Below are 230,686 nucleotides of genomic sequence, written 5' to 3'. Positions count from 1 at the left end.
CAACATCGAAATGCGCCATCGTCTTTCGCACCTGATGGACGTAGCCCGGGATAACGATCGGCTCTTCGACAAGACCCGTCGCTTGATCCTGGCGCTCATGGATGCCAACACCCTCGAAGACCTGGTGATGAGTGTCGAAGACAGTCTGCGCCAGGATTTCCAGGTGCCTTTCGTCAGCCTGATCCTGTTTGGCGATAACGCCATGCCAGTGGGGCGCTGGGTAACCCACGCCGACGCCCAGACAGCCATCGGCGGATTGCTCACGGAGAACAAGAGCGTCAGCGGCAGCCTGCGCGAACATGAGCTGGACTTCCTCTTCGGCGAAGAACAGCGCAAGCAGATCGGCTCCACCGCTGTCGTCGCCATCGCCCACCAGGGCGTACATGGCGTGCTGGCCATTGCCAGCCGTGATCCGCAACACTACAAAAGCTCGGTGGGCACGTTGTTTTTAAGCTACATCGCCGAAGTCACCGGCCGGGTCCTGCCGCGCATGACTGGTTCACTGCGCTCGGTACGCTGATGATGGAACGGCAGCTGGACGCCTACTGCGAACACCTGCGCAGTGAGCGCCAGGTGTCGCCCCACACGCTGTCGGCCTATCGCCGCGACCTGGAAAAAGTATTGGCCTGGTGCCAGAAGCAAAACATCGGCAGTTGGGCAGCCTTGGACATCCAGCGCCTGCGCAGCCTGGTCGCCCGCCTTCATCAACAAGGGCAATCTTCCCGCAGCCTGGCGCGACTGTTGTCAGCAGTGCGAGGCCTGTACCACTACCTCAACCGCGAAGGGCTGTGCAATCACGACCCCGCCACCGGCCTGGCACCGCCCAAGGGCGAACGCCGGTTGCCCAAGACCCTGGACACCGATCGGGCCCTGCAATTGCTGGAAGGCGCCGTCGAGGATGACTTCCTGGCGCGACGGGACCAGGCGATTCTCGAATTGTTCTACTCCTCCGGCCTGCGGCTTTCCGAACTGACGGGGCTTAACCTGGATCAACTGGACCTGGCCGATGGCATGGTCCAGGTGCTGGGCAAGGGCAGCAAGACACGTTTGCTGCCCGTTGGCCGCAAAGCCCGTGAGGCCCTGGAGCTGTGGCTGCCGTTGCGGGCGCTGACCAACCCGGCCGACGACGCGGTATTTGTCAGCCAGCAAGGCCGGCGTCTCGGCCCGCGGGCGATCCAGGTGCGGGTCAAGGCCGCCGGTGAACGCGAACTGGGACAGAACCTGCATCCCCACATGCTCAGGCATTCCTTCGCCAGCCATCTGCTGGAGTCTTCCCAGGACCTGCGCGCCGTCCAGGAACTGCTCGGCCACTCCGACATCAAGACCACCCAGATCTATACCCACCTGGACTTCCAGCACCTGGCAACGGTCTATGACAGTGCCCACCCAAGGGCCAAACGAATCAAGGGCGACGAATCATGACCATCGAGCTCATCACTTTCGACCTCGACGACACCCTATGGGACACCGCCCCGGTGATCGCCAGTGCCGAGGCCATCTTACGCCAGTGGCTGACCGACAACGCCCCGAACCTGGGCAGCGTGCCGGTGGAGCATCTTTTTACCATTCGCGAGCAAGTGTTGCGCGAGGAGCCCGGCCTGAAGCACCGCATCAGCGCACTGCGCCGACGAGTGCTGTTCCGTGCCTTGCAGGACGCCGGTTATGACCAGTGGCAAGCCTCGGAGCTGGCGGACGAAGCGTTCGAAACATTCCTGCACGCCCGTCACCAACTGCAAATCTTTCCCGAGGTGCAGCCTACCCTGGAAATTCTGGCCAACCATTTCGCCCTCGGCGTGGTCACCAATGGCAACGCCGATGTACGTCGCCTGGGACTGGCGGATTATTTCAAGTTCGCCCTGTGCGCCGAGGACATCGGCATCGCCAAGCCTGACGCCCGGTTGTTCCACGAAGCCTTGCAACGCGGCGGCGCCACGGCGCAAACCGCCGTGCACATTGGCGATCATCCGGGTGACGACATCGCCGGCGCCCAACAGGCCGGCTTGCGGGCAATCTGGTTCAATCCGGCGGGTAAAACCTGGGATGCCGAGCATGTACCGGATGCGGAGATTCGCAGCCTGACCGAGCTGCCGGGGTTGCTGGCGGGGTGGCATAGCCAACCCTGAACCGCCTGTTTTGTGGCCACCAGAACTCAAATTGTGGGAGCGAGCCGCGGCGCCTGGCCTGAAGATTTTTATAGCCCATGAAAAAGCCCGCAGCGACGGCGGGCTTTTTCAGCAAGCAAGAAGCAGATGCTCAGATCGGGCGGCTGCCGTACTTGTTGTCCGGTTTCTTGGGCGGATCCGCAACAACGTTGGCCTCCACTTCCTGCACTTTACCGCCTCGGGCCAGGAACTCCTCCATGGCCTTGGCGAGCGCATCACGCTCCTTGTTCTTGGCCTCTACGCTCGGCAACTCGTCGACCGAAACCGCCGCCTTGGCCTTGCCTTTGGCGGTTGGCGCCGGTACATCGGCCCCATCGTCATCGGCGACGTCTTCAGCCGCCGCTTCCAGGCCTTCTTCGGTCTCGTCTTCGTCACCTACTTCGAGGTCGTCGTTTTCCAGATCATCGTCGCTCATGTTCTACCTCATGACTTGCGAAAAGCAGATTAGTTATAGCCCAGCTTCGCCGTCTGTCGAAGGCTGCCAGAAAAAATTCAACATCCGCCGGCAATCAGCGGTTACTCCCCATCACCGTACAAAGTGGCGAGGACTTTACGAGCACCGCCATGATCACGGTGCTCGCCCAGATAAACACCTTGCCAGGTACCCAATGCCAGCCGTCCCGCCGTGACCGGCAGGCTAAGCTGACACCCCAGCACGCTGGCCTTGAAGTGCGCCGGGAGGTCGTCCAGGCCTTCGTCGTTGTGCTCATAATCGGCGGTTCCTTGTGGGATCAGCCGATTGAAAAATCGTTCGAAGTCTCGACGCACCGCCGGATCGGCGTTCTCGTTGATGGTCAACGAGGCCGAGGTATGCTGCAGCCACAGATGCAACAGACCGACACGACATGCCCGGAGTTCAGGCAGGCCGGCGAGCAACTCGTCCGTTACCAGATGAAAGCCCCGAGGCCTTGCCCGCAGGGTTATCAGCGTCTGTTGCCACATACAGATCTCCGCACGTTCGGCGCGCATTCTAGCGCGCTCTGGGAAAAAACAAAGGGCCTAATACGCCTGCTTTGGTGTAAGCCGATGGCGGTAGAAAAACCCATGTCGCGTACATAACAAAAGACGTCGGAAAAACCGACACATCCTGTGAGCAATGACAAACTCCAGACAAAAAAATGCCCGGCGAACCGGGCATTTTTTTTATTACGTGTACTTACAGATTGTAGCCACGCTCGTTGTGCTGGGCCAGGTCCAGGCCGACCGCTTCTTCTTCCTCGGAGACACGCAGACCCATGACGGCGTCCAGGACCTTGAGGATGATGAAGGTGACGATCGCGGTGTAGATCACCGTGAAGCCTACACCCTTGAGCTGAATCCACACTTGCGCGCCGATATCAGTCACGGTGCCGAAGCCACCCAGGGCCGGCGCTGCGAACACACCGGTCAGGATCGCGCCCAGGATACCGCCGATGCCGTGCACGCCGAAGGCGTCCAGGGAGTCGTCATAGCCCATTTTGCGCTTGAGGGTAGTGGCGCAGAAGAAGCACACCACACCCGCCGCCAAGCCGATGACCAGGGCGCCCATCGGGCCCACGGTGCCGGCAGCCGGAGTAATCGCCACCAGACCCGCCACCACACCCGAGGCAATGCCCAGTGCGCTTGGCTTACCGTGGGTGATCCACTCGGCGAACATCCAGCCCAATGCCGCAGCAGCGGTTGCAATCTGGGTCACCAGCATTGCCATACCGGCGGTGCCGTTGGCCGCGATGGCGGAACCGGCGTTGAAGCCGAACCAGCCTACCCACAGCATGGCCGCACCCATCAAGGTGTAACCCAGGTTATGCGGTGCCATCGGGGTAGTCGGGAAGCCCTTGCGCTTACCCAGTACCAGGCACGCCACCAGGCCAGCAATACCGGCGTTGATGTGCACCACGGTGCCGCCCGCGAAGTCCAGCACACCCCAGTCCCACATCAGGCCGCCGTTGCCGGACCAGACCATGTGTGCAATCGGTGCATACACCAGGGTGAACCACACGGCCATGAAGATCAGCATGGCGGAGAACTTCATCCGCTCGGCGAACGCGCCGACGATCAGGGCCGGGGTGATGATGGCGAACGTCATCTGGAAGGTGATGAACACCGCTTCAGGGAACAGGCCAGTCAGGCTACTAGGCGTGAGGCCCGCCAGGAATGCCTTGTTCAGACCGCCGACGAACGAATTGAAGTTGACGACGCCCTGCTCCATCCCCGTGGTGTCGAACGCAATGCTGTAGCCATAAATGACCCACAGGATGCTGATCAGACCGGTAATGGCAAAGCATTGCATCATCACGGAAAGAATGTTTTTCGACCGAACCATGCCGCCGTAGAACAGCGCCAGGCCGGGAATAGTCATGAACAGTACAAGAATTGTGGCAGTGAGCATCCAGGCAGTGTCGCCGGAGTTCAGGACTGGGGCTGCCGCTTCTTCTGCCATGGCCAGGCCAGGCGTTACGAAGGACAACAGGGCTCCTAGCCCTGCGAATTTACGCAGAGTCATATTGTTTTCTCCTGGGGCGTTGGGTTTGGCGGCTTAGATAGCGTCGGTATCGGTTTCGCCGGTACGGATGCGAATAGCCTGTTCCAGATTGACCACAAATATCTTGCCGTCACCAATCTTGCCGGTATTGGCGGCCTTGGTGATCGCCTCGATAACCCGGTCCAGATCCTTGTCGTCAATGGCGACATCGATCTTCACCTTGGGCAGGAAATCAACCACGTATTCCGCGCCGCGATACAGCTCGGTGTGACCTTTCTGCCGACCGAAGCCTTTGACCTCAGTAACGGTAATGCCCTGCACGCCGATTTCGGACAGCGACTCGCGCACGTCGTCCAACTTGAACGGCTTGATGATGGCAGTGACTAGCTTCATGAAACTTTCTCCCGAATTGGTGGACTTGCCCCAGGAAAACAAACCCGACTCAAGTCTAAGCGCAGTGCCTGGCTTTGTAACGCATCGTCGGCCCAAGTTGCCCGACCGGTGCCAGCTAACCACTCTGACGAAGCTCCCCGCCTCGCCGGCTGCACTGCATTCGTCACAGCGACTGCATCAGTGCATGGGTCATCAGCCACTAAGCAGAAACCTTGCCATCTGTGCCCAAACCTTCTGATTTCAGTCTCTTACCCACTGTGCCGGCTCGCGCCGCACCCCGAACAGGAACAATACGCACAACAACAGTGCGGCGATGCCCGGTCCAGTGCGCGAAAAGCGTGCACTCCTTGCTCGCCAATTGAATATAGACGCTGCGTGATACACTGCCCTCATCGTTTTCAGGACACCTGCCATGCTTGCGCCCAAAGACCTCCTCGACGCCCTCAGCGGCCACGCCTCCCGCCTATTGAGCGGCGACACACCCCTGCCCAAAAGCGAAATCGAAAGCCAGTTCAAGGCCCTGCTACAAAGCGGGTTCAGCAAGCTGGATCTGGTCAGCCGGGAAGAGTTCGACAGTCAGATGGTCGTACTGGCCCGGACCCGGGCGCGGTTGGAGAGCCTGGAGGCGAAGGTGGCGGAGTTGGAGGCGAAGATAAATCCTCCTACCGAATAAAATCCCCCAGCAGGAGCTGCTGAAGGCTGCGATTTTTTGTCTCGCTCCCCTGCCCCTGCAACGCTTTCTTGCCGAGGCCTCAAGCCGACTAGGTCAGCCACTCGCGGCTCGCTGGGATTGACCTTGGGCCAGCGCCAGCGGCAACTCCAGGGTAAAGAGCGCGCCCTTACCCGGCCCCGCGCTCTGCACCGTCAGCTCGCCGCCCATCTCGTGCGCAGCCAGAATGCAACTGTGCAGGCCAAAGCCGTGACCGTCGGCGCGCGTCGTAAAACCATGCTCGAACACCCGGGTGAGATTGTCCCTGGAGATACCCTCGCCGTTGTCCTCGACCTCGATCCGCACATGCTTGTCGTCAGTGGCCTTCAGACGCAGGGTAATGCGCGACGGTCGATCCGCCACCGAATCAAGCGCCTGCTTGGCGTTGTTGATTAGATTGATCAGTATTTGCAGCACCTTGTGCTTGTCCAGCGACATCATCGGAATATCGGCGAGCTCCTTGATCAGCGTCACATGATGACGCGCCAGGGACACATCGCAGATGCGCACCACATCCTCGATCAGCTCTCGCAGCGAACCCGGCTCCAGCACGCTGGAGTTACCGGCATAGGACTGCTGGGTGGCGACGATCTCCTTGATATGGTCGATGCTCTTGGTCAACTGCACCAACTCATCGATCATGCTCCGCTGCTCGGCTGCCAGGGCTTCGGCCAACTTGCCAAGATAGCCGGGTAGCGCGCGACCTTTCGGATCGCTGCTGATAAAGGCGCCGAGATCATCGGAATGCTCCTTCATCAACTCAGCGACCCTGATCACCCCCTGCCCCTTGGATGCGTGCACTTTCTCGTACAAGAGTCGGGCTGACACATTGACGCTATTGAGTACATTGCCCACGTTGTGCAGCACATTGGTGGCGATTTCCGCCATACCGGCCCGGCGCGCGGTAGTGACCAGTTCGGCCTGCGCCTCACGCAACTCGTCATTGACCCTGGCCAGTTGCTGCGGGCTGGGGATCTTAAGGGCCGCAGGCACTAGCCGTACCAGCAGGATGGCAGTAATCACCGAGGCGATAGCAGTGATTACCTTAACCAGCGCCGACAGCCAATAGTAGGGCTGCCAGATGGTCAGGATTTCCATCACATGGCTGGTCCCGCAGGCCAGGATGAACACACCAAAAGCCGTCAGCATCCAGTCAAAAGGCACGTCTTTGCGCTTGTGGATAAAGTACAGAAGGGTGAAGGGGATGGAGATGTAGGACAGGGTGATCAAGCCATCGGCAATGACATTGGTCCACAGCAAATCCGGCCGCCACATATAGCAATGCCCATGGGGTATAAAGCGCTTGTCGGTTAACAGAGCCAGCAGATCGTTCATGGGCCACTCACTCCCTGTGCCGTAGATGCCGATTGGACAAATCGGAGTCTAGCAGGGGCTGGGGCGGTCATTTCGAAGGCTCCGTGAAACGACCGCAGAGCCCTGCTGAACGAACGCGCGCCCTATCGCCATCGTGTTCGCGGGGGTGATCGGCCATTAGTAACCGCAACATCCTGGCAAAATTTTCGCCTTCGATTGCCCCACCGAAAGCCTATCCCACGACTAACCTTCAAGAGCCGCAGGACGCGGCCTCTTATTCACTCAAGGAACGATTGCATGTCGCTCGCCATTGTCCATAGCCGCGCCCAGGTGGGGGTGGAGGCTCCTGCCGTTACCGTTGAAGTCCATCTGGCCAATGGCTTGCCATCACTGACGATGGTCGGCTTGCCTGAAGCGGCGGTGAAGGAAAGCAAGGACAGGGTACGCAGCGCGATCATCAATTCGGGCCTGAATTTCCCGGCGCGGCGCATCACGCTGAACCTGGCGCCGGCGGATCTGCCCAAGGACGGCGGGCGGTTCGACCTGGCGATTGCCCTGGGGATCCTGGCGGCCAGCGTACAGGTGCCGACCCTGATGCTGGACGATGTGGAATGTCTCGGGGAGTTGGCGTTGTCCGGCGCGGTGCGCCCGGTGCGCGGTGTGTTGCCCGCGGCGCTGGCGGCGCGCAAGGCCGGGCGTACACTGCTGGTGCCGCGAGCGAATGCCGAGGAAGCCTGTCTGGCATCGGGGCTGAAGGTGATCGCGGTGGATCATCTGCTCGAAGCGGTAGCCCACTTCAATGGCCATACCCCGGTGGTGCCTTATGTTTCCAACGGGCTACTCTCGGCGAGCAAGCCCTATCCTGACCTGAATGAAGTACAAGGCCAGGTCGGGGCCAAGCGCGCATTGCTGATCGCCGCTGCGGGAGCCCATAACCTGTTGTTCAGCGGACCACCAGGCACCGGCAAGACACTGCTCGCAAGCCGTTTACCGGGGTTGTTGCCGCCACTGGCTGAAAGTGAAGCCCTGGAGGTCGCCGCGATTCAGTCGGTCGCCAGTTGCGTACCGTTGAGCCATTGGCCGCAGCGCCCGTTTCGTCAACCGCATCACTCGGCGTCCGGCCCGGCGCTGGTGGGTGGCGGCTCAAAGCCGCAACCGGGAGAGATCACCCTCGCCCACCATGGCGTGCTGTTTCTCGATGAACTGCCGGAGTTCGACCGCAAGGTTCTTGAGGTCTTGAGGGAGCCGCTGGAATCGGGCCACATCGTGGTTTCGCGCGCTCGTGACCGGGTGCGCTTTCCGGCGCGTTTTCAGTTGGTGGCGGCGATGAATCCCTGCCCCTGTGGATACCTTGGCGAGACCAGTGGCCGATGCTCGTGTACGCCGGACATGGTGCAGCGCTACCGCAATAAACTCTCCGGCCCCTTACTGGACCGCATCGACCTGCACCTGACCGTCGCCCGGGAAGCCACGGCGTTGAGCCCCAAAAGCGAATCCGGTGCGGATACGGCTACCGTAGCCGAGCAAGTGGCCGAGGCCCGCGAACGCCAGCAAAAGCGCCAGGGCTGTGCCAACGCGTTCCTGGATCTGCCGGGTTTGCGTCGGCATTGCAAGTTATCCACAACCGATGAAACCTGGCTGGAAACCGCCTGCGAACGACTGACCCTGTCGCTGCGAGCCGCCCACCGCCTGCTCAAGGTCGCCCGTACGCTGGCGGACCTCGAGCAAGCGGATCGAATCAGTCGGGAGCACTTGGCCGAAGCATTGCAGTACCGGCCCGCCACGCCCTGATGGGCATCATGGCTTGCTCAGGTCCACCAGCGGCGTATTTCGTACTTCGGTTTCCTGGGCGCCCTGGATTTCATCGATACGTTTGAGGGCTTTATCCACGGCACCTTTATCAGCCAACAGGCTGTAGTGGATCTGGAACTGCTTGTGCTCTTTTGGCGCGATGGTGGGCACCAGGCCCAGTGGCCGTTGATACCGGCGGTTATAGGAAAAACTGGTGCCCGGCTCCAGCCCGGTCACGTAACCCTGACCTTGGGTATCGGTGTTTTTCCACAGGGAGAACACGGGGAGCGTGCCGGTGTTGAAGCCCACCGATACACCGAGGCTACCGGCCTTGTTGTGCAGCACGGTGAGGGTGTCGCCCTTGGCATCGGCATAAGGCACGACGTTGTAGACGGTTTCGTCGTAGTCCTTGGTTGGCCCTCGGTAGGTTTGCCAATCCGCCAGATCGCCCTTGGCCTTGTCGTTGAACGGCGAGACCTGCTTGACCGGCGCCGCGAAGCGAGCCCCCTGCTCCAGGAACGGTGTACTGAAATTGCTGTGGTAAAGCGCTTGGTATTCCTTCGGATAGTCGCCGTTGTTGGTCAGCGTGTCCTTGAGTGCGAAGCTCACGCTGCCGGGCTCGGTCAGCAGTTCGGTTTGTACCGAGAAATCGACTTTCTTGAAGGCTTGTTCCTTCAGCTCGCCCCGCAGAGTAATCGCATAGGGCGGTTTTTCATCGATGTGCAGCGTCACTTTGTTGGCCGGGATGTTGGCGGCGCGGCCATGCAGCGTCAGCAGCTCGCCGTTGTCCATGCCGGGATGGCCGACCCATTCGTAGCCACAGCGGGTCACCAGCTCGTTGAAGCCTTCGAGCCAGCCCAGTCCACCGCGGCCGTTGAGCTCAATAAACGATGGATTGACCACTTCCTTGACCGGCGAATCCCAGCCCATACGCACTTCACCGACCGAGGCCTGCAGCACGTTCATGCCCCGTGTTGGGACGACCGAGAGCTTCATCGTGCCGTTGTCGATATCGACGATGCTGACGCCTTCCTGCCGACCGCCATGCAGGGTGCGCATTGTCACGGAAAAGGGCTTGTCGGTTTTCACGCCTAGCTGCTGGCTGGTGATTTTCCAGGGCTGAGCGGCTTTATCGGTGTCGAGCAGGACGTAATCCCAGGCCATGGCGTGGGACGTAGCGCCCAGGGCGCTGAGGGCAATGACAAGTTTGAGCGGAGTCATAAGGGCAGCCTTTTCTTGGAGTTGTGCGGTTTTTATAGACTTGAAGAAACGTTTCAGCAAGCTTAAAAACAGCGATAACCTTGAAAGCCGCAAACGCCCGTTCGCCGCCAAGCCTCTGTGGGAGCGAGCCTGCTCGCGATAGCGGTGGGTCAGTGGCGGGGATGTCGGCTATGCCGACGCCTTCGCGAGCAGGCTCGCTCCCACACTGGTCAGGGATGGCCGCAAAATCTTCGTTCGCCGCCAAGCCCCTGTAGGAGCGAGCCTGCTCGCGATAGCGGTGGGTCAGTGGCGGGGATGTTGGCTATGCCGACGCCTTCGCGAGCAAGCTCGCTCCCACACTGATCGGGGGATGGCCGCAAAACCTTCGTTCGCCGCCAAGCCCCTGTGGGAGCGAGCCTGCTCGCGATAGCGGTGGGTCAGTGGCGGGGATGTTGGCTATGCCACTGTTGTCGCGAGCAAGCTCGCTCCCAGAGGGATCTGGGGTGAACTTGCTCGCGATGAGTCTGCAGGACGCCTCAGCGGAACCGGTCAACCTCTTTGCGCAGGTCCTGCGCCAGTTTTTCCAGTTCCTTGGCGGTGATCGCCAGGTTCGAGACCACTTCGCGCTGTTCGCTGTTGGCCATGGCGATGCTTTGCAGGTTGCTGCTGAGCAGGGTCGCGGTGCTGCTTTGCTCCTGAGTGGCGGTGGTGATCGCCGCGAATTGCTGGCCTGCCGAGCGGCTTTGCTCGTCGATGCGCGCCAGGGCCGAGGCCACATTGGCATTGCGCGACAAGCCTTCTTGCATCAACAAGTTGCCTTTCTCCATCGTACTGATGGCGTTACCGGTTTCCTGCTGGATGCTATTGATCATGCCGGAAATTTCGTCAGTGGCCTGACGGGTACGGGACGCCAGGCTACGAACTTCGTCAGCCACTACGGCAAAGCCCCGACCCTGCTCACCCGCACGGGCGGCTTCGATGGCCGCGTTGAGCGCCAGCAGGTTGGTCTGCTCGGCGATCGAGGTGATCACCCCGACGATGCCGCCGATTTCCTGGGAGCGCTGGCCCAAGGTGTTGATGACCGTGGCAGTGCTGTTCAGTGCGCCAGCAATTTGCTCCAGCGACGAGGATGCTTCATCCATCGACGTACGACCGATGCGGGTTTGCTGGGCGTTATCCTGGGCCAGGCGTTCGGTATTGCCCATGTTATCGGCGATGTTCAACGAGGTCGCGCTGAACTCTTCCACTGCGCCAGCCATGCTGGTGATTTCGCCGGACTGCTGCTCCATGCCCTCATAGGCCCCGCTGGACAACCCGGACAGGGCCTGGGCGCGGCTGTTGACCTCTTGCGAGGCCTTGCGGATATGTTCGACCATGGTCGACAGGGCCTGGCTCATCTGGTTGAAGGCACGGGCCAACTGACCGATTTCGTCGTGGCTCGACACATTCAGACGCACGCTCAGGTCGCCGGCGCCCAGCGCCTCGGCCTGGCGCACCAGATCGCCCAGCGGGGCCAGTTTGCTGCGCAGCAGCCACACCGCCGAGCCCACGGCCAGCAACATGGCCAGCAAGCTGCCGATAGCCAGTTGCGTACCGACACTCCAGGTCACGGCGCGAATCTCGGCTTTCGGCATGCTCGCCACCACCGCCCACGGACCGTCCTCGAACGGCACGGCAACGCTGTAGAAATCTTCAGCGGTATCGCTCCAGAACACACCTTTGCCTGGCTTCTTGACCAACTCCCTGATGGTCCCGGTCGCCTGCTCCAGCGCCTGCACACCCGCTGGCGGAACCAACCATTTGTTTTGCTCATCCAGTACCGCCAGCGAACCGGTCTGACCGATACGGAAGCGCTTGAGGTTCTCGAACTGGGCGTTCTGTGCGTCGGTGTAATCGAATCCCACATACAACACGGCAATGATCTTACCGCTGCTATCGCGTACGGGGGTGTACTGCGACATGTAGAAGCGCCCGAAAAGCAGGGCCCGACCAATGTAGCTCTGCCCACTCATGACCGGGGCATAAGCCGGGCCGGCACGGTCGAGCAAGGTGCCGATCGCCCGCGAACCGTCCTGCTTGGTCAACGAAGTGCTCACGCGGATGAAATCGTCGCCGCTACGCACGAACACTGTCGCCACTCCGGCGGTCGTCTGCCTGAACTCATCAACTTCCTTGAAGTTGTTGTTCAGCACTTCGCTGCCCAGTCTCAGGGTTGGAGCCTGCACGCCTGCCACCGCGACCGGCTCATCCGGGTGCACGCTCAGCCCCGCGCTGAAGCGTTTATCGAACAGCCCGCTCAATCGCTGCGTGCTTTCACGCAGGGTGCCATGGAACGTATTGAGTTGGTCGGCCATCAGACGCGCTTCGCTGGCCAGGTGTTCTTCACGGGTCGCGAGGTTGGCGGAGTCCAGCGAGCGCAGGGCAAAGACGGTGCTGCCGGAGATCACGATCGCCAGTATCACGGCAAGGGCTAGGCCCAGCTGTGAGGCGATTCGGGCACGAGGTTGAGACATGACGGCTCCTAGCCAAGTGACCGGATCATCCTGATCACGTCGCACACTCGGCAATTTTATTCGGGTGATATGTAGGCAGTCCCTTTCTAATACGAAAGTACTACTTCCACACATTCGGCGGCGAAACCGAATACTTGAGCGCTTTGGAAGGAATAATGCCAAGTGGCTAGCACGGGCGCTTCAACGATTCAGCCCAGACGCTTTACGTCGGGTAATTGCATGGCCTTCACTTCGCCCTGGAGAAAATCGCTCAGACGGCGCAAACGTTCACCTCCTGGACGGGTTTTCGGCCAGACGAGGTAATAGTGCTCGCCGCTGGCGACGGCGGTAGGCCATGGCAGGCTCAAGCGCCCTTGGGCCACGTCCTCGGCCACCATCAACAGATCACCCATGGACACGCCGTAGCCGCGCGCCGCGGCGATCATGCCCAGTTCCAGCGTATCGAACACCTGCCCGCCCTTGAGCGAGACCTGATCGGACAGACCCATGCGCGAAAGCCAGTTGCGCCAATCACGACGGTCCGGCGTGGGATGCAGCAATTCTGCGCTGGCCAACCGCGCCACATCCCAGGGCTGGTCGTTCAACAGGTTCGGTGCGCCTACCGGAATCAGCTCCTCGGGAAACAGCAAGCTTGCCTCCCAGTCGCTAGGAAAATGCCCGTTGCCCAGTAATACCGCGCAATCGAAAGGCTCGGTGTTGAAGTCCACTGAATCGACGTCCATCCAGGCGCTGGTCAGCTGCACTTCATTGCCGGGCTGAAGATGCCGGAAGCGGCTCAGGCGTGCCAACAGCCAACGCATGGTCAGCGTGGACGGCGCCTTCATGCGCAGGATGCCATCTTCGCCGTGCAAGGTATGACAGGCCCGTTCCAGCGCCATGAAACCCTCACGCACGCCCGGTAGCAGCAACCGCGCCGCTTCGGTCAACTGCAGGTTGCGACCACTGCGCTGGAACAGCCGACAGGCAAAGTGCTCTTCGAGTGTACGAATATGCCGGCTGACGGCACTTTGAGTAATCGATAGTTCTTCGGCCGCCCGGGTGAACGAGCTGTATCGCGCCGCCGCTTCGAATGCGCGTAACGCATAAAGAGGAGGGAGACGACGAGACATCGGGAAAAGCTCCTATGGCGATATTTACGCACCCTATCAGAAAGTTATCAGCATGAGTTTTAATCATGCCAGTGATCGCTTTTATCCTTTTGTGCAAACCGCTGAGAGCGCCGAGAATCGCCGTTTTACAGCCTTGTTTGAACATGGAGTGTGATGATCATGCGGCATCCGGTGCGAATCGAACTGTGGGCTATCCTGCGGCTGGCAGGGCCGTTGATTGCCTCGCAGTTGGCGCACATGCTGATGGTCCTGACCGACACCCTGATGATGGCGCGCCTGAGTCCCGAGGCCCTGGCAGGCGGCGGGCTCGGAGCGGCGACCTATTCATTCGTGTCGATTTTCTGCATCGGTGTGATCGCCGCGGTGGGCACGTTGGTGGCGATTCGGCAGGGTGCCGGTGATGTCGAAGGCGCCACCCGACTGACTCAGGCCGGGTTGTGGCTGGCCTGGTTGATGGGGTTGGTGGCCGGGCTCCTGTTGTGGAACCTCAAGCCGGTACTGTTGCTGTTCGGCCAGACCGAAACCAATGTCCTGGCCGCCGGCCAGTTCCTGCTGGTGCTGCCATTCGCCCTGCCCGGCTATCTGAGTTTCATGGCCCTGCGCGGCTTTACCAGCGCCATTGGCCGGGCTACCCCAGTGATGGTGATCAGTCTCGGCGGCACGGTGGCCAACTTCCTGCTCAATTACGCACTGATCACCGGCATGTTCGGCCTGCCAAAACTGGGCCTGATGGGAATCGGCCTGGTCACGGCCATCGTCGCCAACTGCATGGCTCTGGCCCTGGCCTGGCATATTCACCGGCATCAAGCCTACCGCGCTTATCCGTTGCTCAATGGTCTGTCGCGGCCCAATCGCCAGTACCTCAAGGAACTGTGGCGCCTGGGTCTGCCCATTGGCGGCACTTACGCAGTGGAAGTCGGGCTGTTCGCGTTCGCCGCGCTGTGCATCGGCACCATGGGCAGCACGCCATTGGCAGCGCACCAGATCGCTCTGCAGATTGTCTCGGTGGCATTCATGGTCCCGGCGGGAATGTCATATGCGATCACCATGCGCATCGGCCAGCACTATGGCGCCGGGCAACTGCTGATGGCACGGCTGGCCGGTCGGGTCGGAATTGGCTTCGGCGCAGCGGTCATGCTGGCGTTCGCGATGGTGTTCTGGTTGCTGCCAAACCCATTGGTCGGCTTGTTCCTGGACCACGACGATCCGGCGTTTCGCGGAGTAATCGAGCTGGCGGTGAGCCTGTTGGCGGTAGCGGCGTGGTTCGAGCTGTTCGACGGTGCGCAAACCATTGCCATGGGCTGTATCCGTGGGCTCAAGGACGCCAAGACCACCTTCCTGGTGGGCCTGGGCTGTTATTGGCTGATTGGCGCACCGGCGGCATGGTGGATGGCCTTCCATCTGCACTGGGGCCCGACCGGCGTCTGGTGGGGCCTGGCCCTTGGTCTGGCCTGCGCGGCGGTGAGCCTGACCCTGGCATTTGAGTGGAAGATGAAGCGAATGATCCGCAGTGAGCCTCTGCGGCACCAGGGCTTTGAAACTGTCCAGGCCGACTGAAATCCCATGCGGGAGCAGGCTCGCTCCCACAAGGCTTGGTGTCAGCCGATTTCCAGCACCGACTGCTGGCTGCCGTCAAACGTCAGGTATTCCACCAGTTCCGCCAGGGGCAACGGCTTGCTGATCAAAAAGCCCTGCACCTGGTCGCAGCCGTAACCGCGCAGCAAATCCAGTTGCTCCCGGGTTTCCACGCCCTCGGCCACCACTTCCAGGTTGAGGTTGTGGGCCAGGTTGATCATCGCATGGACCAATTTGCGATTTTCCTCGCGCTGCTCCATGCCACCCACGAAGCTCTTGTCGATCTTGAGCAAGGCGATGGGCAGGCTGTTGAGGTGCACGAACGAGGAGAAGCCGGTGCCGAAATCGTCCAGGGAAAAGCGCACCCCCAGGCGACCCAGGGCGTCCATGGTCTGCTTGACCAGTTCGCTGCGGCGCATGACGGCGGTTTCGGTGAGTTCGAATTCCAACCACTGCGCCTCGACACCGCGTTCGGCGATCAGGCGGCTCAGGGTCGGCAGCAACTGGCTGTCCTGGAACTGCCGGAACGACAGGTTGACCGCCATGTGCAGGGGCGCCAATCCCCTTTCACGCAGCGCCTGCATGTCCCGCAATGCCCGGGAAATCACCCAGTAGCCCAGCGGTACGATCAGCCCGCTCTGTTCGGCCAGTGGCACGAACTCACTGGGAGGCAATAGCCCGCGTTCGTTATGACGCCAGCGCACCAGGGCTTCGAGGCCGACGATGGTGCCGCCATCGAGGCTCAGCCGGGGTTGGTAATGCAACTCCAGCTCGTCGCGCCGCAGCGCCCGACGCAACTCGCTCTCCAGGTCGGCGAGGCTGCGGGCGTTACGATTGATGCGTTCGTTGAAGATATGAAAGGTGCAGCCCTGGGTGCTCTTGGCCTGCTGCATGGCGATATGGGCGTGCCACATCAGCGGGTCCGCGCCGGCCTGGGCGCGAGCGTGGGCGATCCCCAGGCTGCAACCGATCAGCAGGCTTTCGCCATCGACCCAGTAGGGTTCGGCCATGGCTTCGGTGATGCGCTCGGCCATCCACTCAGCCCGCTGAGGCGCCCGGCGGGTGTCGATCAGCAGCGCAAATTCGTCGCTGCCCAAGCGCGCCAGTTGATCGCCGGCTTCAAGCGAACCTTTGAGCCTCGACACTACTTGCAGGATCAAACGGTCACCGGCCTGGTGGCCGAGGGCATCGTTGGCATGACGGAAGTTATCCAGATCCAGATGCCCGAGTGCCAGGCCACGGCCTTCGTTTTCCGCCAGGCGCGCTGCCAGCAGGGTCTGGAAGCCCTGGCGATTGGCGATGCCGGTCAGCGGATCCTGTTCGGCAAGACGCTGCAGCGTGTTTTCCAGCACTCCGCGCTCGCGCACATGGCGCAGGCAACGGCGCAGAGTGGCGCCATCGAGCACATCACGTACCAGCCAATCGCTGACACCATCAGGTGCAGTGGTGGGCTCGTGCTCGAGCAACAGGACCGTCGGCAAACGGCAACGACCGGGTGCCGGCTGCAACGCCGCGACGGTCAACAGCACCGCGTTGTGGTTGTCTTCGAACAGGCTGCTGACCGACTCCCAGCTCGGAGCACTGATCAACACGACCGACGGCCCCATGGGGGCCAGGCACTCGCGCAAAATCGCTGACCATACCGGCTCTTCGGCCAATAGCAGCAAACGCAAGGGTTCGACAGACGTTGACAAGCTGACTCCCTAGACTCTGCAAGGTAATAGGCGCAGGGCATTATGACCTGCTGACCGCTAATGACCAATGCCAATGGTTCTCAAACACTTGCTTCAGACGGCTTTTCTTACCCTCGAAGCCGAACGCTGGACGCCCATTCGCCCCACATCCTGCGTGAAAGTAACAAAAGCGGCAAATGACAATGCAGTGTTGCGTCACAAGTCGGACAGAGCAGCACAATTCTGTGAGCCTGTTAAAATGCCGGCCCATTTCGCAAACGACTCCCTGACCCTGTCATGTCCCGACTCAATCCCCGGCAGCAAGAAGCCGTGAACTATGTCGGCGGCCCTCTTTTGGTGCTCGCCGGTGCAGGCTCCGGCAAGACCAGTGTGATCACCCGCAAGATCGCGCACCTGATCCAGAACTGCGGTATCCGCGCCCAGTACATCGTCGCCATGACCTTCACCAACAAAGCCGCCCGGGAAATGAAAGAGCGGGTCGGCGGCCTGCTGCGCGCCGGTGAGGGCCGTGGCCTGACGGTCTGCACTTTTCACAACCTGGGCCTGAACATCATCCGCAAGGAACATGCACGGCTGGGCTACAAGCCGGGTTTCTCGATTTTCGACGAGACCGATGTCAAGGCACTGATGACCGACATCATGCAAAAGGAATATTCGGGCGACGACGGCGTGGACGAGATCAAGAACATGATCGGCGCCTGGAAAAACGACCTGATCCTGCCGCCCCAAGCCTTGGAAAACGCCCGCAATCCCAAGGAGCAGACCGCCGCCATCGTGTACGCCCATTACCAGCGCACGCTCAAGGCGTTCAACGCGGTGGACTTCGACGACCTGATCCTGCTGCCGGTCAAGCTGTTCCAGGACCACGCCGACATCCTCGAGAAATGGCAGAACAAGGTCCGCTACCTGCTGGTGGATGAATACCAGGACACCAATGCCAGCCAGTATCTGCTGGTGAAGCTGCTGATCGGCATCCGCAACCAGTTCACCGTGGTGGGCGACGACGACCAGTCGATCTACGCCTGGCGTGGTGCGCGGCCGGAAAACCTGATGTTGCTCAAGGAAGACTACCCGTCGCTCAAAGTGGTGATGCTGGAGCAGAACTACCGCTCCACCAGCCGCATCCTGCGTTGCGCCAACGTGCTGATCTCCAACAACCCCCACGAGTTCGAAAAGCAACTGTGGAGCGAGATGGGCCACGGCGATGAGATCCGCGTGATTCGCTGCCGCAACGAAGACGCCGAAGCCGAGCGCGTGGCCATGGAAATCCTCAGCCTGCACCTGCGCACCGACCGACCGTACAGCGATTTTGCCATCCTGTATCGCGGTAACTACCAGGCCAAGCTGATCGAGCTGAAATTGCAGCATCACCAGATCCCCTATCGCCTGTCGGGGGGCAACAGCTTTTTCGGCCGTCAGGAAGTAAAGGACCTGATGGCTTATTTCCGCCTGATCGTGAACCCGGACGACGACAACGCCTTCTTGCGAGTGATCAACGTCCCACGCCGGGAAATCGGCTCGACCACCCTGGAAAAACTCGGCAACTACGCCACCGAGCGCAAGATCTCGATGTACGCCGCCACCGACGAAATCGGCCTGGGCGAGCATCTGGACAGCCGCTTCACCGACCGTCTGGCGCGCTTCAAGCGCTTCATGGACAAGGTGCGCGAACAGTGCGCCGGCGAAGACCCGATCTCGGCGCTGCGCAGCATGGTCATGGACATCGACTACGAGAACTGGCTGCGTACCAACAGCTCCAGTGACAAGGCCGCGGACTACCGCATGGGCAACGTCTGGTTCTTGATCGAGGCGTTGAAAAACACCCTGGAAAAGGACGAAGACGGCGACATGACCGTCGAGGACGCCATCGGCAAACTCGTGCTGCGGGACATGCTCGAACGCCAGCAGGAAGAGGAAGACGGCGCCGAAGGCGTGCAGATGATGACCCTTCACGCCTCCAAGGGCCTGGAATTCCCCTACGTGTTCATCATGGGCATGGAAGAAGAAATCCTGCCCCACCGCTCCAGCATCGAAGCCGACACCATCGAAGAAGAACGGCGCCTGGCCTACGTCGGTATTACCCGCGCACGTCAGACGCTGGCCTTTACCTTCGCCGCCAAGCGCAAGCAATACGGCGAGGTGATCGACTGCGCCCCAAGCCGCTTCCTCGATGAGCTGCCGCCGGACGACTTGGCCTGGGAAGGCAATGACGACACACCGACCGAGGTCAAGGCCGTTCGCGGCAATAGCGCCCTGGCCGATATACGAGCGATGCTCAAGCGCTAGAATCGACTACTTTTTACCGAACTTTTTACCAAATCCAGGGGCGCCGAAGGCGTCATTAAAGGAGGCTTGATGGAAGCCCTGCACCAGAAAATTCGTGAACACGGCATCGTACTTTCCGATCAGGTTCTGAAAGTCGATGCTTTTCTGAACCACCAGATCGACCCGCAATTGATGAAGCTGATCGGCGACGAATTTGCCGCGCTGTTCAAGGACTCGGGCATCACCAAAATCGTTACCATCGAAGCCTCGGGCATTGCCCCGGCGATCATGACCGGCCTGAACCTGGGCGTTCCGGTGATTTTCGCCCGCAAGCAACACTCTCTGACCCTGACGGAGAACCTGTTGTCCGCGACCGTGTATTCGTTCACCAAAAAGACCGAAAGCACCGTGGCCATCAGCCCGCGCCACCTGACCAGCAGCGACCGGGTACTGATCATTGATGACTTCCTGGCCAACGGCAAGGCCTCCCAGGCACTGATCTCCATCATCAAACAGGCCGGCGCCACCGTGGCAGGCTTGGGGATCGTGATCGAGAAATCGTTCCAGGGTGGACGTGCGGAGCTGGATGCCCAAGGCTATCGCGTTGAATCGTTGGCCCGGGTGCAATCGCTGGCCGGTGGTGTCGTGACCTTTATCGAATAATCGCCCTGCGTCCCTGTGGGAGCGAGCCTGCTCGCGATGAGGCCGGCACATCCAACACCAATGTTGACTGACAGTCCGCTATCGCGAGCAGGCTCGCTCCCACAGGGGCTTTGAAGTGGCCGTTAAGGCGCGGTGATCTTGAGACCAGCGAGCAACAAGCGCTGACCCAGTTCTTCTTTCAGCCCTTCGGGGCTCGCCAACTGCATCCGCTCCAAATGCTCGGGAAACTCCGACGGCGGCGGCGCATCCAGTGCAGCCTTGCCCAGCTCCAGCATTTCGGTGAGTTTGAACTTGCTCTTGAGCCAGTTCAGCGCCCGCAACAGGTCCCGCTCCACCCCGTCGAAATCGCTGCCCAGCGGATACTCCGGGAACAAATTCGGATGCCGTGCCTGGATGGCCTGCAAGCGTTCCGAGGTGTTCTCGGCGAAGCGCGGATCGAGGCGAAAATCCTTCGGCAACTTGCCGGCATTTTGCGCCTGCTCGATCAGCTCCGGCTGGAAGCGTGAGTCGCTGATGTTCAGCAGCGCCTCGATCACCGCGGCATCAGTCTTGCCCCGCAGGTCAGCGATACCGTATTCAGTCACCACGATGTCTCGCAAGTGTCGGGGAATGGTGCAATGGCCGTATTCCCAGACGATGTTCGAACTGATCTCGCCCCCCGCCTCGCGCCAACTGCGCAGAAGCAGAATGGAGCGCCCGCCCTCCAGCGCATGGCCCTGGGCAACGAAGTTGTACTGCCCGCCGACGCCGCTGAGTACGCGACCATCTTCCAGTTGGTCCGCCACCCCGGCGCCCAGCAAGGTCATGGTGAAAACCGTGTTGATAAAACGTGCATCGAGTCGCTGCAGGCGCTTGAGTCTTTCCTGGCCGTACAGCTCGTTGATGTAACTGATGCGGGTCATGTTGAATTCGAGGCGCCGACTCTGGGGCAACTCGCGCAAGCGTTCGTAAAAACTGCGAGGGCCGAGGAAGAATCCGCCATGGATGCAGATGCCATCGGGTTGCGCCGCCTCGTCGAGGGTGCCGGCGTTGGCTCGTTCCTGGGTCGGCTCGTCGGGATAGACCCTGCGCCGGATAATTCCGGCCTCTGCCAGCACCAGCAAGCCGTTGACGAACATTTCGCTGCAACCGTACAACCCTTTGGCAAAGGGTTCGACCCCGCCCTCACGCTCGATCAACTGCGCCCACTGGCTGAGATTCAGCTCCGCCAGCAACGCCTGGTAAGCGGCATTGTCGGCTTGACGCGCCAGCAGTGCCGCCGTCAACGCATCGCCCATGGAGCCGATGCCGATCTGCAACGTACCGCCGTCACGCACCAGGGCACTGGCGTGCAGGCCGATCATATGATCCTGAAACCCCACCGGCATGTTCGGCGTGGAAAACAGCGTGTGGCTGTCCTTTTCGTCGATCAACAGATCGAACGTGTCGATGCCGACTTCCGCATCACCGGGCATGTATGGCAGATCACTGTGAACCTGGCCCACCATGAGGATGGTCTCCCCCGCCGCACGCCGCTTGGCGACCATCGGCAGCAGGTCGAGGGTGATGTCCGGGTTGCAACTCAGGCTCAGGCGGTCAGGATGCTGCGCATCACTGGCCACCAGTTGCGCGATCAGGTTCAAGCCAGCGGCATTGATGTCCCGCGCGGCGTGGCTGTAGTTGCTGCTGACGTAATCCTGCTGGGCCGACGCGCTGTGCAACAGGCTGCCCGGTTGCAGGAAGAATTGCTGGACGTGGATGTTGGCCGGCAGGCTGTCACGGTGCAGATCGGCCAGGTAATCCAGTTCCGGATAATCGCCAAAGACCCGTTCGATAAAGGGCTCGAGAAAGCGCTTCTGCAAACCATCGCCCAGATTGGGTCGGCCCAGGCTCAGAGCGGTGTAGATGGTCAGTTGTCGCTCAGGCAGTTGCGCGATACGCCGGTACAGGGCGTTGGCGAACAGATTGGGTTTGCCCAACCCCAGGGGCATCCCCAGATGAATGTGCGCTGGCAGGCGCGCGAGTACGTCATCCACCGCCTGTTCGATTGAACACAACTGCACCATCCGACCCTCCGGGACATTCCATGAATGTGGGTTGGACCGAGCTTGCCGGGTCTTGGTTGCGATGAACAGCCTTTGTAAAACCACCGGGCACAAAAAAGCCGCTCGTAAGCGGCTTTCTTGTGGAAGATGCTGGCTATTACAGACCCGACATCTCTTTGATCGCGCCCATGAGCTCTTCATCCGAGCAATCGGCGCAGGTGCCTTTAGGCGGCATGGCGTTGATGCCAGTGATCGCCTTGGCCAGGATGCCGTCGAGGCCGCCCTGATGATCGGCGCGCTCTTTCCAGGCAGCCGTGTCGCCGATTTTCGGAGCGCCCAGCAGGCCGGTGCCGTGGCAAGCATTGCAGTGTTTTGCAATAACATCCTTCGGCGTCTTGGCTCCACCGCCGCCAGCCGAAGCCACGACCTCCATGCCCTTGCATTCCTGCCCCTGAACGCAGACCTGGCCGACCGGTTCAAGGCGCTTGGCGATTTCGTCGTTGGGCGCTGCTTGGACACTGGCTGCCCATAGGGCCAATACGGTTGCTGGTGCAGCCAGCATTTTCATAATTAGATTCACGCGTACACCCTCAATGGTGGCTAGTCACGCCTGCGGCCACGGTTTGCAGGCGGGCGCAAGTATAGCGGGAAGGCCGTCACACTGAAACAACCCCAAAGTCGCAAGGGTCTTGTTTGTCATGACAGCTCATCCTTCGGGCGCCTTTGCCGTCCGGGCACGGCGCCTCTTTTCCTAGAAATTGGCCGGTGTGGCTGCGCTGATCAGTCGCGCCGGCGCATCGAACGGATTACGGAAACGGTGTGGCTTGGTGCTCTCGAAATAGTAGCTATCGCCCGCTTCGAGTACGAAGGTTTCGGCGCCGACCACCAACTCCAGCCGCCCTTCCACCAGAATCCCGGTCTCTTCGCCCTCATGGGTAAGCATCTCGTCACCGGTATCGGCGCCAGGCGGGTAGATCTCGTTGAGAAAGGCAATCGCCCGGCTGGGGTGCGCCCGGCCCACCAGTTTCATGGTGACGGCACCGTCGGAAATGTCGATCAGTTCATTGGCTTTGTAGACGATCTGAGTCGGTTTCTCCTGCAGAATTTCTTCGGAGAAAAACTCGACCATGGACATGGGAATCCCGCCAAGGACCTTACGCAGCGAGCTGATCGAGGGGCTGACGCTGTTTTTCTCGATCATCGAAATGGTGCTGTTGGTGACGCCCGCGCGCTTGGCGAGTTCACGCTGGGAAAGGCCTTTGAGTTTACGAATGGATTGCAGTCGTTCACCGACGTCCAATGCTGGAGCCTCCAGGGAATCAGGTTGTGTGGAAAGTGAGCGTTATCATGGCGACAGCGTTCAGTATTTACAACACTTTGACCTCAATCCCGTGCGGTGAAGCGACTTTCGGTAGATTGCGCTTTGCGTCAGCCCCCGGAATAGAGCCGTGGAACCCGGCGCAGGTTGCAGAAAATCTGATAAGGAATCGTGCCGGCCGCCTTCGCGACATCACTGGCCAGGATAGTCTTGCCCCACAGTTCCACGGTCGAACCGAGCCCGGCGTTGGGGATATTCGTCAAGTCGACACACAGCATGTCCATGGAGACCCGACCGACCAGTTGACTAGGCTGCCCGTGCACCAGCACCGGCGTACCGTTCGGCGCCTGGCGCGGGTAACCGTCGGCGTATCCCATGGCAACCACGCCGACCCGCGTCGGTTGCGCGGTGACAAAACGGGCGCCATACCCCACCGGCTCGCCGGCGGGCAATTCACGCACGCTGATGATCTTGGACTCCAGAGTCATGACCGGCTGCAGCCGCGCAGCGACGGCGTTGGCTTCCTCGAAGGGGGTCGCACCGTACAGCATGATGCCTGGCCGCACCCAGTCGCTTGGTATCTGCGGCCAACCCAGCACTGCCGGGGAGTTGCGCAAACTGATCTGCGCCGCCAGCCCCTGGCGGGCCGCCTCGAACACGGCCAGTTGCTCGGTGCTGCTGGGATCGTGCAGTTCATCGGCGCGGGCGAAATGGCTCATCAACACGATCTTCGCCACCTTGCCGCTGGCCAGCAGTCGACGATAGGCCGCCTGATAATCCGCCGGATGCAGCCCCACCCGATGCATCCCCGAGTCGAGCTTGAGCCAGACCGTAATCGGCTTGCTCAGGGTCGCGTTTTCAATCGCTTCGAGCTGCCACAACGAATGCACCACACACCAGAAATCGTGTTCGACGATCAGCGACAGTTCATCGGCCTCGAAGAATCCTTCCAGCAGCAAGACCGGCCCACGAATCCCGCCGGCCCGCAGTTCCAGCGCTTCTTCGATGCAAGCCACGGCAAACCCATCGGCCGTGTCCTGCAAAGCCTCGGCGCAGCGCACTGCGCCGTGCCCATAGGCATCGGCCTTGATCACCGCAAGAGCTTTGGCCCCCGTCACTTCGCGGGCCAATTGGTAGTTGTGACGTAAGGCTTGAAGGTCGATCAGAGCACGGGCAGGACGCATGGCGGCAGGCTTCTAGGCGGACTAGGTAAAAAAAACGGCGCTGGCTGACGGCATGAACCACCAACAGCACCGCAAGAGGGATCGTTTTCCGGGTTTAGGGCAGCGCTGCCACGACGGACAGCTCCACCAGGATTTCCGGTTCGCACAGTTTGGCTTGCACAGTGGCCCGGGCCGGCGCGACGCCCTTGGGCAGCCATTTGTCCCAGATCGCGTTCATGCCTTCGAAATGGGCGTCGATGTCTTTCAGGTAAATCGTCACCGACAACAGATGATTTTTGTCGGTCCCGGCCAGGTCCAGCAAACGCTCGATATTGGCCAGGGTTTCACGGGTCTGCTGTTCGATACCGGCACTCATGTCGTCGCCAACCTGCCCGGCCAGGTAAACAGTGCCGTTGTGCAGGACGACCTGACTCATGCGGTCATTGGTGAGCTGGCGCTGGATTGACATGTTTTGCAGACTCCTGGTGTTTACTGCCATAACGGGAAATATCGAGGCCTTCGGCGCTGATCTGTGGTTTTTTCTTCGCCATCAGGTCCGCCAGCAAGCGCCCGGAACCACAGGCCATGGTCCAACCGAGGGTGCCGTGGCCGGTGTTCAGGAACAGGTTCTTGAACGGGGTGGCGCCCACGATCGGTGTGCCATCCGGAGTGGTCGGACGCAGACCGGTCCAGAAACTGGCCTGGGCCAGATCGCCGCCCTGAGGATAAAGGTCGTTGACGATCATCTCCAGGGTTTCACGCCGACGCGGGTTGAGAGACAGGTCAAAACCGGCGATTTCCGCCATGCCGCCCACACGGATGCGGTTATCGAACCGGGTAATCGCGACCTTGTAGGTTTCGTCGAGAATGGTCGAGGTCGGAGCCATCGCCGGATTGGTGATCGGCACCGTCAGGGAATAACCCTTGAGCGGATACACCGGCGCACGAATGCCCAGCGGTTTGAGCAATTGCGGTGAATAACTGCCCAGGGCCAGGACGTAGCGGTCAGCGGTTTCCAGCTTGCCGTCGATCCAGACGCCGTTGATGCGATCACCGGCGTAGTCCAGGCGCTGGATATCCTGGCCAAAGCGGAATTCCACACCGAGTTTCACGGCCATTTGCGCCAGACGCGTGGTAAACATCTGACAGTCGCCAGTCTGGTCATTGGGCAGACGCAAGGCTCCGGCCAGGATGTCGGTGACATTGGCCAATGCCGGCTCGACGCGGGCAATGCCTTCACGGTCCAGCACTTCGAAGGGCACACCGGACTCTTTCAGCACGGCGATGTCTTTGGCCGCACCATCAACCTGAGCCTGGGTACGGAACAATTGAGTGGTCCCCAGACTGCGGCCTTCGTAGGCAATCCCGGTTTCGGCGCGCAGTTCGTCGAGGCAGTCGCGGCTGTACTCGGACAGGCGCACCATGCGCTCCTTGTTCACGGCATAACGATTGGCGGTGCAGTTGCGCAGCATCTGCGCCATCCACAGGTACTGGTCGATGTCGGCGGTGGCCTTGATCGCCAGCGGTGCGTGGCGCTGCAGCAGCCACTTGATGGCCTTGAGTGGCACACCTGGCGCGGCCCACGGCGAGGCATAACCCGGCGATACCTGGCCGGCATTGGCAAAACTGGTTTCCATGGCTGGCGCCGGCTGACGATCAACCACCACGACTTCAAACCCGGCACGGGCCAGGTAGTAAGCACTGACGGTACCGATGACGCCGCTACCTAAAACCAGAACGCGCATGTTGAAGCCCTCATCGCGGATAACCGCTGACGTTTTGTTGTACAGACCGTAATGTACGCAGTTTAGAAAAGATCAGGCAGTGCTTTTCACTATATAAATGCCTATATTTGGCGAGAATTCTCGGCAAAAACCCTTTTCATGGAGGAGCATCACCTGTGCGGACCAACACTCAGACCAAACGTGAGCTGGACAAGATCGACCGCAACATCCTGCGCATCCTCCAGGCGGATGGACGGATTTCCTTTACGGAGCTTGGGGAAAAGGTCGGCCTCTCCACCACGCCCTGCACCGAGCGGGTTCGTCGCCTGGAGCGCGAGGGAATCATCATGGGCTACAACGCCCGGCTCAATCCGCAGCATCTGAAGGGAAGTCTGCTGGTGTTCGTCGAAATCAGCCTCGACTACAAATCCGGCGACACCTTTGAAGAATTCCGGCGCGCGGTGCTGAAATTGCCTCACGTGCTCGAATGCCATCTGGTGTCAGGCGACTTTGACTATCTGGTGAAAGCGCGGATTTCCGAGATGGCTTCGTACCGCAAGCTGCTGGGCGACATCCTGCTCAAGCTGCCCCACGTGCGCGAATCCAAGAGCTACATCGTGATGGAAGAAGTGAAGGAGAGCTTGAACCTGCCGATTCCGGATTGAGGGGCGTTCTTGGCTACACCAATACCTGCCGGGTGCTGGCCATATATTCGTGAATCTGCTTCTCGACCCGCGGATGAATCAGTTCCACCGGCCGCCGGCCATTGGGACACGGCAAGGTCGCCGTGGTGCCGAACAACCGGCAGATCAGCGGCCGCTCGTCATAGACTGTGCAGCCATTGGGTCCCAAGTGCACACAGTCGAGCGCTTCCATGGCCGCGTCCTGTTCGGCGCGAGTCTTGCGTGGCAAGCGGGCCATTTCCTCAGGCGAGGTGGTCACTGGCCCGCAGCAGTCATGGCAGCCCGGTACGCACTCGAACGAGGGAATCTGTTGGCGCAGCGTGCGGATTTTTTGACTGTTGCAGCTCATCGAAGCGGCTACCGAGACGGGACAAGGCAGGATTCTGCACGAAAAGCCCTGTCCCAGACAGCGCCAACCGACCGGTGTTGCCCATGGACGAATCCCCGGCTTATGCTCCGTAAAATTTCTCAAACACAATAATCAGGATTACGCACATGAACGCCCGTGTTCAGCAACCTGTCCCGAGCCATTCGCACGCCGCCTCTTACTACGCCGCCAGCAGCTTGCCGCAACCGGATCATCCGCTGCTGCAGGGCGAGCTGGTGGCGGATGTCTGCGTGGTAGGCGGTGGGTTCTCGGGGTTGAACACAGCGATCGAACTGGCCGAGCGCGGCATGAGCGTAGTGCTGCTGGAAGCGCACAAGATCGGCTGGGGGGCCAGCGGGCGCAACGGCGGTCAACTGATTCGCGGCGTCGGTCATGGCCTTGATCAGTTCGCCCCGGTCATCGGTGCCGACGGCGTACGCCAGATGAAGCTCATGGGTCTTGAGGCGGTGGAAATCGTCCGTCAACGGGTCGAGCGCTTTCAGATCCACTGCGACCTCACCTGGGGTTATTGCGACCTCGCCAACAAGCCAGGCGACCTGGAAGGTTTCGCTGAGGACGCTGAAGAGCTGCGCAGCTTGGGGTATCGCCATCAGACCCGGCTGCTGCAAGCCCACGAAATGCACAGTGTGGTGGGTTCGGATCGCTACGTCGGCGGCCTGATCGACATGGGCTCGGGCCATTTGCATCCGCTGAACCTGGCCTTGGGCGAAGCCTGCGCCGCGCAGCAACTGGGGGTCCGGCTGTTCGAACAATCGGCGGTCACGCGCATTGATTACGGCCCGGAAGTGAAGGTGCACACCCAACAGGGTGCGGTCCGGGCCAAGACCCTGGTGCTGGGCTGCAACGCCTACCTCAATGGGCTCAACCCGGAACTCAGCGGCAAAGTGCTGCCCGCCGGCAGCTACATCATCGCCACTGAACCTTTGAGCGAGGCTCAGGCCCAGGCGTTGTTGCCGCAGAACATGGCGGTCTGTGATCAACGGGTGGCGCTGGATTACTACCGGCTTTCCGCGGATCGACGCTTACTGTTCGGCGGAGCCTGCCATTACTCGGGTCGTGACCCGCAAGACATTGGCGCGTACATGCGTCCGAAAATGCTCAAGGTGTTCCCGCAACTGGCGCAGGTGAAAATCGACTTTCAATGGGGCGGGATGATCGGCATCGGCGCCAACCGCTTGCCGCAGATCGGTCGACTCAAGGATCAGCCCAACGTGTACTACGCCCAGGCCTACTCCGGCCACGGAGTGAATGCCACGCACCTGGCCGGCAAGCTGTTGGCCGAAGCCATCAGTGGGCAACAGAGTGGTGGTTTCGATCTTTTCGCCCAGGTGCCGCACATGACCTTCCCGGGCGGAAAGCATCTGCGCTCGCCACTGTTGGCACTGGGGATGCTGTGGCATCGGTTGAAAGAGTTGGTTTAAAGCGCCCAGCGCTACTGGTGACGCTATCGCGGGCACGCCTTGCTCGCACAGATTGAAAGAGGGCTGTAAGAGCAAGGCATGCCCGCGATAGCAGTTTCAGGCCCGGTACCGCTTCAAAGCCGCCAGAACGGCTTCAAGCCCTCCTCCCGCGCCTGCTCTCGGCTCAGCCCGATATCACGCAACTGTTCGGGTGTGAGCTCCAACAAGGCCTTGCGTGTATGCAGACGACGCCAGAACAGGGCCCAGCGGCTCAGGCTGGACGGAGCACTGTGCAACATCGCATTGCGTAGCTCCTTTTCCTGCCCCGCCGCCAGTTCCTGGCTGTGTAACGTCAGCCGCACATCGCTCAAGCCGTTCATTTTGATCGCTCCTGTTTACTTGGGTAGCCAGAGCTTTCATGATGCGCGGACGGCCAGAATCAATACAGATTCAAACAATGTGTTTTCCATGCATACAGATTGCGGCTTTTCGACACTGAATTGTCTTTTTCCGCCGCAACTGTATTGGTTACCGTTGTCCACTTCATCGAGAGCGCGCCATGACCCTTTATGTGAACCTCGCCGAATTGCTCGGCACCCGCATCGAACAGGGCTTCTACCGTCCCGGCGACCGGCTGCCGTCAGTGCGCGCGCTGAGCATGGAGCACGGTGTCAGCCTGAGTACGGTGCAGCAGGCCTATCGCGTGCTGGAGGACAGCGGGCTGGCGATGCCAAAACCCAAATCAGGGTATTTCGTACCGGCCAGCCGTGAACTGCCGGACCTGCCGGTAGTGGGTCGCCCAGCCCAACGACCGGTGGACATCTCCCAATGGGACCAAGTGCTGGAGCTGATACGCTCGGTACCACGCAAAGACGTGGTGCAACTGGGCCGAGGCATGCCGGATATCAACTCGCCGACCATGAAACCGCTGTTGCGCAGCCTGGCGCAGATCAGCCGCCGGCAAGACATGCCGGGCCTGTATTACGACAACATCTACGGCAACCTCGCGCTGCGCGAACAGATCGCTCGCCTGTCGCTGGACTCGGGTTGCAAACTGGGAGCCGGCGACCTGATCGTCACCACGGGCTGTCACGAAGCGCTGTCGGTCAGCATCCGCGCCACCTGTGAACAAGGCGATATCGTCGCGGTGGACTCCCCCAGCTTTCACGGCGCCATGCAAACCCTCAAGGGCCTGGGCATGAAGGCCCTGGAAATCCCCACCGATCCACTGACCGGCATCAGCCTGGAGGCCCTGGAGCTGGCGCTGGAACAGTGGCCCATCAAGGCCATACAGTTGACGCCCAGTTGTAACAACCCGCTAGGCTACATCATGCCCGAGGCCAACAAACGCGCGTTGCTGACCTTGGCGCAGCGCTTCGACGTGGCGATTATCGAGGACGATGTGTATGGGGAACTGGCCTACACCTACCCGCGCCCCCGCACGATCAAATCCTTCGACGACGATGGCCGCGTCCTACTCTGCAGTTCTTTTTCCAAGACACTGGCACCGGGTTTGCGAGTGGGCTGGGTCGCACCCGGCCGCTATCTGGAACGGGTGCTGCACATGAAATACATCAGCACCGGCTCCACCGCACCGCAACCGCAGATAGCCATTGCGGAGTTTCTCAAGGGCGGGCACTTCGAACCGCATTTGCGGCGGATGCGCAGCCAATACCAACGCAATCGCGACGTCATGATCGACTGGGTCAGCCGCTATTTTCCAGCGGGTACTCGCGCCAGCCGCCCGCGCGGCAGCTTTATGCTCTGGGTCGAACTCCCCGAAGGCTTCGATACACTCAAGCTTAATCGGGTCCTGCATGACCAGGGCGTGCAGGTGGCGGTCGGCAGCATATTTTCCGCCTCGGGCAAGTACCGCAATTGCCTGCGCATGAACTACGCTGCCAAACCAACGGCACAGATCGAGGACGCCGTCCGCAAGGTCGGCGCCGCGGCCATTGCGTTGTTGAACGAAACCCGACTCGACGCCGTCTGAGCTTTACTCAGGGAAGCAGCACCCACAAGCCGATCAACGCAAACAAGCGGAACGAGCCTACGTGAGACCCAGACCCATCCTGCCTGTGCTCCTGCTAGTCGCCTCGCTGCTGGGCGGCTGTGCCAGTTTTGACATCACCCGCGAACCTTCCCAGGCGCTCCCGGCAACCGAATCTTCGTTCGGACGCTCGGTACAGGCCCAGGCCGCTCCACACGAGGGACGCTCGGGTTTCCGCCTGCTATCTGACAGTACCGACGCCTTCTCCGCCCGGGCCGAGTTGATCCGCAACGCCCAAAGCAGCCTGGATTTGCAGTACTACATCGTTCATGACGGCATCAGCACGCGAATGCTGGTGGATGAATTGCTCAAAGCCGCCGACCGCGGCGTACGCGTGCGCATCCTGCTGGATGACACCACCAGCGATGGCCAGGATCAGATCATCGCGACCCTCGCCGCTCATCCGCGGATCCAGATACGCCTGTTCAACCCACTTCATCTGGGGCGCGCCACCGGGGTAACCCGCAGCCTCGGGCGGCTGCTCAACCTCTCATTGCAACACCGGCGCATGCACAACAAGCTCTGGCTGGCGGACAACAGCATGGCCATCGTCGGCGGTCGCAATCTGGGGGATGAATATTTCGACGCCGAACCCAACCTGAACTTCACCGACATCGACCTGCTTGGCGTTGGGCCGGTGGCCGAACAATTGGGGCACAGCTTCGACCAATACTGGAACAGCGCCCTGAGCAAACCCATCGAACAATTCCTGTCCCGTCGGCCAACCCCCAAGGATCTGGCCAACAGCCGCCTGCGCCTGCAAGAGTCACTGGAGCAGACGCACAAGGAAAATCACGCGCTTTACCAGCAGTTGACCTCCTACCGGACCCAACCGCGCCTGGACATCTGGCGCAGGCAATTGATCTGGGCCTGGAACCAGGCGCTGTGGGATGCACCCAGCAAAGTCCTGGCCAGGGATGAGCCTGATCCGCAGTTGTTGCTGACCACGCAATTGGGCCCGGAGCTGACGGGGGTCAGTGAAGAACTGATCATGATTTCGGCCTACTTCGTGCCCGGCCAGCCAGGGTTGGTCTACCTGACCAGCCGGGCCGATGCCGGAGTGGCGGTGAGTCTTTTGACCAACTCCCTGGAGGCCACCGACGTACCGGCGGTGCACGGCGGTTACGCGCCGTATCGCAGGGCTTTGCTGCAACATGGGGTGCGGCTGTACGAATTGCGTCGCCAGCCCGGGGACACGGGTGGCAGCCCCCATTTGTTCTACAGCAAGTCCTACGGCGAATCGGACTCCAGCCTGCATAGCAAGGCGATCATCTTCGACCGGAAGAAATCCTTCATCGGCTCGTTCAATTTCGATCCGCGTTCAGTGCTGTGGAACACCGAAGTGGGGGTCTTGGTCGACAGTCCCGAACTCGCCGGCCAAGTGCGCGAACTGGCCTTGCAGGGCATGGCACCGGCCCTGAGTTACCAGGCCCGCCTGAAGGACGGGAAGCTGATATGGACCACCGAAGACAACGGCCAACTGCATGACCTGGACCGCGAACCCGGCAGTTGGTGGCGCCGCTTCAACGCCTGGTTCGCCACCACCGTTGGGCTGGAGCGAATGCTGTAGAAGCCCCGGGCTCAGCACGTCTGCCCAAGGCTTCACTTTGTTCAGGCAGGTTGCGTGGCGCCAAACGCCCCTTGGCGCAACAACAGAACCACCAAGCCGAACGCTCCCGCGGCCATGAACAAGGGCAGCGCAATGCCCACTGATCCATTGACTGCCCGCCCCCGCCGCCAGCGGGCCAATCAGGCAACCGATCCCCCACAACTGGGCAATATGGGCGTTGGCCCGCACCAGCGCATCGTCGCGATAACGCTCGCCGATCAGGATCAGTGACAAGGTGAACAACCCGCCTGCGCTGGCGCCAAACAGCACCCACAGTGGCCAGATCAGCAAGGTATCGATCAGCAGTGGAACCGCCAGGCTCGACAGCATCAGCGCCACCGCACAGCCAGTGAACAACGACCGGCGCGACAGGCGGTCCGCAAGAGCGCCAATGGGCAACTGCAACAAGGCATCACCGACCACTACCGTGCTGACCATCGCCAGCGCAATGTCGGCGCTGAAGCCCTGACGCAAACAGTAAACCGGCAGCAGAGTCAGGATCATTGCCTCGAACGCCGCGAACAACGACACCGCCCAGGCGATTGCCGGCAACCCACGACAAAACGCCCATAGATCCTTGAAAGTGACGCTGCAGGCTTCACTGCTGGGCGCACCGCTGCGTCCCAGCAACAGCAACGGCGAAACCAGCAAAAGACCGACACCCACCCAAAAGCCATAATCGTGATCAGTCCCCAGCGCACCCAGCAGCAACGGACCAGACAACTGACTCAGGGCGTAACTGCTGCCGTACAACGCCACCAACCGTCCGCGCCATTGTTCGATCACCAGTTGGTTGATCCAGCTTTCACCCAGAATGAACACCAGGGTCAGGACGACGCCGATCATCAGCCGCAGCACCAACCAGACCGGATAGCTGGGCAACAGCGCCAGCAACCCGATGGACACCGCCCCACCCCACAAGCACAAGCGCATCAACGCCGCCGTGCCGAACCGCGCCGCAAGCCGACTCGACACCTTGGCCCCGACCAGCACCCCAACGGCCGGCATGGCGGCCATCACCCCGATGGCAAACGAACCATAACCCCAGCCTTCCAGACGCAGCGACACCAGCGGCATGCTCACGCCCAGCGCCAAGCCGACACTCAGGACAGATGCCAACACGGCGAAATAGGTCGCCCAACGCATTTCCACGCTCCTGTGGATAGTTATCGATTTTCAGGCCCCACAAAACACTGTGGGAGCGAGCCTGCTCGCGATAGCGGCGCAACATTCAACAGAGTCGTCGACTGTCACACCGCTATCGCGAGCAGGCTCGCTCCCACAGGGGACCAGCACTGCATGCAGCCCCGAACAGGATCCGGGGCCGCCCCTGTCAGAGCTTGATCCAGGTCGCCTTCAGCTCGGTGTACTTGTCGAACGCATGCAGCGACTTGTCGCGGCCGTTACCCGACTGCTTGAAGCCGCCGAACGGTGCGGTCATGTCGCCGCCGTCATACTGGTTGACCCAAACGCTGCCAGCACGCAGCGCCTTGGCGGTCAGGTGAGCCTTGGAAATGTCCTTGGTCCATACCGCCGCGGCCAGGCCGTACGGCGTGTCGTTGGCAATCTGGATGGCCTCCTCGGCGGTATCGAAAGCGATGACCGACAACACCGGACCGAAAATCTCTTCCTGGGCGATTTTCATGGCGTTGCTCACCCCGTCGAAAATCGTCGGCTCGACATAGGTACCGCCGGTTTCTTCGAGGATCCGCTTGCCGCCGGCCACCAGCTTGGCGCCGTCGCTGTGACCGGCCTCGATGTAGGACAGCACGGTGTTCATCTGCTGGGTATCCACCAGGGCGCCGACATTGGTGGCCGGGTCCAGGGGGTTGCCAGGTTTCCAGCCCTTGAGCGCTTCAATCACCAGCGGCAGGAAGGTGTCCTTGATGGAACGCTCCACCAACAGTCGCGAGCCCGCGGTGCAGACTTCGCCCTGGTTGAAGGCAATGGCGCTGGCGGCGGACTCGGCGGCGGCTTGCAGGTCCGGGGCATCGGCGAACACGATGTTCGGGCTCTTGCCGCCGGCTTCCAGCCAGACACGCTTCATGTTGGACTCGCCCGAGTAAACCATCAGTTGCTTGGCGATTTTGGTGGAACCGGTGAACACCAGGGTATCGACGTCCATGTGCAGGGCAAGGGCCTTGCCAACCGTGTGGCCGTAGCCCGGCAGCACGTTGAGCACGCCCTTGGGAATACCGGCCTCCACTGCCAATGCGGCAATGCGGATAGCGGTGAGCGGGGATTTTTCCGACGGCTTGAGCACCACCGAGTTACCGGTGGACAGCGCCGGGCCGAGCTTCCAGCAGGCCATCATCAGTGGGAAATTCCACGGCACGATAGCGCCTACGACGCCCACCGGTTCACGGGTCACCAGGCCCAACTGATCGTGGGGGGTCGCGGCCACTTCATCGTAAATCTTGTCGATGGCTTCACCGCTCCAGCTCAACGCTTGAGCTGCACCGGGAACATCGATATTCAAGGAGTCGCTGATCGGCTTGCCCATGTCCAGGGTTTCGAGCAGCGCCAGTTCTTCGGCGTTCTGCTTGAGCAGGCCGGCAAAGCGAATCATGGTCGCTTTACGCTTGCTCGGCGCCAGGCGCGACCAGACACCGGAGTTGAAGGTGGCGCGGGCGTTTTCGACGGCACGTTGGGCGTCGGCGACGTCGCAACTGGCGATCTTGCCCAGCACACGGCCATCCACCGGGCTGAGGCAGTCAAAGGTTTCGCCGGACACCGCGTCGGTGTATTCGCCGTTGATGAAGGCACGGCCTTCGATGGTCAGGTCGCGGGCGCGTTGTTCCCAGTCGGCACGAGTCAGGGTGGTCATGCGAGTGTCCTCCTCTTATTGAGTACGAACGCCACGCGATGCGCAGCGCTCCACGAATTCTGCCCAGCCGGCCTGTTTTCGGCGCGGGGCACCCGCCACCCTAAACCAGCGGCTGGTAATGTTTCAATATATTTGACACAACGCTGGCAAACGGCCTTGCGATGTTCGTTTTAATAAACATAGACTTTGGCTCTTCCAGCCATTCGCGCCGTCATTACCGGAGAATTGCCGCATGAGCATCCAGGACATCGTCGATTTCAGTCAGGCCAGTACCACCGCCGAACGCTATCGCCCGGACGCAGCCAAGGTACTCAAGGGTGATCCCGAACAAACGGTGTTCAACCACTACAGCAGCCCTTGCGGGCAAATGAATGCAGGCGTGTGGGAAGGCGCGGTCGGCCAGTGGACGGTCAACTACACCGAACATGAATACTGCGAGATCGTCCAGGGCGTTTCCGTGCTGCGGGACAATGATGGCAATGCCAAGACCCTGCGGGCCGGCGACCGCTTCGTGATCCCGGCGGGGTTCACCGGCACTTGGGAAGTGTTGGAGGCGTGCCGCAAGATTTATGTGGTGTTTGAACAGAAGGTCTAAGGATTTGCATCGTTAGACCTGGCCTCATCGCGAGCAGGCTCGCTCCCACATTGGCGCTGTGTAATGCCTGAGTTTCAGGCAAGCACAATGCCCTGTGGGAGCGAGCCTGCTCGCGATGAGGCCCCGACAGGCAACAAAAATCCGGCAACAAAAAAGGCCCGTATCTTGCGATACGGGCCTTTTTCGTAAGTAGGGAAAAATCAATTACTTGATTTTGCCTTCCTTGTAGATCACGTGCTTGCGAACAACCGGATCATATTTCTTGATCTCGATTTTGTCCGGGGTAGTACGCTTGTTCTTGTCGGTAGTGTAGAAGTGACCAGTACCGGCGCTCGAGATCAAACGAATCAATTCACGCATGATTAGCTCCCTTAAATCTTGCCATCGCGGCGAAGTTCGGCGAGCACGACACTGATGCCACGCTTGTCGATGATACGCATGCCTTTGGCAGATACGCGCAGACGCACAAAACGTTTCTCTTCTTCAACCCAGAAGCGGTGATGCTGCAGGTTCGGCAGGAAACGACGACGGGTTTTGTTGTTTGCGTGGGAAATGTTATTCCCAGTCACCGGACCCTTACCGGTAACTTGACAGACTCTCGACATGCCTCAGCCCTCTAAAACCACATGCCCAACCCGGCATGGGTTGGCCGCTTAATCTCTCAGTCATTTGGCGCCAGGCGCCGCGTTTCTTTAAGGGTCTTACCGGCTACACCTACAGTGAAGGAACCGGGCCCCTAGAAAAGAGCGCTGCTTTATACCAGAAAGACCACAGTGCAACAACTGCCGGTGTGATTTGTCTTCGTTGGAAAGCGACGCGTAACGCCCCCGAACGGCTGGGGCACAGGCTGGCGCCGCCTTTGACCGCTCGTCGCTGCAGGCCGGTTTTTTTAACCGATGCCGAGCTTGAGCCGTTAATACAGCGTCGCAGGGTGCCGGAAAATGCAAAAAGGGGATAGTCATTTTCCAACGAGGCCACTAGGGTAGGTCTTTTCCAGACTGCACATGCAGATGGGCCTTCGACTTGCACAGGAAACCGACCATGCGCCTCGCTGCCCTCCCACTGTTGCTCGCCCCTCTGCTGATCAGCCCGCTGGCCCAGGCCGCCGCCCTGAGCGTTTGCACCGAGGCCAGCCCGGAAGGATTCGATGTCGTTCAGTACAATTCGCTGACCACCACCAACGCATCCGCCGACGTGCTGATGAATCGCCTGGTGGATTTCGACACCGCCAGCGGCAAGGTCATCCCCAGCCTCGCCGAGAGCTGGGAAGTCTCGTCCGATGGACTGACCTACGTGCTCAAGCTGCGCCCCCAGGTCAAATTCCACCGGACCGAATACTTCACGCCGCGCCGCGATCTGACCGCCGAGGACGTCAAGTTCAGCTTCGAACGCATGCTTGACCCGGCAAACCCTTGGCACAAAATCGCCCAGAGCGGTTTCCCCCACGCCCAGTCCATGCAGCTACCGAGCTTGATCAAGAAAATCGACGCGCTGGACCCGCTGACCGTGCGCTTCATCCTCGATCATGCGGATTCGACCTTCCTGGCCACCTTGAGCATGGGCTTTGCCTCCATCTATTCGGCCGAATACGCCGATCAGCTGATGAAAGCCGGCACGCCAGAAGCACTCAACAATCAGCCCATCGGCACAGGCCCGTTCATTTTCAACCGGTTCCAGAAAGACGCTTCGATTCGCTACAAGGCCAACCACGACTATTTCGCCGGCAAGCCCCAGGTGGATCCGCTGATCTTCGCCATCACGCCGGACGCGAATGTGCGCCTGCAAAAACTGCGGCGCAACGAATGCCAGATCGCCCTGTCACCCAAGCCGCAGGACGTCCAGGCCGCCAGGCAGGAGCCGACGTTGAAAGTGGCGCAGACCGACGCCTTCATGACCGCGTTCGTGGCGATCAACAGCCAGCACCCGCCCTTCGACAAGCCCGAGGTTCGACAAGCCGTCAACCTGGCCTTCGACAAGGCCAGCTACCTCAAGGCCGTTTTCGAGGGCACCGCCGAAGCGGCCAAGGGCCCCTACCCTCCGAACACCTGGAGCTACGCCAAAAACTTGCCCGGTTACGCCCATGACCCGGCCAAGGCCCGTGATCTTCTGGCCAGGGCCGGTTTGAAGGACGGCTTTCAGACCACCATCTGGACCCGCCCTTCCGGCAGCCTGCTGAACCCCAACCCCAGCCTGGGCGCGCAGTTGCTGCAGGCCGACCTGGCGCAGATCGGCATTCAGGCCGAGATTCGCGTGATCGAATGGGGCGAACTGATCCGTCGCGCCAAGGCCGGCGAACATGACTTGCTGTTCATGGGCTGGGCCGGTGACAACGGTGACCCGGACAACTTCCTCACGCCGCAGTTTTCCTGCGCGGCACTCAAGTCCGGCACCAACTTCGCCCGTTATTGCAACCCGGACCTGGATAAAGTGATCAGTGCCGGCAAAACCACGAGCGAGCAGGGCGTGCGCACCAAACTCTATGAGCAGGCCCAGGCGCAGATCCAGCAACAGGCCCTGTGGCTGCCCCTGGCGCACCCGACCGCGTTCGCCCTGACCCGCAAGGATGTGCAGGGTTACTCGGTCAGCCCGTTTGGGCGGCAGGATTACTCCAAGGTCAGTATCAAGTAACCACTGCCAGCCCCCCCTGTGGGAGCAAAGCTTGCTCGCGATGACGTCGTTACATACAACACTTCCGTTGGCTGTAAAACCGCTATCGCGAGCAAGCTTTGCTCCCACAAGGGATTATTCAAGCCTGACCGTGGCTACATCCACCCATACTCCGCCATGGACAGCGGCTCACCATCGCCGACGATGAAGTGGTCGAGCACCCGCACATCGATCAACTCCAGTGCTTCCTGAAGCCGCTCAGTGAGTACCCGGTCGGCCTGGCTGGGCTCGGTGTTGCCGGAGGGGTGGTTGTGGCACAGGATCAACGCTGCGGCGTTATGGGCCAGGGCGCGCTTGACCACCTGCCGGGGATAGACACTCGCACTGTCGATGGAACCGCGAAACAGCGCCTCATACGCCAGCACCCGATGCCGGGAATCGAGGAACAGACATCCAAACACTTCATGAGGCTCGTGACGCAACATGGCCTTGAGGTAGTCCCGCACGGCCAGCGGACTCTCCAGCACCGATTCCCGCCGCAAATTTTCGGCCAGATGCCGACGCCCCATCTCCAGCACGGCCTGCAACTGCGCGAATTTCGCCGGGCCCAGCCCCAGATGTGCGTTGAAGGTACGCAGATCAGCCTCGAGCAAAACCCGCAGGCCACCAAATTGATGCAGCAGATGTCGCGCCAGGTCCACGGCGCTTTTACCCGACACACCCGTGCGCAAGAAAATCGCCAAAAGCTCGGCGTCCGAAAGACTCGCCGATCCCAACTCCAGTAACCTCTCCCGTGGCCGCTCGGCCACCGGCCAGTCGCGAATACTCATAGCATCTCCCTGATTGTGGGCGCCGCTGTTCCGTAGCGGTCGCTGTGATATCGTAGCCCATCTTTTTTGCAGGCGATTTGCACCCAGGCAGGCTGCTGCCGTGGGGTTCGTCCTGCACTGACCATTGAAATCGAAAGGCAGGCCTATGCAGCGGCTGTATCGGAAACGCATCGTTCTGGGCGTCGGCGGCGGCATTGCCGCCTACAAGAGCGCCGAGCTGGTCCGCAGGCTTATCGACCAGGGCGCGGAAGTACGGGTCGTCATGACTCGCGGCGGCAGTGAATTCATCACCCCGCTGACCATGCAGGCCCTGTCCGGGCACCCGGTCCACTTGGATCTGCTCGACCCGGCGGCCGAAGCCGCCATGGGTCATATCGAACTGGCCAAGTGGGCCGACCTGGTGCTGATCGCCCCAGCCACGGCCGACCTGATCGCCCGCCTGGCCCAAGGCATCGCCGATGATTTGCTGACCACCCTGGTGCTCGCCACCGACGCCGTGGTTGCCCTCGCGCCAGCCATGAACCAGGCCATGTGGCGCGATCCGGCCACCCAGGCCAATCTGCAATTGCTCCAAAGCCGCGACCTGAAAGTCTTTGGCCCGGCTTCCGGCAGCCAGGCCTGCGGCGATGTCGGCATGGGACGCATGCTCGAAGCCAACGACCTGGCCCAGTGCGCCGCCGACTGCTTCCAGCGCCAGGCACTGACCGGCAAGCATGTGCTGATCACCGCCGGACCGACCCAGGAAAACATCGACCCGGTGCGCTACATCACCAACCACAGCTCCGGGAAAATGGGCTTCGCCCTGGCCGAAGCCGCCGTGGAAGCCGGCGCCCGGGTCACGCTGATCACCGGCCCCGTGCATTTGCCAACCCCTGATCGGGTGACCCGCATCGACGTGGTCAGCGCCCGGGACATGCTGGCGGCCTGCGAAGCGGCTATCCCGTGCGACCTGTTCATCGCCTCGGCGGCGGTGGCGGACTACCGCCCCGAAGTAGTCGCCCCGCAAAAACTTAAGAAAGACCCTACGAGCGGCGACGGCCTGCTACTACAAATGGTGCGCAACCCGGACATTCTCGCGACCATCGCCACCCGCCCGGACCGTCCGTTCAGTGTCGGCTTCGCCGCCGAAACCGAGCACCTGCTCGATTACGCCGCGCGCAAGCTCAAGGACAAGAACCTGGACTTGATCGTCGCCAACGACGTCGCCAACCCGAGCATTGGCTTCAACAGCGAAGAAAACGCCTGCAGCGTGATCGACCGCCAGTTGCATGCCACCCTTTTCGCCCAGACCAGCAAGAGCAAGATTGCCCGCCAGCTGATCACTTTTATCGCCGAACGGCTGAACCAGGTTTAATTGACATGCACGCTCTACAAGCCAAGATCCTCGACCCTCGCATCGGCACCGAATTCCCGCTGCCGCATTACGCCACACCGGGTTCCGCCGGCCTCGACCTGCGGGCCATGCTCAAGCAGGACACCGTCCTGGAGCCCGGCCAGACCCTGCTGATCCCAACCGGCCTGTCGGTGTACATCGGCGACCCAGGCCTGGCTGCGTTGATCCTGCCGCGCTCGGGCCTGGGCCATAAGCATGGCATCGTACTGGGCAACCTGGTGGGCCTGATCGACTCCGATTACCAAGGCGAACTGATGGTGTCGTGCTGGAACCGTGGTCAAACGGCATTCAACATCGCCGTGGGCGAGCGCATCGCCCAACTGGTGCTGGTACCGGTGGTCCAGGCGCACTTCGAACTGGTGGATGAATTCGACGAGAGCCAGCGCGGCGCTGGTGGCTTCGGGCATTCCGGCAGCCACTGATCCAGCTGTTTCAGGCCGGGCGCCTTGCCCGGCCCCTTTATTAAGCTTCTGTTTCAGGACGAAAAATGCCCACAGGCTGGCTACAAGGTTTCCCACTTGGAATCAATGTATTAGGCGATAGAGGCGAGGTAACGCTGTCTCATGGCACTTTCCCACCACGAACTCTCTGCCAAAAACGCCGTCATACCCTTCAGTTTGAGCCTGCCGACGCGAACCGTCGGCCTGTCCAGTCATCTTCCTGATAGAGCGCCCCGCCCATGAACACCCCAGCCGCAATCGCCCCAATTTTTCCTGACAGCATCTTCCGCGCCTACGACATCCGTGGCGTGGTACCGGAGACCCTCACCGCCGAAACCGCCTATTGGATCGGCCGCGCCATCGGCTCCCAGAGCCTGGCCCAGGGTGAACCGAACGTGTGCGTCGGTCGCGATGGTCGCTTGTCCGGCCCCGAGCTGGTTGAACAATTGATCAAAGGGGTTGCCGACAGTGGTTGCCATGTCAGCGACGTGGGCCTGGTGCCGACGCCAGCGCTGTACTACGCCGCCAACGTGCTGGCCGGTAAATCCGGCGTGATGCTCACTGGCAGCCACAACCCGTCGAACTACAACGGCTTCAAGATCGTCATCGCCGGCGACACCCTCGCCAACGAGCAGATCCAGGCCTTGCACACCCGCCTCAAGACCAATGACCTGAGCAGCGGCCAGGGCAGCGTCACCAAGGTGGACATCCTGGAGCGCTACAACGATGAAATCGTCAAAGATGTGAAGCTCGCCCGCCGCCTGAAAGTGGTGGTCGATTGCGGCAACGGCGCCGCTGGCGTGATCGCCCCACAACTGATTGAAGCCCTGAACTGCGAAGTCATCCCGCTGTTCTGCGAAGTGGACGGCAACTTCCCCAACCATCACCCGGACCCGGGCAAGCTGGAAAACCTGCAAGACCTGATCGCCAAGGTCGAGGAAACCAACGCCGACCTGGGCCTGGCCTTCGACGGCGACGGCGACCGCGTGGGCGTGGTCACCAACACCGGCAGCGTCGTGTTCCCGGACCGCTTGCTGATGCTGTTCGCCCGTGACGTGGTGGCGCGCAATCCGAACGCCGAAATCATTTTCGACGTTAAATGCACCCGCCGCCTGGTGCCGCTGATCAAGGAATACGGCGGTCGCCCACTGATGTGGAAAACCGGCCACTCGTTGATCAAGAAGAAAATGAAAGAGAGTGGCGCCCTGCTGGCCGGCGAAATGAGCGGCCACATCTTCTTCAAGGAGCGCTGGTTCGGTTTCGACGACGGCATCTACAGCGCCGCACGCCTGCTGGAGATCCTCAGCAAAGAGAAATCCACGGCCGAAGAGCTCTTCGCGACCTTCCCGAACGATATTTCTACGCCGGAAATCAATATCCATGTGACCGAAGAGAGCAAATTCAGCATCATTGATGCACTGCACGACGCTCAATGGGGCGAAGGGGCCGAACTGACCACCATCGATGGTGTGCGGGTCGACTATCCCCAAGGCTGGGGCCTGGTTCGCGCATCCAACACCACGCCGGTGCTGGTGCTGCGTTTCGAAGCCGACAACGAAGCCGAACTGCAGCGCATCAAGGATGTGTTCCACACCCAACTCAAACGTGTTGCACCTGATCTTCAACTACCGTTCTGATTTTTGAAGCACCACCGGAGCCCTGAATGACCCTCGAACGCGAAGCCGCCGCCAATACCGCCAAGGTCCTGTCCGAAGCGTTGCCTTATATCCGACGCTATGTCGGCAAGACCCTGGTGATCAAATACGGCGGCAACGCGATGGAAAGCGAGGAGCTGAAAACCGGCTTCGCTCGCGACATCGTGCTGATGAAGGCTGTGGGCATCAACCCGGTGGTCGTTCACGGTGGTGGCCCACAGATCGGCGACCTGCTCAAGCGCCTGTCGATCGAGAGCCACTTCATCGACGGCATGCGCGTCACCGACGCGCAGACCATGGATGTGGTGGAGATGGTCCTCGGCGGCCAGGTCAACAAGGACATCGTCAACCTGATCAACCGGCATGGTGGCAGCGCCATCGGCCTGACAGGTAAAGACGCCGAGCTGATCCGGGCGAAGAAACTCACCGTTACCCGCCAGACGCCGGAGATGACCCAGCCGGAAATCATCGACATCGGCCATGTGGGCGAAGTGGTCGGCATCAACACCGACTTGCTGAACCTGCTGGTCAAGGGCGACTTCATCCCGGTAATCGCGCCCATCGGCGTCGGCGCCAACGGTGAGTCGTACAACATCAACGCCGACCTGGTGGCAGGCAAGGTTGCCGAAGCACTGAAAGCGGAAAAGCTGATGCTGCTGACCAACATCGCCGGCCTGATGGACAAGACCGGCAAGGTCCTGACCGGATTGTCGACTCAACAGGTCGATGAACTGATCGCCGACGGCACCATCTACGGCGGCATGCTGCCGAAGATCCGCTGCGCACTGGAAGCGGTCCAGGGCGGCGTTGGCAGCTCCTTGATCATCGACGGCCGGGTACCGAATGCGATCCTGCTGGAGATCTTCACCGATACCGGCGTGGGTACGTTGATCAGCAATCGCAAGCGTCCGTAAGCGACACCCCATGAAAAAAGACCCCGCTCAGCCAGACTGAGCGGGGTCTTTTTTTACGCACTGTAGGAGCGAGCTTGCTCGCGATAGCGGTGATTCAGCCAACATGAATGTTGAATGGCTATCGCGAGCAGGCTCGCTCCCACCAGGGAATGTGCAAATCTTTAAACGCCGAACTGCGCCCGATAAGCCTCAACCGCCGGCAAATGCTGCTTGAGCTGCGGGTCGTCGGCCAAAAACTCCAGCACCTGGGTCAGCGACACGATGCTGACCACCGGAATGTTGAAGTCACGCTCCACTTCCTGGATCGCCGACAACTCACCGTTGCCGCGCTCTTGGCGATTCAGGGCGATCAGCACACCGGCGGCCTTGGCGCCTTCCTGGGAACCGATGATCTGCATCACTTCACGAATGGCGGTGCCGGCGGTGATCACGTCGTCGATGATCAGCACTTCACCGGTCAGCGGCGCGCCCACCAGGCTGCCCCCTTCACCATGAGCCTTGGCTTCCTTGCGGTTGAAGCACCAGGGCAGGTCGCGGCCGTGGTGTTCGGCCAGGGCGACCGCAGTGGTGGCGGCCAGAGGAATGCCTTTGTAGGCCGGGCCGAACAGCACGTCGAACGGAATGCCGCTCTCGACAATGGCCGCCGCATAGAAACGGCCCAGTTGCGCCAGGGCGGCACCGGTGTTGAACAGGCCGGCATTGAAGAAGTACGGGCTCGTGCGGCCGGACTTGAGGGTGAACTCACCGAAGCGCAAAACGCCGCGATCGATGGCAAAACGAATGAAATCGCGCTGATACGCCTGCATGAAAAAAGCCCCAAATACCACGGATTTAGCTAAATAGGTACACGCCGTGTATCATACACGCACGTGATTTTTGGGGCCATTTATGCGGATCATCAGTGTGAACGTCAATGGTATTCAGGCTGCAGTGGAGCGAGGGTTGCTCAGTTGGCTGCAAGCACAGAATGCCGACGTCATCTGCCTGCAGGACACCCGCGCCTCCGCCTTTGAACTGGACGATGCAGCCTTCCAACTGGATGGTTACTTCCTTTATGCCTGCGATGCCGAAGTCCCCGCCCAGGGTGGCGTGGCTTTGTACTCGCGGCTGCAACCGAAGGCTGTCATCAACGGTCTCGGTTTCGAGACGGCGGACCGCTACGGGCGCTACCTGCAGGCCGATTTCGACAAGGTCAGCATCGCGACCTTACTGCTCCCTTCGGGGCAGAACGGCGATGAAGATTTGAATCAGAAATTCAAGTTGATGGACGACTTCGCCCGTTATCTGGATAAACAGCGGCGCAAACGTCGCGAGTACATCTATTGTGGCTCGCTGTACGTGGCGCAACAGAAGCTGGATATCAAGAACTGGCGCGACAGCCAGCAATCCCCGGGTTTCCTGGCGCCGGAACGGGCCTGGATGGACGAGATTGTCGGCAACATGGGCTATGTTGACGCCCTGCGGGAAGTCAGCCGTGAAGGCGACCAATACAGCTGGTGGCCAGACAACGAACAGGCCGAGATGCTCAACCTCGGCTGGCGTTTCGACTACCAGTTGCTGACGCCTGGTCTGCGCCGCTTCGTGCGCAGCGCTCGCCTGCCGCGCCAGCCACGCTTCTCGCAGCATGCGCCACTGATCGTGGATTACGACTGGACGCTGACGATCTGAGTGTCGTTTCGCAGCCACAAAAAAACCGACAGCCATGTCGGTTTTTTTGTGAGCAACCCTTTCTACTGTGGGAGCGAGCCTGCTCGCGATGGCGGTGGGTCAGCCAACATTTGTGTTGAATGATGAACCGCTATCGCGAGCAGGCTCGCTCCCACAAGTGGTTACTCGTTGATCGTTATTTGACCAGCCGCCAGGTAAACGGATACCGATACGGCTGCCCTTCATTGGCCTTCACCCCACCGATGATGGTCAGCACCAGCGCACCGATAGCCACCAGCCCGAACAGGAAGAAGCCGATCACCACGATCATCAGGAGCAGGCTGATCGCCGAGGCAATTGCCACAGTGATCTGGAAGTTCAGCGCTTCCTTGCCTTGTGCATCGATGAACGGGTCAGTCTCGCGCTTGAGCTGCCAGAGCACCAACGGACCGATCAGCGTACCGAACGGAATCCAGATGCCCAACAAGGCGGACAAGTGACAGAACATCGCCCATTGGCGCGCCTCCTTGCTGGGCTGGGGCAGTAGGGTTTGCTCATCACTCATGACGTTCTCCTTGTCTGAAGCGCGAAACGATCAGTCAGCCAGTGCGGCTTTTTGCAGTTCGAAAATCTCGTTCATGCCTTTCTTTGCCAATTCCAGCATAGCGCTCAATTCTTCCGGCTGGAACGGCGCGCCTTCGGCGGTGCCCTGGATTTCGATGAAGCCGCCGGCGCTGGTCATGACCACGTTCAGGTCGGTCTCGGCGGCGGAGTCTTCCAGGTAGTCCAGGTCCAGCACCGGCTCGCCCTGGTACATGCCCACGGAGACCGCAGCGATCATCTGCTTGAGCGGATCGCCGCCCTTGAGGCCGCCACGCTTCTTGATCACTTTCAAGGCATCGGCCAGTGCGACCATGGCGCCGGTGATGGACGCGGTGCGAGTGCCGCCGTCAGCCTGGATCACGTCGCAATCGACATACAACGTCACGTCACCGAGCTTGGACATGTCCAGCGCGGCGCGCAGCGAACGGCCGATCAGACGCTGGATTTCCAGGGTACGTCCGCCCTGCTTGCCGCGGCTGGCCTCGCGCTGGTTGCGCTCACCGGTGGAGCGCGGCAGCATGCCGTATTCGGCGGTCAGCCAGCCTTGACCCTGGCCCTTGAGGAACCGTGGCACACCGTTTTCGACGCTGACGGTGCAGATGACTTTGGTATCACCGAATTCGACCAGTACAGATCCCTCGGCGTGTTTGGTGTAGTTGCGGGTAATGCGGATCGAGCGAAGCTGATCGGCAGCGCGACCACTTGGACGTTTCATAGGGAACACCTGTACAGAGGACGGAAAACTGCCGAGCATTATAGAGCCGTGGGCCGCCATAGGGCAGTTTAAACGTCGCGCGGTTCCAAAAAACCGCTGCAACGAGCCAAGCCCCTTTGACCTCTGACCGACGAGCCGCAGCGCTTTGTCACATGCACGGTTTGGGGGCATGCACCTCACTGCGCTACAATCCTGCGCCTTTGCTGCCCTTCGGCTTTTATCCACAGATACCAGGCGCTACGACTAACCGTTGCGTCCGCCTGCATTGCGAGGAATCTCCATGGTGCACAGCATGACCGCCTTCGCCCGCGTCGAGAAAGCCGGCATCCAAGGCACGCTGAGCTGGGAACTGCGCTCGGTCAACAGCCGCTACCTGGAGCCGCACCTGCGCCTGCCCGAATCCTTTCGCGACCTTGAAGGCAGCGTGCGTGAAGCCCTGCGCCAGGGCCTGTCCCGGGGCAAGCTGGAATGCACCCTGCGCTTCACCGAAGAAAGCACCGGCAAGGCCTTGCAGGTGGACCGCGAGCGCGCCGCGCAACTGGTGGCTGCCGCCGAAACCGTCGCCAGCCTGATCAAGCACCCCGCGCCTCTGAACCCGCTGGAAGTCCTGGCCTGGCCCGGCGTGCTGGTAGGTGATGCGAGCGACCCGCAGGCCCTGAATGCCGAAGCGCTGGCGTTGTTCAATCAAGGCCTGAAAGAACTCAAGGCCGGCCGCGAGCGCGAAGGCGCGGAACTGGCCCGGTTGATTGACGAGCGCCTGACTTCCATAGAGGAAGACGTCGTCACCCTGCGCGAACTGGTCCCGCAAATGCTCGCCACCCAACGTCAGAAAGTGCTCGACCGCTTCGTCGACATGAAGGCCGAGCTGGACCCGCAGCGCCTGGAACAGGAAATGGTCATGCTCGCGCAAAAAAGCGACGTGGCCGAAGAACTGGATCGCCTGAGCACCCACATCATTGAAGTTCGCCGGGTACTCAAATCCGGTGGTGCGGCCGGTCGCCGCCTGGACTTCCTGATGCAGGAACTCAACCGCGAAGCCAACACACTGGGCTCCAAAGCCTTCGACCCGCGCAGCACCCAGGCTGCGGTCAACCTCAAGGTGTTGATCGAGCAAATGCGCGAACAAGTGCAGAACATTGAGTAAGGCTAACCCGACATGACCCACAGCACCGGCACTCTCTACATCATTTCCGCGCCCTCTGGGGCCGGCAAGACCAGCCTGGTCAAGGCGCTGATCGACGCCGAGCCGCAGATCCGCGTCTCGGTCTCGCACACCACCCGCGCCATGCGCCCGGGCGAAGTGGACGGGGTGAACTATCACTTCGTCGACCGCGAACAGTTCGTGAAAATGGCCGAGCACGGGGACTTCCTCGAGCGCGCCGAAGTCTTCGGCAACCTCTATGGCACCTCGCAAAGCTATCTGCAGCAAACCCTGGATGAAGGCCACGACCTGATCCTGGAAATCGACTGGCAGGGTGCCGAGCAGGTCCGCAAGCTGATGCCCCAGGCCCGTTCGATCTTTATCCTGCCACCGAGCCAGCAGGCCTTGCGCCAGCGCCTGACCAATCGCGGCCAGGACAGCGACGACATCATCGAAGGCCGGATGCGCGAAGCGGTCAGCGAAATGAGCCACTACGTCGACTACGATTACCTGATCATCAACGACGATTTCGCCCATGCGCTAGACGATCTGAAGGCGATTTTCCGCGCCAGCCAGCTGCAGCAGAAACGCCAGCAGCAACGTTTCGGTAAATTATTGGCCGAACTGCTGGGCTGAACAGCCCTTCCCAAAACCGCTGCGACGGCTTTACATTGGAGCTTGTAGCGGGTCGAGGGGCTGGTCAAAAAATCAGCGCTTCCCTAAACGCTGGCGTTTTTTTAAACTGTTGAGTCCGCTCGCCCAACCGGGCAGCGCGCATATTGCATTCGCTCCGAGGAATACCATGGCCCGCGTAACCGTTGAAGACTGCCTAGAACACGTGGAAAACCGCTTTGAGCTGGTCATGCTCTCTACCAAGCGTGCCCGTCAACTGGCCACCGGTGGCAAAGAGCCGTTGGTCCAGTGGGAAAACGACAAGCCTACCGTGGTAGCGCTGCGTGAAATCGCCGAAGGCCTGATGAGCTACGAGTTCATCGCCAACGCTGAAATCGTTGAAGACGAACCGCTGTTCGCAGCGTTCGAGGACGAGTCCAACGAGGCGGTCTAAGCCTATGCCTGGTCGACGTAGCACGGCGCGGGGTCACAGCAAACGGCAGGAGTCATTATCATGCCGAGCATAGACGCCCTCGCCGATCGCTTATCGGCCTACCTCGGCACGGACCAGGTCAACCTGGTCCGCCGAGCCTATTTCTACGCCGAACAAGCCCACGACGGCCAGCGCCGCCGCAGCGGCGAGGCGTACGTCACGCACCCGCTTGCGGTGGCGAACATTCTTGCCGACATGCACATGGACCATCAGAGCCTGATGGCGGCGATGCTGCATGACGTGATCGAAGACACCGGCATCGCCAAGGAAGCGCTGCAGGCGCAGTTCGGCGAAACCGTGGCCGAACTGGTCGACGGGGTCAGCAAACTGACCCAGATGAACTTCGAGACCAAGGCCGAGGCCCAGGCCGAAAACTTCCAGAAAATGGCCATGGCCATGGCGCGCGACATTCGCGTGATCCTGGTCAAGCTCGCCGACCGCCTGCACAACATGCGAACACTGGAAGTGTTGTCCGGTGAAAAACGCCGGCGAATCGCCAAGGAAACCCTGGAAATCTATGCGCCCATCGCCAATCGCCTGGGCATGCACGCGATCCGCATCGAGTTCGAAGACCTCGGTTTCAAGGCCATGCACCCGATGCGTTCGGCGCGGATCAACCAGGCCGTCAAGCGCGCCCGGGGCAACCGCAAGGAAATCGTCAACAAGATCGAAGAATCCTTGAGCCACTGCCTGACCATCGACGGCATCGAAGGCGAGGTCAGCGGCCGACAGAAACACCTCTACGGCATCTACAAGAAGATGCGCGGCAAGCGTCGGGCCTTCAACGAGATCATGGACGTCTACGCGTTCCGGATCATCGTCGACAAGGTCGATACCTGCTACCGCGTACTGGGCGCTGTACATAATTTGTACAAGCCATTGCCTGGGCGCTTCAAGGACTACATCGCCATTCCCAAGGCCAACGGCTACCAGTCGCTGCACACCACGCTCTTCGGCATGCACGGCGTACCGATCGAAATCCAGATCCGCACCCGTGAAATGGAAGAGATGGCCAACAATGGCATCGCTGCGCACTGGTTGTACAAGTCCAGCGGCGACGAACAACCCAAGAGCACCCACGCCCGGGCCCGCCAGTGGGTCAAAGGCGTGCTGGAAATGCAGCAGCGGGCCGGCAACTCCCTGGAATTCATCGAAAGCGTGAAGATCGACCTGTTTCCGGACGAGGTCTACGTTTTCACGCCCAAAGGCCGGATCATGGAGCTGCCCAAAGGCTCCACGGCGGTGGACTTTGCCTATGCAGTACACACCGACGTCGGCAACAGCTGCATCGCGTGCCGGATCAACCGCCGCCTGGCACCGTTGTCCGAACCGCTGCAAAGCGGCTCCACGGTGGAAATCGTCAGCGCCGCCGGCGCGCGGCCAAATCCGGCATGGCTCAATTTCGTGGTCACCGGCAAAGCCCGCACACACATCCGCCATGCCTTGAAGCTACAACGCCGCTCTGAATCCATCAGCCTGGGCGAACGCTTGCTCAACAAAGTCCTCAACGGTTTCGACAGCTCCCTGGACAAGATCCCGGCTGAACGCGTGCAGATCATGCTCAGCGAGTACCGCCTGGAACTGATCGAAGACCTGCTGGAAGACATCGGCCTGGGCAATCGCATGGCCTACGTCGTCGCCCGCCGCCTGCTCGGCGAAGGCGAACAGCTGCCTAGCCCCGAAGGTCCCCTGGCCATTCGTGGTACCGAAGGCCTGGTGCTCAGCTATGCCAAGTGCTGCACGCCGATTCCTGGCGATCCGATTGTCGGCCATCTGTCCGCAGGCAAAGGGATGGTGGTGCACCTGGATAACTGCCGCAACATCAGCGAAATCCGCCACAACCCGGAAAAATGCATCCAGCTCTCCTGGGCCAAGGATGTCACCGGCGAATTCAATGTCGAGCTGCGGGTCGAACTGGAGCACCAGCGTGGCCTGATCGCCTTGCTGGCCAGCAGCGTCAACGCCGCCGACGGCAATATCGAAAAAATCAGCATGGACGAGCGCGATGGCCGCATCAGCGTCGTCCAACTGGTGGTCAGCGTGCACGACCGCGTGCACCTGGCCCGCGTGATCAAGAAGCTGCGCGCCCTGACTGGCGTCATCCGTATCACTCGTATGCGTGCATAGCTCCCCATCCATTACAAGGAGTCATAAATGACCAAGACCGTTATCACCAGCGACAAAGCCCCGGCCGCCATCGGTACGTATTCCCAGGCAATCAAGGCGGGCAACACCGTGTACATGTCGGGCCAGATCCCGCTGGACCCGAAAACCATGGAACTGGTAGAAGGCTTCGAAGCCCAGACCGTGCAGGTGTTCGAGAACCTCAAGGCCGTGGCCGAAGCTGCCGGCGGTTCGTTCAAGGACATCGTCAAGCTCAATATCTTCCTCACCGACCTGAGCCACTTCGCCAAGGTCAACGAGATCATGGGCAAGTACTTCGACCAGCCTTACCCTGCCCGCGCCGCCATCGGCGTAGCAGCCCTGCCGAAGGGTTCGCAGGTTGAGATGGACGCCATCCTGGTCATCGAGTAACAAGCCCGGCGCAGCCTCCCCCCGGCTGCGCCGTTTTCGTTTAAGGATTCCACCATGCGCAAAGCGCTTGCTCTTTCGCTGGCTGCCCTGCTGTTGGGCGGCTGCGCCAGCGACCCTGCCGACCGTGATATCAGCGGCACCTGGATCAACCAGGCGGCAATCGACGCCGCCGCCAAGGGCGGCCCGCTGCGCGAGGCGCTGCAGGCCTATGGCCCGAACCTGGAATGGGACGTCAACACCCGAGCCGGCCAGGCGCGTTACACCAACGGTTTCGAGAATGTCGAAGGCAAGCTGCTGGGCGAAGAAGACGGTGCGTGGAAAGTCGATTTCTACGGCAGCTCCGCCAGCGAACTGCAACGCGACGGCGACCAGTTGAACCAATCCGCCACCGAGAACGAGCCGCAGCAAGTGTTCGAGCGCGCCCAGGTCCAGGTGCCCGAGGGTGCGCCGCTGGGCGCCAGTTTCGAACGGGCGCTGTATACCGCTTATCTGGGCGGCACCTGGAACATCGTCAACGGCCCTGGCCAGGGCGCCAGCGTGCAGTTCCAACCCGACGGCCAGGTCACCGGCCTGCCGGGCGCCGATCGCTACGCCCTATGCCTGGCCGGCGACTGCGCATCCATGAGCGGCGGCAACGACAACATCTGGCTGCAGCAGAACGGCCAGGGCAACACCTGGATCTTCTCCCGCGACGGCAAGAAGCTGGAAATTTTCCAGACCGTGAATGCGGCACTGGCGGATGAAATGCCTTCGTTCACGCCGGGTGACCGGCAGTGGGTGTTGGAGAAGCAGTAAGTCGGACTCCCTGTGGGATCGAGCCTGTGGGAGCAAAGCTTGCTCGCGATGACGTCGTCACAGACAACACCTCTGTTGGCTGTAAAACCGCTATCGCGAGCAAGCTTTGCTCCCACCGTTTGTTTTTGGGGTGCTTAAAAGATCAGCAGCGCCCCTCCAGAATCGCCGCATACCCCTCACGAAAACTCGGATACCTCGGTGTCCAGCCCAAGGCCTTCGCCCGTGCATTGCTGCAGCGCTTGCTGCCGGCGCGGCGGACGCTGGCGTTTTCGGCCCATTGGGTGACGCCCATGTAATCACGCAGCCAACCCACCACCTCGGCCAGCGCGGCGGGAGTGTCGTCGACGCCGATGTAGCAGTCTTCCAGGGGCTTGCCCTGGCGGTCGGCTTCCAGCAGGAAGGCCAGCAGGCCCGCCGCGTCGTCGGCATGGATGCGGTTGGCGTAGAGGGGCGGATCTTCCACCACGCTATAGCCCTGGCGCACCTGGCTCAGCAACCATTCACGGCCCGGACCATAGATACCGGTCAGACGCACGCGGCTGGCCGGGATGCCGCTGTCGAGCGCCACCTGTTCAGCTTCGAGCATCAGCCGGCCGGAATAGCCACCGGCCACGGTGGGCGAGCTTTCATCGACCCACTCACCACCCTTCTGTCCGTAGACGCTGCTGCTGGAGACAAAAAGCAGTCGTTTTGGCTGCTGTCCATGCTGCTTCAGCCAGCTCAACACATGCTGTAAGCCTTGGACATAAGCCGCGCGGTAACCCGCCTCGTCATGCTCGGTGGCGGCGACGCTGTACACCACGTAATCCAGTGGACCGGTGGGCCAATCAGCGGGACATTGCTCGTTGAACAAGTCCCCCGCTACCCCGACAACCCCGGCCGGCAGCTGCGAAACCGTACGGCGCAAGCCGTAGACCTGCCACTGCTCGGCCTGCAACTGACTCGCCAGGCGGCCACCGATATCACCGCAGCCGGCGATCAAAACAGAAGGCGCGGACATCAAAATCTCCTCTCGTAAAGCCGCAGACTAGCTGCCAGAGGGGACGAGCGGCTAGCAATGCAGGAAAAAAAGATACTGTATTACTTTTGTTAACAAGAATTACTTGCAATAATGCGAGCCAGTTTTGTTCTCGGCCCACGAGGCCTGGAAGAACATCAACCTTCTTTTTCTCTCAGGTCCGGCCAGCATGACACGCTATCTCCCCTCCGCTTCGCCAACCAACCGACCTCGCGCCTGGAGTGCCATGGCAGCCCTGCTGCTCAGCCTGCTGCTAGCACCCACCGCCGCGTTCGCCGATGCCCAAGCGCCAGCCACGACCCCGGCCACCGCACCCGCCGCCAGCCAGGCGCCGGTCGATGCAGCCGAGCCTGTAGCGGCTCCTCAGGCCAGCGAGCCGGCCCAGGCTGTCGAAGCCGACGCCGCAGACGCACCTCAAATGCTCGAAGCCGACAATACCTTGGGCATGGCCCACGATCTGTCGCCATGGGGCATGTACCAGAACGCCGACATTATCGTGAAAATCGTCATGATCGGCCTGGCCATCGCCTCGATCATCACCTGGACCATCTGGATCGCCAAGGGCTTCGAGCTGATGGGCGCCAAGCGCCGCTTGCGCGGTGAAATCGCCAACCTGAAAAAAGCCACCACCCTCAAAGAGGCCAGCGCCTCTGCGGCCAAAGAGGGCACCCTGGCCAATCTGCTGGTTCACGACGCCCTCGAAGAGATGCGCCTGTCGGCCAACAGTCGTGAGAAGGAAGGCATCAAGGAGCGCGTGAGTTTCCGCCTCGAGCGCCTGGTCGCAGCCTGCGGTCGCAACATGAGCAGCGGCACCGGCGTGCTCGCCACCATCGGTTCCACCGCGCCGTTCGTCGGCCTGTTCGGCACCGTGTGGGGCATCATGAACAGCTTCATCGGCATCGCCAAGACCCAGACCACCAACCTCGCTGTCGTGGCGCCCGGCATCGCCGAAGCCCTGCTCGCGACAGCTCTGGGTCTGGTCGCAGCGATCCCGGCGGTGGTCATCTACAACGTGTTCGCCCGCTCCATTGCCGGTTACAAGGCCCAGGTCTCGGACGCTTCGGCCGAAGTCCTGTTGCTGGTCAGCCGCGACCTCGACCACCTGCCACCCGAGCGTGGCTCGCAACCGCACATGGTGAAAGTGGGGTAATCGGCCATGGGCCTGCATTTGAAAGAAGGCGCAGACGACGATCTGGCCGAGAACCACGAAATCAACGTCACGCCGTTCATCGACGTGATGCTGGTGCTGTTGATCATCTTCATGGTGGCCGCTCCGCTCGCCACCGTGGACATCAAGGTCGACCTTCCGGCTTCGACGGCCAAGCCTTCGCCGCGGCCGGAAAAACCGGTATTCCTCAGCGTCAAGGCTGACCAACGCCTGTTCCTGGGCGAAGACGAGGTCAAGGCCGATAGCCTCGGCGCGACCCTCGACGCCAAGACCCAAGGCAAAAAGGACACGACGATCTTCTTCCAGGCGGATAAAGGCGTGGATTACGGCGACTTGATGAGCGTGATGGACGCCCTGCGCGCCGCCGGATACCTGAAGGTCGGCCTGGTCGGACTTGAGACGGCGCCCAAGAAATGATCACGACGCGCCAAAAGCTGACGCGTTACAGCGGTAGCCTGGCCGTGGTGCTGGGCGTGCATGCGCTCGCCATTGCCCTGGCCCTGAACTGGACGTCAAACCCGCCCATTGAATTGCCGCCCCAGGCAATGATGGTCGAGCTGGCGCCGGTTCCGGCCCCACCACCGCCCGCACCGCCTAAAGTCGTCACGCCACCGCAGCCTCCGGAGCCGGTCGAAGAACTGCCGCTGCCTAAAATCGCCGAAGCCGAGAAACCGGAGATTTCGGTGCCCAAGCCGGTCAAGCCCAAGCCTAAACCGCCCAAGCCCAAACCCAAGCCCGTGGAGAAAAAACCGGAACCGCCCAAGGAAGAACCGTCGGAGCAAAAGCCCAGCGATACTCAACCGACCAAGGCACCGACCGAGAAATCCGCGCAACCGGCGCCTGGCCCATCCCCCGCGCAAATGGCGGCCAAGGCCAGTTGGCAAGGCACCTTGCTTGCGCACTTGGGCAAGTACAAGAAATACCCCGCCAGCGCCCAGTCGCGCGGCAAGGAAGGCTTGAACCGTTTACGGTTCGTGGTGGACGCCGAAGGCAATGTGTTGTCCTTCGAGCTGGTGAGCAAGTCCGGCAACGCCGCCCTGGACCGGGCGACCCTGGAAATGATTCGCCGCGCCCAACCGCTGCCCAAGCCTCCGGCCGACATGCTGGTTAACGGCTCCATCGAAATCGTCGCGCCGTTCGTGTACTCCATCGACAAGCGTCGGCGTTAACCCATTGGCAAGCCCCTGTTACAGGGGCTTATTGTTTCTGGTGAAGGGAATGTATCTGTAGAGCAAGGGGCCTGTGGGAGCAAAACTTGCTCGCGATACAGGCACCTCGGTTCCAGAGAGGACCGCGCTCGCTTCATCGCGGGCAAGCCTTGCTCCCACAAATAATCCATATGCGTCGTTAAATCCCCTCACCATACCCACATTAGGCAGTGTCACACCGCGCCCCCAGTCTGATAACGTGCGTCTATCGATTGCAGCCGGTATGCTTGGCTCGCAACTTCACGGACGCTCGCCATGACCCTCACAGAATTACGCTACATCGTCACCCTCGCCCAGGAGCAACATTTCGGCCACGCCGCCGAGCGTTGCCATGTCAGCCAGCCGACGCTTTCGGTGGGCGTGAAAAAGCTTGAAGACGAGCTCGGCGTGCTGATTTTCGAGCGCAGCAAAAGCGCCGTGCGCCTGACCCCAGTGGGCGAAGGCATCGTTGCCCAGGCACAGAAAGTCCTGGAACAGGCTCAGGGCATCCGTGAACTGGCCCAGGCCGGCAAAAACCAGCTGACCGCCCCACTGAAAGTCGGCGCGATCTACACCGTCGGCCCGTACCTGTTCCCGCACCTGATTCCGCAACTGCACCGGGTCGCCCCGCAGATGCCGTTGTACATCGAAGAAAACTTCACCCATGTGCTGCGCGACAAACTGCGCAACGGCGAACTGGACGCGATCATCATCGCCCTGCCGTTCAACGAAGCCGATGTCCTGACCCTGCCGCTCTACGACGAGCCGTTCTACGTGTTGATGCCGGCCCAGCATCCGTGGACCCAGAAAAAATCCATCGACGCCGGCCTGCTCAACGACAAGAGCCTGCTGCTGCTCGGCGAAGGCCACTGCTTCCGCGACCAGGTGCTGGAAGCCTGCCCGACCCTGACCAAAGGCAGCGAAGGCGCCAAGCACACCACGGTGGAATCCAGCTCCCTGGAAACCATTCGCCACATGGTCGCCTCGGGCCTGGGCATTTCGATTTTGCCGCTGTCGGCGGTGGACAGCCATCATTACGCCCCTGGCGTGATCGAGGTTCGCCCACTGACGCCGCCCGTGCCGTTCCGCACCGTTGCCATCGCCTGGCGCGCCAGCTTTCCGCGACCCAAGGCCATCGAGATCCTCGCTGACTCGATCCGCCTGTGTTCCGTGGCCAAGCCGCCCACTGCCAAGTAAGCACCGGCCATGACTGAGCTGTCGAAAGTGCCGGTCACGGCACTCAAGGGTGTCGGTGAAGCCATGGCCGAGAAGCTGGCCAAGGTTGGCCTGGAAAACCTTCAGGACGTGCTGTTCCACCTGCCGCTGCGTTACCAGGACCGCACCCGCGTCGTGCCCATCGGGCATTTACGTCCGGGCCAGGACGCCGTGATCGAAGGCACCGTCAGCGGCGCCGATGTGGTCATGGGGCGGCGCCGTAGCCTGGTGGTGCGCCTGCAGGACGGCACCGGCGGGCTGAGCCTGCGCTTCTATCACTTCAGCAATGCGCAAAAGGAGGGCCTCAAGCGTGGCACCCGCGTGCGTTGCTACGGTGAAGCGCGGCCCGGTGCGTCCGGGCTGGAGATCTATCACCCGGAATACCGCGCCATCACCGGCGACGAGCCGCCCCCGGTGGATGAAACCCTGACCCCGGTCTACCCGCTCACCGAAGGCCTGACCCAACAGCGCCTGCGCCAGCTCTGCCAGCAAACCCTGACCCTGCTCGGCCCCAGCAGCCTGCCCGACTGGCTGCCCAACGAACTGGCCCGGGATTATCAACTGGCGCCGCTGGCGGATGCGATTCGCTACCTGCACCATCCGCCGGCCGATGCCGATGTCGACGAACTGGCCCTGGGGCATCACTGGGCCCAGCACCGGCTGGCCTTTGAAGAGCTGCTGACCCATCAACTGTCCCAGCAACGCCTGCGCGAAAGCCTGCGTTCCCTGCGCGCCCCGGCCATGCCCAAGGCCAAGGATCTGCCGGCCCGTTACCTGGCTAACCTCGGCTTTAAACCCACAGGGGCCCAGCAGCGGGTCGGCAACGAAATCGCCTACGACCTGAGCCAGCCCGAACCGATGCTGCGGCTGATCCAGGGCGATGTGGGTGCCGGCAAGACCGTGGTCGCCGCCCTCGCCGCGCTCCAGGCCCTGGAAGCCGGCTATCAAGTGGCGTTGATGGCGCCCACCGAGATTCTCGCCGAACAACATTTCATCACCTTCCAGCGCTGGCTCGAACCCCTGGGGATCGAAGTCGCCTGGCTGGCCGGCAAGCTCAAGGGCAAGAATCGCGCAGCCGCCCTGGCGCAGATCGCCGAAGGCGCACCGATGGTGGTCGGCACCCATGCGTTGTTCCAGGACGAAGTGCAGTTCAAGAACCTGGCGCTGGTGATCATCGACGAACAGCACCGCTTCGGCGTGCAGCAGCGCCTGGCGCTACGGCAGAAAGGCGTGGGCGGGCGGATGTGCCCTCACCAATTGATCATGACCGCCACGCCGATTCCGCGGACCCTGGCCATGAGCGCCTATGCCGACCTCGACACCTCGATCCTCGACGAACTGCCTCCCGGACGCACACCAGTCAATACCGTGCTGGTCACCGACACCCGGCGCGTCGAAGTGATCGAGCGCGTGCGCGGTGCCTGCGCCGAAGGGCGGCAGGCCTATTGGGTATGTACGTTGATCGAAGAGTCGGAAGAGCTGACCTGCCAGGCGGCCGAAACCACCTATGAAGACCTCACTGCCGCCCTCGGCGAACTGAAAGTCGGGCTGATCCACGGGCGCATGAAACCCGCCGAGAAAGCCGCCGTCATGGCCGAATTCAAGGCCGGGGCACTGCAATTGCTGGTCGCCACCACGGTGATCGAAGTCGGGGTCGATGTGCCCAATGCCAGCTTGATGATCATCGAGAACCCCGAGCGCCTGGGTCTGGCACAGTTGCATCAGCTACGCGGCCGCGTCGGCCGGGGCAGTGCCGCCAGCCATTGCGTCTTGCTGTATCACCCGCCGCTGTCGCAGATTGGTCGCCAGCGCCTGGGCATCATGCGCGAAACCAACGATGGTTTTGTCATCGCCGAAAAAGACCTGGAATTACGCGGACCCGGTGAAATGCTCGGCACGCGCCAGACCGGCCTGCTTCAATTCAAGGTAGCCGACCTGATGCGCGACGCCGATCTGCTCCCCGCTGTACGCGACGCCGCCCAGGCGCTGCTGGAGCGCTGGCCGGAGCATGTCAGCCCGCTGCTGGATCGCTGGTTGCGTCACGGGCAGCAATACGGCCAAGTGTGAGCACGCTCTCAGTTTCTGGGCGCGCCTGCCCGGCAAGCTGGTTATACTGCTGAACTTGTAGGAAAACGGATACAGACCATGACAGAAGCTGCCCTCGTCCCCGAAACCCCGCACGCTCCGTCTGTTATTCGGCTGTTGCTCGAGAAACTGGGCATCGGCTTTGACGAAGTAATCGAACGACCAGGCCTGAATCCCGCCCGTAAAGTGCAGGCTGTTTTGTTGCACGATGCCGTTGGCGCCCTCATGGTGCTGTTTCCGCAAAGCCAACTGCTGGACCTCAACCGCTTGGCCGAACTCACCGGTCGCAAACTCACGGCGGTGCCTACTGACCGTCTGGAGCGCATGCTCGGCAAACATAGCCTGAGCCTGCTGCCCGGCCTGCCGGCGCTGACCAGCTCCCCTTGCCTGTATGAAGAAAGCCTGCTGCGCGAGCCGAAGCTGCTGATCAACTCAGGCGAACCAGGGCTGCTGCTGGAAGTGACCAGCGAAGCCTTCAAGAGCATGCTCACCAAGGCCAGTGCCGCGACCTTCGGCGAAGCCGTGAGCAACATCACCCCCAACCTTGATCGCCCGCACGACGACCGCGCGGAAATCACTCAGGCTGTGCAGGCGTTCACCGCCCGACGTATCCAGCAACGGCTGGAAGAAACCATCGAAATTCCACCACTGGCCGAAACGGCGCAGAAGATCATCAAGCTGCGGGTCGACCCGGACGCCACCATCGATGACATCACCGGCGTCGTGGAAACCGATCCGGCCCTGGCCGCGCAAGTGGTGAGCTGGGCTGCCTCGCCGTATTACGCCTCGCCCGGCAAGATCCGTTCGGTGGAAGACGCCATCGTCCGGGTACTGGGCTTCGACCTGGTGATCAACCTGGCACTGGGCCTGGCCTTGGGCAAGACCCTGAGCCTGCCTAAGGACCACCCACAACACACCACGCCGTACTGGCATCAGTCGATCTACACCGCCGCCGTCATCGAGGGCCTGACCCGCGCCATGCCGCGCGCCCAGCGCCCAGAAGGCGGCCTGACCTACCTGTCCGGCCTGCTGCACAACTTCGGCTATCTGTTGCTGGCCCACGTCTTCCCGCCGCACTTCTCGTTGATCTGCCGGCACCTGGAGGTCAACCCGCACCTGTGCCACAGCTACGTGGAGCAGCACCTTTTGGGCATCAGTCGCGAGCAGATCGGTTCATGGCTGATGCGCTACTGGGACATGCCCGACGAACTGGCCACCGCCCTGCGCTTCCAGCACGACCCATATTACGACGGCGAATACGCCGCCTACCCGAACCTGGTGTGCCTGGCCGTACGCCTGCTGCGCGCCCGTGGCATTGGCTCGGGTCCCGACGAGGAGATTCCCGACGCACTGCTCGAACGCGTCGGCCTGAGTCGCGACAAAGCCAATGAAGTGGTCAGCAAAGTGCTGGAGGCTGAGGTGTTGTTGCGCGAACTGGCTTCGCAGTTCAGCCACTGACCGCTGACGCAGGCCGCTGAGCTTTGATCGTTCCCACGCTCTGCGTGGGAATGCATCCCGTGACGCTCTGCGTCACATCCCAGAAGCGGAACGCGGAGCGTCCCTGGCGACGTTCCCACGCAGAGCGTGGGAACGATCGAGCGTATCCTGGCTGACTCGCCACAGGGTTCTCGACTAAACCTTCTTGGCCTTTTTCGGCTTCAAATACCGCATCAACCCCTGAAACCAGATCACCAGCGCCGGGTTGCCCTTGATCTGGATCGACTTGTCCTGAATCCCGGTCATGAACGCCAACTGCTTGTTCTTCGCCTGCATCGTGGCAAAGCCATAAGCCGCGTCCTTGAAGGCGATGGCGAACGCAGGCGTCGGGTAAGTGCCGGACTGGCTGGTGATGCGCTGGTCTTTCACCGTGAAGTGCCGGGCGACCTTGCCGTCCAGGGTTTGCAGTTGAAACACCAACTCCTTATCGCCCAACTGCTGCTGGAACGCCGGATTGGTCCGGCTGGCCCTGCCCATCAACAACCCCAGCATCCACAGCAGAAAGCGAAACTTCATGGGCACGGCCTCGTAAGAAAGATGAATGGCGGGAGCAGTTTAGCGATTCCACAGCGGAACGCCATCATCGGATCGCTTTAACGGGAGATGGATGAGTTTTCTCGCATGATGACTGCCAAGTCACCTTTTCACGTTTTTCGTTTCCTCTCAGGTTCCTCGGAGATTTCCTTCAAAACACCGGGCTGTTCATGAACTAGGCAGTGCTTCCGAGCGCCGCTAACCTTTGTCCGTCATCGCAAAAAACGGTGATACGGACGTGCAAGTCCGGACTGGTACCCAATCGGTTATAGCTATTGACCGAGCATTTTTTATGCTCGCGTCCGTTATGGCGATTGTGCGTGGGAGACCTTCGGGTCTGCCGGCGGTACCGGACCGGTCTTGCACACCTACGCACAGTTGCCGCCTCTTCGAATGCAAGCGAAAGGATGCCAACCCCAACTCTGGTACATGAATATGGTCAAGCCTTCACCGAATCCCCCACATTGACACCGAAACCCTGCTCGCCAATGCCTCCGAAGACCTGCTGTCCATCAGCACCATCGCCGCCGACCTGGCTGACGATGTCGATGACTCACGCCGCTGCGTAGCCCTGGCGATCAGCCGCATGGCCGATGGGGTTCAGTTGTTGGTTGAACGGGCGTTGGACCATCTGGAAACGAAGGAGATGGCGGCGCCTGGGACCAAGGGGTAGCGCTTTGGCTTTGATGCAAACTGTGCCGACGCCATCGCGAGCAAGCTCGCTCCCACAATTGGATTGGAGTACACCCGCAAGAGCCAGGCCGGCTATAAGGCCGCCTCGCGAGCAAGCTTTGCTCCCACAGGTTCTGCTCAAACAAGTCTGATTGGTGTACACCCGCCAAAGCCAGGCCGGCTGTCAGGCCGCCTCGTTTCGGCTTTTGATCTAGGGGCCCCGTTAACCACGCTGGCCGAACGCAGGTATTGCGTAGTGGGCATCCCGGCATGGATGCCGGGATAGCCGCGCTGGGCCATGGATGGCCCTTCGCGGCGGGCCCACGGAGCAATGCCTGCGTTCGGACATGCCGAGCCTAGGCGAGGCACCGAGTGGTGGGGCAAGACCTTTTGGTTACTTTTGGGGCGTTTACCAAAAGTGACCCGCCGTAAGGGCGGAACCGCCAGTAGCCGCTACCGCAGCAACGGATATGTACCCAGTCAACCAAATCCTGGCCGGCTATCAGGCCGCCATCGCGAGCAGGCTCGCTCCCACAGTTTGATCGACGTACAACCGGGAGAGCCAGGCCGGCTGTCAGGCCGCCTCGCGAGCAAGCTTTGCTCCCACAGGGGATTGAGAGCAGTCGCGGATACTCAAACCAGCACAAAACAAATGTGGGAGCGAGCCTGCTCGCGATTGCGCAGGGTCAGTCAACATTGATGCCGGCCAACGCGCCAGGTTTCGAGCGCCTCATAGGCCCCCTGCGCCCAATGCATCACCTGATCGCGCAGCCGTGACGAAGCCTCCCGACGCTTGTCCTCGCTATCACCGGCAAACGCCTGCCCCGGCTGCTTGGCATGCTGCCCCGTCATGGCAAACACTTGCCGGCGCTGGGCATCATTCAGCCCGAAAAACACCGCCAGCCGCCCTGCCATCGCATCAGGCAACTCAGCGTAATTAACCGCCAGCCCGGCAAACTCATGGCAGTGCTCCAACCCCGCCTGCAACAACCGCCCCAGCCGGCGCGCGATGAAATCTTCCTGGCCGCCGAAGGGCAATCCGTCGTCCAACACGCTTGTCCCGATCATCCCCGGCACCATGTGCATGCCGGGACGACGCCAATGGGAAACGGCGATTTCCAAAGGGTCGCGGTACACGAACAACCAAGGCGTGTCGGGAAAACATTCGCGCAGCAGCGCCAGTTCACCGATGTTCCAGGCGTCAAGCTTGATCACCAGCCGCTGTTCCATGCCTCGGCGGCGCTGCCCATAGGCCGACATCAGCCCCCTGAGTGCCACGCGGCGGTCAGCGTGCACCATATCGCTGCGCAGCAGAGTATCCAGAGGCGGCGGTTCTGAAATGACGATGTGGTCGTCCAGTTGCGCCAGCATCTGGCTGATCAATGTCGAGCCACAGCGGGAGGCATGGAAAATAAATGCACTCGGGGGCAGGCCTGGGCTTTGTTGTCTCCACTGGTCCAGGGCGCTCAAGGCTGTCTGGCGGCGGAACGCCTGATTGAAGGGCAACCGCAGGGCGTGTTCCACCGCGTCGCCGAAGAACGGTTGCGACAATCGCTCCTCCCCGAACCAGCACCAGTCAACCCGCCACTGCCCCGCCGCTTGCCACACGCGGATCGGCAGCCAGCCGTCCAGGTTCAGGCCTTCCACTGATCACTCCACTGCCGGCGACCGTTGCGCATGGTCGCCTGCAATTGCTCCCGGGTAACATGTAAATCGCGTGCGGCAGCCATCGCGATTGCGCACTCAATGAAAGCGTCTACGTCATGCAGGCTCTGCAAAGTCCGGGCAAGTTGAGGGTCGGTTTCAACGAGCTGCTCAAAGCACACCAGATCACTTCGCTCAGCCACGATTGCCGGTGTGCTGAGCAGCCCGGCGGCGACCTGCCGTTGCAGCCATGGGCTGGGGCGGCAATCGAGCACCAGATGAATCCGCGGCTGACTGCTGTGGTTATCGACGCGATGAGGCAGCGACAGATCAAGAAACCAGCATTCGCCCGCCGTCATCGGAATGCGTTGCCCATCCAGCCAGAAATCCACGCCAAGCGGGCTGAGCAGCGGCACATGCAGGCGCAGATCGGCGTTCGCGCCACCCAGGTCATAATCGCGATGCTCGTGGATACACCCGCCGGGACCGAGTCGCAGCAACCGGGCCGAGACGATCTCCAACGGCCAGTCGCGCAACGCCTCGTGCCACCGGTCATCCTCTGACCAGAGCGCGCGCTGCACGGGCTGACCGCGCCCGGGAGACAACGGGGTCAAGGCATCGACCGCCGAAATCAGCGCCACGCCACTCCAGTCACCACTGTAGTACGCGCTGTTGAAGTGGCCTTGCCAATGATCGTCCTCAACGGCTGCCAGTGCCTGCAACAGCAAAGGCAGGTTCACCGTTACCGGCAGCCGGGAAAACGCCGGGCGCACCATGCGTGCGGCCTGTTACTGGGTCACCGCTGCCGTCGGCACCGCGATATCGCCCTGGGCCCACGCCGCTTCGCGGTTGGCCAACGCCGTGGCAATCGACTGCACTTGGGTCGATTGCACTTCATCGGGCAACGGGTCGAGGCCAGCGCTGGCAAAGATCTGGCCATAGGCGTTGCGCAGGTCGGCATAGGCCAGATCCCGCCGCAAGTCAGCCTGCAGCGTATTGAGTTCGCCCTGGATCAGGTCCAGCTCACCCAAGCCGGCGGCCTGATGGCGGTTGCGCAGTTGACCCACGATCTGCCCATCGATCTCCGACAGCTGCTGGCTGGTCTTGAACTGGCGCAGCGCCTCGCGGTAATTGGCATTGGCCACGTACAGCTGCGCCAGCACGGCGATCGACATCGCCTGGCGCCGCGCCGCCGCGACCTCTTCACCGGCCTTGGCCACGTTGATGGCCGCCGGGGCGGAGATCACGTTGAACAGATTCCAGGTGACCTTCACGCCATAGTCAGCCCAGCCCTGCTCCACCAGGAACGAGTTGCTGTCGTAATGCCCCCCAGCGGAGAACTCCAGCCCAGGTAACAGGCGCAGCATGGCCTTGCGGGTTTCAGCGGCGGTAATGCGCGTCTGGTAGTCCTGCTCGCGCAGTTCCGGGCGACTGGTCAGGGCTTCCTGCTCCAGGCGCGCGAGGTCGACCTTGAGTTCCGGGATGACGTACTCATCCTGGGTGGCCAAGGTCAGCTCGGTGCCCAGGGGCAGGTTGATCAGCGTCGCCAGTTCCGTCTTGGCCAGGGACAACGCCCGGCGCTGCTCTTCGAGCTGGCGGGTGGCCTGGATCAGCGAACGCTGGTAACCCAGTGCCTGCACTGGGTCGCCAATGCGTTGCTCGCTCATGCTCTGACTGTTGCCGCGGGCCGTATCGACTCGGACCATCAGGCTGTCGATCTGCTTGAGCAGGCGCTCGGCGGCCATGGCTCGCCAGTAAGCCGAACGCACATCCTGGACGATGGTGTTGATGACTTTGCGCCGACGCTCCTGCACGATCAGCCGCTGGTCCCCGGCCTGCTTGGCGCTGATGTAACTCACGCCGAAATCGAGCACGTTCCAGACCATGGTCAGGTCGGCTACTTCGCGATCGCGGTCCTGGGAGGTCGACGGTTCCAGAGACTGGGTACCGGTTTCCACACTCTGGCTGCTGGAAGCGCTGACGTTGTTGCGGCCCACGTAGCCCGCGTCCAGGGCCATGCGCGGCAGCATGTCGAAACTGGCCAGGTCCAGCTGACGCTTGGCCAGGGCTTCTTCCATGATCTTCAAACGGCCTTCAAGGTTGTACTTCACCGCACGGGCCATGGCCTGGTGCAGGGTCAGCGGGCCGCTGAGGGGCTCCTGATCCTTGTACATATTCTGCAGGTCGGTCCGGGCGCGCTGTTCGCTGACGCTACGCTCGATCGGCTCGCTGGTGACCGCACATCCGCTGACCGTCAACGCCAGCACACTCATTGCGAATAACTTCTGACTTCTATTCATTCCCTGGATTGCCCCTGGCTGCCCCAATTTTTTTAGTTGTTCAGGCCTGCGCCTGGCTCATGCCGACCTGTTGCAATGCCATTGCCAGGCTGTCGACCTGACGCTGCTCGGTGTCTTTGAGTTGTTGAAGTTGCTGGCCCAGGGTTGGTGCGCCGAATACCCCTTGAGACCCATCACCGCCCTGCATCGACTGGCTGTCGAAGGCGTCCAGCGATTCACCATCGGAACCGGCATCCTGGCTGAACAGACCGGCGATCGTGCTGCTGCCGAACACCCCGCCATCGCCACCCCCGAAGCCCAGGAAGCCCTGGCCGGAGCCATCGCCCGCAGCGTCGGAGCTGAATACCTGGGCGATATAGCTCGGCGCCAGTGCACCACGGTTGATGAAAATGTCGCCGATCGGCCGAATGCCGCCGCCCACGTCGCGTTGTTCAAACAGCGGTGGAAAGCCCAGCGGCGAGCCGAGGTCACCGGTTGGCGGCGTAAAGACAATCGGCTGCAACGGCACCTCGGAGGGCGGCACGACCGTGACAGGGTCGGACGTCAGGAACTCCGGCGGTGGCTTCACATCGTTGGCCACCACGGTGTCGATGGCGTAATTGTTGGACACCGCCACGCTTGCTCCGGCGTTGCCTGTCAGGTCGCTGACGTTACTGGTGTCCAGAGCGATGAAGTTGCTCGGGTCCGTGAGGTTCACCGTGGGCGTGAACGTTGCCGTCCAGGTCCTACCGCCGTCGCTGGTGGTCAGGTTGGTCAGTTCACCGTTGGTGACGCTGAGGTCTGACAGATCGAAATCAGTCACCGGTTCGCTGAAGGTGAACGTCACCAGAGTCGTCTCGCCCGCCGTCAGGTTCGGGTCGGCGACCACGATGGTGGCCGTCGGCCGGGTGGCGTCGAGTGCGTAGTTGCTGGAAATCGCGATGCCCACGCCGGCGTTGCCGGCCAGGTCCTGCACATTGCTGGCGTCGAGCAGGATCAGGTTGGTGGCATCGTTGACGCCCGCGGTAGGCGTCAGGGTCGCCGTCCAGGTCAGGCCGCCGTCACTGCTGGTGAGGTTGGACAACACACCATTGGCGACGCTGAGATCCGACAAGTCAAAACCGGACACTGCCTCGGTGAAGCTGATGGTCACAGTAGTGCTCTGGCCGATGCCCAGGCTGGTGTCGCCCACTGTGATGGTGGCGCCGGGGCGAACCGTGTCGATGGCGTAGTTGTTGGAGTTCACCACGCCGACACCGTTGTTGCCCGACACGTTGACCACACCGCTGGTGTCCAGGCTGATCAGGTTGCTGGTATCGGTGATATTGCTCGTCGGGGTGAACGTGGCTGTCCAGGTCACGCCGCCGTCGGTGGACGAGACGTTGCTCAGTGTGCCGTTGCTCACGCTCAGGTCGGCATTGTCAAAACCGCTGACGGCCTCCGAGAAGGTGATGGTCACCAACGAGGTTTCCCCCACGCTGAGGGCGTTATCAGCCACCACGACGGTGGCCGTTGGCACCCGCGTCTCCACGGCATAATTGGCCGAGTTGGTGGTGCCTGTTCCGGTATTGCCCGCCGCATCGCTCACACCGGTATTGTCCAGCACGATCAGGTTGGTGGCGTCGGTCACGCCCAGGTCCGGCGTGAAAGTGGCGGTCCAGGTCAAGCCGCCGTCGCTGCTGCTCACCGCGCTCAATGTGCCATTTGCCACGCTCAGGTCGGCGTTGGTGAAGCCGGTCACCGCCTCGCTGAAGGTAATGGTCACTTGAGCGGTTTCGCCCGGTCTCAGCGCAGAGTCGCTCAGCACAATGGTCGCGGTCGGACGCTGGCTGTCGATGCTGTAGTTATTGGAGTCGGTCGTGCCGACGTTGACGTTGCCCGCCAGGTCGACGATACCGCCGCTATTGAGCGAAATGACGTTGCTGGTGTCGGTGACGCCAGCGGTCGGCGTGAAGGTCGCGGTCCAGGTGATGCCGCCGTCGCTGCTGCTCAGGCCGGAAATCACGCCGTTGGCAACCGTCAGGTCGGCACTGGTGAACGCGGTCACCGCCTCGCTGAAGGTGATGGTTACCAGCGAGGTCTCGCCGGCGGCAATGGCGGTGTCGGCCACGACGATAGTCGCCGTTGGGCGCACCGTGGTCGACGGTGTAGTTGTTGGAGTCGGTAGTACCGACACCGGCGTTGCCCGCGCCATTGATCAGGCCGGTATTGTCCAACGTGATCACGTTGCTGGTGTCGGAAATACTGGCGCTCGGCGTGAAGGTGGCCGTCCAGGTGACGCCGCCGTCGGTGCTGCTCATGGTGCTGAGCGTGCCGTTGCTGACGGTCAGGTCCGAATTGTCGAACCCGCTGACCGCCGAGTTGAAGGTCACGGTGACCAATGACGTCTCGCCGATGCTCAGGGTGGTATCGGCAATCACGATGGTCGCCGTCGGTACGTTGGTGTCGACCTGGTAATTGTTGGAGTTGGTAGTGCCGGTGCCGGAGTTACCCGCCGCGTCACTGACCCCGGTGTTGTTCAGGGTGATGACGTTGGAGGTGTCGGTGACGCCGAGGGCCGGAGTGAAGGTGGCGGTCCAGGTAAGGCCGCCATCACTGCTGCTGACCGCACTCAGCGTACCGTTGGCGACGCTCAGGTCCGAATTGTCGAACCCGCTGACCGCCTCGCTGAAGGTAATGGTCACCAGCGAGGTTTCGCCGACGCTCAGCGCCGTATCGGCGACCACGATGGTGGCGGTCGGACGCAGGGTGTCGACGGCGTAGTTGTTCGAATCGGTGGTGCCGCTGCCGGTGTTGCCCGCGCCGTCCACCACGCCCGTGTTATTGAGCGTGACCAGGTTGGTGCTATCGCTGACGCCCGCGCTCGGCGTGAAAGTCGCGGTGTAGGTGATGTTATCGCTGGTGCTCAGCCCGCTCAGGCTGCCGTTGGCAACGGTAAGGTCGGCCAGGGTGAAACCGGTCACCGCCTCGCTGAAGGTAATTGTCACCAGCGAGGTTTCGCCGACGCCAAGGGTCGAGTCGGCGACCACGATGGTCGCGGTCGGACGCGCGGTGTCGATGGCGTAGTTGTTCGAATCAGTGGTGCCCGTACCGACGTTGCCCGCCGCATCCGCCACACCAGTGTTATCCAGGGTGATGAGGTTGCTGGTGTCGCTGACGCTAGCGCTTGGTGTCAACGTGCCGGTCCAGGTGATGCCGCCGTCGCCACTGCTCAGGCCGGTGATCGTACCGTTGGCGACCGTCAGGTCGGCGGCGGTAAAGCCTGTTACCGCTTCGTTGAAGGTGATGGTCACCAGGGATGTTTCGCCAACGCTCAGCGCGGTGTCGGCCACAACGATGCTAGCGGTGGGTCGCTGGGTGTCGACTGCATAGTTGTTGGAGCTGGTGGTGCCGCTGCCGGTGTTACCGGCCGCGTCCGCCACACCGGTATTGGCCAGGATGATCAGATTGGTGGCGTCGCTGATGCTGGCGCTCGGGGTGAGCGTCGCGGTCCAGGTGATGCCGCCGTCGCTGCTGCTCAGCCCGCTCAAGGAGCCATTGGCCACAGTCAGGTCTGCCAGGGTAAAGCCCGTGACAGCTTCGCTGAAAGTGATCGTCACCAGCGATGTTTCGCCGATATTTAGCGCAGTATCGGCCACCACGATGGTGGCGGTGGGACGCAGCGTGTCGATTGCATAGTTGTTCGAATCGGTGGTGCCGGTGCCAACGTTCCCGGACAGATCGGCAATGCCGGTGTTGTTCAGTGTGATCAGGTTGGTGGTGTCGCTGATGCTGGCGCTCGGGGTCAGTGTCCCGGTCCAGGTGATACCGCCGTCGCTGCTGCTCAACCCGGTAACCGAACCGTTGGCAACCGTCAGGTCAGCGGTGGTAAAACCGCTCACCGCCTCGTTGAAGGTGATGGTCACCACCGAGGTTTCACCGACCCTGAGGGCAGTGTCGCTGACCACGATGGTCGCTGTCGGACGCAGGGTGTCGATAGCGTAGTTGTTGGAGTTGGTCGTCCCCACGCCGGCGTTGCCATTGAGGTCCGCCACGCCGGTGTTATTCAGGACAATGAGATTGGAAGTGTCGGTGATCGCAGCGTCCGGTGTGAAGGTGGCCGTCCAGGTGATGCCACCGTCGCTGGAGCTCAGGCCGCTGATCGAGCCGTTGGCCACCGTCAGGTCCGCTGCGGTAAAACCACTGACCGCTTCGGAGAAAGTGATGGTCACCAACGAGGTTTCACCGACCCGAAGGGCAGTATCGCTGACCACGATGGACGCCGTGGGCGCCACGGTGTCGTTGACCACGTAGTTGTTCGAGTCGGTGGTGCCCACGCCGGCATTGCCGGCCAGGTCGGCAACCCCGGTGTTGTTCAGGGTGATGATGTTGGTGGTGTCGGCGATGTTGCTGGCCGCGGTCAGAGTGCCGGTCCAGGTGATGCCACCGTCGCCGCTGGTCAAGGTGCCGATGGTGCCGTTCTGCACCGTCAGGTCGGCCGCAGTGAGGCCGGTGACAGCTTCGGAGAAGGTGATGGTCACCAGCGACGTGCCACCGGAGTTCAGGTTGGTATTGGCCACCACGACGGTCGCGGTGGGCGGCGTCTCGTCCGGCACATAGTTGGTGTTGATGGTGCCGCCGTCGCCGTAGACGTTGGCCACCGACGCCGGCGAAACACCCGCGGTGCCGGCACTGGTCCCACCCACGCCGCTGCCACCGACGTTGCCGGCCAGGGCGGCGAAGTTGGCGGCGGTAATCAGGATCGAGCCTTTGTTCCAGATGGCCCCGACACCGACGCCGCCGGCACCGCCCGTGTGGTTGTAACCACCACCAGCGCCACCGCCACCACCGCCGCCACCTGCACCGACGTTGTTGGAAATAACCGAGTTGCCGATGATTCGCAGGGTCGCGCCGGTGTCGTTGTAGATACCACCGACCGCTCCGCCACCGGCGCCGCCAATATCGTTATAGCCGTCGCCACCGCCACCGCCACCGATGGATAGCCCACCGCTGACGGCTGTACCGCCTGCGGAGCCCGTGCTGTAGCCCGGATACGCGGAACCGCCAGCCCCGCCGGTGGAGGAACCACCACGCCCGCCCATGTTGAAGAAGCCCCCCCCGGCGCCGCCCTGGCCGGCCGAGCCGTTGGAGCCCGTGGCGTTGAGGGTATCGCCGCCCTTGCCGCCCGTACCGCCAGTGATCGCGCCACCGCCGCCACCACCGCCGCCGGCGTATTGCGGCGTGACACCACCACCGCCGCCGCCACCCGAAGCGGCGTTCGCGGTGACGGTGACGTTCCTCAGGGTCAGGGTGCCGGCGTTATAGATCCCGCCGCCCTTTGACACCAGCGCATCGTCGCCGCCATTACCGCCGTTACCCGCCACCATACCGCGAGTAATCACCAGGCCATCGAGGGTCGCCGTGGTGCCGGCCGTCACGTTGATGATCTGGGTGCGGTATTGCCCATCGAGGGTGACGTCGGCCACGTTGTCGTTGTTGAGATCGCCATCGATGGTGACGTTCTTGTCGACCACCAGCACCTGGGTCAGCGCGACAGTCATGCCGGCATTGAACGTGACAATGTCACCATTCTGCGCAGAATCCAAAGCGGCGCGCAGAGAACCAATACCGGAATTGAGGTTGTTGGTAGCGGTCCAGGTGGCCAGGCCCCATTGGTACTCGCTCATGGCATTGGCAGAGAGCACGTTGGCGCTTTCGATGTTGCCGGTGGCGATTTCCAGGTCCCAGTCGCCGCCAAGGCCCGTGCGATCGATGGACGCCGCCACGTCGCGGCCGGTCAACTGCGCCAGTGAATTGACCAGGCTCAGGCCACGGTCACCTTCAGCGGTGTAGCAGCCATAGATCAGAATATCGCCACCGGCGTTCATGTCCTGGCCGATCTGCGCCAGCACCTCGCTGCGGGCCTCAACGTTGTCCGCCGACAGGTAGCTGTTGCCCAACCAGAGATCGCCGGCGTTGCCGTGGGCGATGATCTGCACCGAGCTGATGCCTTGGTGGGTGTCCAGGTAATCGGCGATCTGTTGCAGGCCGTCCTTGGTGGCATCCAGTTGCACCACCTGGGTACCGGGCGCAACGCCTTCAAGGAGGCTGGCCGAGTCTTTGACCCGGGAATCGACAAACACCACGGCCTTGCCGGGCACAGCGGCCTGGGTGGCATCGGTCTGCCCTTGAGGCGCGTGGCTGTCTGAAGCCTGGTCAGCCGCAGGCGTCTTGGCCGCGTCTGCAGTGGGCTGGGCGTCCGCCTGTGCGGCATCGGCCACGGTCGCCGCCACCGCGCCGTCGAACAGCATTCGCGGCTCCAGGGACATGATCATTGGCGATGCCAGGGCCTGTGCGCCCTCGGTTACCCGCGATTTGCCTTTGCTCCACCACATGACGTTCACCTGGACTCGAACTTTTTAAACACGCAAATGAAAAAAACCGCGAGTCAACTGACCGCGGCGTCGGTTTTCATACGAATGACATTGGCGGCGCTGGCGGACCCATCGCGCCAGAACGACAACTCGGCATACTTTTCAAACAGATCCGGCGGCAACAAGGTCCGCCGGGCTTGCGGCGCGACCTTGGGCTTGACCTTGTGCAGGCCGGCAACGCCCAAGGCCTGGTCGAAGGCCGGTGCGTCGTAGGTCAAGTGATTGAAGTCGTGTTCGAACCAGGGCTCACCGATGAACTCGTACACCAGGCGCATCACCCGCTCCGGGGCTTGGCTCAACAGGTCATAGTCGACGATCAACATGGACTCGGCGTTTTCGCCGTAATACGCCTCTTTGAGCGCTGTCCAGGCAAAGCCAACCAGGCGGTTGCGCTGGGCCAGGGTTTCGCAGCGGCTGTAGACGGTGTTGCGCTCATCATCGTCATTGAACAGCTTGGTGTTCTCGAACGGATTGGCGCGGTAAAGCCGCTCCAGGCTGTCCAGCACCCAGGCGACGTTGCGCACACAGGCGATGGTCTTGGCCTGGGGAAACAGGTCCTGCAACGCAGGCAAGCGGGCGCACCACTGGCGATTTGTATCGAAGATGACGGGTTTGTCGGCCTTGTCGGCGTAGTAGGAGTCGAACAGCCCGCGCAACAGGCGACGGCGCAGGTCGGTATCGATCACCGAGCCAAACTCACTGCCGGCGCTGCATTGCTGCAGGACGCTGCTGAACAGCGAACCGACGGGGCTGGTCATGCCGGCATGAAAGCGCGGGTTCTGCAGCAAAATGGCAGAAAGCAGGGTCGAGCCCGAGCGCGGTAAACCGGAAATAAAGTGAAACTGCGGCAATCCCTTCACCTTGTTTGTATTCCATTTGTAGCGCAAAGCGTAGCTGAGGAAATAATCCGCGACTAGTACTACTTTGATATCAAACCCAGCCAGATCTGTAAAAAAGATGGACGGTATAGGCGCCATGCGAACCTGAATCGATTAAGCCCCTGGGCAACATTTTTCCTCCCTTCCAGCCCAGCAGAATGAAATATCTCGGTCTACGCTCAGCCGTGCGTGACCAGGCCAGGGAGTGAAGAAGTCGGGCTGATCGCAATCCTCTCCTTGGTCCCTGTCGGCATTGCCAAACCAACAATCTGAAGGGATGAGGAATCTATGGAAGTCTTTATGGGCACCATCCAGCCGTTCGCCTTTAACTTCGCCCCCAATGGGTGGGCGCTGTGCAACGGGCAGACACTCGGCATTTCCCAATACCAGGCGTTGTTCTCCCTGCTCGGCACGTACTACGGAGGCAACGGCACCACCAACTTCATGCTCCCCAATCTGCAAGGCCGCACGCTCTTGGGACAAGGCAACGGCCTGGGCCTGACGCCGCGGGTCATCGGCGAAGTCGCCGGCACCGAAAACGTCACCCCGACGCTCAACAACCTGCCCACCCACACTCACACTATGGCGGGACTCACCGCCTCCACCACCCTGCAACTGGCGAACCCGGCCAGCAACCCGGTGAACACACCAACGGCCACCAATTCGTTCATCGGCACCTCGGGCACTGGCCCGGGCGCGGCGAATATCTATTCCGACCAGATAGGTGCCTCGCCGATCCCGGTCAAGGGCGTGAGCACCACCATCGACGGCACGATTTCCCCGACGGGCAGCGGCATGCCGATGGCGATCATGAACCCGTTCCTGGCGATCAACTTCAGTGTCGCCTTGAACGGTCTCTTCCCGTCCCGTAACTGATGAACAGTCGGAGGGCTGCGGCCCTCCGGCTTTTGGAGTGTCGACATGCTGCAACAGGTTCATAGCCGCCATTTTCAACCGCTGCTGGGCCAGACCAGCCGCCTGACCCTGCCCGACGGCAGCTGCCTGCCCGTGCGGTTCGAGTTCCTTGAGGAAACACCACGGGCGAAGATGCCGAACGCTGAGCGCATGCCGTTCAGCGTTGAATTCAACAGCCTGGAAAGCACCGACTTCGTAGATGGGCTGTGCGCGCTGGAGGTGCCCGATCTGGGGCGGATTGAGGAGGTGTTCGTGTCGCGGATACCGCCCATGGGACGGGATCCGGCGCTGGGGTATTTCTACATTGCGTTTAACTGAAGACTGATGATCCCTTGTGGGAGCGAGCCTGCTCGCGATGACGGTGGCATAGCCAACATCACTTCAAACTGACCCACCGCTATCGCGAGCAGGCTCGCTCCCACACGAGCCAGATGCAGCTCAGTTCCCCTTCGGATACCAAACCAGCCGCTCCGCCGCCGGGTTGCGCTCCTGCACTTCAAAGCCCAATGCCAGGTAATGCTGGCGTGCGTGCGGGTTACTGCTCCAGACCACGGTCGCCACCGGGCAGCGGATCTGTTGTGCGGCTTTTTGTACCCCTTGCAACACGGCCCGACCGTAACCTTGCCCGCGCGCCTGGGGAATGAACGCCAGGTACAACACACGGATTTCATTGGGGCCAAAATCAGTACTCAAGGCGCCAATGGCGGTACCGAGCTTTTCCACGACGTAATGCATGGCGTTGGGGAAGTTATCCCCAAGCCCTTGCTCCTGCACCTGAAATTGCTGAGCAACCACCTGCTGTACTTGCTCGTGCTCGCCGTCGATCCATTGCAGATCCGCTCGCGCCGTCTGGTAAAGACTCTGCAAAAACGGCCCATCGCTGACCTGCGATGGCCGTACCACCAACCCCTCCGCCGCCACTGAATTCATGCTCGCTCCTTAAAACCCGCTTTCCCTGACACCCAGCGCCGCCAGCCGACGCCAGGTCGCTCCCAACACCGACTCACCGTGCCCCTGCAACACCACTACGCCACGCAGCGGTTGCGCCGGCGCAGGCGTGTTATCAACAGCACTCAAACGCACGCCATATTGCGCCTGCACCGGCTCCGCCCGTTGCTGCGAGTCACGCCGTACCGCGATCGGCCCGTGGTGATCCGACGTCAACGCCTGTTGCTCGACCCAGGCCACGCCATTGGTGTCGATCTCGTTCAATTGCACGGCAATCGAGGGGTGCATCGGATCGTCAGCAATGAAACGCCCCGTGGCCCCGGGTTCGACCCGCCAAAGCTCGGCTTCGGTCAGGTAGCCGCGTAAGCGGGAGTCGGCCTGTACCACCCGCGCCAGCGGCTGTGTGGGCGACAACCAGCGCCCCACCGACAACTGTGGTAACAGATCACGCACCTGTCCGGCATGGGGCGCGCGTAACAGCAGGCGCTCACGCTGGGCGACCAGGCCCCGGTATTCGGCCACCGCTTCGGCCAGTTGTTGTTCGACGATACCGGCATCGGCGGCGGTTTCGCTGCGGCCGGCCTGGCGACGCATCTGCAACTGCTGGATCTCGATTTCCCGACGCACAATCGCCAGGCGCGAGGCCATGTCAGGCGACTCCAGCTCGATCAACACATCGCCCTGGGCCACGGTCTGGCCGTCATGCACATTCACCTGTTTGATCCGCGCCGCCACCGGCGCATGCAAGGCACTGGCGCGACCGGCCTCGAGCATGACCGGCACCTCCACGGCGCTACGCCAGGGCAACAGCAGCACCAACGCCAACGCCAGTAACACCAGGCCACTGAGCAGCACTCGCGGACCATGGGCCTGCTCGCGCCGGCTCCACCACTGCCGCCATTCGTTCACGATGGGCATAAAAATGAACCACACCAATTCCACCAACATCAGGAAAATGCCCAGCACCTTAAAGAACAGGTGATAGACCGCCAGGGCAATACCCAAAAACAACGCCGCGCGCCATAACCAGGCGCCGTATCCCCACACCAGCAAGCGACGACGCATTGTCGGCGTCCAGGGTTCCGGAGCCGGCGCGCCATAACCGAACAAGGCTTCACGCAAACGCCAGCGGCACAACGCAAACGCTCGCCCCTGGAGGTTATCCACTGCCCAGAAATCACTGAGCAGAAAATAACCGTCGAAGCGCATGAAGGGGTTAAGGTTGATGATCAACGTGGTGATCCAGGTGGCGCTGGCCAACATGAACGCTGCGGTGCGGGCCGGTCCGTCGGGCAACAGCGACCAGGCCAGCAACGCGATGCACGCCAGCAGCAATTCGGCCAGTACACCGCCGGCGCCGATCAGCAGCCGGGCACGACGATCATTGACCCGCCAGGCGTCGCTGACGTCGGTGTAGAACATCGGCAACAGCACCATGAATGCCACGCCCATGCTCTGCACACGGCAACCGGCGCGCTTGGCCATGAAGGCATGACCGAACTCGTGGCACAACTTGGCGAAGAACAACGCCACCGCGAACGCCAGCGCGCCACCCAGGCTGAACAGGTGCGGAAACGTCGCCACGAAGCGCTGCCAGTCCCGCGACACCAGAAAAATACCCACGCCCAGGGTCAGCGGCATGCCATACCGCAGGATGGCGGGCCCGTACCGTGCGAGAAACGGCCAGGCGCGATTGAGAAAAGCATCCGGGCGCCACAACGGAATGCGAAAAAACAGATACTGGTGCAGCAGGATCTGCCACAGGCTCTGGCGCTGGGCGGCCGTCTTGAACTGATAGCTGTCGCGCTGTTGCGGGTCCATGGCGCTGATCAGATCGTGACCTCGCAAAAAGCCCAGCAATTGCTCCAGCGACTCATTATTGAGCGGAAGGCCCGGCTCACGGTTCGCGGCTTGCAGCACCTGTTCCGGCTCACCAAGGGACCAGTGCCGCAGCATGCGCATCGCCGCCGCGCCAAGCTTGAAATAGCGCCCGCGTACCGGATCGGCCAGGGTCCATTGAGGGGAGCCGTCCGGGTCCGGGGCCGCCGGGGACAATTGCAGGTCTGGCCGCAGGCTCGGCAGTCCCATGCTACAGACCCACGCTCTGGCGCAAGCCGGCCAGTGGTCGACGCAACAGGTACAGCGCCAGCGGGGCGCGATCGCCGAAAATTTTCGCCGTGCCCCGCAGGCCGATGCGCGGCGCCGCGTCATCGAAACGCGCGTCCAGGCGATACGCCAGTTGCCCGGCAGCTGTGGGTTGCGCCTCGTAGGCCGAACGTTCGAGCCTGGCCAGGTGTCGCTGCAACGGGTCGCTGTCGAGGAACAACGCCACCTGGGCACCGGGGGCCAGGTCAATCGCGTCGCCCACCGCCAGCTCAATACGCAATTCGGCCTGGTTCGGGTCGGCGATTTCCATCAACCGCTCCCCCGTCTGCACCGGCTTGCCGAGCCAACGCTCTGCATCGGCAAATACCGCAATACCGTCCCGTTCGGCGCGCACTTCACTGCGCTTGAGCAACTCGATTGCATAGTCGCGTTCGGCGCGTTTCTGCTCGACGCGAGCGGCCAACAGATCAATCTTCGAACTGGATTCAGCGTCGGCAAACGAGCGCTGGGAATTGGCCTTGAGTTCCGCCTCGGCCACGCCCAACACGCGCTCGGCCACATCGGCCTGGGCCTTGAGACTGGTGCTTTCGAAGCGCAACAGCAAGTCGCCGCTCTTGACGCTCTGGTTGGGTTTGACCAGGAATTGGGCGATCACCCCGTCCAAAGGCGCCGCCACCACCTGCCCGCCCAGCGGCACCACTTCGGCCGGGGCCAATACCGACTGACGGACAGGAACCAGCAAGCCCAACAGCAGCACCGCCACCAAGGCGACCTGACGCTTGCGGGTCCAGCGCAAGCGCCACGGTTTGCGCGGTTGCAGCGCCAGCCAGGCGTGGCTATAGGTGTCGCCCAGTTGCGACAGCAGCACTTGTTCAGAGGGGGGCCATGGCAGGTCACGGGCCAGCCACAAACCGCCGAACACCTGCCCCTGATGATCGATCAACGGCAGCCAGAATACCTGCCCCGCCGACAGGCTTCGCCAGTCCGCCTGAATGGAGTCGCTCACCCCATCGGCGGCAATTACCCGGGCCTGGTTCAGCAAGCCTTTTTTGAACAGCTGCGCCACCGCCTGCTCGACAAACGCCACGAACGGTGCGTTCGGATCCACGGCACTGACGCCGGTCACCGCCTGGACCTTGCCGGCGATCAACAGCGCGGCATGGCGGAACCCGAACAGGGCCTGACCATCGTTGACCAGGCTGTAACTCAGTTGCGCCGGGGTACGCGCAGCCCGCGTCTGGCGCTCCAAGTCGAGGAATCGGGCAAATACCTGTTCGGCGCTGCCCGTGATCGGCGCGTTCACTTGAACTCCGCGAAACGCGCCGTACCGCTCATGCCGGACAACAGCCCCTTGGCGTCAGGCAGCGTCGCCACCAGCAGCAAAGTCTGGCTACCCTCATCGATGCGCGCGCCAAGGCGTTTGACCGTCGCTTGCAGCGGCTGGCCGGTTTCATCGGGGACAAAGGTGAAGGACTGGCCCGGCTTGAGCCTGCCCATCCAACGCGAAGGCACCAGCAGATGGATTTCCAGGGTGCGGTTGTCCACCACGTCCAGCAACGGCGCGCCGGCGGCCACGCTTTCATAGCGCTGCACCTCGCGCGCCACCACCTGTCCATCGAACGGCGCGATCACGCTGCAGCGCTTGACCTGGACCTGATAAACCTGGGACTGCGCCTGCGCTTCGCTGAGCCTGGCCTCGGCGCGCGCCACTTCGAAACGCCCGACCGATTTCAACGCCGCCAATTGCTTGTTATGGGCCAGTTCTTCACTGGCACCACGGCTCGCGGCCCGAGCTGCATTGAGCTGAGCCTGGTACGCTGAACAATCGAAACGCGCCAGGGTATCGCCCTGCTTGAAAGACTCCCCCTCACTGAACGGCAACTCGACAATTCGTCCGGCCAACTCACTGGCAAGCACCGCCTGATCCCGCGCCCGAAGCACCCCACGCGCCTCATTGCCGCTCGGTGCACTGGCCCTGACGCCGCTCTCGAGCAGCGGATCATCGGAAACAGGCGTCTGCGCCTGCACACAGCACGTTACAAAGACCAACCCCCAAACCCAACTACCTGAACGCCGCATAACCGTTACTCCCTGACGGATGGGCGGAGTCTACGACAGCGGTGGGGGGCGTCAAGGGAGTAGCAGGGAGGAGGAAGCAATCTCTTGTTTCAAAAAGACCAAAGAGGAGATCAAAAAGCGCTCGGTTTTTGCTGGGATGAGTCGGTATCAAATCCCACAGAATCTTGAGAGCTTCCACTCATACAAAACGGCTTTCGGTGATGGATCTCTCGTGTTCTCCGCAGGAGCCCTCAATTTCGTAACAAACGCTGACAGATCAAACAAAGAATGAGTTTGACCTCCCACCGCGCATACGCTCAACACTGATCTGCCGGTGAAAAAAGGTAAACCAAACAGCAGTTGACGCCATGTCACGCTCAACTTAGGATGGCTTTACTCAACCCCGTACGCAGAGATTCAATTTTCTGGCCGTTGGGGTGAAAAAACCGGCTTAGGCCGGTTTTTTCGTTTCTGGGGATTGAGCTTGTGCGAACCGCATTTTTTGTAGATGGCTACAACCTGTTCTATGGGCTGCTCGCGGACACACCTTACAAGTGGCTGGATCTGCGAAGTCTGTTGTCGCATATCGCGCATATCGAAAATCCGCAGAGCACCACTTCCTCGGTTGATTACTTCACCTCCTCGGTCAAACCGTCATTGGCCACCCGGGGTCAAGCATCAAAAGAAGCGCAAGACACTTATATTCGCGCCCTGAAGAGCACCCATATCTGTGTCCATTACGGTCACCATCAACTTGAACCTGCCAAGGCCCCTCGCTTTATTGATAGAAAGACGAAAGCGTCTCGCAACGACAAAGTCGACATCTGGAAGCTGGAGGAGAAAGAAACGGATGTTCACATGGCAATCAGCATGTATCGAACCGCTGCCAAGCAAACGAAACTGAAGCATCATGAACGGTTGGAGCAGTTGGTGCTTGTATCCAGCGACACCGACATGACGCCGGCCTTGAGAGCCGTACGAGAAGACTTTCCTGAAATAACCGTCGGCGTCATTCTTCCCCACAGAGCCGAGCTGAATCGCCCGTCTCCAGGTTCGCTAAAGCAGCACGCCCACTGGACACGCCGCGTTGTCACCTGCGAGGAACTCCAATCCCACCAGTTCCCCACCCGAGTACCCACCCACAAAGCCCCCGCTATCAAACCGGAGTACTGGTAACCCCGCAGCCGGATATACAAACGCCCAGTTCCGATACCCCTAGTCCAACCGTGGCAACTCACTATCGCGACACAGCCAGTCACCCTGTGGGAGCGAGCCCGTTCGCGATGACGTCAGCCCAGACAACTCGGCACTTGTGGTAAGGGGGGCAGTTCAAACACTACCGCTCGTGCAACGCCTCGGCCCGGGCCTTGATGATGGGTTTGAGTAGGTAACTGAGTACGGTTTTCTTGCCGGTGATGATGTCCACCGAGGCCACCATGCCCGGGATGATCAACAGGGGTTTTTCAGGGGTGCCCAGATGACTGCGCTCGGTGCGCAGCTTGATGATGTAGTAAGTGGTTTTCTTGTCTTCGTCGGTGATGGTGTCGGCGCCGATCTGCTCCAGCTTGGCTTTCAGCCCACCGTAAATGGTGTAGTCGTACGCGGTGAATTTCACCGTGGCGTCCTGGCCGGGGTGCAGGAAGGCGATGTCCTGGGGACGGATTTTCGCTTCCACCAGAAGCGTGTCATCCAGGGGCACGATTTCCACCAGGTCACTGCCGGGCTGGATGACCCCGCCGATGGTGTTCACCAGCAACTTGTTGACGATACCCCGCACCGGCGAGGTGACCAGTGTACGGCTTACCCGATCCTCCAAAGCCTTGCCGGTGGCCTGGGCCTTGTTCAGGTCGGTACGCGCCTCATTGAGTTGGGTCAGGGCTTCGCTGCGGAACTTGCCGCGCGTCTCATCGATCTTGCGCTGCACTTCCTTGATCGCCGATTCAGCGCGGGGAATCGCCAGTGTCGTGGCGTCGAGTTGCCCACGGGTTTCGACTTCAGCCCGCTTGAGCCGCAGCACTTCCACCGGTGACACCGCGCCCTGGGCTACCAGCGGCTCGGACATGTTGATCTCCTGGCGTTGCAACGACAGGGCGGAGCGGTACTGCGACTGCTTGGAAACAAACTCGCGCAACTCCTGCTGACGCTGGATCAACTGCTCCTGCAACCCGCCGATTTCATCGTGCAGTTGTTGGCGGCGGCTGATGTACAGCGACTCTTCGCTGGCGGCCTGGCGCGGAACCGCCTTGAGCACGTCCTCCGGGAAGTTCAGCGGCCGGTCATCGACTTCGGCACTCAGCCGCTCGACCCGCAACAACATGGACAAGCGATCAGCCTCGGTCTCCCCCACATTAGAGACAAACCGAGTGTCATCCAGGCGAATCAACGGCGCGCCGGCCTCGACGATCTGCCCTTCGCTGACAAACAGCTCGGCAACGATCCCGCCTTCCAGGTTCTGGATCTTCTGGATCTTGGACGACGGAATCGCCTTGCCGTCGCCCTTGGTCACTTCGTCGACCTGCGCGAAGTTGGCCCACAGCAACAGGAAGACAAAGAAGCCGATGATCCCCCAGATCGTCAGCCGCACCACTCGCGGAGCGTCTTCGATCAGGGCTTTGTTGACCTCAGGCAGAGGCTGGCCATGCAGCGAGTCCGAACCCTTGAAATAGCGGCCCACGGCATTTTTCAAACCCGACTTAAGCAACACTGATCTGCCCCTTCTTCAACGCTTCCATCACCGCGGCTTTCGGGCCGTCGGCGAGGATCTGCCCACGGTCGATCACCAACAGGCGGTCCACCAGCGACAGCAAGGATGCCCGATGCGTCACCAGCAGCACGGTCTTGTTTTCCACCACGGCGGCCAGGCGCTGTTTCAAGCGTTCCTCACCGGTGTTGTCCATGGCGCTGGTGGGTTCATCCAACAGCAGGATGGGCGGGTTGAGCAGCAGCGCGCGGGCCAGGGCGACGTTTTGGCGCTGGCCGCCGGACAGGTTCTGCCCGCGCTCGCCAACTTGCAGTTCATAGCCTTGCGGGTGCAAGCGCGCGAACTCGTGCACACCGGCAAGTTCGGCGGCCTGGAGCACCAGTTCGTCCTCGACGTAACGGGCGCCGGAGGTCAGGTTGTCCCGCAGGGTACCGGCCAGCAGCTGGATATCCTGCGGCACATAACCGATGTTGTAGCGCAGCTCGCTAACGTCGATCTGACGAATGTCCACGCCATCCACCAACAGCGCCCCGTCGTCCGGTTGATACAGCCCCACCAGCAACTTGGCCAGGGAGCTCTTGCCCGAACCGCTACGACCGATGATGCCGATTTTTTCCCCGGGCTTGATCACCAGGTTGATGTTCTTCAGCGCAGCGTTCTGCTGGTTCGGGTAGGTGAAATTCAACTGACGGCATTCGATGGCACCCTGCAAGACCTTACGGCTCAACGGGCGCTCTTCGAAGTTGCGCTCCTGGGGCAGCTCCATCATCTGATCGACCGAAACCATGGTCACCCGCGCCTGCTGATAGCGAGTCAACAGACCCGACAGCGACGCCAACGGGCTGAGGGCGCGGCCACTGAGCATGTAGCAGGCGATCAACCCACCCATGCTCAGGTTGCCGGCAATGATCTGATAGACGCCGAAGACAATCATGATCACCCCGGCCAACTGCTGGATCAGCAAGGTGATGTTCATCGCCAGGCCGGACAGCATCTTGACCCGCAGCTCGAGGCGGCTGAGGGTGCCGATGGTTTGTTCCCACTGGTATTGGCGCTCGCTCTCAGCGTTGTTGACCTTCACCGCATCCAGACCGGCCAGGGTTTCGATCAGGCTGGATTGACGCTCGGCGCCCAGGGCCATGGTTCGCTCCATGGTCGCCACCAGGGGCTTTTGCAAGGCGTAGCCGATCAGCAGGGCAATCGGAAAGGCCAGCACCGGAATCCATACCAGATGCCCGCCGAGGATCGCGATGACCATGAAAATCAGCAAGGTGAACGGCAGGTCAATCAGGCTGGTAAGGGTCAGCGAGGCGAGAAAGTCCCGCAGGCTTTGGAATTCATGGATGTTCTGGGCAAAGCTGCCCACCCGTGCCGGGCGATACTTCATGGCCATGCCAACGATGCGCTCGAACAGCGTCGCCGAAATGATCAGGTCGGTTTTCTTGCCGGCCAGGTCCAGGCACAGGCTGCGCAACATCTTGAGGATCAGGTCGAACACATAGGCGCCGGTAATACCGATCGCCAGCACCCACAGGGTGGACTCGGCCTGGTTCGGCACCACGCGATCGTAAACGTTCATCACGAACAGCGGCGCCGCCATGGCGATAATGTTGATCAGCAAGCTGGCAGCGATGGCGTCGGCGTACAGCCAGCGCGAGCGCTTGAGCGTGTCGCGGAACCACGAACGCGCCCGAGGAATGAGCGTGCCGTGGTTCACGTCGAATTTGTGTTGCGGTTGAGCGAAGAACACTTTGCCGCTGTAGTCGTCGGCCAGCAGTTCACGGCTGACCGTCACTTCGCCGCCATCACTTTCGCTGAGCAGCAGACGCGCCTGGTCATCGCCGACCCAGCCGAGCAACACCGCGCTACGACCATCCTTGAGCAACAGCAGGGCCGGCATGGCGATGGTCGGTATCTGCTCGAGCTTGCGTTGCAGCACCCGGCCTTGCAGACCGGCACGTGCTGCCGCTCGCGACAATAATTCGACGCTCAGCCGTTGCTTGGGTAACGGCAGGCCGGTGGTGAGCATCGCCGCGCTGGCCGGCTTCTGATGGAGCATGCAAAGCGCCAGCAAGCCGTCCAGCAATGGGTCGTCGTGCAGCGTGCGTGGATCATGGATGAGTTCGGCTCGACTGACTTCTGATTCCACGCTGGGCACTCTTTGCTGATCAAAACGGGATGGATGACTCAATTCATCCCAGGCAACTGGACCCTGGGCTTGACGTCATTCTGCACAACGGATGCCAACGGCGCGACAACCCCCTGACTTTTGAGCAACTGCCCCATGGTTGCCTTGATCCGATATTGGCTGAACAACTGCACGTTCTTGATCTCCGCCAGGCGGCGGGAGGCGCTGAACAGCTCGTTTTCGCTGTCGAGCAAGTCGAGCAGGGTCCGCTCGCCGAGACCGAACTGCCGCTGGTAGGCGGTGCGTACGTTGGCGCTGTGATCGACGTACTGCTGGGCAATCGGTACCTGGGCGTTGGCGTTGTTGAGGGCGTTCCAGGCCAGGCCCAACTCTTCAGTCAGTTGACGCAGGGCGTTGTTGCGGATGTCCAGGGCCTGGTTCGACAGATACGACTTGGACTCCAGATCCGCCTTGTTGCTACCACCGGCGTACAGGTTGAAACGCATACGCAGCATGGCTTGCCATTCGTTGTTGTGACCGTTCTGACCATCCAGATCGTTGTCGGCGGTACGGCCCAACTCGGCGTCGAAGCGGGGGTAGAAGCTCGACTTGGCGGCTTCGTACTGTTGCTCGGCGGCCGCGATGTCGGCTTCGGCGGAACGCAACACCGGGCTGTTTTCCAGCATCTGGGCACGGGCTTCGTTCAGGTTGGCCGGCAACAGCGCCAGAAAATCGGCGGGACGTTCCAGCTGGTCGGGCATCTGGCCCACGGCGCTGAGGTAGTTGGTCTCGGCGTCGGCCAGGTTGGTCTGCTCGGTGATCAGGTTGTTGCGGGCCTGGGCCATGCGCGCCTCAGCCTGATCCAGATCGGCGCCGCTGCCCACGCCACGGTCGGTGCGCAGCTTGATTTGATCGAAGATGCGCTCGTGACTCTTGAGGTTTTCCTCGGCCAGACGTACGAACTCGCGTCGGGTCAGCACGTCCAGATAAACCTGGGCAACGGTCAATCCGGTGCGCTCGGACGCGTCCAGCAAGGAATAGGCACGGGCATTCACGGTGGCTTGTTGACGCCCCACTTCGCTGGACGTCGCAAAACCGTCAAAAACCATTTGCGTCAGGCGCAGGCTGGACTCGCTACGGTTCAAGGTTTCCCAATGATTATTGCTGCCCGAGCGGGTCGTCACACTGTCAGTACCTTCGCGACCGTACCCCGCCGCAAGGTCCACTCTAGGCAGGTAGCCGCCTTTAGCGGCCTTGAGTTGGTAGTCCGCCGCCAGTCGGCTGTTCACACCGGCCTGAATCTCAGGATGGACATCCAGCGCCTGTTGCATAGCCTGCGGCAAGGTTTGTGCTTGTACGAAACTGGCGGCGAGGGCGAAAGGTAAAGCCTTGAACAGGTGCAAACGCATGGTTGGATTATTCCCGAAACTCTTGTCTTGAATCACAGCGAAAGGTGGCGCTGCATCGGATGATGGCAACCGGGATGACCGTATGTCGGAAAGTTCGAAACAGGCAGTGAATCATGCACCGAAAGAACAGGTCGCCGCTTAAATATCAATGTGACATTACTGAAGCGATTGTTTAGGATGGCCAGCAGAAGGTCAATAGTTTGGCATAAACAAAAAAATCAAAAAAACCAAGCCAAAATATTGACGTCATGAAGCGTCAAAACAACCTTATTTAGCGAAGCAAGAGCGTCCAGACCGGCGCAGCCAGAGGCTGTTCGGTACATGGAAGTCTACTGAACGTGGCACCCGGAGAGTCTTCAATGAGCAGTGTTATTGCCGTCGTCAAAAGCATTGTTGGTCAGGTTTTCGTCGTATCCCCCGAAGGCATCCGGCGTGTGCTCATTGAAGGTGACCGCCTGTCCACAGGCGATCAATTGGACACCGGCGCTGCTGGCGCCGTTACATTGGAACTGGCCGATGGGCGCACGCTGGACCTGGGTCGCGACACCCAGTGGAGCGCCACTGCCCCGGACTCCTCCACCGATCTCGCCCAGGCCACTGCCCAGGCTGCGCCGTCGGTAGAAGAACTGCAGCAGGCCATTGCCGCCGGCGTCGACCCGACGACCGCCCTTGAAGCCACCGCCGCTGGCGCCACTGCTGCAGGTACGGGTGGGGCCGCCGGTGGCGGCCACAGCGTTGTGATGCTGGATGCCACCGCTGGCAGCGTCGACCCGACCATCGGGTTCCCGACTGAGGGTTTGAGCGCAGCCGTGGCCGCTGACGATGACATCACCGGCGGCGACACCGACGCCGATACCACTGCCAACGCGGTGCTTGATTCGACGTTGACCCTGAGCGCCACCCCGACCCTGACCGAGGCCGGCGGCGTGCTGGTCTACACCGCGACCGTCACCCAGGCGCCTCAGACCAACCTGATCGTGACCTTGTCCAACGGCGCAGTGATCGTGATTCCCGCCGGGCAACTGACCGGCAGCGTCAACGTCCCCCTGGCGCCGAACGACACTGTCTATAACGACCCTAGCCAGATCAGCGTCACCGTCACCGGCACTACTGGCGGCACCGGCATTGCCGTGACCTTGCCCACCACACCGGCAGTGACCCAGATCACCGACACCGTGGACACCACCACCGTCACTTTGACGGCCGGCAACACCGTCACCGAAGGCGGCCAGATCACCTACACCGCCACCCTGACCAACCCGGCCCAGACGCCAGTGACCGTAACCTTGAGCAATGGCTCGGTCATCACCATCGCTGCGGGCCAGACCACCGGCACCGTCAACGTCGACACCCCGGCCAATGACGTCTACAACAACGGCAGCACCGTCAGCACCACTATTACCGGTGCCACGGGCGGCAACTTTGAAAACCTGGTGCCGAGCACCACGCCTGCCGTGACGACGATCACCGATTCGGTGGACGCCACCGGCCTGACCTTGACCGCCAGCAACACCGTCACCGAAGGCGGCCAGATCACCTACACCGCCACCCTGACCAACCCGGCCCAGACGCCGGTGACCGTGACCTTGAGCAATGGCTCGGTCATCACCATCGCCGCCGGGCAAACCACCGGCACCGTCAATGTCGATACCCCGGCCAACGACGTTTACAACAATGGCAGCACCGTCAGTACCACCATTACCGGTGCCACGGGCGGCAACTTTGAAAACCTGGTGCCGAGCACCACGCCTGCCGTGACGACGATCACCGATTCCGTGGACGCCACCGGCCTGACCCTGACCGCCAGCGACACCATCACCGAAGGCGGTCAGATCACCTACACCGCCACCCTGACCAACCCGGCCCAGACGCCGGTAACCGTGACCTTGAGCAATGGCTCGGTCATCACCATCGCTGCCGGACAAACCACCGGCACCGTCAACGTCGATACCCCGGCCAACGACGTCTACAACAACGGCAGCACCGTCAGCACCACTATTAGCGGTGCGACTGGCGGCAACTTTGAAAACCTGGTGCCGAGCACCACGCCTGCCGTGACGACGATCACCGATTCCGTGGACGCCACCGGCCTGACTTTGACCGCCAGCGATACCATCACTGAAGGCGGCCAGATCACCTACACCGCCACCCTGACCAACCCGGCCCAGACGCCGGTGACCGTGACCTTGAGCAATGGCTCGGTCATCACCATCGCCGCCGGGCAAACCACCGGCTCCGTCAACGTCGATACCCCGGCCAACGACGTCTACAACAATGGCAGCACCGTCAGCACCACCATTACCGGTGCCACGGGCGGCAACTTTGAAAACCTGGTGCCAAGCACTACACCTGCCGTGACGACGATTACCGACTCGGTGGACGCCACCGGCCTGAGTTTGTCAGCTTCCACTGAAGTGGCCGAAGGCGGTTCGATTGTCTACACCGCGACCCTGACCAACCCCGCTGGCACTCCGGTCACCGTGACCCTGAGCAACGGCGCTGTAATCAACATCGCCGCCGGTGCCACCACCGGCACTGTGACCGTCAATGCGCCGACTGACGACGTCTACAAAGACGCTGGCAAAGTCGAAGTCAGCATCGATAACGCAACGGGCGGTAACTTCGAGAACCTCGTTCCGAGCACGACTCCGGCAGTGACTGATGTCACCGATACCATCGATACGTCGACTGTCAGCCTGACCGCGACTTCCTCCGTGGCTGAAGGCGGAACCGTCGTTTACACCGCTTCGGTCAACGCACCGGTCACCGGCGCTCCGTTGGTCGTAACGTTGAGCAACGGCCAGAGCATCACCATTCCAGTCGGTTCCAGCAGCGGTTCGGTCAACTTCGTGACCCAGAACGATGCCCTTGCCGGCGGCGACAACCTGAGCGTCAAGATTGATGATGCTCAGGGCGGCAACTACGAAAAACTGGACATCGACGCGACTCCCGCTGATACCACCGTTACCGATGTGCAGGACACGACTGGCCTGACACTCTCGGCCACTGACACCGTTGCCGAAGGCGGTTCGATTGTTTACACCGCAACCCTGACCAACCCCGCTGGTTCGCCAGTGACCGTGACTCTGAGCAACGGCGCTGTAATCAACATCGCTGCCGGCGCTACCACCGGCACTGTGACCGTCGATGCGCCAAAAGACGACGTCTACAAAGACGCCGGTAAAGTCGAAGTCAGCATCGACAACGCCACGGGCGGCAACTTTGAGAACCTGGTGCCGAGCACCACGCCAGCCGTCACCGACGTGACCGACACCATCGACACCAGCACGGTTTCGCTCACTGCGACCGCGAATGTAGCTGAAGGCGGCACCGTGGTTTACACCGCCTCGGTCAACGCACCGGTCACCGGCGCTCCGTTGGTCATCAACCTGTCGAACGGCCAGAGCATCACTATCCCGGTTGGCTCCAGCTCCGGTTCGGTGAACTTCGTTACCCAGAACGATGCTTTGTCAGGTGGTGATTCGCTGAGCGTCAAGATTGATGATGCTCAGGGCGGCAACTACGAAAAACTGGACATCGATGCCACTCCGGCTGACACCACCGTTACAGATGTGCAGGACACGACTGGCCTGACCTTGAGTGCTACCGATTCGGTTGCTGAAGGTGGTCAAATCACCTACACCGCAACCCTGACCAACGCCGCTGGCTCGCCGGTCACCGTGACCTTGAGCAATGGCGCAGTGATCAACATCGCTGCCGGCGCCACAACTGGCACCGTCACCGTCGATGCTCCAAAAGACGACGTCTACAAAGACGCCGGCAAGGTCGAAGTCAGCATCGATAACGCCACGGGCGGCAACTTCGAGAACCTGGTACCGAGCACCACTCCAGCCGTCACCGATGTCACTGACACCATCGATACGTCGACTGTCAGCCTGACCGCGACTTCCTCCGTGGCTGAAGGCGGCACCGTCGTTTACACCGCTTCGGTTAACGCTCCGGTCACCGGCGCTCCGCTGGTGATCACCCTGTCGAACGGTCAGAGCATTACCATTCCAGTCGGCTCCAGCTCCGGCTCGGTCAACTTCGTTACCCAGAACGATGCTTTGTCAGGTGGTGATTCGCTGAGCGTCAAGATTGATGATGCTCAGGGCGGCAACTACGAAAAACTGGACATCGACGCGACTCCCGCTGATACCACCGTTACCGATGTGCAGGACACGACTGGCCTGACCTTGAGTGCTACCGATTCGGTTGCCGAAGGTGGTCAAATCACCTACACCGCAACCCTAACCAACGCCGCTGGCTCGCCGGTCACCGTGACCTTGAGCAATGGCGCAGTGATCAACATCGCTGCCGGCGCTACTACCGGCACTGTGACCGTCGACGCGCCGACTGACGATGTCTACAAAGACGCTGGCAAAGTCGAAGTCAGCATCGACAACGCCACCGGCGGCAACTTCGAGAACCTGGTGCCAAGCACCACTCCAGCCGTCACCGACGTGACCGACACCATCGACACCAGCACGGTTTCGCTCACTGCGACCGCGAATGTAGCTGAAGGCGGCACCGTGGTTTACACCGCTTCGGTCAACGCCCCGGTAACGGGCGCTCCTTTGGTCGTCACCCTGTCGAACGGCCAGAGCATCACTATCCCGGTTGGCTCCAGCTCCGGTTCGGTGAACTTCGTGACCCAGAACGACGCCCTTGCTGGCGGCGATAACCTGAGCGTCAAGATCGACGACGCTCAGGGCGGCAACTACGAAAAACTGGACATTGATGCCACTCCAGCGGACACCACCGTTACCGATGTGCAGGACACGACCGGTCTGACCTTAAGTGCAACCGATACCGTTGCTGAAGGTGGTTCGATCGTTTACACCGCCACATTGACCAACGCCGCTGGCTCGCCAGTGACCGTAACCCTGAGCAATGGCGCCGTAATCAACATCGCTGCCGGCGCCACCACCGGCACTGTCACTGTCGATGCGCCAAAAGACGACGTCTACAAAGACGCCGGTAAAGTCGAAGTCAGCATCGACAACGCCACCGGCGGTAACTTCGAGAATTTGGTGCCGAGCACCACTCTAGCCGTCACCGACGTGACCGATACCATCGACACCAGCACGGTTTCGCTCACCGCGACCGCAAATGTGGCCGAAGGCGGCACCGTGGTTTACACCGCTTCCGTCAACGCGCCAGTCACCGGCGCTCCGTTGGTCGTGACGTTGAGCAACGGCCAAAGCATCACCATCCCGGTTGGCTCCAGCAGCGGTTCGGTGAACTTCGTTACGCAGAACGACGCTCTTGCCGGCGGCGATAACCTGAGCGTCAAGATTGATGATGCTCAAGGCGGCAACTACGAAAAACTGGACATCGACGCCACTCCGGCTGACACCACCGTTACCGACGTTCAGGACACGACTGGCCTGACGCTCTCGGCCACTGACACTGTTGCTGAAGGCGGTTCGATTGTTTACACAGCGACATTGACCAATGCCGCTGGCTCGCCAGTGACGGTGACCTTGAGCAACGGCGCTGTAATCAACATCGCTGCCGGCGCCACAACTGGCACCGTCACCGTCGATGCTCCAAAAGACGACGTCTACAAAGACGCCGGCAAGGTCGAAGTCAGCATCGACAACGCCACGGGCGGCAACTTTGAGAACCTGGTGCCGAGCACCACTCCAGCCGTCACCGATGTCACTGACACCATTGATACTTCGACTGTCAGCCTGACCGCGACTTCCTCCGTGGCTGAAGGCGGCACCGTGGTTTACACCGCTTCGGTTAACGCCCCGGTGACCGGCGCTCCGCTGGTGATCACCCTGTCGAATGGTCAGAGCATCACCATTCCAGTCGGCTCCAGCTCCGGTTCGGTCAACTTCGTTACCCAGAACGACGCCCTTGCTGGCGGCGACAACCTGAGCGTGAAGATCGACGATGCTCAGGGCGGCAACTACGAAAAACTGGACATCGACGCCACTCCAGCGGACACGACTGTCACTGACGTGCAGGACACCACCGGCCTGAGCCTGAGCGCTACCGACTCGGTTGCCGAAGGTGGTTCGATTGTTTACACGGCAACCCTGACCAACCCCGCTGGTACTCCGGTCACCGTGACACTGAGCAACGGCGCGGTAATCAACATCGCTGCCGGCGCCACAACTGGTACCGTCACCGTCGATGCTCCAAAAGACGACGTCTACAAAGACGCCGGCAAGGTCGAAGTCAGCATCGACAACGCCACCGGCGGTAGCTTCGAGAACCTCGTTCCGAGCACGACTCCGGCAGTGACTGATGTCACCGACACCATTGATACTTCGACCGTCAGCCTGACCGCGACTTCCTCCGTAGCTGAAGGCGGCACCGTGGTTTACACCGCTTCGGTCAACGCCCCGGTCACCGGCGCTCCGTTGGTCGTAACGTTGAGCAACGGCCAAAGCATCACCATCCCGGTTGGCTCCAGCAGTGGTTCGGTCAACTTCGTGACCCAGAACGATGCCCTTGCTGGCGGCGACAACCTGAGCGTCAAGATTGATGACGCCCAGGGCGGCAACTACGAAAAACTGGACATCGATGCCACTCCAGCGGACACCACCGTTACCGACGTACAGGACACCACCGGTCTGAGCCTGAGCGCTACCGATTCGGTTGCCGAAGGTGGTCAAATCACCTACACCGCAACCCTGACCAACGCCGCTGGCTCGTCAGTGACCGTGACTCTGAGCAACGGCGCCGTAATCAACATCGCTGCCGGCGCTACCACCGGCACGGTCACTGTCGATGCGCCAAAAGACGACGTCTACAAAGACGCCGGCAAGGTCGAAGTCAGCATCGATAACGCCACGGGTGGCAACTTCGAGAACCTGGTACCGAGCACCACGCCAGCCGTCACCGACGTGACCGATACCATTGATACTTCGACCGTCAGCCTGACCGCGACTTCCTCCGTGGCTGAAGGCGGCACCGTCGTTTACACCGCTTCCGTCAACGCGCCAGTCACCGGCGCTCCGTTGGTCGTGACGTTGAGCAACGGCCAAAGCATCACCATCCCGGTTGGCTCCAGCAGCGGTTCGGTCAACTTCGTTACACCAAACGACGCCCTTGCTGGCGGCGATAACCTGAGCGTCAAGATCGACGACGCCCAGGGCGGCAACTACGAAAAACTGGACATCGATGCAACTCCGGCGGACACCACCGTTACTGACGTGCAGGACACCACTGGCCTGACGCTCTCGGCCACTGACACCGTTGCCGAAGGCGGTCAAATCACCTACACCGCGACATTGACCAATGCCGCTGGCTCGCCAGTGACCGTGACTCTGAGCAACGGCGCTGTAATCAACATTGCTGCTGGTGCTACCACTGGCACCGTGACCGTCGATGCGCCGACTGACGACGTCTACAAAGACGCCGGCAAGGTTGAAGTCAGCATCGATAATGCCACCGGTGGCAACTTCGAGAATTTGGTGCCAAGCACCACGCCAGCCGTCACCGACGTGACCGACACCATTGATACCAGCACGGTTTCGCTCACCGCGACCGCAAATGTGGCCGAAGGCGGAACCGTGGTTTACACCGCCTCGGTCAACGCACCGGTCACCGGCGCTCCGCTGGTGATCACCCTGTCGAACGGTCAGAGCATCACCATTCCAGTCGGCTCCAGCTCCGGTTCGGTCAACTTCGTGACCCAGAACGACGCCCTTGCTGGCGGCGACAACCTGAGCGTCAAGATTGATGATGCCCAGGGCGGTAACTACGAAAAACTGGACATCGACGCCACTCCAGCGGACACCACCGTTACGGACGTGCAGGACACTACCGGCCTGACGCTCTCGGCCACTGACACTGTTGCCGAAGGTGGTTCGATTGTTTACACCGCAACCCTGACCAACGCCGCTGGCTCGCCAGTGACCGTGACTCTGAGCAACGGCGCCGTAATCAACATCGCTGCCGGCGCTACCACTGGCACAGTAACTGTCGATGCGCCAAAAGACGACGTCTACAAAGACGCCGGCAAGGTCGAAGTCAGCATCGATAACGCCACGGGTGGCAACTTCGAGAACCTGGTACCGAGCACCACGCCAGCCGTCACCGACGTGACCGATACCATTGATACTTCGACCGTCAGCCTGACCGCGACTTCCTCCGTAGCTGAAGGCGGCACCGTGGTTTACACCGCTTCGGTCAACGCCCCGGTCACCGGCGCTCCGTTGGTCGTAACGTTGAGCAACGGCCAAAGCATCACCATCCCGGTTGGCTCCAGCAGTGGTTCGGTCAACTTCGTGACCCAGAACGATGCCCTTGCTGGCGGCGACAACCTGAGCGTCAAGATTGATGACGCCCAGGGCGGCAACTACGAAAAACTGGACATCGATGCCACTCCAGCGGACACCACCGTTACCGACGTACAGGACACCACCGGTCTGAGCCTGAGCGCTACCGATTCGGTTGCCGAAGGTGGTCAAATCACCTACACCGCAACCCTGACCAACGCCGCTGGCTCGCCAGTGACCGTGACTCTGAGCAACGGCGCCGTAATCAACATCGCTGCCGGCGCTACCACCGGCACGGTCACTGTCGATGCGCCAAAAGACGACGTCTACAAAGACGCCGGCAAGGTCGAAGTCAACATCGATAACGCCACGGGCGGCAACTTCGAAAACCTGGTACCGAGCACGACTCCGGCAGTGACTGATGTCACTGATACCATCGACACCAGCACCGTTTCGCTGACCGCGACCTCGACTGTGGCCGAAGGCGGCACCGTGGTTTACACCGCCTCGGTCAACGCACCGGTCACCGGCGCTCCGTTGGTCGTGACGTTGAGCAACGGCCAAAGCATCACCATCCCGGTTGGCTCCAGCAGCGGTTCGGTCAACTTCGTGACCCAGAACGACGCCCTTGCTGGCGGCGACAACCTGAGCGTGAAGATCGACGATGCCCAGGGCGGTAACTACGAAAAACTGGACATCGACGCCACTCCAGCGGACACCACCGTTACGGACGTGCAGGACACCATCGGCCTGAGCCTGAGCGCTACCGACTCGGTTGCCGAAGGTGGTTCGATTGTTTACACGGCAACCCTGACCAACCCCGCTGGTACTCCGGTCACCGTGACACTGAGCAACGGCGCGGTAATCAACATCGCTGCCGGCGCTACCACTGGCACAGTAACTGTCGATGCGCCAAAAGACGACGTCTACAAAGACGCCGGCAAGGTCGAAGTCAGCATCGATAACGCCACGGGTGGCAACTTCGAGAACCTCGTTCCGAGCACGACTCCGGCAGTGACTGATGTCACCGATACCATCGACACGTCGACTGTCAGCCTGACCGCGACTTCCTCCGTGGCTGAAGGCGGCACCGTGGTTTACACCGCTTCGGTCAACGCCCCGGTAACGGGCGCTCCTTTGGTCGTCACCCTGTCGAACGGCCAGAGCATCACCATTCCAGTCGGTTCCAGCAGCGGTTCGGTCAACTTCGTGACCCAGAACGATGCCCTTGCCGGCGGCGACAACCTGAGCGTCAAGATTGATGATGCCCAGGGCGGTAACTACGAAAAACTGGACATCGACGCCACTCCAGCGGACACCACCGTTACCGACGTGCAGGACTCGACCGGCCTGAGCCTGAGCGCCACCGATTCGGTTGCTGAAGGCGGTCAGATCACCTACACCGCAACCCTGACCAACGCTGCTGGTACTCCGGTCACCGTGACACTGAGCAACGGCGCTGTAATCAACATCGCTGCCGGCGCCACCACCGGCACGGTCACTGTCGATGCGCCAAAAGACGACGTCTACAAAGACGCCGGCAAGGTCGAAGTCAGCATCGACAACGCCACCGGCGGTAACTTCGAAAACCTGGTACCGAGCACCACGCCAGCCGTCACCGACGTGACCGACACCGTCGACAACACCATCGTCAGCATCACCGGCAGCACCTCGGTCACCGAAGGCCAGGCCGCGACGTACACCGTGAGCCTGACGAACCCGGCGCAAACCGAAGTGACGCTCAAGATCGTCTACAGCGGTACCGCCGCCGACGGTACGGACTTCACCGGCGTCTACACCGTGAAGATTCCGGCCAATGCCACCAGCGCCACTTTCAACGTGGCGACGCTGGACGACAAGATCACCGAAGGTACCGAAAACTTCGTGGTCAAGATCGACTCGGCCACCGGCGGCAACTTCGAAAACCTGGCCGTCAGCGGCACCAACGGCAGCGTCAGTACCTCGATCATCGACAACGATGCACCGCCGGTACTGGACCTGGATGCCAACAACTCCAGCGGCAAGACCGGCGCCGATTACCAGGTGACCTTCACCGAAGGCACCACCGGTCCGGGCGTGTCCATCGGCGACACCGACCTGAAAATCACCGACCCGGACAGCACGATGCTGACCGGCGCCACCATCGTGCTGACCAACCGTCAGCCCGGCGATGCGCTGAACCTGGGTAACAGCGTCAACGGCATCAGCATCAACGCCAACAGCACCAACGGCACGGTCACCCTGACCCTGTCGGGCAATGCGACGCTGGCCGACTACATGCAGCAAATCAAGAACATCAGCTTCACCAACAGCAGCGACGACCCGAGCACCGTGCCGCGCATCATCACCGTGACGGTGACCGACGGCACAAACTACTCCAACACGGCCACCACCACCGTGAACGTGGTCGGGGTCAACGATGCGCCGGTCGCAACCGGCGGCGCGGTGACCGGTACCGAAGACACCTCGTTGATTCTTGGCTGGTCGACCTTTGGTGTCAGCGATGTGGACAGTTCGGCATCCAGCCTTGGGGTAAAAATCACCGGACTGCCCGCTGACGGCAAGTTGCAGTATCTGGACGGTGCAACGTGGAAGGACGTGGCCAACAACCAGACCTTCACCAAGGCCGACATCGACGCCGGCAAACTGCGCTTCACACCGGATACCAATGAGTCCGGCGCCAACGGCAACGCGAACGGCGTGGGCGATCAGAAATCCGATTACGCGCAGATCAAGTTCCAGCCAACCGACGGTCAGGCGCTGGGCACTACCGGCACCGTGAAGATCGACATCACGCCGGTCGCTGACGCACCGACCCTCAACGTAGCCGGGAACGCCGTGACCTCCACTGGCCTGGTCAAGGAAGTCTGGACCGGTCTGTCGGGCCTGGGCACCGATGGCAGCGGCGCGCCGTCCGGTACGCTGAAGTCGGTGATCGATGCCGCCGGAACCCCCAACAGCAGCACCACCGTGAACAACGTGCAGTCCGACAGCAACGTGAATCCGGGCACCGCGTCGAAAACCTCGGGCCTGATTTTCCTCGAAGCTGGCAAGACCTACACCTTCAGCGGTACCGGCGATGACAGCCTGTTGGTGACCATCGGTGGCAAGGATGTCGCGGGCATCACCTGGGGAGCGGGCGGCAAGCTCAATGGCTCGTTCACCCCGACCACCAGCGGCTACTACACCCTGGACATCTACCACCACAACCAGACCGGCCCGGGCAGCTATGACGTGAACCTGTCGGTCAACGGCAGCACCCCGACCGACCTGAGCAGTGCCGGCGTGCCGCTGTACACCGGCGTGGCTGATCTGGTGAATGCGGGCGTGACTGTTTCGGACCTGCACGGCACCAATGGTGAAGGCTACTACGACGGCTTCAAGCTCAACGAAGGCGCCGAAGGCGGCAGTGTGAACCTGTCGAAGATCACCACGGCGCTGACCGATACCGACGGCTCCGAAAGCCTGAGCGTGAAAATCGGCGGGATCCCGGAAGGCAGCGTGCTGAGCGACGGTGCCGGCCACACGGCGACCGTGGGCAGCAATGGCGAGGCCTCGGTCACCGGCTGGAATCTGGGCAGCCTGACCCTGACGCCACCGACCTACTACAACGGCCAGTTCAACCTGACCGTAACCTCGACTTCCACCGAAGCCCTCGGCGGCTCGGCAACCACCACGGCGCAGATACCGGTCACGGTTCATCCGGCGGTCTACAACTCCGCCACGGCCACCTCTGGCAGTGACAACGTCACCGGCACCGACGGCAACGACATTGTGGTCGCCGACATCGGCGGGCTGACCGTCGTGCCAGGCGTCAACTACAACATCGCCTTCATGGTCGACAGCTCCGGCAGCATGAGCGCAGCGTCCGTCACAGCCGCCAAGGACTCGTTGACGTCGGTGTTCAACACCCTCAAGCAGAGCATGGGCGGCAACTCCGGGACGGTGAACATTTTCCTGGCAGACTTCGACAGCCAGGTGAATAAAACCGTATCGGTCAACCTCAAGGATCCGAACGCACTCGCGCTGCTCAAAAGTGTGCTGGATTCGATGGTGTCCGGCGGCGGTACCAACTACGAGGACGTGTTCAAGACCACGGCCAACTGGTTCAAGAGCAGCGAAGCCCTGAGCAACACCGGCGCGACGAACCTGACGTACTTCATCACCGACGGCCAGCCGACCTACTATCAGTCCGGCGAGCAGACGAACCCGACCTTGTATGGCGACGTGAAGCTCGACAGCCTGATCACCACGACCAACTACAAGCTGGGCCAGACGTTCAGCGCCGAGCTCGACAGCACGCATCGCGTTCAGGTCGACGCATCCGGCAATCTCACCCTGCTCACCTGGAAAAAATCCTGGGGCGGTTACTGGAGCAGTGAGGAATTGGGCACATTGCGCGCCCAAGGCGACGGCACCTATGAGTTGTCGTACCGCGACGGCACCGGCAGCAGCACCGGCTCGACCACCACCAGCAACTCCCTGAGCGCTTTCGCGCTGTTGAGTTCGGTATCTGGCGTGGAAGCCATCGGCCTGAACAAAGGCGTGACGCTGGATGACCTGAAGGACTACGACTCGGACAAGACTCCGCAGACCAACATCGATCCCAAGAACCTGGCCGACTCCATCATCGGACACACCGAAGCGACCCTGCCGGGCGCTGACACAGTCAACGGGGCAGACGGCAACGACATCCTGTTCGGCGACCTGGTGAGCTTCAATGGCATCGCCGGCGAAGGTTATCAGTCCATTCAGGCCTTCGTGGCCCAGCAGAGCGGTGTGGAAGTCAGCAAAGTCACCACCAGCAACGTGCACCAGTACATCACCGAGCACTACAACGCTTTCGATGTGTCCGGTGCCAACGATGGCAATGACACACTGCTGGGCGGTGCCGGTAATGACATCATCTTCGGCCAGGGCGGCAACGACCTGCTCAACGGCGGCAAGGGCAATGACATCCTGCTCGGCGGCAAAGGCAACGACACGCTGATCGGCGGCCAGGGCAACGACACCCTGATCGGTGGCCTGGGTGGCGACACCTTTGTCTGGAAGTCCGGCGACACTGGCACCGACGTGATCAAGGACTTCAAGGCCAGCGAAGGTGACCGGATCGACCTGCGGGATCTGTTGCAGGGCGAAACCGGCAGCACCATCGACAACTTCCTGAAGATCAGCACGGTCGATGGCGTGTCGTCGCTGCAGGTCAGCACCTCCGGCAAGTTCAACGCGGGCGACGCCGCAGCGGCCACCCCTGATGTGACGATCAAGCTGGAAGGTAACAACTGGTCGAACATCAACCTGAACTCGTTGATCGCCGGCAGTGATCCGACCATCAAGGTCGATCACAACAACAGCTGACCGTGGCTTAACGGCCGCCCTTAGGGGCGGTCGTACCGGGCTGCATCCAGGATGACGATTTTGTCGCCACCCTCCATACTCGCGCGCAGTTGGCCTATGCTGCCCAGCATGACGCCGCTTCATACATGAGGGATGCCCGATGTTTTATGTGCAACGCGATGCACAAGGCCTGCTGGTGCGCGTGGAAGCCACCGCTTATGCGGAGGCTACCGAAACCCTGCCGGCCGACAGCCACGAAATCCAGGACTGGTTCGCCAACCAGGCGGTAGAAAACAGCCTCAAGCAGCTCAAGCAGAGCGACTTGGAAATGATCCGGGTCCTTGACGACTTGATCCAAGTGCTGACCAGCAAAGGCGTCATCCGCGTCACCGACCTGCCCCCCGCGGCCCAGGCCAAGCTGATGGACCGCAACCAGGCCCGGGAAGCCTTGGGCGGGTTGAGCCGGTTGATCGATGATGATGAGAAGGGGTTGATCTAAGCCTGGTTCATCGGTGTCGAGGCTGCCCTCATCGCGAGCAGGCTCGCTCCCACAGGGGGATGGGGCAAGTCGCAGATATTGCCGTCACGCAGTTCTTATGTGGGAGCGGGCTTGCTCGCGAAAGCGGTGGGTCAGTTTGCGATGATGTTGGATGTGCCGACGCCTTCGCGAGCAAGCCCGCTCCCACAATTGGATTTGTGTCAGGGCGCAATTTTCCATTCGCCAACAGGCCTCTTGTGGGAGCGAGCCTGCTCGCGATGGCCATCTTCAATCCGCCACAGGCCTGTCAGTTCGACGTTTGAACCTCAAGCCGATCCATCGCCCGCTCCACCAACAAATGCACCCCGTCGGCCATTCGGCTGATCGCCAGAATCACGCTGCGGCGCGAGCCGTCGACGTCATCAGCCAGGTCGGCGGCGATGGCGCTGATGGACAGCAGGTCTTCGGAGGCATTGGCCAGTAAGGTTTCGGTGTCGATGTTCGGGGATACGATGAAGAGCTGGCCTGCTTGGGCCTCGTCGACGGGTTTGGGTTTGAGATAGTAGTCGAGAGCGCGCTCGGCGGCTTCGTCGAGTTTTTTTGCTTGCAGGGTTTCGACTCGGGATTTGGATGAGGGCTGTGGAGGGTTAGGCGTAGCTTTGAACATGGTTTGGGCTTCCTATTCAATTCAGAGCCGCCCTGGCTCGCTTGCACGCGATGAAGGGTGGCAGCTATGTGCGAGTGTGCAAGACCGAGTAAGACAACGCCCAAAAACCTCGGCAGACCCGAAGGTCTCCCGCACACAGCTGCCATAAAACATGAGCACGAATGCACGATAAGTGGCTGGTGATATTGTTGGGCGTCTTTCTAACCGGCTTGCACGCCGGTGTCACCGTTTTTTCAGTGACAAACCCAGACTAGCCACGGGGCAGACGCCGGACAAGTTCACCAAGTTCGCCACAACTCGAAGGAAATCTCCTAGGACCTGACTTTTAGAGGGGGTGTATATCCGTTTCTGCGGTAACGGCTACTGGCGGTTCCGCTCTTACAGCGGGTCACTTTTGGAAAAGCGCCAAAAGTAACCAAAAACGCTTTGCCCCACCACTCGGCACCTCGCTTAGGCTCGGTGTGCCCGAACGAAGGCATTGCTCCGGGGGCCCGCCGCGAAGGGCCATCCATGGCCCAGCGCGGCTACCTCGGCATCCATGCCGAGGTGCCCCCTACGCAATGCCTGCGTTCGGCCAGCGTGGTTAACGGGGCGTCCCAGATCAAAAGCTTGGCGAGGCGGCCTGACAGCCGACCTGTTTTCTGATGACCGCGTTCATCCTGTGGGAGCAAAGCTTGCTCGCGATGGCGGTGGTTCAGTTGATGAAGATGTTGGATGTGTCGGCCTCATCGCGAACAAGTTTTGCTCCCACAAATCCTGCTCAAACTGGTCTGATGGTGCACAGCCGCAAGAGCAGGTCGGCTATAAGGCCGCCTCGCGAGCAAGCTTTGCTCCCACAGGTTCTGCTCAAACAAGTCTGATTGGTGTACACCCGCCAAAGCCAGGCCGGCTGTCAGGCCGCCTCGCTTTTGATTTTGATCTGGGGCCCCGTCAACCACGCTGGCCGAACGTAGGTATTGCGTAGTGGGCATCCCGGCATGGATGCCGGGATAGCCGCGCTGGGCCATGGATGGCCCTTCGCGGCGGGCCCACGGAGCAATGCCTGCGTTCGGGCATGCCGAGCCTAGGCGAGGTGCCGAGTGGTGGGGCAAGACCTTTTGGTTACTTTTGGGGCGTTTGCCAAAAGTGACCCGCCGTAAGGGCGGAACCATAAGCCGCCGTTACCGCAGCAATGGATATGTACTCAGTCAGAAGAATACAAGGCCGTCTCACCCCCAACGCCGAGGCTCCCCAACCAACTGCCCCTGCACCCCAAACAACCCCATCTCCCGAATCACCGCCAACTCCCCCTCCGTCTCAACCCGCTCGGCAATCAACGGCAAGTCAATACTGTGAGCAGCACGCTGGATCGCTTCAATAAACAGGCGCTTGTCACTCTCCTGATCAATGGCACGGATATAGCTGCCATCGATCTTCAGATAAGCCAACCCCAACCGCGACAAGTTGCCAATCATGCTGAACCGCCCACCAAAACGCTGCAGGCTCAGGGAGAAACCAAGCTCGCGCAGTTGCCGAGTCAACTGCTCCAGCACCGCTTGCTCCGGCAGTTGCTCTTCACCAATCTCCAGGGTCAAGCGCGGCCCAAGGTTGGAATGCGCCCGCAGGATCTCGAAGACCTTGTTCAGCGCCTGCGGATCGGCCAACGTCGCCGAAGACAGGTTCAACGCCAGGGACTGGTCATGCCCGGCCATTTGCTTGAGCACCTGTTCGAGCATCAAGCGGTCCAGACGCGCGGTCCAACCAAAGCGCTCCAACCAAGGAAGGAACCGCCCGGCGGGGATGGTCTGGCCCTGCTCGTCCAGCAGCCGTGACAGCACTTTGTAATGCAGCACCACCTGGGTGTCCTGGGCGGCCACCACCGGCTGGAAGTACAGCTCGAAGCGCTGATTGCTCAAGGCCTGGTCGAGCAGATTGTGCCAGGCATGATGATCGTCACCGACGCTGGCCGAGGCGCTGTGGTCCAGGCAGGCCCAACCCGGTTCGCCCTGGCTTTCGGCCTGGGCAAGGGCCTGGTCGCCGAGCTGGAGCACGGCTTGCGGCGAGTCGCCATGGACGAATGGAGCCAGTCCGATGGAGGCCACCGAAGCCACATCGGTCGCACCGGTGGCATGCAGGCTCGCCAACGCGCTTTCGAGGTTCTGCGCCAGTTGCAGCGCTTCCTCGCGCACCAGCCCCGGCGCCAGCACGGCGAACTCCCCACCGCGGATGCGCGTCACCATGTTGTGGGTTTCAGGGTAGCGGGCGCATTCACGCTGTAATTGTTCGCCCACGGCCTTGAGCAACTGGTCGGTGCGCTGCCCGCCCAGCCGCTGGTTCAACCCGGCCAGGTCCTTGACCCGCAGCAACAGCAGATAACCGGAACTGGCCTGCTCGGGGTTGCTCACCCGGGCGTGGAGCTGCATTTCGAAATACCGCCGGTTGGCCAGGCCCGTGAGATTGTCCTGATAAGACTCGACCCGCAGTTTTTCGCTACGCTCGGCCTGCTCCTGAAACAGCGCCTTGAGCTTCTCGACCATCTGGTTCATCGCCTGCACCACCCGGCGCAGTTCCGGGGTACGCGGCAACTCCGGCAGGCTCAGGAACTCGCGACGGGCGATGGCATGGGACTGGTGCACCATGTAATCCAGCGGCTTGAGCTGACGACGCAGCAGCAAGGCCCCCAGCACCGCGCTCACCGCGCCGCACAGCAGCAGCCAGCCCAGGCTGCCCAATGCGCTCTGCCACAGCTTGGCGAGGGCGAACATCGGGTGGCTGACCACTTCGACCCGCGCCGCCTGTTCCCAGCCACGGCTAACAATCGCATCGCCACCGGCCGGCTCCAGGCCGATGAGCTTGATGAACCATTGCGGCACGTTGCCGGCGTCGGGCGTGCCGGTACGCTCGACGAGGGTTTGGTCGGTGGCGACATCGACCACACGGATGGTTGCGTAATAGCCGCTGTCGAAAATCGAACTGACCATCAGCTCCACCATCGCCGGGTCGTCGATGTTCGGCGTCAGGGACAGCGCCAGCGCCGTGGCCGCGTCCTGGGCGTGGGAGCGCAACTGGTTGACGTACTGGGCCCGCGAGCTTTCCAGACTGACCATGAAGCTGCCGCTGAAGGCAACCACCAGGAACAGACAGATAGCGATCAACAGCTGTTTGAACAAGGACATCTGAGCGCGCGCTCCTAGTTAGTCGTCTCGACCGGAAAACCTTCGGCCTGCATTTTTTTCAACACATCCTGCCACCGGGACAGGCGCTTGGTGTCACCCACTTTCTTGTTGCCCTTGGCGCCTGGCAGCCACAATCCCTCGGCATTGAAAGAGTAGACCGGCAACAGATCGGTCCGCTGGCTGGCCGGCAGGATGCCGTCGATCAGGCTGTCGAGTACCAGCGGCATGGCATCGGGGGTTGCGTAGTAAGTGAGCACCATGTGCGCACGGTTCTGCCGCAACGCCTTGACGTAAGTGATGCGCAGCTTGTCACTGGACACCCCCAGACGACGCAGGCTGAAGTACTTGGCAATGGCGTAGTCCTCGCAATCCCCGGCCCCTTTCCACAAGGCCTGGATCGGGGTCTCCCAGTAATCGACCTGACGCCACAGGTCGATGTCTTCGACGTAGCGCACCCGTTTGTTGAAAAACAGGTTCACCACCTTGAGCTGCTCAAGCTCCGGCGTCTGCTTCTGGGTCGCCAACAATTGCTGCCAGGCATCGATCCGTTGCTGCCCTTCGCCCAACGGCCCATATAACGCTTGCGCCCGCCGGCTGATCTGCGCAAAGTCCCAGTCAGCCTGCAGGCCGCCCAGCATGAGGCCGGTCAGCAACAATGCCGAACACAGCCAGCGCAAGGACCTGGGAACAGGGAAAGGTGCAGCCAAGGGAAATACGTCCAAAAAGGGCCGTGGGAAATGCGTTGGATGGTGAAGCCTGGCCCGGCAAAAGACAATGGCAAGGTGCGATCACCACGAGCAGACTAAACTTTAGTTCAGGAACCGGGGCCGCGAGGTTTTGACGGCTTGGCAATCTGTAACTACTGTTGGCTTGGATCCAATTTTTGTTACTACCAGTCAGGGTGCGTTGTCGTGACACAGAAGCCCAAACCGCTAAGCACTATCCAGGTCAACGGGCCCATTCCCGCTGCCCAGGCGCGCTCAATCATCGAAGAATCCCTGCGCGAGGCCATACTCGACGGGCGCCTGCCCTGCGGCACCGCCCTGCGCCAGCAGGAACTGGCCGACCTGTTCGGCGTCAGCCGCATGCCGGTACGCGAGGCCTTGCGCCAGCTGGAGGCGCAATCACTGCTCAATGTGGTTCAGCACAAAGGCGCCGTGGTAGCCCCGTTGATCACCAACAATGCGATCGAAACGTACGCCCTGCGTTCGGTCCTTGAATCTTTCGCATTGCGCCTGTCCATTCCCCTCCTCGATGCCGAGGACCTGGCCATGGCCGCCCATTACATCGAGCAACTGGAAGCCCAGACCGACCACGCTGAAATCGGCAGGCTCAACCGGCTGTTTCACATGTCGCTTTATCACAAGGCACCCAACAGTAAACTGCTGGACCTGATCGAGCGCGAGCTCAATGAGGAAGAACGCTTCTTGCGCTTTCATCTGTCGTCCATGGGCTTGGGCAAACTGACCCAGGACGATCATCGCGCGCTGCTGGAGGCCGCTACGGCCCAGGACATCGACAGAGCGGTTGCCCTGCTGGAGCTGCATCTGGAAAAAGCCTGCGTCACCATCCGTCGCTATCTGGAACAACAACCAAGCCGTTGACCTGCCCCTCGCGCCCCGAGGGGCGCATCACTTTCTTACACATCCCTCCTACACGGTTTCTCGCCCGCCCGACGAGGCCGCAGCGTAGCCGCGCCCTGTCGCCCCCATCAGTTCAATGGCACTGCCATCGATTTGGGCCCACTCTTGCGTTTGTCGATTAAAAAACAGACCTGAAGAAGTCAGCGCCTGGCCGCAGCCAGGCGAATCGAAGCCAACACGCAAGGAGCACCGCCCAACCGGCGGGATGATCGGAAGTCCGTCCGATGTCCCCCCCATAAAACAACAACTTCTTATTTCCCTGTCCCCTGAAGTGCTCCGAGTGAGGCATTCACTCAACTTCTTCGATTCTGATACTTCTCTATCGGAAGGAGCGGCTTCGCCTGAATAAAACTTATATTAAAAGTTTTAATACCCCTCTTCGCGCCCAATAAATAACCCCATTTAAATAATTAAAAAAACACTTGCCGCTTACTTGTTCGGTGTATTAGCTTTTTATCCGTCGAGTTGTTATCGACCGCTTACATTTATGGCTTAGGTCCGAAAAACCTTGCCCGCACGCCATGAATGCGTAGTTAAGACGAGCACTTCAATACTTTCGAAACTTATGGACTCCGGTTCAGGCACCCGCTCGCTTTTATTAAAGCCCGGGTGACTTTTCCGAACAAACAACATTGATGAGGACGTTCCGATGCAGCCAACCAAAGAACAACTATCTCTGAAAAAACACGCCCTTGGCCAACACCCGGTTTTTTCTGAAATAACATCAATCGATCTGCTGCGCCGCTTTATGCAAAGCCATGTTTTTGCCGTGTGGGATTTCATGTCACTGACCAAACGGCTGCAACGGGAGCTGACCTGTGTCCACTTGCCCTGGTTACCGCCGGCCGACCCACACGCTGCACGTTTGATCAACGAAATCGTCCTGGGCGAGGAGTCGGATGACCGCCCCGGAGCCGGCTATTGCAGCCATTTCGAACTGTACCTGGACGCCATGCGCGAGGTTGGCGCCGATACTCGCGCCATTGAGCAGTTCATCACCTTGCAACAGGAAGGCGTCAGTCCCGAAACAGCCTTGGAGAGCGTCGAAGTGGAGCCGGCGGCGGCCCGGTTCGTCCGCCAGACACTGCAAACGGCGCTGCACGCACCGGCCCACAGCGTGGCCGCCGCCTTCGTGCATGGCCGCGAGAGCGTCATCCCGCAGATGTTCCAGCGCATGCTGGACGCTTGGGGCATCGGCCTGGATCAGGCGCCGACGTTTCGTTATTACCTGCAGCGGCACATCGAAGTGGATTCCGAGGACCACGGCCCGGCAGCGGAAAAACTCTTGGCCCGACTGATCGATGGCGACCCGCAGCGCGAAACCGAGGTGCTGGCCGCTGCACTCGCCGCCGTCCAAAGCCGCACCGCGCTGTGGGACGGGTTACGCCAGAGCATGGCCCAACCGCTTGCGCAGGTGGCGCCATGAACGCTGTCGAATACCAATCCTTCGCCGACGCCTGGGAAAGCCGCGCGACCATCCGCACCCGGCCACGGCGCCGGGTCGAAGACGACGACAAGTTGATCTTCCCCATGAGCCGTCAGCCTCTGGTGCACAGCCAGACCTTCCTCAGCCACTGCCCGCAACTGCGCGATTTTGTGCTGGTGCAGAGCCTCTACAAGTTCATCAACGATGTGGTGATCTTCGAGACCGAGCTGGTGGACCACACCGCCCGGCGCATTGCCAAGAACAGCTTCGGCATCGAGTTCCCGTTCGCCTGCCGCTACGACGCAATGACGGTGGTAGTAGACGAGGATTATCACGCACTGGTGGCGATGGACTTCATGCAGCAGACCATCGACATGACTGGCATTGCGCCGATCCCGTTGCCCGATCAGATCGAGCTCAGCCGCGCCATCCCGGCGACGCTGGCCCAGGCACCGGAGCATTTGCTCAGCGCCGTGGAGCTGATCTGCATCGCCATTGCCGAGAACACCGTGACCAACGAGGTGGCGGCATTCGCCCGGGATGATTCGGTCAAGGCGTCGATCAAGGGCCTGATGGCCGACCACTTGCTGGATGAGGGACGGCACTCCGGATTCTGGACGCGCCTGGTGCAAATCTACTGGCGCAGCGCGCCCGAAGCTGACCGCGATGCGATTGCGCGACTGATGCCCGGCTTCATCAGCCAGTACCTGGCGAGCGATCTGCAACAGGCGTTCGATTTCCAGCTGATCGCACACCTGCCCGTCGACGAATCGGTGCGCCAGTCATTGCGCGAAGAGGCCAGTGCGCTGGCGTATCCCATCAATCGTTTTCACCCGTTGGTGGGCAATATCACGCGCTTTTTTCGCAGCAGCTCGATGCTGGCGTCCCCCTGCGTGCGTGACGCCCTGGCCGACTACCTGACCCCATGAGGATCCGCCCATGAGACGCCTCGAAATTGCCGTGTCTGGCACAAGCCAGGCCATGACCGACCTGGCCCAGGAGCTCGAACTGCACGGCCACGGTGTTGTGCATCTTGAATCAGCGAACCACCACACAGCGGTAGACCTGTTGATTGATGACGGGACGCTGCCCTGCACCCTAGACGCCCGCTCAAACCTTCAGGTGCGTGTGGCGCTCCAGGCTTTTCCCGGCCAGGCATTGCCACAGCCGGTGGTGGTTTTCCGCGACAGCGCGCATCGGCCGTTGTCCCAGGAAGTGATCGCCCCGCAAGGCTGCGGCAACGGCCAGTCTCTGCGACTGCGCGCCTTGGCGGCGGTGGTCGAGCACGGTGCGCGACTGGTCAGCCAGCTTTCCCGGGACGAAGCCTGCTTCGATCACTGGCCGACGGTGCAGACCGACGCCTGCGATGAATCGTTGCAGGGACTGGATGTGTTGGAGCCGCTGGCCTTCGAACACCACCTCAATCGGCCCGCGGTGCCTTGGCTGCTGGCTGCAGCCGAAGTGCCGGTCATGCATGACATCGAGCAGCGCATGCTCAATGACGGTACGCAAGCGGCCCTGTGGGTCGACGGTCAGCTTGTCGACTACAAGTCCTTGCGCAGTCTGGCGTTGCGCTTGCAGGAGCCGATGCTCAAGCAACTGGCCGGGGCAAAACCTGGAGTGATTGGTGTCTGCCTGCCCAAGTCCGCACAGTTGTACGCAGCTATCCTGGCGGTGCTGGGTTGCGGGGCGGTGTACCTGCCGCTGGACCCGCAGCACCCCGCGCAACGACGGCGCTTTATCCTGGAGAACGCCAACGCCGACTTACTGCTGCACGACGGTGACAGCGACCTGGGCGAGCTGTCGCTGCCGACGCTGGATGTACGCAAGCTGCCTTCACCCAAACCCGGCATCCCGGCCTCGCTGATCCGCCGCGTGGTGGACAGCGACGAACCGGCCGTGGCGATCTACACGTCCGGCACCACCGGCCAACCCAAAGGCGTGCTGCTCAGTCATCGCAACCTCAGCCATTTCTGCGCCTGGTATAGCGACTATGTCCGCTTACAGCGTGACAGCCGGGCATTGCAGTTCTCCACCATCAACTTTGACGCATCGCTGCTGGATATCCTGCCGACCTTCATCCAGGGTGCGACGCTGGTGGTGCCCAGCGAAGACCAGCGTCGCGACCCGCAGCAACTGGTGGCGCTGATTCAGCAACAGCGTGTCACTCATGCTTTCCTGCCGCCCGCGCTGCTGAGCGTGATGCCGCTGGATGCACCGTTGGGGCTGGAACACCTGATTACCGGCGGCGATGTCTGTGAGCCGTTCGTGATCGAGCAGCTCGCACCGCAGTGCAGTTTCCACAACATCTACGGCCCCACCGAAACCACGGTGCTGGTCACCACCCGGCAATTCGGTGTCGGTGACAACAACCGCAACCTCGGTGTGCCCATCGCCAATGGCCGGGTGCTGATTCTGGATGAGCAGCTGCAACCGGTGCCCCAAGGCACACCGGGCGAGCTGTACATCGCCGGGCCTGGGGTCGGCCTCGGCTATCTGAACGACCCGACGTTGACCGCGAGCCGCTACCTCAACCTGACGCTGCCTGGCGGGGCAACGCTGCGGGTTTATCGCACGGGCGATATCGCCCAATGGACCGACCACGGCATCGAACTGTGTGGTCGGCGCGATAACCAGGTGAAGATCCGTGGCTTTCGGGTCGAACCCGAGGAAATCGAGCATTGCCTGCGCGACAGCCAGCTGTTTCGCCAAGTAGCGGTGGGGGTCGATGACCGACGGCGGATCCTGGCGTTTCTGGTTCACCCTCGGGAAGAGCGGGCCGGCGCTGCCCTTCAGGCTTTGCGCGAGCATGTACAAAACGCGCTGCCCAGCTACATGCACCCGGCGGCCTACGTGCAATTGCCCAGCCTGCCCTACACCAGTAATGGCAAAGTCGATCGCCGGGCCTTGCTCGCCACGGCGGTGCAAGTGCAGGTCGGCAGCCATCGGCGCCAGCCGCAGAACGTTCTGGAAACGCAGCTGCGGCAACTGTGGGCCGAGTTGCTGGAGCTGCCGGTCGACGACATCGCCACCGATGAAAGCTTCTTCAATCTCGGTGGCCATTCGATCCTGCTGTCACAACTGTTGCTGGGGGTCCGCGAAGCCTTCGGGCGCAGCCTGTCGATCAATCGCTTCATCGAAGCACCTACGCTGATCACGCTGGCGAAGTTACTGGACGATCCTGCGCAAAACAGCACATCGACCCTCAGCCCCCAGGCCTTGATCGATGCGCAAGCGGAACTCAACCTCGATCCCCTGCCTGTCAGCCGGTGTGGTGATGTGCACAAGGTGGTGGTGACCGGCGCCAACAGTTTTCTTGGGGTACACATCGTCGAGGCCTTGCTGGCCTGGGGCGCCACCGAAGTCGCGTGCCTGGTGCGCGAGTCCGGTGGACAAAGCGCGGCCGAACGCTTTGCCCAGGCCCTGCGGGACAATCGGCTGAACCACCTGGACCTGAGCCGCGTCAGTGTCTACGCCGCCGACATCACCCAACCGCAATTGGGTTTGCCAGACGACGTCTATGCCCGCATCGACCGCACCTTCGGCGCGTTGGTGCACAACGCCGCCCACGTCAATCATGTGCTCGACTACGAGTCTTTGGCGCGGGACAACGTGGAGCCGATCTTCGAATGCCTGCGCCTGTGTGAAGGGCGCAGCAAGAAGATCTTCAACTTCGTCTCTACGCTGTCGGCGTCCAGTGCGCTGGATGCCGACGGCCAGGTCCTGGAGCAGCCCGCCGCAGAGACGCCGCCGATCTACATCAAGAACGGCTACAACCTGTCCAAATGGGTCGGCGAACGGATCCTGCAGCGCGCTCGGGATCGCGGGGTGTGGGTCAATCTGTTTCGCCCCGGCAACATCAGTTTCAACAGCCTGACCGGGGTCTGCCAGCCCCACAAGAACCGGTTGATGTTGATGCTCAAGGGCTCGATCCAGCTCGGTCAGGTGCCGGATCTGTCCCTCAACTTCGACCTGATGCCGGTGGACTTCCTGGCGCGCTTCATCGCCTTCCACGCCAGTCGTTATCAGCCGACGCAGGCGGTATTCAACCTGCACAACCCCGAACCCTTGAGCTGGGACGCCTATGTGGCGTCGTTTCGTGACAGCGGCCGGGAATTTTCCCTGGTCAGCGTCGCCGACTGGCAACGGCAACTGGGCCGAGTCGATGCTGACAATGCGCTGTTCGGCGTACTGGGTTTTTACCTCAACGGTTTCGAGGAAGACATCGGCGACATCTCGTTGATCAACCACGCCAATGCCCGGGCCGGTGTACGGCAGATGGGTGCCCGCTACCCGGAAAAATCCCCGGCCTTGCTGCGCCGCGGCGCTGATTACCTCAAGGCCATCGATTTCATCTGAAGCACCCCTCAACTGTAAAAAAAGGAGCAAGACCATGAATGCACTTCAACCCGACACCTTGATCAAGAACCCCCACGCCTGCGAGGTCGAAACTTCAGTGGAAGTACCCGCCAACGCGGCGAGCGTCTGGGCAGTGGTGGGCAATTTTGCAAGGTTCGATCGATTCATCCCGGCACTTGAGCACATCGAAACGACCGGCGAGGGCGTGAGGTCCCTGCGCAAGAAGTTTTTCCGCGACGGGCAGAACCTGGTGGTGGAACAGCTCAACAGCCATGATGACCAGGCCATGCACATGACCTGGACGCTGATCTACAACACCCTGGGCATCGATAACCTGTGGGCGGCAATGCGCGTCGAGCCCCTGGCGGACAACCGCTGCCGCGCCACCTGGACCATCATCGCCGACCACACCGATGCCCATACCCCGTCCGGCTTCCGAGATTTCCTGCAAGGGTTTGCCGATGAGGCGATGGGGAATGTGCAAGTGATGTTCAAGTAAACCTTGTGGGAGCGAGCCTGCTCGCGAAAGCGGTGGGTCCGCTGGCGATGATGTTGGCTGTGCTGTCGCCATCGCGAGCAGGCTCGCTCCCACACTGATTTCGATTGGCAGCAAGATCCAGTCCCACCGCCGATTCTCTGTGGGAGCGGGCTTGCTCGCGAAAGCGGCGGGTCAGCTGGCGATGATGTTGGCTGTGCTGCCGTCATCGCGAGCAGGCTCGCTCCCACACTGATTTCGGTTGGCCGCAAGATCCAGTCACACCGCCAATCCCCTGTGGGAGCGAGCTTGCTCGCGAAAGCGGCGGGTCAGCTGGCGATGATGTTGGCTGTGCTGTCGCCATCGCGAGCAGGCTCGCTCCCACACTGATTTCGATTGGCCGCAAGATCCAGTCCCACCGCCAATTCCCTGTGGGAGCGGGCTTGCTCGCGAAAGCGGTGGGTCAGCTGGCAATGATGTTGGCTGTGCCGCCGTCATCGCGAGCAAGCTCGCTCCCACACTGATTTCGGTTGGGCGCAAGATCCAGTCACACCGCCAATCCCCTGTGGGAGCGGGCTTGCTCGCGAAAGCGGCGGGTCAGCTGGCGATGATGTTGGCTGTGCTGTCGCCATCGCGAGCAGGCTCGCTCCCACACTGATTTCGATTGGCCGCAAGATCCAGTCCCACCGCCGATTCCCTGTGGGAGCGGGCTTGCTCGCGAAAGCGGTGGGTCAGCTGGCGATGATGTTGGCTGTGCTGTCGCCATCGCGAGCAGGCTCGCTCCCACACTGATTTCGGTTGGCAGCAAGATCCAGTCACACCGCCAATCCCCTGTGGGAGCGAGCCTGCTCGCGATGGCGGCGGCACGGTTGGCGGTGAGGTCGGCTGAGATCAGATCTTGAAACTGTCCACCAACTGCTTCAGCCGATTGGCCTGTTGCGACAGGGCATCGCAATCCTTCAGGGTTTCATTGAGGTTGGCGACGCTTTGCTGGTTCAGCAGGTTGATGTGGCTGACATCCATGTTGAGGGTTTCCACCACGGCGGTCTGTTCTTCGGTGGCCGCAGCCACCGACTGGTTCATGCCGTCGATTTCACCGATGCGCTGCGTCACGCTGACCAGCCGCAGACCCGCCTGGTTGGCCACTTCCACACTTTCTTCGCTGGAAAGCTGGCTGGCGTTCATCGTCGTCACCGCTTCACGGGAACCGACCTGGAGCGAGGTGATCATCTTGTGGATTTCTTCCGCCGACTCCTGGGTGCGGTGCGCCAGGTTGCGCACTTCATCGGCCACCACCGCAAACCCGCGCCCGGCTTCACCGGCACGGGCCGCTTCAATGGCAGCGTTCAGCGCCAGCAGGTTGGTTTGCTGAGAGATGCCCTTGATCACGTCCAGGATGTGCCCGATGTTGTCGGTGCTGGCGTTCAGGGTTTCGATCTGGGTGCACGAGAGGCTGATCTTCTGTGACAGCTCGGTCATGGCCTGGATGGTTTTTTCCACCACCTGGCGTCCGTCATCGGCTTGCTCGCTGGCACCACTGGCCTGTTGCGAGGCGTCGGCGGCATTGCGGGCGATTTCCTGGGTCGCGGCGCCCAACTGATTGATGGCCGCTGCCACGCTGTTGGTGCGGGCGCTCTGTTCGTCGGAGCCAACGAGCGAGGCATTGGACGAAGTCATCACCCGCTGCGACAGGTCATGCACTTGTCGAGTGGCGGAAGACACCTCCGAGATCGACGCGTGAATCCGCTCCACGAATTGGTTGAACGAGCTGCCCAGCTCACCGAACTCATCCTTGCCCTGGACCACCAGACGCCGGGTCAGGTCGCCTTCACCTTGGGCGATGTCCTGCATGGCGCGCCCCATGGTGGTCAATGGACGCATCAACACCTGGATCAACAGGCTCAGCAACAACGCAATGGCCGCCACCGCCACAAACATCGCAATCAGCGCCGAGGTACGGAAATGGCTCAGCGGTGCGTAGGCCTTGTCTTTGTCGATCGACAGACCGATGTACCACTGGGTATTCGGCAGGCCCGCGACGGGGGTAAACGAAAGAATGCGGTCCTGCCCATTGAGCTCAACCTCCTGGATACCTTTCTCGATGCGCACTGGCGTACCGGGGTAGATGTCCTTGAGGTTCTTCATCACCTGGTCCTTGTCCGGGCTGACGATTACCTGACCGTCGCCGCTGACCAGAAACCCATGGCCGATGCCGCCGAAATCCACGGAGTTGATGATTTTCACCAGGGTTTCCAGGCTCAGGTCGCCCCCCACCACACCGAGCAGCTCACCGTTGTGCTTCACCGGCAGGGCGATGGTCACCACCAGGCCGCCGACCGCAGCCAGGTAGGGCGGGGTCAGCATGGTTTGATCGATGGTGACTGCCTGTTTGTACCAGGGGCGCTGGCGCGGGTCGTAGCCGTCGGGCATTTTTGCGTCAGGGCGCTGGGTGAAGACGCCGTTGGCCTGACCCACGTAGGTGAACTGGAAATTCGACGTCAGCGCCGGCTGATCCACCAGCCCCGGCAGATCGGCACCCGCGCCCTGGTGCGCAATATTCTGCGCCAGGTTTTCCAGCACCAGCACCCGGCCGCTCATCCAGTTCTGGACGCTGCTGGCCGTCAGGTCGCCGGACTGCTGGATGGAGGATTCGAGACTGCTGCCAATGGTTTTTCGTTGCAGGTAGTCGTTGTAGAGCGTGAACAGGGCAAAAGCCAGAACGACCACACCAGAGGCGGCCAGAAGGATTTTATGGCTGAACTTCAGATTCATCGACAGGCTTCTTATGCAGGGAGTGGGGGTGCATTCCGGTTGCAGCATTCATGTCACAGCGCGGGCGGACTTGTGATCTGCTCCACTTTGGTGCACGCATATAACGCTGTCGGCAAAAGTTAAAAAAATATGAGCCCTTTAAACAAATGGGCGACGGAAGGACACGGTGCGTCGAACGGTGGTTGCAAATTCACTGACCCCTGATGACAATGCGACCTATTATCATTTGTGACATCCAGGCCTTCGCGTTCATGTCATCTCCCGAGTTTGCAGTACAGACGCTCTACAGCAACCATCACGGCTGGCTTCACACATGGCTGCGCAGCCGCTTGGGCAATGCTGCCGACGCAGCGGACCTGGCCCAGGACACCTTCGTGCGCCTGCTGCAACGCACCGAACGCCTGGAGCTCAAGTCGCCCCGCGCCTTTCTACGCACCATCGCCCAAGGCCTGGTGATCGATCATTGGCGCCGGGAAGAAATCGAACGCGCTTACCTGGAATCCATCGCCCACCTGCCACCCGCCCAAGCCCCCGACACCGAAGCCCAGGCCTTGATCCTGGAGCTGCTGGAAGCCATCGCCAGAATGCTCGAGGGCCTGAAGCCGAAAGTGCGCAGGGCATTTCTGTTGGCCCAGTGCGAAGGCCTGACGTACAAGCAGATTGCCGAGCAGATGGGCATTTCCTTGCGCTCGGTGGAACGATACGTCGCCGATGCGCTGTATCACTGCTATGTGTTGCGCTATGAAAGCTGAGCCTGTGGATAACGTGTTGAATCGACGCAGCGGCCCATCCCAACAGGTAGTCAGGCAAGCGATCAACTGGCTGCTGCGCCTGCGCAACCATGCTGCCAATCCGGCCTTGCGCCAACAATGCGAGGTCTGGCGCGCCGCCCATCACGAACACGAATTGGCCTGGCAGCGGGTGCAAGCGCTGCACAGTGAGTTGACCTCGAACCTGCGGGCGGTCCCCGGCGCCCACGTCGCTCTCGACACCCTGGAAAACAGCGCCCAGCGACTCGGTCGGCGCCAGGCCTTGAAACTGTTGTCGGGGGTGGCGCTGATAGGCTCCGCCGCCTGGCTGGGCAAGGACCTGGGCTGGCAGCCGTGGAGCGCGGATTTCGCCACTGCCACCGGCGAACATCGAGGTTTCCAGTTGCCCGACGGTACGCGGCTTGAACTGAACACTGACAGCGCCGCCGACCTGGACTACACGACCGAGCATCGCCTGATCAGCCTGACGCGAGGTGAAATCATGCTCACCTGCGGTCGCGATCCCGAGCGGCCGCTGCTGGTGCGCAGCCGACATGGCCTGTTCGAAGGGTTGGACGGGCGCTTCGTGGTGCGGCAGGACAATGCCTGCACACGCCTGAGCGTCACCCGTGGCAGGGTCGCGATCCTTTCGCACCGTGGCGCCGATGGTGCCCCGCTACAGGTGAGCGCCGGGCAGAGCTATCTGCTCAGCTCATCGACAGCGACCATGGCGCCGCCGCTGGATATGGACATCGGTGTCTGGGCGGAGGGTTTGCTCGTGACGCGCAACATGCGTCTGGAGGACTTCCTCAACGAGGTAGGACGTTACCGCCAGGGCTATCTGAAATGCGCCGCGTCGATTGCGGACCTGCGCTTGTCAGGCGTTTTCCGCCTGGAAGACACCGACAGGTTGCTGGCCGTCCTGCCGCGCACGCTCCCCGTTCAATTACGCTATCGAACCCGTTGGTGGGTCACGGTGCAGGAATCGGTCTGATTTTTTTTGGCGGGTTTTGCGCGCAAGTCCGGCTAGGACAGTAAGCAACGCTTATCTGCCCTTAGCGACTCCAACGGAAACCCACAATGACTGAGTGCGTAAACCTCAACACCCCCTTTGGCTGCTCCTCGCAAACAGGCCTGTTGCGCCATGCCATCCGTGCTGCACTGTTCTGCACGGTGTTGAGTGCGGGCGCCGTGCCAATGTTCGCCGTCGCGGCGCAAGACGGTGTCACCACCGCGCGCCAGAGCTACAACATTGCCGCCGGCCCCCTGAGCGATGTGCTGAACCAGTTCGCTCGTCAGGCCGGCATCACCCTGGCAAGCACTCCGCAGCAGACGAGCGGTATCCAGTCCCCGGGACTGCACGGCGAGTATTCGACGGACCAGGCCCTGAGCCATCTTCTCAGCGCTTCAGGCCTGACCGCCGTCAGCCCGGATGGCAGCAGCTATGTGCTGCAAACCGAGGCCTCGGGCGGCACGTTGGCGCTGCCGACCACCGACATCAAGGGGTTTGCCCTGGGTAACGCCTTGGGCAGCATGGCGGGCTACAACGCCACCCACAGCCAGGTCGCCACCAAGACCAGTACCGCCCTGCGGGAAACCTCGCAAAGCGTCTCCGTGGTCACCCGCGAGCAAATGGACGACCAAGGCGCGCAAACCGTCTCCCAGGCCATGCGCTACACCCCAGGGGTATTGACCAACCCCTACGGCGCGACCCATCGCTACGACTACGTGGCGATGCGCGGCTTCAACGATGGCTCGGTGGACAACATCTACCTCGACGGCCTCAAGTCCATGGGCGACAGCGGCACCTACAGTTCCATGCAAGTCGACCCGTACTTCCTTGAGCGGGTCGACATTCTCAAAGGCCCGTCCTCGGTGCTCTACGGGCGCAGCTCGCCCGGCGGCCTGGTGGCACTTACCAGCAAGAAACCGCTGTACGAGGCCTATCACCAAATCCAGGCCACGGTCGGCACCCAGGGCCAACGCGGCATGGGCTTCGACTTTACCGGGCCGGTGGATGACGACAAACGCATCGCCTATCGCCTGGTGGGCCTGGCGGATACGTCCGACACGCAGTTCGACCACACCAAGGAAAAGCGCTTTGCCCTCGCCCCCACGGTGAGCATCGACTTTACCGAAGACACGTCGCTGACACTTCAGGCCTACCTGCAGCACGACCCCGACGGGGGTTATCACGGCGGCATGCCAGCCGACGGCACCTTGCATCAGCGCAACGGCAAGCGTATCTCGGAAAATTTCTTCGAAGGCGAGCCGGGCGTCGATGGCTATGAACGTGATCAGCAGTCGTTCGGCTACCAGTTCGAACACCGTTTCAACGATGTCTTCACCGCCCGGCAGAACTTCCGTTACCTGGACTCCCAAGTCACCAATGATCAGGTCTACGCCTACGGCTGGACCACGCCGACCAGCAACGAGCTGAACCGCTACTACACCGGTGCCGAAGAAAAACTGCATTCGTTCATCGTCGACAACATGCTGCAGGCTGAATTTTTCAGCGGGGCGACCAAGCACACCGTGTTGATGGGCGCTGACTATCAGCGGCGCAAGACCGTGGTGGATTGGACCAGCGGCAGCCTGGCCCCGATCAACGCCTTCGACCCGGTCTATGGCAACTCGGCTATCACCTACTTCAGCCCCACCAGCTACCTGCGACGCCTGGAACAGACCGGTGTCTACCTGCAAGACCTGATCGAGATGGATAAATGGCGTTTCTCCCTGGGCCTGCGTCAGGACTGGGTGAAAACCTCGGATGAAAACCGCATCGCTGAGTTCGGCCGCCCGGAAGGCACCGAGATCAACGACAAACGCAGCAAGCTCACTGGCCGTGCCGGGGCGCTGTACCTGTTCGACAACGGCCTGGCGCCGTACGTCAGCTACTCCGAGTCGTTCAACCCCAACTCCTACGCCGACAGCGCCGGCAACCCGCTGTCGCCGACCGATGGCAAGCAATGGGAACTGGGCCTGAAGTATCAGCCACCGGGTACGGATGACCTGTACACCGCCTCGCTGTTCCGCATCGACCAGGAGAACCTGGCGACCAAACTGCCCCAGGAAAACTTCTACCGCGCCGTCGGTGCCGTTCGCTCCCAGGGCCTGGAACTGGAAGCGCACCTGCAACTGACCGAGCAGTTCAAAGTGCTGGGCAGCTACACCTTCACCGATATCGAGTATTCGAAATCGATGATCAGCACGTTGAGCACCGCCACCGACATCATCGAAAACAAAGGCAACTCACCGACCCAGGCCCCACGCCACATGGCTTCGGTGTGGGCGGACTACAAGTTCGACAGCGGCGCGCTCGATGGCCTGAGACTGGGCGGTGGCGTACGTTATGTCGGCTACAGCTGGGCCGATGCGGAAAACACCATGAAGGTGCCGTCCTATACGCTGTTCGATGCGTCGGTGGGGTATGACCTGGGCAAGGTCGGCTTGAAAGGCGTGGACGTGCGCCTGAACGCAAACAACCTGACCAACGAAACCTACGTCGCCTCCTGCGCCAGCCTGAGCTACTGCTACCTGGGCGAAGAACGCAACGTGGCGGCGACGGTGAGTTACCAGTTCTGACCCGTTCTCTTTGGTAACTCATTCTCTGTGGCGAGGGAGCTTGCTCCCGCTGGACGCGAAGCGGCCCTGGTTTTTTTGGGGCTGCTGCGCAACCCAGCGGGAGCAAGCTCCCTCGCCACAAGGTTCGGTTTTTACTTCTCGAACCTGTTTGCGTCAAACCCGCACCGCATCCCCTTCCTCCCGCACCACACCCTCTTCCCGCACAAACCGGTTCGCCCGCCCAAACGTGCCGAAATCATTGAAACGCACGCCCATCTCACGCATCACTTTGTGGGCCACCGGCACCGTCATCTGGCGGATGTAGAACGGCTCTTTGACCACGAAATGATGGACCCCGTGGCTACTGCCGAAGTTGAAGCAGAACGCCTGCAATGGCCACAGCCACCAGGGGTTGAGCACCTGGGTTTGCTGGATGACATTGCCCGGCTCGATGTCGCCGTAGTAATGCATGTTCGAGCTGATGAAGTGCAGGCAAAAGGTGCGCAGCACGTTCGGGCCGATGATCACCACCGCTGCGATATCGATCACGTGCATCACTGCCAGCGTGGTCGGCGACCAATCAATCGACGTGCCAAGCAAATAGGCGACAGCGTTGGCCCCATGGAAACCGAGAAACACGTACCACGCGCCCCAGTGCAACAGCGTCAGCGGGAAATACACCTTCAGCGTGCGCTTGAGGATGCTGCGCTTGTGCGCCCAGGTCTTGGCCCGCAGCAGGCGAATGAAGGCCGACATCACGTTGTCGCCCACCATCAGCAAGCGCGCCAGCCCCCAGGGCTCGCCATTGGTAATGGCCCGCTCTTCCAGGTCGGCCTCGCTGCCGGACACTTTGTGATGATTGAGGTGCAAATGGCGGCGGATCCACGGGTTGATGGTGCTGGGCCGCGCCAGCCAGACCAGGCCCATCATCAGGTTGTGGGGTACGCGTTGCTTGCGAAAATACATGCTGTGGATCAGGTCGTGTTCCAGCTCGTGGGTCAGTGAAGCGAAAAAAGCGTTGAGCAGCAGGCATGCCCAACCGGCCAGGTGACCGTTGATGTAGAGCAGCGCCGAACCGACCATCCCGGCCAGGGCGAACGCCAGGATGCCCGCGCCCAACGCATCCTGATGACGCAGGATCGGGTAGCGCTGGCGCAGTTCTTCGCCTCGGGCCAAGACTACCTGGCGAATATGGGCCGATCGCTGTTGTGCATTCAATCGCTCGGGGCTTGCGCAAGTGCCGTGCATGGCTTACATCCTCTTCTATCGATGTGCTCATCCTGCCGGGCGATGCCCCCTAGGGTGGTAGCCGTAAACGCCAACCTGTTGACCGCAAGCGCCAATCGCCATGACTGAACCCACCTCCCTCGCCAGTTGGACCCGCGCCCTGCGCAAACAGCTTGATGCGTTGGGCCTGGACAGCCATGCCCTGTGCCTGGAGGCCGGGCTCGATCCGCAGTTGATGGACGACCCGAATGCCCGTTATCCGCTCTCGGCCACCACGCGCCTGTGGGAACTGGCCGTGCAGGCCAGCGGTGATCCGGCGATCGGCCTGCGGGTTTCGCGCTTCGTCAGTCCCACCACGTTCCACGCTCTGGGTTATGCCCTGGTGGCCAGCGGCAGTTTGCGAGAAGTGTTTGAGCGAATCGTGCGTTATCACCCGGTGGTCAGCGATGCGTTGATGCTGCAACTGAGCCGCTGCGAAGACCGATACCGCTTCACGCTCGACGTGCCCCAGGGCCGGGCGACGCCGGCCTTTGAAGCCATCGATGCGTTCGCCGCGATTTACGTGCGCACGTGTCGCAACCGACTGGGCCGCGATTACGCGCCGCTGGCGGTGTACTTGCGGCGCCCGGAACCGACGGACCCCGGCCCCTGGCATAAAGTGTTCCGTTCACCTGTGTATTTCGGCGCCGAGCAAGATTGCCTGGAATTCAGCCTCGTCGATTTCGACAGCCACCTGGACGACGCCAATCCGGAGCTGGCTGAACACAACGAGACGGTACTCAAGCGCACCCTCGCCCAGCTCCAGCCGCTGACCTGGGAGCGCAAGGTGCGAGCCGCTATCGAGGCCCAACTGCCCGAAGGCGAACCCAGCGCCGAGCGCATCGCCCAGGCCATGCACCTGAGCCTGCGCAGCCTGCAACGGCATTTGGCCGATGAAGGCTGCCGCTTCGACACGCTGCTTAACGAATGTCGGGAAAACCTGGCACTGCTGCACCTGCGCGACCCGCAGTGCTCACTGAGTGAAGTCGGTTATCTTCTGGGCTTTGCCGATGCCAGCAGCTTCAGCCGGGCGTTCAAGCGCTGGACCGGAATGACGCCGGGGCAGTTTCGGGATGGGTTGCGCTAGGGGTTTGCGTTGGCTGGGCCGGCCCTATCGCGAGCAGGCTCGCTCCCACATTGTCTTGAGGTGAACTCAACATTCAGGCCCGCCACCAACGCTGTGGGAGCGAGCCTGCTCGCGATAGCGGTGGATCAGTCGATACAGGCCTTCAGATCGTGGTCAATGCCCGCAACCGCTCGATATCCAGGATTTCAATCTCACCATAAGCCAACTGCACAATGCCCTGGGCCTGAAGGTCCTTGAGGATCTGGTTGGTGGTCTGGCGCGACAGTGAGAGCATGAGCGCCAGTTGCTCCTGGGGCAGTTGCAAGACCCGTCGCGCCGGTTCGATTTCGCCGTAGCCTTCGGCGATCATCAGCAGGCGATTGGCAACACGTACCGGGGCGGGCATCAGGCTCAGGTGTTCGAGATTGATGAAGGTCAGGCGCAGTTTGTGGCTCATCAGCCGCGCAATATCTCGCCAATAGACCGGATGTTCTTGCAGAAACGCCGTCAACGGCGCCTGAGGCAAGTGCAGCAAGGTGCACTGGCCCACGCTCACCGCGTCATGGGTGCGCGGCTGGCCATCGAACAGGCAGATTTCACCAAACCAGTGGGGGGCTTCCACCACACTGAGCAGCGCTTCCTTGCCCTGTTCGTTCACTGCGCCGATCCGTACCGCGCCCTCCAATACGGCGTACATCCCGCAGGGTGGGTCACCGCGCTGAAACAGCCGATGCCCCGGCACCAGGCGGCGCACCCGCGACATGCCCAACAGACTATTCTGTAACTCAGCGGGCAAGTGGCTGTACCAGTGACCGGCCAACAGGTGCGAGTGCCAGGGATGGGTATTCATGGAAACTCCGGGACAAGTGTCGGCTAACTGACAGAACGCCTCGTGGAACCCGGGCATCATGCAGGCATCACCTCAGGAGGAACAACAATGAAAAGCCTCGTTGATCATCTCAGTCAATACGCTGCCTACCACCGCGACCCACGCAACATCGCCACGCACTTCATCGGTATTCCGCTGATTTTCGTCGCCGTCGCCGTACTGCTGTCACGGCCGGGTTGGCCGGTGGGCGCGGTCCTGGTGTCGCCGGCGCTGCTGATAGCGGTAGCCAGTGCCTGGTTCTATCTACGCCTTGAGTTGCGCCTGGGGGTGCTGATGACGGTACTGCTGGCCCTGGCGCTATGGCTGGGCCAGGTGCTCGCCGCGCAAAGCACCTTGGTGTGGCTGGGCAGTGGCCTGGGGATGTTCGTGGTGGGCTGGGTGATCCAGTTCGTCGGTCACTATTACGAAGGCCGTAAACCGGCGTTCGTCGATGACCTCACCGGGTTGATTGTCGGGCCTCTGTTCGTGGTGGTGGAGGCGGGTTTCCTGCTGGGGCTTCGTAGCGAACTGAAGCGGGCCATTGAAGAACGCGCCGGGCCCGTGGCCTTGCGTCACCAACGCTCGGCCGTCTGAATCTGTGGGAGCAAGGCTTGCCCGCGAAGGCATCGCCTCGGTCTATCAAGCTACACCGAGGTGTTTGCATCGCGGGCAAGCCTTACTCCCACAAGCTCGCTCCCACAAGAGTCAGGCCTTACCGCTCAAGTTACAGCGCACCAAACTCGACCCGTATCGTCAGCGCGCCGGTGTTATCTTTCAAGCCAGACCCATGTTGCCCGGTCAGGTCATCGTTGATGCACAGTTGCAGTTCCCCTTGCTGGTCGCTGGGAACCTGCGCCAGATCACCCACCAGGAACGGCTTGCCACCATTGCCCACACGACCGATCAAGGCGCCTTCGGCCGCACCGGGCAAGGCATAGCTGCTGTAGTCGATATGCCGCGAACCACCGTTTCCATCGACATTGCCGCCCTGCGGACTCGCGCACCATAACCCACTGACGTAGCGAACCACGCGCGGTATCAACCCGTTGATCTGTACTCCAGTGCCCTGCCAGGCGATGTTGGATTGGACCTGCATGGTCACCGCCTTCAGGTCGTTGGCCACGGTGTCCCCGGCCTGGAACGACAGCGCCGCAATCGTCAGGCTCGGGTTCGAGGTGCCCGTGCTGGGGAACACGCCATCGCCCACCAGAAACAGGTTCTTGTGGTCCCAACTGCGCTGGTATTTGTCCACCACCGACTTGGCTGGATCATCGCCCATGCGATAGGTCCCCATCAGGTGTCCGGCGCCCTGGAAGCTGTAATCTTCGCCTTTGTAGTTGAAGGTTCCTTTGCCAATGGGTGCTGTCAGTTCCACGGCGCCGAGCAGGTCCTTGATGATGTGGCTCGCCAGTATCTTCGCCTGCCTGAAACCTTCCTTGGTGTAATCGGACAGGTCGTAGTGGATTTCCGGTCGAAGAATGCCGAGCCCGTCCGTGAGCTTGTCCGTCGAGGGCACGATGTAGCTATCGGACTGGTCGGGATGCGCCTCCACCTGCTCCACCAAAAAGCCGATCCGAAACTGGCGAATGAACAGGCCGTTGAGCCGTTGAATCAGCGCCGTGCCATAAAGCGCTTCAGTGGGCGGCGGCGGGTTCTCTTTCGATGGCAACGGGTTGGTGTGGCTATTGTTCGCCCCGTCGATAAAATCGGCCACGGTGACGTAAGGGTCGCCCACCGGCCAGTTCCAGCCCTCGTTACCGATTTCGATACGCCACGCCGCCCGCTGGCTGCGAAACTCGCCGTCACGCAGGCTCTCGATGCCCGCCGTGGACACCGGGCCACGATATGGGAAAACCGTCTTGCCTTCCGGCATCAGCCCCCACGCCAGGTAAATCGGATGGTCGGACAGGCTGCGTCCCACCTGCCCGCTGCTGTTGGCCACACCTTTGGGCCAGTCCGGGGTCTTGGAGTTGAGCAACAATTTAGGGGTTTCGATGGCATGGGCCGCGATCACGTAACGCTGCCCGATGGCCACACCGTTTCCCGTCTTCGGTCCCTCGCCAAGCTGATATTGAATGAATTCGATGCCATTGATGTTCTTGTCCGGGCCCACGGTCACTTTGCTGGCCACGGTCCGGTACATGACCCGGACGTTGCCGGTGGCCCGGGCCTTGTTCATGGTCACCGTGGCGTCGTACTTGGCCTGGATCGGGCAGATCGGCGTGCAGTTGGTATTGCCGGCACACACCCGGCGCCCGGCGTAGGGCTGGGAATTGCGCCCCGCCGGGGTCGGACTGACCACCAGCGGCAAGCCGTCGAACGTCTGCCCGGTCACGGCGCTGACAAAACTGCCGTCAACCAGTGACAGCGGAATGCTGTGCATCGGGAATGAATAGCCCTCGGGAAAGGTCATGCCCAGATAAGCCTGGTCGGCGACATTGGCCGACACACCGATTTCCGCCTCGGCCCGGCAATAGGCACTTTGCAAATCGTCGTAGCCGATCGGCCAGTCCACCCCGACGCCGTATTTGCTCTTCAGGCGAAAATCATTCGGCACCATGCGCAGGCACGTCCCGACCCAATGCCAGGTCGTCCCGCCGCCCACCCGTTCATAGGTGCTGTTGAAGGGCAACGGGCCTTTCTGCACCAGGTAACTGATTTCCGGTTTGTCCCAACCCAGGATCAGATCGGCGATGGTTGCCCGCGGGGCATTTTCCTTGGTCGGATCCCGCGGTGTGTCCAGGGTCGATACCGGAGGATAGGGCGACTCCGGGGTTTTCAGGGTCGCCGTGTAGAAGCGCTCCAGATACTGCGTACGATTGGCAGGGATCTCCGGGCCCGATTCGAGCACCAGCACATCCACGCCAGCCATGCCCAACTGATAGGCAATGATGCTACCGGCCAGGCCCGCACCAACGATGACCACCTCTGCTTGTTCGGTACTCATGACGAAGCTCCTTGCTGCGCGTTGGCGACTACCCCGGTGTAATCCTCAAGGCTGGGCGGCGTCGTGTTCCAGTAGCCGAAGAACATCTCGCTGTAGCCCATGGGATGAGCCTGGGCGGCTTTCCAGGCCCATCCATTGATATAAGCCTGGTCGGACACCACCGTCTGCTCATCCTTTTTGAAACTCGCCGCGTCATAGGGTTGGTACCAGACGCCCAGCAACCACAGCTTCATGATCGAACGCGCGGCTTTGGCGGTCTGCGTGTCGGCCGGTAGCGCTCCGTCCATCAATACCGCTTGGGCGATCTGATCCGGGGATTGATTGTCCCCCGCCAGGTTGGCGTATTGAGTCAGCAATGTACTGAGCACATCAGGCGTGATTCTTGGCGTGATGAATTCAAGAAACAGCGGAGGCAAACCCACCTGGTCGATCGCCGGTGCCAATCGCTCAGTGGAAATGCCAGTCAGGACCGATGAAAGGCCTACGAAATTTTCCAGTTCACTGCTCATGCTTGACTCCTTGTCCAGTCGTGGACTGCGCGCGTTCGAGCAAATAGGTGAAATCCGCGAAGCTGGTGCGCGGCGATTCGGTGACATGGGTAGCCGCATTGCCATGACACGCCATGCAACTGGAAGACGCTTGGGGCACGGTGCCCTGGATGTAGGTTTCCAGCGTGGCGTTGGCCAGGAACAACGGGGCAGGATTGCCCAGCGGGTTGGCGGCTGATATCTGACAGTTGGGCTGTGGTGCCGACGGCCACTGGGTACTGATCAATTGATAGTTCGCCCAGACGCTCTGTGGGTTGACTGTACGCAACAGGGCTTGATAGGTGGCGTTCAGGGTTTTGGTGGCTTCGGTCAGCGGTATCTCACGCACGATCTGCGAGGGTGTTGCCTTGACCGCCGGGTTCCATGGCCGGGGCGGCGGCTGGTTGATATCGCTTTGGCTGGCAGCGTTGTAGAACAGATAAGGTCCCACCCGTTGGGCCGGGGGGGTGGTCTGTTCGGGTACGTTTTTTACATGTTCAAAGGTCGACCAGACCCACTGCGCGGCGCTGTCGGTCTTGTGAACGATGTGCAGTCCCACCAACCCCACCGGTTCGGACTTGCACGACTCCCCGACAATGGGTCCTTTGCTCGGGTCGCTGTTTCCCGGTGTATAGACCAGCGCATCGACGGTGTGAAAATCCTGCGGACGATCATTGGCGCCCAGCACTTTCCACGATGCTTTCACCATCAGCGCGCCGACGTCCTGTGTCTTGGCCGAGCCGCAACTGAAAGCCACGGCGTTGGTCGGGTTTGCGGCAAAAAACTTCTGCTGGCCTTCGATGCTGTACAGACCATTGTCGACAATGGAATTGAACATCGATTGGTTGACCACGATTTCGTTGCGCGTATAGGCCCCGTTCTGATCCACCAGCGGACCGCTCTCGAAAGGCTGGATAAACTCATCCAGTACATCGGGCACCTTGCCCATCTGCTGCAACAGGCGCCCGGGGTTGAGCGACTTGCACGCTTCGGGAAGCGTCGCCGGCGCGTCCCAGGCCAACGGCGCCTGACCCTTGGCCCGGAAGATCTGGTAGCTCTCTTTCCAGCTTTCCCACACCGTTGCCCCATCCTGTTTGCCGATGGGGGTACCGGTATTGGGATTGCCGTTGTCCAGCGCCGGCCAGTTCAGGGCAATGAAGGTCTGCCATGACAGGTCATCGAAATCGCGCTGAAGGCTGGCCAGCGTGGGATGTTCCTCGACAACCGTGACATCGAAGGGTATCTGCGGTGACAACGAGGGGGTGGCGCTGACGGATGGGCTCAATAAAACGCTTAGCAAGGCACAGCCAAACGGGCCATGCCGACTGACTTCCATTCTCATGCTTTATCTCCTTGGCATCAGGGCGCCAGGAGATAACACCGGTCCGTCATTGGACTCTTACTGCCTCCTGGCAAGTCAGAGTCTAGGTAGGGTTTGGTTCAAGGCCAGGTGCAGAAGTAGAACCGATCGAAGCAAGGCCAAGCGGGGTTATTCGGATTCGGCTCGGGGTGTCAGTGAGGGCGCCATCGCGAGCAAGCTCGCTCCCACAGTGGATTTTCATAGGTACACAAATATTGTGTTCACTGAAGTTCTACTGTGGGAGCGAGCTTGCTCGCGATGCTTTTGATCCTAGAGGTTAGCGACTTTCTGCCAGACCTTCGGCTTGAAGAACAGCGTCTCGCCCTTCGCCAGGCCCACCAGACTGTCGTGGTCCTTCACCACTTCAGCTTCGATCAGCTCGCTCTGGCCTTCCACCTTCAGGGTCACCCGGGTGGTGGCGCCCAGCGGGCGAATGTCGCGCACTTCGGCGGCGTGGTGATCCTCCAGCTCCGAACGCGACAGCGAGACTTCATGGGGGCGGAACAGCACATGCCTATCCTCACCCAAGTGCAGGCGGTTCGAGTCGCCGAGGAAGTGATACACAAAGTCGCTGGCCGGGTTTTCGTAGACATCGCCCGGTGAGCCAATCTGCTCGATCACACCCTTGTTCATCACCACGATCCGATCCGCGACTTCCATGGCCTCTTCCTGATCGTGAGTCACGAACACCGAAGTCAAGTTGATGTCCTCGTGCAACCGTGCCAGCCAGCGCCGCAGTTCCTTGCGAACCTTGGCGTCGAGGGCGCCGAAGGGTTCGTCCAGCAGCAACACCTTGGGCTCCACCGCCAGGGCGCGGGCCAGGGCGATACGCTGGCGCTGGCCGCCGGAAAGCTGTTCGGGGTAACGGTCGGCGAGCCAGTCCAGTTGCACCATGTTCAACAACTCGTGGACCTTGGTCGCGATCTGGCTTTCGTTCGGGCGTTGGTTTTTGGGCTTCATGCGCAAGCCGAAGGCAACGTTGTCGAACACCGTCATGTGGCGGAACAGGGCATAGTGCTGGAATACGAAACCGACGTTGCGATCACGCACGTCGTGGCCGGAAACATCCTCGCCGTGGAACACGATGTTGCCCTGGTCCGGGGTTTCGAGGCCGGCGATGATCCGCAGCAAAGTGGTCTTGCCGCAACCCGACGGCCCCAGCAGGGCCACCAACTCGCCGCTCTGGATGTCCAGGCTGATATCGTCCAGGGCCTTGAAGGCGTGGAAATTCTTGCTGACGTTACGAACTTCGATCGACATGACTTATTCCTCCGCGGCGCTGGCGCGCAGGCGGTTGATTCGGTTTTCGCTCCACTGCTTGAGCAGCAGGATGAAGAGCGCCAGGATCAGCAACAGGCTCGCCACAGCGAACGCGGCCACGTGGTTGTATTCGTTGTAGAGGATCTCGACGTGCAAAGGCAGGGTGTTGGTGACCCCGCGAATGTGCCCGGACACCACCGATACCGCGCCGAATTCGCCCATGGCCCGGGCGGTACACAGCACCACGCCATAGATCAGCCCCCACTTGATGTTCGGCACGGTGACATGCCAGAACATCTGCCAGCCATTGGCACCCAACAGCCGCGCGGCTTCTTCTTCCTGGGTGCCCTGCTCCTGCATCAGCGGGATCAGCTCACGGGCCACGAACGGCACGGTGACGAAGATCGTCGCCAGCACGATGCCCGGCAGCGCAAACACAATCTGGATGTCGTGATCCGACAGCCACGGCCCGAACAGGCCCTGGGCACCGAACATCAGCACATAGACCAGGCCGGCGATCACCGGCGACACCGAGAACGGCAGGTCGATCAGGGTCACCAGCATGCTCTTGCCACGGAATGAATATTTGCTCACGCACCACGCGGCGCTGACCCCGAACACCAGGTTCAGCGGCACCGAGATCAGCACCGCGATCACCGTGAGCTTGAGCGCCGACAGGGCATCGGGTTCGAAGATTGCGGCAAAGAACGCCCCCAGGCCCAGCTTCAGCCCCTGGGAGACTACGATGAACAGCGGCAGCAGCAGGAACAGCGCAAAGATCAACCAGCCAAGACCGATCAGGACTCGCCGCGATGTTGCACTGCCGCGGCGGGCGGCGTTGGTGGAGGCCGCGTAAATAGACGATTGGGACATGTTCGCGCCTCCTTATGGGGTTTCGATGCGCCGCTGCAGCAGGTTGATCAGCAGCAACAGGACGAAGGAAACCACCAGCATCAGCACGCCGATGGAGGTGGCGCCGGTGTAGTCGTATTGGTCGAGCTTGACCATGATCAGCAGCGGCAGGATCTCGGTTTTCATCGGCATGTTGCCGGCGATGAAAATCACTGACCCGTACTCACCCACGCCACGGGCAAAAGCCAGGGCGAAGCCGGTCAACCAGGCCGGCAACAACGCCGGCACAAGGACGTGGCGGAACACCTGCCACGGCTTGGCACCGAGACAGGCGGCGGCCTCTTCGACTTCACGGGGGATATCGGCCAGCACCGGCTGCACCGTGCGCACCACGAACGGCAGCGTCACGAAGGTCAGCGCCAGGGTGATGCCCAGCGGGGTGTAGGCGATTTTGAAACCCAGGTCGGTGGCGAACTGGCCGACCAGGCCGGTCGGCGCATACAACGCCGTCAGTGCAATACCGGCCACGGCGGTGGGCAAGGCGAACGGCAGGTCGATCATCGCGTCGATGATCTTGCGACCGGGGAAGGTGTAGCGCACCAGCACCCAGGCCAACAGCGTACCGATCACACCGTTGATGATCGCCGCGCACAGAGCAGTGCCGAAGCTGAGCTTCAAGGCCGCCAGCACCCGTGGCGCCGAGATGATCGCCCAGAACTGTTCCCAGGTAAGTTGGGCGGCATGTACGAACATTGCCGCCAGTGGTATGAGCACAATCAGACTGAGGTACACCAGGGTGTAGCCCAGCGTCAGCCCGAAGCCGGGTATGACGGGGGATATGCGACGCGACATAAAGGTCCTTGGTTGAGAACGCGCAAAAACTGTGGCGAGGGGATTTATCCCCGTTGGGCTGCGAAGCAGCCCCAAAGCAGCCGACTCAATTCACCTGAGCATAAAGACATGCCAGATTCAGGGCCGCTTCGCGCCCCAACGGGGATAACTCCCCTCGCCACAGATTCAGTGTCCGGCCTTAGCTTGTAATCAGCTCATTCAGGCCTGCCCAGCTTACTGCGCCTGATAGATCTGGTCGAAAATGCCGCCATCGTTGAAGAATTTCGGCTGGGCGGTTTTCCAGCCACCGAAGTCCTTGTCGATGGTCACCAGGTCCAATTTCGGGAACTGCCGGGAGTACTTGGCGGCCACGTCCTTGTCACGTGGACGATAGAAGTTTTTCGCGGCGATTTCCTGGCCGGCCGGGCTGTACAGGTGCTTGAGGTAGGCTTCGGCGATCTCCAGGTTGCCCTTTTTCTCGGCATTCTTGTCCACTACCGCCACCGGCGGCTCGGCGAGGATCGACAACGACGGCACGACGATGTCGAACTTGTCCGCGCCGCCGTCTTCTTTCAGCGCCAGGAAAGCTTCGTTTTCCCAGGCCAGCAACACGTCGCCCTGACCGTTGTTGACGAAGGTAATGGTCGAGCCACGGGCGCCGGTATCGAGGATCGGCACATGCTTGAACAGTGCTTGTACGTATTGCTTGGCCTTGGCTTCGTCACCACCGTTGGCCTTGAGGCCATAGGCCCAGGCGGCGAGGAAGTTCCAGCGAGCACCGCCGGAGGTCTTCGGGTTCGGGGTGATGACCGACACGTCATCCTTGATCAGATCGTCCCAGTCCTTGATGCCTTTGGGATTGCCTTTACGCACCAGGAAAACGATGGTCGAGGTGTACGGTGTGCTGGCTTCCGGCAGACGTGTTTGCCAATCCGCCGGCAGGGACTTGCCCAGCTTGGCGATTTCGTCGATGTCGCCAGCCAGAGCCAGGGTCACCACGTCAGCCCGCAGGCCATCGATCACCGCCCGACCCTGCTTGCCCGAGCCACCGTGAGATTGCTGGATCTTCACGCTATCGTCCGGGTGCGCTTTCTTCCAGAAACTGGCGAACTCGGCGTTGTAATCCTGGTACAGCTCGCGAGTCGGGTCGTAGGACACGTTAAGCAACTCGTAATCCTTGGCAAAAGCGGAACCTGCAAAAACAGCGCTGGCCAAGACGGCCAAGGCATAAAGGCGAATTGACGGCATGGTGAAAACTCCTGGAATTCCGGTTTTTTATGTTTGTGAGGTGTTGGTCTTCAACCCGGTTTGTGGCTCGGCTGCTGCAACCGGAATTTTTCCTTGCGCTCGATCTGGACGACTTGCGCGTTGTGCACGGTGATTTCCACCGCGCCAAAACGAAGGTCCCGTAAGGCATTGAGGATCTCGCGCAACAGAGTTGCTTCGTCCTGACCGTCAACGCTGCGTAGAGATGCGCTCATGCTATTGCTCCTTGAATGCCTGGAAGTGGGCGGCACCGTTTGTGGCGTAGGAGCAATATTAGATAGGCTTAGATATTCTTAAAAAGACTATTTAAGAATTTTTATATAACCAAAAACACAAGCAGCCGATGTGCAAAGGCAATTAATTGATTGCGGGCGCGCGAGCCCAATCCAGCTGGTGCGCGGCAACGGCTCGCCCGAACCAGTAGCCCTGCCCCATCCCACAGGCATGTTCCAGCAGAAACGCTGCCTGCTCGCGCTGCTCGATGCCTTCGGCTTGCACTTGCATACCCATGCTGCGGGCCAGGGCGATGATTACCTGGACAATCGCTGCGTCGTCCTCATCCCACGGCAACCCGGCAACAAAGCCCTGATCAATCTTGAGCTTCTGGACAGGCAGGCGTTTGAGTCGCAGCAACGACGAATAACCGGTACCAAAATCATCGATAGCCAGTCGCACCCCCAATTCCCGCAGACGGTGCATTTGCTCCAGGGCCACTTCCGGATCGTCCATCACCGCGCTTTCGGTCACTTCCAACTCCAGACAGGCCGGGTCCAGGCCTGAAACGTGCAGCACCCGCGCGACCTGTTCGTACAACTCGCGACGGGCGAACAGCCGACTGGAAACGTTGACCGCGACAAACGATAACGCCACCCCGGCCTCCTGCCATTGACGCATTTGTCGACAGGCCTGCTCCATGACCCAGGCATCGATTTGGGCGATCAGCCCGGTGCGCTCGGCGATGGGAATGAACTCGGCCGGCGAAACCAGCCCGCGCTCGGGATGTTCCCAGCGTACCAAAGCCTCGACACCGATCAGGCGGCTGGTCGCCAGATCGTGTACCGGTTGGTAATGAACCCGCAGCTCCTGCTGCTGGAGCGCGCGTCGCAGTTCGAAGGCGATCTCGACCCGTTGTTGGGCATGAGCGGTGAGTTCTTCGGTATACAGGGCGTAGCCATCGCGCCCGGCACTCTTAGCCTTGAACAACGCGGAGTCGGCATTGCGCAGCAGTTGCCCCGCGCTGAGGGCATCCCCGGGAAACAGGCTGATGCCCACGCTGGCATTGATGAACAAGAGCTGGTTTTCGAGGCGCAACGGTTCTTTCAGGGCATCGATAATGCGCTGGGCCAGCACCGCCGCCTGCGCCGGCTGCGAGCAATTTTCCACCAGCACCGCAAACTCGTCGCCCCCCAGCCGGGCCAAGGTCACGCCTGGCGCAAACAACCCCCGGAATCGCTCCGCCACGCTCTTGAGCAATTGATCGCCAACGTGATGCCCCAGGCTGTCGTTGATGTTCTTGAAATGGTCCAGGTCCACCAGCAACAAGGCGCAGCCGCGTTTGTGCAACTGCGACGACGCCAGCGCCTGCTCGGCGCGATCGGAAAACAGCAGGCGATTGGGCAGACCGGTCAGCGGATCGTGGTGGGCCAGGTACGCCAGTTCGTGCTCCGAATCCTTGATCGCGCTGATGTCCGAAAACACCGCGACGTAATGGCTGACCTGACCGTTATCGTCGCGAACGACGCGGATCGTTTGCCATTGCGGGTAGATCTCACCGCTTTTACGTCGGTTCCAGATCTCGCCGCTCCACTCGCCACGGCTGCCCAGGGACGCAAACATCTCCTGGTAGAAATCCGCCCCATGACGGCCAGACTTGAACAGGTTGGGCCGCCGGCCCAACACCTCATCCCGGGCATACCCTGTAATCGTCATGAAGGCGCGATTGACGTGCACGATCAGGCCGTTCGGGTCCGTCACCAACACCCCTTCGCGCGTGCAATCGAAGACGGCGGCGGCCTGGCGCAAACGTTCGCCGTCGGCACGGTGTTCACCTTTTCCGAAAAGCCGGGATATCCGCACACCCGCCAGGAAAACCAATCCGGCGCTGACCAGGACCCAGGCATATCCGTTGATCAACTGCCAGCGAAGCTGATCGGCAGATTGATCGAAAAAGCTGCTCAATAAATAACCAACCAGCTGCAGCCAGACGACCGACAGCACGAGATAAAGCAGCGCTCCACGCATGGCGCTGCGGTGATAGACGGTCATTCGGCGATCCATGTCCCCACAAAGAGGTGGGAATTATAGAGTAAGAAACATCCTGCCACTGTTATCTGAAAGGCCGACTGGTTTTATCTGTGCGGCAGGTGATAATGCAACGGCTGTTTCTATCTTTATCGAGGGCCCTATAGCCTATGTGGTACGAAGGTTTTCTTGGCTTGTCGCCCTGGTCACTGGTGGCAGTCACCCTGCTGATGACCCATGTCACGATCATTGGCGTCACGGTCTACCTGCACCGTTATTCGGCTCATCGCTCCCTGGAGCTCAACGCCGGCCTCAAACATTTCTTCCGCTTCTGGCTGTGGTTGACCACGGCGCAGAACACCCGCGAGTGGACCGCTATCCACCGCAAGCACCACGCCAAATGCGAAACCGTCGATGATCCCCACAGCCCGGTGATCAAAGGCCTGTCCACCGTGCTGCGCAAAGGCGCCGAACTCTATCGCGCCGAAGCGGAAAACCCCGAAACCCTGCGCATCTACGGCAAGAACTGCCCTGATGACTGGATCGAGCGTAATCTCTACAGCCGCTTCCCACTCATGGGCGTGGCGATCATGGGCGTCATCGACCTGCTGCTGTTCGGCACCATCGGCATCACCATCTGGGCCATCCAGATGATGTGGATTCCGGTCTGGGCCGCGGGCGTGGTCAATGGCCTGGGTCATGCCGTGGGCTACCGCAACTTCGAATGCCGCGACGCGGCGACCAACCTGGTGCCCTGGGGCATCCTGATCGGTGGCGAAGAACTGCACAACAATCACCATACCTACCCCAATTCGGCCAAGCTGTCGGTACGCAAATGGGAGTTCGACCTGGGCTGGGCCTGGATCCAGGTATTCAGTTTCCTGCGCCTGGCCAAGGTCCAGCGCGTCGCGCCGATCGCCCACCGTGTCGAGGGCAAGGGGCATCTGGACATGGACACCGCCATGGCGATCCTCAACAACCGTTTCCAGATCATGGCCCAGTACCGCAGGCTGGTCATCGCGCCGCTGGTCAAGCAGGAACTGGAAAAGGTCGATCACTCGGTCCGCCACCAATTCCACCGGGCCAAACGCCTGTTATCGCGGGAAACCAGCCTGCTGGATGAGCGTCACCACGCGCGCATCCAGAGCATGTTGGAACACAGTCAGGCGTTGAAGGTGATCTACGAAAAACGCCTGGCCTTGCAGCAGATTTGGGCCAAGACCAGCAGCAACGGCCACGACATGCTCGCGGCCATCAAGGAATGGATCCACGAAGCCGAGGCCAGCGGTATCCAGTCCCTGCGCGACTTCGCTGACCAGCTCAAGACCTACTCGCTACGGCCTGCAACGGCCTGATAAGCAACCCCGCCAGCCGGCGGAATGCTGTTCACTTAAAAAGATGGCGCTTCTCCTTGAGTGGGGAAGCGCCTTTTTTTGGGGGCCTTGTGATTGAGCAGACGTCGCACATTGGCATAGCTGCCGGGACAGCCATAAATGAATGATCCGTTCACAGGGTCAGACGCGAGGCACTTGTGGTTCGGGTTAACGACCACGAGATTTTTAATATGCGAGCATGCCTAACGGGACGGAATGGCCCGAAGGTCGTCGGCGATAAAGCCGCTCAAGTGGCCGGTGTAGAAGCCTTCGACATCCGAGTTACCTCTGTTGGTCAGAGCGCCCACCATGCTTCTCATGTTCTGAAATTGCCCGATCGCGCCGCCCGGCATCAGCCCCTGACGGGCCTGGGCAAAGTGCAAGACCTCGGCGCCGGCCTTCTTCACCTTGACCTGATAGCTGAAATCGACACTGGCGAGGAACGTGCCATCGGCAACGATTTTGCTCATGAAGCCGCCTTGGGTGTCTTGAATACGTCGCGCGTAGACGCTGTTGACGTCCAGCAGATAGTCGGCAGCTTCCTTGCTGGAGGCATAGCGATTGTCCTCGAGCAGGCGGCCGATCAGGTCGGTGTGCAATTGCTCACGGACCTTTTCGTCAGACAAAAAGCGATCGTTCTTGCCTACGACTTCAACGTCGAAGGTGTCGATCCAGAAGGTGGCGGTTTTGGGAATCGTTACCGGAGTGGCGGAGACATAGTAATCGGGTTTGGAGGCACAGCCCGCCATAAGGCAGAGGGCCAGGAATATGGCAAAAACGCGCATGTCTGAATTCGTCCCTGAAAAGTAGTGGCATAGTGACAGCTTCATTCTACGGAGTTTGGACGGGTTCTCAAGTTTTGGCGGCAGCGGATGGCGGCAAAACCCCGGCAGTTGCAGACCGGGGCGATTTTATGGGTGCGGCTTCCGGATAACAGTTGCAGACCGCGTCACTCCCCCGCCATCTCTACCACCGTCTTCCCTTGCCCACGTCCCTGCGCTACTTGCGCAAACGCCTCATTCACGTCTCCCAGGCCAAACCGATGTGGGTCTACCTTGATGCGCAGTACCCCGGCCTCAACCAAAGCCGCCGCTTCGCGCAATATCCGACCATGGTGCTCGCGCCCCTTGCCGGTCAGCAACGGCATCAAGGTAAACACCCCGGAATAACTCGCCCCCTTGAACGACAACGGTGCCAGGCTGTGTTGTCCCCAGCCGAGACAACTGAGTACGTGGCCGGTATAGGTTTTCACTGCGTTGAAGGACGCATCCAGTGTCGAGCCGCCGACGGTGTCGTAGACGATGTCGAAGCCTTCGCCGCCGGTGTGCTGGCGCACGTAACTGTCGGTGTCCTGCGCCCGGTAGTCGATAGGGGTCGCGCCCAGTTCACGGATGAAATCCAGGCTGGTGGCCGAGCCGGTGGCATAGACCTCGGCGCCGCGGGCCTTGGCAATTTGCACGGCCATTTGACCGACGCCGCCCGCGCCGCCGTGGATCAGCACTTGTTGGCCGGCCCGAACATTGGCCCGGTCTACCAACCCTTCCCAGGCGGTGATGAAGACCAATGGCAAGGCTGCCGCTTCGCGCATGCTCAACGAACCGGGCTTGAGCGCAATCAGGTGAGCATCGACGGCAATGTATTCGGCCAGCGCACCCTGGGTGCCGCCGATGCCGCCGGCCATGCCGAACACGTCATCGCCGGGGGCGAAATCGTGCACGCCCTCTCCCAGCTCAACGACTGTTCCGGCCAGATCGATACCCAGTACGGCGGGCAGCGGCTGGCGGGCATGAGCGCCGCCACCTGCCGCGATCTTGGTATCCAGAGGATTGATCCCTGCGGCGTGAACCCTGATCAATACCTGTCCTTTGCCGGGAACAGGCCGGGGGATGTGGCGAACGACCAGCGGAGCCTGAGCGGTTTGGGCATTGACGGCGAACATGGTGTTGTTCATGACGGTAAACCTCCAATGAGTGGGTGAGTACATGTTGCGGCCGTCGACGCATTCCGATAAGTAAGCAACTATGGATAGGATTTATTCCAACCAGAGGCCAAATCCCGATGGATCTATTCGACGCCATGCAGATGTTCGTGCGAGTGGTAGAGCGCGGTTCGTTCTCGGCGGTCGCCCGGGAGCTGAACCTGGGTCAACCAGCGGTCAGCAAGCAGATCCGCGCGCTGGAACAACACCTTGGCGGTGCGTTGTTTGCCCGCAGCACTCGCCATCTTGCGCTGACCGACCAAGGACAGCGTTTCTATATCCACAGCAAGGAAATACTCGCCAGCCTCGACACGGCCCGGCTCAGTTTCACCCGTGGCCAGGAGCAGATCGCCGGCCCTTTGCGTGTGGCCGCCCCGGTGAGTTTCGGGCGGCTGTGCATTGCGCCCTTGATGAGGGAGTTTTTGGCGCGCCATCCACAGGTTCAAATCGACCTGAAACTGAACGACCAAAATGAAGATGTGCTGAAAGAAAACGTCGACGTCGCCATTCGTATCGGCGTGGTGAAAAACGAAGGGCTGGTCGCGGTTTCCCTCGGCGATAGTCCGCGCCGGGTGTATGCCGCTCCCGCCTACCTGCAACAACACGGCACCCCGCTGGAGCCGGCGGATCTTGCCCGCCACAATTGCTTGGGCTTCACGCTGCTGGAGCATTACGACGTTTGGCGTTTCGACCAGCAGGACAAACAGCACCGAGTGACGATCAAGGGCAATGTCACCAGCAACAGCAGCGAGGCAATTCGCGAGATGGTTCTTAGCGGGCTGGGCATTTCGCTTTCACCGCAGTGGTTATTCGCCGCGGATGTTCGCCAGGGAACCGTGTCCAGCCTGCTGGAGGCTTATCAACCCGTAGCGCTGCCCATCAGCGCCGTGTTCAGCCAAGACCGGCGCCGCTCGGCAAGAACTCGCGCCTTTGTGGATTTTCTGCGCGAGCGTCTTTGAGCAGCCGGTTATGCGTAACGAACCTGACTGATATCAATCGCCACCAGCAATTCCCCCTCCACCGCCTGATCGTCCGCATCCCGCCGATACGCCCGGCGCTTGCTGGGCATGCACAGCCCATCGGCCTTGATGTAGTCCTCCACATACTGGGCCGCCGGCAGGCCACCGCTCACGTCCACGGTGTAATCATGCCGGCGCAGCAGATAGTCATCGCCAAAGTAGAAGTCCTGGACCGGGCAGTGAGTGGCGAGGGTGTCCGGGAAGTTCACCCGCAAGCGGCGCCAGACCTGGCCACCTTCCTTCCAGGGTTCCAGCTCCTGGCTGGTGACACCCGGAAAAGTAAACAGGAACGGCATGGTCAGGTAGGACCAGAGCGCATATCCATTGAAGTAGGCACGGTGAAGCGGATCCCACGCAGTGGTTTGCTCGTGCTTGAAGAACGAAGCCCTGGGGTCCGAACGCTCAGCGATCACTTTGCCCTCGGTGGTTTCGATGGCGATGCGATCAGGCGTGAAGGCGGTGCGCTGGTTCAGCGCACCGAACGGCATGACCGAGGCGCGCTGTTCATGCAGCCAGACAGTCATCTGCCGTGGAGCATTGTCTTGCGTTAACCCCTTCATGGCCCACAACGAACCGCCGGTCACAAGAGTGACCTGGACAGTGTTGAAAGTGTTCCAGCGCTCGAGACCGCCGTGGGCAATCAGGACTTGTTCCAGCAGGTCGTGCTTGTGCGCCTTCATGATGGCCGTCCTCCTCGAGTTGGAAACGGGGTCATTCATGAGTGTAGTCGTGCAGCTGGGGCAGAGTCCTTACGATTCACAGGCCAACGAGGCCTGCGCGGTCTTCGAATGCCGGGCGGGAAAATACGCCGCCGCAGCCACACCCACCGCGCCCATCACCACGCAATACCCCACGCACACCCATGGGCTCCACGGCACCAGTGCGATCAGCACCAAAGGCGTCACGCTGGCCCACAAGGCATAGGCAATGTTGTAGGTGAACGAGATGCCGGACACGCGGATTTTCGGCGGAAACAGGCTGACCATCACCGATGGCACCGCACCGACCACGCCGCAACCCAGGCCCGCCACAGCGTAGGCCAGGCCCAGCCAGGCGCCGCCGCTGATCAGGCTGGCGTAGAGCACGGCGATGCCCATCGGCAACAGCAGGCTGTAGAGCATGACAGTGCGCCAGGCGCCGATGCGGTCGACGATGAGGCCGGCCAGAACGCAGCCGATGTTCAGGAAGACGATGCCCAGGCTGCTCAAAGCGAACGTGTGACTAGGGGTCATGCCGAAACTTTTTTGCATCACGGTCGGGGTGATGACCACGAACACCACCACGGCGGACGTCAGCACGCAGGTGAGAATGGCGGCGGGCAACAAGGCGTGGCGATGGTCCCGCAGCACGGTGCGTAGCGGCAGTTCCGTCGCGCCCTCGCGCTTGGCTTGCAGGGCCATGAAGATCGGCGTTTCGCTCAGCCAGCGGCGCAGCCAGACGCCGATTACACCGAAGACCCCACCCAGCAGGAACGGCAAGCGCCAGGCGTAATCGAGAATTTCTGCTGCAGTGAATATCTGCGCCAGCGCCGTGGCGGTCAGGGCGCCCAGCAAATAGCCGAAGGTCAGACCAGCCTGGAGGAAACCCAGCGCGTAGCCGCGATGCTGCAGCGGTGCATGTTCGGCCACGAACACCCAGGCGCTCGGCACTTCGCCGCCCACCGCCGCGCCTTGCAGGATGCGCAGCGCCAGCAGCAGCAACGGGGCGAAATAGCCGATTTGCGCGTAGGTCGGCATCACGCCGATAAGCAGGCAGGGCAAGGCCATCATCAGGATGCTCAGGCTGAACACCCGCTTGCGCCCCAGGCGATCGGCGAAGTGCGCCATGAGGATGCCGCCCAGGGGTCGTGCCAGGTAGCCGGTGGCGAAAATCCCGAAACTTTGCAACAGGCGTAGCCATTCGGGCATTTGCGGCGGGAAGAACAGTTGGCTGAGCACCAGGGCGAAGAAGACGAAGATGATGAAGTCGTAGATTTCCAGCGCGCCACCCAGGGCGGCGAGGCCCAGGGTTTTGTAGTCGGATCGGCTGAATCGGGCGTCTGGCAGATGAGTTGTGGCAGTCATGGGCAGATTTAAACAAGAAAAGTTTTTGAGAAGGACGGTTCAGGCGTCTTGGCCGTCGTCCATGGGCTGTGCCGGTGGTTGGTCTGGCTCAGCGTCTTCGGCCTCTTCAGCAGGCAGGAAATCCTTGCGGCTCTGGGCGATGGCCCGGCGTATTTCGTCGCCTTTGGTGGGGCAGTTCTTGAGGCGGGCGATGCCGTCGGGTTTCTGCGTCATCGCCATCCTCCGGTATGAATGAACAGGGGCTCGATAGTGCTCGCTTTTGGCGCGTGATGCCAATTTTGTGGTTGAGGGTTGCTGCCCGACCCAGCGGGAGCAAGCTCCCTGGCCACAGGGAGCTGTTGCTTGGGTTAGCGGTGGTAGCGACGCACTACGCTACTGTTGCGCAAGACGTGACCGTTGATTCCTTCCATCAGTTGAGGGCGTGTGAGGCCGGCTGGCAGGGCGTGCGGGGGCAGGTCGAGCGCGTATATCTGGATCAGGTAATGATGAGCGCTGTCGCCGATAGGTGGGCAAGGGCCAATGTAGCCGCGGGTGTTTTTGCTGTTGGTGCCACTTATGCCTTCAAGGGCGGACTGGGTGCCCATGCCCGTCGGGATTTGCCGCGTGCTCGCCTTGATGCCGTAATGAACCCAGTGGTCGACTCCCTGGCCTTTCTGGCCGTCCGGGTCGTGCATGACAATGGCGTAGCTGAGGGTGCCAGGCGGGCCAGCTGTCCAGCTCAAGGCCGGGGAAATGTTCTTACCGCCGCAGTTGCTGGCGTCACTGGCGGCCGCCGCGGTGAACAGCCGGTTATCCGACACACCTGGCATGCTGAGGGTGAAACGTTCCTGAGCCTGGGCCGCCCCTTGTGCGCACAGCACGAGGGCGATGACCGCCAGCCAGGGAGTAAGGGAAGTCGATCGAGTCATACCGGGCACCTTATGCAGATCAGGCCATGGACGGCCTGCGAACTATAGCCGCAGCGCCTGCCAGGTTTCAGTGACAATTACGATGAACTTCGAATCCGCCACATCGATCTGCGTTGACCGTGATTCGCGACATCACCCATCCCCCTGTGGGAGCGAGCCTGCTCGCGATGGCGATGGTTCAGTTGGCATCCATGTTGACTGAAATACCGCTATCGCGAGCAGGCTCGCTCCCACATTTTGATTTGTGCTGACCGTACTCTGTGGGAGCGAACGCGGCGTTTTGAAGGAAATCTCCGAGGAACTGGAAAGCAACAAGATCAACAATCACAGCCTGCGGCAGCGCTTACACCGAGTGATCGACCGGCAGGTGAATCACCCGGGGCCTTTCCAGTGGTGCCAGTGGCGGCGGTTGCAGTTCCGGGCTCAGCAGATGGAAATGCGCCACGACGTGGCTGATATCACCGTCCTGGTTGTTATGGATGATCTTGGAGCCGGGCCGGCGCAACGTGTCCAGACGCGCGTCGGTCAATTTGAAGCTTTCGCTCAAGCTTTGATCGTCCACCACCGGCGCTGGCAGCCGACGCTGGGCGAAGCTGCGGCTTTTGCGCTGCTGATAGCGCGCCCAGGTAATCAGGATCACCGCATTGACCAAGGCGATCCAGCCATATATCTGCAACGTCCCGAGCGTGTCCATGAGCGAGCCACCGAGGCGCGGGCCTGCCTGGCTGTCAAACAGGGGCCAGAGCCCATTGACCAACAGATACAACAGCCCCAGCCACGCCAGCACGGTAAAGAGCGCATCGATGACCACCAGAAAAGGTCTTTGTCGGGTCCTGATAATTTTCATCGGATCACTTCCTCTTCTTCGTCATCGAACGGTTTGATGCCGCGATCCGGGCTGACCCAGCGCGCGCGTTTCTGATGCTGCCCGAACAGCACTTTCGGGAAACTCACCAAGGTGGTGAACAGACTGATCAGCCAGAACACCAATGGGTACCACACCACCCAGAACATGATGTGCCACAAACCTTTTTCGTAGCGGCGATCGATCAGGATGCTCACCGCGAACTGCATCAGGCACACCACCGCCAACAGCAACCCGGTGAAGGCCGGTGGCATGAGGTGATCGACCGCGATGGCCGCTGGCATTTCGACGAATTTACCGGCGCCCCAGAAGATCACCGACAGCAGGAACGTGAACGCCCAACCGGTGGACAGGCAATATTCGAACAGCAGCGGCCACAGGTAGCGGTGGCGGTATTGCCAGATGCCGCGGATGTTCTTGAACAGCACTTCGGCCCCGCCCTGGGCCCAGCGCAGGCGCTGCCGCCACAGGCCGCGCAGGGTTTCGGGCATGAGGATCCAGCACAGGGCACGGGGTTCGTAGAAGATGCTCCAGTGGTCCAGTTGCAGCTTCCAGCTGATGTCGATGTCTTCGGTGATCATGTCCGGGCTCCAGTAGCCGACCCGGTGCAGGGCCGTACGACGGAAGGCGACGATCACACCGGAGACGGTGAAGATCCGCCCGAAGACGCGCTGGGTACGCTTGATCAAGCCAATGATCGAGGAGAACTCGCCAACCTGCACCCGGCCGATCAAAGTCGAACGAGTACGGATACGCGGATTACCGGTCACTGCACCGAGGCGGGCATTGTCCAGCATCGGTGCCACCAGGTAGGCGCAAGTGTTGGGTGCCAACAGCGCATCACCGTCGATGCACACCAGGTATTCACTGCGCGCCGCGATGGCGCCCATGCGCAGGGCCACGGCCTTGCCCTGGTTTTCCGCCAGATGCAGCACGCGCAGGCGCGGGTCATCAGCCGCCAGTTGGTCGAGCACTTGGGCGGTGTTGTCTTTCGAGCCGTCGTTGATGGCGATGACCTCGATGTTCGGGTAATGCTGGCCCAGCGCGGCGTGTATGGTATCGGCGACGTTGTCGCCCTCGTTGAAGCACGGAATCAGAATGCTGATCAGCGGTTCCCCGGCCAGCGGTGGCGGCAGGGTGTCGTCCTTCCACGGCCAGTGACGCTCCCAGTGCAGCCAGAAATACAGGCCGCCGGCTATCCACAGCCCGGACATGAACAGCGGGTAAAAGAACACGAAGTCCATCAGGAATTGCCCGGTGACCAGGAAGATCAGGCCCAGGGGCACCCCAAGGACGATCGCCAGCACCAGCAGGGCGAGCAGTCTGTCGAGCATGTCAAGGATTCCACTTGTTGGAGAGCGCCGGCCGCACGGTTTTCACAGCGGGCTGGTCTTCGATGAAGTTGTCCGGGTAGTAGCCGAAACTGGTCACGCCTGAACGCTTGAGGCGTCCCATCCATTCGGCCAATTGTTCGCCGTCGATGTCGCTGACCGGTTTGCTGTGCCAGTCACGGGCCTGCAATTCGAACACCGTGCGCTTGAGCGCACCGGGGCGGGCCTTGACGGTCTCCACCAGGCGCTCAAGCCAGGGACCGGATTGCTCGCGGGTCTGCTTTTCCATCAACGGCATGGCCATCGGGGCCGTCCAGTTGTAGGCGCCAAGAAAGTCGTCCAGGTTCTGGGCGAACCAGGCTTCGCTTTCGGGATTGAGCATCGGTTCGGCGAAAATATTGCGCGCTGTCAGCACCTGCGGGCCACGAATCGCGCGGACCTTGGCAGTGAGCTCGTGGGTGAAGTCGATCAGGTAGCGGCTCTTGAAACGAGTCCAGCGCTGCATCGCCGCCGGGTCGTCCCGCAGGGCGGCGATGGACGTCGGCAGGCCGTTGGCGGCATAGACTTTCAGGGCAGCGGGGCCGGCGTCCTCGAAGTCAGAAAACACGGCGTCGTCGTGGTACAGAACGCCGTCCACCGAACTCATCCGCGCCAGGTCTTCGTAGATTTCGCCGATGACCCGCCGCACGCTCGGATCGAAGGGCGACAAACGTACGTACTGATCCGGGTCCACACCCGTGCGACCGGTTTCCGGGTCCCAACGTTGTACGCGGGGCAGTTTCGAATCCAGGCCAAAACTGAGCACTGGCATCCAGGCGAAGACCTTGGCGTTGGCCCGGGTTTTCAGTTGCCACGCAACCCGATCGAACAGATCGGCCCGTACCGGCAGATGACGGTTGGGAAAGTACAGCGAATGCACCAGACCATCACCTTTCGGATCGGCAAAGGCTTGCAGGAAAACGGTGTTGGCGCCCAGGTCGTAGATGCGCTGGATCAGCTTGCCGACATTGGCTTCCTGCTGCACAGGATCCGGGTCATAGACGTAATCCAGGTCGACATGGACCACCCGCAGGGGGTCCATGGTCTGCACGCCGACGACGCTCTCGGCGAAGTGCGCACCATCCGGATCGGAGGCCACCAGAAAACGCGGGCCACTCATCAGGTTATTGAGGCTGTCCAGACCATCTTCCAGAGTCAGGGCCATTTGGTAGCCTTCGCTGCCAATCACCTGCAAGGCGGTGCCATCGGCGGCACCGTAGGGCCAGACCCACACGCGCGGACTGTAGCCGGTGACCTTGCGGATCTTCTCGGAAATGGCCACCACGTCCTTGCGCTGGCGAGCCTGGAAATCAGCTTCGCTTTCATAGCGACCGGTGGCGGGATCGTAGCGCCGGGTCGTCGCCGCCGGTTGCAGGTTGCCTTGCGGGTTGGCCAGTACCCCTTTGTGATTGGCGTCGGTGTGGGCGGCGATTTCCACCAGGCCCGATTTCGAGACCTCGCGAATTTGCTCCCAGGTCAAAAACTCGGAGCGCTTGCGCGGCACTCCAGCGAAGTCCACCGGCTGGTTCGACGGCGTGTCGATCCAACTACCGACCGGGGCCAATAGCGCCGGCCAGTTATAGGCGCGCAGGATCGGCATGACGCGGGTGTAAAAGCTTGAGTAACCGTCGTCAAAACTCAACAACACCGCCCGCGGCGGCAGTTCCGGGCCACCGTTGCGAGCGGTGATGATCTGGTCCACGGTTACCGGCTGGTAGTTGTTTTCCCGCAGCCAAGCCAATTGCTCGATCAGGCGCTCGGTACGCACGGCCACGAGCGCCTGGTCGGGGTCGCGGTCTTCCACGTCGTGATAGGCGATGCCGAGCACATGGTTTTTCGGCCATGGGGCGTCGTTGGCCGCCAGCGGGCGCTGTGAGGGCGCTGTGAACGCCGGGGCTTGCTGGGCACAAGCGCTGATCAGCAAGACCCCCAGCAGAAGGATGAATCGCGAAATGACAGGCATCTTCAAACTCTTCTAGAAGCGGTAGGTGAGGTCGACAAGCAGGCGCAGATCGCTTTCGCGGTCGCCGTCATAGGGGCGGTTGAGCCAACTCAGTGCGGCACCTGCCTCAAGCACGTCGTTCCAGATAAAACGCTGGCCGTAGCTGAGCAGGCCCATGGCACCGGTGCTGTGGTCGCGCTGGCTGTAGGTACCGGCGCCGGCCTGGAACTGCTGGCTCCACGTCGTTTCGTAGCGGCGGTACAACACATGATTGGCGCTGACGGTCGGCATGACGCTCAGATCTGACTTGGGGTTGAAGTAGGGGACTTCGTCAGAGCCGCTGTTGCGACTGGCACCCACTTCCAGGCCCAGCTCCACTTGCAGCCGCGGAGCGCTGTAAATGCCTTCGCGACCGGTGAGCAGGGTTTCGAGACGGTTGTTACCGTCACTGAAATGCGATGGGCTGACCGCCAGTTGCCACTCCCGGCTTTCATGGGCACGCCAGCGAACAAAACCACTGCCGCCGTTGGCGCGGATACCGCTGTTGAGCGCCCGCAGCGGGGTGGCGGCCGAGAGGTAATCCAGGCTGCCACCGTACTGCCAGTGATCGTTGATGTCCCGGGCCACGGCCAGGCGCGCCCCCTGCTTGTCACCGGAGCCGTAAGAGTGGTTGGAGACTTCCGCTTCCAGCGTCATGTCACGGGTGCGGCGCTCCACACCCAGACGCTGCCAGCGATGGTGGCCGGTGCCTTCTTCGAAATCGCCGGTGGCGTAACCGACGCCACCGAATAGCCGCCAGTCTTCATTGATGGGTGGGCTGTAGAGCAGCGTTTCAATGCCGAAGTCGCGACTACCGGTGACTGCACCGGCATCGCCGCTGCCGCCGCCATAACTCTTGCCGGTGTAGGCTTCGATACGCAGTTCGGCCATGTCGTGCACTTCGCGCTGGCGTTGCAGGCGTTTGACGTGGGCGTTCTCCGGGTACCGGGCGACCACGTCATCGGTCAGCGCGTCCATCTGCCGCCACTCCTGCAGATCCATGGCGGCGCGGGCCTGGGCGACTTCCAGCTCACGGTTACGCGGGGTCGTGGTCTCGACTTCCTTGAGCAGGCTTTCAGAACGTCGCGGCCATTGCCGGGCCTGGTACAGATCAGCCTGGGCCAGTCGCAACCCGATGTTGCCGGGGCCTTGATTGACCAAGGTCGCCAGACGCGTCTCGGCGGTGGGCAGGTCGGCGCCATATGTGCCGGCCTGAGCGGCGAGTTGTTGTGCGTCCATCCATTCGTCATTGGGGTTGCCGATGGGCAGCCCCTTGAGCTCGACGCGTGGTTGCTGGGATTTGGCCAAGTCTTCAGCCAGGGCACGGGCCTCTTCGGATTTTTCACTTTCCAGCAGTGCGTAGTAGAGCGCGGTGCTGTCTTCGAAGCGGTCCGCCGGATCGGCGTCAGGTGCCGTCAGTACCCGGCGGTACAGGTCGACGGCAATCTCCGGTTCACGCTGCTCCAGATAGGAGGACGCCACCCAGCGCAAGGCATAAGTGGGAATGGCAACCCCTTCAGCGAGCAGCCTTTGGTATTCAGCAATCACTTCAGCTCGTCGAGCACGCGCGTTCAGGGCGCCGATACGGTCGATGCGCCAGCGCAGTACATCGTCATGAGCCTCGGCCACCGGAGTCCAGGTGGCGAGCAGCTTGTCGTAATCGGCCAAGGCGCGGTCTGCGATAACGAAGCGATCCTTCTCGCTGCGGCTCGCCATGTCCGCCAGGCGCACCCGTTCAGCCGCAACATCGCCCTCCAGTCGCCGCTGCACGCCCTGATCGATCAACCCGGGTTGCAGACGAGCCAGGCGCAAGGCCGGCTCAGGCAAGCGGGCACGTTGCAGCGCAATGATGTATTCGCGGGCGACCTCGAGATTGTTGCCGGCGCGAGTAAAGGCCTGGTCGTATTCGAACAGCGCCTCGTGTGGACTGTTGGCACGGGTCAGGGCATATCCCAAGGCCAGTCGACGCGTCGGGTCCTCAGGTTTGGCTGCGACCATAGTCCTGGCACGACTGACTGCTTCGTCGGGTTTACCGGCGTCGGCCTGGGTTAAGGCCAGACCCAGTTGCAGATGGGGATTCTGAGGTTCGACGATTAAAGCCTGGCGATAGAGCGCGGTGGCCGAGTCCCAACGCTTGAGATTGCGATAGGCACGTGCCGTTGCAGTCAGCGCCGCAACGGGCAGGTCGCGATAGCGGCCTTGGGCTTCATAGACTTTCACCACCTCGACATCAAAACCGGCCCAGCTGGCAATCTGCAGATGGTCACTGATTTGCGCGGTGCTGGCCTGATCGGCCGGGACCTGGCGCAAGGCGGTCAATGCAGGCGTGTAATGGCCGGCGCGAGCGTCATGCACCATCTGGTCATAGGCGGTATCGGCAAACGCCAGCACCGGCCAGCACAATTGGCTGCACAGCGCGAGGCGAAACAACGGGCGCAAACCACATTGAATAAAGGGACCCACAGTACGCGGCATTCGTCAGCATCCTTACATGGCCAGCCGGGTCGCAGTGCCCCCTTGCCCATCAAACAGGAAGCCGGATCAAAGGAATCCAGCCAAGCTCTAATGGACCTAGTTTTGCACTCTGGAGCGGGTCGTTTTCCAAAACGCCATAATTCTTCAGAATCGATGCAGATTTTCGCGGGCAAAAAAAACCGGCCTGTGCGCAATGCACAGGCCGGGCTTTGGATGTTGCTCCAGTCGATTACTGGATGGTTACGCCGCCACCCAACTTGTTCATCACAAACGCGGTGAATTGTTCGACTGTCATCTTCTGACCGTTGAAATCAACTTGATTGTTGGCGTAGTGCAGCTTGGTGACCACATCGTTACCTTCAAGCGTTGCCAGCTCTGTGCCCACCGCCATCGCGCTGAACATATCGCTGGTGGCAGTGGCCTGATCGGCGATCAACTTGGCGTCAGTCTGGCCTTCCATTTGCGCCTGCACGGTCAACAGATCAACCAGCATCGGCTTGGAGACTTTCAAATTGAAATCCAGCAAGGCGAGCAACTGACGACCCAGTTGATCGGGCGGCAGGTCCATGGATTGCGGCTTGGTAAGGTCGATGACCAGCGTCGCGCGGCTTTCGCCATTGGCTGTAGTGAACGACAGATTTTCCAGTGCCACTTGCGGGCCGCCGGCCAGGAGTTTTTCCAGGTCGGCCTTGACCTGCGCCTCCTCAGCCTCGCTCAGCACCAGCTCCGGCGCTGGCTCACCGGCTGCTGCCGCTTCAGCCGCCGCCTGCTCGTAGGGTTGCAGCTTGGTTTGATAGACCTGCATGAGCGACATTGTGGCCGGGATGTCCAGGTTCTTCAGGCTGACCGCCATCTGCGCAGAACCGATAGCCTTATCGTTGAAGGACAACTCACCGACCTTGTAATCAGCACGCCCCGATGCGCTGGTGCCATTTTCGGTGCTGTTGTTCTTCATCTCGAAGTTCTTCAGGCCCAAGACCGACTTCTGCTCCCCAAAAGTAGTCTTGCTGTTGCTGAGCATCAGAACGTTATCACCCATGTAATAACCATAAGTGCTCTTGCTCAGGTTGCTGGCGAGCGTCAGGCCGTTGAGCTCGACTTGCACCGGCGTCTGGTCTTCAGCAACAGTGGTCAGCTTGAAGCTGTCCATATAACCGTCAGCCTTGATTTTCTCTGCCTGGGCGCTGGAGGCCAGGTCGATCTTCAGGCCAGAGAAACTGAGCTGGGACTGTTCATCCAGCTTGGTGTCCAGGGGCAGCAACTCGAACGTGCCGTGGGTCGACTGGTCGTAGCCCAGGTTGACCACACCTTTGAGCGGCGACTTGTCCTTGGCAGCGACGAACCATTTCTCGGTCAACGGCGTGCGTTCAAGTTCGGTGTGGCTGGTAGCCATGACCGGCAACCATTTGAGCGTCATCAGGCGCGAGAACGGCAGCGGGCCATGTTCGATGTTGTCGACGAACAGCAATTCAACCGGTTCATCACCAAACATCTCGCCTTCACCTTTGAGGCGATAATGGGCGGTGCTGCTGAAAGTCCCACGGTCCAATGACACCAGCTCGATCGAAGCCGTGCCATTTGACCCGGCCAGGGCCGTTTGCATTTGCTTGTTGCTGTCGGCAATGGCGGTTTGCAGCACTCCTTCGAGTTTCGTTCCGGTGTACCAGGCGCCACCCGCGCTGATTGCACCGACGACCACAACGATTCCCAGAAGTACGCTTGCTGATTTATTCATGAGTGATCCGATCAATATCCATGGTTGAAAAAGCCGTCGTCTTCCCTGACACCGCTAAGGGTGTGGCTCGACGCCGCGAAGTGGAGGGAGATTACCATCAGGCATGCCAGCGGGCCCAATGTTTAAAGGGGGGAAGCGTTTTCTTGAGAGAGGGTCTACGAATATTGAACTTCAATCTCATCGAGTTGATGGTCGAACGTCTTCAGCCGTGCCGTCCAGGTGTACACCAACACTTCGAAATCACGATTGATCACCGTCGCGCCCGATGAGTCCGCGCGAGGATCGCAGAAGTCCAGTTGATAGCGCTCCCGCGCCATAGCGTTAGCGACGTCGCAGAGCTCACGAGCGTTGTTCAGCCAATGCCAGTCGTCTTCGGCGACCTGTTTGTCCAATGCCGCACATTGGGTCTTCAAGGCCTCGAGACTTTTTTCCAATGGAGTACCGGTGAGTTCACCCATGACTTCCTGAAATGTGCGGCCAGGCTGCCAGTAACTGCCCCAGAAGTAACGATCGAAGACCGTTTCGACCCGGCGTAATGCAACCTTGGTATCCCAGATCAGCACCAGAGTCTTACCCTGCTCAAGATGCTTTTTTTTGATGCGTTGCCCTTGGAGCGATGCCCAGGCCACGATTGCGATGGATATCACACCGATCAGCGCAGCCGCGCTATCGAGGAAGATCAGTGCTTTGTCGATCTGGTGAGTCAGCATGACGCCATAGAAATAAGTGGCCGAAAGCAACACCAACGCTGCGAGGGCGCACCAGAAGCCAGGAGCATAAGGGTTTTTCATTATTGGAATCCCCATGACCAGTGACGTCGCGGGCCATTTTTCAGATGCCCCGACTATCACAGCATAGCAATGGCCACAGGGTTTGCCGTGTGTGGACAGCAATCATGAGGGGCGATCCGATTACCGGCCCAAAACGACAGAACCCCTGTCTGCATCAGCAGACAGGGGTTCTGGGAATTCAATCTTGACGATGACCTACTCTCACATGGGGAAACCCCACACTACCATCGGCGATGCATCGTTTCACTGCTGAGTTCGGGATGGGATCAGGTGGTTCCAATGCTCTATGGTCGTCAAGAAATTCTGTGACCGGCCCGTTCAACAGTAACGTGCCAGCGAAAATCGATAACTTCTACTAAAACAAAACCCCTACCTGCGTCAGCAGATAGGGGTTTCGGAATTTAATCTTGACGATGACCTACTCTCACATGGGGAAACCCCACACTACCATCGGCGATGCATCGTTTCACTGCTGAGTTCGGGATGGGATCAGGTGGTTCCAATGCTCTATGGTCGTCAAGAAATTCGGTAGCCAGCGCGTGCCTTGCGGTCACGTTCCAGCAAATGGGTATGCGATAGCTTTGTGTGTTGTGCGAACTTTCGGTTCATAGCGTCTTCACACACCGCAATCTGGTGCCCTGTATCGGGTCAGCAAATTGCTTGGGTGTTATATGGTCAAGCCTCACGGGCAATTAGTATGGGTTAGCTCAACGCCTCACAGCGCTTACACACCCCACCTATCAACGTCGTAGTCTTCGACGGCCCTTCAGGGGACTCAAGGTCCCAGTGAGATCTCATCTTGAGGCAAGTTTCCCGCTTAGATGCTTTCAGCGGTTATCTTTTCCGAACATAGCTACCCGGCAATGCCACTGGCGTGACAACCGGAACACCAGAGGTTCGTCCACTCCGGTCCTCTCGTACTAGGAGCAGCCCCTCTCAAATCTCAAACGTCCACGGCAGATAGGGACCGAACTGTCTCACGACGTTCTAAACCCAGCTCGCGTACCACTTTAAATGGCGAACAGCCATACCCTTGGGACCGGCTTCAGCCCCAGGATGTGATGAGCCGACATCGAGGTGCCAAACACCGCCGTCGATATGAACTCTTGGGCGGTATCAGCCTGTTATCCCCGGAGTACCTTTTATCCGTTGAGCGATGGCCCTTCCATACAGAACCACCGGATCACTAAGACCTACTTTCGTACCTGCTCGACGTGTCTGTCTCGCAGTCAAGCGCGCTTTTGCCTTTATACTCTACGACCGATTTCCGACCGGTCTGAGCGCACCTTCGTACTCCTCCGTTACTCTTTAGGAGGAGACCGCCCCAGTCAAACTACCCACCATACACTGTCCTCGATCCGGATAACGGACCTGAGTTAGAACCTCAAAGTTGCCAGGGTGGTATTTCAAGGATGGCTCCACGCGAACTGGCGTCCACGCTTCAAAGCCTCCCACCTATCCTACACAAGCAAATTCAAAGTCCAGTGCAAAGCTATAGTAAAGGTTCACGGGGTCTTTCCGTCTAGCCGCGGATACACTGCATCTTCACAGCGATTTCAATTTCACTGAGTCTCGGGTGGAGACAGCGCCGCCATCGTTACGCCATTCGTGCAGGTCGGAACTTACCCGACAAGGAATTTCGCTACCTTAGGACCGTTATAGTTACGGCCGCCGTTTACCGGGGCTTCGATCAAGAGCTTCGCGTTAGCTAACCCCATCAATTAACCTTCCGGCACCGGGCAGGCGTCACACCCTATACGTCCACTTTCGTGTTTGCAGAGTGCTGTGTTTTTAATAAACAGTCGCAGCGGCCTGGTATCTTCGACCGGCGTGGGCTTACGCAGCAAGTGCTTCACCCTCACCGGCGCACCTTCTCCCGAAGTTACGGTGCCATTTTGCCTAGTTCCTTCACCCGAGTTCTCTCAAGCGCCTTGGTATTCTCTACCCAACCACCTGTGTCGGTTTGGGGTACGGTTCCTGGTTACCTGAAGCTTAGAAGCTTTTCTTGGAAGCATGGCATCAACCACTTCGTCACCCAAAGGGTAACTCGTCATCAGCTCTCGGCCTTAAGATCCCGGATTTACCTAAGATCTCAGCCTACCACCTTAAACTTGGACAACCAACGCCAAGCTGGCCTAGCCTTCTCCGTCCCTCCATCGCAATAACCAGAAGTACAGGAATATTAACCTGTTTTCCATCGACTACGCTTTTCAGCCTCGCCTTAGGGACCGACTAACCCTGCGTCGATTAACGTTGCGCAGGAAACCTTGGTCTTTCGGCGTGGGTGTTTTTCACACCCATTGTCGTTACTCATGTCAGCATTCGCACTTCTGATACCTCCAGCAAGCTTCTCAACTCACCTTCACAGGCTTACAGAACGCTCCTCTACCGCATCACCTAAGTGATACCCGTAGCTTCGGTGTATGGTTTGAGCCCCGTTACATCTTCCGCGCAGGCCGACTCGACTAGTGAGCTATTACGCTTTCTTTAAAGGGTGGCTGCTTCTAAGCCAACCTCCTAGCTGTCTAAGCCTTCCCACATCGTTTCCCACTTAACCATAACTTTGGGACCTTAGCTGACGGTCTGGGTTGTTTCCCTTTTCACGACGGACGTTAGCACCCGCCGTGTGTCTCCCATGCTCGGCACTTGTAGGTATTCGGAGTTTGCATCGGTTTGGTAAGTCGGGATGACCCCCTAGCCGAAACAGTGCTCTACCCCCTACAGTGATACATGAGGCGCTACCTAAATAGCTTTCGAGGAGAACCAGCTATCTCCGAGCTTGATTAGCCTTTCACTCCGATCCACAGGTCATCCGCTAACTTTTCAACGGTAGTCGGTTCGGTCCTCCAGTTAGTGTTACCCAACCTTCAACCTGCCCATGGATAGATCGCCCGGTTTCGGGTCTATTCCCAGCGACTAGACGCCCTATTAAGACTCGCTTTCGCTACGCCTCCCCTATTCGGTTAAGCTCGCCACTGAAAATAAGTCGCTGACCCATTATACAAAAGGTACGCAGTCACCCAACAAAGTGGGCTCCCACTGCTTGTACGCATACGGTTTCAGGATCTATTTCACTCCCCTCTCCGGGGTTCTTTTCGCCTTTCCCTCACGGTACTAGTTCACTATCGGTCAGTCAGTAGTATTTAGCCTTGGAGGATGGTCCCCCCATATTCAGACAAAGTTTCTCGTGCTCCGTCCTACTCGATTTCATGACTAAGAGATTTTCGCGTACAGGGCTATCACCCACTATGGCCGCACTTTCCAGAGCGTTCCGCTAATCTCAAAGCCACTTAAGGGCTAGTCCCCGTTCGCTCGCCACTACTAAGGGAATCTCGGTTGATTTCTTTTCCTCAGGGTACTTAGATGTTTCAGTTCCCCTGGTTCGCCTCTTGCACCTATGTATTCAGTACAAGATAACCATCTTATGATGGCTGGGTTCCCCCATTCAGACATCTCCGGATCAAAGTCTGTTTGCCGACTCCCCGAAGCTTTTCGCAGGCTACCACGTCTTTCATCGCCTCTGACTGCCAAGGCATCCACCGTATGCGCTTCTTCACTTGACCATATAACCCCAAGCAATCTGGTTATACTGTGAAGACGACATTCGCCGAAAATTCGCATGCTCTAAGAGCAACTCACAAATTTTACCTTAGCCTGATCCGTTACCAGTGAAAGTAACGTCCAGTCTATCTTTCTATCACATACCCAAATTTTTAAAGAACGATCTAATCAAAAGACTAGAAATCAACATTCAGCACCGTCTTGGTGGAATGCTCATTTCTAAGCTTTAAACGTTGGTGCCAATCTGTAATGGTGGAGCCAAGCGGGATCGAACCGCTGACCTCCTGCGTGCAAGGCAGGCGCTCTCCCAGCTGAGCTATGGCCCCGTATTTCTACAGGGAACACCATGAATTGGTGGGTCTGGGCAGATTCGAACTGCCGACCTCACCTTATCAGGGGTGCGCTCTAACCAACTGAGCTACAGACCCAATCGTCTTCTTCAATGAATCAAGCAATTCGTGTGGGAGCTCATGAAGCAGCTGCGGTCGTCGATTAAGGAGGTGATCCAGCCGCAGGTTCCCCTACGGCTACCTTGTTACGACTTCACCCCAGTCATGAATCACACCGTGGTAACCGTCCCCCCGAAGGTTAGACTAGCTACTTCTGGTGCAACCCACTCCCATGGTGTGACGGGCGGTGTGTACAAGGCCCGGGAACGTATTCACCGCGACATTCTGATTCGCGATTACTAGCGATTCCGACTTCACGCAGTCGAGTTGCAGACTGCGATCCGGACTACGATCGGTTTTGTGGGATTAGCTCCACCTCGCGGCTTGGCAACCCTCTGTACCGACCATTGTAGCACGTGTGTAGCCCAGGCCGTAAGGGCCATGATGACTTGACGTCATCCCCACCTTCCTCCGGTTTGTCACCGGCAGTCTCCTTAGAGTGCCCACCATGACGTGCTGGTAACTAAGGACAAGGGTTGCGCTCGTTACGGGACTTAACCCAACATCTCACGACACGAGCTGACGACAGCCATGCAGCACCTGTCTCAATGTTCCCGAAGGCACCAATCCATCTCTGGAAAGTTCATTGGATGTCAAGGCCTGGTAAGGTTCTTCGCGTTGCTTCGAATTAAACCACATGCTCCACCGCTTGTGCGGGCCCCCGTCAATTCATTTGAGTTTTAACCTTGCGGCCGTACTCCCCAGGCGGTCAACTTAATGCGTTAGCTGCGCCACTAAGAGCTCAAGGCTCCCAACGGCTAGTTGACATCGTTTACGGCGTGGACTACCAGGGTATCTAATCCTGTTTGCTCCCCACGCTTTCGCACCTCAGTGTCAGTATCAGTCCAGGTGGTCGCCTTCGCCACTGGTGTTCCTTCCTATATCTACGCATTTCACCGCTACACAGGAAATTCCACCACCCTCTACCATACTCTAGCTCGACAGTTTTGAATGCAGTTCCCAGGTTGAGCCCGGGGATTTCACATCCAACTTAACGAACCACCTACGCGCGCTTTACGCCCAGTAATTCCGATTAACGCTTGCACCCTCTGTATTACCGCGGCTGCTGGCACAGAGTTAGCCGGTGCTTATTCTGTCGGTAACGTCAAAACACTAACGTATTAGGTTAATGCCCTTCCTCCCAACTTAAAGTGCTTTACAATCCGAAGACCTTCTTCACACACGCGGCATGGCTGGATCAGGCTTTCGCCCATTGTCCAATATTCCCCACTGCTGCCTCCCGTAGGAGTCTGGACCGTGTCTCAGTTCCAGTGTGACTGATCATCCTCTCAGACCAGTTACGGATCGTCGCCTTGGTGAGCCATTACCTCACCAACTAGCTAATCCGACCTAGGCTCATCTGATAGCGCAAGGCCCGAAGGTCCCCTGCTTTCTCCCGTAGGACGTATGCGGTATTAGCGTCCGTTTCCGAGCGTTATCCCCCACTACCAGGCAGATTCCTAGGCTTTACTCACCCGTCCGCCGCTCTCAAGAGGTGCAAGCACCTCTCTACCGCTCGACTTGCATGTGTTAGGCCTGCCCCAGCGTTCAATCTGAGCCATGATCAAACTCTTCAGTTCAAACATCTTTGGGTTTTGAGAAAACCCTAAACTTGGCTCAGCAATCGTTGGTTACATCTTTGATTTCTCGCGGAGTAACTTGTGATGCTGATAATCTGTTGACTAGCAGTCTGACTCCACAAGCACCCACACGAATTGCTTGATTCAGTTGTTAAAGAGCGGTGGGTTGAGCCTTTCGTCTCAACCGAGGCGCGCATTCTACAGCGCCCGGTGTATCTGTCAAGCGGTTATTTTAAGAAGTTTTCAAAGTTTCCTCTGCAACTTCAACCACTTGCGCTTCCGATCTCTCGTTAGCGGGAGGCGAATTCTACAGCGTTACTCGCTGCTGTCAACACCTCTTTTTGACCGCTTTCGATCGAGAAGATCGAATCGTTAACGGAGCCAGGAAAACCGCCCCACCAACTGCTTCCCAAGCTTCGATGACCTGAAGCCCTGCGCTGCCGAAAATCGTTTAACTCATTGAAACTCAAGGAGTTTTTCGTTTCGACTGCGCCGGAAGTGGGGCGAATTATAGACTTCCAGAATTTGCCGTCAACCCTTAATTTCGTTTTTCTATCAATAAGTTGCAGGGCATTCGAAAAAGCCACCGCGCCCCTCAAAAAGCCTCTTCTATATAGAAGAGAGAATCAGAGCACCCCAGCCTCTCTCAACCCCGTCACCATCGCCTCATCCAACCCCAATACTCGCTGCAGGACATCCCGCGTGTGCTCCCCTAATAAAGGAGGCGCATTGCGATATTCCACCGGGGTCTCGGACAGCCGGATCGGGTTGGCAACCTGCGGCACTTTACCCGCCAGTGCATGAGGCAACTCCATCGCCAGCCCACGCGCCTGGACCTGAGGATCAGCAAACACCTGGGACAAATCGTTGATCGGCCCACAGGGCACACCAGCCCGCTCCAACTGAGCGACCCATTCGGCAGTGGTCTTGAATACCGTCGCCTGGCGAATCAAAGGTATCAATACTGCACGGTTCGCCACCCGCAACTTGTTTGTCGCAAAGCGAGGGTCATCAGCCCACTGCGGCTGCCCCGCTACCTCGGCGAACTTTCGGAACTGACCGTCATTGCCTACCGTAAGGATGAAGTCACCGTCAGCCGTAGGAAAGTCCTGATAAGGCACTATGTTCGGATGAGCGTTGCCCAACCGCTTCGGCGCGTTGCCCGTGGTCAGGTAATTCATCGCCTGGTTCGCCAGGCAAGCCACTTGAACGTCCAGCAAGGCCATGTCGATATGCTGCCCGCCGCCGGCATGATCGCGGTGAGCCAACGCTGCCAGGATGGCCACGGTCGAATAGACACCAGTCAGGATATCCGTCAGCGCCACCCCTACCTTCACCGGGCCCGCCCCCGCATCACCTTCAGGCCGACCGGTGAGACTCATCAAGCCCCCCAGCCCCTGGATCATGAAGTCATATCCGGCGCGCTTGGCGTAAGGACCGGTTTGACCAAACCCGGTAATCGAGCAATAGATCAGTTGCGGGTTGATCGCCTTCAGCGAGTCGTAGTCCAGGCCATAGGCCGCCAGCCCACCTACCTTGAAGTTCTCAATCAGAATGTCGGACTTGGCCGCCAACTCCCGCACCAACCTTTGCCCCTCGGGGTGCGTGAAATCGATGGTCACCGATTGCTTGTTGCGATTGGCCGACAAGTAATAGGCCGCCTCGGTGGTATTCTCGCCAGACGCATCCTTCAGGAACGGCGGCCCCCAGGCGCGCGTATCGTCACCACCACCCGGCCGCTCGACCTTGATGACCTCAGCTCCCAGGTCCGCCAGGATCTGACCAGCCCACGGGCCGGCCAGCACCCTCGATAAATCCAGTACCCGCAGATGCGAAAGCGCGCCCATGCCGTTCCCCCTATTAATAGAACGCCTGGATACCGGTTTGCGCACGCCCCAGGATCAGTGCATGAACGTCATGAGTACCTTCGTAAGTGTTCACCACTTCCAGGTTGACGAGATGGCGAGCGATGCCGAACTCATCGGAGATGCCATTGCCGCCCAGCATGTCCCGCGCCATGCGAGCAATATCCAGGGACTTGCCGCAGGAGTTGCGCTTCATGATCGATGTGATTTCAACAGCGGCCGTACCCTCATCCTTCATACGCCCCAGACGCAGGCATCCTTGTAGGGCAAGGGTGATTTCAGTCTGCATGTCGGCCAGCTTTTTCTGGATCAACTGAGTGGCAGCCAAAGGACGACCAAACTGCTGCCGATCCAGGGTGTACTGGCGAGCGGTGTGCCAGCAGAATTCGGCGGCACCCAAGGCCCCCCAGGAGATGCCATAGCGAGCCGAGTTCAGACAGGTAAAAGGCCCTTTCAGCCCACGCACATCCGGAAAGATGTTTTCTTCTGGAACGAAGACGTTATCCATGACGATCTCGCCAGTGATCGAAGCGCGCAGACCGACCTTGCCGTGAATTGCCGGCGCACTCAGGCCCTTCCAGCCTTTCTCCAGAACAAAGCCGCGGATATCACCGGCGTCATCCTTACCCCAGACGACAAATACATCGGCAATCGGGCTGTTGGTGATCCACATCTTGCTACCCGTCAGGCTGTAGCCGCCTTCCACTTTGCGCGCACGGGTAATCATCGCTCCCGGGTCGGAACCGTGGTTCGGCTCTGTCAGACCAAAGCAACCGATCCACTCGCCGGAGGCCAGCTTTGGCAGGTACTTCTGCTTTTGAGCTTCGGTACCGAACTCATTGATCGGCACCATGACCAACGAGGACTGCACGCTCATCATCGAGCGATAACCTGAATCAACGCGTTCCACTTCACGAGCGATCAAGCCATAGCTGACGTAGTTCAAGCCGCTGCCGCCGTACTGTTCAGGAATGGTTGCGCCCAACAAGCCGACCTCACCCATCTCACGAAAAATCGCCGGGTCGGTTTTTTCATGACGGAACGCTTCCAACACCCGCGGCGCGAGCTTCTGTTGGGCGAACTGCTCGGCAGTGTCGCGAATCATGCGTTCTTCTTCGGTGAGTTGCTGGTCCAACAACAATGGATCAATCCAGTTGAAACTCGCTTTACCGGCCATGAAAGAGTCCTCGCCAATCAGATTAAAAATCGTGGATTGATCCTAGGCGCGCTTTCCTATCAGAGCAAACGAGGATTACGCACGCTCTTGTGCTAATTTCTCACTCCGTAAACGCCCTGAACCCCGTTTACGACCCTGACGAGTGAGGTTGATGTACATGCGCAGAAAAATCCCCAGCACCGCCGCTCTGGTCAGCTTCGAGGCCGCCGCACGTCATGAGAGCTTCACCAAGGCCGCACAGGAGCTTTCCCTCACACAGGGCGCTATTTGTCGACAGATCGCCAGCCTGGAGGACTTCCTCGGTGTGGAGTTGTTCCGACGTTCACGGCGGGGAGTCAAACTGACAGAGGCCGGACTTTCCTACAGCCGCCGCGTTGCCACTCAACTGGACGCCGTGGAGCGCGATACTCTTTCAGTGATGGGGCATACCGGCGCCAACGTGATAGAGCTGGCAGTGGTTCCGACGTTTGGTACTCAATGGCTGCTACCGCGCCTCAAGGACTTCCAACAGCAGCATCCAGAAGTCACGGTCAATCTGACCAATCGCACGCGGCCGTTTCTCTTTGCGGATACGGATTTTGACGCAGCCATTTATTTCGGCGATGCGGACTGGTCCGGTACCGAATCCCACAAGCTGATGGGAGAAAACCCGATGCCCGTGTGCAGCCCTACCTTACTGGGCAACCGGAACAGCCTGACACCGCAAGCCATCGCCGAACTGCCCCTACTTCAGCAAACCACCCGCCCGTATGCGTGGCGCCAGTGGTTCAACGCTCAAAACCTCAATATCGCGCGAGACCTGACAGGCCCGCGTTATGAACTATTCTCCATGCTTGCCCAAGCGGCGATGCATGACATGGGAATCGCCTTGATTCCACCTTTTTTGATCCAGCGCGAGCTGGCCGAGAAACGATTGGTCGTTGCCAATCGAAATGCCTTGTCGAGCATCAAGGCCTACTACCTGATGATCCCCGAACGAAAGGTCGAATCGGCCTCTCTGAGGGCTTTTCGCGATTGGCTGGTCAATCAAGCTAGTAGCTACAGCCTTGATTAACAAGGAAAAACTCTATATCCGACTCCGGTAGTAAGCTAATCAAAAGCGCTACAGATATAAATTTATGTCGCATACAGTCAATCTGTTACGAAATCAGTACCGTAGTCTCATAACCGTTCAAATACGTGGCTTTGAGCCACGTTACGCAGCTCATCAGGGTTCATTCACGTCGCCAATGGAAAAATCGTCAAATTTGGCCTGAAACCCTGGAAAGCCCAGCCTACAAGGGATATATGCCGATCATTGCGACATTCGGTCACAGGGTGACTTGTAGTTAATTTTCCGTCACCCGTCATAATCCCTTGAAGGGCTGAATTTTCGCCTGCAAAATGCCGCGCCCCGCCTGATTCGGCGGGATCGTGCTGATCGGCCGCCCCAGCCGCACCATCCGAAGTGCCTGGGTTTACTCAATAAGATCACGCAGGAGATTTGACGTGCACATTGGTGTTCCTCTCGAAACCCAGACGGGTGAAACGCGGGTTGCTGCAACCCCGGAAACCATCAAGAAGCTGATCGGCCAAGGCCATAAGGTCACTGTTCAAAGCGGCGCCGGCATCAAGGCCAGCGTTATCGACAGTGCCTATGAAGCAGCGGGCGCCACCATTGGCAGCGCCAGTGATGCTTTCGGGGCCGAACTGATTCTCAAGGTGGTCGCCCCCAGCGACAGCGAACTGACGCTGATCAAGAGCGGCACCGTTCTGGTGGGCATGCTCAATCCGTTCAATAACGAAACCATTGCCAAGCTGGCCGAACGCGGCATTACCGCTTTCGCCCTTGAGGCTGCACCACGCACCTCCCGTGCCCAGAGCCTGGATGTGCTGTCGTCTCAAGCGAACATTGCCGGCTACAAGGCCGTGCTGCTGGCCGCCCACCATTATCCACGCTTCATGCCGATGCTGATGACCGCCGCGGGTACCGTGAAAGCGGCGCGGGTGCTGATTCTCGGTGCTGGCGTGGCTGGGTTGCAGGCGATTGCCACGGCCAAGCGCCTGGGTGCGGTGATCGAGGCGTCGGACGTGCGTCCGGCAGTGAAGGAACAAATCGAATCCCTCGGCGCCAAGTTCGTCGATGTACCTTACGAAACCGACGAAGAGCGTGAATGCGCCGTCGGCGTTGGCGGCTACGCCCGACCCATGCCCGCCAGCTGGATGCAGCGCCAGGCCCAGGCCGTGCACGAGCGCGCCAAGCAGGCTGACATCGTCATCACCACCGCATTGATTCCGGGCCGCAAGGCACCGACTTTGCTCAGTGCCGAAACCGTCGCACAGATGAAACCCGGCTCGGTGGTCATTGACCTCGCGGCCGCCCAGGGCGGTAACTGCCCGCTGACCGTGGCCGATCAGGTGGTGATCGAAAATGGCGTGACCATTTGCGGTCCGACCAACCTGGCCGGCGAAGTCGCGGCAGACGCTTCGGCGCTGTACGCCCGTAACCTGCTGGACTTCCTGAAGCTGGTCTTCACCAAGGAAGGTCAGTTCGACGTGAACCTGGAAGACGACATCGTCGCCGCGTGCCTGATGTGCCGCGACGGCCAAGTCATCCGCAAAAACGCCTAAGCAGGGATTCAGACAATGGAAGAGCTTATCTCCCCCGGTATCTACAACCTGATCATCTTTGTGCTGGCGATTTATGTCGGTTACCACGTGGTCTGGAACGTAACGCCCGCGCTGCACACACCGCTGATGGCGGTGACCAATGCCATTTCGGCCATCGTGATCGTCGGCGCCATGCTTGCCGCCGCACTGACCGTGACCCCGCTGGGCAAGACCATGGGCACCCTCGCCGTGGCCCTGGCCGCAGTGAACGTGTTCGGCGGCTTCCTGGTGACGCGCCGCATGCTTGAGATGTTCAAGAAAAAAGCCCCGAAAGCCGTAAAAGAAGAGGCGCCCAAGTAATGAGCATGAACCTGGTAACGACGCTCTACCTGATCGCGTCGATCTGCTTCATCCAGGCCCTCAAAGGCCTGTCGCACCCCACTACATCTCGCCGAGGCAACCTGTTCGGCATGCTCGGCATGGCGCTGGCGGTGCTCACTACCGTGGGTCTCATCTATAAGTTGGGCGCCGAGCTGGCTACCGCAGGCATCGGCTATGTGATCGTCGGTCTGCTGGTCGGCGGCACTGCCGGGTCGATCATGGCCAAGCGCGTCGAGATGACCAAGATGCCCGAGCTGGTGGCGTTCATGCACAGCATGATCGGCCTGGCCGCGGTATTTATCGCGATCGCCGCCGTGGTCGAGCCGCAGTCCCTGGGCATCGTCAAGCAACTGGGGGATTCAATTCCGGCCGGTAACCGTCTGGAGCTGTTCCTTGGCGCCGCCATCGGTGCAATCACCTTCTCCGGTTCGGTGATCGCCTTCGGCAAGCTGTCGGGCAAGTACAAGTTCCGCCTGTTCCAGGGCGCACCGGTACAGTTTGGCGGCCAGCACAAGCTCAACCTGATCCTGGGCCTGGCAACACTGGGTCTGGGCCTGATGTTCATGTTCACCGGCAACCTCGGGGCATTCGCCCTGATGCTGGCCCTGGCGTTTGTGTTGGGCGTGCTGATCATCATCCCGATCGGCGGTGCCGACATGCCGGTGGTGGTGTCGATGCTCAACAGCTATTCCGGCTGGGCTGCAGCGGGTATCGGCTTCTCGCTGAACAACTCGATGCTGATCATCGCTGGCTCCCTGGTGGGTTCCAGCGGTGCGATCCTCTCGTACATCATGTGCAAGGCGATGAACCGTTCGTTCTTCAACGTGCTGCTCGGCGGTTTCGGCAACACGGCGGATGCCGCTGGCCCGGCAGGCTCCAAAGAAGCCCGTCCGGTGAAATCCGGCTCGGCTGACGACGCCACCTTCCTGCTGACCAACGCCGATACCGTGATCATCGTGCCGGGCTATGGCCTGGCGGTGGCACGGGCGCAGCACGCGCTGAAAGAGCTGACCGAGAAGCTGACCCATCACGGCGTGACCGTCAAATATGCGATCCACCCAGTGGCCGGTCGTATGCCCGGGCACATGAACGTATTGCTGGCCGAGGCCGAAGTGCCTTACGACCAGGTGTTCGAGATGGAAGACATCAACTCCGAGTTCGGCCAGGCCGACGTGGTGCTGGTACTGGGTGCCAACGACGTGGTCAACCCGGCGGCGAAGAACGATCCGAAGTCGCCGATTGCCGGCATGCCGATCCTCGAAGCCTTCAAGGCCAAGACCATCATCGTCAACAAGCGCTCGATGGCCAGCGGTTACGCCGGCCTGGACAACGAGCTGTTCTATCTCGACAAGACCATGATGGTGTTCGGTGACGCCAAGAAGGTCATCGAAGACATGGTCAAAGCGGTGGAATAACGCTCACTGCTTCGCCACTAACGCCCCGACTTGTCGGGGCGTTTTGATTTGTATCAAGGCCGAACGTTACCGATCCGGTAATAATGTTTTGCCTGAAACGCCCGTAATAGACGCCTTAAATGCGACTTTTGTAGCGGGTCGGGCACGGCGCGAATTCACTAGACTGCGCATCCAGCTTCCAGCCCGAGATAACCACCCATGTACCGTGATCGCATCCGCCTGCCTTCGTTGTTGAACAAAGTGATGAGCGCTGCCGAAGCAGCCTTGCTGATTCAGGACGGCATGACCGTCGGCATGAGCGGTTTCACCCGCGCCGGAGAAGCGAAAGCAGTGCCCCACGCCCTGGCTGAGCGCGCCAAGGTCACGCCACTGAAAATCAGTCTTATGACCGGTGCGAGCCTGGGGAACGACCTCGACAAGGAACTCACCGAAGCCGGCGTACTCGCCCGGCGCATGCCATTCCAGGTCGACAGCACGTTGCGCAAGGCCATCAACGCTGGCGAGGTGATGTTCATCGACCAGCACCTGTCGGAAACCGTCGAGCAATTGCGTAACGCCCAGCTCAAGTTGCCGGACATTGCAGTGATCGAAGCCGTGGCCATTACCGAGCAAGGCCATATCGTGCCCACCACCTCGGTGGGCAACTCGGCCAGCTTCGCTATTTTCGCCAGGCAGGTCATTGTTGAAATCAACCTGGCCCACAACCCTGATCTGGAAGGGTTGCATGACATCTATATCCCGACCTATCGCCCGACCCGCACACCGATTCCCTTGGTGAAGGTCGACGACCGTATCGGCAGCACCGCCATCCCGATACCGCCGGAAAAAATCGCCGCCATTGTCATCACCAATCAGCCGGATTCGCCTTCGACAGTCATGCCGCCGGACAGCGACACCCAGGCCATTGCCGATCATTTGATCGGCTTCTTCAAACAGGAAGTCGCCGCCGGGCGCATGACCAATAAACTCGGTCCATTACAGGCCGGGATCGGCAACATCGCCAATGCCGTGATGTGCGGGCTGATCGACTCCCCATTCGAAGACTTGACCATGTATTCAGAGGTCCTGCAGGACTCTACATTCGACCTTATCGACGCCGGCAAACTGAGCTTCGCCTCTGGCAGCTCCATTACGCTGTCGGGCCGGCGCAATGCCGACGTATTCGGCAATCTGGAGAAGTACAAGGACAAGCTGGTCCTGCGCCCCCAGGAAATTTCCAACCACCCCGAGGTGGTACGCCGCCTGGGCATCATCGCCATCAATACGGCACTGGAGTTCGACCTCTACGGCAACGTCAACTCCACCCATGTCTGCGGCACGCGGATGATGAATGGGATAGGCGGCTCGGGGGACTTTGCGCGTAATGCGCATCTGGCGATTTTCGTCACCAAGTCGATCGCCAAGGGCGGCGCAATTTCCAGTGTCGTGCCAATGGTCAGCCATGTGGACCATACCGAGCACGATGTCGACATCCTGGTGACGGAGATCGGCCTGGCCGACCTGCGTGGCCTGGCGCCAAGGGAGCGGGCGCGGGTGGTCATCGACAATTGCGTGCATCCGGCCTATCGCCAGGCATTGAACGAGTATTTTGAAGCGGCGTGCGCCTTGGGCGGACATACACCGCACATCCTGCGCGATGCACTGAGTTGGCACCTGAATCTGGAAGAGACCGGGCAGATGCTGGCGGTTTAATACAGCTGGATCACCCGGGCAACAAATACAGTTTTCACTGGCCATCGCTTTCAACCCACAAACCACAAAAACTGTACTACTGTACCTGTGATTTCCTACAGCAAACTCCTACGCATCTCTGCTTTCACAGCAAAAATGCACATAAATAGTGCGCACAGGTACAGTTGCCTCAATATTGACCAGTACACCACCGTTTAACAGTTAACTGGTCTCTCACATTACAGGTGAACTGTATCTAGAGAGACTGGCCAAACGAGAGGATCATGGGCACCAGTTAAACCACTACCTAATCCCGCCATAAGCGGAAGGATGTCAACCATGGAACGTACACTCAGTTCCGAGCTGTTCTTCGAAGACAAAGCTGAAAAAAACCAGGCTTCCCTGCCTCTTCGCGTTATCGCTAACCTGATGTTGTGGCAGCGCCGCATCGCCAGCCGCCACCAACTGGCCCGTCTGGATGCACGCCTGCTGGCTGACGCCGGTATCAGCGAAGCACAACGCTACGAAGAGCTGAGCAAGCCGTTCTGGCGCTAACTCAGCGTCGCTGGCCCTGACCCATCGGGTCCACCGCCAGCACCGAATTGAACAAACAAGACCCGTCGCGGGAAACCGCGACGGGTCTTGTCGTTTCAGAGGCCTGGTTTTGCCAAAAACCACGCACCTGCACAGTTAAGAATAGCTAGAAAATAACCAGTACAGTTTTATCGAGCTGTTGTAGAAGCGTGGAAATTGCCAATGGCCAAGCTGTCATCCACCTCGTTCTGACCTAATATCGAAACGAACGTGGCGAAGCGGGTCGAGCATGCGTCTTCTCTTCCAGCTACACGCACCGGCACCACTTCATTATTCAAGGAGTTTCATCATGATCCGTCTTCGTCTGCTCAGCGCCGCCGCCCTGCTGGCCGTAGCCGCCCACTCCAATGCCAGTAGTTTTATCGTCACCACCGACTCCCTCGTGGGTGCGCTCAAGGCCACTTCCGACGCAACGTCCGATATCACTTCGTCGTTTCGCGACGACAAAATTGTCCTGGCCGCTCGTGACGATGCTGCCAGTTTCGTCGCCACTAACGGCGCCATCCGTGGTGTGAAACTGGAAAGCGCTCTGGATTACATCCGTCAGCAGGCACCGCAGTTGAACGCCTCCGACGCGCAGCTGGCCCAAGCCATCCTGGTGATCTGATTCCAGACATGAAACATCGGGACGCCAATGGTGTTCCGATGTTTCAGCGCTGGCTCTGGCGCAGTGGTTTGCGCTAGCCTTCGGACTCACCATCAACAGTCGAGTCCCATGCGTTTCTACTCAGATCTGTCCCTCGCTTTTTTCTTCAGCGCTTTATGCTGGTCCGTTCCGGCCCATGCTTTCGATGTCTCCACCCAGCAAGTCGTGATCAGCGGCTATGCCACGAGCATGGTGACCTCCGCGCCCTTCGACCATAAACTGATCGCCGCCGCCCACGATGATGCTGCGGCATTCGTTGCCAGCGATGGGCAGTTGAGAGGTGCGCAACTGGAGTCGGCCCTGGATTATCTACACCGGACCCAACCAAAACTTCACGTCAGCGACCTTGAACTGGCACAGGCAATTCTCGTCCAATAGTTATCTTTATTCTTCGGAGTCGTTCCATGCGTAGCCCGCTGATTGCTGCCACCCTAGGCCTGCTGGTGTTGGCCGATGTGGCCCAGGCACAAACCCTGGTAGCCACCAGTAACATCGTCGTTCGCGCCTCCCAGCGCACGATCGATTTCACCTCCGACACCACCACATCCATCCGTGACTCGAAAATCGTTCGTGAAGCCCATGACGATGCGGCCAGTTTCGTCGCCAGTAACGGGGAAATTCGTGGCGCTCACCTCGAGGCCGCCTTCGACACCTTGCGCACCCGCGTACCGGAAGCCCGCGACGCCAGTGACCAGGTTCTCGCCGAAGCCATCCTCGCATTGTGAGGCCGTTCGCCGTCTGGCTGACGGCCGGGGTCGTGCTGCTCTTGAGCAGCACCGCCCAGGCCGGCCTGCAACTGCACCTTAACGACGAAGGACTGACCCCGGCGCAACAGCAGGCCAGCCAGGCGCTGCTCGATGAAGCGATGCAGGCCCTGCCGCCGCGATTCATCGAACAGCTGGACCGACGCATCAATGTGGGCTGGACCGACCGGATGCCCGCCAACGCCTACGGCCAGGCCTCGCTGGTGTCGCAGTTGGACCTCAATCGCAACCTGCTCGACAGCCTCACCGACGGCAGTGCCGCCACGCAAAAGACCCATCGGCCCCACGGCACCGTGCGGCGGGAAATGCTCGCCACGGTCCTGCATGAACTGACCCACATTTATGATCGCTCGCGTTTATGGCCAAACGCCGAACGCGCGCTGATCCAACGCTGCACCCGACGCACCAGCAGCGCCGGGCTGATCGGCCTTCCCGATGAATGCCGGGGCCAGAACGACCGCCGCTTCACCCTCAGTGATGATCCCCGCTTGCTGGACCTCGCCGGCTGGCCGCAATACGTCGGCCGTCGTGGTGAACGGGAACAGCATAATCGCCAGGTCGCCCGCAGCCCGGACATCTACGAAACGAGCAGCCCCAAGGAGTTCGTCGCGGTCAACATGGAGTACTTTCTCCTGGACCCGAGTTATGCCTGCCGACGGCCAGCACTGTATCGCTATTATCAGGAACACTTTGGCTGGGCCCCCGCCGCCAAGAATACCTGCGCCCCGTCATTCGCGTTCCTCAACGCCGGCAACGACTTTGCCAAGACGCCACTGGGCAAGGTTGATCCAGAGCGGGTCTACGCCATCGATTACCTCTTGGCCGAAGCCAACCAGAACTGGGTCAGCCGCTGGGGCCACAGCATGCTGCGGCTGGTGATCTGCGCGCCGGACCGCCGCCCCCGTGGGCCGGATTGCCGGCTGGATCTGGATCAACACCTGGTGCTGTCATACCGCGCCTTCGTGGGCGATGTGCAGCTGTCGAGCTGGGATGGCCTGGTGGGCAAATACCCGTCGCGCCTGTTCGTACTGCCGCTGGCCCAGGTCATCGATGAATACACCAAGACCGAACTGCGCAGCCTGGCCTCGGTGCCGCTGAACCTGACACGGTCCGAGATCGAGGAAACGGTTGAACACGCCGCCGAAATGCACTGGAGCTATGACGGCAACTATTACTTCCTGTCCAACAATTGCGCGGTGGAAAGCCTGAAATTGCTGCGCAGCGGCAGCAACAATGCGCAGCTCAAGGGGCTGGACAGCATCATGCCCAACGGTTTGCTGGAAGTGCTCAAGGGGCGAGGTCTGGCGGATACCAGCGTGCTCGATGATCCCAAGGAAGCCTTGCGCCTGGGCTACCGCTTCGACTCATTCCGGGAGCGGTATCAGGCCATGTTCGAAGTGCTGAAGAAACACTTGCCGATCAAGCAACAAAACGTGGAAGACTGGCTGGCCCTGAGCGCCGCAGAACGCCGGCCATGGTTTGAACGGGCCGACCTGCGCACCAGCGCGGCGTTACTCCTGCTGGAACAGGCCAGCTATCGCCGACAACTGTTATTGGCCCAGGATGAGGTCAAGCAGCGCTACCTCGGTGCCCGTGAATTACAGAACGGCGGCATGGAAAGGGCCAACGCGACACTGCAGCAGATCCTCGCCAACAGCGGTTTCCTGAGCCGCCCCGCCGAGTTGCTGGGCAGCAGCGGTTACGGGCTACCGCAGCCCAGCGAATGGCAGCGACTGGAATCCGAAAGCAGCTTGCGTCAGAAACAGCTTCAAACACTGACAGGGGATTTGGATAAGGAAGTCAGGGCCTTGCTTGAGCCAAGCCGCGCGGCAGAAATCAGTGCCAGTGAGGCTAACGTCAAAGAGATAGGCGAGCATTTGCGTAAGCTGCACAAGGCGGGTGGCGGGTTGGAGTTGCCTTGAAGCCAAAAAGGGGTTCAGAACTCGGTTCTGAACCCCTTTTTATTACTGGCAGACTCAATCAGGCAATCAGCTAATCCGCGCCTTACGCACCCCATCAGCCAAGGCAGCACATAGGCTCAACACCCCATCGATCGCCTGCTCCGGCGTCTCAGCGCTGGCGATATGGTCGATCAGGGCCGAACCGACCACAACCCCGTCGGCCAACCGTGCGATGGCCGCAGCTTGTTCCGGCGTGCGAATGCCGAAACCAATGCTGATCGGCAGATCGGTGTGACGACGCAGGCGCGTCACGGCTTCTTCCACATGTTCCAGCGTCGCGGCGCCGGCGCCGGTCACGCCGGCCACCGAGACGTAATACACAAAGCCAGAACTGCCGTTGAGCACGGTCGGCAAACGCACATCATCGGTGGTCGGCGTGGTCAGGCGAATGAAGTCCAGACCGGCGGCCTGGGCCGGCTCGCACAACTCACTGTTGTGCTCAGGTGGCATGTCCACCACGATCAGCCCGTCCACGCCAGAGTCCAGCGCTTCGCCAATGAAACGCTGCACGCCGTAGCGATGGATCGGATTGAAGTACCCCATCAGCACCAGCGGCGTATCGCTATTGTCTTCACGGAACTCGCGAACCATCTGCAGGGTTTTCGCCAGATTCTGCTGTCGCCCAAGGCGCGGATGTTCGCCAACTGGATCGCCGGGCCGTCGGCCATCGGGTCGGTGAACGGCATGCCCAGCTCAATCACGTCAGCACCCGCCGCCGGCAGGCCCTTGAGGATCGCCAGCGAGGTGTCGTAGTCCGGGTCGCCAGCGGTCACGAAAGTCACCAGGGCGGCGCGGTTCTGTTCTTTGAGTTCGGCAAAACGAGTTTGCAGGCGGCTCATCAGTGTTTCTCCTGCTGGGACTGTTCCATGTGGTGCATTACGGTTTGCATGTCTTTGTCGCCACGGCCGGACAGGTTGACCACCATCAGGTGATCCTTGGGCAGGTTCGGGGCACGCTTGAACACTTCAGCCAGGGCATGGGCGCTTTCCAGGGCAGGAATGATTCCCTCCAGGGCGACAGCATTTGTGAAAGGCTTCCAGGGCTTCGGCGTCGGTGACCGAGGTGTACTGGACTCGACCAATGTCGTGCAACCAGGCGTGTTCAGGGCCAATACCCGGGTAATCGAGGCCAGCGGAAATCGAATGGGCATCGATGATCTGGCCGTCGTCGTCCTGCAACAGGAAAGTACGGTTGCCGTGCAATACACCGGGGACACCGCCGTTCAGGCTGGCAGCATGTTTGCCGGTCTCGATACCGTAGCCGGCGGCTTCGACGCCGATGATTTCCACGCTCTTGTCGTCCAGGAACGGATGGAACAGGCCCATGGCGTTGGAACCGCCGCCGATGCACGCCACCAGGCTGTCGGGCAAACGACCTTCCTGGGCTTGCAACTGATCGCGGGTTTCCTTGCCAATCACTGCCTGGAAGTCGCGAACCATGGCCGGGTACGGGTGCGGGCCGGCCACGGTGCCGATCAGGTAGAACGTGCTGTCAACGTTGGTCACCCAGTCGCGCAGCGCCTCGTTCATAGCATCCTTGAGGGTACCGGTGCCGGCGACCACCGGGATGACTTCGGCACCGAGCAGCTTCATGCGGAACACGTTGGCCTGCTGGCGCTCGATGTCGGTGGTCCCCATGTAGATCACGCAATCCAGACCGAAACGTGCGGCCACAGTGGCCGTGGCCACGCCGTGCATGCCGGCGCCGGTCTCGGCAATGATGCGTTTCTTGCCCATGCGCCGCGCCAGCAGGATCTGGCCGATGCAGTTGTTGATCTTGTGCGCGCCAGTGTGGTTCAGCTCTTCGCGCTTGAGGTAGATCTTGGCGCCGCCGCAGTATTCGGTCAGGCGCTCAGCGAAATACAGCGGGCTTGGGCGTCCGACGTAGTCACGCTGGAAGTAGGCCAGTTCTTCAATGAACGCCGGATCTTCCTTCGCCGCTTCGTATTCGCGGGCCAGATCGAGGATCAGCGGCATCAGGGTTTCGGCCACATAACGACCGCCGAATGCACCGAACAGACCGTTGGCGTCCGGGCCACTGCGCAGGTTGAAAGGGGTTGTAGGCTGGGTCATCGGGCGCTCCAGGCGAATGCGTAAAAAGACAATGAGGTCCACTCTACCCCTGACATCCCGCGCTGAAAACCGATAAGATCGCTGCAACCTGTCAGGAAAACTCACAGATAAAATGAGCCATGACCTTCCTCCGCTCAACGCCTTGCGCGCCTTCGAAGCCACTGCCCGCCTGAACAGCGTCAGTCAGGCGGCCGAACAGCTGCATGTCACCCATGGTGCGGTAAGCCGACAGTTGAAGGTGCTGGAAGAACACTTGGGCGTCAGCCTGTTCATCAAGGAGGGGCGCGGCCTTAAACTCACAGATGCGGGCATGCGTCTGCGCGACGCCAGCGCCGAGGCGTTCGAGCGATTACGTACCGTCTGTGCGCAGCTGACGCAAAGCACGGCAGATGCACCATTCGTATTGGGCTGTTCCGGTAGTCTGCTGGCGCGCTGGTTCATTCCTCGCCTGGGCCGGCTCAACGCCGATCTGCCGGATCTGCGTTTGCATCTCTCCGCTGGCGAAGGCGACCTGGACCCGAGGCGACCGGGGCTTGACGCGTTGCTGGTATTCGCAGAACCGCCGTGGCCGGCAGACATGCAGGTCTATGAACTGGTCAGTGAGCGGATCGGCCCGGTCATGAGCCCTCATTACGCCGGTTTCGCCCGTCTGCAAAACGCCCCGCCAAGTGCGATCCTGGGCGAGGCGCTGCTGCATACCACCTCCCGTCCCCAGGCGTGGCCCACCTGGGCACGACAAAACACCCTTGAGCCCAAGGCGCTAAAGTTCGGGCAGGGTTTCGAGCATTTGTATTACTTGCTGGAGGCGGCCGTCGCAGGGCTAGGCGTGGCCATCGCACCCGAACCGTTGGTCGCCGAGGATGTGCGCGCCGGGCGCCTGGTCGCGCCGTGGGGCTTTGACGAAACCCCGGCGCGACTGGCGTTGTGGCTACCCAAGCGCGCCGCGGACGGGCGCGCTCGGCAATTGGCGCAATGGCTCAGGCATGAGCTGAACCAGCCGACTCAGTCGCCGCGCTTGCACAGCAAATAAGCCGCCAACAAACCCAGGGCCCCGACCGCGACGCCAGCGGTGGTCCAGGGATGCTCCTGAGCGTAATCACGGGTGGCGATTCCGGTTTCACGGGTTTTCACCTTGACCTCTTCATACGCGTCGCTCAGCAGATGCCGGGAATGTTTCAGCGCGTTTTCGGCATTTGCCTTCAGCGACTTGAGGGTCTTACGCGACTCGTCCGAAGCGTCGTCCTTCAGGCTTTCCAACGACTTGAGCAGACTCTCGATTTCCGCTTCCATGCTTTGCAACGAGGCTTTACGTAACGAATTGCTGGCCATGGTGGCTCTCTCCTGCAGTGGTTGAGTGGCGTGTGTGAATTGGGACTCCAGCCGTTTCTGAAAGTGCAGTAAATCTGAACTTTCCCCCGGTAAAAGGCGACACACGTAAGGCGAAAATTCGCTGCTAGGCTGTTAAAGACAACCAAGGAGAACGTCATGAGTGATCATCACACGTACAAAAAAGTCGAGCTGGTCGGCTCCTCTCCCACCAGCATCGAAGACGCCATCAACAATGCGCTGGCCGAAGCCAGCAAAAGCCTCAAGCACCTGGAGTGGTTCGAAGTCACGGAAACCCGTGGACACATCGAAAATGGCCGGGCCGCGCACTTTCAGGTGACCATTAAAGTCGGCTTCCGCATTGCCAATAGCTGACGGGCTGTGAACTTGCACGCTGGCGGAGTGCCATAGGGAATGGCGATGCGCTATCTGGCAAGCGCGTCATGTCTGTTCGATCCCTGCCCTATTGATCCGACCAAGGAGTGCGAGCGATGAAAAATTTGATGTTGGCCCTGGGTTTGCTGAGCCTTGCGGGTACTGCGTTTGCCGCCGGCAAGCCATGCGAGGAGCTGAAAAGCGAGATCGCAGCGAAAATCGATGCCAAAGGTGCATCGGGTTATACGCTGGAAATTGTCGATAAAGGTACGGCTACTGACGGAGACGTCGTCGGCTCCTGCGAAGGCGGCACGAAGGAAATCGTCTACAAGAAGGGCTGATACTTCAGGAAGGTCAAAGCCGACGCATGCGTCGGCTTTTTTATGCGCGTGATCAGCCTTTCATGACCTGCGCCAGCAACTCATAGGAGTGCAGGCGATCAGCATGCTCATACAGGTCGCTGGTGAAGATCAATTCATCGGCCTGGGTTTGCTCGATCAGCACTTCGAGCTTGGCGCGAATTTTCTGCGGGCCGCCGACCATGGCCAGGCCCAGGAAGTCACCAACCGCCTCTTTCTCATGGGGCAACCAGAGACCGTTCATGGTTTCCACAGGCGGGCGCTGCACCAGGCTCTGGCCACGCATCAGGGCCAGGATCCGCTGATACACCGAGGTCGCCAGGTAATCAGCCTGTTCGTCCGTGTCGGCTGCCACCAAAGGCACGCCGAGCATCACGTAAGGCTTGTCGAGCACCGCCGACGGCTTGAAGTGATTGCGATAAATACGGATCGCCTCATGCATGTAGCGCGGTGCGAAATGGGAAGCGAAGGCGTAGGGCAAGCCGCGCTCGCCGGCCAGTTGCGCACTGAACAGGCTCGAGCCCAGCAGCCAGACCGGCACGTTGGTCCCGGTGCCGGGCATGGCGATGATGCGTTGATCCGGCGTACGTGGGCCGAGGTAGCGCATCAGTTCGGCCACGTCTTCAGGGAAATCGTCCGCGCTACCGGAGCGCTCGCGACGCAACGCCCGGGCAGTCATCTGATCGGACCCGGGCGCGCGCCCCAGGCCAAGATCAATACGGCCTGGATAGAGGCTTTCGAGCGTGCCGAACTGTTCGGCGATGATCAACGGCGCATGGTTGGGCAGCATCACGCCGCCGGAGCCGACCCGAATGGTCGAAGTGCCCCCCGCCAGATAGCCCAGCAGGACCGCCGTCGCGGAGCTGGCGATGCCATCCATGTTGTGGTGCTCGGCGACCCAGAAGCGGGTGTAGCCGTATTTTTCCACGTGCTGCGCCAGGTCCAGCGAGTTGCGCAAGGACTGGGCAGCGTTGCCATCAGCGCGCACAGGCACGAGGTCGAGGGTCGAGAACTTCACTTCGGACAGCTGTTTCATGGGCCGGCATCTCCAACGGCATGAGGGGCTTTTCCTACGGGCAAAAGCCTGCCGTTTCTATAGGTGTGTTCCATGCAATGTGGGCATATACCCGAGTTTCAATAGCTACCATGAAATTTCCTACTAAATCGGTCGGCTAATCGACAGGATGAACTTTATCGGGCGGTCTATCCTCACAACCCTGACAACGAAAAACACCCAGGCGCGAACCCTCGCGCCGGATATTGAGGAGGCAGACATGGCTATCATCAAGAAAGCATCGGCTCATTGGGAAGGTGACCTGAAAACCGGCATCGGCTCCATCTCCACGGAAACCGGCGTGCTGCGCGAAGCCCCCTATGGCTTCAAGGCGCGCTTCGAAGGCGGCAAGGGCACCAACCCGGAAGAACTGATCGGCGCGGCCCATGCGGGCTGCTTCTCCATGGCGTTTTCGATGATCCTTGGCGAGGCTGGGCTCACAGCCAGCAGTATCGATACCAACGCCGATGTCACCCTCGATCAGGTCGAGGGCGGTTTTGCGATTACGGCAGTGAAACTGACGCTTAAAGCGAAGATCCCCGGCGCCAGCCAGGAGCAATTCGAAGAGCTGAGCAACAAGGCCAAGGAAGGTTGCCCGGTTTCCAAAGTGCTGAACGCCAAGATTACGCTGGATGCGACGCTGGTGAGCTGATGCGATACCCATCACAGCCTTCAACTGCGGCTGAAGGCTGTGATCTGTTTACCCTGCAGCAATTGTGGTCGAATGCACACCTGCAGTTTCAGCGCACAGGCAGTGCGCGCTGTCATGAGGAATTCGAGCATGAAACGATTCGCCCTGGCGGTCATCAGTTGCGCATTGGCCACGTCGGCCCTCGCGGCCCCCAAGTCCTGTGGAGAACTGAAAGCTGAAATCGAAGCGAAGATCCAGGCGAATAACGTGCCTTCCTACACATTGGAAATCGTGACCAATGATGAAGTGCATGATGAAAATATGGTCGTGGGCAGTTGCGAAAACGGCACCAAAAAGATCATCTACCAGAAGAACGACAGCTAAGCCGTCCTACGGAACGCAATTGACCTGCCGTTCTTCGGCCACGATTTCACGCTTGGCGTTATAGAGTCGGGCGCTGGGGGTAAACGCCAGATTGCGACCCTCCAGGCGATAACGCTGGCCCGCCTCGAAATGGTCGTAACGCACAAGCATGTAGCACAGCCGCTCTTGCGGCTCGGCTTGCATACCCAGCCCACCACCGCCAGGCACCTCGAAGTCGAAACGCACTTTCAGTTCGTGGCTGCCCGGAGAAACCTGGAAGAAACGTCCGTCCTGCAGTCGTTGGCCATCCAGGCTTTCAGCCATCAGCATCTTGCCGCCCGGCATGGGCGTGGCGAAGTCGATCCAGGCCATGTTCGGATCAACCTTGGGCGGCGGGCTGGTTGCACAGCCGCTCATGGAGACAAAGGCCAATAGCAGCAGAGGTAGGCGCATGATGATTTCCTGAAGTCAGACAATGAGAATAGCGCCGATCAGCTTTGCTGACAGCCTGCTGGCGTGCCTTGGCCCACGACTTTTCGCTGTTGATCATAGAGCTTGGCCCATGGACGGAAACCGATGTTGCCAGCCTGCAACTGATAACGCTGGCCTGCGTTGAAGTCCTTGAACTTCACATTCAACCGGCAATCGCGCCACAGTGGCTCGGCATTCGGGCCGATGTTGCCGGGCTCGACGGCAAATTGATAACGCACCGTCAGCTCATGGCTGCCCGGCTGCACTTCAAAATAACGTCGGTCGAGAGACGTCTTGTCATCGACTTCCAGCGCTTGCAGCGCCGTGTCCTGATGGCTTCCCAGGTCGATCCATGCCTGCGACGGATCGGGATCGGGCAAACCGGCGCAACCGCTCAGCAGCAACAGGCCACTCGTCAGCATCAATACGCGCATAGCGAAGCTCCAGGCAGGCGGGATAGTCTTGTGGGCAGACTTTCCCAGGGTGATTCCAATTGATCAGGCCGCATCCAAGCCATCGGTTACTCGACCGTGTTTTCCGGATTTTGTTTCCAGGCCTCCTGCTTTTGTTACTCAACGGTTGTGCAAGCGTGGGTTACTACAGTCAGCTCGCCAGTGGACAGCTACGGCTGTTGCAGGCCCGCGAGCCAATCGACCAAGTGATTGCCGACCCCGCCCGTGATCCCACATTGCGGGCTCATCTGGCCCAGGCGCGTGCGGCACGAACGTTTGCCAGTGCGCAGCTGCACCTGCCGGACAACAAAAGCTACCGCCTGTATGCGGACATTGGCCGCCCATTCGTGGTCTGGAATGTCTTCGCCACGCCAGAATTTTCCCTAGCCCCGCAAAACCACTGTTTCCCCATCGCCGGTTGCGTGGCCTATCGCGGCTACTACAGCCAGGGCGCCGCCCGTGGCGAGGCAGCCTTGCAACGCTTGCGGGGCATGGATGTGGCGATTGGTGGCGTAGAGGCCTACTCGACGCTGGGCTGGTTCAACGACCCGATCCTGAGCTCAATGATGCACTGGGGCGACGAACGCCTGGCGACGCTGATCTTTCATGAACTGGCGCACCAGCGCTTCTACGTAAAGGACGACACCGAATTCAATGAATCCTTTGCCACCTTCGTCGAACAGCAAGGCACCCGGCAATGGCGCGCCAGTCGCGGGCTGGCGCCGGACAATGGCAAACGGATGCGCCAGCGCGAGCAATTCATCCAACTGGTCCTGGACACGCGTCAGCGGCTGGAACAGCTCTATACCCAACCCCTGCCGGCCGAACAGATGCGCCAGCGCAAGGCCGAAGAGTTCCAGCGCCTGCGCAGCGACTATGAACAACTGCGCGATACCCAGTGGGCGGGCGACAAATACTTCGACGCCTGGGTCTATGCGCCGCTGAACAATGCACGGCTATTGCCGTTCGGGTTGTATAGCCAGTGGGTGCCAGCGTTTGCGGCGCTGTTTCAACAGGAAGGCGGAGACTGGGTTGCGTTTTATGCCGCAGTGGAAAAGCTTGGCAGTTTGCCGATTGATGAGCGCAAAGCGGCACTGAAAGCGTTGGCAGGATCGGAGACTTCCGGTGAATGAACCGGCCTCATCGCGAGCAAGCTTTGCTCCCACAGAGCAGTGCTCGGAATTATGTTCCCACAGGGCAGTATTCGGAATGAAGCGCTAAGGGGTGTCATCTGTGGGAGCAAGGCTTGCCCGCGATGACGTCTGCCCAGACACATCCTGCTCCAACATTCCAAGTCAGATCCGTTGCTGCTGTCCTAGCCTTGAGACAAAAGACAGATCAAGGAGGATCACTTATGACGACACTGCCTCACTCCAATCAGTTGCGTTTCGGGCGCTATTCGCAGTCTGGGCAAATCTATTTGCTGACAGTGAATACGCGCAACCGCGAGCCGCTTTTTGGCCGCTTCAAGACAGGACGCTTGGTGGTTGATGCCTTTCGCAAGGCTCAGGAAGAGCAATTTGCCCATTCGTTGGCCTGGGTGGTGATGCCGGACCATTTTCACTGGTTGATCGAGTTGCAGGGGATCGGACTTTCAAAGCTGATGGCGAGAACGAAGTCTCGGACCACGGTCACCTTCAATCGATTGATGCAGCGGGAAGGATCGCTTTGGCAGGAGGGATTCCATGACCGAGCCATTCGTAAGGAGGAAGACTTACAAGCAGTTGCACGGTATATCGTGGCGAATCCGCTACGGGCGGGTTTAGTCAGGAAAATTGGGGACTATTCATTGTGGGATGCTGTATGGGTATGAGTCGGTTCAGGCTGTGTCCATGAGGGCCTTATCGCGGGCAAGCCTTGCTCCCACAGAGCAGTACCAGAATGCCTGAGGACCAAGGCATGCCCCTGCCTGTGGGAGCAAGGCTTGCCCGCGATAGCAATATGGCTACCCCTGCAAAAATGCCCGATGCAACTCATCCAGGGTCTGAAAGTGATACGCCGGGCCCTCGGCATTCAGCTCCTCATAACTGCCAAACCCATAGCCCACCGCCGCGGCATCCAGCCCATTGCTACGAGCGCCAATCAAATCGTGTTTGCGGTCGCCAATCATCAAGGTATTCGCCGGGTCGAGCCCTTCTTCAGCCATCAGGGTGAGCAATCAACTCAACTTTGTCGGTGCGCGTACCGTCCAGCTCACTGCCATAGATCACTTTGAAGTGCCGGGCGAAGTCAAAGTGGCGGGCGATTTCGCGGGCGAAGACCCAGGGTTTGGAGGTGGCGATGTACAACTGCCGGCCCTGCTCGCCCAGGGTTTCCAGCAGGGGCATCACACCGTCGAAGACGCGGTTTTCGTACAACCCGGTGACTTTGAAGCGTTCGCGATAGAAATTCACCGCCTCCCAGGCTTTCGCCTCATCGAAGTCATAAAACTGCATGAAGGCCTGCAACAGTGGCGGGCCGATAAAGTGCTCGAGACGGGTCAGGTCGGGTTCGTCGATGCCCAGTTGGCTCAGGGCGAACTGGATCGAACGGGTGATGCCCTCGCGGGGGGTCGGTGAGGGTGCCGTCGAGATCGAAGAGTACGGTCTGGTAATGCATGCAAATTCCTGGGTAAGGGCGGGACGATTCAGAGCCGGTCGTAGCCTTCGGCCAGATGCAGGTCCTTGAGCTTCACGTAGTTCGCCGCGCTGTAGGTGAAAAAGGCGCGTTCCTTGTCGGTCAGCGGCCGGGCCTGTTTTACCGGGCTGCCTACATACAGGAAGCCGCTCTCCAGGCGTTTGCCCGGCGGTACAAGGCTGCCGGCGCCGATGATCACGTCATCTTCAACCACCGCGCCGTCCATGACGATGCTGCCCATGCCGATCAAGACCCGGCTGCCCACCGAGCAGCCATGGAGCATGACCTTGTGGGCAATGGTCACGTCATCGCCGATCAGCAGCGGGAAGCCATCGGGATTGAAGGGGCCAGCGTGGGTGATGTGCAGCACGCAGCCATCCTGGACGCTGGTACGGGCACCAATGCGGATGCGGTGCATGTCGCCGCGAATGACCGTCAGCGGCCAGACGGAGCTGTCTTCGCCGATTTCGACGTCGCCGATCACCACCGCGGTGGTGTCGACAAAAGCGCCACGAGCAAGCCGTGGGCTGTGGTTCTGGTACGTGCGAAGGGTCACGATAGGCTCTCTCTTATCCGGTGATAGGCGCTGCTAGCTGCGGTGAACGTCGATTGTAATTAAGATGGGTCCATGTTTCTTCCAGCCAAGGTGTCAACCGTGAGCGTGAACAACCCTCTTTTGCAACCCTACGACCTGCCGCCGTTCTCGGCGATCCGTGCCGAGCACGTGCAACCGGCCATCGAGCAGATCCTGGCTGACAACCGTGCCGCCATTGCCGAGATCCTCAAGACCCAGGCCACGCAGCCTACCTGGGCCGGCCTGGTGCTGGCGATGGACGAGCTCAATGATCGCCTGGGCGCGGCCTGGAGCCCGGTGAGCCATTTGAACGCCGTGCGTAACAGCCCGGAACTGCGCGAAGCCTACGAGGCCTGTCTGCCGGCGCTGAGTGCTTACTCCACGGAGCTGGGCCAGAACCGCGAGCTGTTCCAGGCGTTCGAAGCCCTGGCGAACAGCCCCGAAGCCGCCGGTTTCGACGTGGCGCAGAAAACCATCCTGGAACATTCCCTGCGGGACTTCCGTCTGTCGGGTATCGATCTGCCGCCCGAGCAGCAGCAACGCTACGCCGAGGTACAAAGCAAACTGTCGGAACTGGGCAGCCGCTTCTCCAACCAATTGCTGGACGCGACCCAGGCCTGGACCAAACACATCACCTCTGAGGCCGCCCTCGCCGGCCTGACCGACTCGGCCAAGGCGCAAATGGCCGCGGCCGCCCAGGCCAAAGAGCTGGACGGTTGGCTGATCAACCTGGAATTCCCCAGCTATTACGCGGTGATGACCTACGCCGAAGACCGCGCCCTGCGTGAAGAAGTCTACGCTGCGTACTGCACACGCGCGTCAGACCAGGGCCCCAACGCCGGTCAGAACGATAACACTCCAGTGATGGAGGAAATCCTCGACCTGCGCCAGGAATTGGCCCAACTGCTGGGCTTCGCCAACTTCGCCGAGTTGAGCCTGGCGACCAAAATGGCCGAATCCAGCGATCAGGTGCTCAGTTTCCTGCGCGACCTGGCCAAGCGCAGCAAACCATTCGCCGCCCTGGATCTGGAACAGCTGAAGGCGTTCGCCGCCGAACAGGGCTGCCCCGACCTGCAAAGCTGGGACAGCGGCTTCTACGGTGAAAAGCTGCGCCAGCAGCGTTACAGCGTGGCCCAGGAAGCCCTGCGCGCCTACTTCCCGATCGACAAGGTACTGAGCGGCCTGTTCGCCATCGTGCAGCGCCTCTACGGCATCGAGATCGCCGAACTGAAAGGTTTCGACAGCTGGCATCCGGACGTGCGCCTGTTCGAAATCAAGGAGAACGGCCAGCACGTCGGCCGCTTCTTCTTCGATCTCTACGCGCGCGCCAACAAGCGCGGCGGCGCCTGGATGGACGGCGCCCGCGACCGTCGGCGCACCTTCGATGGCGTGCTGCAAAGCCCGGTCGCCAACCTGGTGTGCAACTTCACCCCGGCCGACAGCGGCAAACCCGCGCTGCTGACCCACGACGAAGTCACCACCCTGTTCCACGAGTTCGGCCATGGCCTGCACCACCTGCTGACCCGCGTCGAACATGCCGGCGTGTCCGGCATCAACGGCGTGGCCTGGGATGCCGTGGAGCTGCCGAGCCAGTTCATGGAAAACTGGTGCTGGGAGCCCGAAGGCCTGGCGCTGATTTCCGGTCACTATGAAACCGGCGAACCGCTGCCCCAGGACCTGCTGGAAAAAATGCTCGCGGCGAAAAACTTCCAGTCCGGCCTGATGATGGTCCGCCAACTGGAGTTCTCGCTGTTCGACTTCGAGCTGCACGCCACCCATGGCGATGGACGCAGCGTGCTGCAAGTGCTCGAAGGCGTGCGCGACGAAGTCTCGGTGATGCGTCCACCGGCCTACAACCGCTTCCCCAACAGCTTTGCCCACATCTTCGCCGGCGGTTATGCGGCGGGCTACTACAGCTATAAGTGGGCGGAAGTGTTGTCGGCCGATGCGTTCTCCAAGTTCGAAGAGGACGGCGTACTCAACGCCGACACCGGTCGCGCCTTCCGTGAAGCGATCCTGGCCCGTGGCGGCTCCCAGGAGCCGATGGTGCTGTTCGTCGACTTCCGTGGCCGTGAGCCATCGATTGACGCACTCTTGCGCCACAGTGGCCTGACCGAGGACGCAGCAGCATGAGCGAGGGGCCTGTGATTACCAAAAGGCGCTTTATCGCCGGGGCAGTCTGCCCGGCGTGCAGCGAACCGGACAAGTTGATGATGTGGAACGAAGACGGCGTGCCGCACCGTGAGTGTGTGGCCTGCGGTTATTCCGACACGCTCAACGAACAAGGCCTGTCGGTGCCCAAGGAGTTGGGCACCCGGGTCAACACATCGGCGCTCAAAGTCCCGGACGCCAAGGTCCAGGCGGTACAGTTTTTCCCCAATCCCAAGTTGAAGAAAAAAACCGACTGAAATCTTCGGCATCACCTTCCGGGCCGCCCGGCCCGGAAGCGATACATATATACCGCAACGCGTCACGCCTTCCTCTCCAGACTGTTCCCCAGTCCAGACAGACAGGAAGGCTGCCATGCCTAACAATGACAATCCGCTGTTGCAGGCCTATGACCTGCCCCCCTTTGCGCAGATCCAAGCCAAACATTTTTCACCGGCCCTCGACCGGATCCTTGCCGAGAGCCGCGATCAAGTGGCCGACATCATCAAGACTCAGACTCCTTTCCCCACCTGGGACGACCTGGTGTTGGCCATGGACGAGATTCACGCCCGCTTGAAGGGTTTCGACGACCTGCTGGATCTGCTGGCGTCCACCCGGCCAGGAGACGACTGGGCCCAGGCTTCGCTCGACTGCAGCGAACGGGTGCACGATTTCCAGAGCGCGCTGAGACACAATCGCCAATTGTTCCAACTCTATGAGCGCTTGGCCAACAGCGAGATTGCCAGGCACTTCGAACCGCCTCGTAAAAGAGTTCTGGAGAAGGCCCTGCGCCAGTTTCGCCAGCACGGGTTGGCCCATACCGCACCGTCAGACTTGAAAGCCCTGCAGCAACGCATTCAACAGGGCCGGGAATTGTTCCTCGATCAGTTGCACAAGGCCAACAAGGCCTGGAGCAAAGCGTTCGACGATGAGGCTCAGTTGAGCGGCCTGGCGCCGCAATTCAAACAACAGCTGGCCAAACAGGCCCGCGAGGCCGGGCGCACGGGATGGCTGCTGACCCTCAGTGATGCATCGTTTGGCATCGTCACCAGCTACGCGGACAATCGTCTTTTGCGCAAAGAGGTGTACCTGGCCTACAGCACACGCGCCTCGGACCAAGGCCCCGACGCTGGCCGGTTTGATAACAGCGAGGTGCTCAGACGCTTGCTGGAAGATCGTCGTCGGTATGCGACGTTACTGGGTTATTCGAATTTCGCTCAAATGGTCATCGAGCCTGAGCAAGCCGAGTCTCCCGAACAGGTGATGGGGTTCTTGCGCGATCAGCTTGAACAACAACAGGACCTCTTTGCCCGCGACGCCGAACAGCTCAGGGCATTTGCCCGAAGGCAAGGTTTCACCGAGCTTCAACCTTGGGATTACCCATATCTGGTAGAAAAACTTCGTCAGCACACGGCCGGCATCTCGAAGCTGGCCCTCAGCGCCTGGTTCGAGCTGGAGTCCACCTTTTCACAGCTATTGCTGATCGCCAAGGATCTGTTTGGGGTGGACATTCTCGAACGCGCTGACGCGGCCACCTGGCATCCGGACGTGCGTCTTTTCGAAGTCCGCGAGTGGGACCAGACCATCGGCTACATCTATTTCGATCCGTTCGAGGATGCGAACAGAGACGGTTACCCGAACACCACCACCCTGCGAAACCGCCGCATCACGGCCGAGGGCCGGCCCCGACATCCCATCGCCGTGTTGCACGGCTGGCTGGCGCGCAGCTCAGATGCATCGCCGGTCTTGCTCGACCATCTGCAACTACGAATTCTCTTTCATGAGTTCGGCCATTGCTTGCACCATGTGTTGACCCGCGCCGAGTATCGCGACGTATCGGGCATCACCGAGCTCTCCCGGGACACCTCGGAATTTGCCGGGGTACTACTGGAACAATGGTGCTTTACCCGGCAATGCCTGGTCCGTCTGTCAAAGCATTACCGGACCGGCGCGGCCATGCCCGATGCCATCGCCGATCAGTTGCTGACCTTCGCCAACACTCAAGCCAGCTGGGAAACCGCCTCGCTGCTGCGCAACGCGCTGTTTGACATGGAACTGCACCTGACCCACGGCGATGGGCGCACGGCTCAGCAGGTATTCGATCAAGTCAGCGCCCAAGTCGGGCATCTGCCCGTATGGGGGAGCGAACGCTGGCCCAATGGCCTGGATTACATGGTGACCGGTTATGCGGCCCGGATTTACGCCTATGCCTGGTCAAAAGCGTTGGCAATCACCGCGTTCCAAAGGTTTGAGCAGGAGGGGTTGTTCAACGGGACAACAGGCCGGGCGTTGCGTGAAACAATATTCGGCCCTGGCGATTCAAGACCTCTGGCCGAGTCCGTGGCAGCCTTTGCAGGGATGCCAGCCGTCAGGGTGAAGGGCGAATAACCTGTCGGTCGGGCTGACGAGTCGTGATGACGGAACCGACCCAGCTTTGCAGCGAGCAAAGAGCAAAAACGCTGGTACTGCAGTCGCCGTTGGCCAGCGCAACACGGAGCTTCTCAACATCGGCCCGCATCATGTAACGAACCCCGTCCTTGAAGTGCGGGTTGTTGCCGAAGCCGCCTTCAGTCATTTCGTTCAAGGCCTCCTCTTTGCTCCAGCCCTGTACGACCACCCTGTACATGGCCGCCACCAACCCGGTGCGGTCCGAACCATGCTTGCAGTGCATCAATACCGGGCCATCGGTTTCGGCAGCCTGAATGGCGCGCAAGGCAGCGAGGATGTCGCTGTCGTCCACATGATTGGTGCGATAAGGCAACTGCACTTGCTTGACGCCGGGTGTGGATAACCAACTGGCGTCCGAATCCGGCAGAAATGTGATGACTGTGCCGATGTTGAGCCTCGTCAGCAGAGGCAAGGCATCAGCGTCCGGCAAGGCGCTGCGGTAAAGCGCCGGCGACATTTGATAAAGGTTGTAGCGCTTTTCCACCGGCTGGGCCCATTCGGAAGACCTTGCCTCGCCCAGATCGGCCGCCAGGGCTTGGGACTCGGCAAAGACCAGGAACAAGGACAGGAGGAGCAGCGAGCGGGAATAGAGTTTGAACATGCGTGGACGACCGAAACGAAGAAGAACGAGACGGTCAGTTTCGGCACGAGCCGGTTAAAGGCCTGTGAGCAAGACGTCAACACGACGTGAACACGATCCGTGGCGGTGGGCTGCTGAACGGCGCTGGCCTAATTGAATGCCAGCGAATACTGTATGCACATACAGCAACGGAGCCTTCCAATGTCCATCTCTCTTCCGCCCCGTGGCCGTGGCACCGCCACCAACCCACACAACCGCTTCGCCCCGAGTCGCTCGGTGGTCGAAGATGATGGCTGGTATCAGGAAGTACCGCCGACCCAAGGCACCGAAGTGCGGATCGAAACGGCCAAAACCATCATCACCCGCAACACCTCGCCGGATCTGCCTTTCGACCGCTCCATCAATCCATACCGGGGCTGTGAACATGGCTGTATCTACTGCTATGCGCGGCCCAGCCACGCTTACTGGGACATGTCGCCCGGGCTGGATTTCGAAACCAGACTGATCGCCAAGACCAATGCCGCCGACGTACTGGAGGAACAGCTGTCCAGGCGTGGCTATCAATGCGCCCCAATCAACCTGGGCTCCAATACCGACCCTTACCAGCCGATCGAACGCGAACATCGCATTACGCGCCGGATTCTCGAAGTGCTGCTGCGCTACCGTCATCCGGTGACCATCGTCACCAAAGGCTCGCTGATTCTGCGCGACTTGGACCTGCTGACCGAGCTGGCGCAACAGCGCCTGGTAAAGGTCATGATCAGCCTCACCACCCTGGACGATGAACTCAAGCGCATCCTCGAACCGCGCGCGGCGGCGCCCAAGGCCCGATTACGGGCGATCAAGGTCATGCGCGAGGCGGGCATTCCCGTGGGAGTGCTGTGTTCGCCGATGATCCCGATGATCAACGACAGCGAGATCGAAAATCTGCTGGCCGAGGCCCACGCCGCCGGTGCGCAGAGTGCTTCCTACATCATGTTGCGCCTGCCATTGGAGGTCGCGCCGCTGTTTGAAGAATGGCTGCAGGCGCACTACCCGCAACGCGCCGCTCATGTGCTGAGCCTGGTTCGCCAGAGCCGTGGCGGCGAACTGTATGACAGCCGCTTCGGTTCTCGGATGCGTGGCGAAGGCCCGTTCGCCGACCTGCTGGCCCAGCGTTTCGCCAAGGCGCTCAAGCGTCTGGGGCTTGAGCGCCGGGACGGTTACAATCTCGATTGCGACGCCTTTTGTCCGCCGGGCCGACAGATGTCTTTGATTTGATTAAAGTTGAACGTGGGGCATGGGCAGGCATGAGCGGCGCTTGCTTCCCGGTCACACCTGTAATCGTTGTTCTAGAGCCTTTGATTCAGTTTGAGTTAAGTTTCGGTCGCTACCTTGTTCATCGAGTGACTGACAAGTCGAACATTTCGACCTGGATGTTTTTTAACCAGCCACTGGCGCTATACCGTCAAAGAGGATGAATCATGAGTGACAAGGATAAACAGCCGTTGGCTGCGTCGGCTTCAGCCCAACCCGAGGCGGAAACCGCCGATGCAGCGCTGCAGCATATTGTTGACGGCTTTTTGCATTTCCATCACGAAATCTTTCCCCAGCAGGAAGAGCTCTTCAAGAAACTCGCCACGGCGCAAGCGCCCAGGGCGATGTTCATCACCTGCGCCGATTCGCGCATCGTGCCCGAGCTGATTACCCATAGCTCCCCCGGCGACCTGTTCGTGACCCGCAACGTCGGCAACGTCGTTCCGCCGTACGGGCAGATGAACGGCGGCGTCTCCACCGCCATCGAATACGCCGTGCTGGCCCTCGGTGTGCAGCACATCATCGTCTGCGGTCACTCCGACTGCGGCGCCATGCGTGCGGTGTTGAATCCCGACACTCTGGAAAAAATGCCCACGGTCAAAGCCTGGTTGCGCCACGCCGAAGTGGCCAAGACCATGGTTCATGACAACTGCCCGTGCGGCGACGAAAAACAGATCATGCCCATCCTCACCGAAGAGAACGTGATCGCGCAGCTGCAGCATTTGCGAACGCATCCCTCGGTCGCCTCTCGCATGGCTAACGGCCAGTTGTTCATCCATGGCTGGGTGTACAACATCGAGACCAGCGAGATCAAAGCCTACGACGCGGACCAGGGCTGTTTCCTGCCGCTCGATGGCAGCCATCCGATACCGGTGGCGACGCCTAAAGCGCGCTTCTAACCACTCCTAAACATCCTTGCGTGGTACAAGCCCAGCCTGCCATTTGAGCGGTCGGGCCTTGCCATGCCTGAAGAAAACTTCGGGAGAGTCGCCATGCGTGCTGCTCAATTAAAAGCTGTTCTGCCACGGGAGCTGTTGGCTTCCGTGGTGGTGTTTCTGGTGGCGCTGCCTTTGTGCATGGGCATTGCCATCGCGTCCGGCCTGCCACCGGCCAAAGGTCTGATCACCGGCATCATCGGTGGTCTGGTGGTGGGTTTTCTGGCTGGCTCCAAGTTGCAAGTCAGCGGCCCGGCCGCCGGGTTGGCGGTACTGGTCTTCGAACTGGTGCGCCAGCACGGTGTCGCGATGCTCGGGCCGATTCTGCTGTTGGCCGGTCTTCTACAGTTACTGGCCGGGCGCTTTCGCCTGGGCTGCTGGTTCCGGGTAACCGCGCCCGCGGTGGTCTACGGGATGCTGGCGGGTATCGGTGTGCTGATCGTGTTGTCCCAGGTCCATGTGATGCTCGACGCGGTGCCTAAGCCGTCGGGGCTGGATAATCTGGCGGCGTTCCCTGCGGCAGTGGCCCAGGCGTTGCCGTCGTTCGGCTGGCAGGCGGGTCTGCTCGGTTTGTCGACGATTGCGGTGATGTGGCTGTGGGAAAAGTTTCGCCCTCACAGCTTGCGCTTTGTTCCCGGTGCCTTGCTCGGCGTGGGCCTGGCGACCATTGCCAGCCTGCTGTTGGCCTTGCAGGTCAAGCGCGTGGAAGTCCCGGAGAACCTCGCCGAAGCCATTGATTGGCTGCGCCCGGCGGACCTGCTGAACCTGGCCGACCCCACGTTGCTGATCGCCGCGTTCGCTGTCGCTTTCATCGCCAGTGCCGAAACGCTGCTCTCGGCGGCTGCCGTGGACCGCATGCACAGCGGCGAGCGCGCAGACTTCGACCGGGAACTGTCCGCCCAGGGCATCGGTAACATGCTCTGCGGTCTGCTCGGCGCCCTGCCGATGACCGGCGTGATCGTGCGCAGTTCGGCCAACGTCCAGGCCGGGGCCACCACGCGGATGTCGACGATTTTCCATGGCCTGTGGCTGTTGCTCTTCGTGCTTCTGCTGTCCAGCGTGCTACAGAGCATTCCGGTGGCGAGCCTGGCGGGTGTGTTGGTGTACACCGGTTTCAAACTGGTGGATCTCAAGGCGTTTCGCGGGCTGGGACGGTATGGCCGGATGCCGATGTTCACCTATGCCGCGACGGCGCTGGCGATCATCTTCACCGACCTGTTGACCGGCGTATTGATCGGTTTCGGCCTGACCCTGGCAAAACTGGCCTGGAAAGCTTCCCGACTGAAAATCAGCCTGATCGATCTGCCCCAGGAGGGTGAGATGGAATTGCGACTGGTGGGGGCGGCAACCTTCCTGAAGGTTCCGGCGCTGACCCAGGTGCTGGGCACCATTCCCACAGGCGCGACGGTGCATGTGCCGCTCAATAACCTGAGCTACATCGACCATTCGTGCTTGGAGCTTTTGGAAGAATGGGGCCGGGCGAATGCCAGCAAGGGCTCGAAGTTGTTGATCGAATCCCGTGGGCTCAAGCGCAGGCTGGAAGGGCGCTTGCGCACCACGGTAGGGGTGGGCGCAGCGGCTACCTGACACCTTGAGCAAAATGTGGGAGCGAGCCTGCTCGCGATAGCGGTGAATCAGTCGACATTAATGTTGCAGGTTCAACCGCTATCGCGAGCAGGCTCGCTCCCCCAGGGATCTGTGGTGGACACAATTTTTGTGAACACCCACAAGGGGGATGAGTGTTTCAGCCAGATCAAGCCGCCGGCTGATCCAGCTCCAGCCCTACTCCCAACTGCCGCGACAGGCACGGCCAGCGTTTCCAGGCAGCGCCCGTGTCCGGGTTGCTGAGTTTTTCCCGGTAAGACTCCACCGACTCCAGCGCAAAGCTGTCTTCGTCGAGCATTTCATCGACCGCGTGATGCACCGCTTCATCCAGTTGATTGGCAAAGGGTTCGCCGATCAAATGGTGAGCGATCAGGTTGGCCACCGTCATATCCAACGGAATCAGCGGCTGGCCGAAGTGCTTGATGTACAGGTCGTTGACCTCCTCCACCAGCCGATGGGCCAGGTAGGCTTCGTCCAGCAGGCTGTCCAGGCCAACGTGACCCTCCATGACCTTGGGTGGCTGGAGGAAAAACTGCTCGGCGATTTTCAGCACCGGTTTGATCTGCGATTCGATGCCAGCTTCGCGGGCCACCTCGTTGGCTGCGTCCAGCAGGTCGGGCACTTGCTCGATATACGCGGTGACAAAGCGGGTCATCACGCCCTTGGCGTCGATGTCCGGCAGTTGGATCGCGGCGTGCAGGTTCGGCAGCTGAGCTTCCAGCTGACGCGTCAGTTGGCCGGTTTCGGCCTCATGTTGTTGGGCTTTTTGGATCTGCTCGCGCAATGCGGCGGTGTTCATGACAACTCCAGGGAACAAGGCAATGAAATAAGGAAGACATAACTTAGCTGGCGCAAAAACACTCCTAAGACCTATTTTTCATAAACCTACTCATCCTTGATACGTCGCAGTTATATCGGTTTGCCATCACTCAGGTTCGCATCCTTCTCCATTCGTGGGCTCTAGCGCAAGCCCTGCCTGTTTCAAACGATTTACGCCATCGCGTTGCGAGGTTGCAGTCGCTGTCTATACTCGGTTTGGAATGGAGTTAGCTGATGACACCCGATTGCATGTGCAGCAAGGCGCGGCGAGTCAAGTTGGTAGTCTGAAGTAGCCGATCCCTTGCCGCTGGCGTTACGCCGACGGGATAACAAGAACGATAAGGGGAACCCGCAATGACGCGACATCCACACGTATGGATGGGCCTCCTGTTGTGGTCGATTTTCAGCCAGGCGCAAGCGGCCTGGACTGTGAATATGGCGCCTGGAGCGACACAGATCAGCAATGCAGTGTTCGACCTGCACATGACCATCTTCTGGATCTGTGTAGTGATCGGCATCATCGTCTTCGGCGCCATGTTCTGGTCGATGATGATGCACCGCCGCTCAACCGGCCAGAACGCGGCCAATTTCCACGAAAACACCCGCGTCGAAATCCTCTGGACCATCGTGCCTTTCCTGATCCTGGTTGCCATGGCGGTTCCCGCCACCGCGACCCTGATCAAGATGTACGACTCCAGCGAGTCGGACATCGATATCCAGGTCACCGGCTATCAGTGGAAGTGGCACTACAAGTACCTGGGGCAGGACGTCGAGTTCTTCAGCAACCTGGCCACCCCCGCCGAACAAATCAATAACCAGAGCGCCAAGGGCGAACATTACCTGCTGGAAGTCGACAAACCGCTGGTGCTGCCGGTCGATGCCAAGGTGCGCTTTCTGGTGACCTCCGCCGACGTGATCCACTCCTGGTGGGTGCCGGCGTTCGCGGTCAAGCGCGATGCGATTCCCGGCTTCGTCAACGAAGCCTGGACCCGCGTCGACAAGCCCGGCCTGTATCGCGGCCAATGCGCCGAACTGTGCGGCAAGGACCACGGGTTCATGCCCATCGTTGTCGAGGTCAAGAGCAAGCCCGACTACGAAGCATGGCTGGCCGAGCGCAAGGCCGAAGCGGCGCAACTCAAAGAGCTGACCAGCAAGGAATGGACCCTGCAAGAGCTCATCGAACGCGGCGACAAGGTCTATCACACCACCTGCGTGGCCTGTCACCAGGCCGAAGGCCAGGGCCTGCCGCCGATGTTCCCGGCACTCAAGGGCTCGAAAATCGCCACTGGCCCTGTGGCTGATCACCTGAACATTGTCTTCCACGGCAAACCGGGCACCTCCATGGCGGCGTTCGGCAAACAGTTGTCGGAAGTCGATATCGCGGCGGTCGTGACCTATGAACGGAACGCCTGGGGCAACAACAAGGGCGACATGGTTACGCCTAAACAAGTGCTGGAACTCAAACAGGCAGAAAGCCAATGAGCCGGCCTGACGTTTGTTCCCGCAACCGGTCGCAGCTCATCGCCGCGCGCCGCCCAGCCCACTCGTTCGAAGGAGACAGGACATGAGTGCTGTGATCGATGACCACGGTCATGCCGACCACGCCCACGGCCCCGCCAAAGGGCTGATGCGCTGGGTACTGACCACCAACCACAAGGATATCGGCACGCTGTACCTGTGGTTCGCCTTCTCCATGTTCCTGCTCGGCGGCTCGTTCGCCATGGTGATCCGTGCCGAGCTGTTCCAGCCCGGCCTGCAGATCGTGCAGCCGGAGTTCTTCAACCAGATGACCACCATGCATGGCCTGGTGATGGTCTTCGGCGCGGTGATGCCGGCCTTCGTCGGCCTGGCCAACTGGATGATCCCGCTGATGATCGGGGCGCCGGACATGGCCCTGCCACGGATGAACAACTTCAGTTTCTGGTTGTTGCCGGCGGCCTTCCTGATGCTGGTGTCGACGCTGTTCACCCCCGGCGGCGGGCCGAACTTCGGCTGGACCTTCTACGCGCCGCTGTCCACCACCTATGCGCCGGAGAGCGTGACGTTCTTTATCTTTGCCATCCACCTGATGGGTATCAGCTCGATCATGGGCGCGATCAACGTGGTCGCCACCATCCTCAACCTGCGCGCCCCCGGCATGACGTTGATGAAAATGCCGCTGTTCGTCTGGACCTGGCTGATCACTGCGTTCCTGCTGATCGCGGTGATGCCGGTGCTGGCCGGCTGCGTGACGATGATGCTGATGGACATCCACTTTGGCACCAGCTTCTTCAGTGCTGCCGGCGGCGGTGACCCGGTGCTGTTCCAGCACGTGTTCTGGTTCTTCGGCCATCCCGAGGTGTACATCATGATCCTGCCGGCCTTCGGTGCCGTCAGCTCGATCATCCCGGCCTTCTCCCGCAAACCGTTGTTTGGCTACACCTCCATGGTCTACGCCACTGCGGCCATTGCGTTCCTGTCGTTCATCGTCTGGGCGCACCACATGTTCGTGGTGGGCATTCCGCTGGTGGGCGAGCTGTTCTTCATGTACGCCACCCTGCTGATCGCCGTGCCCACCGGGGTGAAGGTGTTCAACTGGGCCAGCACCATGTGGCAAGGCTCGCTGACCTTCGAGACGCCGATGCTGTTTGCCGTGGCGTTCGTGATCCTGTTTTCCATCGGCGGCTTCTCCGGGCTGATGCTGGCCATCGCCCCGGCGGACTTCCAGTATCAGGACACCTACTTCGTGGTCGCGCACTTCCACTATGTGCTGGTGCCCGGCGCGATCTTCGGGATCTTCGCCTCGGCCTACTACTGGCTGCCGAAATGGACCGGCCACATGTACGACGAAACCCTCGGCAAGCTGCACTTCTGGCTGTCGTTCGTCGGCATGAACCTGGCGTTCTTCCCGATGCACTTCGTCGGCCTGGCGGGCATGCCCCGGCGGATCCCGGACTACAACCTGCAGTTCGCCGACTTCAACATGGTCTCGTCCATCGGCGCGTTCATGTTCGGCACCACGCAGTTGTTCTTCCTGTTCATCGTGATCAAGACCATCCGCGGCGGCGAGCCGGCTCCGGCCAAACCGTGGGATGGGGCTGAGGGGTTGGAGTGGAGCGTGCCGTCTCCGGCGCCGTATCACACCTTCACTACGCCGCCGGAAGTGAAATAGATGACACCGGGGCCTTATGTGGGAGCGAGCTTGCTCGCGATAGCGGTGTATCTGACACACCGAGTCGCCGCCATCGCGAGCAAGCTCGCTCCCACAGGGTTCTCGGTAGGGACTGGAAATCATGGCTGATTCGATTTCGCTGAAGAAACTGGTCACGCGCCTGCTAGTGGTAGTGGTGGCCATGTTTGCCTTCGGGTTTGCCCTGGTGCCGATCTACGACGTGATGTGCCGGGTATTCGGCATCAACGGCAAAACCGCAGGGCAGTACGAAGGAGAACAAATCGTCGATCAATCGCGCCAGGTTCGCGTGCAGTTCCTGTCGACCAACTCCGTGGACATGGTCTGGGATTTCTATCCCAAAGCCGACCAATTGGTGGTTCAGCCGGGGGCCGTGAACGAGATGGTCTTCATTGCCCACAACCCCACCGATCGGCCGATGAGCGCCCAGGCGGTTCCCAGCATCGCGCCGAGCAACGCGGCGGCCTATTTCCACAAGACCGAATGCTTTTGTTTTACCCAGCAAGTGCTGCAACCCGGCGAACGTATCGAAATGCCCATGCGCTTCATCGTTGACCGGGACATGCCCAAGGAAGTGAAGCACCTGACGCTGTCCTACACGCTGTTCGATATCACCGCTCGTCATCCACCGGTGGCTGTAAACACTGACCGATAGCGTGCCCGATAAGGAGAACAATAAATGGCAACTCACGAACACTATTACGTTCCGGCCCAGAGTAAATGGCCGATCATCGCCACCGTCGGGATGTTCGTCACGGTGTACGGCCTGGCGACCTGGTTCAACGACCTGAAAGCTGACCGGCCCGACTCCAACGGCCCGCTGATCTTTTTTGTCGGCGGCCTGTTGCTGGCCTACATGCTGTTCGGCTGGTTCGGCGCGGTCATCAAGGAAAGCCGCGCCGGGCTCTACAGTGCGCAGCTCGACCGCTCGTTTCGCTGGGGCATGAGCTGGTTCATCTTCTCTGAAGTGATGTTTTTCATCGCCTTCTTCGGCGCGCTGTTCTATGTGCGCATGATCTCGGCGCCGGGTCTGGCCGGTGAAGGCAGCAAGGGCCTGTCGGAGATGCTTTGGCCGAACTTCGAATACGTCTGGCCGTTGCTGAACAACCCCGACCCCAAGCTCTTCCCACCGCCCAAGGATGTGATCAGCCCTTGGGGCTTGCCACTGCTCAACACCATCCTGCTGGTCAGTTCCAGCGTCACCGTGACCATCGCCCACCATGCCCTGAAAAAAGGCCATCGCGGGGCGCTGAAAATCTGGCTGGCTATCACCGTGCTGCTAGGTTGCGCCTTCCTGGGCTTCCAGGCCGAGGAATACATCCACGCCTATAAAGAGCTGGGCCTGACGCTGGGCTCGGGAATCTATGGCGCAACGTTCTTCATGCTCACCGGTTTCCACGGCGCTCACGTCACCATCGGCACGATCATTTTGTTCGTAATGCTGATGCGCATCATGCGCGGGCATTTCGACAACGAGCATCAGTTCGGCTTCGAGGCCGCGAGCTGGTACTGGCACTTCGTCGATGTGGTGTGGATCGGCTTGTTCTTCTTCGTCTACATCCTCTGAGGCAGCCGTTACCAAGGCGGCTCTTTACCAAGGAGCATGCGACACCAACTGGCCGCTGAAAAAACCCCAGGCAATCAAGCCGACGGTGGCGGCGGCCAGACTGACCCGAATCGCCAGGGCGATGACCAGGCGATTGGAACTGCTGTCGTCCTTGACCAGAAAAAACAGGCCGCTGAACAGGCTCGCAATCGTGGCAATCAGCATCAGGACGATGGCTGCTTTTAGCATTAGGGACACTCCGGGGGGACGCGATGCACGTGAGTATAGCTATCTCGTTCGACAGCTTTGGAACGGCGCCATGAAAGGCTTCCGGCCAGGCATCGTGCCGTCACTGGTGGTAGCCGTGCTGTTGCCGGTGATGGTGTGCCTGGGGTTCTGGCAATTGAGCCGGGGCGAACAAAAGCGCGTGCTCATGGACAGTTACGCCGAACGCCGCGTGGCGCAGCCGATGGCAAGCGTGGAGTTGCAACACACGGCGGACCCGGCCTTTCGACCGGTCAGCCTGCGGGGCCAGTTCGACGCCGAACACAGCATCCTGCTGGATAACCGCCAGCACGACGGCAAGGTCGGCGTGGAGTTGCTCCAACCCTTTCTCGACCAGGCGACCGGGCTCTGGCTGCTGGTCAATCGTGGCTGGTTGCCCTGGCCTGACCGGCGCACTCCGCCGGCCTTCAGCACCCCCGAACAAGCGGTGAACCTTCAAGCCTGGGTCTACGTTGCTCCGGGCACCACGTTCCAGCTCCACGCCGACCCAGCCGACGCGCCGTGGCCGCGACTGGTGACCGCGGTCGAGCCGGACAAGCTCTGGGCCGAACTGGGCCGCAACGGTTTCGCCTACCAATTACGCCAGCAAAGTGGCCCCGGCGCCTATCGGACCGATTGGCCGGTAGTGGCCATGGGGCCGGAAAAACACCTCGGCTATGCCGTGCAGTGGTTCGCCATGGCGGCGGCGCTGTTCGGCCTCTTTCTTTATCTCGGATGGCATAACGCAGGGAGACAGCATGGGAACCACCATGAATCCAACCAACACGTCTGAGGCACCTACGGCGCGCAACCGTCGCAAGGGGCGCCTACAACTGCTGCTGATCGTGCTCGGGGTGATCGGCCCGATGATCCTGGCCACCGGCATGTACAAATTCCAGTTCTGGGTCCCGGAAAGCCGCAGCTACCACGGCGAACTGATCGGCAACGGCCAGACCCGCGCCGAGATCGGCGTACAAGCCGATGAGCAGCGCTGGCAGATCCTGGTCACGGCGCCGCAGGAATGTTCGGCTGATTGCCGGCAACTGGTCTACCTGGCCCGTCAGGTGCAGATCGGCCTGGGTCGCGACGCCTCCCGCGCCAGCCATGCCCTGGCCATCGCCCAGCCGCTGGACGCGCAATACGACGCCCAACTGCAACGCGAATACCCCCAACTGCAACGCTACCCGCTGGACCTGCCGGCCTATCAGAAAGGCGCCCAAGGCAGCGGCGAAGCGCAGCTGTGGATCATCGATCCCCATAGCAACCTGGTGCTGCGCTATGACGCCCGGGTCAAGGGCAAGGCACTGCTCAACGACCTGCGACATCTGTTGAAACTGTCGAACATCGGATGAGGGCAACGACATGGCCAAACCTGGATTTCGCCTCGCGCTGTTTGCCACGTTGCTGGCACTGATCGTCGTACTGCTGGGCGCCTACACCCGGCTCACCCACGCCGGCCTGGGCTGCCCGGACTGGCCCGGTTGCTACGGCTTCATCAGCGTACCCAAGAGCGAAGCCCAGCTGGCACATGCCGAACTGCACTTTCCCGACGCCCCGGTGGAAGCCCACAAGGGCTGGAACGAGATGGTCCACCGCTACTTCGCCGGCCTGCTGGGGCTGATGATTACCGTGCTGGCTGCCCGGGCCTGGATGAACCGGCGTCACCCAGGCCTGCCCTTGAAGCTGCCGCTGTTTCTGCTGGCGGTGGTCTTTGCCCAGGCGGCGTTCGGCATGTGGACCGTGACCCTCAAGCTGTGGCCGCAAGTGGTGACCGGGCATTTGCTGGGCGGGTTCGCGACCCTCAGCCTGCTGTTTCTGCTCACGTTGAGATTGTCTGGTGTGTTGCCGGCGCTGACCGTGCCCAAGCGTCTGCAACATTGGGCCACCGCCGGGTTACTGCTGGTGATCGGCCAGATCGCCCTCGGCGGTTGGGTCAGCTCCAATTACGCCGCCGTAGCCTGCGTTGATTTCCCGACCTGCCACGGCCAATGGCTGCCACCGGCGGATTTTGCCAACGGCTTTCATCTGACCCAGCACATCGGCCCGAACTATCTCGGTGGCCAGCTCGACAGCGATGCGCGCACCGCCATTCACTTGACCCACCGTATCGGCGCGTTGCTGGTGACGGTGGTGCTGTTGGGGCTGGCCTGGCAATTGAAGACCGTCGGCATGACACGCCTAGCCGGGCTGGTGTTGATAGCCCTGGCGGCCCAGATCACCCTGGGCATCAGCAACGTGCTGTTCCACCTGCCGCTGCCGGTCGCCGTGGCCCACAACGCCGGAGGCGCCGCGCTGTTGTTGAGCCTGGTGTTGGTCAATTATCACGCCCGTACCAGCCTGGTCCGGGTCAAGCATCAAGTCCCGCTGCGCTGGCGCTTCAACCCGCATAAACACGGCCCCAGCCCCATAACAATAAAAGGAGAGATGCCATGGCAACCTTGACCGGTGAACGCCACAGCCAAGCGATCTGGCGCGATTATCTGGAGCTGACCAAGCCCAAAGTGGTGGTGCTGATGCTGATCACCTCGCTGGTGGGCATGTTCCTCGCCACCCGCGCCGGGGTGCCGTGGACGGTGCTGGTGTTCGGCAACCTGGGCATCGCCCTGTGTGCCGGCGGCGCGGCGGCGGTCAACCATGTGGTGGACCGGCGCATCGATGCGGTGATGGCCCGTACCCATAAACGCCCACTGGCCGAAGGCCGAGTCTCACCGGCCGCAGCACTGACCTTCGCCCTGGCACTGGCGGTGGCCGGCCAAGCGCTGTTGCTGGCGTTCACCAACCCGCTGACCGCCTGGCTGACCCTGGCCTCCTTGCTCGGTTATGCGGTGATCTACACCGGTTTCCTCAAACGGGCGACGCCACAGAACATCGTCATCGGCGGCCTGGCCGGCGCGGCACCGCCGTTGCTGGGCTGGGTGGCCGCCACCGGTCATGTCAGCGCCGAACCGCTGCTGCTGGTGCTGATCATCTTCGCCTGGACCCCGCCGCATTTCTGGGCCCTGGCGATTCATCGCAAGGAGGAATACGCCAAGGCCGATATCCCGATGCTGCCGGTGACCCACGGTGAGCACTACACCAAGGTGCATATCCTGCTGTACACCCTGGCGCTGCTGGCAGTGAGCCTGATGCCCTTTGTGATCCAGATGAGCGGCTTGCTGTACCTGGTTTGCGCCCTCGTGTTGGGTGCCCGGTTTCTGCAATGGGCCGTGGTGTTGTACCGTGGCAGTCGGCCGCACGCGGCGATCAACACGTTCAAGTACTCTATCTGGTACTTGTTCCTGCTGTTCATTGCCCTGCTTGTAGATCACTACTTACTGTTGAGCCTATGACTCGAACCCAGAAAACCGTCTTCATTCTCGTGGCCGTGATCGCGCTGATCCTCGGCCTTACCATCAATAAAGTGCTGACCGGCAAAGGCGAAGGCGACCCCACGGCGCTGATCGACGCCGGCATCATCCTGCTGCCTCAGAGCCGCAACCTGCCGGACGTGAAAATGACCGACCAGGACGGTCAGCCAGTGACGATGGACGGATTGAAAGACAAATGGAGCCTGCTGTTCTTCGGCTACACCTTCTGCCCGGACATCTGCCCGACCACCCTCGCCCAACTGCGCCAGATCAAAAGCGAACTGCCGCCCGAGGCTGTGGATAAATTGCAGATCGTACTGGTGAGCGTCGACCCGAACCGCGACACGCCCAAGCAACTCAAGCAGTACCTGGGCTACTTCGACCCGCAGTTCATCGGCCTGACCCCGTCATCGATCGAAGACCTGCAGAAGCTGGCCAACGCGGTGAGCATTCCGTTCATCCCGGCGGACACCAGCAAACCCAACTACACCGTCGATCACAGCGGCAACCTCGCAGTCATTGGCCCGGACGGTACTCAACGCGGGTTTATTCGTGCGCCGTTGAATAACCAGAAGCTGGTGGCGCAGTTGCCGGAGATGCTGAAACGCAAATAAAGCCATCACAGAACGCTCGCTCCCACCGCCATTCACCTGTGGGAGCGAGCCTGCTCGCGATGAAATCGACTCGGTTCCAGACCAAAACAAGTCACCCGCATCGCCGGCAAACCCCACTCCTACGGAACCTGCCTACACACCTTCACCAAGCCACGCATCCTTGCGCCTTTGCCTACAACTACGCCAGAATCCGCCCGCTTGTGCGCCTTGTCCCGGGGTTCTATTGTCTTCCTGCCACTGCCCATCAGTGGTCGGGTTTAGTAGCCCGAGGTAATCGAAGTTGTACAAGCGCTTCTCAAACAGGGCCCGACCCTGTTCTTGATGGTGGCTGTACGCAGGGCGCTCAGGCGCGCCGGCTTCTTCGGTTCCCCGGTCTACTAACCTGCGTACAGCTGCCACCCCATTGTTTAGTAGCTTCGGGGTGTCGGCATCACATCTGGAACCGAAGCTTATGTTCAAAATAACTCCGAATCCGCCAGAAGCAGATTCCACTTCTACATCCGCAAAATCCAAAGCCAAGCAGCAAGACGAAACCACCAAACGCGTGCTCGATCACTACTTGCTACCGAAACCGGATAAATCCCAAGACGCCCCCAAACCGGGCCAGCTATTCACCGTCGTGAAAGACCTCGATAACGAATGCTTGCTTGCCAACCTCAGCGAAACCCTGGCTTCGGCTGATGCCATGGTGAGTGATCTGGCGTTTGATCTGGATGGATCGAGGCGCCATGTGGCGCAGGGTATCCAGCAGTTGATTGAACTGAGTTCGTTGCTGGCGAATCGGGTGTTGGATAACGTCGACCCACGTTAACCGCAACACCATCAAGCTGTGTGGCGAGGAGATCATCCCCTCGCCACACATTGCAGGCCCTCATTCCTGGCGACGCATGAACTCTGCGAAAAGAGGAACTGTAAAATTCAGATATCCAAAAAGGGGACCCAAAAAGGGGACAGATTTATTTCCAGCAAATTCTATCCCCTTTCGAGCACTGTCCCCTTTTCAGTCAACGCAGGATGCACCGACCGCTGTCGCCCGGCGTAACTGCGACACGACGTTCCCCGCCGTAATCACCGCCTTAGGTGACATTGGGCAACCGCTCGCGGCCAGCGCCTCTGCGACCCAGGTATTGCAGGTATAAAACAGCGAATAGCGACCCTCGGCCTGGTAGAACCGACTCTCTCCATACAGGCCAGGCCCGAGCACCACCAAGGTGCCCGTCGCTGAGTGAGTGAAGGTTCCGGCCACGAACGCGAGCAGTCGTCGGTAGCCGTCCTCCGTCACCCGCACCTCGATGACCTCGCTTGCGGCGAAACGCCGCCTGGGGTCCCCGTCAATCTTGACCGCATGCAGCACGGTTGCCTTCGACCCGAACAAGGCTTGCAGGGCGAGGCTCAAGGTGGCCTGTGGGGCTCGGTAAAAATCCTCGTCGCCCCAACCGAACTCAACGAAGTCGCCGTCGCTGAACGCTTCGGCCAGTGTGGGAAGCACCTGAAGCAGATCGGGGCGCGCAATGACCAACCCGGTATGCAGGCCATGATTCACCACATAGAAGGACCGCCAATCGCCACCCTCGCCCCTCGGCGGGTCCGACGCGGTAGCGCAGCCGAACAGCATGAGGACCAGGGCCAGCACTACAATGCGCATACACAAGGGCTTGGAGGCTCGCTAACGAAACGTGGGAAAACCCCAACGGGGGTTGGCGCTATATCTCGGCCAGAAGCAACCATGGCGCTTAGACACCCAAAGCAGCCATACGCCACAAGATATCTCAGAGACCAAGCCTAGCATTCAAAGCTTGGGGCACTCGCCAACGCTTTCCCCTTTTCAAATCCCCTTTTCACTCAGAAATCGATAGTCCCCGAAAACTTCACCAAGCGCGGATCACCCTGCGAGAGGTAGCCGCCGTTTGCCGAGGCCCAGTAGTTCTTATCGGTAATGTTTTCCACGTTGACGCGCAACGTCAGGTCTTTCTCCACGAATTTCATCTTGTAACGTGCGCCGGCGTCGAAACGGTTCCAGGTAGGCAGGCTCAGGTTGTTAGCCTGATCCGCGTACTGCCCGCCAGTACGCAACATCCTTGCGCTGAGAGCGGCACCGTCGATACCCGGAACGTCCCAATCTACGCTGGCATTGAGTTGAAACGTTGGCACGCCAATGGCGTGATTGCCATCGTTGAGACCGCCAGCGGTTTTTTTCAGCTCAGACGTCATGCGGGTACCGCCGGCCATCAACCGGAGGCCTTCGATGGGTTCGCCGAAAACGCTGAGCTCCAGCCCCTTGTTGACCTGCTCACCATCACGCACATAGAGCCTCTGCGCGTTGTCGACGTACCCATCGGAAGGTTTCTCGATACGGAAAACACCCAAGTTGGCACCGAAGGTTTGCAGGTCCAACTTGATCCCCGCTTCCAACTGTTTGGTGCGGCCAGGGGGAAAGGCTTGGCCCAGGTTCGTGATGCCGGTACCGGACGCCACTGGCCCTTTTGCAAGGCCTTCGATTCGGTTGGCGTAGAGCGACACGCTCTCCACAGGCTTGTAGACGATGCCATAAACAGGCGTGGTAATGGCTTCATCATAGAGCGCGCTACGACTGCCATCGTTTGCTGGATTGGCTACACCGTTTGAAGTGGTGCCATCGTACTTATAGTTTTCGACACGCAACTGCTGACGACGGACACCATAAGTGACCAGCAATGTGTCATCGAACAAGCCCAAGGTGTCGGAAATCGCCAGGCTACGGTTGCGGGTTTTGCCGGTCACCCCGGGATCCCCCATTTCACCGCCCGTGCTGGATACCGCAGTCGGCTTAGGAAGCTTCGGGGTGTTGTAGATATTGCTGTTCCCGGTAACGGAACGATAGAACGTGTACGCGTTTTCCTGCTCGGTCCAAATCGTTGAGCCACCGATCGCAACTTGGTGGGAAACAGGGCCCGTGTTAAAGCGCCCGTTCAACCCGCCACTGAACGATGTGTTGTCTTCATTGTGAGGAATCTCTGAGCCACCGATCGTCGCTACGCCGTTATTGCCGACCAGTGTCGGTGTGGCGTACACCCCGGTTTCTCGGGTGTGCTTTGCACCACCGGCAAGGTATGCGGTCCAGTTTTCGTTCAGATCCCAATCGCCACGAACCATGCCGAAGGTGTCTTCCGTTTCGGAATAAGTCCAGTCCTGCCCATAATTGTGGCTGGCGTGCGGAGCCGTGGGAATGCGGGTGGCGCTCCCGATATTCACCGAATTGCGCAGTCCATTGATACGTTGTTTCTGATACCCGAAATCGGTGGAAACGCGGAAGTTATCACCTTGATAGTCCAAGCCCGCAACGAACAACTTTGTGCGCTGATCCTGGTTGTCGATCGCTGTTTCACCTTCCCGCTGGCTCAGATTCAACCTGGCGCCAAACCGATTGTCCTCGCCGAATCGCTGCCCGATATCCAAATGCTCGCCAATGCGGCCATCGGTGCTGACGTCCTGGGTATAGCGACGCGTCGGCACATCCTCTGCGCGTTTAGGCTGCAAGTTGACGCCTCCCCCAAGACCCGAACCCGTCGGACTGACACCGTTGATAAACGCGTTGGGGCCTTTGAACACCTCGACACGCTCGATAGCATCCGTCGACAGAATTTGACGCGGTAAGACGCCATACAACCCGTTGTATGAAATGTCGTCGCTGTTAAGCGGCAAGCCTCGAATCACGAACACTTGGGATTGGTTACCAAACCCATAGGATTGACGCACCGACGGGTCATTGAGAAGCACATCCCCCACGTCTTCAGCTTGTTGATCTTCAATCAACTGCGAGGTGTAACTGGTCATCACGAACGGGACATCCATGTTGTCCTGATTCCCCAGCACCCCCATCTGGCCTCCCCTCGCCACCTGACCACCCGCATAGGGCGTTGGTAGCGTGTTGGAGTTGGGTTTGATCGCACTGGCAGTAACGTCGGTCGCTCCCAATTCAATAGGCTCTGCCGCTTGGGCAAGAAAACTGACTGAGCAACATGCAGCCAGCAGCGTAAGGCGAGATGGAAATAGCATGGAGTGAGTACCTGCGGGGAAATGGGAAACCAATGCAGGCAATGCTAATGATTCGCAGATAGATTATCTATAACGAATGGCAAGCTGCCATAAAAGATTTGGAAAGCGGTTTAGTCAGCCAGACAGCCCCCGTGGCGAGGGAGCTTGCTCCCGCTCGGCTGCGTAGCAGACGCAAAACCGGACGATGCGGTTTGCCCGAAGAAATGCAGGGGCCTGCTGCGCAGGCCAGCGGGAGCAAGCTCCCTCGCCACAGGGGACTTGTGTCGAGCCGAATACCGAGCCCTGTGGGAGCGAGCCTGCTCGCGATGAAATCGCCCCAGTTCCAGAGCCGAACACCCCACCCGCATCACCAAAAAACCTTCCTCCTACAGCCCCCACCTACACCCTCTATCAAGCCACGCATCCTTGCGCCTTTGCCTACAACTACGCCAGAATCCGCCCGCTTGTGCGCCTTGTCCCTGGGTTCTATTGTCTTCCTGCCACTGCCCATCAGTGGTCGGGTTTAGTAGCCCGGATGACATCCGGTTGCATGAGTCTCATCAGTTAGGCATTCGCCTGCACTCGATGGTGGCTGTGCGCATGGCGCCCTCGGGCGCGCCGGTTTTAGGTATGTCACCGGTCTACTAACCTGCGCACAGCCGCCACCCTATCGTTTAGTAGCGAAATGGTTGCGGCCTAACTGAGAAGACATACCTATGTTCAAAATAACGCCGAATCCGCCAGAAGCAGATTCCACTTCCAAATCCGCAAAATCCAAAGCCAAGCAGCAAGACGAAACCACCAAACGGGTGCTCGATCACTACTTGCTACCGAAACCGGATAAATCCCAAGACAACCCCAAACCGGGGCAGCTATACACCGTCGTGAAAGGCCTCGATAACGAATGCCTGCTCGCCAACCTCAGCGAAACCCTGGCTTCGGCTGATGCCATGGTGAGTGATCTGGCGTTTGATCTGGATGGATCGAGGCGTCATGTGGCGCAGGGGATTCAGCAGTTGATTGAGCTGAGTTCGTTGCTGGCGAATCGGGTGTTGGATAACGTGGAGCCGCGGCAATAGGTAAGCGTTTGCCAATGAAAAAACCCGGCGTCCTGCGTCGGGTTTCTTTTTGCCTCCCGCCCTCCAAGAGTGACCGAAAACGGCCAGGAGCGGTCAATCAGCATCAATACCATGCCCCCGTTACTTTGCCTCGGGCTTCATCCTGATTCGCAGTCACCCGCGACACCCTTGCCTCTAGCTAACACTTCCTCTTGCCGGGCGCACGAAAAGAAAGAGGGCGACCTAAGCCGCCCTTTCTTCACTATTTGGTGAGTCTCCAATATATTCCATTATTCGCTTCCACCGCTGTTAAACGATTTCTCTGAGGAGGCCGGTTGCCGGAAAACAAAGAAACGATGTCGGAAAGAACAGTATCTGAGCCAATCCCATACGAATGATTTAGAAAATCAGTCTTCACGTCGCTGGCATCTATAAAATCTACACCTTTCCACACATCCACAACTGCAGGAACACCGCCTAACCGATCGTATGTTTTCAGTTTATAAGAAAGTTTTAGCGCCCTATCGTTTTTTGAACCGTACACAGTAACTGGATAATTCTCGTTGAGAATAATTGGTGCGATGGTATCAGTAAAGAGCTCTCGCCCCACATCAGGCGCCGCCAAAACCACTTCCTTCAACTTGCCCCTTAGCTCAGGACGAGTCGCGCTGATCCTCTTCAGTGCCTCTAAGACACCACGCCCACCCATGCTGTGAGCTATCAAAAACGCCTGCTTCAATTCGGGGTTTGAAAGATAATCTACCAGAAAGCTGTATATAGCATCTTCAGACCAGATGATGCTTTCCTCATCACCGTTGTAAGTCAACACCTTGCCATTGGAAGGCCAGCTAAAGAAAACTGGCACTCCTTTAAAACTCAGATCATAAGCTAATTGAGCAGTTCGTCTCGCAGCATCTTCAAAACTAACATTAAATCCATGAACAAATATCAGCGATGCTCCATCTCCATTATTCAAACCGCGCCGCACTACCTCCTTGAATTCAGCTTCATTTATCGTACCACCCCCCAAAATGGAAACATGCTTGTTAGGATCTTCGACTAGTTGATACCAGCGTCGCAATTCAATCTCGCCTACTTCATGCCCCACTGGAATACTTACCATGCAATGACCATAGTTTAGCCTGCCATACACCCCTCTTTTACCGGAGTATGCTCCCAGGCAACGATTTTTGACCAGGAGCTCACGATTAGTTGCAAACAGCACTCGCACTAATCCATGATTATTCCCGTCAACCACTTTAACAACACCGGGATCAATTTCATCTGATGTTGGCGAAGCACCTGCTAACGGATCTGATGCTTGATAATTATCTTGCTGAGAAGCACACCCTGACACTAACAGCGCAATAATCAGCACGCCAAAGCCACATTTAAGTTTCATCCCTGCCTCCGTACTCCGTAATAAAAGTACTACAACAATTAAGGCTAGAAAACTCGATATGTCAAATTGCCATGACCCTTTGTCAGCTTTTTCAAGGCAGGTCCTAGAATGTCCGTGCTGGATCAGGCGAACCAATCAGCTCTGGCAAAAGTCAGCTAGGAACGGGAGTTGACGACAGGCAGAAACCGACCCAAAGCGGACTTTGAAAGCCAGGCCTCCACCTCAGTCACTGCTGCTGCCCATCAGAATCCATCGCTTTCCATGGGCTTGGATATCGAAGGAAAAACCCGAGTACACCGGATAAGCCGGATGGCCCTTAACAAGCAAGAATGAAGTGATGGCTTTGGCTTGGTCGAGATTCACAGAAGTAAACAGGGACTTGGCCAGCTCTAGGATTTCTGAGCGTTTTGCAGCAAGGTCTATCGGGCCGTAGGCGTCATCACCCGGGTGCAAAAGTAGTTCTAATGCTTCGCGACGTGCTTTGCTTGGAGACACGCTAGTCTGGTTGCTCACGATGGCGTTTTTGCTTACGGAGTGGGCCAGTTGCTCTTCAAGTGTCCGGTCCAAGTCAAAAGGCCCGTAGGTATTTATCCAGACAGTATAGTTGTAGCCCTCCAGGAGATCCTCAAGCCTGAGGATTTCGTTTGGCCGGGAGTCTGTGACGATGCGCATGGTGGTTCCATCCAGCCGCTAGTGGACCGATATTCTGAGGCAACGCCAATTAGAACGGTAGGGCATCGTAAAATATGCGGGCGAATGTCTGCTTTTGGCCGACTGCTGCCGTTCGCAACCGGCGTTTCGGCCAAAGCAGACATCTAGATTAAGACTCTGTAGTTCTCGGTATATCAGACAGACCGCGTTGACTGTTTGGAGCTGCTGCGCAGCCCAGCGGGGATAAATCCCCTCGCCACAGGGTTTTGTGTGTTGGCTGCTCGGCGGGCGGGTATTGAAAACGTGGTGGGCTTTTTTATGGGTGCTTCGCACTCAAGCGGGAGCAAGCTCCCTCGCCACAAAAAGCGGTTTGTGTGAATTCAGGGATGGCGATCCAGTTTTTGAAGAATAGGCCTGCTTGCCGCCGTGGGCTCGGGCAGCTTCCAGGCCTTGTTCCCAGGCTGGCGTGATGCCGTTTGCGCTCTACACCCAGACGTCGTTAGCCACTCCAATCAATTGAATAGCCTCCTCTTCCGAAGGCTCGGCAAAGACAATGTTCAAATCACGGTAACCGGAGTGATCCCCTACCAAGCTCAACTCAAATCGAGCCCCAACTGCATCGGCTTCGTAGCTCTTCAAGTAAGTCAGGTTCTTGGCTTCATTGACCACCACATCCAACGTGCCGTCGTAACCATTCCCCAGTCGGGTAAAGCCCAAAGCGGACAAGTCGATCGTGTCTTCACCCGCGGTATAGTCCATCAGGCGATCAGTGTGGTTTTCGGTGGCGGTACGGTAGCTGTCGCTCAGTCCGTCGAAGCGGAATACATCGTTGTTACCGCCACCCACCAACAGGTCCCGGCCCTCTCCGCCAACCAACACATCATTCCCTAGCGCGCCATAAAGGCGATCATCGCCCGCGAACCCTTCGATGATTTCGCTTCGAGCGTTGCCTTGTAAACGATCGTCCCCTTCGGTGCCCATCAACCTGGCTTGCTGAAACAGGAGATTGGTTTCATTCAGCGTTTGGCCCAAGTTACCGTCGAAGACCACTTCGAAGCGTTCCCCATCCGCGTTGGCCTCGAAGCTTTTGAGGTAGGTCCGCGTCCCGCTTTCATTGACGCGTATCGCCAGCGTTCCGTCATGGCCATTGCCCAGCCCGAGGAAGCCCAGGGAGGAGAGGTCGAGGGTATCGCTGCTGGGGTCGAAGTCGATGATGCGGTCGCTATGGGCCGCGGTCGCGGTTCGGTAGCTGTCGGTGACTGACTGGTAACGGAAGGTATCGGCCCCGGCACCGCCCGTCAGCAGGTCACGACCTTGCTGGCCATCGAGCAGATCGTTTCCGGCTCCGCCAAAGATTGCATCGTCGAACGAGGCGGTACCGAGCAAGAAGTCAGCATCGCCGCCACCGTCAAGGTGGTAATAGCCGTCGTCGGGGTTGCCAAAGCTGTGGTCCAGGCGACCGTCGGGGTTCAGCTGAACCAGGGCGGCCAGATAGCCGTCCGCGCTGGTACCTTGGCTGCCACCAATCAACAGCTTGCCGTCGGCCAGCACGATCATGTCGGCGACTGCGAAAGGAGCGCTTTCTGAGCCCCAACTTACCCGACCCTGTTCACCGAAACCGGTGTCGAGTGAACCGTCGGCATTGAGTCGGATGACGGTCGCCACGCCGCCCGAGGCGCCCGCCAGCAGGATTTTGCCATCATCCTGGATGACGAGGGCGTCTGCGTGGACATCGAGGGCCAGGCTGCCGCCGTTCGCAAAGCTGCTATCCAGCGTACCGTCCGGGTTGAGGCGGGTCAGGGTATGTTGCCCCGTGACCAATACCTTCCCATCTCCCTGCAGCGAAACGTCGAACGTGCTACTGGGGTGAATGCCGACGGTCGCGGGTAGGTGCAGGACCCCGGCCTCTGCAAAAGACGAAATCAAGGCCCCCGTCGCGTCGAAGCGGGCGATATAGATCTCCCCAGAGGGATATCCAGCGCTGGCGAAAAAGCTGCCGTCGCGTTGCACGGAGAACGACGCTTGCTGGCCTAGATCTTCATTCCAATAGAAAGGCACTGTCACGGTGCCGCCGTTCCCGAAACTCGTGTCGAGGCTGCCGTCGGCCAAGTTACGACTGACGCCCGACACCCAGGCGTCGCCTACTTTCACGTAGCGCGCCACCAGGTAGCCCCCGCCCGGCTGCACGGCGGCATTGCCGCCGTCCTCGATATCGAGCGACACCGGGAGGAGGGATTTACCGTCGCCACTGAAGTTGCGGTCCAGGCTACCGTTGGCATTGAACCGGACCAGGCTGCCGGTGAAGCCTGAATCCTCTTCGCCCCCTAGTCCCAGGCGACTATAAGCGCCAAGCCAGATAGCACCGTCCGGATCGACCGCGATACCTGCGATTTTGTCCGAGCCCCATAAGGTCGTGGCGACCATGCCTGTTTTTTGCACAGTTGAAGCGGCGGGCGAAATGCTCTGGCTCATGTCCATGCCTCCGGTAGCTATCTAGCGCCAAAGACTATAGGCACGGCTCAGTCGGGTTGCCACTTTACGAGACGAAGGGAGATTCTTGGGCGACCTTCTGCTATCGATGCAACCGGTCTCCGGCAACTGCCCAAGATAACGCTAGGCTGGCTGAAGTTGCGTGTTGGCTGTTTGGCGGGCTGGTATTGAGAACGCGATGGGCTTTTCTGTGAGTGCTTTGCACTCAAGCGGGAGCAAGCTCCCTCGCCACGGGGGGCGAGCCTTCAAGACTTGAGAGCGGTGTCAGGGGTGAAGAAACGTGAAGAAACGGGACAGATTTATTTTCATAAATGCCCCTGCTTCCTTTTCCCCTGACCCAGTAGCAACAAGTCCCCCGCTCACCCGCAGGCCAGATGTCTCTCGATCAACTTTGCCACCTCATCTGCATGCGTACAGCCCAGACTGTGATCGGCGCCAGGGAAAACGTGTAGCTGCGCACGGGGTAACAGTTGAGCAAGGCACTGGCCGACGCGAACGGGGCTGATCGGGTCAGCATCTCCCCAGAGGAGCAGGACCGGCATACGCAACTCGGCCAACCGGAGCGTGAGGTCGGTGCGATCGTCGAGAAACCACCTCGGCAGTGTCGGGTTGGCGGCAGCAAAATCCGGGCGCCAGTCCTGCGCATCCAGATCAGACATATTCATCCCGCCAGAGGTGACGGTCAGCGTCAGGTGCGTGATCAACTCAGGGCGTTCAAGCGCTGCAAGCACAGCAACGATACCGCCCATGGACTGCGCCACCAGCGCTGTCGGCCGGTCGATCTCGGCCAGCACGCACGTCGCCAGATCTTCCATGCCGGTTATGCCAGGCATGGGCGGCGTGTCTCCAAAGCCAGGCCAGCCGATATGGACCTGCTGCGCCGGGTAGGCCAGGCGCTCGGCAACCGGGTGCCAGAACTGGGTGTTACCAGAGGCACCGGGTAGGAAGAGCAGTTTGGTGGGGGATGCAATCACGGGTTCGGTCCTTGAAGGTGGGATTGAAAGAGTCAGCAGGAGGACAAATGGATGCCGCAAGCTTCGGCAACCACTTCGCAACGAGAGCCGCCGGTAGCGAAGGGTCGGTCTTGGCCAATGACGATCAGTTAAGCCGCAAACCTGTGGGAGCAAAGCTTGCTCGCGATTGGGCCAGGTCAGCCGACAACGGGTTTTGCTGGTCTACCGCTATCGTGAGCAAGCTTTGCTCCCACAGATTTTGCGCCGGCTGAGCTTTTAGCGGATCGGCAGTGGATTGGGAGGGCTTTTTTGTGAGTGCTTCGCACTCAAGCGGGAGCAAGCTCCCTCGCCACAAAAGCAGTTTTGTGTGAAGTCAGGGGTGGCGGTCCAGTTTTTTCAGGAACACGGTCATTTCTTTTTCGGCTTGTTTGTCGCCGTGGGCGCGGGCGGCTTCGAGGCCTTGTTCCCAGGCTTGGCGGGCGGCTGGTAGATCGCCTTGGCCTTGGTGGGCCTTGCCCAGCAGTTTCCAGGCGGCTGAGTATTTTGGGTCGAGTTCGACGCAGCGTTGGAAGTGTTCGGCGGCCCGGGCGAATTCGCCGAGGTCCAGGTAGCCCTTGCCCAGGCCGAAGCGCAGCAGGGAGTTATCCACACCCTTGGCGAGCATTTTTTCCAGGGAGGCGAGCATGGCGGCGTCCTTATCGGTTGTGTCAGGGGTTGATCCGTTGGCTGCTAGATAGCTATCGCGAGCAGGCTCGCTCCCACAGGGGTTGGGGTTGCCCACGATATTTGTGAGCAATGGAGATCCTCTGTGGGAGCGAGCCTGCTCGCGATGAGGCCCGGTCCATCACCGCAAAATTCTGGATCAGAAGAAACTCAACCCCACATGGAACAGCTTCTCCACATCACGAATATGCTTTTTATCCACCAGGAACAGGATCACATGGTCGCCGGTCTGGATCATGGTGTCGTCATGGGCGATGAGCACTTGTTCGTCGCGGATGATCGCGCCGATGGTGGTGCCTGGCGGCAGGCCGAGGTCGCGGATGGCCTTGCCGATGACTTTGCTGGACTTGGCATCGCCATGGGCAATCGCCTCGATGGCTTCGGCCGCGCCACGGCGCAGGGAGTGCACGCTGACGATGTCGCCGCGCCGCACGTGGGCCAGCAAGGTGCCGATGGTTGCCAGTTGCGGGCTGATGGCGATGTCGATCTCGCCACCCTGGATCAGGTCGACGTAGGCCGGGTTGTTGATGATGGTCATCACCTTCTTCGCCCCCAGGCGCTTGGCCAGCAGCGAGGACATGATGTTGGCTTCGTCGTCGTTGGTCAGGGCCAGGAAGATGTCGGCGTCGGCGATGTTTTCTTCCAGGAGCAAGTCACGGTCCGAGGCGCTGCCCTGCAACACCACGGTGCTGTCGAGGTTATCCGAGAGGTAACGGCAGCGCGCCGGGTTCATCTCGATGATCTTGACCTGATAGCGGCTTTCGATGGCTTCGGCCAGACGCTCGCCGATCTGCCCGCCGCCGGCAATCACGATGCGCTTGTTGTTTTCGTCGAGACGGCGCATTTCGCTCATTACCGCGCGAATATTGGCCTTGGCGGCGATGAAAAAAACCTCGTCGTCCGCTTCGATCACCGTATCGCCCTGGGGCAGGATCGGCCGGTCACGTCGGAAAATCGCCGCGACCCGCGTCTCCACATTCGGCATGTGCTCGCGCAGCTGGCGCAGTTGCTGGCCCACCAGCGGTCCGCCGTAGTAGGCCTTGACCGCGACCAATTGCGCCTTGCCTTCGGCAAAGTCGATCACCTGCAAAGCGCCCGGGTGTTCGATCAGGCGCTTGATGTAGTTGGTCACTACTTGCTCGGGGCTGATCAGTACATCCACCGGGATCGCTTCGTTGTCGAACAGGTCGGCGCCGGGTCAGGTAGGCCGCCTCGCGCACCCGGGCGATCTTGGTCGGGGTGTGGAACAGCGTGTGAGCGACCTGGCAGGCCACCATGTTGGTTTCATCGCTGTTGGTGACAGCCACCAGCATATCGGCATCGTCGGCACCGGCCTGACGCAACACCGTAGGCAAGGAGCCACGGCCCTGTACGGTACGGATGTCGAGGCGGTCACCGAGATCGCGCAGGCGGTCACCGTCGGTGTCGACCACGGTGATGTCGTTGGCTTCACTGGCCAGATGTTCAGCCAGCGAACCGCCGACCTGCCCTGCGCCGAGGATGATGATTTTCATCCGGTCACTCCTATCGAATCGGTTTTAACCGCGTGCGGCGGCGATCTTGATCAGTTTGGCGTAGTAGAACCCGTCGTGGCCGCCCTCTTGGGCCAGCAACTGCCGACCATGGGGCTGTTTCACCCCGGCCTGGCTGGCAATGTCCAGCTCCCGGGCACCGGGGGTACGGGCGAGGAATGCTTCGATCACTTCGGTGTTCTCGGTCGGCAACGTCGAACACGTGGCATACAGCAGCATGCCGCCGACTTCCAGGGTTATCCACAACGCATCGAGCAATTGCCCCTGCAACACCGCCAGTGCGGCGATATCGTCCGGCTGGCGGGTGAGCTTGATGTCGGGATGACGGCGGATCACGCCGGTGGCCGAACACGGTGCGTCCAGCAGGATGCGTTGAAATGGCTTGCCATCCCACCAGCTGGCGGTGTCGCGGCCATCGGCGGCAATCAGTTCGGCGGCGAGGCCAAGGCGTTCGAGGTTTTCCTTCACGCGCACCAGGCGCTTGGCTTCCAGGTCCACCGCCACCACGCCGGCCAGCTTCGGCTCGGCCTCGAGAATGTGGCAGGTCTTGCCACCCGGTGCGCAGCAGGCATCCAGCACGCGTTGGCCGGGCGCCAGCTCCAGCAGGTCGGCAGCCAGTTGCGCGGCTTCGTCCTGGACGCTGATCCAACCGTCGGCAAAGCCCGGCAGCGCGCGTACATCGCCGGGGGTTTCCAGCACGATGCCGTCGCGGCTGTACTGGCACGGGATGGCCGGGATGCCAGCCTCGCCCAGTAACGCCAGGTAGGCATCGCGCGTATGGTGGCGACGGTTGACCCGCAGGATCATCGGCGGATGGGCATTGTTGGCCGCGCAGATGGCCTCCCACTGCTCGGGCCAGAAGGCTTTCAGGGACTTTTGCAACCAGCGCGGATGGGCGGTGCGCACCACCGGGTCGTGTTCCAGCTCGGCCAGCAGGGCTTCGCTTTCCCGTTGGGCGCGGCGCAGCACGGCATTGAGCAGGGCCTTGGCCCACGGCTTTTTCAGTTTGTCGGCGCAGCCCACGGTTTCACCGATGGCGGCGTGGGCAGGCACGCGGGTGTAGAGCAATTGATAGAGCCCCACCAGCAGCAGCGCTTCGACGTCGGCATCGGCGGCCTTGAACGGTTTCTGCAGCAGCTTTGCCGCCAGGGCCGACAGCCGTGGCTGCCAACGGGCGGTGCCGAACGCCAGGTCCTGGGTGAAGCCGCGATCACGGTCTTCAACCTTGTCCAGTTGGGTCGGCAGGGAACTGTTGAGTGAGGCTTTTCCGCTCAGGACCGCAGCAAGCGCCTTGGCGGCGGCCAGACGCGGGTTCATGAAGCGTCCGCCGCTTGGCCCAACACCGTGCCGACGGCAAATTTCTCACGACGGCTGTTGTACAAATCGCTGAAGTTCAGCGCCTTGCCACCGGGTAATTGCAGACGTGTCAGACACAGCGCCTGCTCGCCACAGGCGACAACGAGGCCGTCCTTGCTGGCACCAAGGATTTCACCCGGCGCGCCCTGCCCCTCGGCGTGGCTTGCAGCCAGCACTTTCAGGGCCTCGCCGTTCAAGGTGCTGTGGCAGATCGGCCACGGGTTGAAGGCACGCACCAGGCGCTCCAGTTCGACGGCCGGGCGGCTCCAGTCGATGCGCGCCTCGTCCTTGTTCAGTTTGTGGGCGTAGGTGGCGAGGCTGTCATCCTGCACTTCGCCTTCCAGCGTACCGGCGGCGAGGCCGGCGATGGCCTGGACCACGGCGGGCGGGCCGATCAGTGCGAGGCGGTCGTGCAGGCTGCCGCCGGTGTCTTCGGCGCTGATGGGCGTGCTGACCTTGAGCAGCATCGGCCCGGTGTCCAGACCGGCTTCCATGCGCATCACGGTGACGCCGCTCTCGGCATCACCGGCTTGCACGGCGCGCTGGATCGGCGCCGCACCGCGCCAGCGCGGCAGCAGCGAGGCGTGGCTGTTGATGCAACCCAGGCGCGGAATGTCCAGCACCACTTGGGGCAGGATCAGGCCGTAGGCGACCACCACCATCAAGTCGGGTTTGAGCGCGGCCAATTCGGCCTGGGCCTGAGCGTCGCGCAGGGTCGGCGGCTGCAAGACCTGCAGACCGTTCTCCAGGGCCAGTTGCTTGACCGGGCTGGGCATCAGTTTTTGCCCACGACCGGCCGGCCGATCCGGCTGGGTGTAGACCGCGATGATTTCATGGGGGCTGGCCAGCAGGGCCTTGAGGTGTTCGGCGGCGAACTCGGGAGTGCCGGCAAAGACGATGCGCAGTGGCTCAGTCATGGGAAGCTCTCATTTACAAAGCAGTCGCAAAAGAAAAAGGCTTGCCGCGGCAAGCCTTTGAAGGGGGCGTCAAGCATTCTGGCGATGAAGTTTTTCCAGTTTTTTCTTGATCCGGTCACGCTTGAGGGTAGACAGGTAGTCCACGAACAGCTTGCCGTTGAGGTGGTCGCACTCATGCTGGATGCACACCGCCAGCAACCCTTCGGCGATCAGCTCGTAAGGCTGGCCGTCACGGTCCAGGGCTTTGATCTTGACCTTCTGCGGGCGGTCGACGTTTTCGTAGAAGCCGGGCACCGAGAGACAGCCTTCCTGGTATTGGTCCATCTCGTCGGTCAGGGTTTCGAACTCGGGATTGATGAACACCCGGGGCTCGCTGCGGTCTTCGGAAAGGTCCATCACGACGATACGTTTGTGCACGTTGACCTGGGTCGCGGCGAGGCCGATGCCTGGCGCCTCATACATTGTTTCAAACATGTCATCGACCAACTGACGCACTTCGTCGTCCACTACGGCCACCGGTTTGGCGATAGTGCGCAGGCGCGGGTCCGGAAATTCGAGAATGTTCAAAATGGCCATAAGCTTGATAAATGCACGTGTGAAGTAAAGTCGGGTGGCTGGCCTGGCGTGTCTTGGGATGCAGGCTACCGTTGTAAAACGTTGCTCCTCAATCACGGAGCGAGCCACGGGGGCTCTGGCGTTTTACGCGAACGCACATAATAAAGGGATTCACCGCATGAGGAAATCACTACTCGCCCTGCTGCTTCTGGCCTCGGCCGGTATCGCGCACGGGCAAGTGCAACTTCGGGAAGGTTTTCCCCAGCAATACACAGTGGTGACGGGGGACACGCTGTGGGACATCTCCGGCAAATACTTGCGTGAACCGTGGAAATGGCCCGAACTCTGGCAAGCCAACCCACAGATCGAGAACCCCAACCTGATTTATCCCGGCGACACCCTGTCGCTGGTCTACGTCAATGGCCAACCGCGCCTGACCCTCAATCGCGGCGCTTCGCGGGGCACCATCAAGCTGTCACCGCGCATTCGCAGTTCGCCGGTGGCCGACGCGATCCCGAGCATCCCGCTGCAGGCCATCAACAGCTTTTTGCTGAGCAACCGCATCGTCGACACGGCCGAGGATTTCGACAAGGCGCCCTACATCGTTGCCGGCGATGCCGAACGGGTCCTCAGCGGCACGGGAGACCGGATCTTTGCCCGCGGCCCCTTCGACGCAAACCAGTCGGCGTATGGCATCTTCCGGCAGGGCAAGGTCTACACCGATCCCGACACCAAGGAGTTCCTGGGCATCAACGCCGATGACATCGGCAGCGGTGAAGTCGTGGCGAGCGAAGGCGACATCACAACCCTGGCCCTGCAACGCACGACCCAGGAGGTGCGCCTCGGCGATCGCCTGTTCAGTGGCGAAGAACGCTCGATCAACTCGACGTTCATGCCCAGCGCACCGAAATCGGAGATCAACGGGCTGATCCTCGATGTACCCCGCGGCGTCACCCAGATCGGCGCCCTGGATGTAGTGACCCTGAACAAGGGCCGTCGCGACGGGCTGGCCGAAGGCAATGTGCTGGCGGTGATGAAGACCGGCGAGACCGTGCGCGACCGCATCACCGGCGAGCAGGTGAAAATTCCCGATGAACGTGCTGGCCTGCTGATGGTTTTTCGCACCTACGACAAGCTCAGCTATGGCTTGGTGCTATACGCCTCGCGCTCGCTGGCGGTACTCGACAAAGTGCGCAATCCATAACGGGTCTCACAAGTTACCAACAGAGTTATCCACAGCTTGTTCCCGTTTCGACGGGGCTTATAACGATCAAGGATGATCCATGTCATTGCCTGAATCTGCTTCGGTTTCCCCTGCGGAACTGGAGGCCCGTCTGCGCCTGCACCGCTTGCCGGAACTGGGCCCCAAACGTTTCATGACCCTGATGGAGGCCTTTGGCTCGGCCTCCAAAGCCATCAGCGCACCGGCCAGCGCCTGGCGAGCGCTGAGGTTGCCCGCGGCGTGTGCCGAGGCTCGGCGCAACCCGGATGTGCGTGACGGCGCCGCCCATGCATTGGCCTGGCTGGAGGGTTCGGCCCAGCGTTTACTGATGTGGGACCAGCCTGACTACCCCGCGTTGCTGGCGCAGATCAGCGATGCGCCACCGCTGTTGTTCGTCGCCGGCGACCCGACCATTCTGGAAAAACCACAGCTGGCGATGGTCGGCAGCCGCCGGGCATCGCGACCGGGCATGGACACCGCCGCGGCGTTTTCCCGAAGCCTGGCCGGTGCCGGTTTTGTCATCACCAGCGGCCTGGCCCTGGGCATCGACGCAGCGGCACATCAAGCGGCGCTGGATGTGGGCGGGCAAACAATTGGCGTGTTGGGCACCGGGCTGGAAAATTTTTATCCACAGCGCAATCGCCGGCTGGCGGACGCGATGATCGCCCAAGGCAGCGCGGTGCTGTCGGAGTTCCCGCTGGACGCGCCGCCCCACGCCAGCAACTTTCCTCGTCGCAACCGGATCATCAGCGGTCTGTCCCTCGGCGTACTGGTGGTGGAGGCCAGTGTCGCCAGCGGTTCGCTGATCACCGCACGCTTGGCGGCCGAACAAGGCCGCGAGGTGTACGCCATTCCGGGGTCGATCCATCACCCCGGCGCGAAGGGCTGCCATCAGTTGATCCGCGACGGCGCGGCGCTGGTGGAAACCGTCGAGCACATCCTTGAAGCATTGCGGGGCTGGCAGCAGTTGCCGCTGTCCATGGAACCGACGCCCATCACCCATCCGCTGTTGCGCTTGCTCCATGCCGCGCCGCTTGGCAGCGAAGCGCTGGCCGCCGCCAGCGGCTGGAGCTTGCCCAAAGTCCTGGCGGCGCTGACTGAGCTGGAAATGGAGGGACGGGCGGTCTGTGACAACGGGCGCTGGTTTGCGCGCTAGGTTTTATGGGGAAGATCGGTAAACTGCGCACAGCCTTATTTGCGTTGTGGAGAGTCTTTCATGGTCAACAGTTGGCGTGTGCAACAAGCCGCGCGAGAAATTCGCGCCGGGGCGGTGATTGCCTATCCAACCGAAGCGGTCTGGGGCCTGGGCTGCGACCCGTGGAACGAAGACGCGGTGGAGCGCCTGCTGGCGATCAAGTCGCGGCTGCCCGATAAGGGTTTGATCCTGGTGGCTGACAACATCCACCAGTTCGACTTTCTGTTCGAAGATTTCCCTGAAACCTGGATGGATCGAATGGCCAGCACCTGGCCTGGGCCTAATACCTGGCTGGTGCCGCACCAGAATCTGCTGCCGCAATGGATTACCGGTGTGCACGACACGGTTGCGCTGCGGGTCAGCGATCACCCCACCGTGCGCGACTTGTGCTCACTGGTGGGGCCGCTGGTGTCCACCTCGGCCAACCCTCAGGGCCGCCCGGCGGCGCGCACGCGAATTCGCGTCGAGCAATATTTCCGTGGGCAGATCGACCTGGTGCTGGGCGGTAACCTGGGTGGGCGCAAGAACCCCAGCGTGATTCGCGACCTGGCGACCGGCAACGTGGTGCGGCCGGACTGAGCCCGAACACACCTTCTGCATCTTGCACAAAACCAGTGTGGGAGCGAGCTTGCTCGCGATAGCGTCGGATCAGTGGGCATAGATGTTGGCTGATACTCCGCTATCGCGAGCAAGCTCGCTCCCACAGGTTCTTTAGCACCCTCTAAATCAGGGCAAAAGAATCGTCGACCCGGTTGTGCGCCGCGCCGACAACTCGGCCTGGGCCTTGGCCGCTTCGGCCAGTGGATAACGCTGGTTGATATCCACTTTGATCTTGCCGCTGCTGATCATGCCGAACAGCTCATCGGCCATGCGCTGCAGGTTCTCGGCGTTATTGGCGTAAGTGGCCAGGGTCGGACGGGTGACGTACAGCGAGCCTTTGGCCGCGAGTATCCCCAGGTTCACGCCGTCCACCGCACCGGAAGCATTGCCGAAACTCACCAACAGGCCACGGGGCGCTACGCAGTCCAGGGAGGTCAGCCAGGTGTCCTTGCCGACACCGTCATAGACCACCGGGACTTTCTTGCCGTCGGTCAGCTCCAGCACCCGCTGTACGACGTTTTCCTTGCTGTAGTCGATGGTTTCCCAAGCGCCGTGGGATTTGGCGATTGCGGCTTTTTCCGCTGAGCTGACGGTGCCGATCAATCGCACGCCCAGGGCCTTGGCCCACTGGCAGGCCAAAGAGCCCACGCCACCAGCAGCGGCATGGAACAGGATGGTTTCCCCCCCTTTGAGCTCATAGGTCTGACGCAGCAGGTATTGCACGGTCAGGCCCTTGAGCATCACGCCGGCTGCTTGTTCGAAACTGATGGACTCGGGCAAATGCACCAGATTGGCCTCGGGCAACACATGCACGTCGCTGTAGGCCCCCAGCGGACCGCTGCCATAGGCTACCCGGTCACCGACCTTGAACCGCGTGACGTCTGAACCGACGGCCTCGACCACACCCGCCCCCTCGGCCCCCAAGCCCGACGGCAAGGCCGGTGGCGGGTAAAGACCGCTGCGATAATAGGTATCGATGAAGTTCAGGCCGATCGCCTTGTTGCTGACCCGCACCTGCTGCGGGCCCGGTTCGGCAGGCTGGTAGCCCACGTACTCGAGCACTTCGGGGCCGCCGTGGGAACTGAACTGAATACGTTTGGCCATCTTCACTTTCTCCTTGTCGTGGACTTTTTACCAAGCCTGCTATCGGACTCCTAAGCTTGACCTTCGTCAACTGTGGCGTAGGCAAGTGCGGTGGTATCCTGTGCGCCCATTTGCCACCGGCCCGCTGCAAGCCGCGTAGCGTAGCCCTGATCAAGGTGATGTCATGACCACTCGCACCGAGGCCGTGAAAGCCTACCTGCTCGACCTGCAAGACCGCATCTGTGCGGCCCTGGAAACCGAAGACGGCGGCACTCGTTTCGTCGAAGATGCCTGGACCCGCCCCGCCGGTGGTGGCGGTCGCACGCGAGTGATTGAAAACGGTACGGTGATCGAAAAGGGCGGCGTCAACTTTTCCCACGTCTTCGGCAGCGGTCTCCCCCCCTCGGCCAGCGCCCATCGGCCGGAACTGGCCGGGCGCGGCTTCGAAGCGCTGGGCGTGTCATTGGTCATCCATCCCCACAACCCTCATGTGCCTACGTCCCACGCCAATGTGCGTTTTTTCATCGCTGAAAAGGAAGGCGAAGAGCCGGTCTGGTGGTTCGGCGGCGGCTTCGACCTGACACCGTACTACGGCGTGGCAGAAGACTGCGTGCATTGGCACCGCGTTGCCCAACAGGCCTGTGCCCCGTTCGGCCCCGACGTGTATTCGCGCTACAAAGCCTGGTGCGACAGCTATTTCCATATCAAGCATCGCAACGAGCCCCGTGGCATTGGCGGCCTGTTTTTCGACGACCTGAACGAGTGGGATTTCGACACTAGCTTCGCCTTCATGCGCGCCATCGGCGATGCCTACATCGAGGCTTACCTGCCTATCGTGCGCCGCCGCAAGCATGACCCGTTTACCGCCAAACAAAGGGAATTCCAGGAGTTTCGCCGCGGACGCTACGTGGAGTTCAACCTGGTCTACGACCGCGGCACCCTGTTCGGGCTGCAATCGGGCGGGCGTACCGAGTCGATCCTGATGTCCCTGCCGCCGCAAGTGCGCTGGGGCTATGACTGGAAAGCCGAACCGGGCAGCGAAGAGGCGCGGCTGACCGAGTATTTCCTGCAGGATCGCGATTGGCTGGCGACGGCCTGAACGAGGATTATCCATGGACCGCTACGTTGTAATGGGTAACCCGATCGGCCACAGCAAATCGCCGCTGATCCACCGTCTCTTCGCCGAGCAGACCGGGCAAACACTGGACTACAGCACGCTGCTCGCGCCTCTGGACGATTTCGCCGGCTGCGCGCGGGAATTCTTCCGCGAGGGTCGTGGGGCGAATGTCACCGTGCCGTTCAAGGAAGACGCCTTCCGCCTGGCCGACAGCCTGACCGAGCGGGCCCAGCGCGCCGGGGCGGTGAACACCTTGAGCAAGCTGGCCGATGGCCGTCTGTTGGGTGACAACACCGATGGTGCCGGACTGGTGCGAGACCTGACCGTCAACGCAGGTTTAAACCTCAAGGGCAAACGCATCCTGTTACTGGGCGCCGGCGGTGCTGTGCGCGGTGCCTTGGAACCGCTGCTGGCCGAAGCGCCGGCCTCGGTGATCATCGCCAACCGCACGGTGGAAAAAGCCGAGTTGCTGGCCGAGTTGTTCGCGGACCTGGGCCCGGTCTCGGCCAGCGGTTTCGACTGGCTGCAAGAGCCGGTGGACCTGATTATCAACGCCACATCGGCGAGCCTGTCCGGTGATGTACCGCCGATTGCCGCAAGTTTGATCGAGCCCGGCATGACGTTCTGCTACGACATGATGTATGGCAAGGAGCCCACTTCGTTCTGTCGCTGGGCCAGCGAACACGGCGCAGCGGTGGCGATGGATGGCTTGGGTATGCTGGCCGAGCAGGCGGGCGAAGCGTTCTACCTGTGGCGCGGGGTACGCCCGGACACCGCGCCAGTGCTGGCCGAATTGCGGCGCCAGCTCGCACTGTAGGCTACAGACTGTTGTGGCGAGGGGATTTATCCCCGTTGGACTGCGAAGCCGTCCCAAAAAACCAGGGCCGCTGCGCGCCCCAGCGGGGATAAATCCCCTCGCCACAGGGTGCGTCTACCTTAAGCCCTAGTCTTCGAAATGGATCGGACAGTGCTCCGGCCCTTCCAGCTTCTTCAACTCTTCCACCACATGGGGCCTGGCCCTGCGCAACGTCAGGCTGCGCCCTTGGGTGCGCAAGCGCCGGGCTTCCTGGTGCAGCATTTCCACGCCGGAGTAGTCGATGAAGTTGATCTGCTGGGCATCGATCACCACCCGTTGTGCCTGCAACCGTTGCAGACGCACTTGCAGGTAATGGCTGGCACCAAAAAAGATCGAACCGCCAACCCGCAGGATGTCAGCTTCACCCTCACGGGCGTGTTGCACCCGCGGTTGCGAGGTGCGCTTGAGGTAGAAGAACAGCGACGCCAGCACGCCGGCATAGATAGCGGTCTGCAGCTCCAGCAGCAGCGTGGCCAGGCAAGTGAGGCTCATCACCACGAATTCGGCGCGACTCACGCGAAACAACGCCCGGACGCCGCGATAATCCACCAGCCCCCAGGCGATCAACAGGATGCTGCCGGCCATGGCCGGTATCGGAATGTGCGAAATCAGCTTGGCACCGGTTACCGCAAACAAGGCCACCCACAGTGCCGAGAAAACCCCGGCCAGGGGCGAGCAAGCGCCGGCTTCATAACTGAGGCCGGAACGGGTAAAGGAACCCGCTGACAAGGATCCGGAAAAGAACCCTCCCACAATATTGGAAAGCCCCTGCGCCCTGACCTCTTGGTTCGCATCCAGCAATTGCCCCGAGCGTACCGATAACGAGCGAGCAATGGACAGGCTGGTCACCAACCCGAGCATGCCCACCGCAACCGCGCCGGGCAGCAGGCGCAGGATCAGATCCAGGTCCAGCGGCAGCGCAGAGAACGGCGGCAAGCGCCCGGCAAAGGCGCTGACCAGCGCGACATGCCCGAACATCCCTGGCCACAGCCAGACCACCAGGCTGCTGATGACCAAAGTTATCAACAGGCTCGGCCAGCGCGGTAGCAGCCGTTTGAGCACGACGCCCACCACCAGCGTGCCCAAACCGAGAAACAGAGAAGGCTTATCCACAGCCTCGATATGACTGACCAACATCAGCAGCCCTTTCAACGCCGTGGCTTCGTTGGGCAGATCAAGACCCAGCAGGTTGGGCAACTGCCCCAGGGCGATCACCACCGCCGCGCCCAGGGTGAAACCCAGCACCACCGAGTGTGAGACGAAGTTCACCAGCGCGCCGAAACGCAACAACCCCAGCAGCCACTGGAAAACCCCCGCCAGCACCGTCAGCAACAGGATCAAGGTGACGTAGTCCTGGGTGGCCGGCATGGCCAGGGGGCTGACGCTGGCATACAGGACAATGGAAATCGCCGCCGTAGGACCGCAGATCAGGTGCCACGACGAACCCCACAAGCAGGCGATCAGCACCGGCACAATCGCCGCATACAAGCCGTATTCCGGCGGCAGTCCGGCAATCAGGGCGTAGGCAATCGACTGCGGCAACGCGAGAATCGCACCGCTCAAGCCGACGATCAGGTCACGGCCGACACTGCCGCGGGTCTGCCGCGGCAGCCAGCTCAGGAACGGAAAGAGTGAATGGCGGGTGGGCAATGCCATGGGGCCTCAAGGATCGGGTTTGGCGCAAGAGTATCAGGACAAGGCGCCGTTCTCCCTGTGGCGAGGAGATTAATGTGGGAGCAAAGCTTGCTCGCGAAACAGGCAGCTCGGTCTGAAAGATCGAGTCGTCTTCATCGCGGGCAAGCCTTGCTCCCACATAGATTCCCTCGCCACATGATTGTCAGAGCTTGGCCTTCACCGCCGCCAACGCATCCTTGCCATCCAGCGTCTTCACACCATCCAGCCATTTATCCAGCACCGCCGGATTCGCCTTGATCCAGGCCTTGGCCGCATCGGCATTGCTGACTTTGTTGTTCACCACCTCGGCCATGATGCTGTTTTCCATTTCCTGGGTGAAACTCAGGTTGGTCAACAGCTTGCCTACGTTCGGGCAGGCCTGTGCATAACCTTTGCGAGTCAATGTATAGACACTGCCCGTGTCGCCAAAATACTTCTCGCCGCCCTTGAGGTAGTGCATTTTCAGTTGCACGTTCATAGGGTGTGGCGTCCAGCCAAGGAAGGTCACGAACTTCTGTTTCCTCACCGCCCGGGAGACTTCCGCGAGCATGGCCTGCTCGCTCGATTCCACCAGTTTCCACTCGCCCATGCCGAAATCGTTGGTCTTGATGATTTCCTTCAGGGAGAGGTTGGCCGGGGCGCCGGAGCCGATCCCGTATATCTTCTTGTCGAACTTATCGGCGAACTTGTTCAGGTCAGCGAAGTTATGCACACCGGCATCCCACACGTAATCCGGGACCGCCAGGGTGAATTCGGTGCCGTCCAGGTTCTTGGCCAACTGCGTGACATCGCCAGTGGCCACGAACTTGTCGTAGAACCCTTGCTGCGCCGGCATCCAGTTACCCAGAAATACATCAACCTGGCCGTCCTTGAGGCCGCCGAAGGTGATCGGCACCGCGAGGGTGTCGACCTTGGCCTTGTAGCCCATGCCATCGAGCAGAAAACCCGTGATCGCGTTGGTCGCAGCGATGTCACTCCAACCGGGGTCGGCCATCTTTACCGTCTCGCAGCCTTGCTCGGCCCACGCCGAACTGCTAAGCGCCAACAGCCCAGCGGTCAGTACTGTGGATAACTTTTGCATGTGCTTCCCCTTACGTTATTGGTTTTGGCAGGGTTGTGGATAACGGGCCTTGCGTTCCAGATCGTCGAGGTCAATGTGGTTACGCATGTACTGCTGGCTGGCGTCCACCAGCGGCTGGTGATCCCAGCTCTTGAGTTTGCCCAGGGTCAACGCGTGGGCGACGAAACGTCGACGTCGCTGACTGGCGAGCACCTGTTGGTGAATGGTTGGGATATCCCATTTAGCTCGCGCTTCGGCGAGAAAATCCGCGCACAGGGACTGATGCTCAGCCGATTGGCTAAGGTCCTCCAGTTCTTTGGGGTCATTGCGCAGATCGAACAGCAGGCACGGATCATCTTCGCTGTAGATGAATTTCCAGGGTCCACGACGGATCATCATCAACGGGCTGATGGTGCCTTCGGCCATGTATTCACCAAAGACCTCGTCATGACCGCCCTGCCCCTGCAGATGGGGCACCAGCGACCGGCCATCCAGCGGCAGTCCGGGCTCAAGCCGGCCACCGGCCAACTCCACCAGAGTCGGCAGCAAGTCGGCAGTGGACACCGCCGCCCCGACCCGCCCGCTGGCGAACTGGCCCGGTGCGCTGATCAGCAAGGGAACGCGAGCCGCCATCTCGAACCAGTGCATTTTGTACCAGAGGCCTTTTTCACCGAGCATGTCTCCATGATCGCCGGAGAACACGATGATCGTGTCGTCCATCAAGCCGGTGTCTTCCAGGGTTTGCAGTAACTTGCCGACGTTGCTGTCAATGTAGCTGCACGCACCGAAGTACGCGCGGCGCGCATCGCGGATCTTATCCACAGGCAGTGGCTTGTCCCACAGGTCATAGACTTTCAACAGGCGCTGGGAATGCGGGTCCAGCTCTGTTTGCCCCGGGGTTTGCGGCAGCGGGATGTCCTTGTCGTCATACATATCCCAAAAGGTCTTGGGAATGGTGTACGGGTCGTGTGGGTGGGTCATGGACACCGTCAGGCAGAACGGCTGGTCGCCATCCTCGCGGATGTGGTCGAACAGATACTGCTGGGCCTTGAACACCACTTCTTCGTCAAAATCCAACTGGTTGGTGCGCACGCACGGACCAGCCTGCAACACCGAAGACATGTTGTGATACCAGCTTGGCCGCACGTCGGGCTCGTCCCAGTTCACGGCCCAGCCGTAATCGGCCGGGTAAATGTCACTGGTCAGGCGTTCTTCGTAGCCATGCAACTGGTCCGGCCCGCAAAAATGCATCTTGCCGGACAGCGCCGTGCGATAACCCAGACGCCGCAGGTAGTGGGCGTACGTCGGGACGTCCGCAGGAAAATCCGCCGCGTTATCGTAGGCGCCGATCTTGCTGGGCAACTGACCGCTCACCAGGGTAAAGCGCGACGGTGCGCAGAGTGGGCTGTTGCAATACGCGGCGTCGAACACCACGCCCTGCTCGGCCAGGCGCGACAGGTTCGGCAGCTTGATCGGCGAAGGACCGTAGATCGGCAACATTGGCGCGGCCATTTGATCGGCCATGATGAAAAGAATGTTCTTGCGCTTCATGTATTCGCGGCATTCCATAGTAAACAGTTATGCGAAATTGCTGCGATTGAGCATGTAGCCCCCGCCTTTATGGGTAAAGCCCACGCAAGGCAATGACTAGGATAAGCACAGCTTATGTATGAAGCCCTGGGTGACCTGTCCCTTGACCTGTTCCGCGCCTTTGAAGCCGCGGCCCGCCACCGCAGCTTCACGGCAGCGGCGATCGAACTGGGCACCACGCAACCGGCCATCAGCCAGCAGATCAAGCGCCTGGAAGAACAACTGGGTACGCGATTGTTCGATCGCATCTACCGCGGCATCGAGCTGACCGAGGCCGGAACAATCCTGTTCGAGCAGGTGCAGGCCGGTTTGCAGAATATCGACGCAGGATTGAGCGCGATCACCGCCCATGACCAGCATGAGGTGCTGCAAGTGGCCACCGATTTTGCGTTTGCTGCCTATTGGCTGATGCCCCGCTTGCATCGGTTTCACTCCGCCAACCCACAGGTGGACGTCAGCCTGGTGACCAGCGAACGCAACCACAACATGCTGCGCACGGATATCGACGTTGCGGTGCTGTTTGGAGACGGTCGCTTCAAACAAGGCGAAAGTCGCTGGCTTTTCAGCGAAGAAGTCTTTCCCGTGTGCAGCCCGCTGTTGCTCAAGGAACGCTCCCTGCCCTTGTCGGCTCAAGCCTTGTCAGAGTTCCCGCTCCTGCATTTGCGCGGGGGAAAACAGTAGCCACTGGTTTGACTGGAGTGGCGTTTTCCGTGAGCTGGGCATTACCTCGCCCCCGGCGCCCGGGCAGTTGCGGTTCGACAACTACACCTTGCTCATCCAGGCGGCGATTGGCGGTCAGGGCGTTGCCATCGGTTGGCGATACCTTGTGGATAACTTATTGGCCCAAGGGCTGCTGTGCCGTCCGGTCGCTGAAACAGTGTTGTCGCGGTCAGGGTATTACGTGGTCTTGCCCCAGCGTAAACGGCGCGGGGTATTGATCAGGCAGTTTGTGGACTGGTTGATGGAGGAGCAGGCCAACAGCGCCGAATCGCTCACGGGGTTGGCCTTGCCTTCCATTGCGGTGTAACCAGCCCTCCCCTGCGCCAACTCGGGAGACGGCGACCGCACAGGCTAATCGGCGGCGACAAAACTGACATGCTGGCCCACATGCAGGTTCAGGCGCAGCTCATCGGCAATGCCGACGGCCACACGGCCAAGCCGCTCCAGTGATTCGGCCATGCCGGCCTCCAGGCTGGTGCTGACCTGGCTGAAGTGCTCGATGCTCAAACCGGGCGTTGCGTAGGGTGAGTCAATCAGGGTCCATTGCAACGTGCTGTTGTTCAGGGCGTCGAGGACTTCTTCGGCGGCATGGCGCTGCAATACATCGTCTGCCGGCTCCTCGTCGAGCACGGCGAAATCGCCCACCAGAAACAGCCGGGAAATACTCGCCGCCTCCATCCCGGCGATCAGCGCATCCACCGCCAACACCTGCTCCACGGGACCGGGAATGAGCGTGCGCTCCACGTGCTCGCTGTTCATCGGCAACCCTGGAGCGTTCAACAGACACACCACGGCATTGGCGCCGGCCACGCTTTGCTTGACCCGCTGGGGATCGTAGAGGTCGCCGGTCTTGGCCCGCAGGCCGGGGCGCGGCGCCAGGGCCGTAAGGTCGTCGAGAACAGCGATGACTTCGTGCTGGCGCCGCAGCATTTCAGCCATCAACGCACTGCCGAGGCTACTCATGGCACCATAGAGCACCACTTTGGTGACCGGGGTTTCGGCATTTTTCATGGCTGTTTTTCCTTTTTTGTCCCGCATGTAAAGGCTCTGACCCGCGGGAGACAACCTCGGTTCGGCCAGTTTTCGAGGAGAAGCACATGCAGCGGATCAAGGGCTACCACGCCCATGTCTATTTCGACGCCAATACCATCGCCCAGGCGCGGGCACTGTGCGAGGAAGCGTCGCGACTGTTTGGGCTGAAAATGGGCCGCATCCACCAACGCCCAGTCGGGCCGCACCCGGACTGGAGCTGCCAATTGGCGTTCGATCCACAGCACATCGGCGTGGTCTTGCCGTGGCTGGCGCTCAATCGCAAAGGCCTGGTGATATTTCTTCACCCGGACACCGGCGACGACCTGACGGACCACACCGAGCATGCGATCTGGATGGGCGCGGTGCGGCCGTTGGATCTTTCGGTGTTTTGATTTATCGGTGGAGCGCAGATTGTCTGTGGGAGCAAAGCTTGCTCCTACAGGTAAGCCTTGCCCTACAGAAAAACTCCATTACAGCGGCGAAAGGTGGCTGAAAGCTTGCGCGATTAGGATCGCCCCCACTACCGGCAACAGACCGGTGGCCAGAAGCGAGCGGCTAAGGCTCGTTAGGCCCTTTTAACAACAACAATGGTGATTCTGATGTCCGCTGCTACCCGCCCCGCTGAACCCACTCCCTCCGTCCGTCCCGTGCTTTGCATTCTGCGCTGACCTGTTCGGTCTGCCTTTGCCCGTCGCGCCACGCCTGGAGTATTTCCTATGCTGACTTTCCTTGGCTTTGCCATGGTCATCACGTTCATGTTCCTGATCATGACCAAGCGCCTGTCCGCGCTGATTGCCCTGATCATCATCCCGATCCTGTTCGCTCTGTTCGGTGGTTTTGCACCAAAGATCGGTCCGATGATGCTCGAAGGCATCACCAAGCTTGCCCCGACCGGGGTGATGCTGATGTTCGCGATTCTTTATTTTGCCCTGATGATCGACTCCGGCCTGTTCGACCCGGCCGTGCGCAAGATCCTCAAGCTGGTCAAGGGCGACCCGTTGAAAGTTTCGGTCGGCACCGCCGTTCTGGCGCTCGTCGTTTCCCTCGATGGTGACGGCGCGACCACTTATATGATCTGCGTGGCCGCCATGCTGCCGCTCTACAGCCGCATCGGCATGAGCCCACGGATCATGGCCGGCCTGATCATTCTCGCCGGTGGCGTGATGAACATGACCCCCTGGGGCGGCCCGACGGCCCGTGCAGCCAGCGCGCTGCATGTCGATCCGTCCGACATCTTCGTTCCGATGATTCCTGCGATGCTCGCGGGTGTAGCGGCGATCCTGGCGATTTCCTACATGTACGGTAAACGCGAGCGCGCCCGTCTGGGTGAATTGCACCTCGCCGGTGATGACATCGACCACAGCGAAATCAGCGTTTCCCAGTTCCCGGACGCCCGTCGTCCGAAGCTGATCTGGTTCAACGGTGCGTTGACCCTGGGCCTGATGTGCACGCTGATCGCCGGCCTGTTACCGCTGCCGGTGCTGTTCATGGTGGCGTTCAGTATCGCGATGATCGTCAACTACCCTTGCCTGCAACAGCAGAAAGACCGCGTTGCGGCCCATGCCGGCAGCGTATTGGCGGTGGTCGGTTTGATTTTCGCGGCGGGTATCTTCACCGGCATCCTGTCCGGGACCGGCATGGTCGACGCCATGTCCAAGAGCCTGCTGGCGGTGATCCCGGATTTCCTGGGCCCATACCTGGCAGTGATTACCGCGCTGGCGAGCATGCCGTTCACCTTCTTCATGTCGAACGATGCGTTTTATTACGGGGTGTTACCGGTCATGGCCGAAGCCGCCAGCCACTACGGCATCACTGCCGTTGAAATGGCCCGCGCCTCGATCGTTGGCCAGCCCGTTCATTTGCTGAGCCCGCTGGTTCCATCGACTTACCTGCTGGTGGCCCTGGCGGGGATCGAGTTTGGCGATCACCAACGCTTCACCTTGAAGTGGGCAGTATTGGTTTGCCTGTGCATAATGTTTGCCGCCTTGCTGATGGGGATTTTTCCGCTGTTCAGCACTCTATAAAAGCAATGCCCGCTGCGTCGCCCCTTTCGATAATCGAAGGCGCGGCGCGGCCCAACACTCGCTAAAGGAACTCACATGGAATGGCTGACCAACCCGGAAATCTGGGTTGCCTTCTTCACCCTGACCGCCCTGGAAATTGTCCTGGGCATCGATAACATCATCATGATCTCGATCCTGGTCAGCCGCATGCCCAAGCACATGCAGGCACGCACCCGGATCTTCGGTCTGGCCCTGGCCATGATCACGCGGATCCTGTTGCTGCTGTCCATCACCTGGGTCATGCGCCTGACCGCCGACCTGTTCGAAGTGTTCGGCCAGGGCATTTCCGGTCGTGACCTGATCCTGTTCTTCGGTGGCCTGTTCCTGCTGTGGAAAAGCTCCCAGGAGATGTACCACGCGCTGGAAGGCGAAGACGAAACCGGCGAGACGCCTGCGGGCACGGGCGGCAGCTTCATCTACACCATCGTCCAGATCGCGATCATCGACATCGTGTTCTCCCTGGATTCGGTGATCACCGCCGTGGGCATGGTCTCCCATGTACCGGTGATGGTCGCGGCAATCGTCGTGGCGGTGCTGGTGATGATGCTGGCGGCGGGCACCATCAGCGCGTTCATCGACAAGCACCCGTCGCTGAAGATGCTGGCGCTGTCGTTCCTGCTGGTGGTCGGTACCGTGCTGATCGCTGAGTCTCTGGACGTGCACGTGCCAAAAGGCTACGTCTACTTCGCCATGGCCTTCTCCCTGGCGGTCGAAGCGTTCAACATCAAGATGCGCACTGCCATGGCGCGCAAGCGCAAGCAGCAGGATCCGGTAAAACTGCGTAAGGATATGCCAGGCCAGTAAGCGGCACAGGGCAATGAACGAAGGGGCTTTCGAGCCCCTTTTTCATGCCTGCCGGAAAGTAACTGGATGCAAAACCGGTGGGAGCGAGCCTGCTCGCGATGAGGCCACAACATTCAACATCTTCATTGGCTAACAGTCCGCTATCGCGAGCAGGCTCGCTCCCACAGGGTTTCGTGGTGCCTTTGGTCAATGGCTTTTTATGACAGTTTTGTTTCAAACCCGTCTTTAGCTGTGCAATGCTGGCGCTCGAACCGTTGGCCAACTACAGCTTAAGTACAACGAAGAAAAATGTGGCACCGTCAATTGGTCCCTTTGGGACGCTAACAGGGGGCTTCTCATGCTGACCCTGCTGAACTTGCTCTCCGCCGTGGCCCTGCTGATCTGGGGCACGCACATCGTCCGTACCGGCATTCTGCGGGTCTATGGCACGAACCTGCGCCATGTCATTGGCCAAAACATGTCCAAGCGCTGGCTGGCGTTCGTCGCAGGCATCATGGTCACTGCCATGGTCCAGAGCAGCAACGCCACAGCCATGCTCGTCACCTCATTCGTCGGCCAGGGCTTGATGGCACTGACCCCTGCCCTGGCGACCATGCTCGGCGCCGATGTCGGCACGGCGCTGATGGCGCGGGTACTGACCCTGGATCTGTCCTGGTTATCGCCGCTGCTGATTTTCCTCGGGGTGATTTTTTTCCTGTCGCGCAAACAGACCCGCCTGGGGCAAATGGGCCGGGTCGGCATCGGCTTGGGCTTGATCATCCTGGCGCTGCAATTGATTGTCGAAGCCGCCGCGCCCATCACTCAGGCCCAGGGCGTGAAAGTTATCTTTGCCTCGCTGACCGGCGACATCCTGCTCGATGCGCTGGTGGGTGCGCTGTTCGCGATGATCTCCTATTCCAGCCTCGCCGCCGTGCTGTTGACCGCGACACTGGCCGGCGCAGCGGTGATCAGTCTGCCGGTGGCCATCGGCCTGGTGATCGGCGCCAACATCGGCAGCGGCGTGCTGGCCTTTCTCAGCACCAGCATGCAGAACGCCGCCGGCCGCCAGGTGGCGCTGGGCAGCCTGCTGTACAAGTTGATCGGCCTGTTGTTGATCATTCCAGTGCTCGATCCGTTGGTGGGCTGGTTGGACGGCCTGGATTTCAGCCACCAGGAAACGGTGATCGGTTTTCACCTGCTCTACAACACCGTGCGCTGCCTGGTGCTGCTGCCCAGCGTCGGGCCGATGGCCAGGCTGTGTGCCTGGCTGCTGCCGGAGCGTCCTGACACCAACGGCACGGCCAAGCCCCGCCACCTGGACCTCACCGCCCTCGCCACGCCGAGCCTGGCCCTGGCGAATGCTGCCCGGGAAACCCTGCGCATCGGTGATCTGATCGAAACCATGCTCGAAGCCATGCTCGACGTACTGCGCGGCGGGCAGACCGCAGTCACCCAACAAGTACGGAGCATGGGCGATGACGTCGAGGCGCTGTGCAGCGCCATCAAGCTGTATATGGCCCAAATGCCCCGTGAGGACCTCAGTGAACAGGACAGCCGCCGCTGGGCGGAAATCATTGAGCTGGCGATCAACCTGAAGCTGGCCAGCGACCTCATCGAACGCATGTTGCGCAAGGTCCAGCAACAGAAAACCGCGCAACGTCGGTCCTTTTCCGAGGTTGGCCTGGAAGAGTTGGCGACGCTGCACAGCCAGTTGATCGCCAATCTGCGGCTGGGATTGTCGGTGTTCCTCAGTGCCGATCCCGAGAGCGCCCGTCAGCTGTTGCGTGAGAAACGTCGCTTTCGAGCGCAGGAAAGACGACTGGCCCACGCACACGTCAGCCGTCTACAGCGAAAAATCGTACAAAGCATCGAGACCAGTTCCCTGCACCTAGAACTGATCGCCGACATGAAACGCCTCAACTCGCTGTTCTGCGGCAGCGCCTACGTGGTGCTGGGGACTTCCGAGACCGGTGCGCTCGCGGTTGATGAAATTTCCGACGTCACCCATTCGCCTTGAACGACTGGCGCATTGCTCAGTCAGTAAGATTGGCCTGGGCTTAAACCGTTCGCACGCAAGCCGGCCCCACGTCGCCATGGAAATCCATTGGGTTCGAGGTGGTGCGCGAAGTTGCCTGCGATGACGGCCTGCCCGGCACATGGACCTCCAATCAGCCGCCAGGAAGCTCGCTATGCGTTGTCTGTTGCTCGCCGTTCTGTTGCTCGGTTCACTGCCGTCGGTCGCGCTGGATCGATTCCAGGTCGAGGGGTATGTGCTGCCCAACGGAATGCAACTGCTGCTCAAGCCGGGCAGCGAGCGCGGGCATGTGGCGATCCGGCTGGTGGTGGGCGTGGGACTGGACGACTTCAACTGCGCCGACAAGGAACTGCCCCACCTGCTTGAGCATTTGCTGTTCAGCGGTGTCGATGACGGCGGCGAAGGCGGGCTGGAAGAGCGTATGCAGGCGCTGGGCGGCGAGTGGAATGCCTTCACGAGCAACGCCGACACCACGTTCGTCATCGAGGCACCGGCGCGCAATCAACGCAAGGTCCTGGACCTGTTGATCGCCCTGCTGACTCGTACCCGCATCGACGACAACGCCCTGCAGGCGGCCAAACGTGTGGTGGAACGCGAGGATGGCGGCCACTACACCCATCTGCAACGCTGGCTCGATCATCAGGACCTGGGCCACAAGGCGGGCAATCAATTGGCAGTGGAATTGGGTCTGCGCTGTGCCGAACGCGCCGAAGTCGGGCACCTCACCCTTGCCAGGATCGAGCAGGCACGCAAGGCCTGGTATGCACCGAACAACATGACGCTGATCGTGGTCGGCGACCTGGACCGGTTGCTACCGGCCTATCTGGAGCGGACCTTCGGCGAACTGGAGCCGGTCGAGCCCAGCGCTCACGCAGCGTTACCGCAGATCCGCTACAGCGCGGTCACCAAGCGCAACCTGATGCGCGGCCTGGTGGGCAATAGCGCCAAGCTTCATTGGCTGTTTCCGGAGCCGGTGCTGGAACAGCAACACGACGAAACCTTCGACCTGCTCAAGGACTATCTGGACTGGGCGCTCTATCGCCAGCTGCGCCTGGCCCGCAGCCTGTCCTACGGGCCGTGGGTGGAGCGAGAGGTGTTTGGCGGCGTTGGCTTCTTCAGCCTGAACGCGGACCTGGCCCGTGATGACCTGCCCCAGGCCGAGCAGGCGCTGGAGCAAATGCGCACCACGTTGCTCAAGGATGGCCTCGACCCGGAGAGTTTCGTGCGCATCAAACGCGCCGCCATCGCCCATCAGTCGTGGGCGGTTCAAGGCAACAGCGCACTGGCCGATTACTATTGGGGTGCCCTTGGCGATTACGACGACGGCCGCTTCACCAATCCGGCCGTGCGCCTTCAGGCGGTGAGCCTGGAACAGGCCAACCAGGCCCTGCGTGAACTGCTCAAGGACCCGGGCTACCTGCGCATCGAGAAACCCATGCTCGGCGACGATGAGCTGGTTTGGGGCGTGGCCGGGCTGCTGGGGTTGCTGTTGGTCCTGGTCGGGTGGAGATTGCGT

180 protein-coding genes, 2 tRNA genes, 4 rRNA genes and 11 pseudogenes (2 of these 197 only partly in view) are annotated in these 230,686 nt (G+C 60.5%); 94 read left to right on the top strand and 103 right to left on the bottom strand.

Annotated elements, in window-relative coordinates:
* The 3 genes in view from PSH91_RS01245 to PSH91_RS01235 are tightly spaced (at most 2 nt apart) and all read left to right on the top strand, a layout consistent with a single transcriptional unit that may run on beyond the window.
* Positions 1-520, top strand: partial view of a DUF484 family protein gene (locus PSH91_RS01245; RefSeq protein ID WP_305467072.1) — the 3' portion only. It extends 203 nt beyond the left edge of the window; only the last 520 of its 723 coding nucleotides appear in the window; the start codon falls outside the window, past its left edge; it ends in the stop codon at positions 518-520.
* Between the two features lie 2 nt (positions 521-522).
* Complete coding sequence (gene xerC, locus PSH91_RS01240; protein ID WP_047226136.1) at positions 523-1,422, top strand: tyrosine recombinase XerC; 900 nt, start codon at positions 523-525, stop codon at positions 1,420-1,422.
* Positions 1,419-2,123, top strand: a complete 705-nt coding sequence (locus tag PSH91_RS01235; RefSeq protein ID WP_047226137.1) for an HAD family hydrolase — start codon at positions 1,419-1,421, stop codon at positions 2,121-2,123. Before xerC ends, PSH91_RS01235 begins: the two co-directional genes overlap by 4 nt.
* Before the next feature lie 130 nt (positions 2,124-2,253).
* On the opposite strand, the gene sutA is transcribed toward PSH91_RS01235, so the two are convergent.
* The 4 genes from sutA to glnK all read right to left on the bottom strand — a co-directional run bounded on the left by sutA (position 2,254) and on the right by glnK (position 5,016).
* Complete coding sequence (gene sutA / locus PSH91_RS01230) at positions 2,254-2,577, bottom strand: transcriptional regulator SutA (protein WP_014340827.1); 324 nt, start codon at positions 2,575-2,577, stop codon at positions 2,254-2,256.
* 101 nt (positions 2,578-2,678) lie between these two features.
* Entirely contained in the window at positions 2,679-3,104 is a 426-nt protein-coding gene (locus PSH91_RS01225) for a secondary thiamine-phosphate synthase enzyme YjbQ (RefSeq protein WP_047226195.1), read from the bottom strand.
* Positions 3,105-3,318: 214 nt separating this feature from the next.
* A complete protein-coding gene (locus PSH91_RS01220; protein WP_047226138.1) occupies positions 3,319-4,644 on the bottom strand; it encodes an ammonium transporter in 1,326 nt (441 codons plus the stop codon).
* Between the two features lie 33 nt (positions 4,645-4,677).
* Positions 4,678-5,016, bottom strand: coding sequence for a P-II family nitrogen regulator (gene glnK / locus PSH91_RS01215; RefSeq protein ID WP_002555808.1), 339 nt, complete (start codon positions 5,014-5,016; stop codon positions 4,678-4,680).
* 412 nt (positions 5,017-5,428) lie between these two features.
* Here glnK and PSH91_RS01210 point away from each other — a divergent pair, with 412 nt between their 5' ends.
* A complete protein-coding gene (locus PSH91_RS01210; RefSeq protein WP_076383082.1) occupies positions 5,429-5,689 on the top strand; it encodes an accessory factor UbiK family protein in 261 nt (86 codons plus the stop codon).
* Positions 5,690-5,782: 93 nt separating this feature from the next.
* Here the strand turns inward: PSH91_RS01210 and PSH91_RS01205 are convergent, their stop codons facing one another.
* Entirely contained in the window at positions 5,783-7,060 is a 1,278-nt protein-coding gene (locus PSH91_RS01205) for a sensor histidine kinase (protein ID WP_305467068.1), read from the bottom strand.
* A gap of 276 nt (positions 7,061-7,336) precedes the next feature.
* Here PSH91_RS01205 and PSH91_RS01200 point away from each other — a divergent pair, with 276 nt between their 5' ends.
* Positions 7,337-8,830 (top strand): YifB family Mg chelatase-like AAA ATPase, encoded by a 1,494-nt coding sequence (locus PSH91_RS01200; protein WP_047226141.1) that lies wholly within the window; start codon positions 7,337-7,339, stop codon positions 8,828-8,830.
* A 6-nt stretch (positions 8,831-8,836) separates the two neighbouring features.
* On the opposite strand, the gene PSH91_RS01195 is transcribed toward PSH91_RS01200, so the two are convergent.
* The 4 genes and pseudogenes from PSH91_RS01195 to PSH91_RS01185 form a co-directional block, all read right to left on the bottom strand.
* The gene (locus PSH91_RS01195; protein ID WP_305467065.1) at positions 8,837-10,051 is read right to left on the bottom strand and encodes an aldose 1-epimerase family protein; all 1,215 of its coding nucleotides are present in this window, start codon (positions 10,049-10,051) and stop codon (positions 8,837-8,839) included.
* Between the two features lie 515 nt (positions 10,052-10,566).
* Positions 10,567-11,289 (bottom strand): methyl-accepting chemotaxis protein, encoded by a 723-nt coding sequence (locus tag PSH91_RS26630; protein ID WP_370695182.1) that lies wholly within the window; start codon positions 11,287-11,289, stop codon positions 10,567-10,569.
* A gap of 180 nt (positions 11,290-11,469) precedes the next feature.
* A pseudogene (locus tag PSH91_RS26625) lies at positions 11,470-12,384 on the bottom strand (Cache 3/Cache 2 fusion domain-containing protein); the annotation flags it as partial.
* A gap of 347 nt (positions 12,385-12,731) precedes the next feature.
* On the bottom strand, positions 12,732-13,652 hold the full coding sequence (locus tag PSH91_RS01185; RefSeq protein ID WP_047226144.1) for a LysR substrate-binding domain-containing protein: 921 nt from the start codon (positions 13,650-13,652) through the stop codon (positions 12,732-12,734).
* 159 nt (positions 13,653-13,811) lie between these two features.
* Here PSH91_RS01185 and PSH91_RS01180 point away from each other — a divergent pair, with 159 nt between their 5' ends.
* A complete protein-coding gene (locus PSH91_RS01180; RefSeq protein ID WP_047226196.1) occupies positions 13,812-15,209 on the top strand; it encodes a NorM family multidrug efflux MATE transporter in 1,398 nt (465 codons plus the stop codon).
* A 41-nt stretch (positions 15,210-15,250) separates the two neighbouring features.
* Here PSH91_RS01180 and PSH91_RS01175 read toward each other — a convergent pair whose 3' ends face one another.
* The gene (locus PSH91_RS01175) at positions 15,251-16,921 is read right to left on the bottom strand and encodes a bifunctional diguanylate cyclase/phosphodiesterase (protein WP_047226145.1); all 1,671 of its coding nucleotides are present in this window, start codon (positions 16,919-16,921) and stop codon (positions 15,251-15,253) included.
* A 276-nt stretch (positions 16,922-17,197) separates the two neighbouring features.
* Between PSH91_RS01175 and rep the strand changes: the two genes are divergently transcribed.
* Together rep and PSH91_RS01165 are read left to right on the top strand one after the other, a co-directional pair.
* Positions 17,198-19,207, top strand: a complete 2,010-nt coding sequence (gene rep, locus PSH91_RS01170) for a DNA helicase Rep (RefSeq protein WP_047226146.1) — start codon at positions 17,198-17,200, stop codon at positions 19,205-19,207.
* A gap of 69 nt (positions 19,208-19,276) precedes the next feature.
* Entirely contained in the window at positions 19,277-19,849 is a 573-nt protein-coding gene (locus PSH91_RS01165) for a xanthine phosphoribosyltransferase (RefSeq protein WP_047226147.1), read from the top strand.
* 122 nt (positions 19,850-19,971) lie between these two features.
* On the opposite strand, the gene PSH91_RS01160 is transcribed toward PSH91_RS01165, so the two are convergent.
* The 6 genes from PSH91_RS01160 to dadA form a co-directional block, all read right to left on the bottom strand.
* Positions 19,972-21,894, bottom strand: coding sequence for an acetyl-CoA hydrolase/transferase family protein (locus PSH91_RS01160; RefSeq protein ID WP_160891368.1), 1,923 nt, complete (start codon positions 21,892-21,894; stop codon positions 19,972-19,974).
* A gap of 136 nt (positions 21,895-22,030) precedes the next feature.
* On the bottom strand, positions 22,031-22,441 hold the full coding sequence (locus PSH91_RS01155; RefSeq protein WP_047226149.1) for a cytochrome c5 family protein: 411 nt from the start codon (positions 22,439-22,441) through the stop codon (positions 22,031-22,033).
* A gap of 183 nt (positions 22,442-22,624) precedes the next feature.
* Positions 22,625-23,173 (bottom strand): cupin domain-containing protein, encoded by a 549-nt coding sequence (locus PSH91_RS01150; protein ID WP_047226150.1) that lies wholly within the window; start codon positions 23,171-23,173, stop codon positions 22,625-22,627.
* A 128-nt stretch (positions 23,174-23,301) separates the two neighbouring features.
* Positions 23,302-24,375: an alanine racemase gene (alr, locus tag PSH91_RS01145; protein ID WP_047226151.1), complete on the bottom strand. Its 1,074-nt coding sequence runs from the start codon at positions 24,373-24,375 to the stop codon at positions 23,302-23,304.
* Between the two features lie 94 nt (positions 24,376-24,469).
* Positions 24,470-24,823, bottom strand: a complete 354-nt coding sequence (locus PSH91_RS01140) for a RidA family protein (RefSeq protein WP_047226152.1) — start codon at positions 24,821-24,823, stop codon at positions 24,470-24,472.
* Positions 24,795-26,099, bottom strand: a complete 1,305-nt coding sequence (gene dadA, locus PSH91_RS01135; protein WP_047226153.1) for a D-amino acid dehydrogenase — start codon at positions 26,097-26,099, stop codon at positions 24,795-24,797. Before dadA ends, PSH91_RS01140 begins: the two co-directional genes overlap by 29 nt.
* A 155-nt stretch (positions 26,100-26,254) precedes the next feature.
* Between dadA and PSH91_RS01130 the strand changes: the two genes are divergently transcribed.
* The gene (locus PSH91_RS01130; RefSeq protein WP_003206849.1) at positions 26,255-26,743 is read left to right on the top strand and encodes an Lrp/AsnC ligand binding domain-containing protein; all 489 of its coding nucleotides are present in this window, start codon (positions 26,255-26,257) and stop codon (positions 26,741-26,743) included.
* A 13-nt stretch (positions 26,744-26,756) separates the two neighbouring features.
* On the opposite strand, the gene PSH91_RS01125 is transcribed toward PSH91_RS01130, so the two are convergent.
* Positions 26,757-27,110 (bottom strand): YkgJ family cysteine cluster protein, encoded by a 354-nt coding sequence (locus tag PSH91_RS01125; protein WP_003206850.1) that lies wholly within the window; start codon positions 27,108-27,110, stop codon positions 26,757-26,759.
* Between the two features lie 146 nt (positions 27,111-27,256).
* Here PSH91_RS01125 and PSH91_RS01120 point away from each other — a divergent pair, with 146 nt between their 5' ends.
* A complete protein-coding gene (locus tag PSH91_RS01120) occupies positions 27,257-28,570 on the top strand; it encodes an FAD-binding oxidoreductase (RefSeq protein ID WP_160891372.1) in 1,314 nt (437 codons plus the stop codon).
* 113 nt (positions 28,571-28,683) lie between these two features.
* Here the strand turns inward: PSH91_RS01120 and PSH91_RS01115 are convergent, their stop codons facing one another.
* Positions 28,684-28,929, bottom strand: a complete 246-nt coding sequence (locus tag PSH91_RS01115) for a DUF1127 domain-containing protein (protein ID WP_047226155.1) — start codon at positions 28,927-28,929, stop codon at positions 28,684-28,686.
* Positions 28,930-29,108: 179 nt separating this feature from the next.
* Between PSH91_RS01115 and PSH91_RS01110 the strand changes: the two genes are divergently transcribed.
* Both PSH91_RS01110 and PSH91_RS01105 read left to right on the top strand, forming a co-directional pair.
* Positions 29,109-30,542, top strand: a complete 1,434-nt coding sequence (locus PSH91_RS01110) for a PLP-dependent aminotransferase family protein (RefSeq protein WP_047226156.1) — start codon at positions 29,109-29,111, stop codon at positions 30,540-30,542.
* A 61-nt stretch (positions 30,543-30,603) separates the two neighbouring features.
* Positions 30,604-32,169 carry a phospholipase D family protein gene (locus tag PSH91_RS01105; protein WP_047226157.1) on the top strand — a complete coding sequence of 522 codons (1,566 nt, stop codon included), beginning with the start codon at positions 30,604-30,606 and terminating at the stop codon, positions 32,167-32,169.
* Positions 32,170-32,210: 41 nt separating this feature from the next.
* Here the strand turns inward: PSH91_RS01105 and PSH91_RS01100 are convergent.
* A pseudogene (locus PSH91_RS01100) lies at positions 32,211-33,354 on the bottom strand (MFS transporter).
* A gap of 187 nt (positions 33,355-33,541) precedes the next feature.
* A complete protein-coding gene (locus PSH91_RS01095; protein WP_107321363.1) occupies positions 33,542-35,035 on the bottom strand; it encodes an aldehyde dehydrogenase in 1,494 nt (497 codons plus the stop codon).
* 232 nt (positions 35,036-35,267) lie between these two features.
* Here PSH91_RS01095 and PSH91_RS01090 point away from each other — a divergent pair, with 232 nt between their 5' ends.
* A complete protein-coding gene (locus tag PSH91_RS01090; protein WP_076383089.1) occupies positions 35,268-35,630 on the top strand; it encodes a cupin domain-containing protein in 363 nt (120 codons plus the stop codon).
* 204 nt (positions 35,631-35,834) lie between these two features.
* Here the strand turns inward: PSH91_RS01090 and rpmG are convergent, their stop codons facing one another.
* Together rpmG and rpmB are read right to left on the bottom strand one after the other, a co-directional pair.
* Positions 35,835-35,990: a 50S ribosomal protein L33 gene (rpmG, locus tag PSH91_RS01085; protein ID WP_003177274.1), complete on the bottom strand. Its 156-nt coding sequence runs from the start codon at positions 35,988-35,990 to the stop codon at positions 35,835-35,837.
* Between the two features lie 11 nt (positions 35,991-36,001).
* Positions 36,002-36,235, bottom strand: a complete 234-nt coding sequence (gene rpmB / locus PSH91_RS01080; protein WP_003229474.1) for a 50S ribosomal protein L28 — start codon at positions 36,233-36,235, stop codon at positions 36,002-36,004.
* Between the two features lie 436 nt (positions 36,236-36,671).
* Between rpmB and PSH91_RS01075 the strand changes: the two genes are divergently transcribed.
* Positions 36,672-38,258: an ABC transporter substrate-binding protein gene (locus tag PSH91_RS01075; protein ID WP_305467057.1), complete on the top strand. Its 1,587-nt coding sequence runs from the start codon at positions 36,672-36,674 to the stop codon at positions 38,256-38,258.
* Between the two features lie 134 nt (positions 38,259-38,392).
* Here the strand turns inward: PSH91_RS01075 and radC are convergent, their stop codons facing one another.
* Positions 38,393-39,067 carry a DNA repair protein RadC gene (radC, locus tag PSH91_RS01070; RefSeq protein ID WP_047226162.1) on the bottom strand — a complete coding sequence of 225 codons (675 nt, stop codon included), beginning with the start codon at positions 39,065-39,067 and terminating at the stop codon, positions 38,393-38,395.
* 145 nt (positions 39,068-39,212) lie between these two features.
* On the opposite strand from radC, the gene coaBC reads away from it, so the two are divergent.
* The 4 genes and pseudogenes from coaBC (at position 39,213) to argB (ending at position 43,469) form a co-directional block, all read left to right on the top strand.
* Positions 39,213-40,421, top strand: coding sequence for a bifunctional phosphopantothenoylcysteine decarboxylase/phosphopantothenate--cysteine ligase CoaBC (gene coaBC, locus PSH91_RS01065; RefSeq protein ID WP_047226163.1), 1,209 nt, complete (start codon positions 39,213-39,215; stop codon positions 40,419-40,421).
* 5 nt (positions 40,422-40,426) lie between these two features.
* Positions 40,427-40,882 carry a dUTP diphosphatase gene (dut, locus tag PSH91_RS01060; RefSeq protein WP_173406319.1) on the top strand — a complete coding sequence of 152 codons (456 nt, stop codon included), beginning with the start codon at positions 40,427-40,429 and terminating at the stop codon, positions 40,880-40,882.
* A 251-nt stretch (positions 40,883-41,133) separates the two neighbouring features.
* Positions 41,134-42,537, top strand: a pseudogene (locus PSH91_RS01055) (phosphomannomutase/phosphoglucomutase); the annotation flags it as partial.
* A gap of 26 nt (positions 42,538-42,563) precedes the next feature.
* Positions 42,564-43,469, top strand: a complete 906-nt coding sequence (gene argB, locus PSH91_RS01050; RefSeq protein WP_047226166.1) for an acetylglutamate kinase — start codon at positions 42,564-42,566, stop codon at positions 43,467-43,469.
* Positions 43,470-43,630: 161 nt separating this feature from the next.
* On the opposite strand, the gene pyrE is transcribed toward argB, so the two are convergent.
* Positions 43,631-44,275, bottom strand: a complete 645-nt coding sequence (pyrE, locus tag PSH91_RS01045) for an orotate phosphoribosyltransferase (protein ID WP_047226167.1) — start codon at positions 44,273-44,275, stop codon at positions 43,631-43,633.
* 82 nt (positions 44,276-44,357) lie between these two features.
* On the opposite strand from pyrE, the gene PSH91_RS01040 reads away from it, so the two are divergent.
* On the top strand, positions 44,358-45,137 hold the full coding sequence (locus tag PSH91_RS01040; protein ID WP_003177265.1) for an exodeoxyribonuclease III: 780 nt from the start codon (positions 44,358-44,360) through the stop codon (positions 45,135-45,137).
* A 175-nt stretch (positions 45,138-45,312) separates the two neighbouring features.
* Here PSH91_RS01040 and PSH91_RS01035 read toward each other — a convergent pair whose 3' ends face one another.
* Together PSH91_RS01035 and rph are read right to left on the bottom strand one after the other, a co-directional pair.
* Complete coding sequence (locus tag PSH91_RS01035; RefSeq protein WP_047226168.1) at positions 45,313-45,681, bottom strand: DUF4870 domain-containing protein; 369 nt, start codon at positions 45,679-45,681, stop codon at positions 45,313-45,315.
* Between the two features lie 30 nt (positions 45,682-45,711).
* Positions 45,712-46,434: a ribonuclease PH gene (gene rph, locus PSH91_RS01030; protein WP_047226169.1), complete on the bottom strand. Its 723-nt coding sequence runs from the start codon at positions 46,432-46,434 to the stop codon at positions 45,712-45,714.
* A 280-nt stretch (positions 46,435-46,714) separates the two neighbouring features.
* Between rph and PSH91_RS01025 the strand changes: the two genes are divergently transcribed.
* From PSH91_RS01025 to PSH91_RS01000, 6 genes are all read left to right on the top strand, one after another.
* A complete protein-coding gene (locus PSH91_RS01025) occupies positions 46,715-47,578 on the top strand; it encodes a YicC/YloC family endoribonuclease (protein ID WP_047226170.1) in 864 nt (287 codons plus the stop codon).
* Positions 47,579-47,590: 12 nt separating this feature from the next.
* Positions 47,591-48,211, top strand: a complete 621-nt coding sequence (gene gmk / locus PSH91_RS01020; RefSeq protein ID WP_047226171.1) for a guanylate kinase — start codon at positions 47,591-47,593, stop codon at positions 48,209-48,211.
* Between the two features lie 166 nt (positions 48,212-48,377).
* Positions 48,378-48,641 (top strand): DNA-directed RNA polymerase subunit omega, encoded by a 264-nt coding sequence (gene rpoZ / locus PSH91_RS01015; protein ID WP_003177259.1) that lies wholly within the window; start codon positions 48,378-48,380, stop codon positions 48,639-48,641.
* A 60-nt stretch (positions 48,642-48,701) separates the two neighbouring features.
* Positions 48,702-50,807, top strand: a complete 2,106-nt coding sequence (spoT, locus tag PSH91_RS01010; RefSeq protein WP_047226172.1) for a bifunctional GTP diphosphokinase/guanosine-3',5'-bis pyrophosphate 3'-pyrophosphohydrolase — start codon at positions 48,702-48,704, stop codon at positions 50,805-50,807.
* Positions 50,808-50,834: 27 nt separating this feature from the next.
* Entirely contained in the window at positions 50,835-51,215 is a 381-nt protein-coding gene (locus PSH91_RS01005) for a RidA family protein (RefSeq protein ID WP_003229509.1), read from the top strand.
* A 54-nt stretch (positions 51,216-51,269) separates the two neighbouring features.
* Positions 51,270-52,010 carry a hypothetical protein gene (locus PSH91_RS01000; RefSeq protein ID WP_047226173.1) on the top strand — a complete coding sequence of 247 codons (741 nt, stop codon included), beginning with the start codon at positions 51,270-51,272 and terminating at the stop codon, positions 52,008-52,010.
* A gap of 142 nt (positions 52,011-52,152) precedes the next feature.
* On the opposite strand, the gene PSH91_RS00995 is transcribed toward PSH91_RS01000, so the two are convergent.
* A complete protein-coding gene (locus PSH91_RS00995) occupies positions 52,153-53,010 on the bottom strand; it encodes an SDR family oxidoreductase (RefSeq protein WP_305467053.1) in 858 nt (285 codons plus the stop codon).
* A gap of 187 nt (positions 53,011-53,197) precedes the next feature.
* Between PSH91_RS00995 and exbB the strand changes: the two genes are divergently transcribed.
* The 6 genes from exbB to PSH91_RS00965 all read left to right on the top strand — a co-directional run bounded on the left by exbB (position 53,198) and on the right by PSH91_RS00965 (position 60,141).
* The gene (gene exbB / locus PSH91_RS00990; protein WP_139048873.1) at positions 53,198-54,178 is read left to right on the top strand and encodes a tonB-system energizer ExbB; all 981 of its coding nucleotides are present in this window, start codon (positions 53,198-53,200) and stop codon (positions 54,176-54,178) included.
* A 6-nt stretch (positions 54,179-54,184) separates the two neighbouring features.
* The gene (gene exbD, locus PSH91_RS00985) at positions 54,185-54,613 is read left to right on the top strand and encodes a TonB system transport protein ExbD (RefSeq protein ID WP_047226179.1); all 429 of its coding nucleotides are present in this window, start codon (positions 54,185-54,187) and stop codon (positions 54,611-54,613) included.
* Complete coding sequence (locus tag PSH91_RS00980; RefSeq protein ID WP_076383095.1) at positions 54,610-55,365, top strand: energy transducer TonB; 756 nt, start codon at positions 54,610-54,612, stop codon at positions 55,363-55,365. Before exbD ends, PSH91_RS00980 begins: the two co-directional genes overlap by 4 nt.
* A gap of 294 nt (positions 55,366-55,659) precedes the next feature.
* Positions 55,660-56,580 (top strand): hydrogen peroxide-inducible genes activator, encoded by a 921-nt coding sequence (locus tag PSH91_RS00975; protein ID WP_047226181.1) that lies wholly within the window; start codon positions 55,660-55,662, stop codon positions 56,578-56,580.
* Positions 56,581-56,589: 9 nt separating this feature from the next.
* Positions 56,590-58,665, top strand: a complete 2,076-nt coding sequence (recG, locus tag PSH91_RS00970; RefSeq protein WP_047226182.1) for an ATP-dependent DNA helicase RecG — start codon at positions 56,590-56,592, stop codon at positions 58,663-58,665.
* A 78-nt stretch (positions 58,666-58,743) separates the two neighbouring features.
* Positions 58,744-60,141: an aminoacyl-tRNA deacylase and HDOD domain-containing protein gene (locus PSH91_RS00965; RefSeq protein ID WP_305467049.1), complete on the top strand. Its 1,398-nt coding sequence runs from the start codon at positions 58,744-58,746 to the stop codon at positions 60,139-60,141.
* Positions 60,142-60,315: 174 nt separating this feature from the next.
* Here PSH91_RS00965 and PSH91_RS00960 read toward each other — a convergent pair whose 3' ends face one another.
* Positions 60,316-60,696, bottom strand: coding sequence for a helicase (locus PSH91_RS00960; RefSeq protein WP_047226184.1), 381 nt, complete (start codon positions 60,694-60,696; stop codon positions 60,316-60,318).
* Positions 60,697-61,171: 475 nt separating this feature from the next.
* On the opposite strand from PSH91_RS00960, the pseudogene PSH91_RS00955 reads away from it, so the two are divergent.
* Positions 61,172-61,387: pseudogene (locus tag PSH91_RS00955) on the top strand (DUF6124 family protein); the annotation flags it as partial.
* 689 nt (positions 61,388-62,076) lie between these two features.
* On the opposite strand, the gene PSH91_RS00950 reads toward PSH91_RS00955, so the two are convergent.
* The 5 genes and pseudogenes from PSH91_RS00950 to PSH91_RS00930 all read right to left on the bottom strand — a co-directional run bounded on the left by PSH91_RS00950 (position 62,077) and on the right by PSH91_RS00930 (position 72,582).
* Complete coding sequence (locus PSH91_RS00950; protein ID WP_288916506.1) at positions 62,077-63,033, bottom strand: sulfotransferase family protein; 957 nt, start codon at positions 63,031-63,033, stop codon at positions 62,077-62,079.
* Complete coding sequence (locus PSH91_RS00945) at positions 63,021-63,806, bottom strand: aspartyl/asparaginyl beta-hydroxylase domain-containing protein (RefSeq protein WP_305467048.1); 786 nt, start codon at positions 63,804-63,806, stop codon at positions 63,021-63,023. Before PSH91_RS00945 ends, PSH91_RS00950 begins: the two co-directional genes overlap by 13 nt.
* Positions 63,807-63,818: 12 nt before the next feature.
* Entirely contained in the window at positions 63,819-65,330 is a 1,512-nt protein-coding gene (locus PSH91_RS00940) for a TolC family protein (protein WP_076383244.1), read from the bottom strand.
* Positions 65,331-65,370: 40 nt separating this feature from the next.
* A pseudogene (locus PSH91_RS00935) lies at positions 65,371-71,683 on the bottom strand (Ig-like domain-containing protein).
* A 53-nt stretch (positions 71,684-71,736) separates the two neighbouring features.
* Entirely contained in the window at positions 71,737-72,582 is an 846-nt protein-coding gene (locus PSH91_RS00930; RefSeq protein WP_047230434.1) for a sulfotransferase, read from the bottom strand.
* A 306-nt stretch (positions 72,583-72,888) separates the two neighbouring features.
* Between PSH91_RS00930 and PSH91_RS00925 the strand changes: the two genes are divergently transcribed.
* Both PSH91_RS00925 and PSH91_RS00920 read left to right on the top strand, forming a co-directional pair.
* A complete protein-coding gene (locus PSH91_RS00925; RefSeq protein ID WP_139048783.1) occupies positions 72,889-73,476 on the top strand; it encodes a phage tail protein in 588 nt (195 codons plus the stop codon).
* Positions 73,477-73,521: 45 nt separating this feature from the next.
* Positions 73,522-73,833 carry a hypothetical protein gene (locus PSH91_RS00920; RefSeq protein WP_160891538.1) on the top strand — a complete coding sequence of 104 codons (312 nt, stop codon included), beginning with the start codon at positions 73,522-73,524 and terminating at the stop codon, positions 73,831-73,833.
* A 120-nt stretch (positions 73,834-73,953) separates the two neighbouring features.
* Here PSH91_RS00920 and PSH91_RS00915 read toward each other — a convergent pair whose 3' ends face one another.
* Genes PSH91_RS00915 through PSH91_RS00900 form a run of 4 tightly spaced genes read right to left on the bottom strand, consistent with a single transcriptional unit; the run spans position 73,954 to position 78,648 of the window.
* Positions 73,954-74,445 (bottom strand): GNAT family N-acetyltransferase, encoded by a 492-nt coding sequence (locus tag PSH91_RS00915; protein WP_139048781.1) that lies wholly within the window; start codon positions 74,443-74,445, stop codon positions 73,954-73,956.
* 9 nt (positions 74,446-74,454) lie between these two features.
* Positions 74,455-76,551, bottom strand: coding sequence for a biotin/lipoyl-binding protein (locus PSH91_RS00910; protein ID WP_107321354.1), 2,097 nt, complete (start codon positions 76,549-76,551; stop codon positions 74,455-74,457).
* Position 76,552: 1 nt separating this feature from the next.
* Positions 76,553-77,872: an efflux RND transporter periplasmic adaptor subunit gene (locus PSH91_RS00905; protein ID WP_047230439.1), complete on the bottom strand. Its 1,320-nt coding sequence runs from the start codon at positions 77,870-77,872 to the stop codon at positions 76,553-76,555.
* Complete coding sequence (locus PSH91_RS00900) at positions 77,869-78,648, bottom strand: efflux RND transporter periplasmic adaptor subunit (protein ID WP_305467044.1); 780 nt, start codon at positions 78,646-78,648, stop codon at positions 77,869-77,871. The genes PSH91_RS00905 and PSH91_RS00900 overlap by 4 nt, the downstream gene beginning before the upstream one ends.
* A 465-nt stretch (positions 78,649-79,113) precedes the next feature.
* Here PSH91_RS00900 and PSH91_RS00895 point away from each other — a divergent pair, with 465 nt between their 5' ends.
* Entirely contained in the window at positions 79,114-79,803 is a 690-nt protein-coding gene (locus PSH91_RS00895) for an NYN domain-containing protein (protein ID WP_047230442.1), read from the top strand.
* A 160-nt stretch (positions 79,804-79,963) separates the two neighbouring features.
* On the opposite strand, the gene PSH91_RS00890 is transcribed toward PSH91_RS00895, so the two are convergent.
* Genes PSH91_RS00890 through PSH91_RS00880 form a run of 3 tightly spaced genes read right to left on the bottom strand, consistent with a single transcriptional unit; the run spans position 79,964 to position 84,865 of the window.
* Positions 79,964-81,331 carry an HlyD family type I secretion periplasmic adaptor subunit gene (locus tag PSH91_RS00890; protein WP_047230443.1) on the bottom strand — a complete coding sequence of 456 codons (1,368 nt, stop codon included), beginning with the start codon at positions 81,329-81,331 and terminating at the stop codon, positions 79,964-79,966.
* Entirely contained in the window at positions 81,321-83,477 is a 2,157-nt protein-coding gene (locus tag PSH91_RS00885) for a type I secretion system permease/ATPase (protein ID WP_047230444.1), read from the bottom strand. The genes PSH91_RS00890 and PSH91_RS00885 overlap by 11 nt, the downstream gene beginning before the upstream one ends.
* A 38-nt stretch (positions 83,478-83,515) precedes the next feature.
* Positions 83,516-84,865 carry a TolC family outer membrane protein gene (locus PSH91_RS00880; RefSeq protein ID WP_047230445.1) on the bottom strand — a complete coding sequence of 450 codons (1,350 nt, stop codon included), beginning with the start codon at positions 84,863-84,865 and terminating at the stop codon, positions 83,516-83,518.
* A 359-nt stretch (positions 84,866-85,224) separates the two neighbouring features.
* Between PSH91_RS00880 and PSH91_RS00875 the strand changes: the two genes are divergently transcribed.
* Both PSH91_RS00875 and PSH91_RS00870 read left to right on the top strand, forming a co-directional pair.
* Positions 85,225-98,463 (top strand): retention module-containing protein, encoded by a 13,239-nt coding sequence (locus PSH91_RS00875; protein WP_305467040.1) that lies wholly within the window; start codon positions 85,225-85,227, stop codon positions 98,461-98,463.
* A gap of 139 nt (positions 98,464-98,602) precedes the next feature.
* Positions 98,603-98,941 carry a hypothetical protein gene (locus PSH91_RS00870; RefSeq protein WP_047230543.1) on the top strand — a complete coding sequence of 113 codons (339 nt, stop codon included), beginning with the start codon at positions 98,603-98,605 and terminating at the stop codon, positions 98,939-98,941.
* Between the two features lie 286 nt (positions 98,942-99,227).
* Here PSH91_RS00870 and PSH91_RS00865 read toward each other — a convergent pair whose 3' ends face one another.
* The 3 genes from PSH91_RS00865 to lapG all read right to left on the bottom strand — a co-directional run bounded on the left by PSH91_RS00865 (position 99,228) and on the right by lapG (position 103,380).
* Positions 99,228-99,587, bottom strand: a complete 360-nt coding sequence (locus tag PSH91_RS00865; protein WP_047230544.1) for a DUF6124 family protein — start codon at positions 99,585-99,587, stop codon at positions 99,228-99,230.
* A 1,208-nt stretch (positions 99,588-100,795) separates the two neighbouring features.
* Entirely contained in the window at positions 100,796-102,742 is a 1,947-nt protein-coding gene (gene lapD, locus PSH91_RS00860; RefSeq protein WP_305467038.1) for a cyclic di-GMP receptor LapD, read from the bottom strand.
* Positions 102,743-102,756: 14 nt separating this feature from the next.
* Positions 102,757-103,380 carry a cysteine protease LapG gene (gene lapG, locus PSH91_RS00855; RefSeq protein WP_370695181.1) on the bottom strand — a complete coding sequence of 208 codons (624 nt, stop codon included), beginning with the start codon at positions 103,378-103,380 and terminating at the stop codon, positions 102,757-102,759.
* Between the two features lie 273 nt (positions 103,381-103,653).
* On the opposite strand from lapG, the gene PSH91_RS00850 reads away from it, so the two are divergent.
* From PSH91_RS00850 to PSH91_RS00830, 5 genes are all read left to right on the top strand, one after another.
* Positions 103,654-104,346 carry a GntR family transcriptional regulator gene (locus PSH91_RS00850; RefSeq protein WP_107321456.1) on the top strand — a complete coding sequence of 231 codons (693 nt, stop codon included), beginning with the start codon at positions 103,654-103,656 and terminating at the stop codon, positions 104,344-104,346.
* Positions 104,347-105,034: 688 nt separating this feature from the next.
* Positions 105,035-105,811 carry a DUF3050 domain-containing protein gene (locus PSH91_RS00845; protein ID WP_076383235.1) on the top strand — a complete coding sequence of 259 codons (777 nt, stop codon included), beginning with the start codon at positions 105,035-105,037 and terminating at the stop codon, positions 105,809-105,811.
* Positions 105,808-106,740: a diiron oxygenase gene (locus PSH91_RS00840; RefSeq protein WP_076383234.1), complete on the top strand. Its 933-nt coding sequence runs from the start codon at positions 105,808-105,810 to the stop codon at positions 106,738-106,740. Before PSH91_RS00845 ends, PSH91_RS00840 begins: the two co-directional genes overlap by 4 nt.
* Before the next feature lie 10 nt (positions 106,741-106,750).
* Entirely contained in the window at positions 106,751-110,170 is a 3,420-nt protein-coding gene (locus tag PSH91_RS00835; RefSeq protein WP_305467035.1) for an amino acid adenylation domain-containing protein, read from the top strand.
* Between the two features lie 34 nt (positions 110,171-110,204).
* Positions 110,205-110,669, top strand: a complete 465-nt coding sequence (locus tag PSH91_RS00830; RefSeq protein ID WP_305467034.1) for an SRPBCC family protein — start codon at positions 110,205-110,207, stop codon at positions 110,667-110,669.
* Between the two features lie 867 nt (positions 110,670-111,536).
* Here the strand turns inward: PSH91_RS00830 and PSH91_RS26620 are convergent.
* Positions 111,537-112,322, bottom strand: coding sequence for a methyl-accepting chemotaxis protein (locus PSH91_RS26620; protein ID WP_370695180.1), 786 nt, complete (start codon positions 112,320-112,322; stop codon positions 111,537-111,539).
* 117 nt (positions 112,323-112,439) lie between these two features.
* Positions 112,440-113,417, bottom strand: a pseudogene (locus PSH91_RS26615) (cache domain-containing protein); the annotation flags it as partial.
* 251 nt (positions 113,418-113,668) lie between these two features.
* On the opposite strand from PSH91_RS26615, the gene PSH91_RS00820 reads away from it, so the two are divergent.
* The 3 genes from PSH91_RS00820 (at position 113,669) to PSH91_RS00810 (ending at position 117,751) form a co-directional block, all read left to right on the top strand.
* On the top strand, positions 113,669-114,169 hold the full coding sequence (locus PSH91_RS00820) for a sigma-70 family RNA polymerase sigma factor (protein ID WP_047230328.1): 501 nt from the start codon (positions 113,669-113,671) through the stop codon (positions 114,167-114,169).
* Positions 114,159-115,160, top strand: a complete 1,002-nt coding sequence (locus PSH91_RS00815) for a FecR domain-containing protein (RefSeq protein WP_305467030.1) — start codon at positions 114,159-114,161, stop codon at positions 115,158-115,160. The genes PSH91_RS00820 and PSH91_RS00815 overlap by 11 nt, the downstream gene beginning before the upstream one ends.
* An 86-nt stretch (positions 115,161-115,246) precedes the next feature.
* Positions 115,247-117,751, top strand: a complete 2,505-nt coding sequence (locus PSH91_RS00810; RefSeq protein ID WP_305467028.1) for a TonB-dependent siderophore receptor — start codon at positions 115,247-115,249, stop codon at positions 117,749-117,751.
* A 153-nt stretch (positions 117,752-117,904) separates the two neighbouring features.
* Here the strand turns inward: PSH91_RS00810 and PSH91_RS00805 are convergent, their stop codons facing one another.
* The gene (locus PSH91_RS00805; protein WP_305467026.1) at positions 117,905-118,978 is read right to left on the bottom strand and encodes a fatty acid desaturase; all 1,074 of its coding nucleotides are present in this window, start codon (positions 118,976-118,978) and stop codon (positions 117,905-117,907) included.
* Positions 118,979-119,078: 100 nt separating this feature from the next.
* Here PSH91_RS00805 and PSH91_RS00800 point away from each other — a divergent pair, with 100 nt between their 5' ends.
* A complete protein-coding gene (locus tag PSH91_RS00800; RefSeq protein ID WP_047230303.1) occupies positions 119,079-120,083 on the top strand; it encodes an AraC family transcriptional regulator in 1,005 nt (334 codons plus the stop codon).
* 142 nt (positions 120,084-120,225) lie between these two features.
* Here PSH91_RS00800 and PSH91_RS00795 read toward each other — a convergent pair whose 3' ends face one another.
* The gene (locus tag PSH91_RS00795; RefSeq protein ID WP_305467024.1) at positions 120,226-120,912 is read right to left on the bottom strand and encodes a Crp/Fnr family transcriptional regulator; all 687 of its coding nucleotides are present in this window, start codon (positions 120,910-120,912) and stop codon (positions 120,226-120,228) included.
* 87 nt (positions 120,913-120,999) lie between these two features.
* On the opposite strand from PSH91_RS00795, the gene PSH91_RS00790 reads away from it, so the two are divergent.
* Positions 121,000-121,524 carry a DUF962 domain-containing protein gene (locus PSH91_RS00790; protein ID WP_076383226.1) on the top strand — a complete coding sequence of 175 codons (525 nt, stop codon included), beginning with the start codon at positions 121,000-121,002 and terminating at the stop codon, positions 121,522-121,524.
* Between the two features lie 130 nt (positions 121,525-121,654).
* On the opposite strand, the gene PSH91_RS00785 is transcribed toward PSH91_RS00790, so the two are convergent.
* The 9 genes from PSH91_RS00785 to dibA all read right to left on the bottom strand — a co-directional run bounded on the left by PSH91_RS00785 (position 121,655) and on the right by dibA (position 132,238).
* Positions 121,655-123,877 (bottom strand): GMC oxidoreductase, encoded by a 2,223-nt coding sequence (locus PSH91_RS00785; protein WP_305467022.1) that lies wholly within the window; start codon positions 123,875-123,877, stop codon positions 121,655-121,657.
* On the bottom strand, positions 123,874-124,386 hold the full coding sequence (locus PSH91_RS00780) for a sorbitol dehydrogenase (protein ID WP_076383224.1): 513 nt from the start codon (positions 124,384-124,386) through the stop codon (positions 123,874-123,876). Before PSH91_RS00780 ends, PSH91_RS00785 begins: the two co-directional genes overlap by 4 nt.
* A complete protein-coding gene (locus tag PSH91_RS00775; protein ID WP_305467021.1) occupies positions 124,376-125,746 on the bottom strand; it encodes a cytochrome C in 1,371 nt (456 codons plus the stop codon). The genes PSH91_RS00780 and PSH91_RS00775 overlap by 11 nt, the downstream gene beginning before the upstream one ends.
* Before the next feature lie 288 nt (positions 125,747-126,034).
* On the bottom strand, positions 126,035-127,024 hold the full coding sequence (locus PSH91_RS00770; protein WP_047230309.1) for a sulfate/molybdate ABC transporter ATP-binding protein: 990 nt from the start codon (positions 127,022-127,024) through the stop codon (positions 126,035-126,037).
* A gap of 3 nt (positions 127,025-127,027) precedes the next feature.
* Complete coding sequence (cysW, locus tag PSH91_RS00765; protein WP_107321447.1) at positions 127,028-127,897, bottom strand: sulfate ABC transporter permease subunit CysW; 870 nt, start codon at positions 127,895-127,897, stop codon at positions 127,028-127,030.
* Between the two features lie 12 nt (positions 127,898-127,909).
* Entirely contained in the window at positions 127,910-128,728 is an 819-nt protein-coding gene (cysT, locus tag PSH91_RS00760; protein WP_047230311.1) for a sulfate ABC transporter permease subunit CysT, read from the bottom strand.
* A gap of 213 nt (positions 128,729-128,941) precedes the next feature.
* Positions 128,942-129,955, bottom strand: coding sequence for a sulfate ABC transporter substrate-binding protein (locus tag PSH91_RS00755; protein WP_305467019.1), 1,014 nt, complete (start codon positions 129,953-129,955; stop codon positions 128,942-128,944).
* A gap of 50 nt (positions 129,956-130,005) precedes the next feature.
* Positions 130,006-130,188: a sulfur starvation response protein OscA gene (gene oscA / locus PSH91_RS00750; protein WP_047230313.1), complete on the bottom strand. Its 183-nt coding sequence runs from the start codon at positions 130,186-130,188 to the stop codon at positions 130,006-130,008.
* A 142-nt stretch (positions 130,189-130,330) separates the two neighbouring features.
* Positions 130,331-132,238 carry a phosphodiesterase DibA gene (gene dibA, locus PSH91_RS00745; RefSeq protein ID WP_305467017.1) on the bottom strand — a complete coding sequence of 636 codons (1,908 nt, stop codon included), beginning with the start codon at positions 132,236-132,238 and terminating at the stop codon, positions 130,331-130,333.
* Positions 132,239-132,384: 146 nt separating this feature from the next.
* On the opposite strand from dibA, the gene desA reads away from it, so the two are divergent.
* Positions 132,385-133,569, top strand: a complete 1,185-nt coding sequence (gene desA, locus PSH91_RS00740) for a delta-9 fatty acid desaturase DesA (RefSeq protein WP_076383221.1) — start codon at positions 132,385-132,387, stop codon at positions 133,567-133,569.
* Between the two features lie 221 nt (positions 133,570-133,790).
* Here desA and PSH91_RS00735 read toward each other — a convergent pair whose 3' ends face one another.
* Positions 133,791-134,372, bottom strand: coding sequence for a hypothetical protein (locus PSH91_RS00735; protein WP_305467015.1), 582 nt, complete (start codon positions 134,370-134,372; stop codon positions 133,791-133,793).
* A gap of 164 nt (positions 134,373-134,536) precedes the next feature.
* Positions 134,537-135,538 (bottom strand): zinc-dependent alcohol dehydrogenase family protein, encoded by a 1,002-nt coding sequence (locus tag PSH91_RS00730; protein ID WP_305467013.1) that lies wholly within the window; start codon positions 135,536-135,538, stop codon positions 134,537-134,539.
* Positions 135,539-135,645: 107 nt separating this feature from the next.
* On the opposite strand from PSH91_RS00730, the gene PSH91_RS00725 reads away from it, so the two are divergent.
* Positions 135,646-136,524 carry a LysR family transcriptional regulator gene (locus tag PSH91_RS00725; protein WP_305467011.1) on the top strand — a complete coding sequence of 293 codons (879 nt, stop codon included), beginning with the start codon at positions 135,646-135,648 and terminating at the stop codon, positions 136,522-136,524.
* Between the two features lie 8 nt (positions 136,525-136,532).
* Here PSH91_RS00725 and PSH91_RS00720 read toward each other — a convergent pair whose 3' ends face one another.
* The 18 genes from PSH91_RS00720 to PSH91_RS00635 all read right to left on the bottom strand — a co-directional run bounded on the left by PSH91_RS00720 (position 136,533) and on the right by PSH91_RS00635 (position 157,404).
* Positions 136,533-137,264, bottom strand: coding sequence for a hypothetical protein (locus tag PSH91_RS00720; protein ID WP_160891510.1), 732 nt, complete (start codon positions 137,262-137,264; stop codon positions 136,533-136,535).
* 69 nt (positions 137,265-137,333) lie between these two features.
* Complete coding sequence (locus PSH91_RS00715; RefSeq protein WP_076383115.1) at positions 137,334-138,647, bottom strand: MFS transporter; 1,314 nt, start codon at positions 138,645-138,647, stop codon at positions 137,334-137,336.
* Positions 138,648-138,686: 39 nt separating this feature from the next.
* Positions 138,687-138,860: a hypothetical protein gene (locus PSH91_RS00710; RefSeq protein ID WP_171061296.1), complete on the bottom strand. Its 174-nt coding sequence runs from the start codon at positions 138,858-138,860 to the stop codon at positions 138,687-138,689.
* 134 nt (positions 138,861-138,994) lie between these two features.
* Positions 138,995-139,555, bottom strand: coding sequence for a YbhB/YbcL family Raf kinase inhibitor-like protein (locus PSH91_RS00705; protein ID WP_305467008.1), 561 nt, complete (start codon positions 139,553-139,555; stop codon positions 138,995-138,997).
* Between the two features lie 343 nt (positions 139,556-139,898).
* Complete coding sequence (pgaD, locus tag PSH91_RS00700) at positions 139,899-140,402, bottom strand: poly-beta-1,6-N-acetyl-D-glucosamine biosynthesis protein PgaD (protein ID WP_047230322.1); 504 nt, start codon at positions 140,400-140,402, stop codon at positions 139,899-139,901.
* Positions 140,399-141,754 carry a poly-beta-1,6-N-acetyl-D-glucosamine synthase gene (gene pgaC, locus PSH91_RS00695; protein ID WP_076383117.1) on the bottom strand — a complete coding sequence of 452 codons (1,356 nt, stop codon included), beginning with the start codon at positions 141,752-141,754 and terminating at the stop codon, positions 140,399-140,401. Before pgaC ends, pgaD begins: the two co-directional genes overlap by 4 nt.
* A gap of 1 nt (position 141,755) precedes the next feature.
* Positions 141,756-143,753 (bottom strand): poly-beta-1,6-N-acetyl-D-glucosamine N-deacetylase PgaB, encoded by a 1,998-nt coding sequence (pgaB, locus tag PSH91_RS00690; RefSeq protein WP_047230324.1) that lies wholly within the window; start codon positions 143,751-143,753, stop codon positions 141,756-141,758.
* 12 nt (positions 143,754-143,765) lie between these two features.
* Positions 143,766-146,246 (bottom strand): poly-beta-1,6 N-acetyl-D-glucosamine export porin PgaA, encoded by a 2,481-nt coding sequence (gene pgaA, locus PSH91_RS00685; RefSeq protein ID WP_305467005.1) that lies wholly within the window; start codon positions 146,244-146,246, stop codon positions 143,766-143,768.
* 229 nt (positions 146,247-146,475) lie between these two features.
* A complete protein-coding gene (locus PSH91_RS00680; RefSeq protein WP_047230326.1) occupies positions 146,476-147,981 on the bottom strand; it encodes a YdgA family protein in 1,506 nt (501 codons plus the stop codon).
* 155 nt (positions 147,982-148,136) lie between these two features.
* Entirely contained in the window at positions 148,137-148,772 is a 636-nt protein-coding gene (locus PSH91_RS00675; RefSeq protein ID WP_047230327.1) for a hypothetical protein, read from the bottom strand.
* A gap of 182 nt (positions 148,773-148,954) precedes the next feature.
* Positions 148,955-149,070 (bottom strand): 5S ribosomal RNA (gene rrf / locus PSH91_RS00670).
* Between the two features lie 107 nt (positions 149,071-149,177).
* A 5S ribosomal RNA gene (gene rrf / locus PSH91_RS00665) occupies positions 149,178-149,293 on the bottom strand.
* A 150-nt stretch (positions 149,294-149,443) separates the two neighbouring features.
* Positions 149,444-152,335 (bottom strand): 23S ribosomal RNA (locus tag PSH91_RS00660).
* 248 nt (positions 152,336-152,583) lie between these two features.
* Positions 152,584-152,659 (bottom strand) — tRNA-Ala (locus PSH91_RS00655).
* A gap of 26 nt (positions 152,660-152,685) precedes the next feature.
* Positions 152,686-152,761: transfer RNA gene (locus PSH91_RS00650), tRNA-OTHER, on the bottom strand.
* A 65-nt stretch (positions 152,762-152,826) separates the two neighbouring features.
* Positions 152,827-154,362, bottom strand: a 16S ribosomal RNA gene (locus tag PSH91_RS00645).
* The 16S, 23S and 5S rRNA genes sit together here with 2 tRNA genes alongside, the layout of an rRNA operon.
* A gap of 626 nt (positions 154,363-154,988) precedes the next feature.
* Positions 154,989-156,209 (bottom strand): CaiB/BaiF CoA-transferase family protein, encoded by a 1,221-nt coding sequence (locus PSH91_RS00640; protein WP_281459662.1) that lies wholly within the window; start codon positions 156,207-156,209, stop codon positions 154,989-154,991.
* Positions 156,210-156,222: 13 nt separating this feature from the next.
* A complete protein-coding gene (locus PSH91_RS00635; RefSeq protein WP_025216186.1) occupies positions 156,223-157,404 on the bottom strand; it encodes an acyl-CoA dehydrogenase in 1,182 nt (393 codons plus the stop codon).
* Between the two features lie 157 nt (positions 157,405-157,561).
* Between PSH91_RS00635 and PSH91_RS00630 the strand changes: the two genes are divergently transcribed.
* The 10 genes from PSH91_RS00630 (at position 157,562) to PSH91_RS00585 (ending at position 167,386) form a co-directional block, all read left to right on the top strand.
* Positions 157,562-158,458 carry a LysR family transcriptional regulator gene (locus PSH91_RS00630; RefSeq protein WP_076386503.1) on the top strand — a complete coding sequence of 299 codons (897 nt, stop codon included), beginning with the start codon at positions 157,562-157,564 and terminating at the stop codon, positions 158,456-158,458.
* Positions 158,459-158,892: 434 nt separating this feature from the next.
* Positions 158,893-160,014: a Re/Si-specific NAD(P)(+) transhydrogenase subunit alpha gene (locus PSH91_RS00625; RefSeq protein ID WP_047230082.1), complete on the top strand. Its 1,122-nt coding sequence runs from the start codon at positions 158,893-158,895 to the stop codon at positions 160,012-160,014.
* A gap of 15 nt (positions 160,015-160,029) precedes the next feature.
* On the top strand, positions 160,030-160,353 hold the full coding sequence (locus PSH91_RS00620) for an NAD(P) transhydrogenase subunit alpha (RefSeq protein WP_003187010.1): 324 nt from the start codon (positions 160,030-160,032) through the stop codon (positions 160,351-160,353).
* The gene (locus tag PSH91_RS00615; protein WP_047230081.1) at positions 160,353-161,789 is read left to right on the top strand and encodes an NAD(P)(+) transhydrogenase (Re/Si-specific) subunit beta; all 1,437 of its coding nucleotides are present in this window, start codon (positions 160,353-160,355) and stop codon (positions 161,787-161,789) included. The genes PSH91_RS00620 and PSH91_RS00615 overlap by 1 nt, the downstream gene beginning before the upstream one ends.
* 198 nt (positions 161,790-161,987) lie before the next feature.
* Positions 161,988-163,481: an acetyl-CoA hydrolase/transferase family protein gene (locus PSH91_RS00610; protein ID WP_139048753.1), complete on the top strand. Its 1,494-nt coding sequence runs from the start codon at positions 161,988-161,990 to the stop codon at positions 163,479-163,481.
* 318 nt (positions 163,482-163,799) lie between these two features.
* Positions 163,800-164,015, top strand: a complete 216-nt coding sequence (locus PSH91_RS00605; RefSeq protein ID WP_047230079.1) for a DUF1127 domain-containing protein — start codon at positions 163,800-163,802, stop codon at positions 164,013-164,015.
* A gap of 328 nt (positions 164,016-164,343) precedes the next feature.
* Positions 164,344-164,661 (top strand): DUF2388 domain-containing protein, encoded by a 318-nt coding sequence (locus PSH91_RS00600; RefSeq protein ID WP_139048752.1) that lies wholly within the window; start codon positions 164,344-164,346, stop codon positions 164,659-164,661.
* A 108-nt stretch (positions 164,662-164,769) separates the two neighbouring features.
* Positions 164,770-165,078, top strand: a complete 309-nt coding sequence (locus PSH91_RS00595; RefSeq protein WP_047230077.1) for a DUF2388 domain-containing protein — start codon at positions 164,770-164,772, stop codon at positions 165,076-165,078.
* 26 nt (positions 165,079-165,104) lie between these two features.
* On the top strand, positions 165,105-165,425 hold the full coding sequence (locus tag PSH91_RS00590; RefSeq protein WP_047230076.1) for a DUF2388 domain-containing protein: 321 nt from the start codon (positions 165,105-165,107) through the stop codon (positions 165,423-165,425).
* A complete protein-coding gene (locus PSH91_RS00585; protein WP_305467002.1) occupies positions 165,422-167,386 on the top strand; it encodes a DUF4105 domain-containing protein in 1,965 nt (654 codons plus the stop codon). Before PSH91_RS00590 ends, PSH91_RS00585 begins: the two co-directional genes overlap by 4 nt.
* A gap of 66 nt (positions 167,387-167,452) precedes the next feature.
* On the opposite strand, the pseudogene trpA reads toward PSH91_RS00585, so the two are convergent.
* A pseudogene (trpA, locus tag PSH91_RS00580) lies at positions 167,453-168,264 on the bottom strand (tryptophan synthase subunit alpha).
* Positions 168,264-169,497 (bottom strand): annotated as a pseudogene (trpB, locus tag PSH91_RS00575) (tryptophan synthase subunit beta). The pseudogenes trpA and trpB overlap by 1 nt, the downstream one beginning before the upstream one ends.
* Positions 169,498-169,609: 112 nt before the next feature.
* Between trpB and PSH91_RS00570 the strand changes: the two are divergent.
* Entirely contained in the window at positions 169,610-170,527 is a 918-nt protein-coding gene (locus tag PSH91_RS00570) for a LysR family transcriptional regulator (protein ID WP_305467001.1), read from the top strand.
* Here the strand turns inward: PSH91_RS00570 and PSH91_RS00565 are convergent.
* Positions 170,500-170,826, bottom strand: a complete 327-nt coding sequence (locus tag PSH91_RS00565) for a YqjD family protein (RefSeq protein WP_003196426.1) — start codon at positions 170,824-170,826, stop codon at positions 170,500-170,502. The genes PSH91_RS00570 and PSH91_RS00565 overlap by 28 nt on opposite strands.
* 156 nt (positions 170,827-170,982) lie before the next feature.
* On the opposite strand from PSH91_RS00565, the gene PSH91_RS00560 reads away from it, so the two are divergent.
* Together PSH91_RS00560 and PSH91_RS00555 are read left to right on the top strand one after the other, a co-directional pair.
* Complete coding sequence (locus tag PSH91_RS00560; RefSeq protein ID WP_003177209.1) at positions 170,983-171,198, top strand: dodecin; 216 nt, start codon at positions 170,983-170,985, stop codon at positions 171,196-171,198.
* A 116-nt stretch (positions 171,199-171,314) separates the two neighbouring features.
* The gene (locus PSH91_RS00555; RefSeq protein WP_047230071.1) at positions 171,315-171,539 is read left to right on the top strand and encodes a DUF1161 domain-containing protein; all 225 of its coding nucleotides are present in this window, start codon (positions 171,315-171,317) and stop codon (positions 171,537-171,539) included.
* A 52-nt stretch (positions 171,540-171,591) separates the two neighbouring features.
* Here PSH91_RS00555 and PSH91_RS00550 read toward each other — a convergent pair whose 3' ends face one another.
* Positions 171,592-172,593: an LLM class flavin-dependent oxidoreductase gene (locus PSH91_RS00550; protein WP_058544936.1), complete on the bottom strand. Its 1,002-nt coding sequence runs from the start codon at positions 172,591-172,593 to the stop codon at positions 171,592-171,594.
* Positions 172,594-172,831: 238 nt separating this feature from the next.
* Between PSH91_RS00550 and PSH91_RS00545 the strand changes: the two genes are divergently transcribed.
* Positions 172,832-173,263, top strand: coding sequence for an OsmC family protein (locus PSH91_RS00545; RefSeq protein WP_047230069.1), 432 nt, complete (start codon positions 172,832-172,834; stop codon positions 173,261-173,263).
* Positions 173,264-173,392: 129 nt separating this feature from the next.
* Entirely contained in the window at positions 173,393-173,626 is a 234-nt protein-coding gene (locus tag PSH91_RS00540; RefSeq protein WP_107323214.1) for a DUF1161 domain-containing protein, read from the top strand.
* Positions 173,627-173,632: 6 nt separating this feature from the next.
* Here PSH91_RS00540 and PSH91_RS00535 read toward each other — a convergent pair whose 3' ends face one another.
* Entirely contained in the window at positions 173,633-174,058 is a 426-nt protein-coding gene (locus tag PSH91_RS00535) for a hypothetical protein (RefSeq protein WP_047230067.1), read from the bottom strand.
* A 38-nt stretch (positions 174,059-174,096) separates the two neighbouring features.
* Entirely contained in the window at positions 174,097-174,510 is a 414-nt protein-coding gene (locus PSH91_RS00530; RefSeq protein ID WP_047230066.1) for a hypothetical protein, read from the bottom strand.
* Between the two features lie 59 nt (positions 174,511-174,569).
* Here PSH91_RS00530 and PSH91_RS00525 point away from each other — a divergent pair, with 59 nt between their 5' ends.
* Both PSH91_RS00525 and PSH91_RS00520 read left to right on the top strand, forming a co-directional pair.
* A complete protein-coding gene (locus PSH91_RS00525) occupies positions 174,570-175,661 on the top strand; it encodes an aminopeptidase (protein WP_076383124.1) in 1,092 nt (363 codons plus the stop codon).
* Positions 175,662-175,882: 221 nt separating this feature from the next.
* Entirely contained in the window at positions 175,883-176,341 is a 459-nt protein-coding gene (locus tag PSH91_RS00520; protein WP_047230064.1) for a transposase, read from the top strand.
* A gap of 132 nt (positions 176,342-176,473) precedes the next feature.
* Here PSH91_RS00520 and PSH91_RS00515 read toward each other — a convergent pair.
* Both PSH91_RS00515 and PSH91_RS00510 read right to left on the bottom strand, forming a co-directional pair.
* Positions 176,474-177,126: pseudogene (locus tag PSH91_RS00515) on the bottom strand (HAD family hydrolase).
* A 28-nt stretch (positions 177,127-177,154) separates the two neighbouring features.
* Positions 177,155-177,700 carry a gamma carbonic anhydrase family protein gene (locus tag PSH91_RS00510; protein WP_281459663.1) on the bottom strand — a complete coding sequence of 182 codons (546 nt, stop codon included), beginning with the start codon at positions 177,698-177,700 and terminating at the stop codon, positions 177,155-177,157.
* Positions 177,701-177,799: 99 nt separating this feature from the next.
* Between PSH91_RS00510 and prlC the strand changes: the two genes are divergently transcribed.
* The 3 genes from prlC to PSH91_RS00495 all read left to right on the top strand — a co-directional run bounded on the left by prlC (position 177,800) and on the right by PSH91_RS00495 (position 182,254).
* Positions 177,800-179,851 (top strand): oligopeptidase A, encoded by a 2,052-nt coding sequence (gene prlC, locus PSH91_RS00505; RefSeq protein WP_305467000.1) that lies wholly within the window; start codon positions 177,800-177,802, stop codon positions 179,849-179,851.
* Entirely contained in the window at positions 179,848-180,126 is a 279-nt protein-coding gene (locus PSH91_RS00500; protein WP_047230061.1) for a YheV family putative zinc ribbon protein, read from the top strand. Before prlC ends, PSH91_RS00500 begins: the two co-directional genes overlap by 4 nt.
* A 115-nt stretch (positions 180,127-180,241) precedes the next feature.
* The gene (locus PSH91_RS00495; RefSeq protein ID WP_305466999.1) at positions 180,242-182,254 is read left to right on the top strand and encodes a M3 family metallopeptidase; all 2,013 of its coding nucleotides are present in this window, start codon (positions 180,242-180,244) and stop codon (positions 182,252-182,254) included.
* On the opposite strand, the gene PSH91_RS00490 is transcribed toward PSH91_RS00495, so the two are convergent.
* Positions 182,235-182,915 (bottom strand): tyrosine-protein phosphatase, encoded by a 681-nt coding sequence (locus PSH91_RS00490; protein WP_047230059.1) that lies wholly within the window; start codon positions 182,913-182,915, stop codon positions 182,235-182,237. The genes PSH91_RS00495 and PSH91_RS00490 overlap by 20 nt on opposite strands.
* 180 nt (positions 182,916-183,095) lie before the next feature.
* Here PSH91_RS00490 and PSH91_RS00485 point away from each other — a divergent pair, with 180 nt between their 5' ends.
* The 3 genes from PSH91_RS00485 (at position 183,096) to PSH91_RS00475 (ending at position 186,712) form a co-directional block, all read left to right on the top strand.
* The gene (locus PSH91_RS00485; protein WP_107323208.1) at positions 183,096-184,154 is read left to right on the top strand and encodes a PA0069 family radical SAM protein; all 1,059 of its coding nucleotides are present in this window, start codon (positions 183,096-183,098) and stop codon (positions 184,152-184,154) included.
* A 203-nt stretch (positions 184,155-184,357) separates the two neighbouring features.
* A complete protein-coding gene (locus tag PSH91_RS00480) occupies positions 184,358-185,089 on the top strand; it encodes a carbonic anhydrase (RefSeq protein ID WP_047230057.1) in 732 nt (243 codons plus the stop codon).
* Between the two features lie 93 nt (positions 185,090-185,182).
* Positions 185,183-186,712 (top strand): SulP family inorganic anion transporter, encoded by a 1,530-nt coding sequence (locus PSH91_RS00475; protein WP_047230056.1) that lies wholly within the window; start codon positions 185,183-185,185, stop codon positions 186,710-186,712.
* A gap of 166 nt (positions 186,713-186,878) precedes the next feature.
* Here the strand turns inward: PSH91_RS00475 and PSH91_RS00470 are convergent, their stop codons facing one another.
* A complete protein-coding gene (locus PSH91_RS00470; RefSeq protein WP_047230055.1) occupies positions 186,879-187,529 on the bottom strand; it encodes a hypothetical protein in 651 nt (216 codons plus the stop codon).
* Positions 187,530-187,903: 374 nt separating this feature from the next.
* Between PSH91_RS00470 and coxB the strand changes: the two genes are divergently transcribed.
* From coxB to PSH91_RS00450, 4 genes are all read left to right on the top strand, one after another.
* Positions 187,904-189,031 carry a cytochrome c oxidase subunit II gene (gene coxB, locus PSH91_RS00465; protein ID WP_047230054.1) on the top strand — a complete coding sequence of 376 codons (1,128 nt, stop codon included), beginning with the start codon at positions 187,904-187,906 and terminating at the stop codon, positions 189,029-189,031.
* Between the two features lie 82 nt (positions 189,032-189,113).
* A complete protein-coding gene (gene ctaD / locus PSH91_RS00460; protein WP_047230053.1) occupies positions 189,114-190,700 on the top strand; it encodes a cytochrome c oxidase subunit I in 1,587 nt (528 codons plus the stop codon).
* 121 nt (positions 190,701-190,821) lie between these two features.
* Positions 190,822-191,373 carry a cytochrome c oxidase assembly protein gene (locus PSH91_RS00455; RefSeq protein WP_047230052.1) on the top strand — a complete coding sequence of 184 codons (552 nt, stop codon included), beginning with the start codon at positions 190,822-190,824 and terminating at the stop codon, positions 191,371-191,373.
* A 24-nt stretch (positions 191,374-191,397) separates the two neighbouring features.
* Positions 191,398-192,285 (top strand): cytochrome c oxidase subunit 3, encoded by an 888-nt coding sequence (locus PSH91_RS00450; RefSeq protein ID WP_047230051.1) that lies wholly within the window; start codon positions 191,398-191,400, stop codon positions 192,283-192,285.
* Positions 192,286-192,309: 24 nt separating this feature from the next.
* On the opposite strand, the gene PSH91_RS00445 is transcribed toward PSH91_RS00450, so the two are convergent.
* On the bottom strand, positions 192,310-192,513 hold the full coding sequence (locus PSH91_RS00445; RefSeq protein WP_014335867.1) for a twin transmembrane helix small protein: 204 nt from the start codon (positions 192,511-192,513) through the stop codon (positions 192,310-192,312).
* 70 nt (positions 192,514-192,583) lie between these two features.
* Between PSH91_RS00445 and PSH91_RS00440 the strand changes: the two genes are divergently transcribed.
* The 6 genes from PSH91_RS00440 (at position 192,584) to PSH91_RS00415 (ending at position 197,300) form a co-directional block, all read left to right on the top strand.
* Positions 192,584-193,321 carry an SURF1 family protein gene (locus PSH91_RS00440; protein WP_047230050.1) on the top strand — a complete coding sequence of 246 codons (738 nt, stop codon included), beginning with the start codon at positions 192,584-192,586 and terminating at the stop codon, positions 193,319-193,321.
* Positions 193,287-193,880, top strand: coding sequence for a hypothetical protein (locus PSH91_RS00435; protein WP_047230049.1), 594 nt, complete (start codon positions 193,287-193,289; stop codon positions 193,878-193,880). Before PSH91_RS00440 ends, PSH91_RS00435 begins: the two co-directional genes overlap by 35 nt.
* Positions 193,881-193,890: 10 nt before the next feature.
* On the top strand, positions 193,891-194,970 hold the full coding sequence (locus PSH91_RS00430) for a heme A synthase (RefSeq protein ID WP_047230048.1): 1,080 nt from the start codon (positions 193,891-193,893) through the stop codon (positions 194,968-194,970).
* Positions 194,958-195,857 (top strand): heme o synthase, encoded by a 900-nt coding sequence (gene cyoE / locus PSH91_RS00425; protein WP_047230047.1) that lies wholly within the window; start codon positions 194,958-194,960, stop codon positions 195,855-195,857. Before PSH91_RS00430 ends, cyoE begins: the two co-directional genes overlap by 13 nt.
* Positions 195,854-196,489, top strand: coding sequence for an SCO family protein (locus PSH91_RS00420; RefSeq protein ID WP_076383131.1), 636 nt, complete (start codon positions 195,854-195,856; stop codon positions 196,487-196,489). Before cyoE ends, PSH91_RS00420 begins: the two co-directional genes overlap by 4 nt.
* Before the next feature lie 451 nt (positions 196,490-196,940).
* A complete protein-coding gene (locus tag PSH91_RS00415; RefSeq protein ID WP_047230045.1) occupies positions 196,941-197,300 on the top strand; it encodes a DUF6124 family protein in 360 nt (119 codons plus the stop codon).
* 189 nt (positions 197,301-197,489) lie between these two features.
* On the opposite strand, the gene PSH91_RS00410 is transcribed toward PSH91_RS00415, so the two are convergent.
* Positions 197,490-198,134 (bottom strand): DUF2459 domain-containing protein, encoded by a 645-nt coding sequence (locus PSH91_RS00410; RefSeq protein WP_288915262.1) that lies wholly within the window; start codon positions 198,132-198,134, stop codon positions 197,490-197,492.
* 197 nt (positions 198,135-198,331) lie between these two features.
* Positions 198,332-200,524 carry a TonB-dependent siderophore receptor gene (locus PSH91_RS00405; protein ID WP_305466998.1) on the bottom strand — a complete coding sequence of 731 codons (2,193 nt, stop codon included), beginning with the start codon at positions 200,522-200,524 and terminating at the stop codon, positions 198,332-198,334.
* Positions 200,525-201,219: 695 nt separating this feature from the next.
* Between PSH91_RS00405 and PSH91_RS00400 the strand changes: the two genes are divergently transcribed.
* A complete protein-coding gene (locus tag PSH91_RS00400) occupies positions 201,220-201,582 on the top strand; it encodes a DUF6124 family protein (protein WP_047230042.1) in 363 nt (120 codons plus the stop codon).
* A 241-nt stretch (positions 201,583-201,823) separates the two neighbouring features.
* Here PSH91_RS00400 and PSH91_RS00395 read toward each other — a convergent pair whose 3' ends face one another.
* The 9 genes and pseudogenes from PSH91_RS00395 to def all read right to left on the bottom strand — a co-directional run bounded on the left by PSH91_RS00395 (position 201,824) and on the right by def (position 212,161).
* Positions 201,824-202,963: an alpha/beta hydrolase gene (locus PSH91_RS00395; RefSeq protein ID WP_080962941.1), complete on the bottom strand. Its 1,140-nt coding sequence runs from the start codon at positions 202,961-202,963 to the stop codon at positions 201,824-201,826.
* A gap of 222 nt (positions 202,964-203,185) precedes the next feature.
* Entirely contained in the window at positions 203,186-203,635 is a 450-nt protein-coding gene (locus tag PSH91_RS00390) for a hypothetical protein (protein WP_305466997.1), read from the bottom strand.
* A 462-nt stretch (positions 203,636-204,097) separates the two neighbouring features.
* A complete protein-coding gene (locus tag PSH91_RS00385) occupies positions 204,098-206,086 on the bottom strand; it encodes a M10 family metallopeptidase C-terminal domain-containing protein (RefSeq protein ID WP_305466996.1) in 1,989 nt (662 codons plus the stop codon).
* Between the two features lie 377 nt (positions 206,087-206,463).
* The gene (locus PSH91_RS00380) at positions 206,464-207,078 is read right to left on the bottom strand and encodes an alpha/beta fold hydrolase (RefSeq protein WP_281459674.1); all 615 of its coding nucleotides are present in this window, start codon (positions 207,076-207,078) and stop codon (positions 206,464-206,466) included.
* 352 nt (positions 207,079-207,430) lie between these two features.
* A complete protein-coding gene (locus tag PSH91_RS00375) occupies positions 207,431-207,742 on the bottom strand; it encodes a tetratricopeptide repeat protein (protein ID WP_305466995.1) in 312 nt (103 codons plus the stop codon).
* Positions 207,743-207,919: 177 nt separating this feature from the next.
* Positions 207,920-209,294, bottom strand: a pseudogene (gene trkA, locus PSH91_RS00370) (Trk system potassium transporter TrkA).
* 24 nt (positions 209,295-209,318) lie between these two features.
* The gene (gene rsmB, locus PSH91_RS00365) at positions 209,319-210,629 is read right to left on the bottom strand and encodes a 16S rRNA (cytosine(967)-C(5))-methyltransferase RsmB (RefSeq protein ID WP_076383136.1); all 1,311 of its coding nucleotides are present in this window, start codon (positions 210,627-210,629) and stop codon (positions 209,319-209,321) included.
* On the bottom strand, positions 210,626-211,585 hold the full coding sequence (fmt, locus tag PSH91_RS00360; protein WP_305466994.1) for a methionyl-tRNA formyltransferase: 960 nt from the start codon (positions 211,583-211,585) through the stop codon (positions 210,626-210,628). The genes rsmB and fmt overlap by 4 nt, the downstream gene beginning before the upstream one ends.
* A gap of 69 nt (positions 211,586-211,654) precedes the next feature.
* A complete protein-coding gene (gene def, locus PSH91_RS00355) occupies positions 211,655-212,161 on the bottom strand; it encodes a peptide deformylase (RefSeq protein WP_003196300.1) in 507 nt (168 codons plus the stop codon).
* 157 nt (positions 212,162-212,318) lie between these two features.
* Between def and PSH91_RS00350 the strand changes: the two genes are divergently transcribed.
* From PSH91_RS00350 to PSH91_RS00340, 3 genes are all read left to right on the top strand, one after another.
* Positions 212,319-213,344 (top strand): LysM peptidoglycan-binding domain-containing protein, encoded by a 1,026-nt coding sequence (locus PSH91_RS00350; protein WP_305466993.1) that lies wholly within the window; start codon positions 212,319-212,321, stop codon positions 213,342-213,344.
* 79 nt (positions 213,345-213,423) lie between these two features.
* Complete coding sequence (gene dprA, locus PSH91_RS00345) at positions 213,424-214,518, top strand: DNA-processing protein DprA (protein WP_305466992.1); 1,095 nt, start codon at positions 213,424-213,426, stop codon at positions 214,516-214,518.
* 60 nt (positions 214,519-214,578) lie between these two features.
* Positions 214,579-215,136 (top strand): L-threonylcarbamoyladenylate synthase, encoded by a 558-nt coding sequence (locus PSH91_RS00340; protein ID WP_047229815.1) that lies wholly within the window; start codon positions 214,579-214,581, stop codon positions 215,134-215,136.
* 147 nt (positions 215,137-215,283) lie between these two features.
* On the opposite strand, the gene PSH91_RS00335 is transcribed toward PSH91_RS00340, so the two are convergent.
* Positions 215,284-216,261 (bottom strand): NADPH:quinone reductase, encoded by a 978-nt coding sequence (locus PSH91_RS00335; RefSeq protein WP_047229814.1) that lies wholly within the window; start codon positions 216,259-216,261, stop codon positions 215,284-215,286.
* Positions 216,262-216,424: 163 nt separating this feature from the next.
* Between PSH91_RS00335 and hemF the strand changes: the two genes are divergently transcribed.
* Both hemF and aroE read left to right on the top strand, forming a co-directional pair.
* Positions 216,425-217,339: an oxygen-dependent coproporphyrinogen oxidase gene (hemF, locus tag PSH91_RS00330; protein ID WP_305466991.1), complete on the top strand. Its 915-nt coding sequence runs from the start codon at positions 216,425-216,427 to the stop codon at positions 217,337-217,339.
* A gap of 13 nt (positions 217,340-217,352) precedes the next feature.
* Entirely contained in the window at positions 217,353-218,174 is an 822-nt protein-coding gene (aroE, locus tag PSH91_RS00325) for a shikimate dehydrogenase (RefSeq protein ID WP_107323188.1), read from the top strand.
* A 126-nt stretch (positions 218,175-218,300) separates the two neighbouring features.
* On the opposite strand, the gene PSH91_RS00320 is transcribed toward aroE, so the two are convergent.
* From PSH91_RS00320 to betC, 3 genes are all read right to left on the bottom strand, one after another.
* Positions 218,301-219,869, bottom strand: coding sequence for a SulP family inorganic anion transporter (locus PSH91_RS00320; protein WP_305466990.1), 1,569 nt, complete (start codon positions 219,867-219,869; stop codon positions 218,301-218,303).
* 181 nt (positions 219,870-220,050) lie between these two features.
* Entirely contained in the window at positions 220,051-220,968 is a 918-nt protein-coding gene (choX, locus tag PSH91_RS00315) for a choline ABC transporter substrate-binding protein (protein ID WP_305466989.1), read from the bottom strand.
* Between the two features lie 15 nt (positions 220,969-220,983).
* A complete protein-coding gene (gene betC, locus PSH91_RS00310) occupies positions 220,984-222,498 on the bottom strand; it encodes a choline-sulfatase (RefSeq protein WP_047229809.1) in 1,515 nt (504 codons plus the stop codon).
* 114 nt (positions 222,499-222,612) lie between these two features.
* Between betC and PSH91_RS00305 the strand changes: the two are divergent.
* Positions 222,613-223,564: pseudogene (locus PSH91_RS00305) on the top strand (LysR family transcriptional regulator).
* Between the two features lie 44 nt (positions 223,565-223,608).
* On the opposite strand, the gene PSH91_RS00300 reads toward PSH91_RS00305, so the two are convergent.
* A complete protein-coding gene (locus PSH91_RS00300; RefSeq protein WP_047229807.1) occupies positions 223,609-224,268 on the bottom strand; it encodes an NAD(P)-dependent oxidoreductase in 660 nt (219 codons plus the stop codon).
* 86 nt (positions 224,269-224,354) lie between these two features.
* Here PSH91_RS00300 and PSH91_RS00295 point away from each other — a divergent pair, with 86 nt between their 5' ends.
* The 5 genes from PSH91_RS00295 to PSH91_RS00275 all read left to right on the top strand — a co-directional run.
* Positions 224,355-224,681 (top strand): DOPA 4,5-dioxygenase family protein, encoded by a 327-nt coding sequence (locus PSH91_RS00295; protein WP_305466988.1) that lies wholly within the window; start codon positions 224,355-224,357, stop codon positions 224,679-224,681.
* A 324-nt stretch (positions 224,682-225,005) separates the two neighbouring features.
* Positions 225,006-226,313: a CitMHS family transporter gene (locus PSH91_RS00290; protein WP_047229805.1), complete on the top strand. Its 1,308-nt coding sequence runs from the start codon at positions 225,006-225,008 to the stop codon at positions 226,311-226,313.
* A gap of 75 nt (positions 226,314-226,388) precedes the next feature.
* Positions 226,389-227,156 carry a TerC family protein gene (locus PSH91_RS00285; RefSeq protein ID WP_047229804.1) on the top strand — a complete coding sequence of 256 codons (768 nt, stop codon included), beginning with the start codon at positions 226,389-226,391 and terminating at the stop codon, positions 227,154-227,156.
* Between the two features lie 337 nt (positions 227,157-227,493).
* Positions 227,494-229,152 carry a Na/Pi cotransporter family protein gene (locus PSH91_RS00280; RefSeq protein ID WP_047229803.1) on the top strand — a complete coding sequence of 553 codons (1,659 nt, stop codon included), beginning with the start codon at positions 227,494-227,496 and terminating at the stop codon, positions 229,150-229,152.
* A gap of 172 nt (positions 229,153-229,324) precedes the next feature.
* On the top strand, positions 229,325-230,686 hold the 5' portion of the coding sequence (locus tag PSH91_RS00275; RefSeq protein ID WP_047229802.1) for a pitrilysin family protein. Its footprint extends 12 nt past the window's final position; the window shows 1,362 of its 1,374 coding nt (coding positions 1-1,362); it begins with the start codon at positions 229,325-229,327; its stop codon lies beyond the right edge, outside the window.

This window comes from Pseudomonas sp. FP1154 (genome assembly GCF_030687245.1).
GTDB classification, from domain to species: Bacteria; Pseudomonadota; Gammaproteobacteria; order Pseudomonadales; family Pseudomonadaceae; genus Aquipseudomonas; species Aquipseudomonas rhizophila.
Note: the sequence above shows the minus strand (reverse complement) of the source record. Positions and strands in the feature narration are given on the sequence as shown.

Coding starts and splice junctions, on each gene's coding strand:
- xerC (WP_047226136.1), top strand. CDS start 523: ATGGAACGGCAGCTGGACGCCTACTGCGAACACCTGCGCAGTGAGCGC.
- PSH91_RS01235 (WP_047226137.1), top strand. CDS start 1,419: ATGACCATCGAGCTCATCACTTTCGACCTCGACGACACCCTATGGGAC.
- sutA (WP_014340827.1), bottom strand. CDS start 2,577: ATGAGCGACGATGATCTGGAAAACGACGACCTCGAAGTAGGTGACGAA.
- PSH91_RS01225 (WP_047226195.1), bottom strand. CDS start 3,104: ATGTGGCAACAGACGCTGATAACCCTGCGGGCAAGGCCTCGGGGCTTT.
- PSH91_RS01220 (WP_047226138.1), bottom strand. CDS start 4,644: ATGACTCTGCGTAAATTCGCAGGGCTAGGAGCCCTGTTGTCCTTCGTA.
- glnK (WP_002555808.1), bottom strand. CDS start 5,016: ATGAAGCTAGTCACTGCCATCATCAAGCCGTTCAAGTTGGACGACGTG.
- PSH91_RS01210 (WP_076383082.1), top strand. CDS start 5,429: ATGCTTGCGCCCAAAGACCTCCTCGACGCCCTCAGCGGCCACGCCTCC.
- PSH91_RS01205 (WP_305467068.1), bottom strand. CDS start 7,060: ATGAACGATCTGCTGGCTCTGTTAACCGACAAGCGCTTTATACCCCAT.
- PSH91_RS01200 (WP_047226141.1), top strand. CDS start 7,337: ATGTCGCTCGCCATTGTCCATAGCCGCGCCCAGGTGGGGGTGGAGGCT.
- PSH91_RS01195 (WP_305467065.1), bottom strand. CDS start 10,051: ATGACTCCGCTCAAACTTGTCATTGCCCTCAGCGCCCTGGGCGCTACG.
- PSH91_RS26630 (WP_370695182.1), bottom strand. CDS start 11,289: ATGGCTGGCGCAGTGGAAGAGTTCAGCGCGACCTCGTTGAACATCGCC.
- PSH91_RS01185 (WP_047226144.1), bottom strand. CDS start 13,652: ATGTCTCGTCGTCTCCCTCCTCTTTATGCGTTACGCGCATTCGAAGCG.
- PSH91_RS01180 (WP_047226196.1), top strand. CDS start 13,812: ATGCGGCATCCGGTGCGAATCGAACTGTGGGCTATCCTGCGGCTGGCA.
- rep (WP_047226146.1), top strand. CDS start 17,198: ATGTCCCGACTCAATCCCCGGCAGCAAGAAGCCGTGAACTATGTCGGC.
- PSH91_RS01165 (WP_047226147.1), top strand. CDS start 19,277: ATGGAAGCCCTGCACCAGAAAATTCGTGAACACGGCATCGTACTTTCC.
- PSH91_RS01160 (WP_160891368.1), bottom strand. CDS start 21,894: ATGGTGCAGTTGTGTTCAATCGAACAGGCGGTGGATGACGTACTCGCG.
- PSH91_RS01155 (WP_047226149.1), bottom strand. CDS start 22,441: ATGAAAATGCTGGCTGCACCAGCAACCGTATTGGCCCTATGGGCAGCC.
- alr (WP_047226151.1), bottom strand. CDS start 24,375: ATGCGTCCTGCCCGTGCTCTGATCGACCTTCAAGCCTTACGTCACAAC.
- PSH91_RS01140 (WP_047226152.1), bottom strand. CDS start 24,823: ATGTCAATCCAGCGCCAGCTCACCAATGACCGCATGAGTCAGGTCGTC.
- dadA (WP_047226153.1), bottom strand. CDS start 26,099: ATGCGCGTTCTGGTTTTAGGTAGCGGCGTCATCGGTACCGTCAGTGCT.
- PSH91_RS01125 (WP_003206850.1), bottom strand. CDS start 27,110: ATGAGCTGCAACAGTCAAAAAATCCGCACGCTGCGCCAACAGATTCCC.
- PSH91_RS01120 (WP_160891372.1), top strand. CDS start 27,257: ATGAACGCCCGTGTTCAGCAACCTGTCCCGAGCCATTCGCACGCCGCC.
- PSH91_RS01115 (WP_047226155.1), bottom strand. CDS start 28,929: ATGAACGGCTTGAGCGATGTGCGGCTGACGTTACACAGCCAGGAACTG.
- PSH91_RS01110 (WP_047226156.1), top strand. CDS start 29,109: ATGACCCTTTATGTGAACCTCGCCGAATTGCTCGGCACCCGCATCGAA.
- PSH91_RS01095 (WP_107321363.1), bottom strand. CDS start 35,035: ATGACCACCCTGACTCGTGCCGACTGGGAACAACGCGCCCGCGACCTG.
- PSH91_RS01090 (WP_076383089.1), top strand. CDS start 35,268: ATGAGCATCCAGGACATCGTCGATTTCAGTCAGGCCAGTACCACCGCC.
- rpmG (WP_003177274.1), bottom strand. CDS start 35,990: ATGCGTGAATTGATTCGTTTGATCTCGAGCGCCGGTACTGGTCACTTC.
- rpmB (WP_003229474.1), bottom strand. CDS start 36,235: ATGTCGAGAGTCTGTCAAGTTACCGGTAAGGGTCCGGTGACTGGGAAT.
- PSH91_RS01075 (WP_305467057.1), top strand. CDS start 36,672: ATGCGCCTCGCTGCCCTCCCACTGTTGCTCGCCCCTCTGCTGATCAGC.
- radC (WP_047226162.1), bottom strand. CDS start 39,067: ATGAGTATTCGCGACTGGCCGGTGGCCGAGCGGCCACGGGAGAGGTTA.
- coaBC (WP_047226163.1), top strand. CDS start 39,213: ATGCAGCGGCTGTATCGGAAACGCATCGTTCTGGGCGTCGGCGGCGGC.
- dut (WP_173406319.1), top strand. CDS start 40,427: ATGCACGCTCTACAAGCCAAGATCCTCGACCCTCGCATCGGCACCGAA.
- argB (WP_047226166.1), top strand. CDS start 42,564: ATGACCCTCGAACGCGAAGCCGCCGCCAATACCGCCAAGGTCCTGTCC.
- pyrE (WP_047226167.1), bottom strand. CDS start 44,275: ATGCAGGCGTATCAGCGCGATTTCATTCGTTTTGCCATCGATCGCGGC.
- PSH91_RS01040 (WP_003177265.1), top strand. CDS start 44,358: ATGCGGATCATCAGTGTGAACGTCAATGGTATTCAGGCTGCAGTGGAG.
- PSH91_RS01035 (WP_047226168.1), bottom strand. CDS start 45,681: ATGAGTGATGAGCAAACCCTACTGCCCCAGCCCAGCAAGGAGGCGCGC.
- rph (WP_047226169.1), bottom strand. CDS start 46,434: ATGAAACGTCCAAGTGGTCGCGCTGCCGATCAGCTTCGCTCGATCCGC.
- PSH91_RS01025 (WP_047226170.1), top strand. CDS start 46,715: ATGGTGCACAGCATGACCGCCTTCGCCCGCGTCGAGAAAGCCGGCATC.
- gmk (WP_047226171.1), top strand. CDS start 47,591: ATGACCCACAGCACCGGCACTCTCTACATCATTTCCGCGCCCTCTGGG.
- rpoZ (WP_003177259.1), top strand. CDS start 48,378: ATGGCCCGCGTAACCGTTGAAGACTGCCTAGAACACGTGGAAAACCGC.
- spoT (WP_047226172.1), top strand. CDS start 48,702: ATGCCGAGCATAGACGCCCTCGCCGATCGCTTATCGGCCTACCTCGGC.
- PSH91_RS01005 (WP_003229509.1), top strand. CDS start 50,835: ATGACCAAGACCGTTATCACCAGCGACAAAGCCCCGGCCGCCATCGGT.
- PSH91_RS01000 (WP_047226173.1), top strand. CDS start 51,270: ATGCGCAAAGCGCTTGCTCTTTCGCTGGCTGCCCTGCTGTTGGGCGGC.
- PSH91_RS00995 (WP_305467053.1), bottom strand. CDS start 53,010: ATGTCCGCGCCTTCTGTTTTGATCGCCGGCTGCGGTGATATCGGTGGC.
- exbB (WP_139048873.1), top strand. CDS start 53,198: ATGACACGCTATCTCCCCTCCGCTTCGCCAACCAACCGACCTCGCGCC.
- exbD (WP_047226179.1), top strand. CDS start 54,185: ATGGGCCTGCATTTGAAAGAAGGCGCAGACGACGATCTGGCCGAGAAC.
- PSH91_RS00980 (WP_076383095.1), top strand. CDS start 54,610: ATGATCACGACGCGCCAAAAGCTGACGCGTTACAGCGGTAGCCTGGCC.
- PSH91_RS00975 (WP_047226181.1), top strand. CDS start 55,660: ATGACCCTCACAGAATTACGCTACATCGTCACCCTCGCCCAGGAGCAA.
- recG (WP_047226182.1), top strand. CDS start 56,590: ATGACTGAGCTGTCGAAAGTGCCGGTCACGGCACTCAAGGGTGTCGGT.
- PSH91_RS00965 (WP_305467049.1), top strand. CDS start 58,744: ATGACAGAAGCTGCCCTCGTCCCCGAAACCCCGCACGCTCCGTCTGTT.
- PSH91_RS00960 (WP_047226184.1), bottom strand. CDS start 60,696: ATGAAGTTTCGCTTTCTGCTGTGGATGCTGGGGTTGTTGATGGGCAGG.
- PSH91_RS00945 (WP_305467048.1), bottom strand. CDS start 63,806: ATGGTGCGCCCGGCGTTTTCCCGGCTGCCGGTAACGGTGAACCTGCCT.
- PSH91_RS00940 (WP_076383244.1), bottom strand. CDS start 65,330: ATGAATAGAAGTCAGAAGTTATTCGCAATGAGTGTGCTGGCGTTGACG.
- PSH91_RS00925 (WP_139048783.1), top strand. CDS start 72,889: ATGGAAGTCTTTATGGGCACCATCCAGCCGTTCGCCTTTAACTTCGCC.
- PSH91_RS00920 (WP_160891538.1), top strand. CDS start 73,522: ATGCTGCAACAGGTTCATAGCCGCCATTTTCAACCGCTGCTGGGCCAG.
- PSH91_RS00915 (WP_139048781.1), bottom strand. CDS start 74,445: ATGAATTCAGTGGCGGCGGAGGGGTTGGTGGTACGGCCATCGCAGGTC.
- PSH91_RS00910 (WP_107321354.1), bottom strand. CDS start 76,551: ATGGGACTGCCGAGCCTGCGGCCAGACCTGCAATTGTCCCCGGCGGCC.
- PSH91_RS00900 (WP_305467044.1), bottom strand. CDS start 78,648: ATGCGGCGTTCAGGTAGTTGGGTTTGGGGGTTGGTCTTTGTAACGTGC.
- PSH91_RS00880 (WP_047230445.1), bottom strand. CDS start 84,865: ATGCGTTTGCACCTGTTCAAGGCTTTACCTTTCGCCCTCGCCGCCAGT.
- PSH91_RS00875 (WP_305467040.1), top strand. CDS start 85,225: ATGAGCAGTGTTATTGCCGTCGTCAAAAGCATTGTTGGTCAGGTTTTC.
- PSH91_RS00870 (WP_047230543.1), top strand. CDS start 98,603: ATGTTTTATGTGCAACGCGATGCACAAGGCCTGCTGGTGCGCGTGGAA.
- PSH91_RS00865 (WP_047230544.1), bottom strand. CDS start 99,587: ATGTTCAAAGCTACGCCTAACCCTCCACAGCCCTCATCCAAATCCCGA.
- lapD (WP_305467038.1), bottom strand. CDS start 102,742: ATGTCCTTGTTCAAACAGCTGTTGATCGCTATCTGTCTGTTCCTGGTG.
- lapG (WP_370695181.1), bottom strand. CDS start 103,380: ATGCTGGGCGGCCTGCAGGCTGACTGGGACTTTGCGCAGATCAGCCGG.
- PSH91_RS00845 (WP_076383235.1), top strand. CDS start 105,035: ATGCAGCCAACCAAAGAACAACTATCTCTGAAAAAACACGCCCTTGGC.
- PSH91_RS00840 (WP_076383234.1), top strand. CDS start 105,808: ATGAACGCTGTCGAATACCAATCCTTCGCCGACGCCTGGGAAAGCCGC.
- PSH91_RS00835 (WP_305467035.1), top strand. CDS start 106,751: ATGAGACGCCTCGAAATTGCCGTGTCTGGCACAAGCCAGGCCATGACC.
- PSH91_RS00830 (WP_305467034.1), top strand. CDS start 110,205: ATGAATGCACTTCAACCCGACACCTTGATCAAGAACCCCCACGCCTGC.
- PSH91_RS26620 (WP_370695180.1), bottom strand. CDS start 112,322: ATGACTTCGTCCAATGCCTCGCTCGTTGGCTCCGACGAACAGAGCGCC.
- PSH91_RS00820 (WP_047230328.1), top strand. CDS start 113,669: ATGTCATCTCCCGAGTTTGCAGTACAGACGCTCTACAGCAACCATCAC.
- PSH91_RS00815 (WP_305467030.1), top strand. CDS start 114,159: ATGAAAGCTGAGCCTGTGGATAACGTGTTGAATCGACGCAGCGGCCCA.
- PSH91_RS00810 (WP_305467028.1), top strand. CDS start 115,247: ATGACTGAGTGCGTAAACCTCAACACCCCCTTTGGCTGCTCCTCGCAA.
- PSH91_RS00805 (WP_305467026.1), bottom strand. CDS start 118,978: ATGCACGGCACTTGCGCAAGCCCCGAGCGATTGAATGCACAACAGCGA.
- PSH91_RS00800 (WP_047230303.1), top strand. CDS start 119,079: ATGACTGAACCCACCTCCCTCGCCAGTTGGACCCGCGCCCTGCGCAAA.
- PSH91_RS00795 (WP_305467024.1), bottom strand. CDS start 120,912: ATGAATACCCATCCCTGGCACTCGCACCTGTTGGCCGGTCACTGGTAC.
- PSH91_RS00790 (WP_076383226.1), top strand. CDS start 121,000: ATGAAAAGCCTCGTTGATCATCTCAGTCAATACGCTGCCTACCACCGC.
- PSH91_RS00785 (WP_305467022.1), bottom strand. CDS start 123,877: ATGAGTACCGAACAAGCAGAGGTGGTCATCGTTGGTGCGGGCCTGGCC.
- PSH91_RS00780 (WP_076383224.1), bottom strand. CDS start 124,386: ATGAGCAGTGAACTGGAAAATTTCGTAGGCCTTTCATCGGTCCTGACT.
- PSH91_RS00775 (WP_305467021.1), bottom strand. CDS start 125,746: ATGAGAATGGAAGTCAGTCGGCATGGCCCGTTTGGCTGTGCCTTGCTA.
- PSH91_RS00770 (WP_047230309.1), bottom strand. CDS start 127,024: ATGTCGATCGAAGTTCGTAACGTCAGCAAGAATTTCCACGCCTTCAAG.
- cysW (WP_107321447.1), bottom strand. CDS start 127,897: ATGTCCCAATCGTCTATTTACGCGGCCTCCACCAACGCCGCCCGCCGC.
- cysT (WP_047230311.1), bottom strand. CDS start 128,728: ATGTCGCGTCGCATATCCCCCGTCATACCCGGCTTCGGGCTGACGCTG.
- PSH91_RS00755 (WP_305467019.1), bottom strand. CDS start 129,955: ATGCCGTCAATTCGCCTTTATGCCTTGGCCGTCTTGGCCAGCGCTGTT.
- oscA (WP_047230313.1), bottom strand. CDS start 130,188: ATGAGCGCATCTCTACGCAGCGTTGACGGTCAGGACGAAGCAACTCTG.
- dibA (WP_305467017.1), bottom strand. CDS start 132,238: ATGACCGTCTATCACCGCAGCGCCATGCGTGGAGCGCTGCTTTATCTC.
- desA (WP_076383221.1), top strand. CDS start 132,385: ATGTGGTACGAAGGTTTTCTTGGCTTGTCGCCCTGGTCACTGGTGGCA.
- PSH91_RS00735 (WP_305467015.1), bottom strand. CDS start 134,372: ATGCGCGTTTTTGCCATATTCCTGGCCCTCTGCCTTATGGCGGGCTGT.
- PSH91_RS00730 (WP_305467013.1), bottom strand. CDS start 135,538: ATGAACAACACCATGTTCGCCGTCAATGCCCAAACCGCTCAGGCTCCG.
- PSH91_RS00725 (WP_305467011.1), top strand. CDS start 135,646: ATGGATCTATTCGACGCCATGCAGATGTTCGTGCGAGTGGTAGAGCGC.
- PSH91_RS00720 (WP_160891510.1), bottom strand. CDS start 137,264: ATGAAGGCGCACAAGCACGACCTGCTGGAACAAGTCCTGATTGCCCAC.
- PSH91_RS00715 (WP_076383115.1), bottom strand. CDS start 138,647: ATGACTGCCACAACTCATCTGCCAGACGCCCGATTCAGCCGATCCGAC.
- PSH91_RS00710 (WP_171061296.1), bottom strand. CDS start 138,860: ATGACGCAGAAACCCGACGGCATCGCCCGCCTCAAGAACTGCCCCACC.
- PSH91_RS00705 (WP_305467008.1), bottom strand. CDS start 139,555: ATGACTCGATCGACTTCCCTTACTCCCTGGCTGGCGGTCATCGCCCTC.
- pgaD (WP_047230322.1), bottom strand. CDS start 140,402: ATGAAAATTATCAGGACCCGACAAAGACCTTTTCTGGTGGTCATCGAT.
- pgaC (WP_076383117.1), bottom strand. CDS start 141,754: ATGCTCGACAGACTGCTCGCCCTGCTGGTGCTGGCGATCGTCCTTGGG.
- pgaB (WP_047230324.1), bottom strand. CDS start 143,753: ATGCCTGTCATTTCGCGATTCATCCTTCTGCTGGGGGTCTTGCTGATC.
- pgaA (WP_305467005.1), bottom strand. CDS start 146,246: ATGCCGCGTACTGTGGGTCCCTTTATTCAATGTGGTTTGCGCCCGTTG.
- PSH91_RS00680 (WP_047230326.1), bottom strand. CDS start 147,981: ATGAATAAATCAGCAAGCGTACTTCTGGGAATCGTTGTGGTCGTCGGT.
- PSH91_RS00675 (WP_047230327.1), bottom strand. CDS start 148,772: ATGAAAAACCCTTATGCTCCTGGCTTCTGGTGCGCCCTCGCAGCGTTG.
- PSH91_RS00640 (WP_281459662.1), bottom strand. CDS start 156,209: ATGGGCGCGCTTTCGCATCTGCGGGTACTGGATTTATCGAGGGTGCTG.
- PSH91_RS00635 (WP_025216186.1), bottom strand. CDS start 157,404: ATGGCCGGTAAAGCGAGTTTCAACTGGATTGATCCATTGTTGTTGGAC.
- PSH91_RS00630 (WP_076386503.1), top strand. CDS start 157,562: ATGCGCAGAAAAATCCCCAGCACCGCCGCTCTGGTCAGCTTCGAGGCC.
- PSH91_RS00620 (WP_003187010.1), top strand. CDS start 160,030: ATGGAAGAGCTTATCTCCCCCGGTATCTACAACCTGATCATCTTTGTG.
- PSH91_RS00615 (WP_047230081.1), top strand. CDS start 160,353: ATGAGCATGAACCTGGTAACGACGCTCTACCTGATCGCGTCGATCTGC.
- PSH91_RS00610 (WP_139048753.1), top strand. CDS start 161,988: ATGTACCGTGATCGCATCCGCCTGCCTTCGTTGTTGAACAAAGTGATG.
- PSH91_RS00605 (WP_047230079.1), top strand. CDS start 163,800: ATGGAACGTACACTCAGTTCCGAGCTGTTCTTCGAAGACAAAGCTGAA.
- PSH91_RS00600 (WP_139048752.1), top strand. CDS start 164,344: ATGATCCGTCTTCGTCTGCTCAGCGCCGCCGCCCTGCTGGCCGTAGCC.
- PSH91_RS00595 (WP_047230077.1), top strand. CDS start 164,770: ATGCGTTTCTACTCAGATCTGTCCCTCGCTTTTTTCTTCAGCGCTTTA.
- PSH91_RS00590 (WP_047230076.1), top strand. CDS start 165,105: ATGCGTAGCCCGCTGATTGCTGCCACCCTAGGCCTGCTGGTGTTGGCC.
- PSH91_RS00570 (WP_305467001.1), top strand. CDS start 169,610: ATGAGCCATGACCTTCCTCCGCTCAACGCCTTGCGCGCCTTCGAAGCC.
- PSH91_RS00565 (WP_003196426.1), bottom strand. CDS start 170,826: ATGGCCAGCAATTCGTTACGTAAAGCCTCGTTGCAAAGCATGGAAGCG.
- PSH91_RS00560 (WP_003177209.1), top strand. CDS start 170,983: ATGAGTGATCATCACACGTACAAAAAAGTCGAGCTGGTCGGCTCCTCT.
- PSH91_RS00555 (WP_047230071.1), top strand. CDS start 171,315: ATGAAAAATTTGATGTTGGCCCTGGGTTTGCTGAGCCTTGCGGGTACT.
- PSH91_RS00550 (WP_058544936.1), bottom strand. CDS start 172,593: ATGAAACAGCTGTCCGAAGTGAAGTTCTCGACCCTCGACCTCGTGCCT.
- PSH91_RS00545 (WP_047230069.1), top strand. CDS start 172,832: ATGGCTATCATCAAGAAAGCATCGGCTCATTGGGAAGGTGACCTGAAA.
- PSH91_RS00540 (WP_107323214.1), top strand. CDS start 173,393: ATGAAACGATTCGCCCTGGCGGTCATCAGTTGCGCATTGGCCACGTCG.
- PSH91_RS00535 (WP_047230067.1), bottom strand. CDS start 174,058: ATGCGCCTACCTCTGCTGCTATTGGCCTTTGTCTCCATGAGCGGCTGT.
- PSH91_RS00530 (WP_047230066.1), bottom strand. CDS start 174,510: ATGCGCGTATTGATGCTGACGAGTGGCCTGTTGCTGCTGAGCGGTTGC.
- PSH91_RS00520 (WP_047230064.1), top strand. CDS start 175,883: ATGACGACACTGCCTCACTCCAATCAGTTGCGTTTCGGGCGCTATTCG.
- PSH91_RS00500 (WP_047230061.1), top strand. CDS start 179,848: ATGAGCGAGGGGCCTGTGATTACCAAAAGGCGCTTTATCGCCGGGGCA.
- PSH91_RS00495 (WP_305466999.1), top strand. CDS start 180,242: ATGCCTAACAATGACAATCCGCTGTTGCAGGCCTATGACCTGCCCCCC.
- PSH91_RS00490 (WP_047230059.1), bottom strand. CDS start 182,915: ATGTTCAAACTCTATTCCCGCTCGCTGCTCCTCCTGTCCTTGTTCCTG.
- PSH91_RS00485 (WP_107323208.1), top strand. CDS start 183,096: ATGTCCATCTCTCTTCCGCCCCGTGGCCGTGGCACCGCCACCAACCCA.
- PSH91_RS00480 (WP_047230057.1), top strand. CDS start 184,358: ATGAGTGACAAGGATAAACAGCCGTTGGCTGCGTCGGCTTCAGCCCAA.
- PSH91_RS00475 (WP_047230056.1), top strand. CDS start 185,183: ATGCGTGCTGCTCAATTAAAAGCTGTTCTGCCACGGGAGCTGTTGGCT.
- PSH91_RS00470 (WP_047230055.1), bottom strand. CDS start 187,529: ATGAACACCGCCGCATTGCGCGAGCAGATCCAAAAAGCCCAACAACAT.
- coxB (WP_047230054.1), top strand. CDS start 187,904: ATGACGCGACATCCACACGTATGGATGGGCCTCCTGTTGTGGTCGATT.
- ctaD (WP_047230053.1), top strand. CDS start 189,114: ATGAGTGCTGTGATCGATGACCACGGTCATGCCGACCACGCCCACGGC.
- PSH91_RS00455 (WP_047230052.1), top strand. CDS start 190,822: ATGGCTGATTCGATTTCGCTGAAGAAACTGGTCACGCGCCTGCTAGTG.
- PSH91_RS00450 (WP_047230051.1), top strand. CDS start 191,398: ATGGCAACTCACGAACACTATTACGTTCCGGCCCAGAGTAAATGGCCG.
- PSH91_RS00445 (WP_014335867.1), bottom strand. CDS start 192,513: ATGCTAAAAGCAGCCATCGTCCTGATGCTGATTGCCACGATTGCGAGC.
- PSH91_RS00440 (WP_047230050.1), top strand. CDS start 192,584: ATGAAAGGCTTCCGGCCAGGCATCGTGCCGTCACTGGTGGTAGCCGTG.
- PSH91_RS00435 (WP_047230049.1), top strand. CDS start 193,287: ATGGGAACCACCATGAATCCAACCAACACGTCTGAGGCACCTACGGCG.
- PSH91_RS00430 (WP_047230048.1), top strand. CDS start 193,891: ATGGCCAAACCTGGATTTCGCCTCGCGCTGTTTGCCACGTTGCTGGCA.
- cyoE (WP_047230047.1), top strand. CDS start 194,958: ATGGCAACCTTGACCGGTGAACGCCACAGCCAAGCGATCTGGCGCGAT.
- PSH91_RS00420 (WP_076383131.1), top strand. CDS start 195,854: ATGACTCGAACCCAGAAAACCGTCTTCATTCTCGTGGCCGTGATCGCG.
- PSH91_RS00415 (WP_047230045.1), top strand. CDS start 196,941: ATGTTCAAAATAACTCCGAATCCGCCAGAAGCAGATTCCACTTCTACA.
- PSH91_RS00410 (WP_288915262.1), bottom strand. CDS start 198,134: ATGCGCATTGTAGTGCTGGCCCTGGTCCTCATGCTGTTCGGCTGCGCT.
- PSH91_RS00405 (WP_305466998.1), bottom strand. CDS start 200,524: ATGCTATTTCCATCTCGCCTTACGCTGCTGGCTGCATGTTGCTCAGTC.
- PSH91_RS00400 (WP_047230042.1), top strand. CDS start 201,220: ATGTTCAAAATAACGCCGAATCCGCCAGAAGCAGATTCCACTTCCAAA.
- PSH91_RS00395 (WP_080962941.1), bottom strand. CDS start 202,963: ATGAAACTTAAATGTGGCTTTGGCGTGCTGATTATTGCGCTGTTAGTG.
- PSH91_RS00390 (WP_305466997.1), bottom strand. CDS start 203,635: ATGCGCATCGTCACAGACTCCCGGCCAAACGAAATCCTCAGGCTTGAG.
- PSH91_RS00385 (WP_305466996.1), bottom strand. CDS start 206,086: ATGAGCCAGAGCATTTCGCCCGCCGCTTCAACTGTGCAAAAAACAGGC.
- PSH91_RS00375 (WP_305466995.1), bottom strand. CDS start 207,742: ATGCTCGCCTCCCTGGAAAAAATGCTCGCCAAGGGTGTGGATAACTCC.
- rsmB (WP_076383136.1), bottom strand. CDS start 210,629: ATGAACCCGCGTCTGGCCGCCGCCAAGGCGCTTGCTGCGGTCCTGAGC.
- fmt (WP_305466994.1), bottom strand. CDS start 211,585: ATGACTGAGCCACTGCGCATCGTCTTTGCCGGCACTCCCGAGTTCGCC.
- def (WP_003196300.1), bottom strand. CDS start 212,161: ATGGCCATTTTGAACATTCTCGAATTTCCGGACCCGCGCCTGCGCACT.
- PSH91_RS00350 (WP_305466993.1), top strand. CDS start 212,319: ATGAGGAAATCACTACTCGCCCTGCTGCTTCTGGCCTCGGCCGGTATC.
- dprA (WP_305466992.1), top strand. CDS start 213,424: ATGTCATTGCCTGAATCTGCTTCGGTTTCCCCTGCGGAACTGGAGGCC.
- PSH91_RS00340 (WP_047229815.1), top strand. CDS start 214,579: ATGGTCAACAGTTGGCGTGTGCAACAAGCCGCGCGAGAAATTCGCGCC.
- PSH91_RS00335 (WP_047229814.1), bottom strand. CDS start 216,261: ATGGCCAAACGTATTCAGTTCAGTTCCCACGGCGGCCCCGAAGTGCTC.
- hemF (WP_305466991.1), top strand. CDS start 216,425: ATGACCACTCGCACCGAGGCCGTGAAAGCCTACCTGCTCGACCTGCAA.
- aroE (WP_107323188.1), top strand. CDS start 217,353: ATGGACCGCTACGTTGTAATGGGTAACCCGATCGGCCACAGCAAATCG.
- PSH91_RS00320 (WP_305466990.1), bottom strand. CDS start 219,869: ATGGCATTGCCCACCCGCCATTCACTCTTTCCGTTCCTGAGCTGGCTG.
- choX (WP_305466989.1), bottom strand. CDS start 220,968: ATGCAAAAGTTATCCACAGTACTGACCGCTGGGCTGTTGGCGCTTAGC.
- betC (WP_047229809.1), bottom strand. CDS start 222,498: ATGAAGCGCAAGAACATTCTTTTCATCATGGCCGATCAAATGGCCGCG.
- PSH91_RS00300 (WP_047229807.1), bottom strand. CDS start 224,268: ATGAAAAATGCCGAAACCCCGGTCACCAAAGTGGTGCTCTATGGTGCC.
- PSH91_RS00295 (WP_305466988.1), top strand. CDS start 224,355: ATGCAGCGGATCAAGGGCTACCACGCCCATGTCTATTTCGACGCCAAT.
- PSH91_RS00290 (WP_047229805.1), top strand. CDS start 225,006: ATGCTGACTTTCCTTGGCTTTGCCATGGTCATCACGTTCATGTTCCTG.
- PSH91_RS00285 (WP_047229804.1), top strand. CDS start 226,389: ATGGAATGGCTGACCAACCCGGAAATCTGGGTTGCCTTCTTCACCCTG.
- PSH91_RS00280 (WP_047229803.1), top strand. CDS start 227,494: ATGCTGACCCTGCTGAACTTGCTCTCCGCCGTGGCCCTGCTGATCTGG.